121 protein-coding genes, 1 tRNA gene and 1 pseudogene (1 of these 123 cut by a window edge) are annotated in these 181,813 nt (G+C 58.1%); 51 read left to right on the top strand and 72 right to left on the bottom strand.

What is annotated here, in order from left to right; genetic code table 11:
• Positions 1-1,110: 1,110 nt before the first annotated feature.
• The 5 genes from CA85_RS08625 to CA85_RS08605 form a co-directional block, all read right to left on the bottom strand.
• On the bottom strand, positions 1,111-1,368 hold the full coding sequence (locus tag CA85_RS08625; protein WP_146390892.1) for a hypothetical protein: 258 nt from the start codon (positions 1,366-1,368) through the stop codon (positions 1,111-1,113).
• Between the two features lie 708 nt (positions 1,369-2,076).
• Positions 2,077-3,417: a metal ABC transporter permease gene (locus CA85_RS08620; RefSeq protein WP_146390890.1), complete on the bottom strand. Its 1,341-nt coding sequence runs from the start codon at positions 3,415-3,417 to the stop codon at positions 2,077-2,079.
• A complete protein-coding gene (locus CA85_RS08615; RefSeq protein ID WP_146390889.1) occupies positions 3,414-4,772 on the bottom strand; it encodes a metal ABC transporter permease in 1,359 nt (452 codons plus the stop codon). The genes CA85_RS08620 and CA85_RS08615 overlap by 4 nt, the downstream gene beginning before the upstream one ends.
• A gap of 131 nt (positions 4,773-4,903) precedes the next feature.
• The gene (locus CA85_RS08610; protein WP_146390887.1) at positions 4,904-5,701 is read right to left on the bottom strand and encodes a metal ABC transporter ATP-binding protein; all 798 of its coding nucleotides are present in this window, start codon (positions 5,699-5,701) and stop codon (positions 4,904-4,906) included.
• Between the two features lie 4 nt (positions 5,702-5,705).
• Complete coding sequence (locus CA85_RS08605; protein ID WP_246112607.1) at positions 5,706-6,722, bottom strand: metal ABC transporter solute-binding protein, Zn/Mn family; 1,017 nt, start codon at positions 6,720-6,722, stop codon at positions 5,706-5,708.
• 1,124 nt (positions 6,723-7,846) lie between these two features.
• Here CA85_RS08605 and CA85_RS08600 point away from each other — a divergent pair.
• Genes CA85_RS08600 through CA85_RS08575 form a run of 6 tightly spaced genes read left to right on the top strand, consistent with a single transcriptional unit; the run spans position 7,847 to position 14,929 of the window.
• Positions 7,847-9,067 (top strand): DUF58 domain-containing protein, encoded by a 1,221-nt coding sequence (locus tag CA85_RS08600; protein WP_146390885.1) that lies wholly within the window; start codon positions 7,847-7,849, stop codon positions 9,065-9,067.
• Entirely contained in the window at positions 9,048-11,261 is a 2,214-nt protein-coding gene (locus CA85_RS08595) for a transglutaminase-like domain-containing protein (RefSeq protein ID WP_146390883.1), read from the top strand. The genes CA85_RS08600 and CA85_RS08595 overlap by 20 nt, the downstream gene beginning before the upstream one ends.
• Positions 11,258-12,220 carry an AAA family ATPase gene (locus tag CA85_RS08590; protein WP_146390881.1) on the top strand — a complete coding sequence of 321 codons (963 nt, stop codon included), beginning with the start codon at positions 11,258-11,260 and terminating at the stop codon, positions 12,218-12,220. The genes CA85_RS08595 and CA85_RS08590 overlap by 4 nt, the downstream gene beginning before the upstream one ends.
• Positions 12,220-12,693: a hypothetical protein gene (locus CA85_RS08585; RefSeq protein ID WP_146390880.1), complete on the top strand. Its 474-nt coding sequence runs from the start codon at positions 12,220-12,222 to the stop codon at positions 12,691-12,693. The genes CA85_RS08590 and CA85_RS08585 overlap by 1 nt, the downstream gene beginning before the upstream one ends.
• Complete coding sequence (locus CA85_RS08580; RefSeq protein ID WP_146390878.1) at positions 12,690-14,261, top strand: permease; 1,572 nt, start codon at positions 12,690-12,692, stop codon at positions 14,259-14,261. The genes CA85_RS08585 and CA85_RS08580 overlap by 4 nt, the downstream gene beginning before the upstream one ends.
• Positions 14,262-14,320: 59 nt before the next feature.
• Positions 14,321-14,929, top strand: coding sequence for a MerC domain-containing protein (locus CA85_RS08575; protein WP_146390877.1), 609 nt, complete (start codon positions 14,321-14,323; stop codon positions 14,927-14,929).
• Positions 14,930-15,382: 453 nt separating this feature from the next.
• On the opposite strand, the gene CA85_RS08570 is transcribed toward CA85_RS08575, so the two are convergent.
• From CA85_RS08570 to CA85_RS08550, 4 genes are all read right to left on the bottom strand, one after another.
• A complete protein-coding gene (locus tag CA85_RS08570; RefSeq protein ID WP_146390875.1) occupies positions 15,383-16,126 on the bottom strand; it encodes a tetratricopeptide repeat protein in 744 nt (247 codons plus the stop codon).
• A complete protein-coding gene (locus tag CA85_RS24790) occupies positions 16,126-16,737 on the bottom strand; it encodes a hypothetical protein (protein ID WP_186774817.1) in 612 nt (203 codons plus the stop codon). The genes CA85_RS08570 and CA85_RS24790 overlap by 1 nt, the downstream gene beginning before the upstream one ends.
• Positions 16,734-18,605: a type II and III secretion system protein family protein gene (locus CA85_RS08555; RefSeq protein ID WP_146390873.1), complete on the bottom strand. Its 1,872-nt coding sequence runs from the start codon at positions 18,603-18,605 to the stop codon at positions 16,734-16,736. The genes CA85_RS24790 and CA85_RS08555 overlap by 4 nt, the downstream gene beginning before the upstream one ends.
• Positions 18,606-18,803: 198 nt before the next feature.
• The gene (locus tag CA85_RS08550) at positions 18,804-19,244 is read right to left on the bottom strand and encodes a Fur family transcriptional regulator (RefSeq protein WP_146390872.1); all 441 of its coding nucleotides are present in this window, start codon (positions 19,242-19,244) and stop codon (positions 18,804-18,806) included.
• A gap of 348 nt (positions 19,245-19,592) precedes the next feature.
• Here CA85_RS08550 and CA85_RS08545 point away from each other — a divergent pair, with 348 nt between their 5' ends.
• The 5 genes from CA85_RS08545 to CA85_RS08525 all read left to right on the top strand — a co-directional run bounded on the left by CA85_RS08545 (position 19,593) and on the right by CA85_RS08525 (position 23,052).
• Positions 19,593-20,003, top strand: a complete 411-nt coding sequence (locus CA85_RS08545) for a hypothetical protein (protein WP_146390871.1) — start codon at positions 19,593-19,595, stop codon at positions 20,001-20,003.
• 53 nt (positions 20,004-20,056) lie between these two features.
• Positions 20,057-21,301: a GTP-binding protein gene (locus CA85_RS08540; protein WP_146390869.1), complete on the top strand. Its 1,245-nt coding sequence runs from the start codon at positions 20,057-20,059 to the stop codon at positions 21,299-21,301.
• 97 nt (positions 21,302-21,398) lie between these two features.
• The gene (locus CA85_RS08535) at positions 21,399-21,992 is read left to right on the top strand and encodes a MerC domain-containing protein (RefSeq protein WP_186774816.1); all 594 of its coding nucleotides are present in this window, start codon (positions 21,399-21,401) and stop codon (positions 21,990-21,992) included.
• Positions 21,989-22,372 carry a hypothetical protein gene (locus CA85_RS25630; protein ID WP_246112606.1) on the top strand — a complete coding sequence of 128 codons (384 nt, stop codon included), beginning with the start codon at positions 21,989-21,991 and terminating at the stop codon, positions 22,370-22,372. The genes CA85_RS08535 and CA85_RS25630 overlap by 4 nt, the downstream gene beginning before the upstream one ends.
• Before the next feature lie 2 nt (positions 22,373-22,374).
• Entirely contained in the window at positions 22,375-23,052 is a 678-nt protein-coding gene (locus CA85_RS08525; RefSeq protein WP_246112623.1) for a hypothetical protein, read from the top strand.
• Between the two features lie 105 nt (positions 23,053-23,157).
• On the opposite strand, the gene folE2 is transcribed toward CA85_RS08525, so the two are convergent.
• The 15 genes from folE2 to CA85_RS08450 all read right to left on the bottom strand — a co-directional run bounded on the left by folE2 (position 23,158) and on the right by CA85_RS08450 (position 39,182).
• Positions 23,158-23,985 (bottom strand): GTP cyclohydrolase FolE2, encoded by an 828-nt coding sequence (gene folE2, locus CA85_RS08520; RefSeq protein WP_186774814.1) that lies wholly within the window; start codon positions 23,983-23,985, stop codon positions 23,158-23,160.
• A 144-nt stretch (positions 23,986-24,129) separates the two neighbouring features.
• Entirely contained in the window at positions 24,130-25,596 is a 1,467-nt protein-coding gene (locus CA85_RS08515) for an A24 family peptidase (RefSeq protein WP_186774813.1), read from the bottom strand.
• Between the two features lie 482 nt (positions 25,597-26,078).
• Complete coding sequence (locus CA85_RS08510; RefSeq protein WP_146390864.1) at positions 26,079-26,783, bottom strand: HoxN/HupN/NixA family nickel/cobalt transporter; 705 nt, start codon at positions 26,781-26,783, stop codon at positions 26,079-26,081.
• A gap of 57 nt (positions 26,784-26,840) precedes the next feature.
• Positions 26,841-27,194 carry a DUF192 domain-containing protein gene (locus CA85_RS08505; protein ID WP_146390862.1) on the bottom strand — a complete coding sequence of 118 codons (354 nt, stop codon included), beginning with the start codon at positions 27,192-27,194 and terminating at the stop codon, positions 26,841-26,843.
• Positions 27,194-28,105, bottom strand: a complete 912-nt coding sequence (locus tag CA85_RS08500; RefSeq protein ID WP_146390861.1) for a type II secretion system F family protein — start codon at positions 28,103-28,105, stop codon at positions 27,194-27,196. Before CA85_RS08500 ends, CA85_RS08505 begins: the two co-directional genes overlap by 1 nt.
• A gap of 122 nt (positions 28,106-28,227) precedes the next feature.
• On the bottom strand, positions 28,228-29,121 hold the full coding sequence (locus tag CA85_RS08495; RefSeq protein ID WP_146390859.1) for a type II secretion system F family protein: 894 nt from the start codon (positions 29,119-29,121) through the stop codon (positions 28,228-28,230).
• Entirely contained in the window at positions 29,115-30,593 is a 1,479-nt protein-coding gene (locus CA85_RS08490) for a CpaF family protein (RefSeq protein WP_246112605.1), read from the bottom strand. Before CA85_RS08490 ends, CA85_RS08495 begins: the two co-directional genes overlap by 7 nt.
• A 45-nt stretch (positions 30,594-30,638) precedes the next feature.
• Positions 30,639-31,922, bottom strand: coding sequence for an AAA family ATPase (locus tag CA85_RS08485; RefSeq protein ID WP_146390858.1), 1,284 nt, complete (start codon positions 31,920-31,922; stop codon positions 30,639-30,641).
• A gap of 3 nt (positions 31,923-31,925) precedes the next feature.
• A complete protein-coding gene (locus CA85_RS08480) occupies positions 31,926-32,942 on the bottom strand; it encodes a TadE/TadG family type IV pilus assembly protein (RefSeq protein ID WP_146390857.1) in 1,017 nt (338 codons plus the stop codon).
• Positions 32,939-35,560 (bottom strand): CpaB family protein, encoded by a 2,622-nt coding sequence (locus tag CA85_RS08475; protein ID WP_146390856.1) that lies wholly within the window; start codon positions 35,558-35,560, stop codon positions 32,939-32,941. The genes CA85_RS08480 and CA85_RS08475 overlap by 4 nt, the downstream gene beginning before the upstream one ends.
• Before the next feature lie 88 nt (positions 35,561-35,648).
• Positions 35,649-36,539, bottom strand: a complete 891-nt coding sequence (locus CA85_RS08470) for a TadE/TadG family type IV pilus assembly protein (RefSeq protein ID WP_146390855.1) — start codon at positions 36,537-36,539, stop codon at positions 35,649-35,651.
• A 107-nt stretch (positions 36,540-36,646) separates the two neighbouring features.
• On the bottom strand, positions 36,647-37,069 hold the full coding sequence (locus tag CA85_RS08465; RefSeq protein WP_146390854.1) for an A24 family peptidase: 423 nt from the start codon (positions 37,067-37,069) through the stop codon (positions 36,647-36,649).
• A 113-nt stretch (positions 37,070-37,182) separates the two neighbouring features.
• A complete protein-coding gene (locus tag CA85_RS08460; RefSeq protein WP_246112604.1) occupies positions 37,183-37,524 on the bottom strand; it encodes a Flp family type IVb pilin in 342 nt (113 codons plus the stop codon).
• Positions 37,525-37,900: 376 nt separating this feature from the next.
• On the bottom strand, positions 37,901-38,323 hold the full coding sequence (locus tag CA85_RS08455; RefSeq protein WP_146390853.1) for a DUF2946 domain-containing protein: 423 nt from the start codon (positions 38,321-38,323) through the stop codon (positions 37,901-37,903).
• A gap of 505 nt (positions 38,324-38,828) precedes the next feature.
• Complete coding sequence (locus CA85_RS08450) at positions 38,829-39,182, bottom strand: Flp family type IVb pilin (protein WP_146390852.1); 354 nt, start codon at positions 39,180-39,182, stop codon at positions 38,829-38,831.
• Positions 39,183-40,644: 1,462 nt separating this feature from the next.
• On the opposite strand from CA85_RS08450, the gene CA85_RS08445 reads away from it, so the two are divergent.
• From CA85_RS08445 to CA85_RS08385, 13 genes are all read left to right on the top strand, one after another.
• Positions 40,645-41,670: a DUF1559 domain-containing protein gene (locus tag CA85_RS08445; protein ID WP_146390851.1), complete on the top strand. Its 1,026-nt coding sequence runs from the start codon at positions 40,645-40,647 to the stop codon at positions 41,668-41,670.
• A 14-nt stretch (positions 41,671-41,684) separates the two neighbouring features.
• On the top strand, positions 41,685-42,098 hold the full coding sequence (locus CA85_RS08440) for a carboxypeptidase regulatory-like domain-containing protein (RefSeq protein WP_146390850.1): 414 nt from the start codon (positions 41,685-41,687) through the stop codon (positions 42,096-42,098).
• A 312-nt stretch (positions 42,099-42,410) separates the two neighbouring features.
• The gene (locus CA85_RS08435; RefSeq protein ID WP_146390849.1) at positions 42,411-43,466 is read left to right on the top strand and encodes a DUF1611 domain-containing protein; all 1,056 of its coding nucleotides are present in this window, start codon (positions 42,411-42,413) and stop codon (positions 43,464-43,466) included.
• Positions 43,467-44,526: 1,060 nt separating this feature from the next.
• Entirely contained in the window at positions 44,527-45,576 is a 1,050-nt protein-coding gene (locus tag CA85_RS08430) for a DUF1559 family PulG-like putative transporter (protein ID WP_146390848.1), read from the top strand.
• Positions 45,576-45,983 carry a hypothetical protein gene (locus CA85_RS08425; protein ID WP_146390847.1) on the top strand — a complete coding sequence of 136 codons (408 nt, stop codon included), beginning with the start codon at positions 45,576-45,578 and terminating at the stop codon, positions 45,981-45,983. Before CA85_RS08430 ends, CA85_RS08425 begins: the two co-directional genes overlap by 1 nt.
• Positions 45,984-45,985: 2 nt before the next feature.
• Positions 45,986-47,611: an outer membrane protein assembly factor BamB family protein gene (locus CA85_RS08420; protein ID WP_246112603.1), complete on the top strand. Its 1,626-nt coding sequence runs from the start codon at positions 45,986-45,988 to the stop codon at positions 47,609-47,611.
• Positions 47,612-47,655: 44 nt separating this feature from the next.
• Complete coding sequence (locus CA85_RS08415; protein ID WP_146390845.1) at positions 47,656-48,996, top strand: hypothetical protein; 1,341 nt, start codon at positions 47,656-47,658, stop codon at positions 48,994-48,996.
• A gap of 1,104 nt (positions 48,997-50,100) precedes the next feature.
• Positions 50,101-50,943, top strand: coding sequence for a tetratricopeptide repeat protein (locus CA85_RS08410; protein ID WP_146390844.1), 843 nt, complete (start codon positions 50,101-50,103; stop codon positions 50,941-50,943).
• A gap of 289 nt (positions 50,944-51,232) precedes the next feature.
• Positions 51,233-51,982: a tetratricopeptide repeat protein gene (locus CA85_RS08405; RefSeq protein ID WP_146390843.1), complete on the top strand. Its 750-nt coding sequence runs from the start codon at positions 51,233-51,235 to the stop codon at positions 51,980-51,982.
• A 196-nt stretch (positions 51,983-52,178) separates the two neighbouring features.
• Positions 52,179-52,592: a manganese-binding transcriptional regulator MntR gene (gene mntR, locus CA85_RS08400; protein WP_146390842.1), complete on the top strand. Its 414-nt coding sequence runs from the start codon at positions 52,179-52,181 to the stop codon at positions 52,590-52,592.
• 246 nt (positions 52,593-52,838) lie between these two features.
• Positions 52,839-58,124, top strand: a complete 5,286-nt coding sequence (locus CA85_RS08395) for a DUF1549 domain-containing protein (protein WP_146390841.1) — start codon at positions 52,839-52,841, stop codon at positions 58,122-58,124.
• Between the two features lie 276 nt (positions 58,125-58,400).
• Positions 58,401-59,879: a DUF1501 domain-containing protein gene (locus tag CA85_RS08390; RefSeq protein WP_146390840.1), complete on the top strand. Its 1,479-nt coding sequence runs from the start codon at positions 58,401-58,403 to the stop codon at positions 59,877-59,879.
• Positions 59,880-60,026: 147 nt separating this feature from the next.
• A tRNA-Gln gene (locus CA85_RS08385) sits at positions 60,027-60,098 on the top strand.
• A 190-nt stretch (positions 60,099-60,288) separates the two neighbouring features.
• Here the strand turns inward: CA85_RS08385 and CA85_RS26100 are convergent.
• The 10 genes and pseudogenes from CA85_RS26100 to CA85_RS08335 form a co-directional block, all read right to left on the bottom strand.
• Positions 60,289-61,275, bottom strand: a pseudogene (locus tag CA85_RS26100) (tyrosine-type recombinase/integrase); the annotation flags it as partial.
• A 541-nt stretch (positions 61,276-61,816) separates the two neighbouring features.
• Positions 61,817-64,222 (bottom strand): AAA family ATPase, encoded by a 2,406-nt coding sequence (locus CA85_RS08375; RefSeq protein ID WP_146390839.1) that lies wholly within the window; start codon positions 64,220-64,222, stop codon positions 61,817-61,819.
• A 393-nt stretch (positions 64,223-64,615) separates the two neighbouring features.
• On the bottom strand, positions 64,616-64,912 hold the full coding sequence (locus CA85_RS08370) for a helix-turn-helix domain-containing protein (protein WP_246112602.1): 297 nt from the start codon (positions 64,910-64,912) through the stop codon (positions 64,616-64,618).
• Positions 64,909-65,154 carry a DUF1580 domain-containing protein gene (locus CA85_RS26095; protein ID WP_146390838.1) on the bottom strand — a complete coding sequence of 82 codons (246 nt, stop codon included), beginning with the start codon at positions 65,152-65,154 and terminating at the stop codon, positions 64,909-64,911. Before CA85_RS26095 ends, CA85_RS08370 begins: the two co-directional genes overlap by 4 nt.
• A gap of 594 nt (positions 65,155-65,748) precedes the next feature.
• Positions 65,749-66,321 carry a DUF4175 domain-containing protein gene (locus tag CA85_RS08360; RefSeq protein ID WP_146390837.1) on the bottom strand — a complete coding sequence of 191 codons (573 nt, stop codon included), beginning with the start codon at positions 66,319-66,321 and terminating at the stop codon, positions 65,749-65,751.
• Positions 66,318-66,674, bottom strand: coding sequence for a hypothetical protein (locus tag CA85_RS08355; protein ID WP_146390836.1), 357 nt, complete (start codon positions 66,672-66,674; stop codon positions 66,318-66,320). The genes CA85_RS08360 and CA85_RS08355 overlap by 4 nt, the downstream gene beginning before the upstream one ends.
• Positions 66,643-68,052: a hypothetical protein gene (locus CA85_RS08350; RefSeq protein ID WP_146390835.1), complete on the bottom strand. Its 1,410-nt coding sequence runs from the start codon at positions 68,050-68,052 to the stop codon at positions 66,643-66,645. The genes CA85_RS08355 and CA85_RS08350 overlap by 32 nt, the downstream gene beginning before the upstream one ends.
• A gap of 35 nt (positions 68,053-68,087) precedes the next feature.
• Complete coding sequence (locus CA85_RS08345) at positions 68,088-68,705, bottom strand: DUF6794 domain-containing protein (protein WP_146390834.1); 618 nt, start codon at positions 68,703-68,705, stop codon at positions 68,088-68,090.
• Positions 68,706-68,708: 3 nt separating this feature from the next.
• The gene (locus CA85_RS08340; RefSeq protein WP_146390833.1) at positions 68,709-68,993 is read right to left on the bottom strand and encodes a hypothetical protein; all 285 of its coding nucleotides are present in this window, start codon (positions 68,991-68,993) and stop codon (positions 68,709-68,711) included.
• Positions 68,994-69,113: 120 nt separating this feature from the next.
• Positions 69,114-69,446 carry a hypothetical protein gene (locus CA85_RS08335; protein ID WP_146390832.1) on the bottom strand — a complete coding sequence of 111 codons (333 nt, stop codon included), beginning with the start codon at positions 69,444-69,446 and terminating at the stop codon, positions 69,114-69,116.
• Positions 69,447-69,673: 227 nt separating this feature from the next.
• Here CA85_RS08335 and CA85_RS08330 point away from each other — a divergent pair, with 227 nt between their 5' ends.
• Together CA85_RS08330 and CA85_RS08325 are read left to right on the top strand one after the other, a co-directional pair.
• Positions 69,674-73,117 (top strand): class I SAM-dependent DNA methyltransferase, encoded by a 3,444-nt coding sequence (locus CA85_RS08330; protein WP_222435417.1) that lies wholly within the window; start codon positions 69,674-69,676, stop codon positions 73,115-73,117.
• Positions 73,118-73,152: 35 nt separating this feature from the next.
• A complete protein-coding gene (locus CA85_RS08325; protein WP_186774811.1) occupies positions 73,153-73,884 on the top strand; it encodes a DUF4282 domain-containing protein in 732 nt (243 codons plus the stop codon).
• Between the two features lie 5 nt (positions 73,885-73,889).
• Here CA85_RS08325 and CA85_RS08320 read toward each other — a convergent pair whose 3' ends face one another.
• From CA85_RS08320 to CA85_RS08305, 3 genes are all read right to left on the bottom strand, one after another.
• Entirely contained in the window at positions 73,890-74,132 is a 243-nt protein-coding gene (locus CA85_RS08320) for a hypothetical protein (RefSeq protein ID WP_146390830.1), read from the bottom strand.
• Between the two features lie 1,468 nt (positions 74,133-75,600).
• A complete protein-coding gene (locus tag CA85_RS08310) occupies positions 75,601-76,620 on the bottom strand; it encodes an SDR family NAD(P)-dependent oxidoreductase (protein WP_146390828.1) in 1,020 nt (339 codons plus the stop codon).
• Positions 76,617-76,835 (bottom strand): hypervirulence associated TUDOR domain-containing protein, encoded by a 219-nt coding sequence (locus CA85_RS08305; RefSeq protein WP_146390827.1) that lies wholly within the window; start codon positions 76,833-76,835, stop codon positions 76,617-76,619. The genes CA85_RS08310 and CA85_RS08305 overlap by 4 nt, the downstream gene beginning before the upstream one ends.
• Before the next feature lie 196 nt (positions 76,836-77,031).
• On the opposite strand from CA85_RS08305, the gene CA85_RS08300 reads away from it, so the two are divergent.
• Positions 77,032-78,285 carry a putative DNA modification/repair radical SAM protein gene (locus CA85_RS08300; protein ID WP_146390826.1) on the top strand — a complete coding sequence of 418 codons (1,254 nt, stop codon included), beginning with the start codon at positions 77,032-77,034 and terminating at the stop codon, positions 78,283-78,285.
• On the top strand, positions 78,285-79,730 hold the full coding sequence (locus tag CA85_RS08295; protein ID WP_146390825.1) for a UdgX family uracil-DNA binding protein: 1,446 nt from the start codon (positions 78,285-78,287) through the stop codon (positions 79,728-79,730). The genes CA85_RS08300 and CA85_RS08295 overlap by 1 nt, the downstream gene beginning before the upstream one ends.
• Before the next feature lie 115 nt (positions 79,731-79,845).
• Here CA85_RS08295 and CA85_RS08290 read toward each other — a convergent pair whose 3' ends face one another.
• From CA85_RS08290 to CA85_RS08255, 7 genes are all read right to left on the bottom strand, one after another.
• Positions 79,846-80,346: a pyridoxamine 5'-phosphate oxidase family protein gene (locus tag CA85_RS08290; protein ID WP_146390824.1), complete on the bottom strand. Its 501-nt coding sequence runs from the start codon at positions 80,344-80,346 to the stop codon at positions 79,846-79,848.
• Positions 80,347-80,806: 460 nt separating this feature from the next.
• Positions 80,807-81,028 (bottom strand): ACT domain-containing protein, encoded by a 222-nt coding sequence (locus CA85_RS08285; RefSeq protein WP_246112601.1) that lies wholly within the window; start codon positions 81,026-81,028, stop codon positions 80,807-80,809.
• Positions 81,029-81,293: 265 nt separating this feature from the next.
• Complete coding sequence (locus CA85_RS08275) at positions 81,294-81,812, bottom strand: four helix bundle protein (RefSeq protein ID WP_146390823.1); 519 nt, start codon at positions 81,810-81,812, stop codon at positions 81,294-81,296.
• A gap of 147 nt (positions 81,813-81,959) precedes the next feature.
• The gene (locus tag CA85_RS08270; RefSeq protein WP_146390822.1) at positions 81,960-82,751 is read right to left on the bottom strand and encodes a hypothetical protein; all 792 of its coding nucleotides are present in this window, start codon (positions 82,749-82,751) and stop codon (positions 81,960-81,962) included.
• 548 nt (positions 82,752-83,299) lie between these two features.
• On the bottom strand, positions 83,300-83,536 hold the full coding sequence (locus tag CA85_RS08265; protein ID WP_146390821.1) for a transposase: 237 nt from the start codon (positions 83,534-83,536) through the stop codon (positions 83,300-83,302).
• 1,032 nt (positions 83,537-84,568) lie between these two features.
• A complete protein-coding gene (locus CA85_RS08260; protein WP_146390820.1) occupies positions 84,569-85,315 on the bottom strand; it encodes a hypothetical protein in 747 nt (248 codons plus the stop codon).
• 550 nt (positions 85,316-85,865) lie between these two features.
• Positions 85,866-87,653 carry an aspartate kinase gene (locus CA85_RS08255; RefSeq protein WP_146390819.1) on the bottom strand — a complete coding sequence of 596 codons (1,788 nt, stop codon included), beginning with the start codon at positions 87,651-87,653 and terminating at the stop codon, positions 85,866-85,868.
• A 221-nt stretch (positions 87,654-87,874) separates the two neighbouring features.
• On the opposite strand from CA85_RS08255, the gene CA85_RS08250 reads away from it, so the two are divergent.
• On the top strand, positions 87,875-88,978 hold the full coding sequence (locus tag CA85_RS08250; RefSeq protein ID WP_146390818.1) for a GNAT family N-acetyltransferase: 1,104 nt from the start codon (positions 87,875-87,877) through the stop codon (positions 88,976-88,978).
• Between the two features lie 464 nt (positions 88,979-89,442).
• Positions 89,443-90,468, top strand: a complete 1,026-nt coding sequence (locus CA85_RS08245; protein ID WP_146390817.1) for a glutamine synthetase beta-grasp domain-containing protein — start codon at positions 89,443-89,445, stop codon at positions 90,466-90,468.
• 29 nt (positions 90,469-90,497) lie between these two features.
• On the opposite strand, the gene CA85_RS08240 is transcribed toward CA85_RS08245, so the two are convergent.
• The 4 genes from CA85_RS08240 to CA85_RS08225 form a co-directional block, all read right to left on the bottom strand.
• Complete coding sequence (locus tag CA85_RS08240; protein ID WP_146390816.1) at positions 90,498-91,928, bottom strand: DUF3748 domain-containing protein; 1,431 nt, start codon at positions 91,926-91,928, stop codon at positions 90,498-90,500.
• Between the two features lie 194 nt (positions 91,929-92,122).
• The gene (gene alaS / locus CA85_RS08235) at positions 92,123-94,960 is read right to left on the bottom strand and encodes an alanine--tRNA ligase (protein WP_146390815.1); all 2,838 of its coding nucleotides are present in this window, start codon (positions 94,958-94,960) and stop codon (positions 92,123-92,125) included.
• Positions 94,961-95,009: 49 nt separating this feature from the next.
• On the bottom strand, positions 95,010-96,293 hold the full coding sequence (serS, locus tag CA85_RS08230) for a serine--tRNA ligase (protein ID WP_146390814.1): 1,284 nt from the start codon (positions 96,291-96,293) through the stop codon (positions 95,010-95,012).
• 98 nt (positions 96,294-96,391) lie between these two features.
• Positions 96,392-97,021: a peptide chain release factor-like protein gene (locus CA85_RS08225; RefSeq protein WP_146390813.1), complete on the bottom strand. Its 630-nt coding sequence runs from the start codon at positions 97,019-97,021 to the stop codon at positions 96,392-96,394.
• A 710-nt stretch (positions 97,022-97,731) separates the two neighbouring features.
• Between CA85_RS08225 and mdh the strand changes: the two genes are divergently transcribed.
• The 4 genes from mdh to CA85_RS08205 all read left to right on the top strand — a co-directional run bounded on the left by mdh (position 97,732) and on the right by CA85_RS08205 (position 105,353).
• The gene (gene mdh, locus CA85_RS08220; protein WP_146390812.1) at positions 97,732-98,682 is read left to right on the top strand and encodes a malate dehydrogenase; all 951 of its coding nucleotides are present in this window, start codon (positions 97,732-97,734) and stop codon (positions 98,680-98,682) included.
• 771 nt (positions 98,683-99,453) lie between these two features.
• The gene (locus CA85_RS08215; RefSeq protein WP_246112600.1) at positions 99,454-103,032 is read left to right on the top strand and encodes a PVC-type heme-binding CxxCH protein; all 3,579 of its coding nucleotides are present in this window, start codon (positions 99,454-99,456) and stop codon (positions 103,030-103,032) included.
• 104 nt (positions 103,033-103,136) lie between these two features.
• Positions 103,137-104,165: an L-threonine 3-dehydrogenase gene (gene tdh, locus CA85_RS08210; RefSeq protein ID WP_146390810.1), complete on the top strand. Its 1,029-nt coding sequence runs from the start codon at positions 103,137-103,139 to the stop codon at positions 104,163-104,165.
• Positions 104,166-105,353, top strand: a complete 1,188-nt coding sequence (locus CA85_RS08205) for a glycine C-acetyltransferase (RefSeq protein ID WP_146390809.1) — start codon at positions 104,166-104,168, stop codon at positions 105,351-105,353.
• Between the two features lie 16 nt (positions 105,354-105,369).
• On the opposite strand, the gene cyaB is transcribed toward CA85_RS08205, so the two are convergent.
• The 3 genes from cyaB to CA85_RS08190 form a co-directional block, all read right to left on the bottom strand.
• Positions 105,370-105,948 (bottom strand): class IV adenylate cyclase, encoded by a 579-nt coding sequence (gene cyaB / locus CA85_RS08200; RefSeq protein WP_146390808.1) that lies wholly within the window; start codon positions 105,946-105,948, stop codon positions 105,370-105,372.
• An 83-nt stretch (positions 105,949-106,031) separates the two neighbouring features.
• Positions 106,032-106,964: a hypothetical protein gene (locus CA85_RS08195; RefSeq protein ID WP_146390807.1), complete on the bottom strand. Its 933-nt coding sequence runs from the start codon at positions 106,962-106,964 to the stop codon at positions 106,032-106,034.
• A complete protein-coding gene (locus CA85_RS08190) occupies positions 106,961-108,094 on the bottom strand; it encodes a thiamine phosphate synthase (RefSeq protein WP_146390806.1) in 1,134 nt (377 codons plus the stop codon). Before CA85_RS08190 ends, CA85_RS08195 begins: the two co-directional genes overlap by 4 nt.
• 721 nt (positions 108,095-108,815) lie before the next feature.
• On the opposite strand from CA85_RS08190, the gene CA85_RS08185 reads away from it, so the two are divergent.
• Complete coding sequence (locus tag CA85_RS08185) at positions 108,816-109,259, top strand: thioredoxin family protein (protein WP_146390805.1); 444 nt, start codon at positions 108,816-108,818, stop codon at positions 109,257-109,259.
• Positions 109,260-109,473: 214 nt separating this feature from the next.
• On the opposite strand, the gene CA85_RS08180 is transcribed toward CA85_RS08185, so the two are convergent.
• The 7 genes from CA85_RS08180 to nadB form a co-directional block, all read right to left on the bottom strand.
• Positions 109,474-111,732, bottom strand: coding sequence for a leucine-rich repeat domain-containing protein (locus tag CA85_RS08180; RefSeq protein WP_146390804.1), 2,259 nt, complete (start codon positions 111,730-111,732; stop codon positions 109,474-109,476).
• Complete coding sequence (locus tag CA85_RS08175) at positions 111,722-112,606, bottom strand: ABC transporter ATP-binding protein (RefSeq protein WP_146390803.1); 885 nt, start codon at positions 112,604-112,606, stop codon at positions 111,722-111,724. Before CA85_RS08175 ends, CA85_RS08180 begins: the two co-directional genes overlap by 11 nt.
• Positions 112,596-112,997, bottom strand: a complete 402-nt coding sequence (locus tag CA85_RS08170) for a GntR family transcriptional regulator (RefSeq protein ID WP_146390802.1) — start codon at positions 112,995-112,997, stop codon at positions 112,596-112,598. Before CA85_RS08170 ends, CA85_RS08175 begins: the two co-directional genes overlap by 11 nt.
• 165 nt (positions 112,998-113,162) lie before the next feature.
• Positions 113,163-114,188, bottom strand: coding sequence for a hydantoinase/oxoprolinase family protein (locus CA85_RS08165; RefSeq protein WP_146390801.1), 1,026 nt, complete (start codon positions 114,186-114,188; stop codon positions 113,163-113,165).
• Entirely contained in the window at positions 114,185-115,096 is a 912-nt protein-coding gene (locus CA85_RS08160; RefSeq protein ID WP_146390800.1) for a class I SAM-dependent methyltransferase, read from the bottom strand. Before CA85_RS08160 ends, CA85_RS08165 begins: the two co-directional genes overlap by 4 nt.
• Entirely contained in the window at positions 115,084-115,950 is an 867-nt protein-coding gene (gene purQ, locus CA85_RS08155; RefSeq protein WP_146390799.1) for a phosphoribosylformylglycinamidine synthase I, read from the bottom strand. The genes CA85_RS08160 and purQ overlap by 13 nt, the downstream gene beginning before the upstream one ends.
• Before the next feature lie 77 nt (positions 115,951-116,027).
• The gene (gene nadB, locus CA85_RS08150; protein WP_146390798.1) at positions 116,028-117,704 is read right to left on the bottom strand and encodes an L-aspartate oxidase; all 1,677 of its coding nucleotides are present in this window, start codon (positions 117,702-117,704) and stop codon (positions 116,028-116,030) included.
• Positions 117,705-117,981: 277 nt separating this feature from the next.
• Between nadB and pssA the strand changes: the two genes are divergently transcribed.
• A complete protein-coding gene (gene pssA, locus CA85_RS08145) occupies positions 117,982-118,962 on the top strand; it encodes a CDP-diacylglycerol--serine O-phosphatidyltransferase (protein ID WP_146390797.1) in 981 nt (326 codons plus the stop codon).
• 5 nt (positions 118,963-118,967) lie between these two features.
• On the opposite strand, the gene CA85_RS08140 is transcribed toward pssA, so the two are convergent.
• From CA85_RS08140 to CA85_RS08120, 5 genes are all read right to left on the bottom strand, one after another.
• On the bottom strand, positions 118,968-120,095 hold the full coding sequence (locus CA85_RS08140; RefSeq protein ID WP_146390796.1) for an FAD-dependent oxidoreductase: 1,128 nt from the start codon (positions 120,093-120,095) through the stop codon (positions 118,968-118,970).
• 129 nt (positions 120,096-120,224) lie between these two features.
• The gene (locus CA85_RS08135; protein WP_146390795.1) at positions 120,225-121,037 is read right to left on the bottom strand and encodes a DUF6690 family protein; all 813 of its coding nucleotides are present in this window, start codon (positions 121,035-121,037) and stop codon (positions 120,225-120,227) included.
• Between the two features lie 253 nt (positions 121,038-121,290).
• Complete coding sequence (locus CA85_RS08130; RefSeq protein ID WP_222435416.1) at positions 121,291-122,685, bottom strand: hypothetical protein; 1,395 nt, start codon at positions 122,683-122,685, stop codon at positions 121,291-121,293.
• A 146-nt stretch (positions 122,686-122,831) separates the two neighbouring features.
• On the bottom strand, positions 122,832-124,061 hold the full coding sequence (locus CA85_RS08125) for a pyrophosphate--fructose-6-phosphate 1-phosphotransferase (protein WP_146390794.1): 1,230 nt from the start codon (positions 124,059-124,061) through the stop codon (positions 122,832-122,834).
• A 190-nt stretch (positions 124,062-124,251) separates the two neighbouring features.
• Positions 124,252-124,803 carry a rhomboid family intramembrane serine protease gene (locus CA85_RS08120; RefSeq protein WP_146390793.1) on the bottom strand — a complete coding sequence of 184 codons (552 nt, stop codon included), beginning with the start codon at positions 124,801-124,803 and terminating at the stop codon, positions 124,252-124,254.
• A gap of 224 nt (positions 124,804-125,027) precedes the next feature.
• Here CA85_RS08120 and CA85_RS08115 point away from each other — a divergent pair, with 224 nt between their 5' ends.
• The 4 genes from CA85_RS08115 to lnt all read left to right on the top strand — a co-directional run bounded on the left by CA85_RS08115 (position 125,028) and on the right by lnt (position 131,885).
• Entirely contained in the window at positions 125,028-127,748 is a 2,721-nt protein-coding gene (locus tag CA85_RS08115; RefSeq protein WP_146390792.1) for a serine/threonine protein kinase, read from the top strand.
• The gene (locus CA85_RS08110) at positions 127,732-128,862 is read left to right on the top strand and encodes a hypothetical protein (protein ID WP_146390791.1); all 1,131 of its coding nucleotides are present in this window, start codon (positions 127,732-127,734) and stop codon (positions 128,860-128,862) included. Before CA85_RS08115 ends, CA85_RS08110 begins: the two co-directional genes overlap by 17 nt.
• Positions 128,863-129,110: 248 nt before the next feature.
• Positions 129,111-130,076 carry an alpha/beta hydrolase gene (locus tag CA85_RS08105; protein ID WP_246112598.1) on the top strand — a complete coding sequence of 322 codons (966 nt, stop codon included), beginning with the start codon at positions 129,111-129,113 and terminating at the stop codon, positions 130,074-130,076.
• A gap of 18 nt (positions 130,077-130,094) precedes the next feature.
• Positions 130,095-131,885 carry an apolipoprotein N-acyltransferase gene (gene lnt, locus CA85_RS08100; protein ID WP_146390789.1) on the top strand — a complete coding sequence of 597 codons (1,791 nt, stop codon included), beginning with the start codon at positions 130,095-130,097 and terminating at the stop codon, positions 131,883-131,885.
• Here lnt and CA85_RS08095 read toward each other — a convergent pair.
• The 5 genes from CA85_RS08095 to CA85_RS08075 form a co-directional block, all read right to left on the bottom strand.
• Positions 131,826-132,959: an ABC transporter permease gene (locus tag CA85_RS08095; RefSeq protein ID WP_146390788.1), complete on the bottom strand. Its 1,134-nt coding sequence runs from the start codon at positions 132,957-132,959 to the stop codon at positions 131,826-131,828. The genes lnt and CA85_RS08095 overlap by 60 nt on opposite strands.
• A 163-nt stretch (positions 132,960-133,122) precedes the next feature.
• On the bottom strand, positions 133,123-135,792 hold the full coding sequence (locus tag CA85_RS08090; RefSeq protein WP_246112597.1) for a glutaminase family protein: 2,670 nt from the start codon (positions 135,790-135,792) through the stop codon (positions 133,123-133,125).
• 251 nt (positions 135,793-136,043) lie between these two features.
• Positions 136,044-138,320: a glycoside hydrolase family 2 protein gene (locus CA85_RS08085; RefSeq protein ID WP_146390787.1), complete on the bottom strand. Its 2,277-nt coding sequence runs from the start codon at positions 138,318-138,320 to the stop codon at positions 136,044-136,046.
• A gap of 213 nt (positions 138,321-138,533) precedes the next feature.
• Complete coding sequence (locus CA85_RS08080; protein ID WP_246112622.1) at positions 138,534-139,610, bottom strand: aldose epimerase family protein; 1,077 nt, start codon at positions 139,608-139,610, stop codon at positions 138,534-138,536.
• A gap of 32 nt (positions 139,611-139,642) precedes the next feature.
• Entirely contained in the window at positions 139,643-141,319 is a 1,677-nt protein-coding gene (locus CA85_RS08075) for a solute:sodium symporter family transporter (RefSeq protein WP_146390785.1), read from the bottom strand.
• A gap of 783 nt (positions 141,320-142,102) precedes the next feature.
• On the opposite strand from CA85_RS08075, the gene CA85_RS08070 reads away from it, so the two are divergent.
• The gene (locus CA85_RS08070; RefSeq protein ID WP_146390784.1) at positions 142,103-159,664 is read left to right on the top strand and encodes a dockerin type I domain-containing protein; all 17,562 of its coding nucleotides are present in this window, start codon (positions 142,103-142,105) and stop codon (positions 159,662-159,664) included.
• 398 nt (positions 159,665-160,062) lie between these two features.
• Complete coding sequence (locus tag CA85_RS08065; RefSeq protein WP_246112596.1) at positions 160,063-162,459, top strand: dockerin type I domain-containing protein; 2,397 nt, start codon at positions 160,063-160,065, stop codon at positions 162,457-162,459.
• A 529-nt stretch (positions 162,460-162,988) separates the two neighbouring features.
• On the opposite strand, the gene CA85_RS08060 is transcribed toward CA85_RS08065, so the two are convergent.
• A complete protein-coding gene (locus CA85_RS08060) occupies positions 162,989-163,663 on the bottom strand; it encodes a hypothetical protein (protein WP_146390783.1) in 675 nt (224 codons plus the stop codon).
• Positions 163,664-164,063: 400 nt separating this feature from the next.
• Between CA85_RS08060 and CA85_RS08055 the strand changes: the two genes are divergently transcribed.
• The 6 genes from CA85_RS08055 (at position 164,064) to CA85_RS08030 (ending at position 173,226) form a co-directional block, all read left to right on the top strand.
• Positions 164,064-166,772, top strand: coding sequence for a tetratricopeptide repeat protein (locus tag CA85_RS08055; protein ID WP_146390782.1), 2,709 nt, complete (start codon positions 164,064-164,066; stop codon positions 166,770-166,772).
• A 672-nt stretch (positions 166,773-167,444) separates the two neighbouring features.
• Positions 167,445-168,635, top strand: a complete 1,191-nt coding sequence (locus CA85_RS08050) for a hypothetical protein (protein WP_246112595.1) — start codon at positions 167,445-167,447, stop codon at positions 168,633-168,635.
• 3 nt (positions 168,636-168,638) lie between these two features.
• Positions 168,639-169,334 carry an orotidine 5'-phosphate decarboxylase / HUMPS family protein gene (locus CA85_RS08045; protein ID WP_146390781.1) on the top strand — a complete coding sequence of 232 codons (696 nt, stop codon included), beginning with the start codon at positions 168,639-168,641 and terminating at the stop codon, positions 169,332-169,334.
• A 7-nt stretch (positions 169,335-169,341) separates the two neighbouring features.
• Positions 169,342-170,370, top strand: a complete 1,029-nt coding sequence (locus tag CA85_RS08040; protein WP_146390780.1) for a zinc-binding dehydrogenase — start codon at positions 169,342-169,344, stop codon at positions 170,368-170,370.
• Between the two features lie 3 nt (positions 170,371-170,373).
• Positions 170,374-171,270 (top strand): sugar phosphate isomerase/epimerase family protein, encoded by an 897-nt coding sequence (locus CA85_RS08035; protein WP_146390779.1) that lies wholly within the window; start codon positions 170,374-170,376, stop codon positions 171,268-171,270.
• A gap of 402 nt (positions 171,271-171,672) precedes the next feature.
• A complete protein-coding gene (locus tag CA85_RS08030) occupies positions 171,673-173,226 on the top strand; it encodes a c-type cytochrome (protein ID WP_146390778.1) in 1,554 nt (517 codons plus the stop codon).
• 57 nt (positions 173,227-173,283) lie between these two features.
• Here CA85_RS08030 and CA85_RS08025 read toward each other — a convergent pair whose 3' ends face one another.
• On the bottom strand, positions 173,284-174,396 hold the full coding sequence (locus CA85_RS08025; RefSeq protein ID WP_146390777.1) for a hypothetical protein: 1,113 nt from the start codon (positions 174,394-174,396) through the stop codon (positions 173,284-173,286).
• A 770-nt stretch (positions 174,397-175,166) separates the two neighbouring features.
• On the opposite strand from CA85_RS08025, the gene CA85_RS08020 reads away from it, so the two are divergent.
• From CA85_RS08020 to CA85_RS08010, 3 genes are all read left to right on the top strand, one after another.
• Positions 175,167-176,108, top strand: a complete 942-nt coding sequence (locus CA85_RS08020; RefSeq protein WP_146390776.1) for a DUF1559 domain-containing protein — start codon at positions 175,167-175,169, stop codon at positions 176,106-176,108.
• A gap of 2 nt (positions 176,109-176,110) precedes the next feature.
• Complete coding sequence (locus CA85_RS08015) at positions 176,111-176,626, top strand: hypothetical protein (RefSeq protein ID WP_146390775.1); 516 nt, start codon at positions 176,111-176,113, stop codon at positions 176,624-176,626.
• 104 nt (positions 176,627-176,730) lie between these two features.
• Positions 176,731-178,230, top strand: a complete 1,500-nt coding sequence (locus tag CA85_RS08010; protein ID WP_146390774.1) for a PepSY-associated TM helix domain-containing protein — start codon at positions 176,731-176,733, stop codon at positions 178,228-178,230.
• 8 nt (positions 178,231-178,238) lie between these two features.
• Here the strand turns inward: CA85_RS08010 and CA85_RS08005 are convergent, their stop codons facing one another.
• On the bottom strand, positions 178,239-180,389 hold the full coding sequence (locus tag CA85_RS08005; protein WP_146390773.1) for a LamG-like jellyroll fold domain-containing protein: 2,151 nt from the start codon (positions 180,387-180,389) through the stop codon (positions 178,239-178,241).
• A gap of 93 nt (positions 180,390-180,482) precedes the next feature.
• On the bottom strand, positions 180,483-181,813 hold the 3' portion of the coding sequence (locus CA85_RS08000) for an FAD-dependent oxidoreductase (protein WP_146390772.1). The gene runs 364 nt beyond the window's last position; 1,331 of the gene's 1,695 nt are visible here — the last part of the coding sequence; its start codon lies off the right edge, out of view; its stop codon occupies positions 180,483-180,485.

The raw sequence follows: 181,813 nt of genomic DNA, 5'->3' as shown, positions 1-181,813 counted from the left end.
ACTTGGATCTGCGTTTGGCGCAGTCGACCGAAACGACACCAAAGTGAGAGGGACCGACCGCCTCGACTCGCTGCTGAATCACCCCAGCTGGCTTGCCGATGTAACGGGCCTGATTGGATTTTGACGATTTTGACGAACGTTTCTTGGTGGCGATTGCCATATCGGAGTTCCTTGATTGAAGGGAAAGTGAATTCCTTCAATGAAAGCACTCAGAATGCGCCCCTGGTAGTTTTTTAGGCTAACTTGGGGACATACCAGGCATGGCTCTCGTATCCAATGATCGTTCAAAAATGCGTCCCTGACGAACAAACGCTCGCCAGGGACCGACAACACCATTGGCGTACCGCTTTTGCAGGGAAACGCTGGCGACCGAGATACCCCTTGCCAAGCCAGCACCTCTGCAGAGCTCGGCTCGAATGGCGTGGACTTAAGCAGATTTACTCGAGTTTCACGGGCATCTGTTTTCGCTTCCGTCCGGCTTGTCCGGGCGGAGTGGCAACTGCAAGCTACCAGCAAAACGCCCTCGCCAGATCGATCTTCGCTCCGGGCTTGTCCCGGCGGAATCAGCGAATCAAGTCGTGTGACCGCCGGGGCAAGCCCGAGACGGAGCACCGTTTCTACTTCGCATTTTTTCAGTAGCTGCCAGTTGGTTCCTCCGCCGAGACAGGCTCGACGGAAGGATGTTTCACATGCGGCAATCGCTTATGTCCACGCCATTCGAGCTTGGCTCCGGTTCTCCCGGCAGTGCCAGTCTAACATTGATAATCACCTCCCAAAAATAAATCCTTGGATACGGGAGCCATGCCTTGAAAACGTCGGCCGCACGCTTCCGTCGGATGAGCCATTTTTTACAGCCTTGCCGGAAGGCGATATTTGCCTTTTCGGAAAGGCTTCTAAACGAACCAGTCCTCTGGCTTAACCGTTGGTCAAGGCGTATTCGAGCGGTTCTTCACCAGGAATCGTTGCCGTTGACTCGCTTTCACATGATTTGCCGGAGGAGGATTCAGTTCACAGCGAAGATTTGCCCAGCGGGTCTGGCCGACTGCGACGATCCTACGCAGGTGCTGCCTAAGTTTGAGGCGGGTTCACTACCCATTGCCGCTAACAATGCTAAAACATCGTGTCTTGCGATACCTTGGGGAACCGTTTGATTGCAAGTTCCTCGATTTCAGCATCCATGAGGCGTTGGAGCCTCCAACGGCCGAGCCAACCTGCCGACTTCCATTGCTCAGCGTACTTGGCAGTGACCTCTTGCCGCGCCTCCGCTTCGACGCCAGAGATGAGGTTCCTATAGCCATTGGCAACGACGCCCGCGCGGTGACTGGTGCGTTTGCCTGACCACTGGGCACGAGTCGATTGATTATACATCGCTGTATCCTGTTCTTGGGTTCCATCAACGAGCGTCTAACTCGCTCATCGGACGCGGGATCGCTTTCGTTGCACAGAAAAAAGTGGGCTCATCCGACGGAAGCGTGCGTTGGAGGTTTTGGAGGCATGGCTCCAGTATCCAATGATTGATTTGTCGGAGGTGATAGTGGATGTTAGACTGGAGCTGCCGGGAGAAACGGAGCCGAGCTCTGCAGAGGTGCTGGCTTGGCAAGGGATATCTCGGTCGACGGTACGCCAATGGTGTTGTCGGTCCCTGGCGAGCGTTTGTTCGTCAGGGACGCATTTTTGAACGATCATTGGATACGAGAGCCATGCCTCAAAAAACCTTCCCCCTGTGCTCCGCGCACGCTTCCGTCGGATGAGCCAAAAAGTGGCTAAGCAACGCACGATCCATTTCTGTCGTAGTGGACGAGACGACGAGTCCAAAGCCGCTGGACTCGTCGCCTCGTCCACTACAAAAACCGACACTTATTCATCGTGTGTTGCTAACTCATCTCTTCGAGTCTAGCAGATGTTCCGCGCCTGGACCAAAATTTCCGCCACCGACCGACCGGCTGGCAGTCGTCATTCAGAGAATCGGCGGCAGAAAAACAGGACCGCTTTCACCCGCCATCCGCGGTGGTCTATCGGCTAAAACGGCCGGATTGCTGTCGGAACGGCAGCGACAGTAGGTTCTCGCTCCAACGTTTAAACGTCGCCACGACGTTCCGGCGGGATGGACTGCCCGTGCGGATCGAGCACGGGGCTGTCGGTCGCATCGGACAGCTGGTCTCGCAAACTTCGGTCGGTAAAATGCTCGAGCTTCTCGGCTTTGTCGTGAATCTTGGTCGGATGCAAACTCGCTTCGGACACCAGGTATTGTTCCCACAGGCGGTGCGAACGCACGAGTTCACGGCCGTGCTCGATGCCGCGATCGGTCAGCTCGTACTGGCCGTCGACCTGCTCAAGCTCGCCGCGACGACGGAGTCTCGCCAGCGCGGATCGAAGTTGACGCGAAGACGCGTAGAGCGTTTCAGTCAACTCCTCGACGTTCATTGAAACGTCGTCCATCCTGACTTGATCCGCAGCGACATGCTCGGACCGGCGATAGAGCGTCGCGACGATGTCGTCGCAGAGAATCCGCAGCGACAAGGCTCGATTCCGCAGCCACTTGATCACCACTCCTTGGCGAGGCGCAAACAGCATCGCGACGCCGAACAGTGCGCCCACCATAACAGCCATCATGCCCGCCGTCGTCGTGCTTTGGTAACCGAACCAGGTCGGCACAACGACAGCGGCAACATGGCCACTGACCGCTGAGAGCGCGGCGACGCCTGTCGAGATCAGGATCATGATGCCGAGTCGATCGGTCAGCAAATAGGCCGTCGCAGGCGGCACAATAAACATCGCGACGACCAAGATATTGCCCACGCTCTCAAAGCTAGCCACGGCCGTCACCGCGACCAGCACCATCAGAGCGTAGTGCATCCACGTCGACGACACCCCCATGGATGTCGCTAACGAAGGGTCAAAGGAAGTGAGTTTGAGTTCTTTAAAAAACAGCACTACGAACATGAGATTCAGCACGGTCACGCTGCCGAGGACCACGACAGCACGAGGGATATCAAACCCTAGCAGCTTGATCGTATCGAGCGGCGTCAATTCGATCGCACCGTAGAGCACACACCCCGCATCCAAATCGACGCGGTCGGCCGCTTGCACGATCATGATCAACCCCAACGCGAATAGCGAGGTAAAGACCACGCCCATCGACGCACCCTCATCGACTTTGCCGACACCACGAATCCATTCAGTAAAAAGTGCCGTCAACACGCCAACAATGACCGCTCCGACAAACATCGGCAGACTACTGCGGCTGTTGCTGATCAGGAATGCAACGGCCAGGCCGGGCAGAATCGCGTGTGAGATGGCATCTCCGAGCATGCTCAAACGGCGCAGCACGAGAAAGTTACCAAGCAGCGCTGAAGCGACCGCGCACAAGATCCCCGCCGCCACAATCCATCCATCGAGCTGCCAATTCCAGATCATTGGAGGGCTCCCGGCGACAGAGAATCGTGGGGGCTCGCCGGTACGGCAATGTGAACCGGTTGCTGTTCGAGCAGCCGCTCAAGTTCGTCGACTAATTCTGGTTCGAGAACATGCTCGATCGCATCGGCATCGCGGTCCACGCGGCTCGGAGCGACCTCGGCATGCGTGATCAGATACAGCTCCCACAGTCGGTGCTCGCGGGTCAATCGGGCGGCCTGCACGTAGCCGGACTGCGTCAGGCCAATCGAGTCCTCACGTAGCGTAATCAGTTCCTCATGCTGCGCCGAAGCGATCGTGCGGGAGAGCTGGTTTCGTGACCAACTTCGCGTCGCCAATACCGTCTCAACAGGTACGCGTGCGTCACGGCGGAAAACCGAGTCCGGTTCGTCCAGCTCCAAGAGCTCATAAAGGCCCCTCAGGAGATGTCGTCGACGGACCCGGCGGTTCACTCGGAAGCGCCGCAGCCATCGGATCAGAACGCCCCGCGCAGTACCAAAGAACATGCTAAATGCAAACAACGCAGTCGAGGCCAATACGATCATGGCTCCCGAGGGCAGACGCGGCATCAACGCGCTAGCGGCGGCGCCGAAGACACCTCCGACGCCCCCCATCAATGCCGACAAACCCGCTACCCTCCACAATTTCTCCGTCCAGAACCGGGCCGCTGCCGTGGGCGTGACGAACAATGCGACGACCAGAATCAATCCGACTGCTTGCAGCCCAACAATCGTGACAAGGACGACGAGAGCCATCAGACATAGATCCAACACCAAGACCGGCATGCCACGCGAGCCAGCGAAATTCTCGTCAAAGCACAGGAGCTTGAACTCCTTGAACAACAACAGGCAGCCCACTACCGCGATGCCCGACGCAACCAAAATCAACCGAGCATCGCTGGCGTTCATCGACGCCGTCTTTCCGTAGATAAAACCTTCCAATCCAGCCGCACTGCCACTCTCCATCTGCTGCACGATCCCCAACAACGCGACACCGGCGCCAAAGAAAACGCTGAGCACAATCCCCAACGCAGCATCCTCCTTGAGCCGAGTCTGAGACCGCACGACCAAGACAACGCCAATGCCGAGGACCCCTGTGATGGTCGCTCCGAGCAGCAGCACCGGAAGCGATTTGCCATCCAATCCCAAGGCCGTCGCAAACATGAATGCTAGCGCGATCCCGGGCGTGCTCGCGTGAGCGAGTGCGTCACCTAGCAACGCGCGTTTTCGCAGCAGAGTGAAGCTGCCGACCAAACCCGCCGCTGCGCCCAACACCGCGACGCCGAGCAACACCACGCGAGTGTTGTAATCCTCTAAGAAAAGAACCCGCCGCCACTGCGACGCCGTGGGCCAGCTCACACTCCGATCCGCAATTGAGCGAGATGCGGGCGCCGCCAAGGCGACTGACTCGGAGCAGCCGATGAGCAGCAAGACGAGTAGCAGCCGCGCAGCCACTGTCCGCCACGACGAGACTTTCGAGCTCTTCCCACTCACAAGGAACGCTCCCGCCGACGCATCGCTTCGCTGACTTCATCGAGCAAGGTCAACCGCCCGCCGTAGGTTTTCTGCAGGTTCTCGGACGTGAAGACCGACTCGATCGGACCATGAGCGACCACTCGCATGTTCAGCAGTACCGCATAGTCAAAATACTCAGGCACCGTCTGTAGATCGTGGTGGATGACGACGACGGTCTTGCCCCGAGACTTCAGCTCTCGCAGCAGTTCGACGATTGCTTTTTCCGTCGAAGCATCGACCGCGGCGAAGGGCTCGTCCATGAGATAGAGGTCCGCGTCTTGGACGAGCGCGCGAGCCAAGAAGGTGCGTTGCTGCTGCCCACCTGACAATTGACTGATCTGACGATTCGCCAGGTCGGCGATACCCACGCGGCGGAGGGCTTCCATGCCAGCTTCGCGGTGTTTTTTTCGAACCGGCAAACACCAACCGATCTTGCTATAGAGCCCCATCGTGACGACATCGAGCGCATCGACGGGGAAGTCCCAGTCGACGCTCTCGCGTTGAGGCACATAGCCAACCCGATGGCGACTGGCCCGATAGGGTTTGCCGAACACCGCCACCCGCCCGGAGGCGCGCGGGACGAGGTTCATGATCGCCTTGAGCAACGTGCTTTTTCCAGCACCGTTGGGGCCCACGATCCCAATCAACGAACCCGCCGGCAGATCAATCGCCACGTCCCAAATCACGGGTTTGCGGTGGTAGGCAACCGTCAGGTCGTCGACCGAGAGCGCGATCGCAGTATCGTCCGGGCCGACGGCAGAACCGTTCGTCATGGAATCACTTGTTGAGTTTGCCTTGAAATCCATCCGCCGGAGCCTGGCCACCCAAGCCCCGCGCGACGACAGTGAGGTTATGGTCGAGCATACCAATATAAGTCCCTTCATAGGTACTCGATTTGCCCATCGCGTCACTAAAGAGATCCTGATCCCCCACCTGCACGTCGTGACCGCGCGAATGGGCCCCCTCGACCAATGAATCGATGCTTTTTCGCGGCACACTGCTCTCGACAAACACGGACTGCACGCCCTGATTGACGAGAAGATCTACCAACTCATTGATTCGCTGCAGTCCCGCTTCAGATTCGGTCGAAAGCCCTTGTACCCCCAAGACGCGGAGACCGTAGGCGCGGCCGAAATAATTGAACGCGTCGTGCGAGGTCACTAGAATCCGGCGATCCTCGGGAATCGAGGCGATCACTCGCTTGCCGTACGCATGCAGCTTCGAAAGCTCTCCCTGCAACGTCTCGGCCCTGTCTCGGTACGCTGCTTCCGAAGGTGGATCAACACCAGACAGCTCATCGGCGATCACATCGACACATTGGGACCATGCCGACACATCCATCCAAACATGGGGGTCGAAATGCCCTGACATTTCAGCGGGCTCGAGCAGTGCCGCGTCATCGAGTGCTGCCGTCACAGCGATAACAGGTTTTCCGCGAGCAAGTTTGATCAACGTGTCCGTCATCTTGCCTTCGAGCATCAAGCCGGAATAAAAAATCATGTCGGCATTCATCATCGTCTGCACATCGTCGCGCGTCGCTTTGTAGAGGTGTGGATCCACTCCAGGACCACAAATCTGCCGGACGTCGACACGATCGCCACCGACCGCCCGGACCAAGTCAGCCACCATCCCGACTGTTGCCGTGACCGAAATCGGCTCGTCGGGATCAACGGTGACCTGCGCAGCACCGGTTGCGGAGTTTGCCTCCGGGTCGCTGGAGTTGTTACAACCAGCCACCAGGACCGCAACCATCCAAGCCGCAATCAATGGGGTAAAAAACGGTAGACGGTGCATCAAACAATGGACTCCCAAAAATGCCGCAAGGGCGTGGACAACCGCAATACGGCTGCTCCTCGTCACGACATCCACGCGGGCGTCGTCGCTGCAATAACTTAGCCGAAGCTACATTTCCCGTCCAGTACCACCACTCAAGTGCCAGAGAAATCCTGAGGAATCTGAACCCGCTGGATTGACTTTGCGTATCAAAATCGCGAAGATATAGACAATCCTTGGTCGGACCAACATTCGCGAACTCACTTCAACGACTGTTTGAAGCATTCTTCCTCGGCGACTCATCGCCGTTTGGTACCGAATCTTGCATGCTCTGCGTTCCACGACAGCTATCCTCGCCATAGCGGCATTGCTGGTTGGCAATTTCGCAGCGTGGGTCCATGTCGGCTGCACTCACTCGGCACAGTCGTGCTGCGAAAGTCATAGCGCGAACGCCGCTCTCCGCGTTGATGAGCATTGCCGTAACGAAGCAAGCTGTTGTCCGGCCCCAGCCGCTTCGTACAGTTGCCACGCCCATTGCGGGCACAGTCACGAGCCCTCCCCGGGTCCGAGCGATCCGGCGGAAGGGCAACAGGGACCGCAGGACGACGACTCTCGAGATCAACATGATCCAGAACGCTGCAGCATCTGCCAAAGCTTCTATGCTTCGCGACATGTAGCGTTTACACCCATCGCCGTGACGCTGGTTGAAGTTGTCGAATTCGAGTTTATCGCGAGCGAGCCAGAACGGGTTTGGTTGCGTCATCCGGTTCAGACGAGCATTTCGGTACGGGGACCGCCGCGAATCGAGAGTCTATCTTAAAAGGGCACTGCCCCTTTGTAGAGGCGAGCCATTTGACGTGGTTCTTTCCGGCATCACCGGATAAGGCCAGGTTCCTTCTGGGATAGGCGTTGATCGATCCGTTGCATTCTAAACCCGAAGGATCGGTTCGAGGGAATCGCCCGTCACTCGTTGCTGCGTCACACGTCGCGACGTTGATGTTTAGGCGATGCGTCCACCGCGCACAGATGGTGCACGCGCTTACAGGAGTCTCGACAGCGGGCTCACGCGAGCTGCGTCGGCGACGCGCCTCCTGAACCTTTCCGAGGCCGATCCATGATCTTCTTGACAACCGAGGTGCGTTTTCATGGCAGTTTCCCATGAGGTGTCCAAGGAACCGAGTTGGCTGGCGCGCGCGCTGACCACCGACTTTTGTCCCGGCGCCAATCGTTTTGTTTACTGGCTCAAAGAACCTGTAGGCTGGTTCGTTGCGGCGATGTTCGCGAGTGTTTTGATCGGGCTCTACTTTGCTCCGATAGGCTGGACGCTCGCCGCTTTGCTAGGCGCACTCATTCTGGTTGGGATGGCATGGCCCTGGGTAGCCGTACGCGCCGTTGCCTGTTCGCTGCGTCCGAGCACCAACCGGGTTCAGGAAGGGGAGCTCTGCGACTGGTCGCTCACTGTTTGCAATCGCCTGCCGGTTCCGATCTGGGGCCTGGCGATCGTCGGCTTCCAAGATCATCCGACCGAGGAGGGATCCGTAGCAGAGAATGTGCCCGCGGTCGCACTCGCTTCGGTGCGCGGCCTGTCCACATGCAGCTATCGATTTTCGATTCGGCCCACCCTTCGCGGTCCCTATCCGAGAGCCGATGCGTCGCTGGCCTGTTCGTTCCCGTTCGGAATCTGGACCGCCAAACGAACGGTAGCCGATACCAAAGCGATGACGGTATGGCCGCAGGTGTTCCCGATAGCGGGACAGAACTCCATGGCCGGTCGTCGCAGAGCGGAACACGGCACGGGAGATCGCAGCGGACACAGGGACGATTTCATCGGTCTGCGTCCCTATCGCCGAGGCGATTGCGTCAAACACGTCAACTGGGTCGCGACGGCACGATCGGATGCATTGATCGTTACCGAGCGGAGCGGTCCGCAAAGCCCAACCCTACGCGTGGTTGTCGACACGGCCGAGGGATCGACGCGTGACGAGATCGCAGATCGTATCCGCGTCGCGGCGAGCGTGCTGGCCGACTTGCATCAGTCCAGCTGCTCGCTTCGCGTGCAGATCGGCGATCGACGTCTCGTCCCGACGCCTGGGCGGCGAGGCCTTATACAGCTAATGGATGCCCTGGCCAATGTGCCCCTCGACGGCGACCAATCCCGTCCCCGACTCGTCCAACCTCACGGCGTGACGGGATTGTCGATCTCAACGGACAACGATGGCAATCCGCTGGTTTGCTCGACCGACCCTGCTGTGCACCGCCGCGCTGCCACCGAACTTCAGCGCCGCGTTGTCAATCGTCAATTCGACCTGGCGGATCAACTGTGGATGTTCTGGACGGAGGCGCGCGATGCTCACTTGGTCGCGTAGACGAGTCGAAACCATCTTACTGGCGTTGATATCGCTAGGGTCCATAGTATCGTTGCGAACGCCCGTTGAGACGCAACTGTGCTTCGTCTCCGAGATGGCAGTCATCGCGGTGCTTGGATTGCTAGCGATGGCGAGACCATCGCGAATCCAGGAAATTGCAACAGGAGCGCTGCCGCTCATCCCGATCGCTTTCGCTGTCATCGCTCGCTTCTTTGCTACGCCGATCGCGTTGGAGATGACCGCATTGACCGTTCTGGGTACGGTCAGCTTGGCGATGGCGCTGGGCGGTCGATCAACTCGCTGGCTCGCATTGTCGGTGGTCAGCAGTGGTTTCTTAGTACTGTTCTGCTCATCGATTTCCGATAGTCGCTACGCCGTTGCCCTGCCGATAATCTGGATCCTGAGCTGTGTCTGGCACCTCATTGCCAATCACTGGGAGCAGCTTGACATGGCCCTGCCAGAATCGGTTGCTCGCAATTGGACGTTGCGGCCGGCAACAATGATCGCGACCGTAGTGACGCTGGCCGGAGCCGGCTACGTAGCCCAAGACCGCTTCACCAGACCGCCGCATTTACTGCACGGTTTCATGCCAACAAGCGGTGGATCACGGTGGTCCGATCCAGCGGCACGCAGCGGTGTGGGTACCGGGGAATCGGCAATCGCAGCCAAAGACCATGCCGAATCGTTTGGTGCAGTGGACTCGGACATCTTCCTGGAATCGACCGAGTCGTCGCTCTTGGACATGTTCAATGACATGGTCGGTGAACCGAAAGCGAAGAAGAATCGCCGGGAGAAGGCCCAAGCCATGCCCAACCAAGATTTCTTGCCGAACCACGAACGCACGGCACGCAGTGATCTCGGAAGCAGTTCGTTCTCAGTCGATCGTATGCCACCAAGTTCCCATCGCTTACCTGACGATGTTACCGACTCCAGCGTCATCCAGTGGGATGGACCAACGGGCATCCGCTTAGCCATGCATCGCTATGACACGTTTGACGGTACGGATTGGACGCAGTCGACGGACCTCACGTGCGAAACGCTCAAGCGAATCAAGATTGGCGAAGACTCCTGGTTCGTCGAGCCTGAACAACATGCTCGCATTGACCAGGACGCATCGTCCATTTCCGTCGGGCTACTGAAAATCATTCGCCTGGACTCCACGCGGATGCCCGTTCCCATGATGACCACCGGGGTACACATCGAGAAAATCGATCGCCAGGATTTTTTTGGGATCGCGCGTGACGGATGTTTCCAGATGCCTGGGCGAGAGAAAATTCCAGCGTTGACCGTCATTCACGTTGCCAGCACGCGGCCGAGTGAAGACGAACTCCGCCTCGGCTTGCAGGAGCAGACCGCCACGACGCCGCCAATTCACGCCGACCTGCGATCGCTGGCCGACCGCGTCACACGCGAGCATGAACACGCATACGATCAACTGCAGGCGATTGTGACGCACTTGAGGAACAACTTCACCTGTGATCGCAGCTTCGCGCCGACTTCGGATCAGGCGGTTTCGCAGTTTCTCGACTCCCGTCGTGGCGGTGACCATCTATTCGCAACCACAGCCGCTTTGCTAGCTCGTGAGCTTGGATTGCAGTCTCGCTTCGTCACGGGCTTCTACGTCCGCCCCGACGCCTTTGACATCACTGCCGGGCACGCATCGGTGCTTCCCCGCGACGTTCACGCCTGGGCGGAAGTCAGACTCGCCGATGGACGTTGGTTCGAGATTGAACCGTCCCCGGGATACCAGCGACCGGACTACCGGCCTTCGATATGGCTCGCCAGTCAGCAGCTTGCCGCTACCTACTGGCCCCTGGCTGCGATCGTTGTGGCAGCGAGCTTGGCTGTGTTCCTTTCGCGCCGCATCTGGATCGAGTGGCTACTAACTTCGATCTGGCGCTTGACGTCCTGGTTTTATCCACAAGGCAATCTGCGTGTCGCCATCTGGGTCATCGAAGCCCGGGCACGCCTCGCCGGGTGCCAGCGATCATCCGGTCGGCCTCAACGTGACTGGCTCGAGGAACTAACGCAACCGGACCTGACAGCCCAGGCCGTGACGCGTCAGTTCTGTGACGCGGCAGATGCAAGATTCTTTTCGTCGAGCCAACGACCAATCGACGACTCCTCGCAGCGTTTGGTCCGCTTGCTGAATACTCGAACACTTTCCCAACTCGCTAAGGAACTCCCAATATGAACACGACTCTGGAACCACCCTGTTCCAATTCAGCCGATCCATCAGCGCAGGTCGCATTCAAACTACGGCAGTTTCTACAGAGCGTTCTGTTCGGGAAGGAACATCAGATTGACATGGTCATCGGTTGCCTCTTGGCTCGGGGCCACCTCTTACTCGATGACCTGCCGGGCACAGGAAAAACGACGCTCGCTAAGGCAATTTCCGAAGCAGTCAATGGACGGCTCGCTCGGGTGCAGTGCACTCCGGACCTGATGCCCAGCGATATCACCGGCTTCAGCATGTTCAATCAGAAGACCCGTGAGTTCGATTTCCATCCTGGACCAGTATTCGCTGACGTTTTGCTAGCCGACGAGCTGAACAGGACGACGCCGAGAACGCAGAGCGCCCTCCTCGAAGCCATGGGCGAACGCCAAGTCACGATCGAGGGCAAGACGCACCCGCTCTCGCCCACTTTCATGGTCATCGCGACGCAGAATCCCATTGATTCGCACGGCGCCTACCCACTTCCGGAGGCTCAACTGGACCGCTTTGCAATCAAGCTGCGGATTGGCTACCCCGATCGCGATGCTCAGAAACAGATTCTCTCGCGAGCGACCCAAGCAGAATCCGCCAGCTTGCCCGAGATGTCTCCTCTATCACTGGACCAACTGCGGCAGACGCAAGATCACGTCCGGACGATCCAGGTTCATTCGCGAGTCAGCGATTACCTCATCGACCTGGTAGAAGCGACCCGAAACGACGCTGCCGTGGAGCTTGGCGTCAGCGCGAGGGGCATGTTGCACTGGCAATCGATCGCTCAGGCATGGGCGATGCTGCAAGGACGCGATTTTGTTACTCCGTCAGACATCGCAATCGTCGCTCAACCAGTTCTTTCGGTTCGCTTGCTCACTCGAGGTGAGGATGTCGATGTGGTGATTGATCGGATGATGAACACTGTCGCTGCACCGGAGTACAAGTAATGAACAATATCTATATGCAATTTCGAAACGATAGCATCCGCTTTAGCATTCTCTTGAGTCTCGTCGTGGTACTGGGGTGTCGAGATGAATCCGCCACGGCCAAGCAATCCCACTTTGAGCACGATCACGGCGTCGCAGCGCATTGGCCATCGGACCTGCCCGATGCCGCAAAGCAACTTCGCAGCCGATTGGACCGAACATCGACTGACGATCCTGAATCCGACGAGCTGCAAGAAGAAATGGCGGACTTGGTCAGCTGGATACCGGAAGTGGCTGCGGACTCCAGCCTGTCTGAAAACGACTGGATCCCCATCAATGAGGCAGCCAAGTCTTTATCGAAAAAACTGCAGCCCAGCGGCCACCAATGGACTCAATCGGCACGCGAGCAGGCGTACCAACTCTGCGACTTGATTGAGAAATCCGAATCGAAACCTACCGCTCATCCCGTCACACTCGAGAGTAAAAGTTCATGAACGATCCCACGCAAATGATTGTTGGTGGCCTCGTTCGCGTCGCCCAGGGATTCGCCGCTGCAGCGCCGACTCTGTTGGTTGGATTGGTCATTGCGGCGATCCTGAGATACTACCTCGGCCGCGACGGTATCTGCCGGCTTTTCGGGGGTAACACCATTCGTAGCCTTCCCCAATCATGGCTGATCGGCATGCTGTTGCCGGTCTGCTCGATCGGCGTCCTGCCTATTCTGCGTGAAATGCGGCGGGCAGGAATGAAGCCGGGTGCGATGGCCGCCTTCGCACTCTCAGCCCCGCTTTTCAATCCGTTGTCACTCCTTTACGGCTTAACTCTCAGTCGACCGCTGGTGATTATCCTCTTTGCAATTGGATCGCTGGTCATTGTCACTGCTTTGGGGCTGCTCTGGGATGCGATCCAACCTCGTTCTGGTGCGGCTAAGGAATCGGCAGCCTTCGCTGCGGACCCGGTGCCTGCCAACGAGCCGATCGGTGTGCAGCGACTCGCAGCCGTAGCCACTCATATCGGACGCGAGGCAACCGGCCCGACCCTCGCACTCACTCTGCTGGCTTTGTCCGGCTTAGCAATCCTCGCCGCTGTGTTTCCCTACGGGGCACTGCAGACCAGTGTCGAGCAGGACGACCCCATGGCTCCGCTGACCATGTTGATGGTGGCGGTCCCAGTCTACGCAACGCCCATGCTTGCGATGAGCCAACTCGGCATGATGTTCCAACACGCGAACTCGCCGGGCGCCGCCTTCACGTTGCTGATCCTGGGAACCGGTGCCAATCTTGCGACGCCGTATTGGTTCAGTCGCCAATATGGATGGAAAGCATCGGGTACTTGGTTTCTTTGCCTACTGCTGATCGTGCTGGGCATCTCCTACGCAGTCAATCAACCGTTGATACCAGCAGGCGTCGAGCCCGCTGGCCATACGCATGCATTTGATATCTACGCGAATCCGCTGCCTGCCAACCAAGCCAATATCTGGAACGCAGGCAAAACCGCCGTTGCCGAGAGCATTGGAATCGCCGAAGCGGCCGCATTGATCGGCTTAGGCTTGATAGCCGTGCTGGGATTGGTGCTACGTGGCCTGGGGATCGACGAAAGTCGCTGGCAAAACTCTTCCGCCACTCTACCGGTAGAGACACCGAAAACGTGGGACATGATCGTCCCGCGTAGCGTGATCGGAACAGCAATGTTAGTTGGGCTGGTAGCACTCAGTGTCGTGGCGTGTTTCGCGTACTATCCCCCACCGCAAGAATGTTTGGAGGAGATTCGCATGGCGCGAACGGAGTGCCTGTCAGCGGCGAGCAGTGGCGATACCAAGCATGCATTGTTTTGGCTCCCAGTGTGGGAGGAATGGAGTCGCCGCTTGGAGGTGGCAACGTTCCTGCGCCGCGGGCAAGTACGACCCTACCAACGAATGCAAGGCTACTTGATACGCAAAAAGCTCGAACTGCTCGAACACGAGCTAGAGCACGATCCGCTCGAGCCCGCCGAGATCAAGGCAGCGCTCGATGGCATCTACGCAACCAACACGCGTTGGGTGAATAGTTTTCGCACGGATTGAATTACCTACCACGATCGCTTTTCAAATTTACATCTAAAAACACAACAAAGGACCCATTGATGAAAATCCATGCTTTAACCGCCACCGCCGCCCAGCCAGGCTCGAGTACACCGTTGGCGATGACCAATGGGCTTGGCATGCTCGCTTCGATCGCCTGTGCGATCCATTGCGCGGCGATGCCGTTCGTCATCGCGTTTCTGCCGATGCTCGGACTGAGCTTCCTGGCCGATGAGAGCTTCCACAAAGTCATGGTCGTCGTCTGCTTGCTACTCGGCGCTTTTGCGTTCGTTCCCGGTTGGAAACGGCACCGTCGCTGGCTACCCAGCGGCATCGCGGCTTTGGGATTGGTGTTGATCGCGACGGCGGCATTCGCGTTGGAAGGAGAATGCTGCGACGCCTGTGAGAGCGACATCGCGTCGCAGTCGGCCCCGGTCGAAGCCTGCACCGACGCGTGCTGCTCAAGCTGCGAGGTGGCGAGTTCGGACACCGCCAGTGAAACGCCGCAGGTGCAAGAAGCATCGTTGGTCGTGCCACTGTTGCCATGGATCACACCGCTGGGAGGCCTGCTGTTGGTATGGGCACACCTGACGAATCACCACTTCACCTGCCGCTGCGGTTGCTGCCCGGGCGATAAAAATAAACATGGTGATAGTTCAACCGCGTGCTGAACCACCGCCGCGTTTCCTCGTATCGACCTTGCTCGTTCGACGCGTCGACCTTGCACGCCTCGCTACCGTAGCCAGTCAAAAAAGACTGGCATGAACCTGCGTTCGATTCGCCGTCTCAGCACCCTGTTGCTGATCATCTACGACGGTCGAATCCCGCTGTCCGAGCGCGGGCGGCGTGTCATGTTCAGTGAGAACTGAGCGAACCGGTCTCTCGCAAATGTTGGCCGGTCAACAGCTCGCTAGAAAATGAGTCTGCTGCAATCCATAGCGGCTGGGATGGAGAGTGTTGAATTTTCAGAAGATTGGCTCCTGCGTCCAACGGGTAACAAAGGAAGCTCAACGGACACGCAGGCAATGAAGGCAGTCCGCACGATCGGCAAAATCATTGGACACTTGAGCGATGCCTCGCAAGACCTTCCAGTCACCACTAAGTTCAAGCTTCGCAGAATGACTTCACTCCATGCGAGACTGGCCTTGGTCGGCAGAGTGACGATCGGTTGATAGAGCAGCGATGAACTCCTGAGTCGCCGCAGGGGCAGTGGGATAGGACGCCGCCCGAGCAAAGTGTTGCTTTGCAGCGGTTTCGTCATCGAGTTCAATAGCGATCACGCCGAGGTTGTGATGCGCCGCTGGAGCGCCAATGGCTGGTGTGAGTACCGTCAATGCTTCATCGTAGCGCCGTTGTCGCGCGAGTAGCAATCCTAGATTCACTCTCGTATTCTCGAGGTCAGGATCAATTGCCAAGGCGCGCTGAAACTCCTCCTCGGCTGCGGCAGTATCCCCAGATTCCTCTAGCGTGTATGCGAGATTGCTGAGCAGCGATGCATTCGTGGGATCGTCCTCGATTAGTCGACGGTACCTTCGGATCGACTCCGGGTACTGGCGGGCACCTGCCAGTGCGGGCGCGAGCTGCGCATCGAGCCTGGGCTTCTTGGGAGCCATCGCTTCGGCCTCGAGGTACAACTCAACGGCCTCGTCCCAATACCCCTGCTTCGTCATCTGGTCCGCGGCGACGACCTTTAGCTCGCGTTCATCGCCTGCCCGCATCGCTGGCAATGGAGCGCCAAGCTGGGACATGGGGGCTTCCGATGTTGGCTCAGGTCTCTCGGCCCTGGAATCGGGACGGGGGATCTGTGGCAGCGCGTGGCATCCGGCGACGAGCATGATCGCTGGCAGCATCCAAGTGAAACGCAACATCAGAAAATCCCTCCGCCACCAAACCCACCACCGCCAAAGCCACCGCCCATGCCGCCACCTCCAAAACCACCACCGATCCCGCCTCCAAAACCTCCGCCACCGCTCTGGCCGCCACCGCCTGATCCATTTCGACTGGCATTCCGCGCGACCTGCTGAGCCCGAAATCCATCGAGTCCTAAAGCAGGCGGGTAGGCGAGTTGAATTTCGTCTGCCATCAAAGGGGCACCCGCAGCGCTGAATGCGGCAGCCAACGAGACGGTTCGATCGGCATCGCGCATCGAATCCCCACTGGGCTCGATGATGATGGGAGCAACCGGCAGTTCGCCCTGTTGAGCAAGGGTTGCTACCTGACGCAGCGCAGCCGGGCTGAGCTGGTCACTCTGGTCGATGAAATCAGCTCGATAGAAGACACCTTGGTCGGTAGCAGCAGACGCGACCTGCGTCTGCTGCCATTGGCAGAGGTGAGCTCCGGGCCCATTCGGGATCGCACCGGAGGGGATATCTGCACAGCAATCGACGTCACAGATCCCCTGGCTGGACCGACAACCGCCCGCGAGCAGCAGCAGCGTCGGGAGCGCCCATGACAGTAGTTTCTTGTAGGGGGCATTCATTGCGTCACCTCGTCGGCGTACTCGATCGTTGGCGAATATACGCCAGGCAGCGGAGCCTCGATGGGCGCGATCGGTTGATGGGGGTTGGGCGTGAGCTGGTTGCAACATCGATCGGTCGGACCACTGGATCCGATGATGAATCGATCGGGGCAACAGAGATCGGGGCGGCGTTGTTTGTGATAGTCGGTGCGAACGGGGGAGCGGAAATCGCGAGAGCGACGACTCTCCAATCGGTTGCTCAGAAAGAACTCGACGTCGGTCGGCTCAAACACATCACTACCGGGCAGTGTTGGTGTGGTACAGGAGTCAACGGGTGCGACCAATTCAGGTGTGACGAGGATGACCAGTTCCTGCTCGGATGCACTCGTACGATTGGCACCGGTGAGCGGCCCGACAATGGGCAGATCCCCGAACCACGGCACACGCTCGCTGCTGGCACCGAAATTGGTTTGTAGGAGTCCGGCAACCGCGAGCGTTTGGCCGCTGCGCAGCTCCACGGTGGACGAAAAGTTGCGGCTGTTCAGTCCCGGAACGGAGGTTCCGCCCCCCGCGCCACCAATACTCGTACCCAGGGACTCGTCTCGCGTGCTGATGTCCGCATTGATTTGCAGACGAATCACATTGCGATCCTGGATGATAGGAATGAAACGCAGCTGCACCCCGAAAGGCACGAACTGGACGCCCTGCAAATTGGTACCGACCCCACCGGAGGAGATGACAGGAATCGGGAACTGCCCACCGGCTTGAAAGTTGGCGGGTTGGCCGTTGATAGCGACCAAGTTGGGCTCGGCCAAGGTTCTCGACAAACTGAGCCGGCGAAGGGCTTCGATGCGTAAACTGAGATCGCCTCCATCGAGTATCGCGCTAATGTTCCCGGCGACCGTGCCGGTCGTGTTGCTGAAAATATTGCTGTTCTGGATCGCAGTGAAGTTCAGTCCGATGCTTCGCGCCGCCGTTCGATTGACCTCCGCCACGGTGACCCGCAGCATCACCTGCTGTTCACCGGGCACCCGCATCAGGTTGATGATGCCGGCTTGAGCGAGTGCGACGGGGTCGACGAGTGAGCGATTCTCGGCTTCTTGCGCCTGCAAATCGAGCGTCTCGTCGGAAGTGAAGTCGACAGTGTTGCCTACGGTTTTGACCGCTGATACGCGGCGAACTCCCGCGGACACGCCCCGGGCGCTGATCAGAACCTGCAGGATCTGCGCCATCTCGATGGGGTCCCGAGCCTGACCGGCGACCATCAACCGCCCGTTGACATCGGATAGCTCGACAAGGCTGTCCGGGAACTTGATGTTTAGCTCCCGTTCGACTTCATTGAGTGGGCGCTTCAATGCGGGGTCCTCATACACGCGCACCAGGTAGCTGACGACACTCTCACCGCTCGGGTCGCTGGCATCGGCAAACCACAACATCAGGGTGCTCGTCCCCGGTTTCAGTCCGGTGACAGCGAGCTCACGGCCCGATTGAGGATCGATCGTGTCGGCGCGGATCGTGTCATCGTCAGGCAGGTAGATCCGTGTCGGCGTATCGGCAAGCCGAAGAATCTTGGGGCGACCGACGATCAGCGACAGCGGGATCTCTGGATTGATCTCAGCTTCGACAAAACGCTGTTCCCGACGTTTCGCCGTCTCGCTCGGCGGCGGCAAAATCAACTCCGGCGGCAAGGCCACTTGGAGGCGATTGACGGCGTCATCACTCGTCTGAGGACCAACGCCCGGATTTTGACCGACGGTGGGTTGCGGCGGCAGCAAACCATCGCCGGGCTCTTGTGCCCTCACGTCGGTAGAAACCAAGGCGATCAGCAACGACAGGATTGCCGCATGCCGAGACGCGATCGCCTGCCAGGTTGCGGCACAAAATGACATAAAACCCCTTTCTCGGTTGGACTCAATAGCGCCTAGCCGTACCGCTCCCGCAAATCGAGATGGCGGTAGCTAGATGGGTCCGACCACAGGACAACCCTTATAATCGGTACAACCTGACGCCGACTTGAATCCAACCCGGAATGACGAGCCAGCATTTTCTTTCCCGGTCAACGAGCGGATGCGACCGGTCGCCCCCGCCTATTGGCAATTATTGCAGTGGCCGCGGAGCAAGATTTCGGTGACGGTGCCGTACTTTTCGCTCTGTCGCTGACTGCCAGCCGTCAGTTTGACGTCGTCGAGGCAGCAAACCGTTCCACAATCGACGCAAAAGAAATGTGGGTGCCCGTCCTCGTGATGCTCGTCCGGTTTGACAGCTTCGAAACGCCAAACGTGGTCGCCGACCTCCGTTCGCCGGATCAGCCCGGATTCGGTCATGTCGTTCAAATTGCGAAACGCCGTGGCTTTGTCGATCCCACTCTTCGCCAAGTGTTCGGCAACGAACGCGTGCGTCAGCGGCGAGGGAGACTGCCGCAGCAGCAAGAGAGTGGATATTCGAGCAGGGGTCGCTCGCAACCCAACATCACGAAGCTCTTGTTTCACGGCTTCCAAGGAAGCCGGTGCGCCGCTTTCTAAACTCATGGGAACGTCTCTATGCAAATTCGCTGTATCTGACCAGGACCACAACTTCACTTGCATTCTACGCCAATGCAACTGCAACGCAAGTGCGCGAGCATCCTCGACCGAGCTTTCGAGAGTCCGCGCGACCAACAGCGAATGGCACCGGCGGCTCCGATGTCGGTCCCGCGTCGAGTGAGTCGGCTGCGCCGGCAAAACCAGCGTGATATGTGTGCAGAGTTCGACGCTTCACTGAATGACAATGCACGCGGAACCAAAAAAACTCCATAAAAGAGAACACGGCGCACTTGCAATCCGTATGCAACTGAGGTCCAATGACGGTCCGTTCTTGTTGCCTCAGGGAGTTTCACGATGCTTTCCAGAAAAATGCAGTGGTTCGCTTCATTGCTGCTGACGTTCCCCGTTTCCACCGCGGTTTCGGCGGACCCACCTGATCTTGTCGCGGTGGCCGATCCGGAGGTCGCATCGCGGCTGGTAGCGGAGGTCGATCCCGCCATCCCGTTCGCGGTGCTGATGGTCGCCCCCGATGATGACCCAGCACTGCTGAATCAGCGTGCTCTGAAGATGAGAAATGCACGTGTGTTCGTCTACGAGGGTGCAAACGAACAACTGCTGCAGGCGATGTTTCGCGAGCGATTGGTGCAGCAGGGCGTAGTGGCAATCGATATCGCGCCCCTCTCGCGAAGACGGGTACGGTCGTCTCCTGTCAATCTACCGATCCGGTTGCCAGCACTATTGGCGACGCTGAAACACACGCCCTGATCACGAACAGTCTACCCCAACGCGTTTACGAAATTACCAAGCTAGGAGTCCTCATGCTAAAAAGTCCGCCACCCCATCGTCTGCCTGTTACCGTGCTATCGGGTTTCCTCGGAGCGGGAAAGACAACGCTGCTGAATCATGTCTTGAACAATCGAGACGACCTGCGGGTCGCCGTGATTGTGAATGACATGAGCGAAGTCAACATCGACGCGGCGCTGATCGAAAGCGGTGGCGCGGATTTGTCTCGCACCGAAGAACAGCTCGTCGAAATGACCAATGGCTGTATCTGCTGTACCCTTCGCGAGGACCTGCTTGTGGAGGTTCAGCGATTGGCCCGTGACGGACGTTTCGACTATCTGCTCATCGAATCGACAGGGATCTCGGAGCCGATGCCGGTAGCTGAGACGTTTACATTTGAGGACGAAGCGGGCGATAGTCTGTCGCTGGTCGCTGAACTGGACACCTTGGTGACGGTCGTCGATGCCGGGAACTTCATGAAAGACTTCGGTTCGTGGGATGACCTCACCGATCGACGTCTCGGGCTCAGCGATGACGACAAACGCAATATTGTCGACCTGTTGGTTGACCAAGTGGAGTTCGCGAACGTCATTCTGATTAACAAAACAGACCTGCTTTCCCCATACGAACTAGAACAACTCTATCGCATCGTGAGCCGGCTCAACGCCAGCGCCAGGATACTCACGACCACCGAGAGCCGTGTTGAGCTTGGCGAGATTATGGGAACGGGCTTGTTTTCGCTCTCCGATGCAGAACAGCAACCGGGGTGGTTGGAAGTTCCACGCGGCGAAGAGGAAACGGAGACCGAAGAGTACGGCATTTCAAATTTTGTTTTCCGCAGCGATCGCCCCTTTCACCCGCAGCGGCTAGTCAACGCTCTCGACGCTGATATGGACGACAGCCTCTTCACCGCTGTCCTGCGGAGCAAAGGTCTCGTTTGGATCGCGTCCCGTCACGACTGGGCCTACGACTGGTCTCAAGCCGGTTGCTCCATCCGGCTCGATCCGGCCGGATACTGGTGGGCCTCGGCTCCGGACGATGCGTGGCCAGAGGACGAAGTATTGCTCGATGAGATTCAGTCAAAGCTCACCGGCGAGCACGGCGATCGACATCAAGAGCTCGTCTTCATTGGCAACGGGATGAACGAGCAAAACATTCGTAGCATCCTTGAGGACTGCCTGCTCAGCGATTCCGAGCTTGCCGAAGGCCCCGAGGCATGGGCCGGATATGAAGACTCACTGCCGCCTATCGAGATCGAAGCCGAAGAGACGGTGATGTAAGTCACCCAACGCGTTGCGGCTTGAGCCCGATTGAGAAGCGCACCGCAGCAAACATTCGACACACACACCCTGATTCAATTCAATGAAGGACCAATTGATGAAAACCGAGATTCTCGCCACGGCATCCCAGCCAGGCCCCAGTAAACCGTTGGCGATGACCAATGGACTAGGCATGCTCGCTTCGATCGCTTGTGCGATCCATTGTGCGGCGATGCCATTTGTCATCGCGTTTCTGCCGATGCTCGGACTGAGCTTCCTGGCCGATGAGAGCTTTCACAAGGTAATGGTCGTCGTCTGTTTGCTACTCGGCGCTTTTGCGTTCGTTCCCGGCTGGAGACGGCACCGTCGCTGGCTACCCAGTGGCATCGCGGCTTTGGGATTGGTGTTGATCGCGACGGCGGCGTTCGCATTGGAAGACGAGTGCTGTGCCTCCTGTGAAAGCAAAGACGCGTCGAGCGTTGCCTCGCTCGAGTGCTGTACCGACGCCTGCTGTTCAAGCTGCGAGGTGGCGAGTTCGACCACCGCCAGTGAGACGCCTGCGGTGCGCGAGGCATCATTGGTCGTGCCATTGCTGCCATGGATTACACCTCTGGGCGGCCTGCTGCTGGTGTGGGCACACCTGACAAATCATCACTTCACCTGCCGCTGCGGATGCTGCCCGAGCGAACAAGAGTCAGGAAGCATGGCATGACACCTGCCGGCGACGAAACACTCGACGTGATCGTGGTGGGTGCAGGGGGGGCGGGCGTCGGCGTCGCGATCGCACGGAAGCATGCTGGCATTGAAAACTTCCTGATCATGGATCGCTATCGCCCGACTCACGTGCACGCATGCGAGAGCATTGCTTTGTCGATCAAGTGGAACGGTTGCCCAACACGCCGATCGCTTCGGTCGCCAAAGCGATCGCGACATCGCTCGGCCTGCTCGCTGGCCAGGTGTGGTTGGATAGCCAGCATGTTCCTATACGGCATCGCTTCAGTTGGTGACGGGGTGCGACGGGCCGCTGCGTCGGCAGGGTTGCTTTCCAATGTCGCCGCTTTTCACGAACTCATCGGAGGAACGCCTCAGTGATCATGCCGGTCACGACGCAATGCACACCAACCTGGGCAGCGAGCTTGCTGAGCCAGCAGATTTGGTGCTGGGGACAAGATATCACTCGAACTGCGGGAAACTGGCTGATTGAAATTGGATTCAATCGTGACAGGCCGCCTGAGGAACGCAAGAATTGCCCCAGCGTTTACACGCTGCAACTGGATCGCCGCACACGCGTTGTTTTGCGTGGGTTCGGAATCTACTACGGTGACGACCGACACGGTGGCATCTTCCTCGAACGCTATGGCTTCGCGCCGACTTACACGACGGATTCACGCTTGGTTTGTCCGCCTTGGTCGAACCAAGATCTACCCACGCTCGAGGCTCCCGCCCCGAATGAACGCACGGATTGCCTGATGCTGATGCTAGGGTTGTTTGAGTGGATTCGAAACTACGAATTCGATATTGTCGATTGCCTGGGGCTGGCCTATCGTGAAGAGGTGATCATGCGATGGGCCGACGGCCGGCGAGTCGTCACACCCGCACAGCAAATGGCCGTATCGTGGCGGAAACTGTCGCTCTCGCTTTCAGCCAATCCGGAAGCATGGCTTCCCTCGATGATCCCTGCTGAGGAACGCGGGAGTAAAAAGTCTCGTATGGGACGAAGCATCGAGCTGTTGGATACCCAGAAGTATCCCGTCAGGGATTATCGACAATAGCCGTAGATCAGCGTAGCGCCACCTACGGTGGTTCAATGCGGCAGCTGCACCGGTGTGTGATCTTATTGTCGTTGCAGTGGCAGTGCGAGCAGGCTGGACCAGCGTTTACGTTTGCATTTCAATTCTTGCAAACGCATTGTGCTGGTGAATCGATTCAAAATTTTCCGATTCGCAGCGGAACCAGGAGATTCGTGAATCCGCTTTCAAACCCAGGGCAAGATCGCGGACGGTGTCCTCGACGAATTTCGGATTCTCATACGCGTTCTCGGTGATCTTTTTCTCGTCACTTCGTTTCAACGTCGCATAGACCCTGCACGAGGCGGCCTTCTCCATGGTCTCGAACAGGTCATCGATCGAAACGCCATCGGTTTCTACGCGGAACCGAACGCTCGCTGTCAGTTGGCATCGTTGGTTGTGGGCACCGTAGTCGGAAATCTCTTTGGAACATGGGCACAGACTGGTCGCTGGTCCGGATACAGTCACTCTCAAGTCTCGGCGACGATCCGCCGCGGCCCCGCGATCGATCGAGACGTTGAGTTTGACGTCCAACCGCAACAGCCCCAACTCTTTGGTCACCGGCGCCGCTCGCTGGACAAAATACGGAAACCGAATCTCGATGTCGGCTCGATCCGCGTCCATTCGGTCGCGAAGCTGATCGCAAAGCTCGATCGCACCAACGTAATCGAGCGGCTGTGGCCAATCACGCAAAAGTTGCACAAACCGCGACATATGCGTGCCTTTCTCGGTCGGTGGCAGCGATACGAAGAGATCAAACATTCCCGTCGTGCTCTGCGGCGTTTCGCCGCTGTCCTGACGCGACACAAACTGAATCGGGTAAGGGACACTGGTCACGCCGACTTGGTCGATCGCCAAGTTTCGCGTGTCATCATAAGACTGGACGTCGGGAAGGCTTTGCAGAGTACTCGAATGCATGGTCAGGTTAAACGAAAGGAGATAGATACGGGATCGGATAAGTAATGCGATGGGATTCGACGAAGTTCTCGGTCGCGATAGTTCCAAGCGGCTTCTCAACATGGTGATTCGCAAAATAACCACACAGATGACGCAACGGTCGGCTTAAAAGGTCAGCAGGTTCGATGACCATCTCCATGCAGGGTGGTGGAGCATGGCGACGGCAAACAGAATCGTTGTTGCGGTCAACCATGAGGGGCGCTCTCGGCGTCCGCCAAACCGCTTAAGCAGCCACGTGGCTATCCACCAAAGTGCCGCGATCGTTAGTACCGCTTGCCAGCCCAGAGCGATCCCAACAAGTGCGTACGCCAGCGAAAGCGATGTGGTGGATTGACGACGACGCAGCCGAAGCGACCCGGCAAAATGACCGATCGCCCAACCCATGCTGCCGCCGACAAGGCTAGACGCCGCGCGGTCAAGCCAATCGGGGTATGACGCAGGCCATCTCAGTGGTGTCTGATCGAGGAGCGACACGGTCAATAGATTGGGCGAGACGACGACCAGAATTGCTGAGACTGCCAACAGCGAAAGAGCCAGCCAGCGCGGCGGTCGCAGTTTATCCTGTTCCATCAACGCAATCGTGAGCAGGCTACTAAACAGCGCACAGTGAAAGAAATAGATGCCGACCACCGGCCACTTGGTGTACAAGATGATCCAAAGGATGCCGGAGAACGGGTAGTGTTGGAACCCGGGGACGTTCGCCGCGCCAGTAACGAGTTCGTACAAAAACAACGAAGAAAAGATTACCAGGCCCACCACTTCTACTGTGAAATAGCGAATCGGAATGGAGACTCCACAGGCACCACAACGTCCTCGCAATCGTAGAAAACTGATCAACGGCAAATTATCGACGCGTCGAATCGGTGTTTCGCATTTCGGACAAGCCGACGATCGCAACACAATCGACTCGCCGCGGGGCGTGCTCGCCGCGACCACGTTTAAAAAGCTGCCGATACAGGCGCCCATGTACGCAAAGATCGCGAAGACGGCGAGTTTGGCGCTGCGAATCCTCAACACCTCCAGTGGAGTCAGTTCCTCGATCGTGTAGCTCGTCGAGCGTTCGCGCTGTGACTCCAAGACGGCACCCATACCCGGAATCACGATCATGTAGGTCGCTGAGATCAAAACAGCGATGATGACGGTGGCTTGACCCAATGAAATCGGTCTGGTGTGGGCATTGGTCGCAATCAAACCATCGCGAAAAATCAAGATGCCGAACGCCCCGATCGTGAACCAGGGAGAAAACATCGCCAGCGAGTCTTGCCAAAACGTCGCATCTGGTCTCGTTGCTAGGACGACCGACAGGCCACTGGCAAAGAAGGACAAAAACATCAACCGAGGCAGCCCCGCCATGCGATCGCTCACGGCTGCCCCCACGACCAGTACGTTGGCCAGGACCATCACGGCCGCAATGGGTTCATTCGCCAGGCGAATCGACCAATGGACCCCGGCACAAGCGGCGGTCGCGACCAGCAGCATCCGCGCGTACTCGCCCCACAGCGATTCATCAAAAGGATCGTAAGATGAATGACCAACGTTCGGATCCAAGCGGCACTCGATTGACTCGGCCATCAATCGTTCTCGGTGATGGCACACAAACGCAAAGTGCCAACGTCGCGAATGCGGGTCCATCGTTCGTCTACGGCCGCCAACAAAGTCACCCGGACCTGTGCAGCCATACCGCACACAGGCAACGCCCCAAAAAACGATTCACGGCGAAAGCAAAACAGTCGAGTTGCCATGGAAAAACCTGTGGAGCCAAGAGTCACAATTGCAATTGCCCTGCAATTATCAACAACAGCCCACCACGTGTCAATCGCAGATGCAAACACTTTGCACTGGCAGGATTGACGGTTCAAGATTCTGTCGAGAGCCGATGGTCAACGACAAGGAGCTGCGCGAGAGCGGTCCCGTAGCGAATGCCGTGGCACTGCACCGCGACGCAGATCGATTTCCAGTTAACTGAATATGGAAAATCTTGGGTCATCCGACGGAATTCTCTCAAAAACCGCCTACAGCCAGCACGATTCCTTCGGGTTTTCCATCCATTGTCGCTACGCCGCAAACGCCAATCGAGCCGTATAGAACATGCCAACACCAAGGATCAGGAGCGCTCGGATGTAAGACCAGGGCAACGCTCCGAGCCGACTGTCTTTGCGGATCAAGCTCCCACCAAAACGCTGCAACAACATGCCGACACAGGTCAATGACGTGGCAATTCCTGCGGCGAATAAGCCGATGACCGCGTACGCGGCAACCGGGGATCCCGTCGACATGCTGGTGAAGTATGCCGCCAGCGCGGATGGACAGGGCAGCAATCCAAACGCCACGCCGAGCAATGCGCTCATCGAATAGCTGGATTTTGCTGAAGGCGGCTTCGAATCGCACTCATGACGATGCGATTGGCAAACGCATTTCATCGGTTTGGATCGCCATGCCGACCACAACATCCACAGGCCAACGCATAAAACCAAGCAGGCACTGATCCACTGCAAACCATTTGTAACCCGTTGATCATCATGGTGGTGATCACCGGTGACGAGGTGATGAGTCAGATGAACAGCCATGGCGATTGCGATCAACGACACCGAGTGTGCCATCCCGCTTGATACCCCCATCACCAGCGGGTGCCAATAGCTACGCCGCTGGCCGGAGAGGTACACCAGCATCGCGGTCTTCCCGTGGCCCGGCTCGAGCGCGTGCAAAGCACCCAAGAAATACGCGAGTCCCAGGGTGAGTTCATGAGAGTGTTGATGCATCGAGTCCCGTTCTCTTTCTAAAAGGCATGTCGTTCGCTTGGGGATACGTCGTTACTACTATCCGGTAGATGGTGGTCCATTCCAATCCAATCTTGCCCCTTTCGGAACACCGACTGAGCCAGGTCGGACTTCGATCACGTGAGCGGTCCCGCGCTCGCAGACGACCGCGCGCCAAGGCGAAACGCGCGTTCGGATGCCCAACACACAACGCTCGCAGTCGAGCATGATCACGTCAATGGAAAACCGCATCCAGCAGGTGTGAATGGACGAACACGGCGTCAACAGCAAGCCGGAACTTTCCGGCAGCGAACCGCGAAACTGCAGCCCACGGAAGCGTTTCCAGAAAGTGTCCGCAATCTGCAGATCATCCAACAATAGGTCGCCGGTCTCGGTGTTGAACAGTTTCGTCATCACAAACCCCCGCCACTGGTGAAGGTTTCGGTGAGCTTGAACAGCTGTACGAACGCGGGCCCGAGAGTCCAGACGAACAAGCCGGGCAAGAAACAGATCACCAGCGGGAAAAGACGCTTAACGGGCAACGCATTGGCAAACGCGATCGCGCGCTCGCGTCGCCGGGCGCGGATGTCGTCGGCCTGAGTGCGAAGGACTTTGGCGATCCCCATCCCCATCTGCTCCGCTTGTACGAGCGCCGAGACCAGAATCGAGATCGAACCAATCCGCACTCGACCGCTCAGCCGACGCAACGATTGGATTCTGGGGCGCCCCGCCAGCAGATCGGCGTGATAGAGGTTCAGTTCATTGGCGAGCGGTCGACCGGCAAGGCGGGTTCTCAGAACCCGGAGGAGCGCCGAATCGAAACTCAAACCCGCTTCGCTGAGTGTTGCCATCAATTCCATCGCCAGTGGTAGGTCTTGTTCAATCAACGCGACTCGTTTGCGTCGAGCGGAACGCACAGTGGTGACAGGTATACAGATCAAGAGAATCGCCATAATCCAGGGAGCGACCCAAACGACGGGCAAGAATGTATCGCCGACGCCGCCGGGAACCAACACAACGGTGCGTTCCATCGCACCTTGCAAACCGGACAGCACGAACAGCGTCGCCGCCCCCAAACCGAACAACGTGCACGCAGTCATCGCCCCAACAAAGACCCACGGTGCCGAAACGCTGCGATAACCAGCCAGGAACAACCAACCCGACAACCAACCGCGCGGCGATGAAGAATCCAGAGCGACGTTGACATCCATGTCGGAATGCCAACGGGCGAGCGTCCGTTCGCGAGCGAACAGATATCGCGCCGCCAGGAACGCCACCGCAGTGAACGCCAAGAGCAGAGGAAGTGTGAGGAATAGCGAGCTCATTCAGTTCGTCCCTGACGCATTGCAGTCGATCTGAATGAGGGTCTGCCCCTTTAATGGCGAATCACTTTGCATGTTTTTTCACGGCCTCGACGGAGAGGAGCGGCCCCTTTTCAGATGCGTTTCTAGAACTTCGGTTTAGAGATAATACCCATCCAAGCAATCCCGACGGCTTGCAGGATGACCGAGCCGGCAATGAACCAACTACCGACGGTCGAGGTCACGAACTCGCGCATGGGTTCGGGACCGTTTCGCCAGACGATCACAGCGATCAAGTACACCAACCCCAAGATCGCAAATGTGCTGAACTGCGATTGGGCGATGTTGGATTGGATCCGCCGTGTGATTTCAATGCGGTCGCGGATGGTCCGCCCCACGATCGCAAGTGTGGGAGCGAGCCTACCGCCGACTTCGAAGTGGACGGCTAACGACGACGAGAAAAGTAGAAACGTCTCGAGCGGTACGCGATCGGCCAACGATCGAAATACCGACGCGGGGTCATCGCCCAAGCGAATTCGACCGGAGATTTCTTGTAAATACCGCTTCAGTGGACGATCGGTTTCGTGAGTCGCGGCTTCCATCGCGGGTCCCAACGCCGCGCCCGCACTGACCGCCCCGACCATGATGTCGATGGCATCGGCGAGTTGTCGCTCCAGTTTGGCGATGTGGCGGGTGTGCAAAAAACTCTCGACTTGGCTGAGCAGCAACGCAACCACGGCACCAATGGCCAAAACGTACTGCAACGGCCACCCGAAGCCGATCCACACGACCAGGGCAGTGATCGCCCCGATCGTCCACGGCACCCAGATCCAACGACGGGCTAAGCGGCGCGTCGATGGCGGCGATCGGCGCGTCGACTCGGCGCTGCGACTGGCCGCTCCCTCCTCATACTCTCCCTCTTGCTGCGTCGCTTCGACGAACCGATCGAGCGTTCGTTGGCGACGGGCGTAAATCTGATACCCCCCCACGCAGATCAAGCCAATGACTGCCCACAGCGCGACGACTCCCACCACTACCATGATCGTCGCCGATCAGATTCATCGACGCTCGCCGAAGCGTCGGAACCCACCATGGAGGTGTCTGATGGTCGGTGGAACCACTCCATAGGCACGTCAATGTGATTCTCTCGCAAATGCTCAGCGACTCGCGGCACGACCCCTGTGGCGACAAAATTACCCTGGATGCGACGATTGGCTTTCCCCGTTGACTGAAACCGAAAAATCTCCTGCAACTGTGCCGTTTCACCCTCCATGCCCACCAGTTCTGAAATGGATTGCACACGCCGCACGCCGTCTTCGTAACGTTTGACCTGAACAATGATATCGATCGCTGACACGGCTTGTTCACGAATCGCACGAGCTGGCAAATCGATTCCCGCCATCAATACCATCGTTTCCAATCGCGACACGGCATCCCGCGGCGAGTTGGCATGAATCGTCGTCAGTGATCCGTCGTGGCCGGTATTCATAGCCTGCATCATGTCGAGTGCTTCACCGGCGCGGACTTCGCCAACGATGATTCGGTCGGGGCGCATACGCAACGCATTGACGACGAGATCACGGGCTACAATGCGGCCCTGGCCTTCGATATTTGGCGGTCGGGTCTCCATGCGAACGACATGTCGCTGATCGAGCTGCAATTCAGCGGCATCCTCGATCGTGATGATACGTTCGGTGTCTGGGATCGCCTCGGCGAGTGCCCCCAAAAATGTGGATTTCCCGGAACCGGTGCCGCCCGAGACGATCATGTTGATGCGACCGCGGATCGCCAAACGCAAGAACTGCAACATGGCGGGTGAAAACATCCCCAGTCGCATCAGGTCGTCACTGCGAAGCCGGCGTCTGCCGAATCGGCGAATCGACAACGTCGGGCCGTCGATGGTAACGGGCGGCAGGGTTGCGTTGACGCGGCTACCATCGGGAAGTCGAGCGTCGACCATCGGTGAGCTTTCGTCGATTCGCCGCCCCACGCGAGAGGCAATCCGACCGATGATGCGGACCAAGTGTTCGTCATCGCGAAAATGAACTGCGGTCGGTTCGAGCTGCCCGAAACGTTCGACAAACACCGTGTGAGGGCCGTTGACCAAAATGTCAGTCACGGCCGGATCGGCCAATAGCGGCGCAAGCGGCCCGACACCGATCGTTTCTTCTATCAAATCATCGACCAGTTGCCGGCGCTCGGAATCGTTGAGCGGCCAGTCTTGAGTCGCCAATGCGTCAACGACATATTCTTTGACCAATTCAGCCAACTCGTCTTCGCTGGCCGTGATCCGATCACGCCGATCAAGGTCCTCTAACAGTTGCGTGTGCATCGCCGCTTTGACAGATGCAAACGACGCGTTCCCAGCAGCCGGCATGGCGGCAGGCGCACCGGCAAAGCTCTTGCTCGATTGACGCGTCGACTCGTCGCGTACCCGTTCACTGGGCAATCGTAGACTCGTTCGCGTGAACAGTTCGCGCGCCGTCGTGGTGTTGTCGGGAGGATGGGACATAGCGTTGGATAGGGAGGACGATTGACGCGAGACGCTGCCGGGGGGTTATTCCAACGGATTCGATGGCAAATCGGCGGTGCCGCGGGTGGATGGATACTCGGCGGGCACCTGGCCCTCCCGCTGGGCGACCAAGGGTGGCTCGGCTTGTTCGACTCTTGGCGCTGCCGAGTCGGTACGTCCCAAAACATCATCGGTCAGGCGTTCCAACGCGCGGCTGAATCCGCTCAGACGGACTGTCGCAGTAGCGATTGGAACACCGCAATTCGCCGCCGCCATGACCCGCTTATCGAATGGCAACACATGATCGATCTCACGCTGCAACCGCTCCGCCACATCATCGACCGACAAACTACCGGTCACCCTTTGTTGTCGATTCAATATGATCGACTGGCGCTCGGCCGGGTAACCAATCCGCTCCAAAACACTCAGCAACTTCGCACCGCCCAACAACGTCGGCAGGACATTCTCCAGGACCACGAACACACGATCACTTAGGTCGAGAGCCGCAATCACGACTTGATCGAACATCGGAAACGTATCGACGATCACGACATCATAGGTTTGGCGGGCCAACGTGATGATGCGCGCGATCAACAAATCGTCGATCTCCATCGCTTCAACGGCATCGGCCGGTGCGGCCAACAGATGCAGTCCACTGGAATGAATCGCTGCAGTTTGACGAATCATGGTTGGATCCAGGCGGTCCGCCTCTCGGGCCAAATCGGTCAGAGTCGCTGTCGGGTGCAGGTCGAGCAACGCGGCCCCGACGCCCATCTGAATCGACCCATCGATCAGCAACACGCTCTTTTGGCCGCGCCGCGCGATCGCCACCGCAGCGTTCGTCGACAACGTCGATTTCCCCACGCCGCCCTTGTTACTAATGAATGAAACAACACGACCAAGCGTCTGGGTGGAGGAGGAACCGGCATTGCCAGCTGCCGAGGGCTGCGAGATCAGACGCGATAGGTCCGACGTCGAGAGTGGCCGCCGCAAGAAATCACAAACGCCCCCTCGCATCGCGTCGATCAAGGCCGCTGACTCGTTGACGTTCTCGGGAAACCCCTCGGGTCGCAAAATGGCCGCGATGCGGGTTGGCGGCGAAGCGGATCGCACTTGATTGACAACTCGGATCAGTTCTTTGGGATCCTCGGTGAACTCAATCAGGACGAGAGAGATTGGCTGAGTCCGCAGCGATTCAAACAAATAGCTCGATTCTTTGACCAAACGAAACCGAGGTGCGGTCTCGCCCATTCCATCAAGAGCCAGTTTGGCCTCCTCGACGATCTTGTCGTCGGTGCTGAGGATCAGGACGGATGCAGTGATCGACATGTATTACCTCGCCGACACAGGTAGTTGGCATAAAACTTCGCGGTTGTCCTGGCGCGATTTAAAAACCATATCAGTGTCATCCGGTGTGCCTGCGTACGAATAACAAAACGTGGCCGATGCATTCGAGATTCCAAAAGGCTCCACTTCGGTAAAAACACCGTCCGAGATCGAGGCCGCACCGAAACCAATGACGCGGTCGTTGATCTCTTCGTCGTAGATCGCGACGTAGCCTGTCCCAGCTTCAGGAGCTGCGTTGTCAGTCGCTTCGCCACCGATAGCATGTTCAGCATATTCGCGAAACGTCTCTCCGGAACCGACTTCCCATTCACTTAAAGGGACTGCGACATCGAGTTTTCCTGGAACGTCGTTGGTCTCATCTGAGCTTCCAACGCAAACCACCGGTTGAAGTGCCGCAATGGATGTCGCTCTGACCGCAATGCCGTCACCAACCGATTCGCGATTCAACATCGAGCCGTGACCAAAAAGGAAAGGCAACGCTGGCCCCGCAGTCCCAACACCGTCGTCGAACACTTCGTCCGTTCGACGCACTCGCACCAAGAAAGCTTCGTGAGTTTCCATGCTGGAGTCGTCCGACGGGTTTGGATTGGGAAAATCGCTACGGGTGTAATCATTGGCTTCACGATGAAACTGACGCGAATCTTGTGCTGTGGAGCTTGCTGGCGGATCGAAGGCGTAGAGCCCGTCAAGCATGTCGCCGCGTTTGTCATCGCCCGGATTCGATGCGAGCCGATTGGGGCCAGACGATTCACTCGAAGGATCAAAATCACCCTCCAACGTCCACGCAACGACATCCGCCGCCCGTTGCCTACCGTCGGTACTGGCATAACGCAATCCTTCCAGCGCTGCGGCGTCCGCTGCCGTTTGCATCTGCCGCTGGGCGAGTCGGGCAAAGCCCAGGTCGATCACGAGCGCTGCCATGGCCATCAATCCAAACAGCATCATCGCGAAGAGCACCATCACATAACCACCGCGTGGTGGGTTGGTCCGCCTACGGTTCATGATCCGCTGCCCCCAAAGACTTTGACTGTCCGTTTGCCACCGATATAAACCTCAGTCGTTTTGACGTTCTGCAATGGATCAAACGCCGGGATGCTCGCATCCACGGCCGGTGTATTGTCGGTTTGGGTTGGCGGCACGCCGACGGCAACCAAGTGCGAACGAGCATTTAAATCGTCGCGATCGTTCAACGAACGCGCCATCGCCGCTTGAATTCGTGTGAGTGATTCGTTGGGGATCTCGAGAACCGACTGGCCAGCGATCGATCCCCGAACGACCCGTACCGATGGTGCCAACACGTTAGCCGTGGCCACGCCCGCATCCCCAGACACCTGCTGTGTCAATGGGGATCGTACAACACCACGCAGTAGGATCGAGAGATGGTCGCCTTCGCTGAACGCTTCCAACCCTTCGATCTCCCGATCCGCGATCGGCAACAACGTGTAGCCGACCCGAGCGATCGCCCCAATCCCGGGCTGGGTTCCATGGGGCAGAAAATCGTCGACGGTGAATCTGTCCCCACGGTGCTTGTCCCCTTTCAGAACACGCCCGTAGAACGCCTTCAATTGCGATACCGTCAATGCATCGTGAAACTGAGGATCGGACGCGGACACCACTCGCGAGACGACGCCACGGCGGTTACCGTGCCATACGGACTCCGACAATTCACTCAGCGCCGGAATCGATTCGGGAGCGACCGCGATCACCTTTTGGCGGCTGTTCGAAGTCGCCTTTTCCGAAGCGTGAAAAGCGACAGTGAAGAGGGCGTCACGCGTCGCCAGCGCCGTCGCGACCGCTTCGACGTCGCGGTCATCGACCGCAATGATAACCGGCGGGCCGTCGAAGCCTCTGGCGTTATCTCGCCTCGTCGCCGAGTCGCCTGTCGATTCGATTGCACGCAGCGCCGACGCAGGCGCGGGGAAGCCAACGGGCGCGACCACGATCGCATCGGAAGCGACGAACCACGGTTCGGCTCGATTGCCGAAGGTTTCTTCCCAGGTTCGTTGAGTCGTTTGGGGCGTTAACGATTCAGACTTGCGGACGATGACCGTTCCGTCGGGTCTCGTCTCGGTCTCCTCTTCATCGCGGAGCCGTTGGAGCGAGTAGCTGGCCATCAAGTCGATGGAATCACCGATTTGCAGGTGCTCGGCGCCGTAAATTTGACGCAACGGGATCGCAAACGCTGTATGCCCGGGCGGAATGAATCGTGTGATCGCCGGACGATCCCCCACAGCTGTCGCCGAGGGAGCGGAGGACGTCACATCGGCCGGTTCCTGAAGCACAGACACGAACTGCTCCTTCGGATGAGGAGTCGATGCGGGTGAATCGGAATTTCGCCTTTGCTCAGGCCCCGTCGGATGACTGCTTCGTCGGTCCGCTGGATCGCTTTCGCGGGCCGTGGGAAATGCGACGGAATCCTCGGTCGGTGCAGTGGGAGGGCCGCTGAGTAAATCACCGCGACGCAGATAATGTCCGGCTGGAATGTCCTGCCGGGTGATCGCCCCCAAAGCCTCCTCCAGCGACACGATAACGTCGAGACGTTCCGCTTCTTTGCGTGAAATCCACTCGGTATTGAGCGTCCTCGTCGCGGGACTGACAAACGCGTCGCGAACCACCACCGCGTAGGCCAAAACAGGTCGTACGGTGACCGGCACCTGCACTTCATCGGCACGCGTCGATGCCAAATTCGCATCAGCGGCCGATTCGGGCTTCATCGAATGCGCGATACAGGTGATCGATCGTTCATGATGAAGTGCTTCTTGCAGCGGCATCACATCATCGGCGGCGACCGCGATAGCCACCTCATACTTAGGCACGCTCTGCATCGTCTTGCCGTTCATTAACGATGCGGAGGAAGCGACTTCATTGCGAACGTAGACCGGGCGCAGAACTTTCGCGTTCTGGGCCAGCAGGTGCACCTTGCTACTTTTCTCCGAATCCGAGGACGAACTCTCGCCCAGCGGGATGTTCGTTAGCAAGTCGATCATGTCGCCCGCACCGAGTGAATGAACCCCCGTCAACCGAGTCGCATCCAACGTGATCGCTCGCATGCCCGTGGGTGTCGCTCCGGCCAATCCTTCCGGCGTTCCTTTGGGGAAGAACGTGCTTTCGCGAAAACCCATCCCCGCTCGCTTATCCGCTTTGACGACTCGACCGATGATCGCGTTGAGGCTCATCATCGCACCGCCGAGCGAGAGAGTTTGTTCTTGGCGGACCTCTGCTCCGCCGTCGACAACAAACACCACCTGATCGTTGTCGTTCTTGATCGACTCCACACGACCCTCCACGTGCGACCCGTTTTGGTCGACACCCACGATCGCCATCCCGACTGCGGCTTGCGGGGGGACCTTCTGGAACATCAACCCGCCATCGGTCGGGTTCATCAAATCCATCCTGTCGACCCGACGATAGGCGGGAATGGGTCGCGAATTGATGGGAATGCGAATCATGAACGGGTCCTCGACCGCTACTCGCTGAGCAAACGGATTCAGAGGCACGCCGGCAAGCCATAGCGTGCCGACGACGCCGGCTGCCAATAGCGCAAACATGCCAATCCCACCTAGCAACAAGAATGGGGTTCGTGATCGTCGTGATGTCGTGCGATAGTTTCGTGGTGGCATTTCAGTTCTTCTTAATAGCCTAGTCAGAAAGGGGGCTGACCCTTCACAGGCGTGTTGGATTGCATCATTGGAAAACGCTTCGTGTTGATCACTCGAACACCTCACGGCGATAAATCGCTTGGGCTGAAATCACACGGCGAAACGGCCGCACCGTTTGCCCAAACGCTCCTTGAGCACCGAGCCCATACTGCCCGCCATAGGTACCCGAGTACGTACCATCGGCGACCAGCGGTTGGCCGATCAAATCGCCCGGGCGGTCTTCCTCGTTGGTTTCGTTCACTCCGCCGTCGTTGGCAGCGTTGGGGTTCCCGAGGTTCGGTTCGAAGGGGCCGTTTACGTTGGGCTGAAAACTGCTCATCGACGCCGATTGGAAAGGATAGTTAATCCTCAAGGCAACGACGCCTTGCTGGGGAGAGTCAATGCTGAACGGGTCTAAATTCTCATCGCTCTCAATCTCTTCCACTACGTCGACCCAGCGAATGGTCTCCGTACCTGATTCATCACGCCCGGTCACCAATGGAATACCGACGGTGTATCCGCTGTCCGTTGTCGGATCACTCAGCAAAGCGCCTGGATACCGAATCAAACGAGCATCGGGCGTTCCGTCGCCGTCGAAGTCGGGACGATCGACGATCATCACGGTTGCTAACTGCTGATTCACAACCGGCCATTGCGGCACAACGTCTTCGAAGAACGATTGATCGCCGAGCGAATCGAGATCGAACACCAGCAGATTCTTGCTGTATATATCGTCGAGCGATCCATTCTCAATCAGTGCTTCGAAGGTGGTCACGGCCGGTAATGGAGTCCGCGAAATCTCCCGCGCCGCCACGTCAGCCGCTCCCTGCAAACTCTGCGCAACATACAGGGCATGACCGAATGTCAAGATCGCGGCCAGCAACATGTACAGGACAAGTGCGACGACGGCGAATTCGACAAGCGATTGGCCGGAACGGAACTGGAGACGCGAGCGGGTCATTAAACGGTCTTCATTAACCTCTTTAACTCAGCCAGAACGTCTTGCAGCTCTTCGTGTCGCGATGTCACCATGAACTCAGACATCTGTTTTATCTCTTTGTGCGAAAACTAAATCAGTGAAACGACACTGACATACCAAATGAATCCACCGGTGATGGCAGGCACATAAGCATAATCACGCTGACCTCGAAGCATTGCGATCAGCGATAACACGCCACCTATGATAGCCATACCAAACAACAAGATCAAAATTCCAACTGGGCCGAACGTCATGCCCAACGCGGCGATTAATTTGGCATCGCCGCCTCCAAGCTGAGCGAACCGAAACAACCCGTAGCCGATCAGCAAACCGACGACTCCACCGAAGATCACCCAAGGCAACCCGATCCCCAGCCAGCCCGCGCTCGACGCGATGACCGCTACGATCGCGATCCCAATGGAGATCCAATCGGGAATCTCCCGCGAGCGATAGTCACAAACAGTTGCGACCAGCAATAACACGAACGTGACAGTGAGGGTGAGGATCAACATTGCGGTGAAAGGACATCAGGAGCAGCAGGCAGCACGCAAAAAAAACACCCATGGCGGTCTGAGCCGCCTTGGGTGGTCATGCATCCATGCGTCCGCCATTCGGCTCATGGCGTTCAGTCATCATGGTCGCCCGCTTCGAGGATCAATCCACTGAAGTTCGCACCGGTGTTGTTGCTGAGACGCGTCGTTCCGGATTCTCCCGCAATGGCAACTGCGTCCAGCGAGATCTCTCCGCCATCCTCGGCGCTAGTTGTCTCAATCAATTTGCCACTGACCATCGGACCGTTGTCATCGGCATGAGCCCCAGGCAGAATCGTGGCGACAGCGGAGATCAAATCACTGGTCTTGTGACCGAACACCGAAACGGCGGCAGCGCAGATCAATGCCACACCGGCAATGATCAAACCGTATTCGACCAGACCCTGACCTTTTTTATTTCGGAACATCGTAAGCATTTTGTTTTCCTTCGTTGAAAACGAGTTTATCGAGAAATGATTTGCCGCCTGAACCATGGGTACGGATGCCCCATGCAGGCGTGCGCGGCGACGGCAGGCAGTCCGCACACGTGTGTTCGATAGCGCTCCCGCGCAATGTCTGAGCAGCGATGACGCCGCGTCGATAACAAAAACCCCACCTCGCAAACACAACCGGCCGGGTTTGGTCGGACCGTTATTTGGTCGGCCCGTTAACCGATCACACTGCACGCGGCGCGGCGTGAGCAGTCGGCAGTCCAGCGGGTGCAGAGATCGCGGGAAAGCCTTTGCAGCCAGTCAGCTTTTGACTGACACGGCCGGCTGTAGACCGATTGCGACACTAGGCAAACCGAAGCACCTAGACCGCTGCGGGCGGGCCGCGTGGCTTCGCGATGGAGATTGAGCCGGCGACCGCAGCTTCAGCGGAGCTGAGCGAGACAGGTACGCTCGCACGCTCCGGTGAGAGCGTCACCATGCCGGGAGGGATCACACCAAATGAACCCGCCAGAGATTGGCAAGTCGCGCAGGTATCGGAATCATGCGGAACCGATGAACTGACGGGAGAATCGGTCGATTCGTCAGCCGACGCAGAAACCGTCGGCTGGGATGTGTCATGACAGCAAGAATGCGGGCAGATTGCACCGGTGCTCTGCGGCACCTGCGCGAGCATCGATCCACAACCGTCTTCACAGCCAGCCACGTGCAACCACGCCGGTGCATGCCCGAAGGCAATCGCACAGCATAAGATGGTCGATACGATGGATTGGACCAGCGACGTCATGAAACAACGTTCGTGAAGACAGGAGAAGTGATGCAGAACGGTTCAACTAGGAACCAATGCTGCTTATCTACGATGAGTCAGAGGGTAGGGTTCGTCAAGAGCAAAGGGAAGATTTGTGGCTCATCCGACGGAAGCGTGCGCTGGAGGTTTTCAAGGCATGGCTCCAGTATCCAATGATTGATTTGTCGGAGGTGCTGGCTTGGCAAGGGATATGTCGGTCGACGGTACGCCAATGGCGTTGCCGGTCCCTGGCGGACATTCGTTCGTCAGGGACGCATTTTTGTAAGATTATTGGATACGAGAGCCATGCCTAGAAAAACCTTCCCCCTGTGCTCCGCGCACGCTTCCGTCGGATGAGCCAGATTTGTCGGTTGAGCCAATTCCGTCAGTCGGCGATCCGAGCGTTACCAGCCCGCAGCATCCGCGCGTGCTCAATGAAAGAGCCCCCATGGCGAACTCGCTCGCCATGGGGGGGGTCGATACATCCCTGCAATTCTCAATTGACCTACGGTGTCGTGGGTGCTCCCGCTTCGAGGATCAAGCCCCCGAAGTCCTCACCGATGACACCGGTGTTGTTCCCCAGACGCGAAGTCCCGCTGTTAGCCGCGATGGTAACTGCGTCCAGTGAAATCGTGCCGCCATCTTCGGCGCTGGTGGTCTCAATCAACTTCCCGCTGACCATCGGACCGTTGTCATCGGCGTGAGAACACGGCAGGATCACGGCCACCGCACTAATCAAATCGCTAGTCTTGTGACCGAATACGGAAACGGCCGCGGCACAAATCAATGCCACGCCGGCGATGATCAAGCCGTACTCGACCAAGCCTTGGCCCTTCTTGTTACGAAACATTTTACGCATAGTTATTTTCCTTTGAGAAAACGAAATCGAATGTGTTTGCCGCCTGAGTAGTGAATTGCATGACCAGTGCAGGCCGTGTGCGGCGGCGACAAACGAACCGCGCACGAATGGATCATTGCCTACCGTGCGATTGGCATCGCCTCGGTAGCATTGATGTTGAAGGAGCCCCGCCGTGTGAGCACAACCGATCGGGTTTGGTCGGACCGATAACCGGCCGCACCGCACGCGGCGGGACGTGTGAGATCGCGAGTCAATCGCCGATCCATGTCAGCGCAACCGAGCGAAGCACGTATTTCCAACGACGTGGAGATACTGTCAATCTGCTGCGCAGGCTTTCAACCGCGGCAGACAGACTCGAAACCCAGCCATGCAAAGAAAACCGGCGATCACGCTACAGTGGGTGGACCGCGAGGGTGAGCGACTGTGAGAGCAGCCGATACGAATACAGGCTCGACCGCGGCTACGGGCGATTGCAAAACACGACCGGCGACCAACGGAAGGTCGATCTCGGACGCTACACCGCAAGGGCCAGCCAACGACTGGCAGATAAAGCAGCAACCCGCAGGGGGCTCGTCGTGCGATTCTTCATCCCCGTCGAACGGCGCGCAATCCGGCACCACAGCCACAGGTTCATCAACATGGTGGTGTTGGCAACAATGTGAACAAGACGAAGCTGCCGTCGAACCCGATACGCTGGGCTGAGCCTGAGAATGGCAGTCGCAAGTGGCCACGTGCAACCAAGCTGGTGCATGCCCGAGGGCAGTCACACAGCACAGAATGATCGCAAGGAGGGGCCGGATCAGCGAAGTCATCAACGACGTTCGGGCAAGAGAGATTCGAGTGCGAAAATGGTCCGACCAAAGACGATTGCTGTTTAGTAGAGTGACCGTAACGGTTCCATTCGTCAAGATGATTGAGAAAGTTTTTGGAGATCCTAACTCCAACGGATGCACTCACTCGCCGATCAGGTCCAGACGGACGGGGCAACTTCGACCGATCAAGCAAAATACGTCCGTCTCAGAAACTGGCTGACTTCGATTCTTTTGGGCTCATCCGACGGAAGCGTGCGCCCGAGGTTTTCAAGGCATGGCTCCCGTATCGAAGGATTTATTTGTGGGATGTGATTATCAATGTTGGACTGGCACTGCCGGGAGAAACGGAGCCGAGCTCTGCAGAGGTGCTGGCTTGGCAAGGGATATCTCGGTCGCCAGCGTTTCCCTGCAATAGCCGTACGCCAATGGTATTGTCGGTCTCTGGCGAGCGTTTCTTCGTCAGGGACGCATTTTTGAACGATCATTGAATACTAGAGCCATGCCTCAAAAAACCTTCCGCTGTGCTCTGCGCACGCGTCCGTCGGATGAACCTTCTTTTGCCAGGCAGACTGACATTCGCAGTTTGCTCAGATTACAATCAGCGATAATCGGACCGGACTCGATGCACCTACCTGCGGAAGCTTCAAAACATGCTTGTCGTTAAACGAAATTCTCTACGCGGCTTCACGCTGATTGAACTACTGGTTGTCATTGCGATCACCGGCGTTCTGATCGCGGTGTTGCTGCCTGCCGTTCAGGCGGCACGCGAAGCAGCGCGGGGCGTGGACTGTACGAACCGCGTTCGTCAACTGGCTTTGGCGACACACATGCACCATGACTCGCTCGGCTATTTTCCTCCGGCGCGATATGAGTCGCGACCGGATGCTGAGGCGGCAGCAAGCTGCGGTCTGGAAACGCCGACCTGGCTCGCACGGGTAATGCCATACATTGAACAGGCATCCCTCGCAGAGCAATGGGATTTATCAAAACCGTGGCACGAGCATCCAGAGAGCGTGAGAACCGTTGTCCCGGACATTTTTCTTTGCCCATCACGTCGCGCGGGGACACGCCCGCTTGGGACTCGCAGCTTGCAAACAACCGACACAGGCGGAAGCGGACGACTGCCGTGTGGTTGCCCGGCTGCGCCACGCCCGGTCGACGTCTCGCTGAATGTGGAAGGAGCTTTAAGCGATTACGCAGGTAATCACGGTGATCTAACGCCTGGTGCGACGGGCGAGCCAACCGATTTCTACTTTGGCGGCAACGGCACAGGGGTAATCATCAGTGTTCGCCCACAATGCAGTGCGGGAAAGGCCGTCGCTCCGCTGGACCGGGTGCGGATGTCGTCGGTGACCGATGGAACATCGAGCACGCTTCTGTTTGGTGAGAAATTCATACCTCTCGATGGACTCGGGCGGTTCCCTGAAGACTCGCCTGCGTACGATGGCGACCACTTACCTGCCTCGTGTCGGCTAGCGGGTCCTGGCCTGCGACTTGCCAATGGCCCCAGCGACGTGCTGGCAGATTCGTTCTCTTTCGGCAGTTGGCATCCGGCGGGCGTCCACTTTGCGCTCGTCGACGGCAGCGTGCGATTATTTAGTTCCGAAACGGATACCAAACTACTCGGCTCGCTGGCGAATCGGCGAGACGCGCGAGTCGTGGAGCTTGCGCATTGATGCGTGCGAAGCGAATGCCTGCAACTCGATCGATAGTCTTGCTCTCCTGGACCATAATCCTCGCCAGCGTGGTGGGGTGCGGAGACCAACGCGAAACCGCGGTAGGGGTTGTTCAATTTTCCGATGGTGAGCGGGTTCAATCCGGCAGCATCGAATTTCGTTCCGTTGATCGCGGCACCCGCTACGCCAGCCGCATTTCAAAGGACGGCAGTTTTGAATTGGCCGACCAGGATGGAACTACGTTTGTCCCTCCGGATACCTATGAGATTGTGGTTGTTCAAATCGTTCTAACTGAAGATTTGGCCGCCGAAGCACATACTCATGGCCAAACCGTGCCTCGCCGTTACGCTGACTACTACACCAGCGATCTTCGTATCACGACCACCGAAAGCGATACGCCGCCGATGGTAATTGTTCTTGAAGAATAGTTCGCCAGGATCAACAGCCACCGAGGGTGCGCACGCAATCTGTCCGACGCGCCACAGGAAAGATCGCAGCCAGGAAGAAACGCTGCGAGTCTGAACGTGAAAAAACAAAGAAGCTAATGCCACGAGGGCCCGCCGTCAGGCAGACGACGCACCCGCGTCAATGAGGGAGTTGCATTCGATTCGGGTCTTGCGTGCCCCATCGCGAAGACGAAATTGGGTAAACTCTGTCTCGCAGGAAAGTTCAAACGCGTTTGCCTAAAACGCTCGTTCCCCATCGCGGGGGGAACGTCACCACGGTGCCACGGAATACGCATGCCCCAATCCAATCAACTGAAAAACTATCGACACATCGTCTTGCTGACCGATGGATACTCCACCCCGTTTCTGGCCAAAACGGCGATCAGTCTGCTGCGGTACCGCCGTGGTGACGTCGCTGCGGTTCTGGATGTCGAGCATGCCGGTCGGGATGCGAGCGAAGTGCTGGGAACAGGTGACGGGGTTCCGGTCGTCGATCACATCCCCCCGGAAGCCGATGCGTTGTTCATCGGAATCGCGCCCCCGGGCGGAAAGCTCCCCGGTGCTTGGCGGGTGCACATTGAGCGAGCCATCGAGCGGGGAATCGATGTTGTTTCCGGACTGCACGACTTTGTCGGCGAGAACTCCAACTTTGTCGCTCTGGCCGCAGCATCCGGTAGCAGGCTGATCGATGTTCGCCGCAATACCGAGAAGGTAGCCGCCACAGCCGCTCCATTTCGCGAAGGCTGTTTGCGAATCCACACTGTCGGTCATGATTGCACCGTGGGCAAAATGGTCGCCACCCTGGAGGTGGAACGAGAACTTAAAAGCAGGGGCCGAGATGCCCAATTCCTTGCCACCGGACAAACGGGGATCATGATCTCAGGCGACGGTGTCCCGATTGATTGCGTGGTCGCTGACTTCGTCAACGGATCAGCCGAAGCGTTGGTACGACGCAACGAGGATCACGAGATCCTCTTGATCGAGGGACAGGGCTGCATCGCACACCCTAGTTTTTCCGCCGTGACATTAGGATTGCTGCATGGATCGGCACCGCATGGCCTGATCTACTGCTACGAAGCCACCCGGCAAGAGGTCAAAGGACTCGAGAATGTGCCGTTGCTGCCGACGAAGCGATTGATGGAAGCGTATGAGATGGCGGCGTCGCTGCGTCACCCCTGCCAATTCATTGGAATCTCGATGAATGGACGAAAACTCACCGACGAGGAAGCCACCGTCGAACTGGAACGGATCTCCGCTGAGACTGGCCTGCCGGCCTGCGACGTCTATCGAGATGGGGCGGGGCCGCTGGCCGATGCGGTCGAGCAATTGCAACGAGAACAGATCTCATGAGGTTGCCGTCCGGCGGGCCCGAACATTCGCGCAGCGCCTTACGCATTCGCGACCTCGACGCACTGCTTCCCTGCCGCAGCGTGCTCGACCTCCCAATCAGCCCGATCGCCCGCGACACCCAGTCCCAAGATTAGCGAGATTGCCGTACTGGTAGCCTAACCTTCGAAGCGACCGTAAGGCGGTAATTCTGCCCGCCCCGCTGCGAAGTACCAGTATCGCTAACTTGACGAACCGACCGAGAGGAGCTAGCGTACCGGGCATCAGAAGTCCTTGGTCGGACCACTATTTTTCACTTCGGAACCCTCCTTAAGAATGGCGTCGTGCGCTCGCTGATCCGACCCCTCTCCGTTGCGCTGATCTGCAGTTTGATCGCTGTGGGGCACGCCCCTGCGTGGCTGCACGTGGCAACATGCGATGGCGAGCATGGATCCGAGAGCGTCTCGTCCGCGACATCGAATGCGGCACCGACCGCGTCAGTTTGCTCGCACGGCTGTCATCATCATCACGCTCCCGCTGCGGATACGGTTGCAGCGGCTGGCGAGGATCACGAGCACTCCCATCCTGGCCATGACCACGACTCGTGCTCGATCTGTCTTTCACTAGACGCTCCTTGCGCAGCCACTTGGCAGCAGCCCGCAATCGGCGCGAGCGGCACGTGTCCAGATCACGTCGACGCAGAGCCCTGCTCGCTATCTCTCTCCGCGTTTGACCTCGTCGCTGCACCGCGCGGTCCGCCCATCCTCGCTTGAGCCTGCTGCTCGCGAATCACCATCGCGCCCGCTTGCTGCGCCAAACGTCTGATACCTCGCCACTGATTTGGCGTCGGTGATCGTGACCTTGTGATATTTCGCGCTGCTTGGGCCGCAGGGCTTGGCTGTTCACGCGAACTGGTGTGACGCATCCATGCATACCGGCGTGACGAAAACGCGACCGGCGGCAGCGTGACTATCCAACCATTGAAAATGAGTGTGTTGACAACCAACACAGGCTCGAGGCGGTAACTGCGCGCCTCGGCAAACCACGAACGACTTTCGCACCCAACCTTTCCAACAATCAACCAATGAATCTTCAACTCAAACGCTCCCGCGGGCCCTCTCGCGGCTTCACTCTCGTCGAGCTCCTCGTCGTGATCGCCATCATCGGCATCCTCGTGGGCCTGCTCCTGCCTGCGGTTCAAGCAGCCCGGGAAGCTGCTCGTCGCATGTCGTGCAGCAACAACATGAAACAGATCGCACTGGCCGTGCATAACTATGAGAGCACATTCAAAGTCATTCCCGCGATGACCGGCTCGAGTAGCTACTCGGTGCAAGCCCGGGTGCTTCCCTATATCGAACAAGCTGCCTTGAGCGACTTGATCGATTTCGAGCAGCCACTGCTGACTGGCCCGGCCTGGATGGCGAGTTTCAATCCTGTACTCCGCCAATCCATTGAGACCGTTGTGCCGACCTATCTTTGCCCCAGTGACGTCGGAGACCCCCGATTTGCCACCGACTTCGCTGACGGCACCGCGGGCGTCACCGCCGGTTTGAGCTACATGTTTAGCTACGGCAGCGGCACGGGAACAAATTACGACGACCGCTTTCGTACCGACGGCATGGTGTGGACGGACTCCTGGGCGGGTTTCCGGGATTGTCTCGATGGCACCTCCTCGACCGTGTTGCTCGCCGAAACCGTGCTCGGCGACCATACCAGTGGGCTGACCGAGCCGACGCCCAGTGGGCCGCATCGCCGCATCGCTAACTGGAGTGGCACTAGTTCAGTCAGCGCAACGGAGCCAGGTTTTGCTGTCGGCGGATCGCTCATTGAAAACCCCGATCTGACGACCGTCTTCCCAGCGGAAATCTCGTCTTATAGTGGCAATCGTGGCAGTTCTTGGATTCGAGGCGTTCCTTACGCAACGGTCATCAATGGATACATGACGCCGAATGATCGCATCCCTGACATCGGTATTCACGGCCGGGGTTTCTATTCTTCGCGATCCTATCATACCGGCGGCAGCATGCACGCGATGCTCGATGGCAGCGTGCATTTCTTGACGGACTCTGTCGATGGCAACGTCTATCACGCACTCTTCTCCCGCGACGGCGGCGAAGTCGTGGAGGTGCCCTAATGAGGGTCCTATCACTTTCACTCCCGGCTCTGCTGGTTTTCGTGGCCGCTGGCTGCGAGGGCGACCTGCCCGTATCGGATCCGAATGGCCCGAGCGTATTGGTGACCTATCAGTCCCAACCGCTAGCGGACGTGCAGGTGTGCTTGCACGAATCAGCATCTGGTCCCGTGCTCGCCCAGGCCGTCTCGGCAGCAGATGGGCAGGCAACGTTTCGCGAAATACCTGCTCCCGAGCCGAGCGAGTACAGCGTCTCACTGCAATCGCTCAGCGACGGCGGCTGGATCCTTGATCCCAAGTACACGAACCCCGCCAAGAGTCTGGTTCGTCTCGCACCACTTGGTGACGGCGACCCACAAACCATCGAACTTCCTCGCGGCGCCGTCCGTCCACTCACACGAACAAGATGACGATGAAAATCAATCGAAACCGAACCCGCGATTGGATTGCTGGCGTCGCCTGCTCCATCGCGACAACTGTCGTGGCGACACCGTCCCAAGGAGATTGGACCGCGTTTCGCAACGGCGGCTCATCCCATGTGGAGGATTCCCTGTCAACGCAGTGGTCTGCCGAGAGAGGCATCGCGTGGCAGACTGAACTGCAAGGTTATGGTCAGTCCGCACCGATCATCTACGAGGGCAAGATCTACACAACCAGTGTGGTCGGCCCGATGTGTCAGGCATGTGCCGTCGAGTGTCGTGACCTGCAAACGGGCGCACTCGTTTGGTCTTACCGCCACGACTCAACGCACGAGCATCCTTCGAACTACATGAACGCGCGAGCGGCGCCAACGCCTGTTGTCGACCGAAACGGTGTCTATGCGTTCTTCGAAACAGGCGACCTGTTGGCGTTGGATCACCAGGGCCAACAGAAATGGGTCCGGGATGAAACGAAAGCGACGGGCGAGCTCGATAACTCGCACGGGATCGGATCGTCTTTGGCCCAAAATGCGACACATGTTTTTGTCAACCTGGAACACGGTGGCCCCTCCTTCCTGACGGCGATCGACAAGACGACCGGTCAATCAACTTGGACAGCCGACCGGCCTTCGTCCAAGTCCTGGTCGTCGCCCATTGTTGCCGACGTCAACGGTCAACAGCAAGTCATCATCAGCAGCGGCGGAACCGTGACGAGCTACGATGCTGCTGCTGGAGAACAGCTGTGGCAGCTTGATGGGATCGAAGGTAACTCTGTGCCTTCTCCCACCGTTTCGGGTCAATACCTCGTCGTCGGTGCGAGGTTGCCGGAATTCGCCAGCGCGGGCTCCGTCCAGGCAAACTGTTGCTTGGATCTATCGGAAGTCAGCGACGGCCAACCACGCGTCGTCTGGCGGGCCGACAAAGCCATCTGCGAGTACGCCAGCCCAGTGGTTGCCGCAGGATGCGCTTATTTCCTGAACAAGGCCAACGTCCTGCACTGCCTCGATCTCGAAACAGGCGATGTCCTGTACCGCAAACGCCTCGGCGGGGATTGCTGGGCAACGCCCATCGTGAGTGACGGCCGCTTGTACTTTTTCTGTAAAAACGGCGAGTGCAAGGTGGTCGGTGTGGGACCTGAGTTCCAAGAACTGGCCAGCAATTCGCTCTGGGATCGGGATGCCCCACCCATCCCCGAAACCTATGTCGAGTCCAGCGCCGCATCGAATCACTCCCACGGCCAACATTCGCATTCCGAGCACGGCGGCGGCCATCCCGGCGGTGATGCCGGCGGCCATCCGGGCGGTAATGCCGATTCCTCATCGTCCCAGGGACCGGGCGGCGGTATGGCCGCGCGGCTCAAAGCCGGCGATCGCAATGGCGACGATGTGCTAGAAGGCGACGAGATCCCCGAGATGTTCCGCGGCATGATTGCCCGGATCGACACCGACGGAGACGGCCGACTCAGCGCACCCGAAATCGATGCGATGGCAGCCAGCTTTGCGGAGCGACGAAAAGACGCTGCCGCATCGTCTCGCGATCCGATCGTCTACGGCGTCGCGGCGTCCGACGGACACATTGTCGTTCGCACAGGCACACGTCTGTTCGCGATCTCTCAGTAGCAACTCACACGTATTGATCACCTCCCATCAAAAAAGAATCCCCAATGAGAACCTCTTTCCGATTCCTAACCTCATGTTGTCTCGTACTAGCCAGTACGTCGCTATGTTTCGCCGAAGGCCGCACGGTCGCTCGCGTGTTCTGGCAAGACGACACCGATGCCACTGTTCGCTACGGTGACCTAAAACGGTCTGCGGAAGGTTGGTCGATCCAACCGACTCCGATCACTGATTTCCCGAAACTTGACATCGACGCGCAATCGCTAGTCCAGATGCGCTCCGACGACGGCCTGTTGCTCATTGGCGTGCGAGATGACGCCAATGGTGAACTCGGCAGTGGCTGGGTCGCGGTCGAATCAGGTGCCGAGGAAGAACCTCACGGCGACCACTCCCACTGGCGTCTGAACAACTCACCGAGTGTCCTGCATGTGAACATCGGTGTCGACCAAGGCAATCCAGCACACGTGTACCAGTACGGCAAATCTTTTGTCTTGGCAAACGATGCCAAAAACGGATTCACGATCACGAGCGCCTCGGCGTTGCGATCGTCCGAATCCGCACCGGATGCAGCGAAGTTCTACGACGGAGGCAATGGACACATCACGCTCGCGGTCATCGAGGATCAAGTTGCCTACTCGACTTGGATCGCACGCGATGGCGATGATAGCGGCCGCGTTGATGTTGTTGGACTCGGGGACAACGAGGGGAAAAAGTATTCGATTCAATGCCCGAGCGGTGGTCTGCACGGTGCGACCGCCAACTCTGGCAAAGTGTTCTTGGCACCGTCGGATGGCGTCTGCTGGGTCGACGCTGACCTCGAGTGCGACGACGCACCGGAGACTGTAGACGTGCATTACCTATCCCTCGGCAAAGACGACGACGATGCCCCCCTTCGCACCGGTGCATTCGAAAATCTGGATCAGCGTGTCGTGTTCACCGCCGGCAAGGGCGAAAACGCCAAATTGTGCTGGATCGACGCCAGCAGCGACTCGCCCTCGATCGAATCGCTCCCAATCGAATTATCCGGCGACGAATCGCTGACGACACCGCTCGCGATCAAGTCGCGGGGTGGCAAGTCCTTGATCCTCCTGTTCCGCGAAAACCGAAATGCTCCCGAAACGGACGAACTCCTCGTTATCGATGTCGATGCCAACCGGGACGGCAACTGGGAAGACGCGGCGCTCACGCATACCGTCGACATCGGGCGCAATCAGATCCAAGGCCACGGAGGACACCACCAAGCACTGCAACTGCCGTCGAGACGCCATCTGCTCGTTAGCAATCCAGCCGACGGCACACTCTCGTTGATTTCACTGTCGGATTGGACCGTTCAGGAAACGTTCTCCGTCGAAGGGCAACCTGCGCGAATGGCCGCCTTCGGCGAGTGAGCGTTTGAGTTCCTCCCCGCCGCGTGGGTTGATGTCGACCAACGGTCCGACCAACCTGATTGGCAGCACCTGCGCGGTGGGGAATTTTTAACATAAAACCACTGCCTGAGACTCTTGGTCCATTCCCGACGCCGAGCGCCAGCTAGAAAAAATAATCGGCGGTTTGTGCATGAGTGAACACTGCCGGAAGGGTCTTCCCCCTCCCAAGCACAGCAGGAGCGGGGAGGGTCGAGAAACGAGCCCTCAGTGCAATGACGTGAGTCGACGGCGCTAGCCGAATGGCACCTATTTTGGCCCCGTTTGGAGCATGGCTAAGTTGGTAACCCGATGCGTCAGCGAGGAAACTGCAGTGTTTCGCGTGGTTAATAGATCATCCTCGCTCACGCGTCGGGTTACCAAGACCGCTTCGAAAACTAAAGTAAGTGGCATTCGGCGCTCGCCGCGGGCTCTACAAACCGCTATTTCCGTGTACCCCCGCGGCCAGCGCCGTCGGCACTTACCTTGGCCCCGTTCGGGGCATGGCTAGACCAGATCCCCTGTCAGCTTGCCTGACAGGAATCGCCGTTTTGTGATTAGAACAAGAGAGCGTTCACCCCGCTCCCATGCGGGCTTGCCCCGCATGACAGCAAAGTCTGCCGGCTTAGTTTCCTGTCAGACAAGCTGACAAGGGAACACGTGTCGATGCCGCGGTTTTCTAATTTCAAAACTTGGCTTCCCGTGTGACAAGCACACGGGGGAGCTGACTGGTGGGGATTCATGAAGAGGCGACGAGTCCCTCAAGTCAATCGATCCCGCCAAGCGAAAGGACTTGTTGCCGCCTGTTGATTGCCCGCAAGTTCACTCGCCTGTTCCTTCGCAAGCGTGTCCCGAGACCGCTTGACAGTACTCCTGCGCGGCGATACTATTGCAATTCATTCTCATTAGCAATTGCTGGCGACGCAGCAAGCTAGCTTGATCGCGATGTGTGTGCTCGATGCACGTGGTGATCGGCCAGCCAGCCACGCCCAGGTTGCCCCCGCGCATCGCGTACGGTGCGCCGGGCTTCTTGACGCGCGGTCTGGACCTCCGATGGATCGGACCGCCTTTTCGGAAAGGTGTTTTCGCATGGCTGAATCAGGATCTCAGCAACAACAACTGGCCGCTGGTGAGCAGCCAGCCCCACTCGAGCAACTTCAACTGGCTCGAGCCCGCTACCAAGCGGGGCGACTGGACGAAGTCGTGGCAATGGCGACCCGAGCGGTGGAACATCCCGCCGACGATGGATTGCCCGAGAACGGCCAAGGCCCGTGGCTGGAATTGCTCGGCCGGGCTTGGCATGACCTCGGCCATCCCCACCAGGCCGCCGACGCGATCGAAAAGGCCAGCCTGGTTTCGCCCATCGCTGACGAAACCCGGATCGTTCTCGCATCCTGCTACGCCGAGCTGCTGCGCATCGATCTGGCCCGCGACCTCTACCTGCAACTGGCGATCCGCCGCCAATTACCGCCCGAGTTGATGCTGCAAGTCGCAGCCGGACTGGAAGCGATCGACTCCCCTCAACTCGCCATGCAGGTCTGCGAATGGGTCACCGAGAAAGACGAAACGGTGGCGCAGGCGTACTACGACATGGGGTTTTACTCGGCGCGGTCGGGCCAGCCGCTATACCTCACCGAAGCGTTGACGCAGCGGGCCTTGCAACTGGATCCGGGAAACCTGCACTTTCGAATCGGGTTGGTTTCGCTGCTCATCCAATTGGACCGCGAGAACGAAGCTATCTACGCACTCGGCAACTTCAACGAAGACGACATCGAGAGGGTGACCTGCGCGAGCTGTCTCTCCCGCATCGGTGAATTGCTCGGCCGCCGCGGGTTCTTTGGCTTGGCCGATGACTGCGAAGAAAAAGCGGCGCAGCTTCGCGCCGCCAAAATCGAATCTGGATCCAAGCATCCTGAGGGAGCCCGACGATGAATCCGACTCCGTTACTTCTCTTTCATGCTGCTCTCCTTGTTGCGGGGTTTGTTGCGATCACGATCGTGGCAACCCTCATCATCTATGGAGGTGAGCGAGTGTGCGCAGTCGACCGGGCGGCCCGCGATATGGCAAACCCTCGATCAGAGTCTCCAAGAGAGACTTGCTCGGATGCCCCTTTCACGATGGCCGCTCAGCGAGGGCATTCCGCGACCTCCGCAACCACTTCCTCCATCCCTGACCTACCGGGGCGAACCCGTTTACCAACCTGCTACTGGAGATCGAGCCGATGGCAACTTCAATGAACCAACGCACGGTACAGCAGTTATACGATGAGCTTTCCGTCGCACTGTCCGACGGCGACACCGACGCTGCTCTGGAGCAACTCGATGTGATCTGCCGCGTGCACTCTGATCATGGCGGTGCCTGGGAGCTTCGTGGACTACTGCAGGCCCAATCGGGCCGGCCCAATCTCGCCGTTCGCTATTTCGAACGGGCCCGAGAGCTGGTTTCGCTCGAAGTGTGGTCCTCGCGGATCATGGCAATGCAGTACTTGGCGATCGGACGGGAGAAAACGGCCGTTGGATTGCTGTACACGCTCGGGGTCTCCGCCCCATTAGCAACAGCGATGACTCGATTGATCTCCCATGACCTGCTGACGTTGGGGCATCCCGAGCTATCTGCTAGTGTGATCCGCAGCGCGCTGCAGCGAAATCGCCGCGAGCCGTTGCTATGGCACGAGCTTTCTGCCATTGAGTCACGGCTTGGAGAGTCACCGGCGGTGTGCCTGCAGTCCGTCGAGAACGCGATCTTGCTGGCGCCCGAAGTCGCGGAGTTTCGGGTGACCGCCGCGACGCTGTTGATTCAGATGGACTTGCCCAGCGAAGCCTACGAGGTCGTCTGCCAAGTAGTCTCGGGCCAATCGATTGAGCTGGACTGCGAGTGCTGCTTGTGGCGACTGGTCTGCATCTTCGATTGCTTCGATGATCACGACCGAATGGCGGTTTGTTATCAACGCTTGCGCGGCATCCAACGCTAACGACGAGCCCGCACGCAGGCAGGCACAGCGTTCGATGCAGCGCGAGCTTCCTCACGGCAAGCGATTTCCCCGCCTGTTTGGAAGGGCAGGCGGGGAATTTCTCGACGTCGACCGTGCAACAGATTCCGCGACAGCCTGGTTTCGTTTACGATGCTCCGCCACTCGATCGTTACTTTGCAGAGAGCAGCGTGCCCGCATGTCCAGTCCTCGCCATCAACGAACCCGGCTCGATCACGCCAGTGAGGTGGCCGAAGACTATGTCGAAGCAATCGCGGATGCGATCGACCACGCCGGCGTCTGCCGCGCGGTGGACCTGGTGCGTCATTTCGAGGTTACCCATGCGACGGTCAACAATACAATCTCACGATTGCAGCGTGACGGCTTGGTCCAAACCGAGCCGTACCAGCCGATTGAACTGACAGCCGCCGGACGGCGATTGGCTGTGAAGTCGCGGCAGCGCCACGAGATCGTCAAATCGTTCCTACAAAAGCTCGGCGTGAGCGAGCAGATCGCCACAATCGACAGTGAGGGGATCGAGCATCACGTCAGCAAACAGACGCTCGCAGCGATGAAGAAAATCTTGCTCAACGGTTGGCCCAAGCACGATTAGCCCCGTCATTTTCGAGTGAAAAAAGCGACGTTCCAGCTAACTCACCAAATCGGTGCAGTGTACTGCCGGAGATGTCGCGACGGGCTGGTCGCCCAACTTCATCCTTGACCGGCTAGGAATCCGCCACTAAGCTGCGGGTACGAGCGTCAGCACCACCCAAACCTGCTGGGCTCGCCCCGCCTGCCTCCTCCTGAGTGGCTACCTGTTTAGGACTGCCTGAATAGGACCGGCGATGATCGTTCCAATATGATGAGGACAATCGTCGTGATGAATATCATTCAGATCTTTAGCCTGCGCTCCCTGGCACCCATCTTGGGACTCGCGCTGAGCCTCTCAATAGGGCTGTTCGCGACCGCGTCGGAATTAACCGATTCGACCAAGCCATCCACCAACGAACGGGCGGTGAGTTACCAGCAAGATATCTTGCCATTGCTTCGTTCCAAGTGCTTTGGATGTCACCAGGGCGCCAAACAGCTTGGCGAGTACCGGATGACAGAGTTCGATGCGTTGGTGGGTGGCGGCGAGTCAGGCGAACCGGCCATCGTCCCCGGTGACGCGGAAGCCAGCTATCTGTATGCACAAATCATCTCGGACGGTGGCGTGGCCGCGATGCCCAAATCACCACAGACACCGCTCGTTCCTAGCGAGGTGGAGTTAATCGGCCGCTGGATCAATCAAGGTGCTATCAACGACTCGGAATCTCCCAGCGGGCCGCGGTACACGCCTGAGAATCCACCGCAGTATCGTGGATCGCCCACGGTCCCCGCGATTGATCTATCGGCGGATCAGTCGACCCTCGCCGTCGCGGGATACCATGAAATCCTCCTGCTCGATCCCGAGTCGAGGGACGTTTGCCACCGGCTCATCGGTATCAGCCCCCGGATCAACTCCGTGGCATTCTCGCACGATAGCTCGCGGATTGCAGCAGCGGGCGGTACGCCGGGCGAGATGGGTGAACTGCAGGTTTGGGACGCCCGCACAGGCGAGTTGCAGCTTTCCAAGAGTGTCACCTACGACACGCTTACGGGATTGTCTTGGTCACCCGACGACAGCCAAATCGCCTTGGGAGCGAACGATCATACCGTTCGCGCGTTCGAATCCGCGACCGGCGAGCAGGTTCTCTATCAAGGCGCTCACGACGATTGGGTTCGCGATACGGTGTTTACCAACGACGGAAAGCACCTCGTTTCGGTGGCCAGAGATATGACCTGCAAGCTCACCGAGGTTGCTACCCAGCGATTCATTGACAATGTCACGTCGATCACACCAGGTGCTTTGTCGGGCGGACTATCGAGTATCGCGATCCATCCGGCGCATGACCAGATTGTCGTCGGCGGTGCTGATGGCATCGTGAAGATCTACCGCGTGTTCCGCAACTCGGCGCGAAAAATTGGCGACGACGCCAACCTGCTCAAACGATTTCCCGCGATGACCGGGCGCATTGATCAGGTTGCCGTCAGCACCGATGGCAGCCTTGTCGCAGCGGTTGCAACAATCGATGGCACCAGCCAAATCTGCGTCTGGCAATACGACGTCGACGCAGAAAAGTCAGTCAAGGACCAAGCGGTGCACCGAACGATGCAGTTCGACTTGCCCGATGTAGCGGCATATAGCCTCGATCTCGCGAGCGATGGGAGCGTCTGGGTTGGCGCCAACGACGGGCTGGTCCGACATATCGGTCCGGCCGGCAGACTGTTGACCTCCGTTTCGATTGCTCACGAAATTTCGGATGAAGCGCCGCAAGGCACGCGGTTTGATGCCGAGCAGTGGACGCAGGCCGAGAACGCGCGGATTGCGAAAGTGAATTCACGTCAGGAAGAGAACCCTAGCTCAGCGGATGTCGACTCCACTTCGCTCGACGAATTCAACATCACCTCATTGGACGTCTCGCCAGCGAAAGTGCAGCTGAACTCGCCCTACGAATACGTACAATTCGTCGCGGTCGCGTCGACGAAGGACGGACAACGGGTCGACGTCACCGACCGAATCAAGATTCAACCACACACGGCATTTGCGGTTCAGACCGATGGTTTGGTCCGGCCGGTTCGCAACGCGACAGGAAATCTCGTAGTCAGCATCGGGCAACATCAGCAGACGATTCCCTTTACCAACACCGGAAACGAGAATGACGACGTCGACTTCATCCGTGATGTCAATCCGGTCCTCAGCCGACTCGGGTGCAACCAGGGGACCTGCCACGGCGCGCAGAAAGGAAAAAACGGTTTTCGTCTATCACTGCGGGGGTACGACCCGCTCTTTGATATCCGAGCACTGACGGATGACCTCGCCGCGCGTCGCATCAATCCCGCCGCCCCAGAACATTCCCTGATGCTCCGTAAACCATTGGGGCTGACTCCGCATGAGGGTGGTACCCTGGTTTCACAGGGGGCCCCCTACCATGCCGTGCTGCGTCAATGGATCGCCACTGGTTCCCACTGGAACCGCGACACACCACCTGTCACGTCACTCGAACTCTCGCCGGCCAATCCAGTCGTGCAGTCGACCTCGGCGCGTCAACAGGTACGCGTGGTTGCGCATTACGGCGACGGTACCTCTCGAGATGTCACTCGCGAAGCCGTGATTGAAAGCGGCGATACCGAAGTGGCGACAGCGGACTCAGGCGGCGTGTTGCTGGCTATTCGCCGTGGCGAAGCCCCGGTGCTGGCGCGTTACGAAGGCGCTTACGCGGCAACCACACTGACCGTAATGGGAGATCGCAGCGGCTATCAGAACACGGAGGCACCGGCTTGGAATCGGATCGACGAACTGGTCGCCCAGAAATGGGAGCGGATGAAGATTGTCCCCAGTGACCTAGCCGACGACGCTACCTTTTTCAGACGTGTGCACCTGGACCTCACCGGACTCCCGCCGACAAGTGACGCCGTGCGTGAGTTTCTGGCAGACACGACATCGTCGCGCGAGAAACGAGAAAACGTGATCGACGGGCTCATCGGTGGTGAAGAGTTTGCCGTTTTTTGGACGAACAAATGGGCAGATCTCCTGCAGGTCAATCGAAAGTTCTTGGGCGTTGACGGCAGCCGGGAATACCGACAATGGATCCGCGAAGCTGTTGATCAGAATCGCCCCTACGATCAATTCGCTCGTCAAATCCTCACCGCATCGGGATCCAACCAGGCCAATCCGCCCGCATCATACTTCAAAGTCCTTCGCACGCCGAAGGAAACGATGGAGAACACGACGCAACTGTTCTTGGGAATTCGGTTCAATTGCAACCAGTGCCACGACCATCCCTTCGAACGCTGGACGCAGGACCAGTACTACGAGATGGCAGCGTTTTTTGCTCACGTCAATCGCAAGCCCGATCCCGCGTCGGGGGATCGCAAGGTCGGCGGTACCGCAGTGGAAAAAGCAACAGCGTTGTATGAGATCATCGACGATTCCGCGCAGAGCGAAGTTCCCCACGCCCGCACGGGCGACTCGGTGCAGCCAGCCTTCCCGTACGAGCTGACTGATCACGGGCCGTCTGATGATGGTCCATCGGATCACGGGCCGTCTGAACAGGAGCAGGCTCGATCGGGCCAGTCCGTTCGCGCCAGTGAGACACTGACGGCGCTGAGCATCGATCCGGCAACTGATAAAGCGAAGGAGGAAGCCGTCCCAAGTCGTCGCGAACAACTCGCGACTTGGATCACGCACCCCGATAATCCCTATTTCGCTCGTAGCTACGTCAATCGCATTTGGGCGGACCTCACCGGGGTCGGTTTGATCGAACCGGTCGATGACATCCGCGCTGGCAATCCCGCAACCAATCCCGAGCTTCTCGACTATCTCACCGACGAGTTCATACGTTCTGGATTCGACTCACGTGCCCTCATCCGGCTGATCTGCCGTTCACGCACCTACGGGTTATCGGTCCAAACCAACCGCTGGAACGTTGACGATCAACAGAACTACTCCCACGCGACACCACGCCGCTTGCCAGCCGAGGTGATCTACGATGCCGTGCATGCGCTCACCGGCTCGCTGAGCAAGCTTCCCGGGATGCCAGCCGGTTCGCGTGCCGCCGCTGCCACAGATGCTGAAGTTGCCCTCCCAGACGGATTCCTCGCTAATCTAGGGCGTCCCGTTCGTGAGACTGCCTGCGAATGCGAACGCAGCGACGATCTGCAACTCGGTCCAGTCATGGCGTTGATCAGCGGTCCGACGATCGGTTCAGCAATCAGCGACCCCGAGAACGACCTACAGAGCATCGTGACCAAACATGCCAACGACCAGGCTCTTGCCGAGGAAATCTTTTTGCGTGCCCTTGGACGCTTTCCTAAACCTGCGGAAGTCGAGGCGTTTGCGTCGATGACGGAGCAGATTCAGTCCGACCACGAGCGGCTCGTCGAGCGGCTCGCGGCTGCTGAATCGGATTGGCAGGGTGAACTGGAGAGCCGAGAAGCCGCCCGGCTGGCAACACTGCAGAAAATCGAACAGCAAATCGCATCGAGAGAAAAAGCGATCGCCGGCGAACGCACTCGATCGAACGAGCACCGCGACGCAGCGATCTCGCGAGCCGAGGAAACTCTCGCTGCCGCCCACGCAGCGATCCCCGACGCCATCGAGGCTTGGATCGCGAAGAACGGGACCGAGGGTAGCCCCGAATGGTTCCCGCTCGCTCCGGCAGCCTACTCCGCCAGCGGCGATGTCAAATTGAGCGTCCTGCCCGACCGCAGTGTTCTGGCGAGCGGCAAGGCTGCCAAAGCCACCTACACACTCGACTTCGAAACCGATCTGAGACAGATCACCGGTTTCCGTGTCGAAGCGATCGCCGATGAGTCGCTTCCCAGTGGCGGCCCTGGACTGCCCAAGAACGGGAACTTCGTTGTCACCGAAATCACCGTTCGCGCCGGCAGTGAGCCCACCGTGCCGTTCCAAAAACTCCCCGTGGCAAAGATCGCCAGCGGCAAGGCGGACTTCTTGCAGGGTGGTTTCTCCGTCGACCTGGCTTTCGATGGGAAACCTGGTAACCAGAGTGCGTGGGCGGTTTCACCGCGATTGGGCAAAGACCATTGGGCCACCTTTCAGTTTGCTAGCGAGGTGCCTGCCAGCGAGAAACCTGTCAGCTCGGACAGCAAAACACGGCTGCGTTTCGTCATCGCTCAGAACCACGCGGCAGCCAATCACCTGTTAGGCCGTTTCCGCATCAGCCTGACCACCCACCAAGGCGCCATTCCGCTGAGCACGACCGAAGCCCTGGCGGTCGCGTCGGCTGCTCCGGCCGAGCAGCGCAGCGAATCCCAAACCAAGCTGTTGCATGATTACGTGACCGCTCGCGATGCAGCCGTCCAGAGAGCCCAAGCTCAACTCGCTACCGCTCGCAAGCCGGTTCCACCGGATCAAGAACTCCTCGCTCTGCAAGCACGGCAAGAACGCTTCGCCACGAAGACTGCCGATGATCCCGACCTAGTCGCCCTCCGCGCGAACGTCAAACGGAGTGAAACACAACGAGAACACGTGCGGTTGACTGCAGCCGAGGATCTCGTTTGGGCGCTGATCAATTCCTCCGCATTCCTGTTCAATCATTGAAGAAGCTTGCTAGCTATTGGCGTCTAGCTACTAGCTCTCGCAATATCAAATTTGCTCGCTTGGGACATCGATTTTATGACTGACGCATTTGCAGTTTAGCGGAGCGGCGTCAGCCGCCTGCCAACGTCGCTCAGCTTTCCAAGCTGACAGCGAATCCGCGTTGGGTTTTCGCGACAGCACAGTCGTCAACAATTCGATCAACGTCCCTCCCGAGTATCCTCCCCACTTTCCAAAAAGCTAGTAGCTAGTAGCTAGTAGCTAACAAAAGGAACTCCCATGTTGTCATTCAAAGGGCATGCCGCCAAAGACCTTTGTGATTCCCAACTCGGATCCACGCGACGAAGTTTTCTGCGCGTCGGTGGCGCCGGGATGCTCGGACTTTCGCTGCCCCAGTTGCTGCAGTTGCAGTCGGCTCAAGGCGAATCCAAGGCTGGCGAGCATGGGGGCGGCCCCGGCTGGAACAAGGCCAAGTCGATTATCATGGTGTACCTGCAAGGCGGTCCCAGCCAACTCGATCTCTGGGACCCGAAAGAGAACGTGCCCGATAACGTGCGCAGTCAGTTCGCGCCCATCAGCACGAAGATCCCGGGTGTCAAGTTCACTGAGAATCTGCCCCGACTCAGCCAGATCAATGATCGCTTCACGACCATTCGGTCGATGTCCTACACGCCCAACGGTTTATTCAACCATACCGCGGCGATCTACCAAATGATGACCGGGTACACGACCGACAAGGTCAGTCCATCGGGGCAACTCGAGCCACCATCGCCCAAGGACTTCCCCAACTTCGGCAGCAATATCGTCAAGATGCGGCCCATCGATGAACCAATGCTGCCGTTCGTGATGTTGCCCCGGCCGTTGCAGGAATCCAACGTCATCGGAAAAGGAGGCACAGCGGGATTCCTCGGTAAAGCGTTTGATCCCTACACGCTCTACCCCAGCGGCGATGACATGTCGATGGATAAAATGGAGCGGATTCGCACAGACGATCTGAGTCTGCGAGACGAGGTGTTTGATATTCGTTTGCAGCGGCGTGCGAATCTGCGGCAGTTGCTCAACGAGCAGATGCCAGCGATCAATCACGCTGTCGAAAACTTCCAACTGGACCAATACTACGATCGCGCCCTCTCGCTGATCATCTCCGGTCGCGCCCGAGACGCTTTCAAACTCAGCGATGAAGAGGATGTACTGCGGGATGCCTATGGGCGCAATACCTTCGGTCAAAGCTGCCTGTTGGCTCGGCGACTGGTCGAAGCCGGCACGCGGGTAGTGGAAGTCATCTGGCCCAAGGTCGCCAACAGCGACAATCATTCCTGGGACCACCACAAAGACCTCAGTAAACGCATGAAAACGCAGTCTGCCCCCATGCTCGACGCTGGATTGACGACCTTGATCGAGGATCTTGACCAACGTGGGATCCTCGATGAGACACTCGTCGTGGCCGTCGGCGAGTTCGGCCGCAGTCCCCAGCGTGGGGTCAGCACGAGCGGCAACAACAATTCCGATGACGGACGCGACCACTGGCCCTACTGCTACACCGCGATCATGGCCGGCGCGGGGATGCAACGTGGATTGGTCTACGGCAAGAGCGATGAGACCTCGTCAGCGCCGATCGAGAACCCGGTCCACCCCGCCGATCTGCTCGCCACGATCTACCACAGCTTCGGAATCTCCCCCGAAACGATGGTCTACAACCACCTCAACCAACCCCGCGAGCTGGTTAAAGGCCAAGCCGTGACGGCCTTGATGAGCTAATTCACCCCAGGATCGCACGCAATCGACGACCAACGGAATTTTTTCCCGCCAACGGCTGAGAATCTTCCAGAGTCCTCTTTAGCAACCTGGCTCGGAATGCTAAACTCCGCACACAACGAGGGATTCACCGCAATCTCCCGCCACCACTACCCCGTGGTGTAATTGGCAACACAGCTGGTTTTGGTCCAGCCATTCTAGGTTCGAGTCCTAGCGGGGTAGCTGAGCCACCGTTATGCACTAACACAGACCCCGTAGAACCAAGTGTTTTACGGGTTTTTTTCGTTTTCGGGTTTTCTCTGTAGTGGCCCATATCAGCAGGAATGGGACCGCCAGTGGGACCGCCAAAATCGGCGGTGCTCATTGGCTCGCCCGTTTCGGTGCTCAATCCAGACGCGAAGTGCTCATCCGTCACTTGAAGGTAGTGCTTGGCCGCGGTCGCTGAACTATGCCCTAGCCACGCATTTACAACGTGATCCTGGAATTTCTCTTGCAATTCGGTTCGCCGAGTTGCTCGCAGATTCTGAAAAGTCTTTTCCCAGATCGGCAAACCCGCCTGCTCAATGATCCTGTTCATCTGTGTGCCCAAGTTCGCGGTGCGGTGATACCGATGGATGATTCGGGTTGTGCCCTCGGGGGCGGCGTCGAACGCTTCGCGAAGTAGCGGCATCACCTCGGGGAAGATCGGACAGAACCGAACGCCCGTCTTAGGGGAGTCGATGCGCAGTTTGCCGCCGTCCCACTGAACGTCACCCCATGCGAGCACCAGCAACTCGCATCGACGCAAGCCTCCGAAACGAGCAAGAGCGAAGATCAATCGCCACTGAACATCGGGGCAGCCACTTAGAACCGATGCTGCCGTGGTTCGGTCAATATAGTGGTCGCGGTCGCGGTTTGCCTCCGATCCCGTCTTCAAGTCCTTGAATGGGTTCTCCGCTAGCAACCGGTCCCGCACAGCCTCGTCGAATATCGTTTTGGCCCGCTTAACGTGCTTGCTCACGGTCGCAACCGCCATCGTCTTAGTCACGTTGCCCTGCTCATCCCACGCCACCGGACGTGCAAGCAGCCATCGACGCCAACGCTCAGCATCACCCGCCGTGATTGCTGCAATCAGGTGACGCTCTCCAAATCGCTCCACAAGCAGCCGTCGAGCGTGCCCGTAATTGTCTCGCGTAGATTGTGCCACGTCGGTACGTGAAGCGGTGTAGGCATCGCAGAACGGCCCCAGTAGCCGCCCCTCGTCGCCAGTGGAACGATCGCGGCGGGCATCGACCAAACCGATGCGTGCCAGAGAATCAAACAGCTTACCGTCTAGATCAGCAACCCACCGAACCGTAGCAGGATCGACACCGCCACCGCCCGCTGCTCTCGCCCTCACCAACTCATCGACGTGCCGCATGACAGACTCCGCCCGTCGTTTGCTTGGATCGCTCAGCCAAAGTGACTTGCGTTTTCGGTCGATGTAAAACCGCAACCGCCAACCAACTCGGCCCCGGTCGTTCTCTTTGCGTAAACTTGCCACCGCATCAACTCCTATGCAACTCAGAAGAAACCAACGGCAGCCGGTGAGTTAGGCCGGTGTTCGGGAGCAACCCCTAGCCGTGGTGAAGTGATAGTACGTCTATGTCGTCGTCCTGGTCAATCGCGCGGGCGGGAATGCCGGGGAAGGCGGCAAGCCACGCACACAATCTATTCCTCGTCGGGAAGTTTATTTCGTCGAGAATTTTCTATTTCGTTTTTTTTGTTTCGCGTAATTTTGTTTCGCATCCGCTGCCGGTCTCCTCGTCGTCAATCCAAGGCCCGGCGGCACTCTCTCTAATCTTCCAAGGGCTGGGCAAATCCAAGGCAGGCCCGGTCTCCCTTTAGGGGACCGGGCCGTGCCCTGGATTGCCCACGGGGCCTGAATCCAAGCACCGCCGGGCCTTGGATCGGTGCTTGGATTATTCCGGCGGTGTCGCGAACCAGAATTTTCCAAGTTTTCCGTTTCCAGGGGATTTCTTTTCCTCGAAATAGATTTTTTTTGCGTCGTACAATCGCTTGAGGGCGCGTTCAATCCGTTCTGTTCCGAAACCTAGATCGGCACGTATCGACTTCGGAAACGCGCCGTCGCAGCCCCTCAGCATTTCGAGCACTTGCGAATCGGTCTCACGGTCACGGGATCGCTGGTGGCTGGCTTGCTTCGGCTCGGGCAATCGAACCTCCGGCTCCAGATCGCTTGCCCGAAACATCGGGAAGTCAAAGTGCAGGCTCATCGGGTCAAACGGTCGAAACGATCGGCATACCCCATCCATCACCGCGTGCCCGTCCTCGCGGTGCGGTCGCAGGATGATGTGAGTATCGGCAGCGCGGCTAATTGAACCGGCTCCGCTGCCGACGTCGGTAACTGACTTGCTCGATTGGTCGCCCTTGCTCGAATGGTGATTCAGGACGAAACCGCAACCCAGCGAATCGGCGATAGCGTCAATCGCGTTGTAAACTCCCGCCATCTGGGCGTTGTCGTTTTCGTTCACGTCAGAAGGCAGAGCCCGGTAGAAGGCGTCCAGGGCGGCAATGTGGTAGCCACGCTCCTTACGCTTCGATAGCAAGTCACGAAGTCCGTTCACGTCCGTCAGCTTGCCCCGCAATGAAAGCACGTCGACGTTGTCTCTCACCACTGAATCGGGAACTCCCATCGTGGTAGCCACCATCAACAGCCGCTCCGATAGCGTCTCCCGGTGCAGCTCGTTGTCGATAAGCAGGACCGGCCCCTGCTTAGTCTCGAACCGTCCAAGCCACGGGCGGCCGGAAGCAACCGACAACAAGAGCGAGTGGATAAACCACGACTTACCTAGCTTCGGCGCTCCAATGATATTGACCGTTTCGCCGCGTCGGCAAACGCCCTGAATGATCGGCTCCCGCAGTGCGGGATACTCGGCAATCAGATCAGCGGCGGACACGATCAGGTCGGCATCGGTGGCTAGCTCGTCCGTCGAAGCCAGCGGCGTACCGTCCATCGCCCGCAGCTCTGACTTGGGGAGTGATTTCCGTTTTTCGTTTCCTTCTTTGGACACGAACAAAACAGAACAGGTATCGCCGTCATCCGACTCCACCGTGCCGACATTGCCCCGGTCTCCAGCGTGAACCCGCTCCCCCGGTGCAATGGCGCGGTACTCGGGTGCCGATGCCGTCACGGCGAGCGGTGGTGATTTGGCTAGCTGCCGATCATCCCACAGCATCCGCTCAGTCTCGCCGGCCTCCCTTGCTACCCGCATTCCCTCCGTCAATTTCCGCTCCAAATCTCGCTCATCCCACGGGGGAACGCATCGGGCGTTGTATCTGTGCATCAGCGGCAGGCCATCATCGAGCGACAAGCCAAACCGCTCCACAACCGCCCCCGCCTCCAACGTCTTAGCCGATCCGTTTTGCCCTTCGATTGCCGGTTGCATCGACGCTAGATATTTGCGGCATCGGTCGATGGCAGAACGTGGCGACGTCGAAGCAACTTGGCTTGCCGTTGGCTTTACCGTCTCCGGTGCATCGTCTTTCCGCTCGGCAAATTCCGCTACCAGCGACTCGATTAGCGAACGATCTCCAACCTCGATCGGCTTGCCGGTGTCGATAAAGAACGATCGCCGGTGCGGTCGATCCTCAATACCGTCGACGCCTCGCAGGTCCGATCCTTTGCGGGCGACAGTGCCGCAAACCTTGAGGATTCGGCCAGCGTTGTAGACGCTATGATCAATGTCGACTCGTTCACTGTTGAACCTATCGCCAATGACCTTTAGGAACGATGCAGCCAGCTCCTTGGCTTGCTTATCGTTGGGTAGCGAAACACGATAAATCAAATACGCACCATTGCCAGACATGCACCGCAGCGGCTCGGGCCAACCACGTCCAGCAAGCCAGTGTCGTATGCCTGCGGCTGCCATGATTGCCGCCTTGTTTTCGTCCGCGCTCGCAGACGTCCCGGTCGGTCGTTTCGGGTCAATGTCGACCAGAATCCATCGACGCTCTACGATGTCGGCATCGGTGGTAGTGCTCTTGGCGTCATGCGTAATCGCGTTGCACGATCGACCCAGCAGCGAACCATCAACTGGATTCATTGTGCAATAGATTCCAGCCGGTTCGCGGTTTGCGAAAAACTCAATATGTTTTCTCGCATCGTGACGACTGACGAAGTACCCGCTTGCCGTTTTTCGGAACGTACTGCCCTTTTTGGCCGGGCAGTCGGGAATGCGAATTTCAAAGCATCCATCGGGATGCAGGAGCGACAGAAACCGCTCCATGTCGTGCGACTCGACCGGCTTCGTAGCGGCGGGCGGTGCCAGTGAGACCGGCTCCGGTGCATCGGTGGTTGCACTGCTCATAGCTCCACCTCCGTAACTCGCTCCACGATTGCCCGGTAGGTCTTGGCGCAAATGCCGATGCCAGTATTCGGTCCGTCATGCGGGCGGTGCTCTTGTCGATATCCTGCTCGATCTACGGCTACGATCATCGCGCCGTTACTCACGTATCCAACTGCCGATCGCTCGCAGGAGTGCTTTGCACCGTACGAGGATATCCAGCATGATTTCGCGGGCTTCATTGTCGCAAGCCATTGAATTGCGTCGTCAATCTCTCGCTTAGCTGGCGGTGATTCGAGTCGACGTGAAGGCGAGATTATCCCGTTTGCATCTACTGAATGCACCTTACCGTCGATTGTCGTAACGGCCGGATACCTGCTACAATTCAGGTCGCGAAACCTTTGGGGGTGTGATTGATTAGCCATTGATCGCACCCCCCTTTTCGTTTCTGGTCGCGGCGGTCAATGCCTCGATGACCGCGTCGGGCCGGTAGAGTCGACGACGGCCAGCCAGCACACTTGGTATCGTGCCAGCGGCTCTGAGTTTGTCGACCATCGGCGGGCTGATGCTAGCCAGACGTGCCATCTCGTCTCGATCGACTAGTAGCGGAGCGGATGACTCCGAGAGCGCCGGTCGTATCTGGTCGAGCACGGCAGCGGCGATTGCGTCAATCAGTTCGTCCGGGGCGATGCCCTGCAAAAATAGGCTACTCATGACGTGGCCTCGCTAGATTCGGCGGTGGTCCGGTGACGGACTGGGACGCTAATCGCTTGCTCAAATCGGGCGACAGCCTCACGGCTCGTATGACGCTTGCCTAAATGCAGAACGCTCTCTAATACGACGCCACGGATGCCAGCGGTAACATACCGCCTCATCGTTATGGCGGCTGGTGGCTTACCGTGAAAGAAATGTCGAGCCTCAGACAATGGCTCGATTCGCTCAGCAGATACCGACATGGCATCATCTCCAAATAGGGGATGACGCTGCCGGTGAGGTAGAAACGGAGCGTCACCCCAGATGTGATAGGGTGATGCGCTCCGTTGATCGGTCACGCGATTACGTGTTCAAACTGTATTGGGCTACACCTGACTGTGTCAAGGCCCGCCTTCCTGTGCCTGACTTCGATGCCCACATCGTTTAGGTGCGTTGCTTGGCTTGCATATTCGCCTTTCTAAAATCGCGCACAAGCTCGCGGGATCGACACAAGCATTGGCAGGTGAGTTTTTTCGGTCTGGCTCGGCGCCTCTCCCGAATTCAGACACGCGCGGCGATGCTCTCTCACTATCGTCTGCCGTACCTCGCGATGTCAAGGTTCCAGCGATTCTGACTATCGCAAAATATTGTGCGTCCAGACACGCAAGCCGGGCAGAAACAATCGGTCTATCGAACGCTCAATGAATACTGAATCTTCTGATGAGATTGGAGTGTAAATTGTCCGGCTGGGGCTATACGACCGCGATCTAGTCTCAATCGGCAACGATAGTTTGCCCGCGTTTCAAATAGTGATCCTGCAGCTGCCGTAGATCGAAACCTCTGCTTGGCTAAGTACATCACTTGATTTTCGTCAGTGCGACCCATAGGGCAGCAAACCCGAACACAATACAGAATGCCGAGAAACTCTCGGATTGTTCAGTGTTGACCAACAGCTCAGCGTAATACGCGATTTGCTCATTCCCCGCCGTTGCCTTGGCAAACCATGGAGACAATCCATTGGCAACGATTGATGTGGCAACAGTCGAAGCAAGCCAACGCGGCCAACGCGACCTCATATAGTCAAAGTATGTCAATACGACGGCGAGTCCGCCCGTCAAGCCCATGCAAACCTGAACAGGAAATGGTACAGACAAGCCAATTAGGCATGCTGCGAGAAAAATGCCACTGACAATCATGATTGGCCACCAGTTGCCAGAAGTAGAGGTCGTACTCGTTAGAACAGCATCAGAGCCTGATTCGACTTCTGAAAAATCGCTGTCAGCGATTTCCTCAAGCAGAAAAATAGAGTGTACGTCGATTCTCCGTTTCCATCGCTCTTTCCACTTCTTACGCGCGACGGGCCTTTCTGAGGGCTGGAGTCTTTTGATTTCCGCAAGCTGAACCAAGGCTGCATTGTCTTCCTCGGTCACTTAATAAACTCAAACACCTGAGCAATCCTTGTTCGATCAACCTCGAAAACGTCGCCGTACGCATCGCTCGCTTCATGCGGTATCTCATCTGGAGTGCCGTAGCATTTGCCAACCAAACCGCCTTGCTGATCAATTACGCGATAATAAACGCGAACTAAGCCCAACTCACGCAAGGCTTGTAAAGTGTCGAAAATCTCTTGGTGTGACAGGACATCGGATAGATCTCGAACAACGCGGCGGCTTGTAAATATGTCTTGCCGCCGTTGGCTTCCCAACCAGTGATCGAGCTGATCGGCTGCTTCGCGCAGTTCCGGTCGCTGTTCACGAATTGGAAGTAAGCTTTTCAAGGACATAGTCTAGTGCTTCCGGACTAACGCGGCTTTGAACTGTGACGACGTTAAGGGACGGACCTTCGACGACCGTTCGGAGTGGTACGTATCTTTCGATTGACTTTTCAGGGGCAAGCCATTCTATTGGCGTTCGGTCAGACATGCCCCCTTGTTCGAGAAGCGCGTCCAACGACGCTGCCATCGCGTGGTCTTCGTCTATACTATCATCGTCGGAACCGGGGCGAAATTCCACTGCGCCTTCCAGCACACCGTCCAGAACCGTCATCCTGCCTAATCGGTAAACTCTACTTTTCCCGCTTTTTCCGCTTCCAAACTCGCGGCGATCCCTAGCCAACGCGGTTACTCGGGCTCGCATCGAAAGTTTGACTAATTCGGATTTCACGTCGACAGCTGGGCGAAGTAGCTCCGCCACCGTTCCCAGACGAGCAAGTGTGTCGCTGAAATTTCGTGCAAGTGACTTGTCGACGCGAATCTCAAGATATTCGGGATCTCGCCAGCGAACCACCATCACTGTATTGATGTCTCGAACGCGGTACAAACGGCGATCTTGAAATAGGCCGTCGCCGAGCCTTTCGCCAAACTTGTTGTCGGTCGTTTCCTCCCGTTGATCGTGTCCGTACGCCTTCAGCAACCAGTCCCTGGGCTTTCCGGCAAGACCGAGCCGACAATCGACCCACTGCATCCCTTTGATCGGGCGTTCAAATAGCGGAAAGAAATCGTCACCCCAATCTTCGCCAAACAACCGCTCAGCAATCTCGCTACCTGAGCGTAAACGCGTTCTGACTGCCTCGGTCCGAGCTTTAAACAGAAAGATTGATTGATGTCCGGATTCTTCGCCTTTTTGCAACAGATCGACCACTTCAGAGAACTCAGCATACCGTGAATCAATAGCGTGTTTTAGATTCAAAATCACGTCGCGCTTGGATCCGGATCGCCTCAGAGCCTTTCTCGCATCAGTTGAGCGTTCTTGAATTTTCTCTAGCAAATCTGAAATATCACGTGCATTGCACTGAAGATCCAGTTGTCGGTACACGCCAGGAAGCATGACTGAATCGGCTTTCTCGTTTTTTTCTTTCGCCATACCTTCAAAGTCTATTGTTTCCCATTGATGGATTGCGTCGTTAGAACATACTGGCTGCTTGTACGAATCGAGATCATTGACCTCGCGTACTTCTGACCCAGTACTCGACTTCTGTGCGTTACCACTTCCTAAAAGAGAGCGGCTCGATGCACTTTTGAGCGGCTGAATCGAAAGCATACCACAACTGCACACCAGCGGGGAGTCAGGCACCTCCCTGGTTAAATCTGCGTGATTCACTTTCGGCGAGACCGTTGCTTCCAGGACGCAGCCGGAGACTTCGACGATCGCAAGATGCGCCATTCTGGGATCTGTGACACAGAGGGATATTCCCTCTATCAGTTGTCAACGCCAGCTTCCCTGCAACCCATCTCCTGAGCGGTCGCTATGATCATGTTGCTGACCGCATCGCCATCCAGCGGATCATAGCCGCTGTCGCTGAAGCCCTTGCTAGCCATTGCATCCCGGCGGATCGGCGTGTCGTGATCATGCAATCGCCAAGCGTTGCGGATCTCCAGACCGATGCCGAGGTGCAGTTCATGCGGTTCTGACTCGCGAAATACGGCCCGCTCGGCATCGGTGAGGCTGTCGAGTAGCTGCCGCGCGGCATCGTCCACGGTTCGCGGCGTGTTGTTGGGATCGATGTTCACGATGTTTTCCCCTTTGGCGGTTTTTGGCTTCGATGCTTTCGGCTTCGCGGGCGGCTCGAACTTCACGACGAGGCGACCACCGGCGGCATCGGCCAACGCGGCGACGGCTCCGAGCGATGGGTCGCGATATCCGGTCATAAGGTGCGAAATTACCATCGGTTTTAGGTCCGCGTGTTTGCCGATCTCGGCTTGCGTCATTCCATCCAGGTGAGGCTTGATCTCCTCCAGGATCGCCGACAAGTGAATGCCATGGCGGGTGGGGTCCAATCGCTTGGAGTGTCCCGCCGATGCCTTCTTCTTGGCCATCGATCAAACCTCCGCATTGACGAGCGAGACAGTCGCGGCGTCGGCGAGTCCGCAGTACGCCGGTTTTCCGCGAGGGGATTGAACTCTGATCGTCGACGCCCCTCTCGTGTCCTTTTCGGTCACGACGTGTCGACGGCCCGATGGCTCTTGAACAATGACGGATTCGACACAAGCAACGCCGTTGACGTAACCCGTAATCATTCCGAACGAAACGAAACGGAAGCCGTTCAGTTTGCAGACGTGAAGCTCGAGACCGTTGCGATGAAAGGTGACGAAGTTTTCTGACATGATTTTCTCTCGGGGGTGGCGATGGCTCAATCAACATCACCACTATATCATCACGATATCCACCAGGCAATATCGTAACGCTATATCCCCCGAAAGTATTTTTGCCGAAACTGAATCCCGTCAGAACGGTTGCTTGTCTCCGCCTTGTTCCGGTTCAGTGGCCAGCCAGAAGGCCGCTCGAACCTCGCCTGCCATGTCGTCGACGTCACCGCTATCAATCCGAATGAGACAGCCAAGAAGGGAGCCAGCGTCACGCCTCCGCGATGGAATAGACTCTGTGGCTAAGATCTCACCGAAACGCTCTGCAACGGCTTCCATGATCATCGTCGTGGCTTCTTCGCGGGCATCGACAACCAAGATGTCGGTGCCGACTGCGATGACGATCCACGGGACCGGCTGCGGCATCGAGTCGATGAGTTGAATGTAGTTCCGGCAGAGTTGTCTTTCGTCCATGTGGGTATCGTACAGCAGTCGGGTGAACGTGGGACTACCAGGGCGAAACCGTTGCCCACGCTTACCTAGGCAGTCTTTCGCCCTGCGGTGCGTCTGGTTCTTTAGGCGTTGTATCGCCGCTAGACTGGGGGGCTTTCGGCGACTTCGTGCAGTGCGGAATCACAGGGTTCTGCGTGTTGCGAAATTCGCACCGATTTTAGCGTCAACTGAAAAGCGAGCACGGGGGCATGATGACTCCAGATGAATTTGTATTGCGGTGGGAAAAGTCCGGTGGCGCGGAACTGGCAAACTCGCAGTCGTTTCTCAAAGAGCTTTGCGACTTGCTCGATGTGGACCAGCCCGATGTGACCACCACGGACAAGGAAGAAAACCGATACGTGTTCGAGAAATCGGTCCGGTTCAATAATGGCGACGGCACGTTCTCTCAAGGCCGTGTCGATCTATACCGGGCCGGATGCTTTGTGCTTGAGTCGAAACAGGGAAGCGAACGCAAGGCCGCCGAGTTGGCCGAGGCATTAGCGACTAAAACAAAGCAAGCCGCCAAGCATGCTGGGACCGCTTCCCGAGGTACACCGGGCTGGGAAAAGGCGATGCGGAAGGCTCGAGAACAGGCCAAAGGCTACGCTGAGGCGATTCCTGACGAATGGCCGCCGTTCTTAGTTGTCGCGGATGTGGGCTATTGCTTCGATCTTTACGCGGATTTCACTGGCACTGGGAAGAACTACGTTCCGTTTCCCGATCCACGTTCATTCCGAATCCCGGTTGGCCGCTTGCGGGACGAGTCGATACGCAAGCAGCTGAAACTACTGTGGACCGATCCTCATGGGCTCGACCCGAGTAAACATGCCGCCGACGTCACCCGTGATATCGCGACTCGGTTGGCTAAGTTGGCAAAGAGTCTCGAAGGCGAGCATGAACCCGAAGTTGTTGCCGGATTCCTGATGCGATGTCTTTTCACGATGTTTGCCGAGGATGTTGATCTGATCCGAAAGGGCGGCTTCACCGAACTGCTGCTGAGCCTGCGATTCGAACTGGACAACTTTGCGCCCATGGTCGAGGGGCTTTGGTCGGCGATGGACGAGGGGAAATTCTCCCAGTTCCTACGTGAAAAGGTGCGACACTTCAACGGTAAGTTTTTCAAAGACAAGACCGCGCTACCGGTCACGAAAGATCAACTTGATTTGCTCATCGAAGCCGCCGAGCACGACTGGCGCGAAGTCGAGCCAGCGATTTTCGGCACGCTGCTTGAACGTGCTCTCGATCCCGTCGAACGCCATAAGCTCGGCGCTCACTACACACCGCGAGTCTACGTCGAGCGTCTCGTGATGCCGACGATCATTGAACCGTTACGCGAACAATGGGACGCCACCTACGCGGCCGCCATCCAGTTGGACGAAGAGGGCAAACGCAAACAAGCGGTTCGATTGATTCAAGACTTCCACGGACAGCTATGCGAAACACGAGTTCTGGACCCAGCCTGCGGTAGCGGCAACTTCCTGTACGTAGCGATGGAGTTGATGAAACGGCTTGAAGGCGAAGTTGTTGTTGCGCTCACATCATTCGATGCGGACGTGCTTCCGGGAATCACAATCGATCCGCATCAGTTTCTCGGAATCGAAATCAACCCACGCGCTGCAGCGTTGGCGGAATTGGTGCTGTGGATCGGATTCATTCAGTGGCATGTGAAAACGCGAGACGAAGTCGCCCCGCCAGAGCCGATTCTAAAAGACTACAAGAATATCGAGTGCCGGGACGCAGTGTTGACCTGGGACGCGATCGACGCAGTTATTGACGATGATGGCAATCCCGTTACCCGTTGGGACGGGAGTACGACCAAACCAAATCCCATTACGGGCGAGGAGATTCCCGACGAAAGGGCGCGAGTTCAAGAATTGCGGTACATGCGCCCCAGAAAAGCGGAGTGGCCGGAAACTGATTATATAGTCGGCAATCCGCCGTTCATTGGCACGTCGAGAATGCGTGACGCCCTTGGCGATGGTTACACAAAAACAATTCGTGGAGCATACAAAGAGCTGCCCGAATCGTGCGACTATGTCATGTACTGGTGGCACAACGCTGCAGAGAAAGTTCGTGACGGTCAAGCCAACCGTTTTGGGTTGATCACCACAAACAGCTTGCGACAAACGTTCAATCGACGAGTCGTCTCTCTCCACGTCGATGCCAAGAATCCGCTCTCGATTCACTTTGCGGTTCCCGATCACCCTTGGGTGGATACGGCGATGTGTGCCGCTGTTCGAATTGCGATGACAGTTGGCATAGCGGGCAATCAGCTCGGCCGAGCATTCTTCTCCTGCAAAGCGAGACCCGACGCAGACGAAGCTATCGAGAATGTACGGATCGGCAGGGTCACCTCGCATTTAACTGTTGGCGCTGACATAGGTTCGCTGAAATCTTTGAAAGCGAACAATGGCTTGTCGGCCGAGGGAATCAAGCCCCACGGAATGGGATTTGTTTTAACTCACGACCAAGCAACTGCGTTCGGTCGAAACAGCGACAGCCGTATGAATGACGTCATCGTAGGATACAAAAATGGGAGAGATATCGCTGCGAAAGATCGTAACGCACTGATAATCGACCTGCATGGGCTTTCGGAGAATGAAGTCCGTGAGAAATTCCCCTCACTGTTTCAACACGTTTACACCTACGTCAAGCCCGAGCGAGATCAAAACAATGAGAAGTACCGCAGGGAGAACTGGTGGCTGTTCGGTCGAAAGAATACCGAAATGCGAGCTGCGCTGAAGGAGCTTCCGAGATTTGCGGTTACAGTTAAGACGGCGAAGTTTCGGTACTTCACCTTCCTGGAGGGGGGGACGCTACCGGACAGCAAATTGGTCGTAATAGCGTCTAGCGACGCGTTCCATATGGGGGTGCTTTCGTCGCGAGCTCACGTCTCCTTTAGCAATCAGACGGGCGCTCATCTCGGCGTCGGCAACGATCCTACGTACGTGAAGTCGGCATGCTTTGACAGTTTTCCTTTCCCCACCACTAACGCTGCCACCAAGCAACGTATCCGCCATCGCGCCGAACAACTTGACGCACATCGCAAGCGGCAACAGGATTTACACCCCTCGCTAACGATGACCGGCATGTACAATGTGCTGGAGAAACTTCGATTGGGAGAGGAACTAACAAGGAAAGAGCAGACAATTTACGAACAGGGGCTCGTATCGGTGTTGCGTCAGAAGCATGACGAACTGGACGCCGCCGTATTCGATGCTTACGGTTGGCCGCACGATCTGGACGACGAAGAGATTTTGCAGCGTCTCGTCGATCTGAATTACGAGCGAGCCGAAGAGGAGAGTCGCGGCATCATACGATGGCTGCGGCCTGATTTCCAAAACCCCAACGGGGCCAATCAGACAGGTTTCGCAGACGATGGCCGGACAGCCGAATCGAAGAGAGCCGGCCCGGCCAAAATCAAAAAGCAACTTTGGCCAAAGGGGCCGACCGAACGAATGGTCGCCGTTCACGCCGCGTTGACGCAACATGCTCGCCCAGCCAATCCGAAGGACATCGCAGCCTACTATACCCGCGCGAACAAGTCAGATGTCGAATCCTTGCTGGCGACACTTGTTGCCGTTGGTAGCATCCGGCAACTGGACGACGGCCGATTTACGGTTGGACCAGGGCCGAAAACGAAAGCTTCATAGGTGAATTAATGACATCGACAGCCGACGCCGCGTGGATGCTAAAACACCATGACGGCGAAATACACGGTCCATATACAATGCCAGCACTTGTGGACGCTGCTAAAGTTGGCAGCGTTGCAGAAGACTCCGAAGTGATGCATGAGATGCATACGCGAGGGCAGTGGGTCGCGGTCGGTCTCATTCGACCAATCGCCTTGGCAATCGAGGAGTTCCACAAGAACATTCCTCCTTCCGTTGACAGTCCACCGCATGCGTTTGAGTTCAACGAGGACGGGTCGCCAGGAGGCTTTGTTCAAGCATCAGCCAATCAGCACATGCGAAAGTCAGATTTCAGGCCAAGCATACCAACCACATTCCTGGACGCCTGCTGGGGCTTGATTGATTTTCGCTTCCAAACGTATGTGACGCCGTGGATCATTCGCGTCTACTGGGTGTTTGCCATCATCTTGACCGTTTTGTCGTTGATCTTCGGTGCGGCATCTGTTGTTACCTATCCGTTCCGAGATGGATCGCCTCGTTTTTCTAATTCCTCACCGCAGCTTTCCATCCCACAGAATAGAGATTTCGATTCAATCTACGGTGATTCTAATCGTGAGCTGGAGCAGCCTGACGAAGCAGGGAATCTCGTTGGGGGTGTGATTCACTACATCGTCTCAATCGCGTTTGCGATCATCTTTCTAATTTCTATCCGGCTTGTTCTCGAGACCGGTATCGTTGTGTTCTGCATTGCTGAAGATGTTCGGGCCGTTCGTGAAAACACGACGTAGATCAGCTAGAGAACAAAATGTTGGGTTGGTGGCGTGCCCCGTCGTCTCATCGCTTGGTAGAGCGGGTCCGGGTTGATCGACGATTCCAGCTTGCGGGCATACTCGCTAGCTAGTGCCTGCCGTGCATCGACCTTGGCTTGCCGTGCTTCGTTGGCCGCCTTCGCGATTTCTCGCAGATCGTTGTTGAGCGTGTCGCGGTGAATGCCCAGTTCTCGGCATAGCTCAGCCTTCCAGCCTCTCACGCCCACGTTGACGCTCTTTAGCCGTCGAGCGACTTCGACCCGGCGCAGCTCGGCTAGGCATCGTCTACGGGCCGCTCGTGCGTTCCTGCCCCCGATAAATCGGCATCGCTGCTCAGGTGTCATTTTCGACAGTGTTGGTCTGTTACCGCTCATGATCGTTTTGCCCCGGTGGAGGTAGCGGACGGGCTAGCCAGATTGCTCATTAGCCCACGTGCCACGCTCAGCAGATCATCGCGGGCGGTATCATCGAGCCATTGCCAGACCCGCAGCAGTTCGGCGGCTCGTTCGTCGCCTTCCTGCAGCGATGGGACCGCCCACGGGACCGCCGTTTCGTCGATGTGCGTATTTCCCAGGGAATCAGATGGCTGTGAGAGTCCTAGCGGGGTAGCTGAAAGCGTTGGTATCTACCGATATCGACGCTGCTCAAGCCCGCCACTGGCGGGCTTTTTTCATTTCATGGCAAACGCCTCCCACTGGGGAACGTCCCTGCATTCGGATCCCCCGTCGGCTGGTCCGACGGGAATCCACGTTTTGCGATGAGGGCTAGTCCAGCGTCCAGACGGCTCCCCCATGCGGGCTCGCCCCGCGTGAAAGCAAAGTTTGACAGCCCCGTCCCGAGACAGGCGTCGGGCTATTGGCTACTGGACACCCGTTCGACTTTCAGCACCGCGAGGACGATTTCAATTCGTTCGGGGTCGAACCAAAATCCGCTGCCATTTCGCTCGATATGCGCCCAGCTAGAAGGTGTCCCTTTGAGTCTCACATCGCCCCATGACTCTCGGACGACCACCCCATCGACCGGAGTTCTATAGAAACCTCGTTCCGTCAATTCTCTAACCTGCTTGAAATGAGCAACCTCGGCTACCTCGCGAGTGCAGGATGGTTTGTAGCGACTCGACCACCATGGCGGCTGCGTAGAGTGCGGAACCCAGACACCGTTCAAGGGTGAAAACTTTCCGATCGGAGTCGCGATCGAGAATCCGCGGCTAGCGAGTGACTGCGATATCGAGTTTCCAGCGTAATTCAGTTGTGACGAACGAACCAAAACCGCGTTGAGGCCAGATGTCTGAGCGCGATACTCCCAAAGTTGACAACTGAAAACGACTTCGTGCTCTGTAACCGTTGAAACTTGAATAACTGAAAATCTCAGCAACGCAAATCCGGCTGCCGCCACCGTGAGCAGAGTCAGCAACGACAGAACTCCAACTTTCCAACTGTGCAGAACGTCGCTATTCATCAGCACTCCATTGCGAAGAGTATCCGCACGGCGAGGTTCTTCTCGGAATTTAGTCTCAGGCATCCAGGATGCTGGATTTTTAAGGCATAGGCTCCTGCATCCGAACAAGGGTGAGGGGTTCCAAAGACGTAAGAATCGCGGCAATCAGGTGGCTGAGTCGTCACCGACATTTTGCCTGCTTGAGAACTGAAATCGTTCAAGACACCTCGAAGAACAGGGTTGGTTAGCGAGCGGGGTCTACGCTTCGTTATTGGCGATGGCTGCTTGCTGGGTCAAGGTTGTTAACACGGACGGCGACCAAACTGATTCGCTCTCGAACCCTTTGGCTGAGTCACGTCCGATGCCGCCCATTGTGGGCAGCACTGTCGCTGCTAGCGAAAGGATCTCCTGGGTGACCTCTGGAAACAGGTTTTGCAGCGCAATCGTAACGTTCATCGGACTGTGAATGAATACTTCGCCGCGTCCATCCTGACAGGCCTGCGTGATCTGGTGAGCGGCGGTCTCTGCGCTCATGGACATGACTGGCAGCGAATCTCCGATACTGAACCACGCGTACTCAGCACGATGCTGACCCTTGAAATTCGCATTACGGGGGCTGCCCGTCCGCATGAGTCCCGGGCAAGCTGTGGTGACGAAGATATTCTCTTGCTTCAGTTCGGCCCGCATGCCGTTGGACAAGCCAACCAGCGCAAATTTACTCGCCGCGTAGGGAAGCATGTGGGGGACGGCCCGCTTCCCACCGATTGAAGCGACATTGACGATCCGCCCCCAGCCTTGATCACGCATGGATGGCAGGACGTGCCGCGACATTCTCAGGGCACCCCAGCAATTCGTTTGCATGGAATCCTCGAAATCATCCATCGTCATTGCATCGAGCGGTCCAGCCGTGATGATACCGGCTACGTTGAACAGGACGTCGACTCCGCCGAAACGCGCGCGAACGCCGTCAACAAACGCAGCTACTTCAGTGTCGTCGCGAACGTCACAAGGCGCCGCGATTACCTCGGCGCCGCGATGCCTTAACTCTGATTTTGCCACTTCGAGGTCGGCGCGCGACCGTGCGCAAATCGCAAGACGCGCACCCTGATCAGCGAGGTGACGGGCCATCACCAATCCCAGGCCTCGCGAAGCACCCGTGATCACAACCCGTTTACCTTGCCAACTAAAATGACGTCGGCTGCGTATTACGCGTCGGCTCAACTGGATCGCCGCGTATCCGCCGACCGCTCCCAGAGCAAGCTTTGAAATTGTATTCATGGTTCAGACAACTCACTCTCACTCTTGAGGACCTCGCCGCCGTTCTCTTGCTCGATCAGGTAAGCCGGCTGCTCTTTTGTCGCGTTCCGAGTCACCTCGGTGCCTTCGATGGTACGCCTGACTTTGTCCGTGAAAGCTTCCTTGATTTGGCCACGCGCGGTGTTGCCTGCGTAGTTCCAGCTGACGTGCTGGCGAATGCGAAACTGCTGCGTCATCGGTGGTGTCCTTGAAGGTTGCAGGATCTGGATGGTTAGTGAAAGAGCAAATTGCGGGCCAAATTGCAGGCTGGGCGATGACGTGAGCGGACCGAGATTCTCGAAATTCCGTGTTACCCCGGTCTGCGATTTGCGGTTAGCCCGTCCCTGCTTTCCCACGAAGACTTTTCCGCATACCGAACCATTCCAGTGCACTATGGACGTCCGTAAGAAACTCGCGATACTCGCTGACGCTGCCAAATACGATGCGTCATGCGCCAGCAGTGGCTCCAAGAGCACGCGACCGGACTCGCTGATCGGCAGCACCGAGGGGATGGGGATTTGCCACAGCTACACACCGGACGGACGCTGTGTATCACTGTTGAAAATCCTGCTAACCAACTATTGCATCTATGACTGCCAGTACTGCGTCAATCGCATCTCGAGCGACACGCGGCGCGCCCGGTTCACCGTTGACGAGGTCGTCGATCTGACGTTGGAGTTCTACCGCCGGAACTACATCGAAGGCCTGTTTTTGAGTTCCGGAATCATCCAGACCTCCGACTACACGATGGAACAACTGATCGCGGTCGCGAAGAAGCTGCGGGTAGAGCATCATTACGGCGGTTACATCCATCTCAAAACAATCCCGAATGCGGCCGACGGTTTAATCGATGAAGCGGGGCGGTGGGCAGATCGCCTGAGCGTCAACATCGAGTTGCCCACGGAACAGGATTTGGTGCAACTCGCTCCCGAGAAGAAGAAGCCTCAAATCGAACAAGCGATGCAAGGTATCCGAGGCAAGATCGACGAATACAAGCACGAAGTCAAAGCTGGATTTCAGCCGCCGCGGTTTGCTCCCGCTGGCCAGAGCACCCAAATGATCGTGGGGGCGACGAAGACACCTGACGTCGAAATCCTACGGACCGCGTCATCGCTCTACACCCAACAGCGGCTCCGACGCGTTTATTACTCGGCCTACAGTCCGATCCCGCATGCCGATGCTCGCTTGCCGGGCCAGTCACCACCTTTGGTACGCGAGCATCGCCTCTACCAGGCCGATTGGCTGATGCGGTTCTACGGTTTCGACGCCAGTGAAATCGTCACGGAGGCAGATCAAAACCTGTCGCTGGAGATGGATCCAAAGCTTGCCTGGGCGATCGCCAATCGTCATTTCTTTCCCGTCGATATCAATCGTGCCAGCCGTGAAGAACTGCTGCGAATTCCAGGCATCGGCGTGCGATCGGTCGACCGAATACTCAAGCTGCGGCGCCTTCAAAAGGTTGCGACGAGCGATTTGAAGAAACTCCGCATTGCTTGGAAGCGAGCCAAGTCGTTTATACAGACAGGTGACCATAATCCTGGGCTCGCCGATCTGGACAAGTTGGATCTCGGCCGAAGAATCCGGCCCCAGACGCAGCAGCTTCTGCTCTTTGACGCCGCGTCATCCGCTTTTTCGGGCGAAGTGTAATGCATTTCGTCGAAGTCAACTCGTTCGATCAGTGGCGATCCGAAGCCCGTCGATTGATTGTGCAGAAGGTGGCGCCGCCAGAGATTCACTGGGCGACCGCATCAGCGCAGCCATCGCTGTTCGACGCCGGATTATCTGCTCAGGCGGAGGCACTCGCCGAGAGCCCGCCTCCGCCCTCGTCAACCTTCACGGTGCCCCACGCGTTCGTTTCGCTCGCTCGCGAAGTGGCGTGTCATCGGGATACAGTCCGCTGGGAATTGCTCTACCGCACGCTGTGGCGATTGCTTCACAGCGAATACCAACTGCTCAAACGGGTGACCGATGATGATGTGCATGCGCTGGCGCAGATGCGAAAAGCGGTCTCTCGAGACGTGCACAAGATGAAAGCGTTCGTACGTTTCCGCAAAGTTTCTGACGATCGGGAAGGAGATACCTATGTCGCTTGGCACCGTCCTGATCACCAGATCGTGCGGCTAGCGGCTCCCTTCTTCGCGCGGCGATTCAATGACATGAATTGGTCCATCCTGACGCCGGACGAATCGGTGGTTTGGGAGCAGGGAAAGTTGACTTACGGTCCTGGGGTCCCTGCAAGCGAAGCGCCTCACGAGGATGCACTCGAGGGACTTTGGCGAACTTACTATGCGTCGATCTTCAACCCTGCGCGTATCAAAGATGCCACGATGAAACGCGAGATGCCGGTGCGGCATTGGAAAACGCTTCCGGAAGCCAGCTTGATCGATGATCTTCTCCGGCGGGCACCGGCCCGCGTTGATGAAATGATTGCGAATTCGGAAGGTATCTCGCAAACAGCAATGCGATTCATGCCCACCGAGTTGAGCCTCGACAAGCTAAGGTTGGCTGCCGGCAGTTGCCAAGCCTGCCCGTTGCACGGTCCCGCAACCCAGACCGTATTTGGCCAAGGAAACCCTGATGCCAAATTGATGATTATCGGTGAACAACCTGGCGACCGCGAAGACATCGTCGGCGAGCCTTTCGTGGGGCCGGCAGGGCAGGTGCTCGATGCAGCACTGCTTAAGGTTGGCATCGATCGCAAAGAGGTATACCTCACCAATGTGGTAAAGCACTTTAAGTTCATTGAATCCGAACCGACGGGCGGCCCCCAACGCGGCAAACGTCGTCTGCATAAGAAGCCAGATTCTCGCGAGATATTCGCTTGCCGCCCGTGGCTTGAAGCGGAGATCGCTGCGGTCCGTCCGGACACCATCGTCTGTCTGGGGGCGACACCCTCGCAAGCTATTTTCGGAAGGGACTTTCGACTTACGAGTCAACGTGGCAAATTGCTAACGACGGAGTGGTGTCAGCGAACCCTTGCGACGTGGCATCCGGCAGCAATCTTGCGGATGCCCGACGAGACTCGGCGTGAGCGAATGCGAGACGAGCTGACCGAAGACCTGCGAACAGCGGTGCAGGTTCAGGCCGGCTGACCTCACCGCATCTGCCTAACATCCTAGAATCACTGCCGTAGATTCACGGCCAGCCCCTATCCGCGGGAGGCCGCCGACGCGGCCGAGCGGTTGGTTGCTGCATCCAGTGCTGTAGTCACATCTTGAGATCGCCATGTTGGGCGAGATCGGGTTCCGACCCCGTCACCCCGCCCCAACCCATCTTCAAAAGCGCAACCAGTCTATTTCCTTTCACGTCCCAATAATGAGCTTGTAGCGGAGCAATCTCGATCGCGCTGAGATTCGGGTCATCGAGGCCGTCGAACCATGAGTCATCGGCGCTGCCATACAACTCTTTCAAAATCTCCCGATCTCGTCGGATTTCCGCTTTGCCGTAAACGTTCAGGAACCGCATGGAACTGGGGTCGGAATAGAGCACCTCCACTTGGTTATCGCGTCGTATATTGTCGTTGTGCGTGCTATCTCGGCCGCTCAGAAACCAGATGCGTCCATCGGCATCTACTTTCTTCGTGCTCATGGGGATCGCATGAAATGGCTTGGCAGCCATATCGGTGCACAGCATCGCAAAATCGATGGACTCAGCGAGCTCTTTGAGTTTTGCAACAGCGTCTTGGTTGCTTAGGTCTGTATTCGACACGGGGTTCTCCTGAGCGTAGGGTGACAAGCAAAGTTAGCTGAGATCCCAGTCGCTGCAAAAATGGGACCGAACTCACCGGCAGCTATCGTTCGGAGTTTCGAAGAGTCTCCTCCCGTGCGGGCTCCGCCCGCGTGACAGCGAAGCCCGAAAACGCGGTTTGCGGTCGGGCAAGCGGTTGGTGTGCCGAGACGCGTAAGAAGCGGGGGAGGAATCAGTGTCGTGTGGGACGAACCAACGAGTTGCTCAATATCCAGAAGTATCCCGTCAGGGATGATAGAAAACAGCCGGTGGTTTGAGCGTAAGCCAACACCACCGGATACGACAGTTCGTCCCCTCGTCCACCGCAGAAAGGCTTTTGCTAAATTCGCTACTTATTGATCACGCGTTGCTAAGCGACCGGGTGGGCGGTGCTACCCGGTGCCGTTACGGCACTCAGCTCAACTTGGTAAAGCGACGGGGTTTAGCTCAGGGCGTCAGCGAAGGCAGCGCGGAGGCAGTTTTTCGCGTCGTCTCCGCGGGCGGAATCGATGACGACGTTGACTTGCAGTTCGCTCGTCGCGATCATTTCCACGTTGATTTTGGCCGACGCTAGTTGCTCGAAGAGCACCGTACCGACTTGGGTGTGGCTGCGCAGTCCGATGCCGCTGACGCTGAGTTTGGGAGAGCGGGACCACGGGGACATAGCACTTTGTCCACCAGGCGAAGTCAAACTCGTTCGAAAAGGTGCTGTGTCCCTCTGACTCCTTCAAGCATCACGATGGCAGCCGTTCAAATCCTTTGCAACGGCGAATGAGGAAGCGACATACTCGAGCGAGAGGCGATAAACTTCGAGTCTATCGTGGTCGAAAATCGGTTCGCTCATTGGTGCCCCGAGTCGAGTAGGAGTACGAGTACCGGCTGACGCCTGAGTACGAGTACGATGTCACTTCGTGCCAGAACGGTTGCCGTCACCTAGGACGGACGATTGATTTACCATTGGTATAATCGCGCAAGCCGTCCTTAGGTGCACGGCTTGGTTCTGGCTTTCTTTCTTGCTCGTGCTCAGCATCGCGGTGCTCGTGCTCGTAATCGTTCCCCAGCTCATAGTCTACCGACGGCTCCCTAACGCCGTCAAACTTCATCGCCATTCGAGTTAGCATCGAGACAATTCGTTTGAGCATCCGTTTCAGTTCTCGACTCGCCACGTCCTCCAAACCGTCCGTCGCAACCAGAGCATCTTGAATCGCAGCACGTTCAAACGCAGATCCGCGAGCAATGTCGAAAAATCGAGCACGATCTTTCAAGCTGCGCTTGCCGTTACCCTCGGCGATGTTCAGCGGAATCGATTGAGCAGCGCGAAGCCATTGATCACGAGCGTGGCGATGCAATCCGCTCAGCGATTTCGAAACGTCGAATGCAGCAGCGACGTATCCGATTGACAAACGGTAGACGTCGAGTCGATCGTGGTCGAAGATTGGTTCGGTCATGGTTGCGCCATTTCGATTACGAGCACGAGCACCGTTTCACTGAGCACGAGCACGATGGCCACTTTGTGGCAGAACGGCTGACATCACCGAGGACGCGCGAAAAAGCCACCATTGCCAAACCGCTCGGCTCGCGTCCTTCGGTGCATGTCATTGTTCTTCCTTCTGTGCCTCATTCGACGTTCGACGCATCAGCTTCTCGTGATTTCTCTGATGAAACTCGGCAACTGTAGGCGAATCTGGTGCATGTTCGTCAAACAAGTCGCGAAAACGCGTGCAAAACTGCCTAGCCTCAGGGCATACGATATCGATGTGTGGTGGAACCGAATCGTACATGAACCAAAGCAGACGGTACTCTGATTGTGCGAAGTAGCTTTGATGTTTAATGAAGAATGGGTCGTTGCTCGCAACTTGACCGAGGAACTGTTCGGCAGCAGCGTTTAGTGCTCCGTTCTCACCTACCTGGAACCGAGACAGATCTTGCGGTCCCATGTCGCGAGATATCGATCTCACCGGCAAGTAATGGCATATTCCTTCAAGTCCTCTGGCAAAACCTGGTAAGTGAAACGCAATCGCTTCTCCGAATTTCGTTGGGTCAGTGATCTTAAATCCGTCTTCTGTACCAAATGACTTTTTCAGAGCATCTGAATAGACAGTAGAGCCGCAAAGAACAAACGCATTCTTGCCGAACGACATTGTCGAGAGAATCGTTTGTCCTGTTCCTTCGGAATTGCGATGCATGACAAAGCAAAACCCTTCAGAAACATCAGCCCGCTGTTCATCAGAATGCTCGGCGAAGCGATTGAAGGAACTAATTCGAAGTCGGCCCGTTTGAAAGAAATCGTCGACGTACTTCGTGTCTAAATACCGATAGACGCCCGGCCGCCGAATGTGCCATGGACGAATTAGTGGTTGTGCAAAATCGGACTGTGGATGATTCATGCGAGGAAACGAGTAAACTCAATTACGGTAGAAGGTTTATCTGAATGGAAGAACGGTTGCCGTCAATGGGGACGGTAGAGCGACGTTCACCTGCCAAGACGTGAACGCCGTCCCCCATTGCATGGCATTGTTATTTGCAGGGCGTTGGATGGTTTAGGCTTTAGCGAAACGCCGTGAGGCGGCCAGCAGCAACCAGTCTTACGGCCATTGTATCGGTGTGGGGTTCACGACACAACTTCGGACCTGGGGTTCGCCAGGCGTTGAAGTTGTCACGCTTTGGGATTGGCACGCGTTGGATTCATCAGGCGTTGGAGTTGATCGGCACTGGCTTCCGCAGGGTCGTGCTGCGGACATCGTGTTCGGCTACCACGGCAATTGTCGCCGTGCCGATCGTTGGGCCGAAACGCTAACGGGAGCGCGGATTCGACAGGCGTTGGACGACGCCGCTAAATCAAATAACGGCGGCGATATGCGGGCGGCGGCGAGCGACTCACCCCTGCGAGAACGGCGACCACGCCGCTCCGTATCATCGCATTGTTACGAGTCTTTCAGTGTAGCGTAGAAAAGAAAAGGTGACGGAGGTAATAATTGAGAACAAGGTGCCAATGATTGGGCATCAGACTGAATGAGAACAATTCGACGGGGTACTTCTGCAATCCTTCATCGACGATGCGAATGAACGCATCGTAGTCCTCAGGCTTCTTGAAATTTTCATTCCGATCATTTCCACGATTCAGGGCATGGCAAATGATCCCCGCTTCGTCAGATCGCTTTTGCCGGGGCATGGCTCGCCTCAAGGATAATTGCGTAGAAAGGCTCATTTTGAACGACTGAATCAGCTAAAACTACCCCCGTCACCTTTTTCTTCCCAATCAGCTAAAACTACCCCCGTCACCTTTTTCTTCCCCGTCACCTTTTTCTTCCCCGTCACCTTTTTCTTCCCTGTTGGCCCACCAGGACCAAGAGCGTTCACACCTCGAATAGTCGTTTAATCCAGCTCCTTACCCGTTCGTGTCAGAAGCCGTTGATGCGCCACCGATCGACATCAACCGAGATGGAAACCGGTGCCATTCACCTGCGCCTTTTTTCGGTCGCCACTTACGGGCGAGCGACCGAAAAAAGCCTCCGGCGAACGGCACCTCACCTCCACCAGTGGAAAAAAATGAAGTAAGACAAAAACAACCCAACGCCACTTGTCAAACCTTGGACTTCATAGTCGGCAGTGATCACCGAGCCGGAACGGAAATCGTTATTTCAACTCGCACGCGCAAGTCCGGCTTCGCGTGCATCACATTGTTATCCCGCGATTGCGTGCGGGATTGCACTCATTTTACCATGGAATAGGTGTCGGTTCGTTGGACTGCGTGCATTCCGCGAAACACGAATTGTGCATCCAAGCGCCGAATCCGATGGTTAGTTCTCTCTCAGCGATTCGGGAAGTCGGATAGATTGAAACCGGAAGTCCTTCACCAGTCCCCACGTCCAAGCCGCACGACGGGCACGAGATTGATTTTCGGAGCACTTTGGGTGCAAATTTCGCTGGGTTGTCCGTGACAGTGATGGTCACGATTTCATTTTGATTCCAGTCGGCAGTTAGAATCTGGCCAATTGCAGCGGCGTTCCAGGATTCCAGATTGCGATGCTGCATTTTCGACCATGCGTCATCCCATTCGGCTCTTTCTTGTTCGTCGTTCGACACGAATTCTCCAAGCGGGATAACGTCACGGTTAACCGGGCCGCGGCCAACCGATACTGAATTCAGAAACCGCGCAGCCCGCGGCTCCGGTTGAACCGATTGTTATTTGGCATTTCTCGCCCTACTTCGTGCGAGGTTCGGATACGCGCTTGAGCGAAATAGGTTTCCCTGATGGTTTATCTAAATCTGGAGCAAGCAATTGCGCACCATCGGGATCGGCGGCAGCCTTGTAAGATTTGAAAAGCGACTCATACACGAGTTTGTCGCCGTCCGTCGTGTACCGGTCGATGCTGACGTATGCTTTGGGCTGGACGGTTCCATCTGGGGCATAAAAAGTATCGAATCCCGACATGGCAAGTTCAATACCGTTGTCGAGCCACTTGACGGTGCCAGTGGATATAGTCATCCGGCTGAATCGCGGAAGAGAATGATTGACCAGCCGACGTTGGACGATCCACAACCCGGAGAACCGCGTGATCCGATTTTCCATCGCATATGTGCGGTCAAGGTGCCGATTCAGTTTTCTTTTTCCATCGTTCGATTCGTTGAAGACGTCGCGGACCAGAATTTCATTCTGAGAGTAAACAATCGACTCGCCATCGATGGTTGGATTGGTTAAGACCTCTTGGCCTTTGTTAACGACGATTACCTTTGGGCCATCTTTGTCGGGTTGAGTTTCGATCTCTTCATCAATAACGAACCGAGTTAGCTTCGCGGGATCTTGAGGTTTTCCAAAGAGTGTGGCTAGCCGTTGGTATGCTTCGTCGATCGTCTTTGGAGCGTCATCAGCACGTGCGGTGGTGGCGTGGCAAGCGGTGCATGCCAGAAGCAGGAGAGTCGTCGGAAGGTGGCGGATCGAAAGTTGCATTGCGAAATCCTCTCAGTAAAACGGGATTGGAGTGTTGCCAAATAACAATAGCTTCAACCCTTGTCAGTAGGGTCGTATTCGGGAATCTTTCCAATACGACCTAAGTGAGTGTGGTTGTTTGACCAAATACCCTGCAGGCCGCTAGAGTGGTAGTTGATGATAGTTCTCTCGGGCAGCAAAAGCAACCCCGTCAACTCGAAGGATCATTCTGATGACACTTTTGAAATTTGAGATCGCTGTGGCGTCTGCCGACGGAGTGGGGGAGAGCGATCGGGTTTGGTTCCCCAAGTGGGTGCGGCGGTATGCGATGACATGCCCCAAAGGACTGACCAATGAGCACAGGGGACCACGGGGACAGAGCACTTTGTCCACCAGGCGAAGTCACACTTCTCCGAATGGTGCCGTGTCCCTCTGACTTCTCACCCTGACTTCGCTTTCCCCTGCAATACCGCGGGCTATCGGCTGGTGAGCCGAGACGCGTAAGCGGCCGGGTAGGTGGTGCTACCCGGTGCCTTACGGCACTCGGCTCAATTTGGTAGAGCGGCGGGGTTTAGCTCAGGGCGTCGGCGAAGGCGGCGCGGAGGCAGTTTTTCGCGTCGTCTCCGCGGGCGGAGTCGATGACGACGTTGACTTGCAGTTCGCTCGTCGCGATCATTTCCACGTTGATCTTGGCTGACGCGAGTTGCTCGAAGAGCACCGTACCGACTTGGGTGTGGCTGCGCAGTCCGATGCCGCTGACGCTAAGTTTGGTGATCCCGTCGGCGCCGCGGACATCTCGCATGGCGTGCGTTTGGCAGATTGACTGCGCGACTTTCATCGCGGGCTCGAGATCGGATTGTCCGATCGTGAAGCTGACGCTGGTACTGCCGTCCTGGCCATCGTAGCCCTGGACGATCAGATCGACAAAGATTCCGGCGCGACCGATCTCGTCAAAGATCTCTGCTGCCACCCCCACACGGTCGGGAACGCCGTCGAGGGTCACACGGGCTTGGCCTTCGAGGATCGCGATGTCGGTGAGGGTCAGCGCTTCGAGCGCATCGTTTTGCAGACGCGTGACAACGTCGTCCATATCAGCATGGGGGCTGGAGCCGGCTTGAATCTCGGCCCAGGTTTTTGCGTCCGCGGGGCGTTGATCGAGCTGGAAGGACTCGTGCACTGCCCGCAACGCGTCGGCGGCGTGGTCGCGTGGTACCAGAGCTGAGATTTTGATTTCGCTGGTCGTGATCATGTGAATGTTGACGCCCGCATCGGCGAGTGCGCGAAACATGCGTGCGGCGACTGACTTTTGCCGCGCCATAGCCAAACCCACCACGCTGACTTTCGCCACCTCGGCATCGTGGGTCACCCCCGAGGCACCGATCGTTTCCATGATCGCCTCGATCGCATCGAGGGTCACCTGGAGTTCTTGCCGGGGGACGGTGAAGGAGACATCGGCTTTGCCTTGGGCACCGACATTCTGCACGACCATGTCCACGGCGACCTTCTGGGCGGCGATTGCCGAAAAGATCGCTTGGCTCATCCCGGGAACATCGGGCACGCCGAGCACCGTGATACGGGCTTCGTCCTTTGTTAACGCCGCGCCGCTGACCGGCGAGCTCTCCGATTCGGCTGGGGACACGATCATGGTGCCCTCGCGGTCAGAGAAACTGCTGCGGACGTGGATGGGAACACGAAACTTCTTGGCGAACTCGATGGAGCGAGAGTGCATCACGCCGGCGCCGAGGGACGCCAGTTCGAGCATTTCGTCGTAGCTGATCACGTCCACGCGGCGTGCTTCGGGCAACAGGCGTGGATCGGTCGTGTACACCCCATCGACGTCGGTATGGATTTCGCAAGCATCCGCGCCCAAAACCGCGGCGAGGGCAACGGCGGTCGTATCGCTACCGCCGCGGCCGAGCGTGGTGATGTTCAGGTCATCATCGATGCCTTGGAAACCGGCTGCGACGACGATGTTGCCTTCGTCGAGTAGCGACTCGATGCGCGAGGTATCGATCGACCGGATACGAGCCTTGCTGTAGCTGTTGTCAGTCTTCATGCCGAACTGCCCCCCGGTGAGGCTGACGGCTTTGGCCCCGAGATCATCGATCGCCATCGCGACCAGCGCGACGCTGGTTTGTTCCCCGGTGCTGAGCAGCATGTCCATTTCGCGCGCCGGCGGTTTTTCGCTGACAGCAGTCGCCAAACGCAGTAGCTCGTCGGTTTGTTTGCCCATCGCGCTGACGACCATGACGACCCGATGTCCCTGATTCTGCGCCCGGATCGCGCGGCGGGCCGCGGCGCGAATCTTCTCAGGATCGGCAACCGACGTGCCACCAAACTTCTGGACGATCAAGGACATGGTAAAGCGGTTTCTACGTATCGCGATGGAGACGGACAGGGGACTGATTTTTTCTGGCCCAGGAGCTTACCAGCCAGCGGAAGTTCCTAAAAGCCGATTGTGTACGAGGCCGGGCTAGGTTAGTTTTCAGGTCCAGCCACCTTGGGCTGGGCTGTAACGCACGAGCAAGTACTGCAGGTGATGTCATCCGAGTTGCCTGTGTCGGAGAGGAGATTAATCCGATGGCAACCATTCGACCTTTCCAGAATTCGGATTTACCGGGCATCTTTGAGGTCTGGATGCGGCACTGGATGGCGGCCCGCCAATCCCCACCGGTCAGTGTTTCGATTTTGGAGCGTGCGATTCTGTCTCGCAGCTTCTTTCGACCGACCGATTTGATGGTCGCGGTGGAGGACGAACGAGTGATCGCATGGGCCCATTCGCTCTCGCATGAGCTCAGTGACGAGCCCGACGAAGACGACGGCGCCCCATTCCGGCACGAGAGCGTTGCCAAGAGCGGCGCCGAGGATGACCTCGAGAATGACGCCGGCCAGGAGTCTGCGAGAGACGGCGGCGAGACGACCGCGATGCTCGCCGCCCTGTGTTTTGCCGACGAGCCCGGGATCGCGGTTTGCGATCAACTGCTGCGGGCCGTCGAGGCGCAGCTGCACCGCGAGGGAGTCACCCGGATCGATGTCGGTCCCGTCCGAGACGTCAGCAATGGCTACTCCGGGCTGGCCCCGATCGGACACGGCATTGGCGTCCCCGTTTCCGACGCACGCACCGGTTCATTGCTCTCTCGCAATGGGTACCATGTCGCCCGTAGCGTGGATCGCTTGGCTGTCCAGACATCGACGTATCGCCCGCCCGTCAACCGCTCGTTTCTGCAGCTGCGGCGGAGCACGCGGCTCGATCAAACACCGCTGCTGCCGGGGAGCCAGCGAGTGGCAGCGGCGATGAGCCATTTTGATCTCGAGCGTCACACGCTCGTCGATCATCAACAGCAGCAGATGCTCGCGACCTGCGAATTTTGGTTGGGAGATCCAGAGGTCCAGGTGATGGAGAGTTCCCGGGCAATCCTCTCGCTCAGTCCGATGGGCGGTCGTCTCTACAACGGTCAACCCGTTCCCGTCCCATCGAAGCGTTTTGTCGACCCGGAGTCGCACGAGCTATCGGTGGAGTGTCAGTTTTTGATTTCGTCACTCGTCCAATCGCTGTCCAACCGTCAAATCCTGACTGTCGAGACGGCGGTCGATCGCGACGACCGCAAGCTCATCGAACAGCTCGGGCAATTGAAATTTGAATGCGTCGAGCAGGGCAAGCAGTGGACGAAAGAACTGGGATAGCTGGAGGTTTACCGTCTGAGGACTCGGAAAACTTGGCTCGCTGCGCACCCAAAAGCCGCGTCAATCGTGGCAGCGTCTACTAAAAGAGCTCTTTTTTTACAATCATTTTGTAGCTCCAGACGGCGCGCCGCCGCTGGAGCGGCTCGATTCGGTGGGGCGGTTTCTCACCCCATCGGGCGGGAGAGGGGACGGTGAAATCACACCGCGGGGGCGCGACCTCTCCCTAGCCCTCGTTCGTCTGCGGCGGGGGGCGGATTCCCGCCAATAGGCCAGCGGCCGGACCACTGGAAAGTTATTGAAATTCCGCTACTTTATGTGCGTTAGCAGACGGCGGTGGGTAACCCTGCTCAGCCGTGTGGACAGGTGCGGTTGGGTAGATCGTTTTTTTGTCCCAAAGTTCCGATTCCAGGCCATTGCGAACATCTGTTTCGCAGGCCCAACCAGTCTGAGGAGACTCTCGTTTTATGACCAAGTGCAAGTTGGAGTACATTTGGCTCGATGGCTATCAGCCGACCCAAAGCATGCGTAGCAAAACCAAGGTTGTCGACGATTTCAGCGGCAATTTTGAAGACGCACCTGTGTGGTCGTTCGATGGATCGTCGACGCAGCAAGCTCCCGGCGGTGCGAGCGATTGCTTGCTCAAACCTGTCTTTTGCTGCCCCGACCCCGATCGCTCCGGCACCGGGTTCCTCGTCATGTGCGAAGTCCTCAACGCCGACGGCACGCCCCACCGCAGCAACGGCCGGGCTACGATCAAAGACAAAGATGACGATTTCTGGTTCGGTTTCGAACAGGAATACACGATCTTCGATCCTGAAACCAATCGCCCCCTCGGCTTCCCCGCCGAAGGCTTTCCCGCCCCGCAAGGCCCTTACTACTGCAGCGTTGGATCAGGCAAGGCCGTCGGCCGTGACCTCGTCGAAGAGCACCTCGAACTGTGCCTCGAAGCTGGCCTGAACGTCGAAGGCGTCAACGCCGAGGTGATGATGGGCCAATGGGAATTCCAGATCTTTGCCAAGGGCGCCTGCCTCGCAGGTGACGAGATTTGGGTCGCTCGCTTTCTGCTCGACCGCACCGCAGAAAAGTACGGTTTGGTCATCAATTACCACTGCAAGCCAATGCAGGGTGACTGGAACGGCAGCGGCATGCACGCAAACTTCTCCAACACCTTGCTGCGAACCTGCGGCAGCAAGGAAGTCTATGAAGCAGTTTGCCAGGCATTCGAGCCGCGGATCAATGAGCACATTGACGTCTACGGTGCCGACAATGACCAGCGTTTGACCGGTCTGCACGAAACCCAGTCGATCGACAAGTTCAGCTACGGCATCTCCGATCGTGGTGCGTCGATCCGAATTCCGATCTTCACCGTCGAGCACGGCTGGAAGGGTTGGCTCGAAGATCGTCGCCCAGCTTCCAATGCGGACCCGTACATGGTCGCCAGTGCGATTATCGCAACCGTGCGGACAGCGAAACTCCCCGCCACGGTCTAATCAACCGCCCGCGGTAAAAGTTCTATTTTTCAAGAAGCCTGGATCGCCAATCGCGGTCCAGGCTTTTTTGCTGTCCCGGATGGATCATCCTGTGGCCTGGCCGCGAACGTCCACAAAAAGATCTGATTGAATGCTCTTTGGGGATCTTTCTCACCGGCCTGTTGGACTGGCCGGACGTACGCGAGTTCAGTGCCATCGGGTGAGAACACGCAAGCTTCCGGTCGAGGCGCCACGGACTCGTGACAAGCGCCGGTCAATCGCTGGGTTTCTCCTGTATCGGTGTCTGTCACACAGACACTCGTATCCATCAGATGAGCGATCCACCGCCCGTCGGGGCTCCATGTGAAAGCGGAGCTGACGTCATAGGCGTTCTGGGTGAGTTGCCGCGTGTCGCCCGTGGTGGGTGCCACCGTCCAAAGTTGCACAATCCCGTCATCGTCTTTCATCAGGAATGCGATCCGGTCACCGTCCGGGGAACTTCGCAGCCAATGTCGCGGCCCTTGGATACCCGGGAATCGACGTTCGTCTGTCGTCGTCAACCGTCTCTGCACAACGCCCTTCGGGGGGCGAGGGCGAGTCGTCGGGGTTCCAGCTATCGCGCCGTCGTCGCTCTGAGTGAGGTCGTTGGGTAAATCCACAACGTAGACTTCGCGGTGGTGCTGCCCATTGTGTGCGACGACTTCGCCTTGAAAGGCGATCGCTTTCGCTTGGCGCTGGCCATCGCGACGGAGGTAGCCGTTGCGGCCGATCCACGCGTCTTCCAATGCGCGGCAGATCTCATCGGACCCTGGACCGGGATGATCGTGGGTGCGAGTGACGATGACCGAAAAGTAATGGCCGTTGTGGTTACGAGGATGTTCTTTTCCCACAACGAGCAATCCACCGGGCAACGAATCCGCTGGAACGCTAACACCGACCACACGCTGGTTAGACTCATGCGAAATCGGTGCCTCGTCGGTGCAATGACCGAGTTCAGCAAGGATGTGATCCTCATACGTGAACGCGATCCATTTGCCGTCGGGGGAGAACGTGTGCACATGACTGCCGCCTCTCAACGCTCCCGGTGTGAACGGGGGCGTGAGATCCCGAGCGTCCATGTTGATGGCGACCTCCGGACGGGCAGCATCAACGATCACGCCACGCCGATGCCATGCTTGATATGTCCAGTCCTGCGTGGGAGCCTCGGGGCCATGTATAAAAACGACCTGATCCGCGGTGGGTGACGCCGTCACAACACCGACACAGGCACCGTCGCCGGATTCGTAGAGCACCTCGACATCACCCGATGCCGCGCCCACCCGTTCGATCCGGGTTCCGTCGAATACCGAGCCAGCAGCATCGCTTCGCACGTCATAATAGATCCACTGTCCATCGGCTGACCAAACGTTCGCGTTGGTCAAGAGATGGTTGGTGGGCCCAGTTGTCAGTTGCCGTTCGCGGCCATGGAGATGCGTAGTCATGCAAATGGGGTCTCTTCCGGTGGTGTTCGCTGCGCTCAACAACCGGCTATTTTCTTCAACGCCTTCGGCGCAGGAAAACCTTTGGAGAATCAAGGACTCGTCGCCTTGTCCACCACAGGAAAGCTTTCGCAAAACTCGTCACTTATTGATCACGCGTTGCTTACGGCCTGCGGCTCCTGGGGAGGAGGGCCTGCTCATCCAAGTTGTTCCGTCATGCTTTGGCGGGCTTTCTCGATCGCTTCGGGGAGCTTTTTGGGATCCTTGCCGCCGGCTTGAGCCATGTCGTCTCGGCCACCGCCACCGCCACCGACCACTTTGGCAGCATCACCGACCCAGCGCCCTGCTTGGAGGCCACGGTCGACAAGATCCCGACTGAGCCCACCCACCAAAACGACCTTATCGCCTTGCGCGGCTCCGAGCAGAACTGCGGACGGTCCCTTGCATTTCTTGCGGATCTGGTCGATCCATCCACGCATCACGTTCGGATTGGCTCCAGGCGTTTCGACAACCACGAGAAGTGTATCACCCACCATCACGCCGGATTCGATCAGTTCACTAGCAGACAGTTTGCCGCCATCGGTAACCTGTTTCAACTGTGTCACCAAGCGACTGCGGTCGGCCAACAGCGCATCGAGTCGCGCAGCGACGTCATCGATGGCGACATTGAGTCGCCGGGTCAACGACCGAACGGCAGAACGCACATCGTTGTAATCGGATGTGTCGGTCGCGGACGCTTTCGCGGCCCGAGCATCGAAGTGGAAATCGGCTGGGTGGTCTGCCGCTTTGCCTGCGGAGAGCTCTTTCTTCAGGCTCCGCACATCCTCCATCAACGCCTCGGTGGCAGCGGCGGCATGGCTCGCATCGCAGCCGAGTCGGCTGGCGACCTCGTCGAGCAGCCGCTGGGTTTGCTCACGATGCTCCTTCGCCCGTTCGCCCGTGAAAGCATGAATGCGACGCGTACCGGTGGAAACACTCTCTTCGACGACGACTTCGAAACCGCCGATGTCTCCGGTGTTCGTGAGGTGTGTACCACCGCAGAGCTCCCGGCTGAATTCCCCCATGGACACCATTCGGCAGGGGTCTGGGTACTTTTCGCCAAACAGCATCATCGCGCCCGATTTGCGAGCCGTATCGAGAGAAACGGTATCCCAGCGGACAGGCTCCCCTTGGGCAACATGATTGAGCACGTCGCGTTCGATCTCGACAAGCGTTTCATCGGGAATGGGCTTGGGGTTGGTGAAGTCGAAACGCAGACGGTCCGGTTCGACCTTGCTGCCTTGCTGTTCAGCGTGCCGGCCGACGTGATTGTGCAGGGCATGGTGCAACACATGAGTCGCGGTGTGAGCGCGAGCGAGGGCATTGCGATTCTCCACGTTCACTTTCGCCACACAGCTCTCACCTGTGCTGATTTTCCCACGGGTCAGTTTGCCGAGGTGGACGATCAGGGAAGCATGCCGCTTGGTATCGATGACTTCGAACGCGAAATCGTCGCTCTCGATCACGCCGGTGTCACCGACTTGTCCGCCGGATTCTCCGTAGAAGGGAGAGTGATTCAGTACGATCCGGTGGATCGCGTCCCCGGGGCGATCGAGGTGCGAGAGCAATTGGCCATCGTCCCCTTTGGCTTTCCCATCGCCCGTGATGATGCCTTTGATCTCCGCACTGGACTCGGTCGATTCGTACCCGACGAAGGGGGTTTCCCGCAGCGACTCCTTCAGGGTTTCGAGCGGACCGGTTTGAAACAGAACTCGTTGACCGCCATCGCTGACACCGGCGTGTTCCTCCATCGCCTGTTCGAATCCCGACCAATCGAACGTAAAGTTTTGTTCGGCGGCGAGGGTTTGCACGAGCTCCGGCGGCACGCCATAGGTCGTCAGCAGATCGGCTGCTTCGGCGCCCGGGACCATTACCGAGGATTCGGAGCGCATGTCGTCGAAGAGGTTGCCGATACGTTTCATACCACCATCAATTGTGGAGAAGAACGCTCGCTCCTCGGATTCGATCGCCTCACTGACTCGCTGCGCGGTTTGGCCGAGCTCCGGATAGGCGGCTTTGGATGCGTCTGCGACGGCCCCGGTGAGCTGATAGAGGAAGGGTTCGCGAAGATTCATCTGGTAGCCATCGAGGACGGCGCGGCGAATCAGACGGCGGATCACTGACCGGGCGTCCTTTGGGCCGGGATAGACGTTCTCGTGGATGGCAAAAACGGCAGCACGAGCGTGGTCGGTGATGCGGCGGAGACGACGCCCGTGATCGCTCTCGTATTCGTACTTGACGCCGCAGACTTCCGAGGCGGCCTGCACGATCGGGAACAGGCTATCGATGTGAAAGTTCGTTGGCACGCCCTGCAACACACTCGCTGTGCGCTCCAGTCCCATCCCCGTGTCGATATTCTGGCTGGGCAGGGGATGCAAATTGTCCGGTGGTGTTCCCACGCGGTTGAACTGGGTAAAGACCAAGTTCCAAATTTCCACTTCGCTGCCGTCGTCGAGCTTGTAGTAAATCTCGCTGCAGGGACCGCAGACGCCGTCGGGACCTTCACTCGGCGCTGAGGCGGGCCAGAAGTTCTCGTCCTCGTCCATGCGTGTAATCCGAGAGCTTGGCAGCCCAATCGATTCGTTCCAAATTTGAAACGCTTCGTCGTCATCCTTGTAGATCGTTGCTGTTAACCGATCCGGCGCGATCCCCAGCCATTTCTGATCGGTGAGAAATTCCCAGGCCCAATGAATCGCTTCGACTTTGAAAAAGTCACCGAAGCTGAAGTTGCCGAGCATTTCAAAGAACGTGTGGTGAAACGCCGTCCGCCCCACGTTTTCGATGTCCCCCGTGCGGAGGCATTTTTGGCAGGTTGTCGCCCGGGTGTAGTCCAGTTTGACTTTGCCAAGGAAGTGGTCCTTGAACTGGTTCATCCCAGCCGGCGTGAACAACACCGATGGATCCCACGCCGGTACGAGCACGTCGCTGGGTTGTCGCACACAACCTTTGGTCTCAAAGAATTCGAGGTATTTCTCGCGGAGTTCGTCAGTCTTCATGGATGTTGTTTTGGGGAAAAGAATGCGTTGAAGTGGGAAGGCGGGGCGGTTACGCGATCGGCTCGAGCACGTCCTGGCCAACCCAAGGCTGGAGAATTTTGGGGATGGTGATCGAGCCATCAGCCCGTTGATGGTTCTCGAGAATGGCGATCATGGCGCGGCCGGTCGCCACAGCGGTACCGTTGAGCGTGTGCACGTATTGGGTCCCCTTTTGGCCGGGGGTTTTGTACCGCACGTCGAGCCGGCGGGCTTGGTAATCGGTGCAGTTACTCGTGCTGGTCACCTCTCCCCACTCGCCACCGTCGCCGCGGCCGGGCATCCACGCCTCCAGATCATACTTCCGGTAAGCCGGTCCACCGAGATCGCCGGCAGCGGTATCGACGACGCGGTAAGGGACCTCCAAGGCGTCGAACATTTCGCACTCGAGTTCACGCATCTCCTCGTGAACCGAATCGCTCTGTTCCGGCACTGTGAAGGCAAACATCTCGATCTTGCTAAACTGGTGAACCCGGTAAAGTCCTCGCGAGGCTCGCCCCGCCGCTCCCGCTTCGGTGCGGAAACAGTGACTCAGGCCGCACAACTTAATCGGCAGCTGTTCGCTCTCGATGATCTGGCCACTGAGCATCCCGCCGAGTGGGATCTCGGCGGTCGCGATCAGATTGAGTTCCGTGTTCTCGATGCTGTAAATCTGCGTCTCGGGGCCACGGGGATTGAACCCAGTACCCTGCAAAACACTCGTCAAAGCCAGGTCAGGGGTGGCCACGGGTGTGAATCCGCGATCGGCGAGAAAGCTGATGGCGAACTGCTGCAGAGCGAGATCCAATCGCACAGCGGCGTTGCGTAGGAAGTAGAACCCTGAGCCGGCCACGCGAGCGCCGCCTTCGAAATCGAAAAGATCGTGCTTCTCACCCAGAGCGAGGTGGTCGATCGGTTTGAAATCGAAGGTGGGCTGGGTGATTTTGCCGAAGCCAAGCTCTTTAGCGTCTTCCTCGCCACCGTCGGGAACGGCGGGGTGGGTGAGATTAGGCAAGATCGATTGCAGCTCGACGATGCGGGCTTCCAGCTCGGACTGCTTGGCCGCCGCTGCGTCTTTTTGGTCACGCAGTTCTCGTCCGGCAGCGATCAGCGCATTGCGTTCATCGGCGTCCTTGGCCGACGCGATGCGTTTGCTCGTTTCGTTGGCCTGGGTGTTGAATTCCTGAGATTTCTGCAGTGCCGCCCGCCGCTGTGTTTCGAGTTCACAGATCGCGGGCACGTCGACTTGCACGCCACGTCGGGCCGAATTTTCAGCGACGAGATCGGGGTTTTGCAGAATGAATTTGCGATCGAGCATCGGCGATGGGGAACGTCAGAGGAAGGGAGCAGAAATCGAGTCCGCGCGGAAAACGCACAACTTAACGAAAGTCGCTGACTTTTCGCAGCCCCGACTGATTAGCGAAGTGGGCCACGACCATGATGGGCACGGATGCGATTGACGAGCGTCCAGGCCGGGGGATGCGTTCGCAATAAATTCGCCACACGGCTGGTTGAAACCCGCCAAAGGGGCGCCACCAGACTCGGTTGCCCGCCCGCCACGTGCATGTCGTTGAGCAACAGCGCAGTGACAGCAGGCTTGAGTCGATTGTCATCGGCCAGTTTCAGCGGTGTGCCGCGATAGCGATCGCGTAGTTCGTGCTCAGCAGCACTCAGTGGATCCCCCGATTCGATTGCCAAGGGCGATGTCGTCCGCAAGCTGACGGCCAATACGTATCGCAGCCGGCGGATGGCAATCTCTCGGTTGCGATGCTGGTTGCGTTGCTCGGTCGCTTCAGCGGTGATCTCCATGGGCCGGAACGTCACGAAGACTCCCGAGGCGGTGCGGTTTCGATGCTGACCGCCGGGACCACCTCGTGCCTGGGTGCGAAACTCGCACTTGGCCAGCAGCTCATCGAGCTGCCATACCGCCGGGTGCGGCGGCGCTATCGTCGTTAGAGCCAACCGCTGGTCAGCACTGGGAAGCACCGCAGCGGCCGGATCCACAGTCGATCGGTTGGTTCCAGAGGCTGGCTTGCGGTCAGGCATCAGATGATCGTGGCGGAGCGGCCACAGTGATGCGGGCCTCGCCTAAAAAGAGGGGCGGTGAGATTGCAAATTGCAGTACATTCATTGCAAAATACAGATTGATAACGTGATTTCGAAACGCGTTCAGCTGCGAAGGATCCATTTGCAGTTCGCCACGAACGTCGATCCCGGAGAAAATCGAGGAAAGGACAACAGGTGGCCGAGAGCGCCGCGCCCGCTTGATCGGCCGCCGATGGAACCGAGCTTTCTACTCTACAACACAATCCGGCTGCAGGTAGATATTTTGGGTTCATCCGACCGAAGCGTACGAAAAGCACAGCGGAAAGATTTTTGAGGCATGGCTCTCGTATCCAATGATCGTTCAAAAATGCGTCCCTGACGAACAAACGCTCGCCAGGGACCGACAACACCATTGGCGTACCGCTTTTGCAGGGAAACGCTGGCGACCGAGATATCCCTTGCCAAGCCAGCACCTCTGCAGAGCTCGGCTCCGTTTCTCCCGGCAGTGCCAGTCTAACATTGATAATCACATCCCACAAATAAATCCTTCGATACGGCAGCCATGCCTTGAAAACCTCGGGCGCACGCGTCCGTCGGATCAGCCATATTTTGTTCGATCTGCCCTCAACAGCCCCTCTTGACGCATGGGGTGGCGCTGCCAGGATATTGCCAATCTTGATCCCTCTCACCTCGCAAAATGACTCAATCTCATGCTACGTCGCGCTAAAATCACGATCATTGGTGCTGGAAATGTCGGTGCCACGTGTGCTCACTGGTGTGCAGCCGCTGAACTCGGCGACATTTTCTTGCTCGATATCCCCCAAACCGAGGACATGCCACGCGGCAAGGCACTCGATTTGATGCAGGCCTCGCCGATCGTTGGATTCGATTCCAACATTGTCGGCACGACCGATTACGCCGACACGGCAGGCAGTGATGTGATCGTCGTGACGGCGGGTATCCCGCGAAAACCTGGCATGAGTCGTGACGACTTGCTCGCGACCAACGCGAAGATCGTCACCAGCGTGGCGGAACAGATCAAAGCCACCAGCCCCGATGCGGTTGTGATCGTTGTCAGCAATCCGCTCGATGCGATGGTGCAGCAGATGTGGAAGGTGACCGGCTTCGACCACGCCCGCGTGATCGGCCAAGCCGGCGTACTCGATACAGCGCGTTACCGGACTTTCTTGGCAATGGAACTCGGCGTTAGCGTCGAAGACATCAGCGCCCTGTTGATGGGTGGCCACGGCGACACGATGGTTCCGATCCCCAGTTGCACCAGTGTCGGCGGCATTCCCGTCACTCAGCTGATCGAATCGGCGCGACTCGACGAGATTGTCGACCGGACTCGCAAGGGTGGCGCAGAGATCGTCGCATTGCTCAAGACCGGCAGCGCCTATTACGCTCCCGCCGCCGCTTGCACGCAAATGGTCGAAGCGGTTGTGAAGGACAAGAAACGCGTGATCCCCGTCGCAGCTTACTGCGAATCGCAATACGGCGTCGGCGGCTATTACGTCGGCGTGCCCGCCGTGATGGGCAGTGGCGGAGTCGAGAAGATCATCGAGCTCGACTTGACCGACCAGGAAACCGCAGCGTTCCAAAACAGCGTCGATGCTGTCAAATCGCTGGTCGCGACCATGGACGGCTTGCTCTCGGCCTAGTTCATCCGACGGAAGCGCGCAGAGCACAGCGGAAGGTTTTTTGAGGCATGGCTCTCGTATCCAATGATCGTTCAAAAATGCGTCCCTGACGAACAAACGCTCGCCAGGGACCGACAACACCATTGGCGTACCGTCGACCGAGATATCCCTTGCCAAGCTGCACCTCTGCAGAGCTCGGCTCGAATGGCGTGGACTTAAGCGATTGCCGCGTGTGAAACATTCTTCCGTCGAGTTTGTCTCGGCGGAGGAACCAACTGGCAGCTACCGAAAAAATGCGAAGTAGAAACGGTGCTCCGTCTCGGGCTTGTCCCGGCGGTCACACGACTTGATTCGCTGATTCCGCCGGGACAAGCCCGGAGCGGAGATCGATGTGGCGAGGGCGTTTTGCAGGTAGCTTGCAGTTGCCACTCCGCCCGGACAAGCCGGACGGAAGCGAAAGCAGATGCCCGTGAAACTCGAGTCAACCTGCTTAAGTCCATGCCATTGGAGCTCGGCTCCGTTTCTCCCGCCAGTGCCAGGCTAACATTGATAATCACATCCCACAAATAAATCCTTCGATACGGGAGCCATGCCTTGAAAACCTCGGCCGCACGCTTCCGTCGGATCAGCCCGAAAGCCTCGAAGCAATCATCGATGCCAGAACGTTAACTCCCTCTGGCCGTGAGGGCATGCCGTTAACGCAAAGAGGCGAGGGCGGTGCGACGTGAACGTGAGAAGTCAGGTAGAATCCGAAGCTTTCTTCCTGTTCTCAGATCCCACGGGTCGATGCACATGATCCCGCCCGCTGCGGTCCTCCGCCTGACGCTGCTTTTTCTTTCTGGCTTACCGCTGCCCTCGCTTAGAGCGGCAGATGATGCGTTGGCAGCGACCGGGGATCGCCTTCCCGGTGCTGCTCAACCGGGTTCCCCTGCGAGCTGGTATGGGGCGGGCGTGCGGCCGACCGAACCCCGCACGCCCAGTGACGAGCAGGCAGGCTTTCATCTTGCTCCCGGATTCGAAATCCGGCTGTTTGCGGCAGAGCCCCAGATCGCCAAGCCCATGAACATGGCGTTTGACGATCAAGGCCGGGTGTGGGTCACCAATAGTGTTGAGTATCCTTTTCCGGCGCCAGACGGAACCACACCGAGCGATTCCGTCCGCATTCTCGAGGATACCGATGGAGACGGCCACGCGGATGAGTCGGTCGTATTCGCGGATGGATTGAACATTCCGATCGGAGTGCTGCCCTACGGTGACGGATGCCTCTGCTATAGCATTCCAAATATCTACTACCTCCGCGATACCGATGAGGATGGTGTCTGCGATCAACGAGAAGTGATTCTCGGGCCGTTTGACACCACGCGTGACACCCACGGCATGATCAATTCGATGCGGATGGGGGACGATGGTTGGGTATACGCCAATCATGGGTTCAACAACCAATCGACGGTGGCGGGCTCCGACGGACATGAAATCGTTATGCATTCAGGGAATACTTTTCGCTTCCGTCCCGATGGCTCGCGGGTGGAGCACATCACCTGGGGCCAAGTGAACCCGTTCGGAAGAACGAGTGACGATTGGGGCAACGATTTCACGGCTGATTGCCACAGTAAACCGATCAGCCAGATGGTTCGTGGTGGACAGTATCCAGGTTTCGGAAGGCTGGACGATGGGCTGGGCATGATCCCACCGATGATGGATCATCTCCATGGCAGCACGGCGATTTCGGGGCTGGTGTTCTTCTCGGAGGAATCACCGATGCCGTCGCTGGCTAACCAGATGCTGAGCGGAAACGTGATGACATCGCGAATCAATCGCAACGCGGTTTCCTACCAAGGAGCAACTGCCGTGGCGGAAGAACTGCCAGACTTTCTTACCAGTGACGATCCGTGGTTTCGCCCTGTCGACATCCGGCTCGGCCCCGATGGATATCTCTATGTAGCTGACTTTTACAATCGAATCATCGGGCACTACGAAGTACCTTTGAATCATCCGGGACGCGATCGATTTCGGGGCCGGATCTGGCAGATCCGTGCTCTCGATGCCAAGCAAGAGGGAGCGGGATCGAGCACCGGTCCCAAGGCCGTCGAGCGGTCATGGGGCTCAACCAACGCAACCCACCGCCGCCTCGCCCTTCAGGTCGCGGCTGAGCATCCGAGCGAGATGCTTGACCAGCGAGCGAGAGAACTTGTCACGAACCCTGAGGCGGGGACGACGAACGCCCGCATCACGGCAGCGTGGTACCTGCAGCAGCGTGGTCAGCTCGATCGCCAACTGCTCGAGAGATTGAGCAACGACGCGTCGGCGAAGGTTCGCACTCACGGCTGCCGAGCAATAGCAGCCATCTTGCACCAGCAGAGCTCGGTTGCTGATCCGTCGCCGCCCTGCTTCGATCTCGCCCTTGCGAAACTCGAAGATAACAATGCGCACGTCCGCTCCGCCGCCGCAGAAGCGTTGGGGCAGAGTACTCGCACTGAGGCAATCGTACCGCTACTAGAACTGCTCGCCAGGGTTGGTCCCGAAGACGTGATTGGACGGCAAACCGTGCGCATTGCGATTCGCGATATCGTGCAATCGCAGCCCGATTTCGACTCCTCGCTGGAGGGACTCACCGCGACCATGCCCCGGGCGCAGCGGCGCGAGTTTGCCGAAATCATGCCAGCCGTTCCGACCCCGGTTGCCGCGGATGCGTTGATCTCATTACTCGATCACGAGGAAACATTGCCCTCCCGGGCTGACGCAATGATACAGCATATTGTCACCCGCGCGTCTTCCGATCGCTTCGATGCGGTCATCGGTCTGGCGAAACGCTATGCTGCTGATCGAACGGATGCCGGTTTCGACCTTGCTCAATCGCTCGCCGATGCCTGCAAGCAACGGGGCAAGCCGATCCCACCGCGTCTGCGAGATTGGATTGACGAGCAGATCGAAAGTGACCTCGAGCAACTCCGATCGAGATTGGCGAGCGGGCGACCGCTGGCGATCCGGTGGCAGGACGAGCACGGCGCCCGCTGGCCAGCACAAGCCCGCCCAAGCGCCGACACGGGGCAACCGGTCGAGATGTTCAGCTCGTTTCCGTTGGGGGAAAGCTATACCGGGAAACTTGTCAGCAGCCCATTTGTCTGCCCGCCACAGATTTCCTTTCGACTTGCTGGACACAATCGCCATCCCGAACGAGTGGACAGTGGATTGAATCGTATCGAACTGGTTGCATCGAAGACGGGGCAAGTCCTCCAAACAGCTCTCCCGCCGCGTCAGGATCCGGCTGTTCTCACCCAGTGGGACTGCCGATCGATACAGGGTTCGTCCGTGTTCCTTCGCTGCATCGATGGCGATGCGGGCGCCGCGTATGCATGGATCGCAGTCGGTGCATTGACCCCCGCCTGGCTGTCCGAAACCGACCAGACTCTCGAGCGTGTCCTCTCCGCACTGACTCGGTACCAGATACGCGATCGCCGCGCCGATCTGGTGGAACTACACACCGTGCTAGACGAGGATCCATTGCAGCGGGTTCGCATCGTCGCGGCCATTGCCGAACTGGATCAAAACCACGCTGTGGCGAGACTTCTCACGCGGGCATCTGAACTATCGATCATCCGACCGGTCGTTGATGACTGGAGCTTGCTAGCGATTGAGGGCGAAACGATCGACGAGCTCAAGCCGACGGCAACGCTCGCCAAACAACTGACCACAGCCCAACAAGCACAATTGGCGATCTCACTGGCGAGCGATGCAGAGACGGTTTCCATCCTCGTCAAACTCAGCGAGGACGGTGCACTCGCTCCAGAGATCCTACTGGAAAAGTCCGTCTGGGAACCCCTGCAGACCACTGCCGACGCGAGTTTGCTTGAACGCGCCAAGGCGACCCGAGAACAGGCCCCACCGATGGATGCGGCAATCGAGGCCGAGATGATAGCAATTGGACAAAGATCGGCTCACGTGAAAGCAGACATGGAGTCGGGGCGAAGTCGATTTGTCAAACACTGCGCCCTCTGCCACCAACTCGGTGGTCAGGGCGAGCTGGTCGGCCCTCAACTCGATGGCCTTGGCAGTCGCAGTGCGCAGCGTCTAATTGAAGACATCATGGTGCCCGACCGGAATGTGGATAAAGCGTTTCGAACGACGACGTTTCTGACCGTCGATGGCAGCGTCATCAACGGTTTGGTCAAAGACGAGGACTCGTCTCGCGTCTTGGTCGTGGGGGTCGACGGGAAAACGCAGAAAATCCCTCTCGACCGAATCGAACTGCGTCGTGAATCTTCCACATCGCTCATGCCCAGTGGCTTGCATAAGGCCATTGGAAGTGAGGGCATTGCGGAAATTGTTCAATACTTGCAATATGCAGCAACGCAGCGAGCGGAGCCCGAGTGAGCGTCTCGGCTGCGTTGTTGGTTTGGAAACGTTTCGGTTGATCAATCCTGCGTCTCTGCGAGGCGCGATGACCCACAATACCTGATGGCAGAGTTGGCAATCCTATGAAAGCACTCGTCAAACGTGAACGCCAGCCTGGCCTCTGGCTCGAAGATGTCCCGATGCCCGAGCACGGTATCAACGACGTACTGATTCGAGTTGACCGGACGGGCATCTGCGGAACCGACGTTCATATTTATGCGTGGGATAGCTGGGCACAGAAAACCATTCCCGTACCGATGGTGGTGGGCCATGAGTTCGTCGGTGAGATCATCGAGGTCGGTGCAAACGTCGTCGATTTCCAACCGGGCGACATCGTTAGCGGTGAGGGGCATGTGGTTTGTGGGCGTTGTCGAAACTGCATGGCCGGCCGTCGGCACCTGTGCGCCGATACCAAGGGAATTGGTGTGAATCGCCCGGGGGCGTTCGCGGAATACATTTCGCTCCCGATGACCAACGTGTGGCATCATGACCATGCGATCGATCGTGACATCGCTGCCATCTTTGATCCCTACGGCAACGCGGTCCACACGGCGCTAACGTTTTCGACTCTGGGAGAAGATGTCCTGATCACTGGGGCAGGACCGATTGGCTGCATGGCGGCAGCGGTGGTGCGGCACGCCGGAGCCCGGCACGTGGTTGTGACGGACGTCAACCCATGGCGTTTAGAGCTAGCAACGAAACTCGGAGCCACGCACACGGTCGATGTCCGCAATCGAAATCTGAGTGATGTGCAGAAAGAGCTCGGGATGCACGAGGGATTCGATGTGGGATTGGAGATGTCTGGAAACGCCAGCGCATTTCGCGACATGATTTCTCAGATGTGTCATGGTGGCAAGATCGCCATGCTCGGCATCCCCTCCGAAGAGATCGCCATCGATTGGAACACGGTGGTGTTCAATATGTTGACCCTCAAGGGCATTTACGGGCGCGAGATGTATGACACGTGGTACAAAATGGCCGTGATGCTACAAAGCGGCTTGGACCTTTCACCGATCATCACGCACCGCTTTGACTTTCATGATTTCGAGAAAGGTTTCGACGTGATGATGTCGGGGCAATCCGGAAAAGTAATTCTCAATTGGAACATCTAGATGTACGGAAAACTTCAAGCCCATCTTGCAAGTGAACTTGCTCAAATCCGCGAGGCCGGGCTCTACAAATCGGAAAGAACCATCCGTTCCCCCCAGGACATGCACATTCGCGTCGGCGATGGCGACGAGGTGCTCAATCTCTGTGCGAACAACTACCTCGGTTTATCCGAACACCCTGACATCGCTGCAGCGGCGGCCGAAGGACTGCAAAAATGGGGCTACGGCCTCTCCTCGGTTCGCTTCATTTGCGGGACCCAATCGATTCATAAGCAGCTCGAAGAGCAACTGAGTGATTTTCTCGGCACCGAGGATACGATCCTGTACACGTCTTGTTTCGACGCCAACGGTGGATTGTTCGAAACCCTGCTGAGTGATCAAGATGCGGTGATCTCCGATGAACTCAATCATGCATCGATCATCGATGGCATCCGCTTGTGCAAGGCCAAGCGATTCCGGTACCGCAACAACGATCTCGCTGATCTCGAAGAGAAGCTGCAAGCAGCGTCCACGGCGCGGTTTCGTCTGATCGCGACCGACGGTGTCTTTTCGATGGACGGGACGATCGCAAACCTGTCTGGGATCTGTGATCTTGCCGAACGCTACGATGCGCTCGTGATGGTCGATGACTCGCATTCTGTAGGCTTCGTCGGCCAGAACGGCCGTGGCACGCACGAACATCACGGCGTCATGGATCGGGTCGACATCATTACAGGGACGCTCGGAAAAGCACTGGGCGGGGCCAGTGGCGGATACACCAGTGGACGCCAGGAAATCATCGAATTGCTGCGGCAACGCTCCCGCCCCTATCTCTTTTCGAACTCCGTCGCGCCACCGATCGTTGCTGGCTCGATCGCAGCGATTGAGTTGTTGACTGAGTCGACAGAACTACGTGATCGCTTGGCAGAAAACACTGCGTTCTTCCGCGAAGGCTTGACCCGAGCCGGGTTTGATATCGTGCCCGGGGAACATCCGATCGTGCCGATCATGCTCGGCGACGCTGCTCTCGCGGTTCGCATGGCCGACCTGATGCTCGCCAAGGGCGTCTATGTGATCGGGTTTTCTTACCCAGTTGTGCCGATGGGCAAGGCTCGGATTCGCACTCAGGTTTCAGCCGCCCACACGCGTGAGGATCTGAGTTTCGCTATTGAAAAATTCGGTGAAGCCAAACGCGAACTCGGTATGGCATAGCGTCACGCTGCCGAGACTAGCTTTCCAATACCATCCGCAAGTAGCTACGTGATTCAGGCAGATTCAGGCCAAGCTTTTCCGCCATCTCGGTAACCCGTTGTCTCGCACTGCGGATCTCCTCGTCGGTCGGTTTGTCGCTCGGTAGCACACATTCGATCTCGGCGAACAATCCCGGCTTCTCTTGCGATGCCAATGCGGGGACTTCGTCGATGGTGATCGTCAGCCCATCGATGTCGTCACCAATGCGATAAGTATGTCGCTGTTTACTGACGGTGGCCACTTTGGAAAAGCCGAGCAGCTGAAAAAGCTGTTCCATTGATCGACCGTCCGCGTCACCGGGATCGAGTCGCCATTCGAGCTCCTGGCGCGCTTTGACATCCCCCTCTCGCTTCTGACCTTTATAAGTCACCATCGGCGTGCCATCGACACGGCGCACGCGGAGGGCCTCACCCGTTTGAGCAAAATCGCGGCTCGGGTGGTTGTAGTACGTATCGTCATTGCATCGTTTTGATACTAACACCGCCGCCTCCGCAGCGAGAAGCTCGGTCAAGGCGTCGCGATCATCAACGTGATACTTCTGCTCGATTTCAAACATTGCTCGTGAGTCTTGTAGAAAGTGGTCGAGGGGACAACGGCTTCACTGCATCTCTCGGCGCCGGGGCCGTCGATGAGATCGTACTATTCACTCGCTGCTGAATCTGAAAACATAGGTAAACGCCCCAACTTGGCTGGATGCCCTTCGCTGGTGATCCATACCTGGGAATCGGCATCGACCGCCAACGCTTCGATCTGTCGCCAACGCGGCATGTCGACCGCGGTGGGAATACTAGCGAGCTGGGTGGTCAAGCTCGTATAGTCGCCGCGTCGGAAACAAAAGGCTTGGAAGTAACTCGTGATCCAAATATCACCGGTTGCCGGGTCTCGATCAGCGCCAGTCGCCATTGGTAGCGCCAACGTCGCAATCCGTTTCGCTGTGACGACGTCGGGCCGAACTTCGGATTCTCGTCGATCCATCGGCGAAGCCTGCGCTTTCGATTGCTGCCAATGCTGATCAGAGATTCGATAGACACCCGCGAACGGCAACCGCCCCTTGCCAAGCAAAATCAGGCTCGATTCCACCTCGTCATACCAGACCGCTTCGCAGTCGATCGCGCCGCCGGGGTAGCGGACGTGGAGCTGCCCATAGTCGGATGGACTCAGACGGGTTGTCTCGTGCGGATCGGGTTCATCAAAACGATACAGCGTGATGAATTCGCGACGAGCGTCGTTGTCACCACTGTCGGCGACGATGAGCTCGCGACGTCCCAGGCCTGCCGACGTCAGCGATTCCCAGTCGATAGCGTTGACTCCGGCGAGATGACACTCGCCAGTCTGAAGGCCCGTTCGGCTATCAAAAGCAAACAAGGTTGCTGCGTGACCCGAATCATTATGAGTCCAGATGCAGTGAGGATCCCGAGTTGAGAACGCCAAACCGCTGCTCTCGGCCAACTCCGTGTTGCTGGTCAGAGAGACGACATCGTGGACCAGCTCTTCGCTGGGCGATTGGGCGGTGAGCAGGGCAGGAACGCTGAGGTGCATGACCACCAATAGCACGCGAACACTACGAATCATGAAACGAGTTCCTCGGATGATGACAGAGTAACGCTACGAAGTTGCGCTAGCAGCTCGCCAGCAGCTTGGCTTTCGCTACCGACGCAAAGCGCGCCGGTGACCGCTACCCGGCCGAACCCAGCAGCGACCACCTCGGAAACGTTCGATGGGATGATCCCTCCGATCGCGAAAGCGACCGGAGTCAATGGATCACAGGAGACGTCGGTTACTTGACGCAGTAAATCGCAACCGGGATAGGCATCGAACTTTTTCGTGTTGCCGGGAAATACCGGACCACAGCCGATGTAGTCGGCGGTGGAGGCGATCGCATCGTGCACTTGGTCGATGTCGTGAGTGGAAAGACCGATGATCGCATCGGCCCCGACGATACGGCGAACCTGCGCGACGGGCAACTCATCTTGACCGACATGCACGCCGTCGGCTCCCGAGGCGGCGGCGATATCGGCCCGATCGTTGATGATCCACAACACACCGAGATCTTTCGCGGCATTCGCTCCCGCGACCGCCCGTGTAAAGAGTGTGCGGTCGTCTACATTGGAATCGCGCAGCTGAATGATGTCGACGCCGGCATCTGCCAAACTGACCATTCGCTGAATCATCGCCGCTTCGCTAGCACAGGCATCGACAAGTGCGTAGAGCCTGGCCTGTTGCAGCCGGTGAAAACGATCGCTGCCGCCGAGGCAAACCTGTTCGAGACGAGCACAGACATCATAGCACCGGTAACGCAGCTGTTCGATTTCGCCAGCGAACGTGACGTCGACGATCTTTCCGTACTCTTCTAGACAACGCATCGCTTGCTGGGTCCGGCCCGCGGCCGCGGCCACGATTTGCGTGGCCGTGGTTCGCTGCTGTTCACTCTCGGTCGAGACGGTGGTTCCGACGTCCTGACCGCTATCGCGCGCGGCGAGACATTCACTGCGAGGCAACCGCAAAAGTGCGCTGGCAAAGTCATGCCGCAGTGACTTCAATTGCTGAGTCATCGAGCTTGCATCGAGCACAAACCGGGCGGTCTCTTCCATCGCGCGCAGCCCCTCTGCCGCACGATTGGCGTTCGCATCGAGAATTCGCATGATCGCCTGGCGTCGGTGACCCGGAGACGTGGCGTGATCGGGGAACGGCGGTTGCGTCATGGAGAATTTCTCGGGCCGTCTGACAGTACGAGCGAAGTGGGTGGCTCGCCATTGGACGACAATCCGCAGTCTCGCGAAAGGGCGGTTGTCGCGGCGGCAGACCGAGCCACCGAGCCGACGCCCAGCCAAGTATGGATGCTCGGACCGGCGCCAAAACGGGCGGCCCGACGCCAGTTGCTAGCAAACAGTTAAAATAGGCAAGCTACAGCGGGGCTGATCACGACCATACGCGGCCTGCAAGCGGGGCTAAGGGCTCCCTTGGCAACAGATTTCGAAAATGCCGGTTCTGCCGGTTGCAGGGCCCCCCAGCGTTCCTACAATCCCGACCAGCCTGAATGGAAAGACAGACCACCCTGTTGAGGCGGGTTTCCAGTTGGAGACTCGGCCCCACGGGCGAAGGATTCCCTCAGGCCAAAGTCATTTCCTGAGTCAGCGTGGAGTGCGTCGACGGGAGCCGACTTACTGCGAAGCGATATGTTGCTACGCTCGTTGAGGTAAAGGAAGGGATTTTTCCTGAGTCTTCAGTGGGTCGCAGCGTTACATTTTGTCCGGACAGTTTAAATCTTTTCAATTTTCGAGCATGGTTTCACGGGTGGTTTCGCTTTCTCAAAGCCCACCCACCTGAACTAAAAAACCGTTGGCGTATGATTCGCCTGACTCGATTCCGCTGGCATGGTGCCACAACTGTTCCGACGAACTAACTTGCATTAGGAAGCATGGAATGTTGTCACTGTTCTTGGGTCTTACCCTCTCGTTGGTTACCACCGGTTCGTCGATGATTGAACCTGCGAGGGAGACTCCCACTCACCCGAGTGACCAGAACTACACTCTGGCGTATAAGAAGTCAGTTGAAGAAGACAAACCTCTGATGGTCGTGATCGGTGCCCCGTACTGCCCGGCCTGTCAGGTACTCAAGAAGACGACGATCGCGGACATGACGCGGTCGGGCGAATTGGATAACGTGAGTGTCGCGGTTGTCGACCGCGATGCCGAGCCTGAACTGGCCGCTCAGTTGATGGAGGGAGAAAATTTGATCCCGCAAATCATCATGTTCAGCAAGACCGAAGACGGTCACTGGAAGCGACGTCGCTTGATGGGATTCCAACCCGTCCAGCCCGTCCGCAATCTGTTGCAAAAGGTTCGGATCGGACTCGGTCGCGGCTAGTCTCGCCGCTTCGCTGTGTGAAGCATGATCCGGCGTTTCTCTAGGATCGGTGCAGTATCCCCGGATGCTGTTCCGGGTTCACTCATCCGCCGTGGATCCCAAACCTGGGAGAAACGGCGATGACCCCGCCATGAGGCGCGCTTGGGTCGGAACGAACCGCTAGCTTCGTCTAAGTTCGCGATGCCCTCAGCTCGCGATGTTCATCGTCAATGGCTCAGACGCATGCGAACTCGGTGCGTTGCCACTGTCGGTAGGCGAGCGAAAAGATGACGCCAGCGACAATCCAGATCCCTGGCAGTACGGCAGGGTGATGCAGAGCCTGGCGAACTGACTCAGCCGCTGCGCCGGAGGGTCCCAATCCAGTATCGACGATGATCATGGTGACGCAAATCGTCGAAATCAGCCCCACCAGACCGAGAGCGATTGCCCAGGCAATGCCGCGATGGAGGGTGACCGATAGGATGACTCCCGTCCCCAATACGCTCAGTGCGCCCGCAGCCACTAATCCTCTCAACACATGCGAAGGTGTCGGCACCTGCATCAGAAATCCGATTTGGAGGTTGGCAATGATGAATGCCAACGCCAACAGGGACCCCAGCTGTGTCCACACTGCCAGGAAGACGCTGCCTATCCACCGCTCTCGTGCGACGGGATACAAGATATCTCGAGCGAGCGTATCGCGACGCCCGCTACACTGCATTGCGATAAGTAACATGGGTAGCGCGAGCAGCATCAAGACGCTGTGATGGACCATCATGTGGTCCATCGCGGACGCGCCATTGACGCGAAAAAAGGAACCGAACGAGAAAGTGATCGCAACGATGATCATGATCGCACCGATATAGGCAGGTGAGTTTCCCAGCCGCCACATCCGTGCAATCCACCGGTGTGTCGCTCGCGGCTGCGCCAGTGTGTCTTGCAGTCTTCGATTCCATCGTCCTATCTGGGCGGCACTCTTGCGATCGTCGCGTCGGTTCCACGCCAAACTCGACATCCGCGCACCGAGATCGCCAACCGTCATGGCCGGTGCGATGGCATGCTCGGCCCAGAACCGGTGCTGCCAAGAGAACAGCAGCAGGCAGCCCGCCAACACGAGTGCTGCCGTCGCCAGCAATAGCATCGCGACCACTGGGTGCACCCCCATCAAAAACTGGTCCAGAATCGCGCTCCACCAGGGTGGTGCGAAGTTCATGGCGATGGGGTGATACATCACGCACACCACAATCAACGCAGGAAGCCAATATGCGTACTGGCGCCCCGTCATCCCCACGACGCTCCACATGGCATGTAAGATCGCAACGACCGCAACGCAAGATGCGAATGTTGCCAGTGCCGGTAACAAGGAAAGGTCCCGGCCGGATATTGCGAGGGCATAGGCACACGTCGCGATCGTGATGAACGCCGCGAAAAACCCGAGATGAACCGGAGCGAAACGAGGGATCAACTGCGCCGACGGCCCAGAGAACTGACTCGTCAATTGCAGCATGATCACCATCGTCGCAAACATCAAAATGCCACCGGCCATCCGCGACTCAAGCACCTTCCTGCTATCGTAGGTTGCCGGTCGCACGCGGACGTGGGGCAGCGTTTTGGCGACCACTGCGAGTTGATTGCGTTCGGCGTCGCTTTGATTGGATCCTAGCCAGAGTCGCTGCAGCGTCTGACTGTCTGCGAACACTTCACGGCAGTTTTCCTTCAGCACCGGATCACAGGCAGGATCGGGCGTCTTGCTACCCGCGAAATAGCCTAGTCCCGGTAGGTACTGTGGCCGCAGGATCAATTCCCTGAGCGATGGCAGGGCGTTGAGTTCGACCAGCGTTTCGGGGCGGTAGGGGCTGGCCATTGGGCCGTTGGACATCGATAACGGTCCATTGGAGATGCACACCGAACTCAAGTTTGGGAGCGTGGAGAGCGGCTCCAAGGATGCAGGTAAATCGATCGTTTGCAGCGAGATCCACTCCAGCGAAGGGACCTGTGACAAGGCAGCAATGTGTGCAGCGGTTACCTTTACATCGAGTACCGAAATCGCTCGTAAACTCGTCAGGGCGGCGAGCGTCGTCGGTGCAACTTGAGTCAACTGGTCCCTATCAAACTGAACCTTCGCCAAATTGGGGAACTGAGCGAGCGTCTGCTCAAGGTCGCCGAAGGGGAGCACCTCGGCTTGTCGCGGCCCCAGATCGTTGGGCTTTGTTCTGATCGCCGATCCCATACGCGTGAAATCGATCGCAGTGATTTCGGGATGGACGGTCCCGTCCTCAGACCAACGCACAAACGCTTGGGCGTCGTGAAAAGTATCGCTCGCATTCTGATCAAAAGGTGTTGAGTATGAATCGCGAAATCGGAGTGAGCGAGATGAGAAGCAGAAAATGGCACATCCGATCCCCAAGATCAGTAGCGCGCAGAGCATCAGTGGACGCATCAGGTAGGTCTTGGAAATCCCCGAAATTTGACGGAGTGCGGATTTACTGAGCATCGTGAAGCTCCAGGAAAATGTCCTCGAGATTGAGGTCCTCGACATCGACGGACGCATCCCAACGATCGCGAATACCATCGATCACCTCATCGTTGACTGCCGCGACAGCGACGATGGCGGAGTCGCCATTGATTTCAGTCCGTAGAGCACCTGGTACGCTGAAGTCCGGCGGTAAATCGACGGGCGAATGCACGCGAATCCGTTTCACACTATCCTTCAATTCATCCAGTTCACCGAAGTAGTCGATCACGCCATTCCCCATGATCGCCACATGCGAGGCGATCCGCTCCAGGTCAGAGGTGATGTGGGTTGAGAATAGGATGCTGTGCTCGCGATCTTCGGTAATTTCTAGTAGCGATCGCAACAAGCTACGACGGCCGCTCGGATCAAGGCTCGCAGCGGGTTCATCGAGTAGGTAGAGATCGGGGCGGTGTCCCATCCCGAGGATCAATCCGAGTCGCTGCAGTTGGCCGGTGGACAGATTGCGGATCCACGCGGCCCCGTCGAGGTCCCATTGATCGAGGAGTTCGCGGCACCAGGCGTGATCCCAATTCGCATAGAACGCGCCGGTATACTCGATCACTTGGCGAACCTTCATCCAGGGATAGAGATGCACGACCTGGGGCACGTAGCCAATGCGAGATTTGGTATGGGCCGATAGGTTCCACGGGTCTTCGCCCATCAGAGTGGCCGTGCCCGCGGAGATTTTTAGCAGTCCGAGGAGACACTTGATCAGAGTGCTCTTGCCGGCGCCATTGCTCCCGAGCAGGCCGACAACAGCGCCTCGGGGGATCGCTAGATCCACACCGCGAAGCACCTCGTTCTTACCAAAGTGCTTCCGCAATCCAGACGTTCGGATAATGTCATTGTTCATGGGATGAATCCTTGAGTGCCTTTTTGACAACGGACAGAATCTGGTCGTCGGAGAGGCCGAGTTGGCGCGCCCGATGCAGCGCCGGGGCGACCAGTTCCTGGAAATCACGTTTGCGCTCAGTGGCTGATCGGGTATCGCGAATCTCGACCACGCGCATCCCCAGCCCACGAACACGCTCGACCACACCATCGGCCTCCAGCCGCGAGTAGGCCTTCGACACGGTCATCATGTTCACCTCCAGTTCCCGGGCCAATTCACGGGTGCTCGGCAACATCTCGCCGGCCGCTAAGTCGCCGCAGGCGATCAACGCACGGACCTGGTCCATGATCTGCCGAAAGATCGGCACACCCGACGAAGTCGCAACACGGAATAGCTGAGGGGGAAGTGACATTGTGCATTACTATAGCAATGCACCTCCGCGGGGTCAAACCTCGAAGCTTTGGGGCGACGATGGGTGTTTCGTTGCTAGCGAAACAGCGTGACAAGCCTAAGCCGGCAGCGGCTTCGCATCACTTTGGACAAGCAGGCAGAGGGAACGGCGATCAATGCCGCCCTGTCACCGGGGAAGGAGTACCGCGACGGCCCAGGCGGGGGCTGCTCGGGAGACACCTCGCGGCAACTGCGTGCGGAGATCGATGACGTCACAGTCGCCTGGAGGTCCGACGAGATCTTGGCCATGGCCGCTGAGCACGCAGGTCGGCGGTGACTCCGTTTGAGAGCTTAGGATCTGCCACCATCGGTCGACGGCCACATCGATGCGACGCGATGCAGAACGCTGAATTTGCGTCGCCAGGTGTTCGAGCTCGCGGTCGCTGACCTGATCGCTGTCGAGACCGATCATGCGTGCAAGTCGAATGCGGGCGTGAGCACGGTCGCGTGGATGCGAATCGGCCGTTGCCATATCGGACGGATCCTCGGCCTGCGTACCGGTGAGCAAGCGGGCGTCATCGATCGTTGCAAAGACCTCGTTCATGACTGGAATGAATCGACCGTCTATCTCCAGTTCCGACACCAGAGCGCAGACAGGCGTGCGCCGGCAGCCAACATAGACAAGTGACAGATCACCCAGCCGGGTGAAGTCGGTGCGTGATCGCGTCAGCACTTCGCCCTCGCAGATCGCGATCACGTCCGTTGTCGTCGAGCCAACATCGATCAACAGTGCATCCTTGGCCAACCGCGAGCCGACGCAAGTCGCCAGGGCGTGCCAGTTCGATGCTGCCACGCACTCCCAATTGTGCTTGGCGCCGCCGGCGTCGTGAAACCGGCCGTCGGTCCCGTAGAACGCAGCAGACTGCAATGCGGTCATGGTTAGGCATCGCATGACGTGATCGACAATCGACGAAACGCCGACCGAGCGAGCAGCGAAACAGTCGGCCAGCTCGCCGGTCATCGTGATCGCTAGCCTCCGGATGCCGCGGAACCGGGAAATGTCCGAGGCGAGTTGGTCGGAGAGTTCTTGCCAACGTGTCCACAGTGGGAAGGGGCGGTCGAGACACTCACCAGCGATGGTTGCGTACTTCAGATGAACGCCCCCGATATCGATTCCGAGGACGTCGGATCGCTCGGTCGAGCCCGCCATCATGAACCGCCGTCAGTCCCAGGTGGAAAAGGCGTCCTGCGAAAGACATACTCGTTGCATCCCCATCCCGAACCGACCGTGCGAAGATTTTCCAGCACAAAGCCTTGGCGGCGGAGTGGCATAATGATCGCTTCGGGCGAGGCGACTTCGAAAGGCAGCCCACCGATCCAATCGACCCAGTCGTGCCAGACGCTCATACCGCGGTCGTTTCGCTTGGCCCGCCAATCGGCAAAGGGCAGCGGATTGCGACCGCGCAGCAAGCGAGCGGCGGCAAACTTGGTCTCGTACGCGCCTGCGATGGCAGCCACGTAGCCGCCCCGCAGGAAGGCGGGCAAGGCATGGTAGCCTCGTTTAATCGCGAGCCAGCGGCGGCTCGCTCCACCCTGGTCATGATAAATGGCGATCGCAAACCATCCGCCGCCGGCGACTTTGTCCGCGGCACTCGCGATTGCCATCTCCATTTCTCCCGTGTGGTGCAGCACGCCCCAGCTGTAAACGATGTCGAAGGTTCCCAGGGCAGACATGGCCTCGGCATCGAGCACGGAGAGATGCTCGACGCGCCAATCGTGCCGGCCAGCAGCAGCCTCGCTCTCGATATCGTTCCGAGTCGCCAGCGATGCTTCGAACTGGTCCTTGAGTTGCTGCGTGCAAGCGACGCTTTCAGCATCGATGTCGATCGAGACCACCGAAGCGCCAAGGGATACCGCCGCGAGCGAGAACAAACCACTACCCGAACCGATGTCTAGAAACGACTTGCCGGCGAGGGGCTGGGATTGCCCTGGGTCGAGCTGAAACAGTTGCTGCAGCGACGCGACCGCTTGCTCGGCTCTTCCAACGTCAACCTGTTTGAGGAACGACGTCCAGTTTTTGCCAAAGGCGAAACGGGCTTCGTCGGCTCTCAAGCGAACCACTCGACCGCGTTGCGGAACATTGCGAGTCCGTCGCCTTCAGCGGGCTGCGTTTTCCTACGCGTCCAAAACGGATGCTGGGTCGCGTCGATGTGTCGTTCTGGGTGCGGCATCAGTCCGAAAACACGGCCCGATCCGTCGCAGACGCCAGCGACATTGGCATCGCCGCCGTTGGGATTGCAGGGGAACTGCAAGGTTTCGGATTGAATTTCACCCGACCCGTCACAGTACCGCAGCGGCAGCCGCCCGGCGCTGCGAAGCTGTTCGAGGGCATCGGCATCGCGGGCGACGAACTTGCCTTCGGCGTGTGCCATCGGCAGATACATCTGCTCGATCCCTTTGAGAAAGACGCAGGGGGTTTCGTCGACGGACAGGTGCACCCAGCGGGCTTCGAAACGCCCGTGATTGTTCCAGGTCAAAGTTGCCGGCGGCACGTCGTGTCCGGGCCCGTCTGCGTCGCTCTGTCCACTCAAGACGGCGTCACCGCCGACCGTTGCCGAAGCGACCTGCGGGGTTTCCACCCCAGCGGTCAGGACGCCCAGCCGCATCAGGACCTGCATGCCGTTGCAGATACCCAACACAAGGTTGTCTCCGCTATCGACAAAGTGATGAATCATGTCATCGAGGTGATGGTGCATCCGGGTGGCGAGAATGCGGCCGGCGGCGATGTCGTCGCCGTAGCTGAAACCACCGGGAATGCAGAGGATCTGATAGCGTTTGTGCAGCGTCGGATTCTCCATCAACCGCCCCACGTGAATTCGCTCGGCGGTAGCACCTGCGACTTCAAAAGCGTGAGCGGTTTCCACATCACAATTGGTGCCGGGAGCACGAAGTACGAGAACGCGTGGAGCAGACATTGCCAGTGAGGGAGTTCGAGAGTGAGGAGATAGGAGACAGCGAGGGGAGGGGGAGTCTCGTCGTCGAACAGGAAAACTTAGCCGTTTCTCTGCGAGGGGGCAACGTGGTCAGCGGTGGGACGCGTGATCAGTTCCCCTCGCTGCGGGTAGCCGCCATCGACGTCGATTTGCTGCGTTTGATGACAGCGCCAGTTTTCGTTGTCGGTTTCGGGGAAATCGCTGCGAAAATGCACGCCCCGCGACTCCTGGCGGGCCAGAGCCGCCGCCGTCATCGCCGACGCGGTAAGCAGCAGGTTTTGCAACTCCCATCCCTCCACACTATCGAACTGGTGAGGCATCACGTAGGTCGAGAGAGAGCGGATCTGCTCGTGGGCCTGGGCGAGCCCGGCGGCATCGCGCTGCACCCCAACGAGTCTGCCCATCAGGCTTTTGAGGGACACGCGGACGTCGGCGATATCGAATGCCCGAGTCTGTTCCCGCGCGGTCTGTTGAATTCGATAGGCCACCATCTTGTGAGGGCCTTCGGCCGCCGAGCGACTGGCGGACTCCCCGGCGTGAGCGCCGTAGACGAGTCCTTCGAGCAAACTGTTGCTGGCCAGCCGATTGGCTCCATGCAGCCCGGAACTGGTCGCCTCCCCAGCCGCCCATAGACCTGGTAGCGAAGTCCGTCCTTGGCTGTCCACGCTCACGCCGCCGATCATGTAGTGGGCACCGGGCCGGACGGGAATCCGGTCGGTTGTGATATCGAGCCCAAATTGTTGGCACGCTTCGGCGATTCCAGGAAACCGGCTACGGACATGCTCAGGGTTCAGATGCGCTAGACTGAGGTAAACACAGGGCTGTGAGGACTCGTTCATCTCGCTCACGATCGACTGGCTGACAATGTCTCGAGGTGCCAGCTCAGCGCGATCATCGTAATTGGGCATGAACCGTTCACCGCTCGCATTGACCAGGTGGGCGCCTTCACCCCGCACCGCTTCGGTGATCAGGGAACGGGACGAGCCAGCGATATACAACACGGTGGGGTGGAATTGGATGAATTCCATGTCGCGTAGTTCGACTCCGGCGCGGTAGGCGAGCGACGTGCCATCCCCGGTCGCGACGGCGGGATTGGTGGATTCGCGAAAGACTTGCCCGACGCCCCCGGTGCATAGAATCGTTTCCTTGGCCCAAACCATGGTGGGCTGTTCCCCATCGCGGACGATCACCGCTCCTCGACAGCGACCTTCGAGGGTGAGCAGATCGACAGTAAACGTGTTCTCCCAGGTGTCGATATTGGGGGCTTCTCGCGTGTGCTCGATCATGGCCCGCATGATCTCACGCCCCGTCGCATCGCCCAACGCATGGACGATCCGTTCGTGCGAATGTCCCCCCTCTCGGCCCAGGGCGAGTTCGCCAGCGTGTTTGTCAAACTGCGTCCCCCATCGGATCAATTCTTCGATCCGCAGCGGAGCTTCGCGAATCACGCGTTCGACGACATCGCGTTCGCAGAGGTTTTTCCCCGCGATCAGAGTGTCGCGGACGTGATCATCGAAACAATCGTCCGGGTCGAGCACGCCGGCGATACCGCCTTGGGCATAGTTGCTATTGGATTCACGCAGCACATCCTTGGTGACGACGAGCACCGACAAATTGGGCTCGATTGCGTGGGCGGCGCGGAGCCCCGCCAATCCTCCCCCGATGACCAACACGTCAGTGAACCGGTGATTGGCACGACGCGAATCAAAGGGAACGAGATAGCGAGGCGTGATCATGACGGCTGCCGTGCAGGCGATAGTGACGTATGGTTGAGGGGAGGTGTTCTCGACAAGGCACTATTGTAGCCGCTACTCTGGTTCTCCATGAGCACCCCGGTCGATTCCGCCGCATCCACATTTTCGCCACAATCGGCATGATGGGAACGCGGGCACGTATTCACCGTCGCTCCCGCACAACGATCTGCTCCTGTGGCCCCTGCGTGCTCATGCTCGCGACTAGGATTGGCCCGCCTCCTGATCGATTTCCTACCCCGTTTCAATACGCCCGGCTCTCATGAGTGAACTCAGACCGCGACATCCCCATGAAGATTGGACGGATTCCGACGACGAACTCAGTGAAGAACTTGACGCCAATGAGGGGCTCAACGGGCCAGAGCTTGCCGAGGAAGGGGACCATGAGGCCAATGCAACTTCCCGAGCAGGCCGGTCGCGTCAACGCCGAAAACGTCGACACCGAAAGCGTCGGCTGACGCTCGCGGTCTTGCCTACGGCGTTAACACTCGGCAACGGTGTGTGTGGTTTGGCTGCGATTGCGATCGCGGTCAGTACCGACACGCTCGAGTGGGATCTCGAAACGAAACTCTATGCCTCCGGGCTGCTGATTTTTGGAGGCATGTTGTTCGACGCACTCGATGGATCGGCCGCCCGATTGACAGGTCAAGCCAGTCGGTTTGGCGCCGAACTTGATTCGCTTTGCGATGCGGTCACCTTCGGCGTCGCCCCAGCGGTGATCGTGTGGCGGATCAGCGACGCGCTGCCCCAGCGACTGACGTGGGCGATCGGCGTTTTGTTCGCGATCTGTGTGCTCCTGCGACTCGCCCGGTTCAATGTCGAAACACCCGAGGACGATGACCATGAGGGATTCGAAGGGTTACCGAGCCCGGCAGCGGCAGGCACTTTGGCAGCGTTCGCGATCGCGATTCCAGATTTGAAGTTCTACGCCACTGCCGAGAAGTACCCTGAATGGATCGGCAACATCAGTGCATGGACGCTCGACGCGTCGCACTTCTTCATTCCCGTATTGGCGTTGCTGCTCGCCTTCCTCATGGTTTCGAGGTTTCGCTACCCCCACGTGTTCGCGCAGTTGATGCGTGGCCGGCGAACGCCCAACCAGATTGGTCAGGCGCTCTTTGCTGTCGTCGGCGTAGCTCTGCTGCACTGGGTCGCTCTGCCGCTGATGCTGTGTTATTTCAGCCTCGGCTCCCCGTTGCGGTCACTTGCCCAGCAGTTTCGGAGCCGACAACGGGCGTCCTGAGTCGCTCAGTCAGCTGCCGAGGCACTGACGACCGATTCTTGTTCGACCAGGAATCGCTCCGAATCCAGTGCTGCCATGCACCCCGTTCCCGCTGACGTGATCGCTTGGCGATAGTAATCGTCGGCGACGTCCCCGGCGGCGAACACGCCAGCAACATCCGTATTGGTGCGGAAGGGGCGCGTCCACTGGATGTAGCCAGCGGAGTTCATGTCGACGGCACCATCGAGAAACGCGGTATTGGGCGTGTGACCGATTGCGACGAACATCCCGCCGACGGCGAGTTCGCTGGTGGAATCATCGACGGTGCTCTTGAGCCGCAGGCTGGTGACATTCTTTCCGTCACCAATCACTTCATCGACCACCGTATTCCACTTCATTTCAATCTTCGGATGGTTCAAGGCCCGCTCTTGCATGACCTTGCTAGCTCGCATTTCGTCGCGGCGGACGATCAAGTAAATCGTGTCGGCGCCTTTGAGGTTAGCCAGGTAGGTGGCTTCTTCGACGGCGGAGTCACCACCGCCGACGACAGCCAATGGCTTGCTGCGGAAGATGGGCAGTGCCCCGTCGCAAACCGCACAGGCGCTGACGCCTTTGTTTTTGTACTCTTCCTCGCTGTCCAGACCCAGGTAATTGGCTCGCGCTCCGGTCGCGATGATGACCGTGTGCGCCTGGACGGGATCGCCGGATGCCGGGTAGAGCGTGTGGGGTGGCCCGGAAAAATCGACCCGTTCGATATCGTCGCTAATCACTCGCGTCCCGAAATTCAGAGCTTGCTGTTTCATCAGCTCCATCAGTTCGGTGCCCTGAACAGCGTAGTGAGGCTGGTCATCGCGGGTGTGCTCGGCTGGAACAGGCGGCAGGTTGTAGTGCCGATCTTTGTCGACAGCCGACTCCACAAACGCGCGAACGTTACCTGCGGGGAAGCCAGCGAAATTCTCGACCTCGGTTGTGTAGGCGAGTTGCCCCAAGGGAATCATGTCGGGGCGAAACGTGCCTTCATAGAGAACGGGATCCAGGTTCGCACGAGCCGCGTAAATTGCTGCCGACCAACCCGCCGGTCCGCTACCGATGATGATCGTTTTCTCTGGACCGTCGCTGCCGACGGGGCGGGGAGTATCAGAAGTCGATGACATGGCGATTCTCGATGTGGGGTGGTTCAAACAACGGTCCGGAGATGCCGCGGACCCTAGCGAAGATGCAGGCAGTATAGGGAAAAACCTGCAATCCTCCCAGACTGGAGGTGGTCGGATTGCAGCGTCATCCTACCAGCGTCCTGTCCAACGATCGGCGTGCACAATCCGGCGGGCTTCTTCACTAATGCCGTAACGCAAGTTGGGCTGATTGAGCTCCAGGAACACTGTGTACTTTTGGTGCACGGCGTCACTGAAGACGACCGGAGCGTGCGTGATCCGGAGCAGGTGCACGGGAATGCCATTCCAACGTTTGGTGTACACACCTGCATCGAGCGTCTGCTCGGTTTGCAAGCCATAGTGGTTCGTCAGGGTGGCCACGATTCGATCGGTCTCGCCTGTAAATCCGTGCAGATTGATACGCTGGATCGCTCCGGAGTGGTCAAAGTAGTAGGTCAGGGTGCCCGCCAGGTCATCGGCTCGGGTCCCGGTGACAACAGGGACACGCAAACCCTCGAGTTGCAGGTCAGCAAGAACCGTGGAGACCCGCGAAAAGCGACCCAGAATCATCGATGGCGTCAAATCGAAACGCAATGCTTGGCGAATATCCGTGACGTTGTTGCCCACCAGACTCGGAGCAGGACTACCTTCGCTGGGCAGTGCCCCGAGTTTGCGGGCGAGGTCATCCTCGTAGCGATACTTTTCCGATGAGACCGGTCGCAAAGTTTCGACTTGATAGTGCGAGTGCACTGGATAGTCGTCCGAGGCGATCGGGCTGGCCCCGTTGGAGTCGCCACTGGCGGGTGAACTGCTCCAGGGCGGGTTGCTGATTTGACTCTGAACCGAGCTAACCGCGTCGCGTCCCCACTCGGTTTGGTTAGCGATGTAAGGGGTGCCAACGGCGGCCGTCAGTACGGTAACTTGTCCGATTTTTCCGCCGATCATCAGTGCCGCTCCGGCGCGCTGTGGGGGTGCTCATTCCCCGTGGACCCATCGTCCACGGTCTCTTACCGGATTAATCGTCATGGGTTCGCTCCACCAACGCAAAAAACAACCACACCGAAACAGTGCTTACGACCGCCCCAATCGAAGTAGCTAGCAGGACCGGGCGCGCCCGCCCATCGGTTACTAGCTAGAGCGACAGGTCCTCGGAGCGATCCACCAGTCCAATCGGCCTGCCAAGCCTCCCGCCCATCGGTTACTCCGCCGGCGGCGTACCCACAATCTCGTCTAGATCGATTCGGTAGAGCACCTGGTTGTAGTCGTAGCGAGGCGTGGCGACCGGGTTCCCTGAAAACTCTTTGGTGTAGGTGCCCTCGAACAGCAGGACGGGAGACCCAGTTTCCACAAGATCGGCATGCAGCCGCGGGTTATAGAATGTGTAGTGCTCGTGCGTGAGCACCTTGATGGCATCCTCCCAAGGCCCCGTCGGTGCGTCGGCTTCGGCATACCAGACCTCGCCGAGCAGGGAGGGCTCGCCATGCAGCTGAACAAAAACGCTCACCCAGCGTTGGCGGAACTCGTTCCAGGCGATCGAGCCACTGTGCGGTTGCACCGGCACTGCGTCCTCGGCGGCGGCGATCGTTTCCTGCGGGGTCAGCTGCTGCCAGCTCGATGGATCCTGCCAAGCCTCGAAAGTCGCCGGGAACTTCATCGTGGGCAGGGGATCACCCATGAGGACCCATTGCTGATCATTCGCATCGGTCCAAACAGTAGGGTGGCCTTGTGGGAACACCGTGGGGCTGGGGCCGCCCTCGGATTTCCTCCAGATGACTTTGAGCCGTTCGAACTTCTCAGCCTCATCGTTCCAAACACACAGGCCGCGTTCGTACGCCTCGAGAGGCGGCTTGATCTTGGCATAGCAGGCCACCAGTTTGGACGTTCCATCGCGACCGGGAAGACTGACGTAGCCGCTCAACCAGGTCGGTCCACTGCCCGGCATCTTGGCGACACCGCGCGGCAGCGAGTTCGTGTCTCGAAAATAATCGTACGTCAACCGCAGCGGCGGCTTGAGCGATCCGAGCGGTTGCGATTTCGTTGTCGCACTGCTGCTGTCGAAGATTCCGAGCGGATAGTGTGCCAGTGTCGTGTCGCCCCACAACCAGAAGCGGCGTCCTCGATGCACAGTCGACTGCACACTGTCGGCTCCGAGCACACCGCTCTCTTCCCAATCCAGGTCTTTGCCAAGTCGTTGGCTATGGGGGAACTGGCCCGCTCCCGTCAGGCGGCCGAGGCGTTTGGCGAGCATGGTGCGTGAAACCTCAATCCGTGCCGACCCGCCCGCAGTAGGCTGCAATCGAACACCCCGATACCCAAACCCATCGGCAGGAACTTCGTAGCCATCGCTGCGGACGTGAAAAAACACCTCTCGATTAAGGAGTTCGGGGGCATCAATCGCGATCAGGCCCGCGTTGTCGGTGACGAACGTCAGATGGTGGGTGGTTTCCAAAGTGACCAGCGGCACGGGCCAGCCGTTCTCTTGGTCAACCAATTGAATCTCAAACGGTTGACCGGCAGACGTATCGGCCTGGATCGGGCGCACCGCAAGCCAAAGTCCGGCGACCAGGACGGTAAGCGAGACGAGTTTTTGCATGGAAGTGGTACTTTCAGGCGAGTGGTGGAAGAGGATTCACCGTGGTGGACGAACTAACGAGTCCGTGCTGCCTGGGACTCGGCGTCTCCTGTCCACGACGGTTGAGGATTTCATCAGCCCGCTCGCCTGGGCGTAGTGGACGAGCGCTAAGCGTGCTCGGTGGGGACTGCGGCTCGTTTGGGTTGGTCGATCCCGGCGAGCAATTCACCGAACCAGGCCGCATCGATATCGAACGGTTTTCCACCTCGAATTCGATCAAACTCGATCGCTCGCAATTCGCCTCCACGGTCTTCGTCTTGGCCAATCACACCGCCGTCGCCCGCCAAGGCGCACTCGACCGCTTTGCGAGCACACTGGCCGATCAGCGCGATGTCGTCGCCGTTGGCGGCTGCTGCACGGGAGTAGTAACCGCTCTTTTGGATCAGGGTTTTCTCGGCCCCGAGCATCTCGGCGAACTGTTTGCCGAACCACTCGCCGGGATTCACGGCGTCGAGTTTGTAGTGACCGAAGGCATCGCGGGGGACTTTCTCGCCGCGAGATTCCATTTCTTGGACGATCGTGTCGACGCCCGCGCCCTCGGAGATGAAGATGTTCACGCAGTCGTGCTCGTCCATGATTGCTCGCAACCGCTTGGCTTCCGCTTCGAGTTCGAACTGCATCTCGGGAATGAACACGCCGTGGACATCCACGCTCTTCCGAGTCAGGCCGATCGAGGGCAAAAAGTTCATGGCGTCGAGACGCTTGCGATACGCGACAGCCGTTGCCGCGGTAAGCCAGCCACAATTGCGTCCCATGACTTCGTGTACGATCAGCATCCGTGGGTTGGCGCTGTGCTCGGCAACAACATTCTCAAAGAACCTGCCGCCCATTTCGGCTGCTGTCCACGCACCCAAACTCTGTTGAATTGGGATCACGTCATTGTCGATCGTTTTGGGCAGACCGACGACAGTGAGAGCATAGTCGTTCTTGGCCAGGAACGCGGCCAAGTCCGCTGCGGTGGTGTTCGTGTCGTCGCCACCGATCGTATGCAGCACATCGACACGGTCGTCGCGGAGCCGTTCGGCGGCGACCTGCAGAGGATCTTGCCCCGATTTGACCAGGCCACGTTTGACGCAGTCATCGACGTTGGTCAATTTCACGCGGCTATTGCCGATCGGGCTACCACCATGCTCGTGCAGTACGGCGGCCTGCTCGCGGATCTCGGGCGTCACGACGAGACTGTCGCCGAGCAGCAAGCCTTTGTATCCGGATCGATAGCAGATGATCTCAATTTCCGGAGAGGTCTCTGTGTAGGTCTGGATCAAGGCACCAATGGCCGACGACAGGCAGGGGGCGAGTCCACCCGCCGTGAGAATTCCAACGCGTTTGACCGACATGAGAGTGATTTCCTAAATCGTGGAGCAAATTCGAGAGCTGAGCCAACTTGGCGATGAATTGTCGTCGAATCGCCGTGGATGCAAAGGGGGAGAGTCTCGCGAGGGCGATCACGGCGCCCGCAAACCGCCTAGCGGGTTCCCCGGCACTGCTACGATCGTTCAACAACCTCACCCGAGAAAATGAACTGGGTCAGAGAAACGACTCTGCCCGTTCCGTGGTCGCGATGCCGACGACCACTCCTGCGATCGCGCCACACAAGTGTCCATCCCAGGAAACATTAGATCCAAAAGAGGGAATGATGCCGCTCAGTAGACTACCACCGAAAATTAGCCCAACCGCGACGGCGACACCGAGCGAGAGGAACTGTTTCTCACGCACCCCCACGATGATGAGAAACGTGGTCAGCCCGAAGACCAAACCACTCGCGCCGACATGGTTGGCTGGGCGACCGAAACACCATAGCAACGCGCCGCTGCAGAGCATGATTGCGATCACGCTGGCCCAGGCCTGAGGACGGGTCGATAGGGTCAGCGCCAGCAGGATAGCGATCGGGATAGTATTGCTGAGCAGGTGTGCGTAATTCGCATGCAGGAACGGCATCAGGGCAATGCCGGGCAACCCGCGGGCTGTCCGCGGTACCAGTCCGTAGTGCAGGAAGGAACCCGGCAGAATGAGATCCAGCAGAAACACCCCCCACATCACGGCGACGAAGACAGCGGATTGGTAAATCGGTGGCGGCATGATGGGGCGTTTCTCGATTCGGGGCGAGCGAAGGGGGAAGGGATTCGAGGGCAGGAGTAGTCGGGTCGGTACGGCGCTGAATCGAGAATCTCGAAAAATCCGGTTGCCAATTCCAAACATGACTTTATCGTGGATTGACCCAGTGTAGAGCAAAGTTCTCACACGGAAATCACCATCGTACGTGAATTACCATCGTACATCGCGAGGCAAAGGAGGGCCCCGATATGAGTGAATCTTCGATCGCTGACGCTATCCAGTCGCCCGCAATTGCGACCTACCCGGCAGCAGCTGTGACGCCCAGTGCTTCACAGGTGCCCGGACCGCGTCGCACCTCGACGCTCGGCGACTACGAACTGCATCGTGAGGTGGGCCGGGGCGGGATGGGAATTGTCTATGAGGCTACCCAGATTTCGCTGCGGCGAAGTGTGGCGATCAAGACACTGCCGTTCGCTAGCGTGCTCGATCAACAACAGGTCGCGAGATTTCGCAACGAAGCCCAAGCCGCCGCGTCGCTGCACCATCCCCATATCGTTCCGGTCTATGCCGTCGGCTGCGAACGCGGCGTGCATTACTACAGCATGCAGCTGATCGACGGTGACACCTTGGAGCAGACTCTGGCCAGTCTCCAGGCCAACGAAGCCCAGCGCAAGCGGGCTGAGAAACTCTCTGAACTGCGACGTGAGGAGGCCCAACAGGCGGCCGCTGAACTCACTGCCGAGATGCCGTTCGACGATACCGACGCCGCTCGTTTGACAGGCGCCCCCGAATTTGCCGAACAGCCCTTCGCATCGGTGGTCAAGGATCAGGCCACCTCACGGGCGGTGAAAGATCATGGCAGCACGGTGCGGTCGATGTCCGACCGGCGAGGTATCCATACGATTGTCAGGCTGTTCATCGACGTTGCTGATGCGTTGGACTACGCCCACGAACAAGGCGTTATTCATCGCGACGTGAAACCGTCGAATTTGCTCATCGATGCCGAGGGCAAAGTCTGGGTGGCGGACTTCGGGCTAGCACGATGTCGCGGCGCGGGCAATTTGACCGCCGACGGCAGCGCCCTCGGCACGGCACGCTACATGAGTCCCGAACAGATCGCAGGGCGTCCCCAAGCTGTCGATCATCGCACCGATATATACTCTCTGGGGATCACTCTCTATGAGATGTTGACGCTCGAGCCCGCATTTTCGGCGGATTCTCGCGATCAGCTCTTGCGGGCCGTCGAAACACAGCAGCCCACGTCGCCGCGGCGTCTCAATTCCAAGATCGAAACGGATCTCGAGACAATTGTGCTCAAAGCGATCGCGAAATCCAAGGATGATCGCTATGCCACAGCGGGCGACCTAGCCGACGACCTGCGCCGATACTTGGACGGGTTGCCGACGATGGCTCGTCGACCGGGCAGAGTCGACTTGGCATTCCGCTGGGTCGTTCGTCATCGCAAGATCGTGCTGACATCGCTATTCCTGCTCGCAGTTGCCTTCATTGGTTCGACCGTTTCGACGATGCTCGTTGCGAAACAGAGCCGCGAAGCACAGCGGCAAGCACATATCGCACGCGCGCACCTTTCGGAGGCCTTCAATCTGATTGACGGTTTCAATGGCATGGCCGTGGAGAAACTTCCCAACTTGCCCGGCGGTAAACCGGTGCTGCGGAGCATGCTGACCAACACCCAGCATTTCGTCAGACGATTTATCCACTACTCCGAAGCCGAACCCCAGTTCGCGGTCCAGTCTGCGAAACTTCAGTTCGTGCTCGGGTCGATCGCGGATAGGTTGGAAGACCGCGAACTCGCCGAGGCGAAATATGAGCTCGCCCTGGCGCAGTTCACCGCCCTCGAGCCGCTCCATCGAGAGAACTCCACGTTCATGGCCGACTATGCAGTTTGCCTGCACTGCCTCGCCAACATGCGCAAACAGAATGGTCGCTACCAGGACGCCGGAGAACTGTACACCAAGGCCTCGCGCGTGCAGCAGCAGGCGATTGCGATGCCTGTGGAGAGCCAGTCGTCAGAGGCTCAGTTTTTGAGGAGCCAGTCCATGATGCGGCGGTGGGCACTGACGCAGTCGAACTTCGCCAAGCTGCAGTTCGAATGCGGCGAAACGACGCCCGCGATCGAGCGGATGAGGCAGACCAATGCGGAACTCGAACAATTCATCCAGAGCAACCTTGCCGGCAGCAATTTGCGATCCGCCATGATCGAATGCCGGAACACGCTCGCAGGATTGATACGTCATTCCGCCCCCACAGAAGCCGAAGAATTGTTTCGCGACAACCTCGCGGACCTCGCTGACTCGCGTCTGGACTCGGTTCTGAGCCGCAGCTGGAGTCTTTCAGTCGGAGGCAATTCTCGTGATGGATTTGATTCCCTGTCACCTCAGTGTCAGCGAGCTGTCGCTCAGAACAATCTTGCCAACCTACTCGCCCAACGCCAGCAATGGAGCGAAGCCTGTGAGCTGACTCTCGGTTCCATCGAGGCGTTGGAAAGCTACCTCGACGAACATCCGATTGACCGCGACGTGCAGCAGCATTTGGCGGTCGCCCACAACAATCATGGGCAGATCTTGTTCAGCGGCGCGTCCGAGGGCGACACGGCGGACGCGGAGGCAGCTTTCAGTCGGGCTCAGGTATTGTTTCAGAAACTAGTCGCCGCAGGCGGCGATGATCCCCAATTGCTCAGCCGGTTCGGTGGGGTGCTCCACAACCTCAGTGTTCTTCGCCAGCGTCGCGGGGACCTCCAGTCAGCAGTCGGCGATCTGACCGATGCCATCGAAATGCAAACCCTCGCAGTCGGCAAAGCGCCGCGAGACGTGGGTTATCGGAAGCTTCTCGAACTTCACAGCGAACTGCTAGAACAGCTCTTGCGCCAATTAGACCAGTCACCCCACTCGGCCGAGCATGCTGAGCAGGTGACCCAACGGAGATTAGGTCTTGAAATCGATACTTAGATCCACGAGCCGAACGCACAGGCAGACGCCAAGGCGCAAGATTCGCGGCGCGCTCGAACGGCTCGAGGCGCGCAAGTTGATGGCGGGCGATCTCAACATCGGTTCGTATGTTCTCGGCGGTGAGTCGTCGATGTCAGAGTCCGTGCCTGCAGTGGTGCAATCCTTGGAAACGGCCCCGATCGCCGCGACAACGCACGACGCACCCGCGATCAGCGACCCGGGAGAACTCGACGCTGCCCTGGCAGGAAATGAGACCTGGCTGAGCCCCGAATTCCTCCCGAGTTGCCCAGCGGTCACGTTGGAAGACACGGCCATGGAAATGATGGTCGATGCGGATGGCGCCGCCGAAACGAATGCTCGATCGGTGACGACGCCGCAGGTTCTCCGAAGTCTCAGCGGTCTGAACTCATCTCGTGAGAGGGGCGCCGGCGCGCGGTCGGCAAGCGACAGCCGAGATTCACAGTCATTGGGTTCGACCGGGATGCAAACGGAGATCTTCGTCGGAATCGGAGAGCCTTCCTCCGCCGCTGGCTCGGAGACAATCGGCGCCCACGCATCGCGCCGATTAGGGTCCGAGACGAATCGACGCTCCAACGAGAGTCCCTCGCTAGCCAATCAATCGCTAGCGAACCACGCGCAATCGGACGTGTTCATGGCGATGGCGTTACTGCCCTCTTCGCCGTCAATCGATCGACCCGATAGCCAGTCCCTCGCGAGGCCATCGGATCCGAGATCCCGTCATGCCGCATTCTCGGACCGCCGAGGCGATGTCGATGGTCTCAACGACGACGTGGACCTGAGTTCGCTCCGACAATCGACACTCGGGCTGGAGCTGACCGAGTTCGACGTGCCACGATCATTCCTGACTGCCGCTCCGGCATCGTTGTCAGCGGTGATGGACAGCATCGTGAGCATCGACTGTTTCTCCAGTCAGGGAGAATCCGAGGGCACCGATGAGACTTCACTGGTTAAGAAGATCAGCGAAAACCGATACCGGTTCGCTGCCTTTGCGTTTGTATTCACGATCGTCACGACTCGACTGAATCGCAACGATTCCGAACGCCAGGACCCGGCTGCCCAGGAAGATGATCTCACCGACTCCCGGCTGAGCTAGGGCGGCGGGCGAGCGATAGCGGGCTGGCGATGCGATAGGTCGGGCCCCGGGATGGGTTTGTAGGAGCGAACTAGCGAGAATCCGCAGTCTCTAGCGAACGCGGCTGCATTCTTGATTGTCGGACAGCCACTTTGAGCTACACTGACGTATCCTCCGCTGCCGCTACTGCCCTGAGTGAGCTTATGCTAACCGCTGAATTGTTTCGTCGTGTAATGGTCGCTTCAGCGATTCTGCTTGGGGGAGGCCTCGTGCACGGTCAGACAGTGGCCTCACCGCTGGCATCCGTCGCCGCGGGAGCGAGTGAGGAGTCGGCTGAGCGTCAACTGCAGGCGACGGCAACAGAAAACTTTGACGCCCGGGCCCTCGATCAGATCTGGCTGGTCAGCAGCCGCCGCTTGGGGTCGCGAAACGCGAGTCTCGATTCACTCGATATCCGTCGACGGGTCGGAGGAAGTTGCTGGCAGGCCTCTTCGGTCGTTGACTTCATGGCACCGGACGCAGACGGGTTTCAGCGTCCTGTGGTGATCTTTATCCACGGCAATCGTTGGTCGCTCGACAAAGCGATCCGGCGTGGCTTACAGACTTATAATCAAACGATCTTACAGTGGCCGGATGCTCCACCGGTGCGTTTCGTGATCTGGGCGTGGCCTGCCGATCGCATTGTCGGCCCGATTCGCGATGTCCGAGTGAAAGCCCAGCGAGCCGATGAACACTCCTTTCATCTGGCGAGGTTCCTGCAGAAAATGGATCCTGCGATCCCCGTCTCCATCATCGGCTTTAGCTTCGGGGGGCGTGTCGCACTTGGGGCGCTGCAGCTTGTCGGCGGCGGTGCGATCGATGGGTGCGGCGTGCCAACAGCTCCGCATCGGGTGCCTCCGGTCAACTTGGCGTTGGCGGTTCCGGCGATTCGGAATGATTGCCTGGTAACGACACATCGCTGTGCTTACGACCAAATCAAGCACCTCGATTTATTGTATAACAATCGCGATACTTACCTGAGCTTCTATCGTTTCACGCGGTTTGACAATCGACGACCTGCGTTGGGATATACAGGCGTCAGCGGTTTGCACTGCCTGCCCGATCATGACGCTCGCGTCCACCAGCTCAACGCAGCACGGTTTGTGGGGATGCAGCATGACTATTTGGAATACATTACCGATCACGCCGTCGAAGCGCACTTGCGCGAGCACCTTTTGATCGGCTTGACTCAATGAGAACACGGATGTTTTGCGATGAAGCTGATCAGCACGAATGCGTGGCTTGCTGCCATAGCCAGCGGGGTACTGTTGTATTTGACTGGCCCCGGATTTGATCTCTGGCCGCTCGCCTTCGTTGCGCTGACGCCCCTGATTCTGCTGGCCTCGCATTCAGAGAAGTCCGTGCGATTGCCCGTGTATGCCAGTTTTTTTGCATACTACTTCGTCTCGCTGCAGGGGCTGCGACATGCCCACCCCCTGATGATCTTGCCGCTGCTGGCCCTAGCGGGCTACCTGGCGGTGTACCCATTGTTGTTCGTCGTCTTGCTGCGCCGCTGGAGCCGGTGCCTGGTTCAGCCGAGCGAGGAAGCAGCGACAGTGAGAACTCGATGGGACCGATGGCGCGCCCATCTGCCTGTCGCGCTGGTCGCTGCGTCGTTGTGGGTTGGCGGTGAGTGGGTTCGCAATCACTTTGCCACAGGGATCTCCGTGTTGATGCTCGGTCACTCCCTCGCGGGCATGGCTGCGCCCACGATGATCCAGATCGTCGATCTGTTTGGCACCTATGGGGTCAGTTTTCTCCTCGTTTTGACGAGTGTCGCGGCCGCCGATGTCTGTTTACTGGCAATGTCCCGTCGTGGCTCGCCTTCGCGATGGACCAACGACGATCGCGATCGCCGGTTCAGCAGGGGCTGGCAAACGTCGCTTCCAATCGCCGGCGTTGCCGCCGCCGGAGCCTATTTCTACGGCGCCGCGGCACTGACGCACCCGACGGCCGAATCGGACACAACATTGATGTTGATTGGCCGTGATGAACAGACGGAGTATCAACAGGATCTAGGCCGAGAACAGCAAATTTTCGCCGCCTTCGCCCGGCAAACGATTGCTGCAGTCTCACAGAGCCCGATACCGATTGACGCCGTTGTTTGGCCCGAGTCGATGCTCTCAGGCGGGCAGCCCTGGTATATCGCTGAAGAAGATCTCGCGGTCCCCGAAGAACTCGCCACGGGGCGGGATGGGCCGCCTTTGACCGTGCCCGAAATGCGGCAGATTATCTCGCAATCACAAGCTGACTTTGTCCGCCGCAATCGCAATATTCAGGCAGCGATGTCGGCTGGTTCCACGAATCAGCCACCGGCGATCATTGGTGGCTGTGGGATCGTTCGCTACGGCGCGTCGGCGGAGCAATTCAGTGGCATCGTGCTGGTCGGAGAAGATGGGACGGTCCAGGATACCTATGCCAAGAACCACTTGGTCATGTTCGGCGAGTACATCCCGTTGATCAAGTCCATCCCGGTACTCAAAGAGATGGTGCCGGCAGGCCTGGGACTCGCCGCTGGGGTGGGGCCCGCGTCCTTTGACGTGGGAGGTTTCCGAGTCCTGCCCAACCTATGTATTGAGACCGCGGTCGAGCGGATCGCAGTCGATCACATGCGGACCCTTTGGAAGCGTGATGCCGATCTCCTGCCCGAAGCCATCGTGACATTGACCAACGATGCTTGGTTTGACCATTCGGCTGTCGTGGCCCACCATCTTCGCTGTGCCCAGATGGTTGCGATCGGATGCCGGCGGCCGATACTTTCCGCTGCCAACGGTGGACCGACGGCCTGGATCGATAGCATGGGGCGGGTGGTGAGCCAACTCCCAGCCGGCGAAGCGGGCGAGATCGTTGCCAAACCCCGCATCGATGACCGGGTTAGTTTCTACGTTCGCTATGGAGCCATGCCGGCCAGCGTAATGGGAGTTCTCTGGGCCGCCGGCCTGGGGCTATGCTTGCTGCAACGCGTTCACAATCGGTACCGTCGCCGCTTGGACAGCGGGGGCTAAACCTGCAATCACGCCAGCGATCAAAGACACGATCGTCCCCGTAACCGCTAACTCGAGCGAGGGGCGAAAGGCAATGGTTGCTCCCTCCGCTCCGATCGCAAATCCTCCGACCGCTAAGACCGCGAGGGCAGCCGCGGTGCCGATCACGCCACCGACCAAACAAAGAACAGTACTCTCGGCCAAAACCAGGCGCAGCGCACGCAGTGGGCGGACGCCAATCGTCTGCAGCACGGCATACTCCTTGATCCGATCCTGGACGCTCATCACCGTCGTCGTCGCCACGAGCGAAAGCACCAGACCGACGCAGGCATAGCCGAGCCAATGAGCAAAGCCGATCATATCGACGAGGTCCGAAAGCGTGTTGGCTTGAAAGGCACCTTTGCGCCGCGTCTTGGTCGCCACGGTGCCCGACCGCAACAACGCATCAATCTCGCTGGCCACATGATCGGGATCCGCGTCATCGCTCAGCAGCACCTCGTGCTGCGTTACCAATCCCGCTGCATCGAGGCCGCGGGTGTACTGCAGGAACAACAGGCTCGTGTAGATTAAATTCTCTTCTGAGGGCACACTCGATTCAAAGACGCCGGCGACCGAAACAGAGAGATCGCCGATGGAGAATTGGTCACCGACGCTCAGGTCCCGGCGTTTCGCCACGTTGCGACCGACGATCGCAGCATCACGCTGCGACGCGAACTGCTGCCACGAACCGCTCGTCAGTGAAATCGGCCGTGTCTTTTGGATCTGCTCTGGATCAGCACCGTTGAAAACCACGATGTCGAGACTCGCACGACAGTTGTTCGTCCAAACCTGAATCGGCATGACCTCGCGAACCCCCGGCACCTTCTTGATCTTTCGCGCGTAGTCCTCAGGCAGTCGGCTGCTGGTCGGGCAGAATCGGTTTTCCTGAAAAACGATCAGACTGCGATTGGCATCCGAGCCAGTCGTCAGGCGGCGCAGCCCCTCCTGGACCGAACCGACAAAGCAAAACACAAACATTGCCACGGCGGCGCCGGTCACCGTGAGCAGCGTTCGTGTGCGATGCCGCCAGAGCGTCTTCAGGACGTACGAGAACATGGAAACCAGGAGTTGGAGGGGCGGACGCCGCCGTGATATCACGGGAGGCTAGCGTCGCGGATGTCGCCAGGAGGCATGGTGGGTCAGCAAAGGCAGCTGCCAACTCCAATCTCGCGGCGACATTCGCTCGATCCCTCTATCCTAACAGATGGATCGGACTATTTCAGTCCTTTCCCTCATCGCTGCTCGGTTCGGGGTCAGCCGATTCGGGCAGGATCTCGTCGATACCCGCGTCGATGTACTGGCCGCCGGTGGTTTGGTGGCAATGAATTGCCATCACATTCTCACCGCTGCGAACGGCGGACGACGGAAGTTCAAAGAACTGGTAATCGCCCGTGTAGCCCCCCAGGTCTGCGACGAGTTCGCCATTGATGAACACCTCGGCATCCTCGTCGTGATACAGTCGCAAACCAATGCTTTCGGGGATCTGGCCTTCAATTTTGAACGAACGGCGAATCCAGATATCCGCGGAGTTCCAGGTCGTTGCGACCGTCGCTCCCGGGGTTTCATCGGTTCCAAATCCTCCCAACCCTTCTTCCCAGCCGTCGGCGGAATAGTCCTCAGCCTGCCAGGTTCCCTCGGGTCGTGCGAAAGTGTACTTCCACTGCACCTTCGCGTCGGCACTCGTCGGCACGAGCGTGCGAGTCTTCGGGGGGCGGGGCATCGGTGCCCAATCCGACGATTGGGTTTCATCCATCGCCGCATATTTTGACCACACCGCGGAATCATAGAGCAGTTTCAAAAAGACACCGCCCACGACGGGACGGGCTGTGAAACCGCGTTTCTTTGCGGTCGACGTGAAGTACCAATCCGTCATCGGTGAACGCTGTGGCGTCGCATTGAGAAAATCGTGAACAGGACCGATCAACGCCAAGAAATCGTCGCGGTCATTGGTGAGTGTCGCCGACCACAGAATCCAGTCGAGTTTCGTGTAGTCGGAGCGATTGTCCAACGGAAGACCGTACTTGTTCTGAATCTTCTGGTAGTACTTCATCTCCGTCTCGGCGACTTCGGCCGGAAAGAGATCCAAGCCGAGCACGCGGTCCCAAACCAAGTTGTACTTTTGGCTCCAAGTGCCACTGCGGTCAAAGGCGAGCCGATAGTGATCGCCGTCATCCGCCGCCATCATCCACTCGTCAACCATCGACTGCGCCAGATCCGAATACTTTTTCGCGGAGTCGGCATCGCCTCGCATGTCGCACATCATCGCGTACGACCCCAGACCACAGATCGCTTTGGCACTGAGATTGACGTTGTGAGCCAAGTGCCCCGAAAAGTCATCGGTGCTCAATTGATTATCGAGATCGTAGCCTTTGTTCTCCAAGTAGACCGCCCACTCGGTCAGTTCGTCCCAATAGATCTCAGCAAAGTCTGTGTTCCCCTCCATCTTCGCCAACGCGCCGAACAGGATCAGCATATTGCCGCTCTCCTCGACCTGCATCTGATTGGTTTCATTGGTTTCCCCCCCTCCGTAGACCTGACCGTTGGCTTTCGGATAGGTGCCGAGATCATGGGGTGCAAAAGGAAATGGCCAACGCTCCGATGCCGCATAATCCATGAATGGGACGAGCACCGACTTGGTCAGCGATGGACCGAACAGGAAAAACTGTGGCATCATCGGATAGAACACATCCGAGGTGGCGATACAGCCGTTGGAATGGTTCTCTTTGCTGAACTGCAGCGGTTGGCCATTGGCATCAGCTACGAACTTGCCCGCTGCGAAACATTGGCGGTAAGCGAGTGCGCCGATGTCAGCGTATTCCTGGCCCCCGGCCGCTTTCAAATCCGACATGAGCTCAGCATCGAGTTCGGCGCAGCGAATCTCGAGTTCGTCATGTTCATTCACGGCGGCTTCGATGAGGTCGCTCGCCTCCCAGCCATCCTTCCGCCAGTACGGTCGAAGATGCTTGGTCATGAACTCAATCGAGTACAGGTCGTCGTAGGCAATCAAGGCGTAACGGGACACCGGCTCATTGGCAACGCTACCGAGCGACATTGCGACGGCGGCCACAATCCGATCGGCAGCGATCGGGAACTCGGGGATCTCCTCGGCGATCGCGGCTGGCCCGGCCTGCGAGAAACCGTCGCGAAGTGTCGCGGCGGTTCCGAAGGCGGCTGTCGCTTGGGCAGTCCGCGGAGCGGTGACGTAGAGATACCCCCAGTCAATCCGGAGATCGTCACCCGATTTGCCGAGCACCTGCTGAGAGACCGATCCGAGCTTGAGTCCCGCTGCGTTGCTCATCGCAACAGCTTCCCCGGTGACCTCTTGCTCACCCACGTTGGTAGCCAGTTCTCCACCGGCGTCGAAGTAGAATTCTACCTCGTGAGTCTTCTCATCCGTGGCAGTGACTTCGCAGTTGACGTACGTCGTCGGCCGGCTGAGGATCTCGATGTTCATCGGCAGGGCAGGCGTTGTGAAGATCAACCGGACTTTGACGCCACCGCCGGCGAAATGATAGATCGTCCGCGTCGGCAGCACCTCGACGGAGACCTGTTTCATCGCGGCAATCGTCTGCGGTCCACTGCCCATCAATCGATAGGCGTGGCCATCCACCCGCACGATCGCCGCCATCCGCTGCGTCTTTCCGGTCCAGTGAGTTGTCTTCGTTGCCCAGAGTTCATCCGCTTGTGACCACACGCTGAAATAGGGATCGTGGGCAACCAACGGGACCGCGGGGGGACGAAACGCCGGCTCCTCTGCGGATGTTGCACTCGTGGCGGAGGAGAGTAGGAATACAGATAGCAGTGCAACGAGGCACCGCATCATCGGGCGGCAAATATTCATTGAGCGAAACACGGGAACGAGCGCAGGCAGTGGGAGGGAAGGTTTCATCAGCAAAGGGGGTCGTGCAGTTCTTAAGATGTTTGTGGGCAAGCGTTCACAAGACTTCACCGTTCTCCGAGACGGGCTGTCGATTGAGTGAGCCGAGACGCGTCACGGGTCGTCGAGATACTCGTTGACAGTGAAATAGCATGAAAAACATAACCCGACGCGTGTCCGAGGGATCACATCGAATCCATCGCTGACGCGTCGGGCTATCAAATCGACAGCCCAGAGAGAGGGAAAGGGATTAGGCTAGCCCCCTATTCCTCCTCGAAGAATCGCTGGTGCAATTCTTTGAGCTCCTCAGCGGGGATCTTGATGACCTTGCGGTCATAGCTCATCAAACCATTGATCTCGCCTTCGACATCGGTCGTTTGCGTGTACACGCCAGCGGCGATGCCTTTTTCGCGAAGTTCATCGAGGATCTCGAGCGACTTAACATATCGGTCACGGTATTCAGCCTTCGTTTTGGGCAGACCGCCGTATCCCCAGTTGTTGCGTGAGACGTCCCAAAGGTGTCCTTGGACGGGATAGCCATGCCCACCAAACTCGCCGACGACCTTGATGAAATTCTTGTATCGAGCAGGATCGAATGGGAAGTTCGGGTGGGGGTAGGAGTGATGGTCGGCAATATCGCCGACCGGCCAAAAGTTCCCGCCACTGGCGATGTTGACCAATCGTGACGGATCACGCTCGACGGTCCACTTGCCCACTTCCATGGTCTGGTGTTGGCCCCATGCTTCGTTGAACGGTCCCCACACCACGATGCTGGGGTGGCTTTCGAGTTCATCGATCATACGTTCGAACTCGAGCATGAACTGCTCGTGTTGTTCGGCAGGCCACTGGGCGTCGGTGGGGTTCTTCGCCATCCGGGTCCAGGGCGGATTCTTGCCACCACTGACCTGGTCCTGCCAAACCATCATGCCGAGCTTGTCGCAGTAGTAGTAGTACCGGCGCGGTTCGATTTTGATGTGTTTGCGAATCATATTGAATCCGGCCGCCTTGAGCCATTCGATATCGAACAACATGCCTTCATCCGACGGCGGGGTGAGCAGTCCATCCGGCCACCAACCTTGGTCGAGCGGTCCCCAGTGAAAAATGATCTCACCATTGAGCGTCATTCTCATGTGCCCGTCCTCATCGCGCGTCTTGCCCACCGTGCGAATGCCAGCGTAGGAGCCGACGCGATCGAGTACGTTGTCCGAACTATCGAGCAACGCAACTTCGAGATTGTAGAGATGCGGGGAATCGGGCGACCACAGTTTCGCATCGTCAATCGTGAGCACAATGTCTCCGGCCTTGCCGCTGTAGTTGGCGACTTCGTGATCACCGTCTTTGACGCTAACACGTACCTTGGCGACCGCATCCCCGTTCTCGAACTCCGGCGTCACCTGAATCGTTCCCTCGTTGGCATCGGTCAGGATCGTCAGATCCGTGATGTAGCTCGCAGGGACCTGTTCGATCCAAACTGTCTGCCAGATTCCGGAGACTTGCGTGTACATGATGCCGCCGGGATTGCGACGTTGCTTCCCATTGAGCTGCCACGCTTCGGTTGCGTCTTCGACACGCACGACGAGCTGGTTCTCGCCGTCCTGGAGCGCGTCGGTCACATCAAAGAAGAACGGAGTGTTTCCGCCAACGTGCTTGCCGACCGATGTACCGTTGACGAAAACTTCACTGGCATAGTCAACCGCTTCGAAGTGCAGGAGCGTCCGTTCTGTGTCGGTACGCGATGCCGAGAACGTGCGATGATACCATAGGACTTCGTCTTCGCTAAGCAGTTCTTGCACGCCGCCGAGTTTTGACTCCAAGCAGAATGGCACCAGGATTTCTCCGTCCCATTCTTGCGGAGCGTCAACTTGTCCGATTTCAGTGACCGCGTAATCCCAATTTCCATTGAGGTTATTCCAATCGTTGCGGACCATCTGTGGACGTGGGTACTCTTGCCAGACGTTGTCCGCAGAGACTTCACTACCCCAGGGGCTAATCAGTTCCGAGACGAACGGTTTCATCTTCGGCAGCAGCGGAAGATTGTCTCCATCAACGATATGAGCGTCGATGAACTGACCTCCCGAATTTTGGCGGCAATGCACGGCCAAGACGTTCTCTCCGGCCTTCAGGACATCCCGGTCGGCTGCGTCGATCGAGAATGCATCGTAATCGTCGGCCCAACCCTTCTTAGTAAGGACAAGTTTGCCGTTGATGTAGACCTCGGTATCCTCGTCGTAATGCATCAGGATCGCCGGATGGGCAGGCACTTCGTCGAGCGAGACAGTCTTGCGGATCCAGATATTTTTGGTTTTCCAGACGGTCCCAACACGCGCATTGGGGGTCCCGCGCGTACCGAACCCGCCTTGGCCCGACTTCCAGCCGCTGTCGTCAAAATCGGCTTGCTGCCAACCATCTGCAGGCTTTTCGAGCGTGTATTGCCAGGGCGTATTTTCAAGCCGATTGGCGTGAGCGTTGTTGGCTGGTGAGAAAGCAATCAACGCCCCCAAACCGACGAGTAGTAAGTGCGATGGAAATGGGGATCTCATTGGGAGGTTCATGGTGGGACGAATCTTGGGCGGGCGACACAGGAAACAGGAAGGTGGGGCAGTCGACGGGCGTGTTAGCAACACACGGTGAATAAGCGTCGGTTTTCGTAGTGAACGAGGCGACGAGTCCTGCGGCTTTGGACTCGTCGCCTCGTCCACTGCGACAGAAATTGATCGTGCGTTGCTTAGTCGAGTGCCGAGTCGGCGCGTTGTCTACTTGGTAGAAAAGCCAAACACGGTTTGCGTTTGGTAGGTATCACCGGGGCGCAGAATGGTTGACGGGAAATTAGGTTGGTTCGGGCTGTCAGGATAGTGCTGGGTTTCCAAACAGAATCCACTGCGATGCCCGTAGGTTTTTCCTGACTTTCCCTGCAAACGACCATCGAGGAAATTGCCGCAGTAGAACTGGATCCCCGGTTCGGTGGTGCTGACGGTTAAAACGCGACCGCTCGCGGGGTCATGGACTCGCGCGGCGAGCGTGGGTGCATCGGCCTCACCACTTTTGTTGAGTACCCAGTTGTGATCGTAGCCACCGCCAAATGTCAGTTGCTCGTGATCGTCGTCGATGTCACGGCCGATCGGTTTGGCCGAGGTGAAGTCAAATGGAGTGCCCTCGACGTTCGGGGTTTTTCCAGTAGGGATCAAACCTTGGTCGACCGGTGTGAATTCATTCGCGTTGAGCATCAATTCGTGATCGAGAATCGAGCCCTCCCCCTCACCTTGCAGGTTGAAATAGGTGTGTTGGGTGAGGTTGACCGGCGTCGCTTTATCCGTGGTAGCGTGGTAGTCGATCACGAGTTGATTCTCATCGGTAACCGTGTAGGTCACCGAGACATCCAGGTTACCGGGATAACCCTCCTCCATGTCCTTGGCCACGTAGGTCAATTCAATGGAGCGATCATCGGCCGACTTCACCGTCCAGACGACCTTGTCAAACCCGATGATACCGCCGTGGAGTGAGTTCTCACCATTATTAACAGCCAGCGAATAAGTCTCTCCATCGAGCGTGAAGGAGCCTTCGGCGATACGGTTTCCGTAGCGACCAACCACTGCACCGAAATAGGGCTTATCGACCGCATTGATATAGCCTTCGACGTTGTTGTAACCCAACACCACATCGCCTGGGTTGCCATCGCGATCGGGCACCGTGATCGACGTGATGATAGCGCCGTAGTTGGTCACCTTCACTGTCATCCCCTGGTCGTTCTTGAGCGTGTAAAGCTTGATCGAGTCAAAGTCCTCGACCGCTGCGTCCGAAGCCGCTTGGGATGGCGAACCGGTGAGCGTCATGAATAGTGCCAAACAGGTTAGAGTAAACGTTCTCATATGGATTCCAAGGCGGAAGGGTTCGGAGGGGTGGGTTCAGGGGAGAGGACCGAAAAGTCAGCCAAGCTGATGTAGATTGTGAACACGATCGCGATCAGCACAAATCCGACTGGTACGGCAAATCGCCATGGTGTCATGTCGACGGCACCAACGTCCTGTTGTTCAAACTCCGTTTCACATGGCCAAATCTCACCGATGACGAGCATCAGAATAACGAGCCAAGAGAACACCAGACCGAGAAAGTGAAAATCGTGGAGGGAGGCAACAATGAGGTCGAACGGAGAGACGAAGTAGCCGATTGCAATTCCCACGAATCCCAATAGCAACGCTATCTTGGCCGCAAATGCTGGGACGCGACGAGTCAACATGCCGACCAGCACCACGGCGAAGATCGGGATGAAGTACATCCCGTTCATCTTTTGAAGGTATTCAAAAATACTCGTCGTTTGCGCCAACAGCGGGGCCACGCTCATCGCGATGATTGCCACGATCCACCCGAAAACCTTGCCCGAGCGAACGACACTTGCCTGGTCGGCGTCCTTGCAAAAGACGCCCTTGTAAAGCCCGAGACTGAAGAGAGTGCAGGAGCTATTGAGGGCCGAGTTAAAACTCGACAGGATGGCACCGATCATGGCTGCTGCAAAGAATCCAGTCAGCGGCGCGGGCAGCACGTGATTGACCAATTTTCCATACGCCTCATCTGGCTTGATCGATTGGCCCGCGAACATGGAATAGGCAATCATACCGGGGACTACCAAGAATAGCGGCCCGAGCAGTTTGAGCGCGCCCGTCAAGAGCACCCCTTTTTGTCCCTCGGCCAGGCTGCTCGCTCCAAAGGTACGCTGGATGATCTGTTGGTTCGTGGTCCAGTAAAAAAGCTGGATCAAGAAAATACCGGAGAAAATGGTGCCGAAGGGCGCCGAACTCTCCGCGCCGCCAATCGAATTGAATCGCTCGCGTTGCTCCGTCCACAGCGACTCCGCACCCGCCATCAGCCCTGCCTCTCCGCCGAGCACAGACAAAGCGAAACCGGTGATCAATAGCCCGCCCACGAGCAAACCTACCCCATTGAGGGTGTCCGACACCGCCACCGTTCGCAAACCGCCGAACAATGCGTAGATCGAACCGACGATCCCCACCGACCACACGATCAGCCACAAGGCCAACGTATCGGCGTCCATCTGAAGTCGTGACGGCAGATCACCTAGCAAGGAGGGAACGTCGAGAATCCCAATCATGCCCAGGGCACCGGTATACAAAATAATAGGCAGCAGAATGCCTACATACGCCACCAGGAAAATCAGGTTCGTGATGACCTGCGTTTGATGGTCAAATCGAATCTCCAGGTATTCCGGCACCGTCGCCACACCGCTGCGGAGGAACCTCGGTAGAAAGAACCACGCCATGAACACGAGTGCGATCACACAGACCACCTCCCATACCATCACGGACAACCCATCGGTAAAGGCCGCCCCATTGAGCCCCACCATCTGCTCGGTTGAAAGGTTCGTCAGCAGGAGCGAGCCCGCAATCAGTGGGAAGGTGAGCGAGCGACCTCCTAGAAAATACCCTTGGGTGCTAGCGTGATCGTCCTTGCGAGTGATCCACCATGTCAGCGCGCCAACAAGACCTGTGAAGAAGAAAAAGGAAATGAGGGTGATCGCGAGATCCATTCGGGGCTTTCGTGGGCAGTGAACGGGTGGGGGCTAATCTCTGCTGCGACTGTGGCAATGAAACCGAAACCTGCCACGCTCCCAAGCACCGAATCTGGGAAAAACACTCGCAGCGAGCAGCAATGGGAGCAACAGTAATGGCTCATTGGCGGGCGATCTGGGGGTCTCCGGGGCGCTCTGAAAGCCCTACGAGTCGCTCAGCACCAAAATCGTACTTTAGCGATATTGCGCAGATTAGCAATAAGCCAGCGCGACCTTAGTGCACGCGATCTAGCCTGCTGCGCAGATGGCCTGCGCGGATTGTTTGCAAGCGTTCTGTCCCTACCTGGCTTATCGGGCTACGGAATCACCGGAATAATCCCGATAACCCCTAGAGTGAAAGTCAGCGGGCGGCGAGGCGGCAGCGATGACGGCGGATCCGACGTCAGACACGCAGGGAACTTTTTCCACTTTGGCGTCGTCAGATGGCGTGCGTGTGTTGCGACTGGTGCAATCGTCTTCTCCGGTCGTCAACGGTGTAAACCCTGCATGGAACGTGTTTTTCGTTGCGAAATAGGGCTTGCCAATTACACTCGCACCGTGAGACTGAGCTAAAATTGCGCAAGTCTTGCAGCTTATCTAGATCTGCATTCTCGACGTCGTCGCTTTCTGGTGCGTTTTCCAGGTTTCTGGGCAGCAGCGGCTTTCGAGATTGTTTTTGCAACATGAATTCCAGCTTCCTGACCTCCGATTTTCGCGACACCGTCCGTCACGAATATTTGGGGCAGCCACACGAGGCCACTGATGACAATCGGTAAACCGGGCAAACGTTCTTCCAATCGCAGTTTTCGTGGAGCTTTGGCCAATCGGCTGGGGCTGGGCGGCCTTGAAGGCGGCAGTCGGAAACGAGGCAACCGCAGCTCGAGCACCCGCGACCGACGGGCCGCAATCGAGCGGCGATTGCAATCGCAAATGCTCGAGCAACGCCAATTGCTCGCCGGCCCCGAGCTGGTCGGCATCCAGCCCAATAGCGGTCAATTGATCCAGGGTGGCTCGTCGCTCGGTAACGCTCCGTTGGTCAATCCCACGGTGTTGCAGACCTCGCCGAACGAGCTGTTGTTTCAGTTTGACGATAATTCGTCGATCGATGTCTCGACGCTCCTCAACCCGGTAGCTGCCAACGACGATTCGGTTTCTCCCAAGGGGCTCAGCATCACCCGAGCGGGTGCCGACGGCGGGTTCGAAACCGCCAGCGCGATCACTGATTTTGGGACGAGCAGCAATGCTAACGTCGTCAACCAGGTCGAAGTGGAATTCCGGGCCGCCAAGGAGAATCCCGGTGTCGAGGGCAATGGCACCGTCGTGCGGCTGACGAGCGCCAATCTGCCACTCAGTGCAGCGCCGGTCTTGATTACCGCGGCAGATCCAGATCTGAAGACAATCGACATCCGTCTGAACAGCAACCCGACACGACCGGCGACCGTCGCTGACCTGCTCAAGGCGCTCGAGTCATCCCCAGCCAACGGCGTCGTGACGGCGTTCTCGGTTCACGGTTCGACCCAGACCCCGATTGGCAATAAGCTGCCCTCGGGCGGCGAGACGCTGACTCTCGACGGCGCCAACACCGCCCGCGCAGTCACTGATTTGGGGCTCGGCCCGACCACACAGGTTCGGTTCTTGGCCAGCCAGTCCGGTGAGAGCGGCCGCGCGGTGAGTGTCAAAATCGTGGGCACGAACCTGGGCTCGTCCTCGACGCCGCTGGTGAGTGTTGCCAATGACATCATCACGGTCCGCATCAACAACAACTCGGCAGCCCGATCCACCGTCGGCGAACTGATCGCTGCCGTTAACAACAGCCCCACGGCGGCGCAGTTGGTCGAAGCGTCTCTGCAGCGGGGCGAGAGTGCCGACGCCATTGCCGCTGGATTCACCACCGTCACAACTTCGACGCCCAATGGGCTGCAACTCGGTGGTGCCACTGACACCGTGGTCACCCCTGGCTACGTCGGGATCGGTGATCGCCCCAATGAAGTTGTTTTCCGGTTCGCCGAAGCGTTGCCCGACGACTCCTATCAAATTGAGGTGTATGGCACGGGTGATCGCGCACTTCTAAACACCAACGACGAAGCCTTCAATGACGGCGAAGACTTTGCCGTCCAGTTCTCGATCAATGCGCCGCCACGTGTCCTCGCGGTCGTCCCCGAGCCGGTCTCGAAAACCGATGGTCGGCTGATCTCGGAACCAAACGTGGCAGAGGTGTACTTCACCAACGACGTCAATGCTTCGGTCCTCAATAAGGACTACTACACCGCTGTCTTTACCCGTGACACAGTGACCGGTGGTGACGACGAGCCGATCAAACCCATTAGTGTGGAGTCGATCGATGGCCGTACCGACGCGGTACGCGTGATCTTCGAAGCTCCGTTCTCTCGCACGCCAGACCCGGACAACGCCGGGTCGTTCATCGATGGCGCCGTGCGTTTCCGTATCGGCGATGAGACCTTGCTGCCCTCGGATCCCTCGGTGATTCCGGTGATCGAAGCGGGCGACAGCATCACACGCAACCCACTCTCGCCAGTGACCGAACCGGGACCGATGGTCATCGGCGCATTCAATGGCAGCAACACAGACCAAACCACCAGCGTTCGGTTGACCGGCGGCGTCGTGGAAAACCCGTCGGATTATGACCTGCAATACCCCGGCGGAACTGGCTACGAGGGTGTGCGTGATATTCGCCCCGACGATCCAACGCGTGATGACCGCGTGGTACCGCTCGGTATTTGGCGAGAAGACGGTGATATGACGCCGGGTATCAGCACGATCTACTACAACTTCCCCGATCAATTTCAGGGCGAGGATTTCGGTACCCAGACGACCGATCTCAACCAGACCTACCTCAACCTGATCACCGAGCAACAGAAGACCCGGGTCCGCGAAGTAGCGTCGTTGTTTAGCGAATACCTCGGCGTGCAGTTCATCGAGGTCGGGCAAGACGCCGCTGAGGCAATCACTAGCCCCAATTTCACAGGCCCCTCGGGACCGATCTACAGCATCACCGTGGGTGAGCTCGCGGGCACCTTCGACGGCAGCGGCGTACTCGTCAGCAGTGCGGCCGGCGGTGTCACCGTGGCGACGCGCGAACTCGATGACTTGGGCAACACATTCCTGGCCCTCGATCCAGATGCTTCGACTGCCAACGGGAACGAGTTGATCGTGCTCGACGGTCAAGACTTTGACCAGAGCACCGACGACTTCACCGGGGGAGAGTTCTTCCGGGGCGTGTTCCTCGGCGTTGGTCAATTGCTCGGTTTTGGTTATGCCGATCATCTGCCTCAACCGATCACGCAGTCGACCGAGAGCGTGCTCGACCCGCTCATGCCGACCCAGAACGAGATCCCGGCGACAACGGACTCCCTCTTCGAGCCCAATGAATCGTCCTATCCGGCTCCTGCAGATATCGTCAACGGACAGTTCCTGTACAAGCCTGAGAGCAACGATATCGACTTGTACAAGTTCACTCTGGCTAACGCCGGCACCATCAACGTGTCGACGATCGCCGAGCGACTGGCGTCGTCGAGCACGCTCGACACGATGCTGCGGCTGTACAAGATCGAAGGCGGCGTCCCGATCGAAATCGCCGCCAATGACGATTACTTCAGCAACGATTCGATGATCGAAATCAAGGTGCAGGCTGGCGAGTATGTCGTCGGTGTCAGCGCCTCGGGTAACGACAACTATGATCCGATCATCCCCGGCACCGGCATCGGCGGTGTGACTCAGGGTGAGTACGAGGTCGCGATGACCTTCACGCCGACCACCTCGGCAGCGGACGCGATCTCCGACGGCAGCCAGGTGCTCGACGGCGACGCCGATGGCAAGGCAGGCGGCCTCTTCCAGTATTGGTTTGAACCCAACGACGCCAATACGACGGTCTTCGTCGACAACACGGCCACCGCAGCGGGAACCGGCACGCCAGGATCGATCACCAATCCATTCCAAACACTTAACGACGCCTTCCAGAGTGTGGAGTCACGCCGGCTGACCACCAATGCAGTGGAAGTTGTGCGTGTGGTCAGTGGTGGAACCTATCAAATTGGCCGGAACCAAAACGGTTCCGCCCTGACCAGTGGCGAGCTCACCGATATTCAGGTCCCGAAAGACGTCAACTTGATTCTCGATGCGGGAGTGAAGTTCGAGATGCGCGGCAGCCACATTGGTGTGGGCAGCACGTCGGCATCCCAGGACGGTAGCAACGCGTCGGTACAGGTACTCGGAACGCCCGATCAACCTGTCCAGTTGGTCGGATTCGGCACCAACCCGCAGAAGGGAACGTGGGGCGGAATCGATCTCCGCGGCGACATTGACTTCGCCGATGACAGCCGCGTGAACATGGAAACCAATGGCGTTTTCCTCAACCACATCCAGTACGCTGACATCCAGCATGCCGGTGGTGTTGTCAGTATCGACGGCGTGCCGCAAACGGTGGCTCCGATCGAGTTGGCTGAAACACGGGCGACGATCATCAACAGCATGATCTCCCAATCGGCCGATGCCGCGATCGCTGCCACGCCCAATACCTTTGCTGAAACCCGCTTTGATGAATCGCGCTACCAAGATGAAGTCGCTGCCGGAGCGGGCTTGTCGTACTACTTCACGAGCGATTTCGTACGCACCGGTCCCCATATTCGTGGCAACACGATTCTCGACAACACCTACAATGGCTTGCTGATCCGGATCGACACCCCGACCGGTGGCAGTTTGGAAACGCTCGAAGTCAACGCTAGGTTTGACGACACGGACATCGTTCATATCCTCATCGACAACCTCATTATAGAGGGCAGTGCCGGCGGTCCGGTTAGCTTGCATGAGCCACCGAGTCTGTTGTTGGCTCAAGCCAATGGGGTCGTTAACGCTCCCACCACCCCCAGTCAGGTTGCTGGAGAGGTTCCCGCGGGCGAGTATGCCTACCGGATGACGTTCGTTACCAAAGATGGGTTTGAAAGTGCTGCGAGTGATCCGAGCATCGCGGTGACCCTCAGTGACACCGGCAAGGTCCAGCTCAACAACCTGCCCACCGTGCCGACGAACACAGATTACGCAGGGCGGAGATTGTATCGGGCTCCCATCACCGGAACCGATGCAGATGGGCAGCCGATCTATGGCGAGTTCGTGCGTGTGGCACGGCTGAACACCAGCTCGACGGCGTTTGAAGACAAAGTCGCCGAGGGACTGACCCCGCTCGACCCTGAGCGAGTGAGCGACACGGGCCTCGCCCTGGCCGGACGACTGGATCCGGGTTTGACGATCGATCCTGGTACGATCGTGAAGCTCAATCAGTCTCGCATCGACGTGACGTTTGGCGCGCGATTGTATGCTGAAGGAACCGCGACCGCTCCGATCGTGATGACCAGCCTCAACGACCGCCGCTACGGTGCGGGCGGCACATTCAATACCAACGGATTGTTTCAAGACTCGACCCCAGGCGCTACCACCGCCGTGGAAGCGGGCGATTGGGGCGGTGTATTCGCTGCCTTCGGCGCCGAAGCTTCCTTCGATCACGCAGTCTTGGCCGGCGGTGGCGGAACGACGCGGGTGGAGGGTGGCTTCGCCAGCTTCAATGTCATCGAAGCTCACCAGAGCGACCTTCGAGTCGCCAACACGCGGTTTGAGAACAACGACGATGGGCGTGGATTCGTCAACGATGAGGACAATAGCAACAATAATCCCGACGACCCACGCGAAGAGCGTGTGGGCCGGGTCAACAACGCCAGTGGCACGATCTTCGTACGGGCCGCTCAGCCCGTGATCACCGGGAACACTTTCGTCGATGGCAATGGTCCGGCCATGACCTTTGACGTCAACAGTTTTACCTGGCAAGAAGTCACTGATTATGGTCGTTCGACAGCAAACCCCGATGCGGTCAGCCTGGCGGATAATCTCGATGCCATGGACCTGCGTGGAAACAATGGGCCGTTGATCAAGGGTAACTCGATCGATACCGACGGCAGCGACAATGGCGGCCTCGCCGGACTCGAAGTTCGCGGCGGCAAGGTGGCAACGGAAGTCGTTTGGGACGACACCGATATCGTGCACATCGTCCGTGATACGATCGAAGTCCCCAATCAACACATCTACGGCGGCCTGCGTATAGAAAGCGACGCGCGAGCGTCTCTGGTGGTCAAACTGGCCAACCAAGACGAAGGCGTCGACGACGCCCTGCTGCAACGTCGGGCTGGGATCATCGTCGGTGGGAACAGCTATACCGCCGAAGACCAACTCATCGACATTGCCGACCGAGTCGGTGGTAGCCTGCAGATCGTTGGCATGCCCGATTTCCCTGTCATCCTGACTTCGCTCAGCGACGACGCCGTCGGCGCCGGTTTCACACCGGACGGCCGCGCCAACGTGGACACGGACAACAACGGTATCGTTCTCGACCAACGGACGTCGACGGATAGCAGCGACCGTTTGCCGCCGCTGTTGCCGCTGAGCCCCTCCTTCGGCAACAACGATTCGGAAGTGGACCTGGGACGCCAGGGCGGTGGTGTCGCACCCGATGCACCGTACTTGATCGATGATGACGTCCCCGCCGACGCCGTCGGCCACCTGCAGACCGCAGTCGGCAACGGTGGGCGGATCGACACCATCGAAGTCACCGGATTCGACGCTGCCCAGCAACAGCAGCTCGCGACCGCGAACCTGGCGTTCCTCTACACGACGTTCATCAACGTCACCCAAGACACGCTCCCAGGGATCCCCAACCCGGCGCCTATCGAGCTGTCCGATGCCTTCCTGCCGACACAGCCGATCGCGATCGATCTGACCAGCGACGACCGTGTCGTCAGCAGTGGTACCTACGATATTGACTACGAACTCGCTGGAAACCCGGCTGCGGGAACGCAGTATCCCACCGTATTCGGGAGGCAGATTCGCTGGCAGGCTGAGACGTTCATCCTCGACAACCGGGGTACGATCTACACCCAGCTGACCTTCGAAACCGCCGATGGATTGCCTTTCGACGCGGGTCGGATCAACTCGATCGACGTGATCAGCTACGACAATTCCGGCAGCCCCGGCTTGGACGATGGCAATAATCTCCTTTATGAAGTTGGCACGCCTGGCCAAGCCGATTTCCGGCTGACCACGGTCAACCAAGACAACGGATTGGCGTTCAGTCACGGTGGCGTCTATGTGAACGATTCACTCAATCAAGACAACGCCACGTACACTGGGTTCTCTGCCGGAGCCGGATATGTACTCGGCCAGATCAACAATGATCAACTGGTGTCTGGTTTGGGCACATCGCTCGATGGCGCACACTTCCAACCCGGGCTACAGTTTTTGGCACCGCCGGCTGCTCCGACGTTTGAAGGGGTGACACCTGGGACGTCAGCTATCGGTCCGGCTGGTAATTTCGACACAGCACATGCGTGGCGTCTCGATAACGACGCCACCGACGCCAAGGTAACCTCGTTCCTCGAGTTCATTCCCTCGGACCCATCGGCTGACCCGTTCCCCTTCGACACATCGAGCAACCTAGCGGGCGTGGGCACGTGGGACGGCATCGTGATTCGCGAAGCGGCATCGGATTCCAATGCCTCGCTAACGGCGGAGAATGAACCCGCCAATGTGGGAGACAGCGATACCAACGCGTTGGCGAGCCGATCGCAGTACCTCGGCGAAGTCGCACCGGATCGCGCATCCGGTGATGAAAACCGGCGACTCGGACTGATCGTCGACGGTGAGCTTTCTAGCAGCAGTGATATCGATGTCTATTCGTTTGTTGCCGAAGCCGGGACGCAGGTGTGGATCGACATTGATCGCACCGACCTGAGCCTCGATACGGTCGTCGAACTCGTCAACGCCAATGGTCAAACCATTGTGCTGTCCGACGACGCCATGGCCGAAGCGGCCGCGATTGAAGAGTTGCTCTCCCTCGACGCCGCCGACCCATCCACGGCGGCCCGCCGCGCGGAACTGACGCGGATAATCGAGTCACGTACCGGACGGGGTGCCGACGGTTTGAGCATTGATTCGGTCTTCGGATTGGCGACTGGCCAGATCGACGCCAGCGGCGGTTTGGCGGCGTTCCAAGACAATTATTCCATCAATTCACGCGATGCCGGGATGCGAGTCATCCTGCCCGGTGTGATCGGCCAAAAGACGCTTTATCACGTCCGCATCCGTAGCGCCATCTCACCGCAGTCCAAGGCGACCCTGACGCCTGACGAGAAGAACAAGATGGTGGTCGGCGATACCAGTGACGTTGCCGTTGACGAAGAGGATCTCCTCAACCAGTCGGGCAGTTTGCGAGCCGGGCTGACCAGTGGTTCCTATCAACTGCAGGTCCGTATCGAAGAACCCGATGTTTTCGCGGGCACCCAAATTCGATATAGCGACGTGCTGTATGCCGACAATGGCGTGCAGGTCATCGGTGGCCCGATGCACAGCCCATTGTCGGGCGAAGATTTTGAAACCGCTGGTGACAACGGCACGCTCGCCAATGCTCAGCGATTGGGGCTCTACGATACGCAGTTCACCGGTGACCCCGACCTGCCCGCCAACGTAGTCGTCCAACCCGACGGCTCGATCCTGATCTCGCGTGACGATGCCCAGTCCAACCGCGTTGACGTGGAACTGAATAACGGTGCCGGACCACTGTCGTCGGATCGTTTGGCGAAGAATATCTCGGGAACCATCGATGGGATCGATGACGTCGATTGGTATGAGTTCGAAATCGACTATCAGAAGCTCACCCGTGACGACGCGGCGATGTATCTCGCCACGGTGTTTGACATCGATTACGCCGATGGCGCATCGCGAGCCGACCTTTCGCTGTACGTCTTTGACGGAGATGGAAACCTCGTTCTCATTGGTGGCGATTCGAATATTGCTGACGATATCAGCCTGTCATCGGGAGGCACCTCCGATCTGTCTCGCGGTTCCTTCGGCACGGCCGATCCTTACATCGGTTCAGCCGAACTCCCCGAGGGCACCTACTACGTCGCAGTGTCGAACAAGTTCCAAGCTCCCTCGCAGTTGGATCAATTCACCAGCCGCGATGCCACGAACCCACTCGTTCGCTTGGAACCGATCGATAGCACCCGCCGAATTGCTGAAGAGGGATTCAATTCGCTCAACGGGTTCTCCAATTACAGCCAAGTGGCGGAGGGGCCGATCGTCCCTGTCCTATTCGATGACGATTCGATTGTTGAACAGACACTCGATGACGTGTTCCTGTACGTCAACAGCGGCTCGGGATTGTTCCTCGTCAACCCGTTCACCGGTGAACGGTATGCAGACCTCGGAGGATTCGGAACCGAGATTCGGGACGTTGCCTTTACCGCCAACGGGGAACTGTTTGGCTACACCGTGCCGCAGGACCTCAACGACGGCAGTTACCAGTACACCCGCATCGATACCGTCACAGCGGGCCTGACCAATTTGGGCGGTACAGGAATTGGCACGTTCCATGACCTGGAAGTCGAAGAAGACGCGGTACAAGTTCTCGACGAGGACAGCGACGATGGTTTGGTCATTGAAGGGATCACCATCCGGGCTCGATTTGGTAACGAAACGGGATACTTCGTCGCCGATCGGCCGGTCGGGCAGCAAGGACTCGAGCCGGGGCCAGGGCTCACTCGCCAAGGCTACACGGAAAACATTCTGTATGCGTTCGATGAAGAGACCGGTGAGGCTACCGGTCCGGACTTTGATCTGACGCTCTCCAATGCAGGTGCCGGTACGAACATTCGTGAAATCGGTCAGATCGATACGCACGACGACCCCGATGATGGATTGCCGGAAGACGCCAACGTGATCGGTGTCTCGGCGGCGACAGCCGTCAATTCCCAGGGTGTGGCAGTGCCGCAACTCTATGACGGTGACACCTTCACACTGACCAATGGTACGGACTTCGTCACCTTTGAATTGAATCAGGGCTTCACCTTGATCTCGTCGAATCCGGCGAGCATCCCCAACGGAACGATTCTGAACGTGACGTTGCCCGGACAAGCTCCGGTAACATTCGAATTGACCAATGCAGGCAACGCGACGACACCGGGCAATATCGTTGTCCCGATCGATCGCAGTGCCAGCGACACGGTTTTCATTGAGTCCCTTGCCAAAGCAATTCAAGCCGAAGGAATCCCAGTTTCCTATGCGGGAACCCAACTGGCATTGCCGACAGCGACAGCCGCGACACTGACCCCGCCGAGCGGAAACGCAGTCACCGGCCTGGCACTCAGTGGCAGCAACCTGGTGCAACCGGGCAACGTTCCCGTCACGCTGCTGCCAACCGATACGGCCGAAACGCTGTCCAATCGAATCGTGCAAGCGATCTCGGTGGCCAACGCCAACGGAAGTTTGCCAACCGTGATCGGCACCTCTCTCGGAAACGCTGTGCGAGTCACTGGCGTGGTCGTCAGTGCTGACTCGGTCAACGACAATCTGAAGCTCGGCGGATACGCCAATGGTGGCCGCATCACGGGCGTGGAGATGATCGGCAGTGGCCTGTATGCAGTCTCGGATAATGGTGGGCTGTACTATGTTCCACCGGGCCCCCTGGGCGTCAACTTTGGTAGCAACAACAACGTCGGCCAATACGTTCAGTCCGCGACCGATTTGATCGGGATCAACTTCACTGGCTTGCGAGCGGGTCCGAACAATCTTCTCGACGCGCAAGGCCGCCAGATTCTCTTTGGCATCACGGGTAGCGGGACGATCCACGCGTTCAATCTCGAGGGTGAACTGCAGGGCGTCTTTGCCGGTGGGCGCACGTCCATTGAGACGGGTATCAACAACGCTCAGGGACTCGATTTCTCGACCCTGAACTACAACCTGTGGCACGTCAGCGACGCTCGCGGCGACGACGAGGGGCATGGCATCAACGAATCGTTCAGCGGTGCCCGGCCAGATCAGAACGGCAACAACTCGCTCGTATTCAACTACACCGACGATGCCTTCAACGGTCTCTACGCACCCGGTGAAGCTCCGGTAGAGAACCGGACCACGGACGCGGAGAACGTCCGTCAGGACGGTCAAGCTGTCCACAACACGTACAACTTCCCGGGCGGTGCTCGCGGTGAAGTCCAATCCAACGCGTTCTCGCTCGAGGGCTACGCGGCGGCCGACGTGCCGATGATGTACTTCAACTACTTCTTGGAAACCGATGGCGTTGACCAAGATCTCGACGCCAATGGCAATCCAATCAATTCGTTGTTTGGCAACGATCAAGATTCGCTCCGCGTTTACGTGGTCGATCAATCGGGTGTCGAGCACCTCGTCGCCACTAACAATGAGGCGCGTCGCGACGGAACCCTTGACGATGAGTTCGACGATCCCGCTGAATTCGGGATCTACGACGACGACATCGACGTCGACGTGCAACAGCTCTACGACAACACCGGAACGTGGCGTCAAGCACGTGTCCCGTTGGACCAGTTCGCCGGCCAGTCCGGACTATCACTGCGGATTGAATTTGCGACGGCGGGCACCACGTCGACATTGACCGGTGAGATTCGCGCCGTCGGTGGTTCGCAGTTGGTCGACGGCGAGACACTCGTTATCAACGGAGAAACCTTCTCCATCGATTTGGCGCCGACCGTCACGTTCTCCTCGGGAACGTCCCTGGCAGAACTTTACACCGATCCTGCGGCGATCTCTTCGTTCACCGTCGACGGTCAACAGTATGTGCTCAACGACGGCACCCGCGTGATTCCCGCTGGAGCGATTTCGATCAACGTGCTGCAGGACTTCCCTGCCGGCACGGAGCTGTCGAATCTTACCGCAGGCGACATCGCTCGCGCCGTCGCGGCACCGTTCGATAGCCAAATCGATCTGGACCGGATGCTGCCGTCGGGAACCGAAATCGAGCAGTTCTACGCTACCCATCCACTGCCCACCGGCGTCGACCCGAATTCCTACTACGCCGCGAACCCCGACGAACTGTATTCGATTTACCTCAACGGCACCGAATATGTGCTGATCGATACCGACAGTGAGCGGGCGGACTTGGACCTGCCCTTTGACGATGAACTGTTCGCCGCACGCCCCACTGTCGACGTGTTGGAGCTTTACAAACTGTTCAATCCCACGGCACCTACGACGATCACACTCGATGATTTGAGTGTCGATGATGTCGCCGAGGTCGTCGGACTGCGTATCGGCGAAACCGACCAAGCTGTCGATTACGACCAGCTCGTGCCCTCAGGCAACGCACTGGACAACTACTATATCAATCGCGATGCGACCTTCATTGTCACGATTGATGATGTGGAGTACGTCCTCGACGATGGACTGCGTACGCTGCAATCGGGACAAATCAGCGTCCCGTTGGGTTCGGACGTGACCCAAGTCGACATCCCGGGAGAACTGCAGGCAGCGGTCGAAGCGAACACGGGCGTTCAGGCACCTGTCTTCGAAACGGTCTCCTCGTTTGATTTCAGCGATTCTTCCGATCCGGTCGACCCGTTTGGAAACCCCAACTCCGCTGGTGATACCGGGCGCAACGACTTGACCTATCAAGCCACGCCGCTGCCCTACACAAGCGGAAACATGGTGATCGACGGACGCGGTACGCTCGGTACGATCACGCCAACGTTGATTACCAACCGTGGTGACGTGGATCTTTCGAGCATCGACGTGGTGGCGGGAACAACCGTCACGGTCGAGGTCACTGCGGATCAACCCGGTGTGGAAAACAACATCCGGTTCTTTGACGAGGCCGGAGTGGAACTGCGGTCGGACAATGGAAATTTACTGGCACTGAACAATGTTGCCGCCGGCACCGTTTCGTTCATCGCCCCGTCCGACAGCACCTACTACATCGGCATCAGTGGCCCGGAGAACGCGAGCTACGATCCGCGGATCGCTGGCAGCACCGACGCCGCCCAAACCGGCGGATACGCCGCGAAGATTACGGTTCAACCGGAGCTGACGATCACGGCCATCGACGCGAGCGTCGAGTTCAGTGGAGCGGGCGATGTGACGACGCCTGCGGACAGCGGATTGTCCGTCACCAACCAGAACCCGCTCACCGGCACGCCCATCGTCGTCAATAGCACGGACTCTCCTGAAGAGGTTGCCGAGGCCTTGCAGTTGGCGGTCGCAAACCGCTTTGCCGGAGGCGATATCTCGTTGATCCCGCGTCTTGGTTCGGCCGTTCGCCTGCCCGAATTGACGTTTGACGAAGATCAACTCGGACCGTTCACGTCCACGGCGCAGCGATACGGCGATCGCTTTGGCGGGGACTATCAAGCAGGGGCTTCTGACAACGCCCATGAAGGCGTCTACATCGATGACATCATCATCGGGTTCGCCGAACGTGGCGAACTCGTCACCGCAGCGACCGAGACGCCACAGGACGAGGCGTTCGTGGACTCGGGTGAATTGTCGCTGACGTCACCGCCAGAATCACCACGGCCGACCCAATCGGGTCCTTATCAACTCGAGATTCGCGATGCCTCCGAATACATTGCCTCGGGCGTGATCGACAGCTCTCTGCCCAACCTCGTCGATGGCCGATTCCGTGCCTTCGATACCAACGATCGTTTGGTCTCGGGAGCCGCTTCGCTGGTTACCAAACCAGCGGCAGAGATCGTTGACGGCTCGACGTTCACCATCGCCGGAGCCAGCCAACGTGTGACATTCGAATTTGACGTGTTGCCCGCGAGCGGCCCAAGCAACGGGTTTGCTCAGAACGCCAATCGAGTTGTCGTCCAAGTGGCCTCTGACGCGACAGCGGAAGAAGTTGCCGACACGATCATCGAGCGTATCAATTCGCAACAGGTCAGTTCGATCCTTGGCGTCTCAGCCAATCGTGGCAACCTGACGCAGGTCAACTCATCCGACAGCGTTCCGGACAAACGCGTCAATTTGGTCGGTGCGACTTCCGTACTCACCAACGACATCGGCGCCACCGCGTTCGTATCGACAATTTCCGATGACCTGCGTGGTGACTCCAACCGCGATCGCGTCGAACAAGGCCAGATCATCATTGAAAACAGTCGGTTTAGCTACAACGAGGATGCGGGACTGCAGATCTCGCGTGCGGCCGCTGAGAGCGTGATCTCGCAGAGCCCGCTCGACGCAACTCCTTCGGTGCTCACCTACGCCCGCAGTTTCAATGAGCTCAATTCGGAGAACCTGATTCCGGGTGTGGTCGCTCGCAACAACGAGTTTGCCTACAACCAGAACGTCGGCATCGATATCACGGGATTGGAAAACGGCGGACTCGCTGCCCAAAACCCCGTCGGCTTCGACCGCATTATCAACAACACCCTTGTCGGTGGCACGATCACTCCTGCGGTGAGTCTCGGCCCTCAAGTATTCGCGGGCACCTTCTATCCCGAAGGTGGAGTCTCGTTCGCCGACAGTGTTCTCGACAGTGAAACGATGCTCGGGCCCGACGTGGAGCAGTCCTTCACCGACAGCGAAGCGGCCTTGGGCTCACCGGATTGCTATGGCGTTTCAGCCACGGATCCGGAGAATGGATTGTTCACCTTCTCACTTGGATCGGGTGGCCACGCGACATTCGTGTTCGAGGACAACCTGCTCACAGGTAGCTCGAGCAGCCCCAACGACTTCATCGGTATCGGTGATGGTGTTGCCGATCTGCAGATTTTCGAAGCCGGTATCCCCGAGCGGGTTCGAGTCGAAATCAGTCGCGATAACGTCACGTATTTCAACGTTGGCGAGATCTTTGGACTCGATAATACGATCGACTTGGACGCCTTCGGTTTCGGTTTGAACGACCGCTTCTCCTACGTGCGTCTGACCGACCTTTCGCCTGCGGGAACGAACAACTTTGGGGCTGCCGGAGCAGATATCGATGCCATCGGCGCGATCTCGACCGTGCCTCGCGAGAGTTTCAGCCCAGGTCAAACCGGGATTCGGGTCGCCGACAACTCGGCCCCCACGTTGCTCAATAACATCGTCAGCAATTTCCAGACTGGCGTGGCGATTCCTCCCACACCATTGCTTTCATCCGGCCAAGTCGATGTGTCGGCTGACCTGACCGTGATCGGGGGAACGACCTACTATCGCAACAACCAACCCGCTCGCATCTCCGGTGTGGATGGCTACGGCCAATCGGCTCAGTTCATCAATCCGAGCGACCAGGTGTTCGTCGATCCGTACAACCTGATCTTCACGCCACAGTCGCGAACTCCTGTCATCGACAGCGGCATCGCGTCGCTGGAAGATCGTGCGTCGCTGGCCACGCTCCGCAATTCGCTCGGCCTGCCCGTCAGTCCGATCGTGGCGCCGCTCTATGACGCCAACGGCCAACTCCGTGTGGACGATCCCACCTTCGCCACCCCTCAGGGCGTTGGGTTGAGCGGGTTCATCGATCGCGGTGCACAGGAACGCACCGATAACGAGGGCCCGCGATTCGTCCTCACGTCGCCACGCGGCCAAGACTTGATCTTCGACGACGAGTCGGACCTGTTCGGCCGCTCGGTGACTCAGGGCACCATCTACGACGCCTTTGAAATTCAATTGATCGACGGCATTCGCCCCGCCGACACCGGTTACGGAGTGGGCGTCAATGACAACACCGTCACGAGCGAAAACCTGCTGGTCACGCGATTGGTTCTCGGTAATACCGAAACCGAAGTACTGCAGGAAGGGATCGATTACCGCTTCGCTTACGAACCCGCCGACAACACGATTCGGATCACGCCTATCGCCGGAATCTGGGATGATAACGCGGTCTACACCGTGGAATTCCTCGGTGCCCAAGACGGCAGCGTGGACGGCTTCAACGCCGTGCTCCAAGCTCAAGCAGGCGTCGAATATAGCGATGGCGATCAAACTTTCATCGATGGCCAAATCCTCGAGACGGAAGTGGGCATTCAGCTCACCGTTCCCTCCGAAGCTTTGATCACAACCGATCCGCTGACGGGAATCTCACAGCCAGCGATCAGTGGCCAAACACTGACGATCTCCGACGGCACGCATCCTGCCGTGACGTTTGAATTCGTGACCGACGTTACCGAACCGATCGATGCCGATGGTCGTTTGCCATCAACCGGCAACTATGCGATCAGCTTGCCCGATACGGCATCTCCGACTCGGATCGTGCAGTTGCTCTCCCAAGCGATCAATCAACTCGTCGCGAGCCAGCCCAACGTACTCGACATCGAAGCGGTTTACCTGGACGACTCCAGCTCAACGGCGAGTGACAGCGGACGGCTGCAACTGCTCGGCACGGCGACAAATGCCAACAGCGACCAGAGCTACGTGTCTCTCGAAGAAGACTCGATCTTCCGGCACGTCAATCAAGAGCTCGACGTGCAGCTGTTGCCTGATGCGACCGTTGACGCAGACGGCACTCGCCTGACGAACTACAACGAGACCATCAACGTGTTCGATGGCTCCCGTGAGATTGCCTTCGAATTCGATTCCGACGGCATCCTCAATGTGGTCGGACCGGACGTCAATCGTGTCGTCTTGCCAGTCGATCCGGATGCGTCGCCACGGGAACTCGTCCAGTCCCTCCTGCAAGGGTTCCGGGACGTGGGTCTCGACGTGCAAGCATCGGGGGCCTCGGGCGTGTTCCGCGTCCGCGGTACCGACGGACCGATTTCGGTGACGTCTCTCGACGGCGCAGCCCTGGTGACGGGTAACAGTGAAATTGGCGTTTCGCCTGGGTTCGGATTGCAAATTCCGACGACCGATGGAGAAACATCGCTGGCCGTGCAAGACGGTCAGACGTTCACGATCGCGCTCGGCCTGAGTGATCCTGTGACCTTCGAAATTGACTTCGACGGTGACCTGCTCGACCCCGGTGCCACCCCGGTGAGCGTGATTGGGGGTGGCCAAGGTGGTTCGCCCGACCTGCTCGCTAATGCGATTGTCGCTGCGGTTTCGACTGCGTTCCCATCGCTGACGCCCGTCAATCGCGGCGGCGGAAGTGTGACGCTCGGCGGCGAAGAGGATACCCGGTTGAATACCGCCAGCACCGTGCTCGAACAGATCGGTTCAGCTGGCGACCCGGCATCGGAACCCGTCGTCATTCGCTACAACGATGACGCCTCCACGGTCGCAGCGACATTTGCCGACGCAGCCATCGCGGCGGGACTCGGCGGTCCCGACGGGACGGATGTGAAGTTGGTCGATAATCGTGTCCTGCTGCAAACCACCAGCACTCCGCTGGGCGATTCGATTGTTACCGAGTTCATCGCTGACAAGGCTGGCAACCGCTTGCAACCAGCGTCCGAACGCTCCCCGTCGCAGGTCGAAATCCTCGTCGGTGACCTCTACGACTATGGTGACGCCTCGCTCACCTTCGGCGACGCTCAACAGTACCCGGTCACCATCCAAACCAATGGCCCGCGTCACAAGATTGTCGATGGCGAAAACGATGCCCTGTATCTCGGTGCCTCGGTGACAGCCGACGTCAACGGTGCCAACGATGATGCGGATATCGATGACGGTGTGACCTTGCTGGGCACGCTCCAGCCTGGTTTCACGACCGATTTCCAAGTCTCGATCAACCAGGGCCAAGACGCGCCGTTGCCAGCTCAAGCGAGCTACCTCGATGCGTGGTTTGACTGGAACGGTGACGGTGTCTTCGGCAACAGTCCCGGGGAAGTGTCGCGGGTCAGTTTCCCGGCCAACAACCCGTTCTTGATCAACACTCTCTCGGTGAACGTCCCCGCTCAGGCTGAGCTGGGTGACGTGCAGGCTCGCTTCCGCCTCAGCTACACCCAGGATCTGGGAGCGTTGGGGGCCGCCGACGCCGGTGAAGTGGAAGACTACGTGTTCACGGTTGTCGACAATCCGTTCACGGGCCCCACCGATTCCGAAGACGTCAACGCCAGTGGCACGGTCACTCCGCTCGACGCCTTGTTGATCATCAATGTGCTCAACGCCAACGATGGTCCTGTCGATCTTGCCAACGTTCCTGCTGGATTGGAGTTGCCCGCCTACCCCGATGTCAACGGGGACGGCAGGATCACCTCGCTCGATGCGTTGCGGGTCATCAATCGCCTCAACAGCGAAAACCCGAACCACATCCCAGGTGGCGAACCGATCGATGCGGCTGCCTCCCGCTCGGTGTCCTACACACCCGTTGCTGACGGGGTGATGGCAACCAATGCTACGGTTGCCTTCGATCCCACCGTGGTACCGATGTCGACGCTGAGTGAGGACGAACCAACCGGTGAACCTCTGCCTGAGCAAGGTCCCGTCCTTGTCAACGCGGAGACGAAATCGTCCGATACGAGCGTGTTCGACTCGCCCGCGACGATGCAGCTCGACAGTATCGTGGACTCGCTTGCCCAGGACCGAGAAGAAGCCCAATCGTCACAATCGGACAATGAAATGTCCGCCGTCGACGAGTTTTTCGCTGATTTGAGATGATTTCGGTCCGGTTGGATCGACAATAGAGATTGTGATTGACAGACGTCCGGGAAACTTTTTAAGTCTTCCGGACGTCTAATAAGCAACACACGATGAATAAGTTTCGGTTTTTGTAGTGGACGAGGCGACGAGTCCTGCGGCTTTGGACTCGTCGCCTCGCCCACTACGACAGAAATTGATCGTGCGTTGCTAACCTGTAAAGCCTTGAATCGCTAGCGTTTCGGGCTGTTGATTTATTCGATACTGGCGCCGCAACGGTTAGCCGAGTTCCGTAAGGCACCGGGTAGCGGCCCATACTCGGCCGCCCACGCGTGTCGGCTCAATAAATCGACTGCTCAGCTTGCCGCGGGGTATGATCAGGTGCCCATCAAGATAATCCTCTATTGGCAACATTGCCCGTGTCGTGTCAAAAACGCTTAATCCGCCGGCCACTTCGACTCGAATCCCTCGAGCATCGCCGTGTGATGGCGGCTGGCCTGCCACTCGGGGCGACCCCTCACGATACCGCTGAGTTCATGCTCGGGACGGTCACCGTGACACCGATTTTTCTCCAATCGGACGGGTCGATCGACAACTCGTCACAGAGCTGGACCCCGGACGAGATCGATTCGGTACTCGAGAACATCACCGACGGCGCGAATTGGTGGAGCGATCTGCTGGACACGCTCGACAGCGTTCACACGCTCGAGTTCACGATCGATGACACCTATGCCCGCAACCCAGTCGAGACCGGCTACGAGCCGATCGATCAACCGAGCAACAGCTACAACCAATACGTCGGCGAGTTTCTCGATACCGTAGGTGTCGATCCGTCGCTGCAGCTGGACGATGGGATGCTGGCGTTCAACCATTCGCAACGGGAGAAGTTCGGCACCGATTGGGCGTTCTCGGTGTTCATCGCAGATTCGTCGGATGATCACGACGGCTATTTTGCCGAGGGCGGTTCCTTTCGCGGTGCGTTTGCCTTTCCAGGAGGCATGTATTTCGTCTCCCCATCGACGCGGCCGACGAGCACTTTCACGCATGAGATGGGACATATTTTCTGGGCGTTCGATGAATACCCTGGAGGGGCGGGTTACAATGCGTCCCGCGGTTATTACAACACCCAAAACACCAACGCCTGGGACAACCCCACCTCCGGCTTCGAGCAACAGGTCAGCATCATGGCTGACTACAACCGTCTCGTCAGTGCTTTCGCAACCCACACGTCACCCGCTTCCACGCTCGCGATGGTCGGCTGGCAAGATTCCGATGGGGACGGCGTCTTCGATGTGCTCGATGTCCCACTGAATTTCTCAGGCTCGGGCGGTTTCGATGCGGAAACAGGCTTTTTCGAGTTCCATGGGGAAGCATCTGCCGGCACCTTGGCGAATCAAAATTCGTCAGGCAACCAAAGCGATATCTCGATCAACCGCGTCAGCAGCCTGGATGTTTCGATCGACGGCGGTGACTGGGCCAGTATCGCGGCGCCGGATTCCTATACGGCAACGTTCGATCTCGCGATCAACATGCCGGCAGAGTTCAGCACGATTTCCTTCCGAGTTCGCGACGCGGTGACGGGCATCACTAGCGACATCTGGTCGGCGACGCCGACGACACCGCTGCTGCCGGAGTCCTCCGCGCTCGCAGGGTACGCTTTCGTCGACTCTGGCTCAGCTTCCGCTCCTTCCGCGGACGATGTTCTGCTGAGCAATGTTTCGATTCATGTGACGGCAGCCGATGGGCGTGAACTGCCCCATGGGAACCTGGACGCAGCCTCGCTGCCGCTCGATACGGAGTTAGCCACCGTCACAGGCATCTCTCTGAGTGGTAAGCTCGGCGCCTTGAACACGGACACGCGCGTCCAAGAGGTCGCCGCGCTCGCTGACCAACCACTGATTCATGTTCATGACGTTCAGTTGCAGTACTGGACGCCCAATCTAGGTGCCCGAGTCACGGCACTGGCGACGCTGGACCAAGCCACTGGGTATGTGGAGGTCGACGTGGTGGGGCTGCAGAACGACGAAGCCGCCTATGCCCGTGTCGAGGCCTACGATGCCGACGGGAATCTTATCGACCGGTCGACCACTGATCTTCGCAATGACTCCGATGGCGGCCTGGATTACGGCGAAGAACAAACCTTGACCCTCCACGACCCCGACGGCGAGATCGCGTCGATTCGAATCATGGGGCACGCTGGTACCGAAATCGGGGCCACGGCGATCCGCACGGGAGTTCCCCGTTATGTAACGACGGATGCCTATGGAGCGTTCGTGCTAGGCGAATTGCCGAGCGGCAGCTATCGCCTCACACCGACGGCGCAGAACATCATCTACGAATTCGATCCGATCGTCATCACCACCAACGCCCCCACCCCGATCGAGCTGGTCGCCGAGCAAGTCGTTAACCCCTGGCACAACTCCGCATTGGCCGTCGACGTCAACCAGGACCAGATCGTGACGGCGATCGACGCTCTGCAGGTCATCAATTATCTCAATACGTTTGGGGCCGGTGGGCTCGCCAACGCCGATGCGTTCGCCAGCAAGATCGACGTGACCAACGACGGCACCATCACAGCCCTCGATGCCCTGCGGGTAATCAATTATCTCAATCAACGTGAGAATTCATCGGCGAGATCAGCCGAACCCATCGCGCCGATGATGGTCACCACAGACCACCGAGACGACCGGACCGCCGAGACGCCGCCGCTGCCCGCCCCCGTCGGTATCGACGACGTGCTAACCGAGCCAGTCGACTGGACAGACCCGCTCGCCACCACACTCAGCGACGATCGGTTCTCGATGCGCATCCTTTAATACCGATCGTCTCGGCCGATGGCGGGTAGGAACGGCACCGGGTTGCTAAGCAACGCACGATCAATGTTCTGTCGTGGGGGACGAGTCCAAAGCCGCAGGACTCGTCGCCTCGTCCACTGCGAAAACCGACACTGATTCATCGTGTGTTGCTAATTCTGGTTCATCCGACGGAAGCGTGCGCAGAGCACAGCGGAAGGTTTTTTGAGGCATGGCTCTCGTATCCAATGATCGTTCAAAAATGCGTCCCTGACGAACAAACGCTCGCCAGGGACCGACAACACCATTGGCGTACCGCTTTTGCAGGGAAACGCTGGCGACCGAGATATCCCTTGCCAAGCCAGCACCTCTGCAGAGCTCGGCTCCGTTTCTCGGGATTGAATTTCAGAATCTGCGATTGCTTGAGTGAGGCTTCCGACGATACCTTTGACATCCATGAGGCTTCCTTTCCTGCGGTGTTAGTTTGAGCACCAACATTTTGCAGGAGGAAGCCTCTTTTCGTGAATACCAATCTCGCCAGATCACAGGCGCACTACGCGGATCGCACCCCATCGAGAGGTTGAAAGACCATCTCTCCCCCCGCGAAGGTCAAACCGTACATCGATCCAGCGGGATGCTGGCCACAAGCGCCGGGGTCTTGGCAGGATGCATGCGAGTGGCCAGCCATTTCGATCGGACATCCGGCAAAGGGCATGAAACCGAGGTAGCGAAACCCGTACAGCCGCTTAACGTTGCATGCATCACGCCCGACCACTGATTCGTAGAATCCAATCGGAACGTTGCGGGCCGGCACGGTAAAGGAAACGCTCTCAGCAGCACGATCGCTCGCAGATGTCGGCAACAATCCGCCGGCAGCACTGAGCAAGCTCCCGATCGCCTCCACATTCTCATCGGTTTGACTGTCGAGTTCCTGGCTGATCTCGGTAAGATTCCAACCGTCCTCAAGCTTGATGCCAACGTCCGCGATCCCGCACCCGCTGCGAACGCTGATCGAATACTCTTCGCTGAAGTCCGGCAGATAGACCAACGAGATCCGAACCAACCCCGGGGTGATTTGTGACTCGGTCTTGCTGACCGCGATCTCTGCCGGTTCGATCTTCAAATAGGGTTTGGGGCGGTAGTAACGAATCCCACAATCTTGATCATCGGGATTCTTGCGAACCATCACCTTGGGCGTGCATCCCGTTGTCATGATGGCGAACGCCAAGAGGAACAACCATCTTTGCCAGACTAAGAAGCTTTGGCTGGGGGAAGTTTGACGATGGATAGCATGCTCAGTGGCCACAGTTGCCTCCGGTGCGAACGGACAGTGGATTTAACTCTTTGATCGGTCGCGTCGATCATCCGTAGCCACTCCCCGCAGCGGCTGTTGGATTAGGCAATCTGCAAAGGGTACGCGTGCCGATACAAGGAGCCTCGACGGACGGCGTTGGGCCGCAAACTCTTCAGTTCGTTTGCGGGTACAATCGAGAGGTGGTGCCCCGCTAGCAACTGGCTTGTCGCCGCCTCGCCGCTAGCGTGGAGCGATTCGTTTTCCAGGGCGACAGCCCGCGCCTCCCCCAATCCAATCCGCGTCTGTTTTCCCGCTTTTCAATCTGCAGTGCTGCATGACTCGTCTCCTACTCCTCTTCCTGTTCTTCACCGCCACCACGATCGCTGCCCAAGAGACGGTTCCGTCGGGCAGTCCCGACGTGAAATTGACAGCGGAGGAGCAACAGATCCATCAATTCTTCGATGACTACCAAAACGCGACCCAAGCCGACTCGGTGGCAGAGCAGACCGATTTTTTTGATTTTGAGGAACTCGCGCGAGACGTCGTTGAGCGGTCGGGAGTCGCCATCGAACCGGGCCTACAGACGCAATTGGCGGCGGCGATGCGTGCTCAGGTCGAGCGGCAGTTCGAGATGCTCGATGCCCCGTGGACACGGCACCAAATCGCCCAGATTGATTTTTCCCGAGACGGGGCCGTCGCAGATGTGTTCGTAAGATGTTGGTCGGAGGAACTCGGGACGGCGCGCGAGCTCTACGTGCTCAAGCAGATCGATGGGAAGTGGCGGATCTGCGACGTCAGCCAGTTGTCTCTCGGTGTCTCCACGGTAGCACTCGCCGCGATGGGTCTGCGCGACACCATGCAAAGCAACATCGTCAACGAACTAGCCTACGGCATGAACCAACTCCTGCAGAGCATCATCGAGTGTACCCAGGGAAACATCTACGCCGCCATGGATCACATCGAGGCGGTCGTGGGCCACCCCATCGCCGAGAGCATGCAGACGTTGCGGTGGATCATCTCGGCGGTCACCCACGGCGCCATCGATCCGGCGAGAACGATCGAGTCGCTCGAGAAAGCCGATGCCTTCGGTGAATCCACCCTGCTGGCAGATTACCTGCGTGGGGAAGCTTACTCGGAGCTGGGCCGATTCGACGTGGCCGTCCAATACTTCCGCGCGTATCTCGGGCAATTCGGTGCCGATGCGGACGCCTACCACTCTCTCGGTTATGCCCTCGAGAACCTCGACCGCACCGACGAGGCGATCGAAGCCTACAGAGCCGCTCTCGAGGACACACCCGAATCGATTGCGAATGTCAGTGCACTCGCTCGCGCCCTACCCGAGGATCGCAAGAGCGAGTTGGCCGCCTTTTACGAGAACCTGCCCGACCCCATCGGCGCGTTCGAGACACTGGGCGATACGCTGGTCTACGATTCCGACGCTGCAGGGCTTGAAACCCTGATCGATGCCACCGTAGCGATCGATCCCGATGCTCCGTACCTCGACTACTACCGCGCGATGTTGGATCACCTCCATGGCAACCACCTCGCCGCATTCGATGCTCTCGCCGCGAGTCTCGAAGGCATGGAGACTGATTCGGAGTCGCGGACCTGGTACGAGTTCGCGTTGTGCGACGTCGCCCGTCGATGCGACCGGCTGAACGAGGCCTATGCCATCTGCGTGGACAAGTCCCAGGCGATGGATGTGCTAGCCGATCGCACGGACAACGATGGAGAACTGCTGCCCGACGCGGTGCCCCCGGCGGACGTTGACGAACTCGTGGATGAGTTTCTGAGCGACCATGAAAACGACTTCGACGCGTTGATGCTCGTTGGCAGATCGATGGTGGGACGAGAACAGTATGATCGCGCCCGGGAATTCTTCGTCACAGCCATGGAGTTAGCGGACGATTCGGACCAGCGGGACGAGGCCCTCGAACAATGTGTCTATTGCTACGTTGATATGGACCGGCCGCTCGACGCGTACAACGATCTCGAGCCCAAGGCCGAGGTCGTCGACATGCTCGAGTATGCGTTGGACGATGAGAAGCTATTCGAGGAAGTCATCGATCAATTGCGAGAAGATGCCCCGCATTCGCTTCGGTTTCAGTGGACCACGCTGCAGGAAATGCTCGAAAACGGTGACCACGAAAACGGGCTCAATCGAGTCACCGAGGTTCTCGAACACAGCGAACTGCCCGTCGACGAGACGTACCAAAGAGAATCATTGCAGGTCTATCGGACGCGGTTCCTAATCGGGTTGAAACGATATGATGACGCGATTCTCGCAGCCTATGAAGCTGGCGAACACTCACGTGACTTCCTTCGCGCACTCATCTATGCGGCCAAGGGCGATCGACGGAAATTCATCGCCGCTTACGACAAATGCTTGGCGTTGGAAGGCATGTACAATGCGGAATCGTTCGCCGAGGCTGACGAGGTCCCTGCCAGCTGGTTACCCGATCCTGCCCAACAGAACAGGACGGATGATAACGGACGGTTCTCGTCCTACAGTCAAGTCCGCCGGGTGGTGCTGTTGCTCGACGAGCCACGCCGCGTCAATGCAGGACGCGTGATCGAGACCGCCCAAGCGTTGGGAGAACCCCTCTACGCAATTGAGCGGCGACAAATGACGGCGGAAGAAGACGACTATGTGTTCCAGGCGAATGGCAACTGCGTGATCATGGCTACCGAAAACTGTCGTTACTTTCTCCACTCCAGCGACGGGCCCTATCTTCATGACGCTGATCAGTTAGCAGCTGAGATTGGTTTCCAGGACGATCTCAGCGATCGGATTGGCAAGCATTCCGCATGGCTGGCGATCGATATCTTCCAGTGGCCACAGCGCATCGATCAGGAAGGAGCCCAGGCGATCCCGCAGTCCGCATCGAAGCGTCTTGCCCGATTTGCCGAGTACCTCGCCGGCGACGCGGCGACCGTGGCTATTCATGCCGACACCGATCGGGCGACCCTCTGCGACGCCGCTTTCTTTGAGAAGCTCGCCAGCGACGATCCGATGTCCGCCTTTGAGAATGAGGTGGAGTGAGGGACGCGGGGCGATGTTTTTTAGGAACACGGGAGTCGTATCCGGTGGTGTTCGCTTGCCCTCAAACCACCGGCTGTTTTTTAAACGCCATTGGCGTAGGGCGAGGCTTGGTTTTCTGTCAGTCAAGCTGACAGGGGAACGCGTGTCGATGGCGCGGTTTTCTAATTTCAAAACGTCGCTTCCCGTGTGACAAGCACACGGGGGAGCAAACTTGCGGGTCTCAACAGCTCGTCGCCTCGTCCAGCACAGAAAAGCTTTCGCAAAATTGCCACTCACTGATCACGCGTTACTAACTGTCCAAAATCGAGAGAGTCGTTCGGCTTGCCATGACGCTGATTCCGGCGATCGAGAAAAGAGCGTGAGTTTCACAGTGGGAACCACACGCCCCGTAGCGAGTCGGTTATGATGTTTCACGCAGCCAATCAGGCCGCCGACCGATGTGGTTCTCGCATCGTTGCGATTTTCAAATTGACTTGCCAAATGTGGTGCCCAACGGATGATGAACTCGCTGCTCCAACGCACCCGACCCGACCACGGTCGTGAGTGCTGCAGCCCGCATCCACGACGGATCGGTTGCTGGCCAGAAGAACTGGCGTGTGATTCGCAAGAGCCCTTTGATCTCAACGCGACCCAGCTACCAGGAAACGTCGCACTGGAACGGAGAACCAACCCATGACTCAAACGACCTGCAACCGAGTTCGTTTCGCCCCTTTCGCTCTGGCACCATCGAGCGGCCTATTGACGCTGGTCATGGCTTCGACGCTCAGCATCTTCGGTAGCTCGATCGCTGCGGCTCAAAACCCGGTGATTTCGTTTGACTTGCCGCCGACCGCTGTCGCGGTCCCCATTTCACGGCCGCGACCAGGTGACCTGCGGACGAGCCATCAGGGGGAACCAGTTGAGATCACGTTGCGACTCTCGTCCCTGGTCAGTGGTGCGGAGATGCCGCGAATTGACCGTTGGATGGTTCGCTGCGTTCCCCGCGATCGATCCTGGGGTGTGATCAACTACTCGCCACGCACCGAAACGGCGAGCGAATATGCTAGCCCCATTCAAGTCAAGACATCCGATGAACAGACCCAGTCTTTCGGGGTCGCAGCCGATGTGACGCAGGGGAACTTGGCTCGAGGTCATGCGGGGATGGACGCGGGCACCAAACAATCCGAAGCCATGCAGTATGATCGGGTTGCCCCGCTGCATGCCGTGACCGCAGCGGGAACGATCGAGCGAGGCTGTGGCGTCTACTACAAACTGCGTTGGACCTCGACGCAGGTGCTCGAGGGTGAGAAGGAATTCAAAGTCACCTTCGATGTCCCCGCCGAATTTCGCAGCGGTCTCGTCGACGTGTCTGTCGTTGCGATGGGGCGTCCGGCAAAACAGGGCTCCATGACCGACATGATTTCGCGGATCCCGGTGCTCGGCGAAGACGTCGGCGGTATTCGCGCTCTCGGCCAAGCACGCTTCGTCGTTGCCGTCCATGCCGAAGGGGACCCGGTCGCTTGGCAAGCGGCCCGGGAGATGACAGATACGGAGTCCGCACTGCGGCGTGAAGCCGCCCGCGTCCGAGCTCAATCGCCATCGCGGTCGCTGTCCACCATGATCCGCCACGTGGCTGCGAAACTCGATGTGGATTCCGTTGACCTTCACAGCGACTGGCCGGATCGGTTGGTCTTCCACAATGCCGACCCTTACAACGACCCCGTCATCAAGAAACTGCCTGCTGAACTGCGTGTGTTGGTGCTGGACTACTGCGACGCTCGACGCAGCGTCGAAACGCTGCGAACCCGCACGGTCGATCCGGACGCAGCCCCTTTCCAGCTCAATGAATTGGTACAGTCCTCAATTGCCGGGAGTCCTCAATAGCTCATGCGTCCCATTGTTCAAATCTCGCTCGACCTGACAAACATCGACGAAGCGATAGAAACCGCGCAGCTTGCGATGCGAGCCGGCGTGGATTGGCTCGAGGCGGGAACCCCCTTGATCCTTGCCGAAGGTCTGCACGGCGTTCGCGCCCTGCGATCCGCGTTCCCCGACACACCGATCGTGGCCGACCTGAAGACAATGGACGGCGGATACCTCGAAGCCGAAATGATGGCCAAAGCGGGAGCCACTCACGTGGTGGTCATGGCCCGGGCTCACGAAGAGACGATTCGCTGTGTTGTCAAAGCCGGTGCCGACTTTGGCTGCCAAGTCATGGGCGACAATATGGTTTCGGAAGACATGATCGAGGGTGCCAAGCGGCTCGAAGACCTCGGATGTGATTTTGTTATCCACCACATCGGTTATGACGAGCGGCGTGGGATCGCGGCACGCGGAGAGCGCATGCCCAGCCCGATGGATCAGTTGCGAGACGTCGTCAATGCCGTGAAAATTCCTGTTCAGGCGGTCGGTGGACTCTCGATCGAGCAGGCGATTCAATGCCCTCAACACGGTGCTCCCCTGGTTGTCTTGGGAGCCCCCCTGACCATTGATGCCGATGCTTTCCGAACCGCCTCCGGCGACCTCGAAGGTTCGCTGAGAATGATTTGCGAGGCGGTTCATGCCCAAGATTGTGCCCCCTAAGCGAACCATGAAATCAGCAGCTGTCGTGAACTTTGCGCCCGAAAAAGGCAGCGTCGAAATCCGAGAAGTTGACCGGCCGACACTTGGCGAAGAAGACGTCTTGCTCGAGGTTGCCAACGTCGGCGTCTGTGGCAGTGATCTGCATCAATGGACAGCCGATCATTCCTGGCCAGTCAACTACCCAGTCATCCTGGGGCATGAATTTGGCGGCCACATCGTGGAACTGGGCTCGGCTGTTGGGGGCTGGAAGGAGGGTGACCGTGTTGTCAGCGAAACGGCAGCGATCATCGATTCGTCCAACCCGATGTCTCGCCGGGGGTTCTATAACCTTGACCCGACACGCAAAGGGTTCGGTTACGGCGTCGACGGTGCGATGACGAAATATGTCCGAGTGCCCTCACGGATCTTGCACGCCGTGGATGATGCGCTGCCCTTGGAACACGCCTGCCTGACTGAACCGTGCTGCGTGGCGTTCAATGCGGTCGTTCGCAATGCCAGGATCGAACCGGGGGACCGCGTCGTCGTGATGGGGCCCGGCACGATCGGGATTCTCTGCGCGGCGATGGCACGTCTTTGTGGCGCCGAAGTCGCATTGGTGGGATTGGAATCGGACCGGCAGCGTCTCGAGATTGCCCACCTGAACTATGGATGTGATGTGATTGTCGGCGACCCGCGAGATTGGGCGCGGCAACGAGACGGTCTCGGCTGCGACGGCGTCATCGATGCCGCCGGGGTCAGTGCCACGCTCGAAGTTGCTATCGATGTCGTGCGGCCTGCAGGTTGGATCAGCAAAGTGGGTTGGGGACGCCAGCCGCTCAATTTCAGCCTCGATCCACTCGTCCAGAAAAACGTGACGCTGCAGGGAAGCTTTAGCCATCACTGGGCGATCTGGGAGCGTGTGCTCGCCCTACTCACCAGCGGTCAACTCAATGTCGCTCCCATCATCGGCGGTGTCTGGCCGATCGACCAATGGCACGATGCGTTCGAAAAGATGCACCGCGGCGACGTCGTCAAGTCTGTTCTTAAACCCGTTTGATCCATGCCTCAACTCGCAGCTTTTCCCAAAGCCTACATGCAAGCTCTCTGCAAAGACGGCTCGATGACGATTGCCCAGTGGATTGACCTCGCCTCCACGCTGGGGGTCGACGGACTGGAATTCTATTCCGGTTTTCTCGAACTCGCCGACGAGGGGAATTGGGCTCGGGCTCGCCAGCAAACCGAGGATGCTGGCATGGTCATCCCCATGCTCTGCTGCTCGCCCGACTTCACGCATCCCGATCCAGCCTTCCGAGACGCGGAAATTGTCAAGCAGAAACGCTGGATCGAGATGACCGCGGCACTTGGCGGCAGCTATTGCCGAGTCCTCAGCGGCCAACGTCGCCCCGAACTCACCATGGACGAAGGCGTGCAACTCGCCGCCGACAGCATCCAGGCCTGCCTGCCTTTGGCAAAGCAGCAAGGTGTGACCCTGATCCTCGAGAATCATTACAAGGATGACTTCTGGGAATACCCCGAGTTTGCGCAGGCGACGGACGTGTTCTGTGATCTGGTTGATGCCATCGACGACCCCAATTTTGGCGTGAATTACGACCCCAGCAACGCATTTCTTGCGGGCGAAGACCCGCTTGAATTACTCAAGCGGGTCTCCGACCGAGTGGTCACGATGCACGCCAGCGACCGGTACCTGATCGAGGGTACGATCGAGGACCTTCGTGCGGAGGAAGGTGGTTCGGTCGGCTATGCCAAACGCCTCCGTCATGGTGAGATTGGTCAAGGACTCAACGATTACGACGCCATTTTCCAGGAGCTAGCAGGGAAGGGTTTCGATAGCTGGATCAGTATTGAAGACGGTGTCGATGGAATCGATCAATTGCAACGAAGTGTCGACTTCTTAAAGAGAAAAATGAGCCAGCATTGGCCTGGCTCTACCGGTTAACTCGCGTGAGTTTTAAGGCTCATCCGACGGAAGCGTGCGTTGGAGGTTTGGGAGGCATGGCTCCAGTATCCAATGATTGATTTGTCGGAGGTGATAGTGGATGTTAGACTGGAGCTGCCGGGAGAAACGGAGCCGAGCTCTGAAGAGGTGCTGGCTTGGCAAGGGATATCTCGGTCGATGGTACGCCAATGGTGTTGCCGGTCCCTGGCGGACATTCGTTCGTCAGGAACGCATTTTTGTAAGATTATTGGATACGAGAGCCATGCCTAGAAAAACCTTCCCCCTGTGCTCCGCGCACGCTTCCGTCGGATGAGCCAGTTTTAACGGGAAGAGGCGGGAGAGCGTGGTAGAATGGTATTCTGCATGACCATGCCCGTGCTTGATTTCGAAAAAAGGCAACCCATGCGACACCTCTGTTCCTACGCTCTCGTTTTCATCACTGCGGTCGGATGGAGCCATGCTCGGTTGACCGCCAATGATCCGTCTCCCCGCACCTCACCTGCTGGCAACGCGACGGCATCCGATCAAGCGGAAGCTGCTTCGCGCGGGTTTGAACGATTAGTCAATACAGCGTATTTGCCCAGCGATTTCGACCAGGAAGTGTTTGACAATCTCTGGAAGAGTTGGCCGGAACCACTCCGGCAGAAAGCCGCAGACGCCTCGGTCGGCGAACGACGAGCGATGGCGTTCGATCGCTACGGGCTAACGCAGCGCCCTCATGTCGATCTCGGTAACCGTGGAAACGAGACGGGGGTCAGCGAGACAGGGGTCAGCGAAACAGGAGGCAGCGAAATAGGGGACGGGCATGAAAAAGGGGACGGCGGCCAGGAAAGGCAAGTCGCTGATCCAGGTAAACCCTTGCAATACGTCGTTGACAAGGATGGCAACTGGACGATGAACTGCTTTGCTTGCCACGGCGGTTCGATCTATGGCTCGCCGACTCCCGGCGCCCCCAACAACCAATACGCCCTGCAAACGTTAACCGAAGAAGTTCGCAGCACCAAGTTTCGACTCGGCAAGCCCTTGGGACGGATGGAACTTGGATCACTCGTGATCCCGCTGGGAACGACCCACGGCACCACCAATGCGGTCGTATTCGGGATGGGATTGATGCACTTCCGTGACGATCAGCTCAACCTCATCGACCGTCCGCCCACTTCCTTCACGCATCACGATATGGACGCACCACCATGGTGGCATTTCTACCGGCGGCCGTACATCTACATCGACGGATTTGCTCCCAAAGGACACCGTGGCTTGATGCAGTTCATGCTCGTGCCAGAAAATGACGCTGACTTTTTCCGTGAGCATGAAGATGAGTTTCGAGATGTGGAAGCCTACCTGTCCTCACTGCGGGCACCTCGATATGCCGGGCCAGTCGATGAAGTGCTCGCCTCACGCGGTGCGAAACTGTTCGCATCCAACTGTGCCGAATGCCACGGAACCTACGACAACCGCACCGATTCCGAATCCATCGCTGGCTATCCAAACCGCATGGTACCGATCGAGGAGATCGGCACCGATCCCGTTCGGCACGACGCGCTAACGGTTGCGGGCCGCGAGCACTATTCACGTAGCTGGTTCGCGGCGACCGACGATGCCGAGCACCGCGAAACGATCACCGATCCCGCGGGCTATGTAGCGCCGCCGCTCGACGGTGTCTGGGCCAGTGCGCCTTACTTTCACAACGGGAGCGTGCCGACACTTTGGCATGTTCTGCACCCCGACCAGCGCCCGGTCATTTGGCGGCGGACCGCGGCGGAGATGGATCAATCCAAGGTCGGATTGTCGATTGAAACGACAGACCGCGTTCCGCTGGAGACCCCCGACGTGGCAATCCGGCGCAGCTACTTCGACACCCGGCGATTCGGCAAGTCGTCCGACGGCCACGATTATCCCAATCGACTCAGTGAACCGGAGAAGCGAGCTGTGTTGGAATACCTCAAGACGCTTTAGCCCAATCACGTTGCGTCGCTTTCGTTGCCTTGAAACGAGCCTGGTTCCTGTGCCGGCTCACTCCGACGCTGCTGATCCGATTGCCCGGCCAGCGGCGTCGCCACACTTCTCGCAGGCGGGCAGAAGTGAATGCCGGATTCCGCCGCACTTCTCGCAGGCTTCAAACAGTGTCGTTTCGCAACAAGGGCATGTGTACGGCTGGTCGGCGGTGGCGTCACCGGCATTCGCCGCGGCCAGGGAACGCTTCTTCAAGCTACGCCGTGTCCAGACTGCGAACTTCAGCGGGCCACGATGGATCGGATAGTCACAGATCGGACAGAAGAAGCTCGCGTAAGCCTCTCGGTACTGACGAATTAACCAATCGCGGCTCGGATTCGCCAACAACCTCAGCAAACGCAGCAGGACACCGATCGCAATGGCCAGCGAGAGCAGGATGAGGATGTAGCGAAAATAGATCGCAGGGAAATGTTCGTGCATCACCAAAATCACCCGCGCCGCGACCGCACCACTGAGTGCATAGACGAGCATCGAGTAAGTGCCACCGGTCTGTCGTACAAACATCCATCCGCAGATCAAGAGAACAGGGATGAGTAATCCAAGCTTGTAGGCCGCAAGCCGCCACTGGTGTCTCGCTTGAAGTCGCTCGTATTCGTTCTCGATAGGACGACTCGCCGCTGTGATCGCTCGTGCATTGTCTTGCTGTTTTTGCGAGACGTCCGTCTTCTGCTCATTGAGCGTCGCCAACTCTGCGTTGAGAACCTGCATCTGGCTCTGATTGGAAAGGAAAAGTTGGAGACTATCGGTCAGCGCCTGCTGCTGGTCCTCGCTCAGCTTCGTTTCGTTCTCGTCGGCGTTGCGTTTCAGCTCCAACAGCTGATTGATGGTTTGCTGCGAATCGTTCGTCGTCTGGACGGTCAAGCGGCGGCGTTCTTCCGCCGAAGCGATCTGCTGCTTCAGTTCCACCGCTTCCGCGGCAAGTGCCTGCCGTGCGTCTTGGAGCTCTTGCGGCACTCCCGCTTCGATCATTTGGTTGTAATCGGGACCTTTCACCCGATCGATATCGCGGAGGACGTAGCCCAACAACCAGAACGTGAGCACGCCCACCGCGATACTGAAACCTAGAATCATGAATCGCAGCATAAACGAGCCGTGATGTTTCTTCGTTTTCATGATGTCGCCTAAAATCGATGTGGGTGGGTGGTGGGTATTAAGCAGAAGGAATGACGCTCCGAGCATTTGTTGATAAGAGCCCACATCTCGAAGAAACTTCGCGTTTCAAACTGATTCTACACTCATTTCCCGGCATTCCAGTTCCCCCCATGAATACAGAGTAGCCAGACGGCTCCGCCCGTCTCGGCTGAAGACCACTCAATGCCATCAACTAGAGCCTCATTCAGAACATCGCAACAGAGTAGCCAGACGGCTCCGCCCGTCTCGGCTGAAGACCACTCAATGCCACCAACTAGAGCCTCAATCGGAATATCGCAACAGTGTAGCCAGACGGCTCCGCCCGTCTCGGCTAGGGTCCACTCCCCGACACCCCCCAACCATCTTGCAATAAAGCACATCAGCGAGAACAACCCCGCTCAAACCCACCCGCGGCGTGACCTGACACCAGCCCCGACACGCCCGGCGGGCGCAACACACCATTGCGATGACTTAAAAACCACAAACAACTTGCTACGTAAAACCAATCCCCTTTAGCTAGAACTCGGAAATCGATGGTTGACCGCACCTAGGCTCGCATCTAGCCTCATTGAGAATGATTCGCAGCAGCAGTAGCCTGCCCGACCTCAGCCAGCCAGCCACTAGCGTGCCCTCCTCAACTCGAGTCGAGGCACCTATCTAGCCAGCAACGCTTCAACCCGCATCGGTTTTCACTTGAACCGAATGTGCGTTCCTTCCCAATTAGCGTTCTATCCAGATTAAGGAGTCCATGCATGTCTTCATGCACCCCCACAGTAACGAGCTTCCGCTCGCATCCATCTGTTCTTCCGGCAGCCCCTCGCCGATTAGCGTTCACGCTTGTCGAGTTGCTCGTCGTGATTGCGATTATTGGCGTATTGGTTGGCCTGTTATTGCCCGCGGTCCAAAGCGCTCGCGAAGCAGCCCGCCGCATGCAGTGCAGTAACAGCATGAGGCAGGTCAGTCTGGCGATGCACAACTACCACGATGTCTACAAGAAGTTTCCCTCCTCCCAGACCAACGATGTGGCGGTTTGGTCTGTATCGATTCTGCCGCAACTCGAGGCTGGCAATGTCGCCGATCTGTACGACTACGCACTGGACTGGGACGAAGGCGAGAACCTCGAACTGGCTACTCAAATGCCGACGGTTTACCAATGTGCATCCAACCCATCAGCCGATGACACCTTGAGTGCAAACGGATTCCAAACGACCGATTATTCGGTGCTTCGAAACGCCAGCGACTGGGACAAGTATGAATCGCTGTTCGAACGGAACAAGTTTCGATCCATGCGGGACATCATCGACGGCACCTCATCGACCTGCATGATCTACGAATCGGCGGGGCGAAGTGACTGGTGGGTGAAAGGCCGCCGGAATCCGCTGTCGCCCAGTTACAGCCATACATGGGGAACCGAGAAGCCACCATGGACTTCCAGCGGCAATGCGGGCTGGATGTTCGCATGTGCGGTGGATATGTCGCCGAGCGGTGGTGAAATGTCAGCTGTCTACTGGTCCGCCGGGAATCAAGTGGTCAATGTCAGCAATTGGTTCGGTGGCCCGTATTCGTTCCATACCGGGGGCGTCCAGATGGGGATGGCCGACGGATCGGTTCGCTTCATTACCGAGAGCATTGCATTCGACACGCTTAAGGCGATGACATCGATCAACGGTGGTGAAGTGGTAGGAGAATTTTAATCGTGATTGCCTATCAGCAACGAACTGTGCGAACCGGAGTACTCGTCGCGGTGGCCGGCTTGTGCGTCCTGTCAGCCGGATGTGGCGGCGGTGAGCGTTGGCATACTGAGACCTCCCCGGTGCAGGGTACCGTGCGCATCAATGGGCAAATCCCGAAAGGGGCCCAGGTCACCCTGCACCCAACGGGTGGCGCGGTCGACGTCCGCGAGTCCAAACCTTGGGGCATCGTCGACGAAAACGGCGTCTATGTACTACGCACCTACGAGAAAGGCGACGGCTCCCCGACCGGCGAATTTCAGGCAACGGTCATTTGGCGAGTCGACCCATCGGTATTGGGATCACCCGATCAACTCGGCGGTGCATTCGAAAACCCAGCTGATTCCGAGTGGATGTTCACCATCGACGAAGACGTCACCGAGTTGCCACCGATCGAAATTGAAGACGCAAAGATTACGAAAGCGAAGGCCCGTTCGCGCAATCGCGCCCCGACGCCCTTCGACGATCTAGACGACATGTGAGCCGGATTGTGCCAGTCAAGGCGACTTCCAGTTTGCTCTGCGTCGATTGAATGTGTGTCCTCTGAGGCTCACCTCCCAAACAAAGCTTCCACCGGATCTCTCTCATGAGCCTCGATACCCTTCCCGCGGCGGAGTCGTCACCGGCGACAGACATTCCGCCGGCCCCGATTAAGAAAAAGCAGCCCAAGCCAGCAGCGAACCGAACGTCATCGCTTTATCGCGTGATGTGGCGATGGCACTTTTACGCCGGAGTCTTCGTGACGCCTGTACTCGCTGTGATCGCAATCACGGGGGGCATCTATTTGTTCGCAGCGGAGATCACTGACTCCGCTCATTCCGAATATCTATTTCGCAACCCGTCGGCTGGCGAAACCTTGACAGCAAGCACCGGCGGTATCGATCCCAATCTTCACAGCGGGCGTGATAGCAGCGTCCTGGTTGCCAACGCGGAGGCCGCTGTGCCCGGCGCTGAGGCGGTTCGCATCCGCCGTCATGCCGATGATAGCCGCAATACAGTTGTCTGGGTCGAACCGCCCCAGAAAGAGGGTGAAGAAAAAAAGTCTGAAAAACGGAAGCGGCGGCGGGACAAGTCGATCGCGGTCTACGTCGATCCAGCGTCGGGAGATGTCCGTCACCAAATGACCGGCACGACGAGCCTCGAGTCATTTTTCAGAACCGTCTTGAAGATTCACCGCGAACTATTCGCCGGCACGCCAGGCCGAATTATCGTGGAACTGACGACGTGCTGGGCTTTGGTGCTGTTCCTCACCGGGGTCTATCTTTGGTGGCCACGCCGCAAGGAGAAAGTCCGTGGCGTCTGGCTGCCGCGACTCCGAGGCAAACCTTACGTCGTTCTACGAGATCTGCACTCCGTTCTCGGTGTGTACTTGCTACCCGTTTGTATCTTGTTGATCGTAACGGGTCTGTTCTACACATTGATCTGGGGAGAATCCTTTCACCTCGCGAGCAAGCAGTTCTTTGAGACGCCTGCCGAAGCAGCCGAAGACGGTTCCAGAGGTAGTGGTAAGGGCAAAGACAAAGAACCCGAACCCTACGTGGAGCCAGCTTTTGGATTGCAGGCAGCATTCGATGTCGCAGTCCATCGCTATCCCGAACGCGATATCACAGTCGACCTGCCCAAAGGATCATCTGACCACTATTCGGTTTCCGCGATCAATGACTATGCCCGCGGCACCTACGGTGCCATGAATTCAACAGGCTTTCAGATTCACCGAAAAACCGGTGAAGTGATGAAGATCGACGATCTGGCGGATAACCCACGGTACTGGTGGCATCGCTGGGCCTACCCACTTCACGTTGGTAGTGTCGTTGGTCCGCTTTCGAAAGTCATCTGGTTCGCCGCCTGCATCCTCTTCGTCGCATTGCCCGTCACTGGCATTTGGATGTGGTGGAAGCGTCGGCCTGCCGGACGCAGCGGTTTGCCACGGAAACCGCCTTCGGGTTACGTGTCAAAAACCGTCATCGTTTCGATCGTGGCGCTCTGTCTGCTATTGCCGTTGTTCGGATTGTCAGTAGTGCTGATCCTGATCTTGGACCGCGTGATGCTGATGCTTCAAAAAAGCCCTGAGACTGCCGCTGCCTAGCTCCGGTATCAATCTTCAGCGGGATACAGGGCTGTGATTTCATCGGGCGTGAGCGCCCGGTCGAATACAGCGATCTCGTCCAAACGGCCTTCCCAGTTCGACTCGTTATCGCAGCGTCCGCCGAAGAACAAGCGGTCCAAGCCAGCGGGAAAGCCTCCCGGCGACTGGACTTCGATCTCCGGCTGCGGGTTCCCGTTCAAGTGAACCCGCACGTGCTCGCGATCTCGAACCAATACCACGTGGTTCCAATTCCAACGTCGAAGCGGTGTGCTCCCCGCGGCCACCTTTGCCCCTTGGCCTTCGTCGCCGTGCAGGAAGATCAAGCGACCCGGATGATGCTCAGCACCACCGAGGCCAAGATGATCCCCGCCCGGCCCGAGATCGTGATCGTGTCCGCGTGAGAACATCCAACCGGCGACCCGACGGCCATCGACAGGCATTCCGTTCCAACACCAGAGCGAGATCGTGTACTCGTCGCTGAGGCCAGCGACGCGGGCGCGAAGTCGTTCGCCAGCAAAGTGGGCGGCTCGGTTGGCCTCGCCCTCAGCTTTCGAAAACGCATCCGAGCGAGGACCGGCTAAGAAATAGACGACACCGCGTTCATAGATTGCGTCACGATGTTGGCCACTGGAGTCGACTGCCCGCGGGCCAGCCATCTCATCCATCCGCCAATAGGCAGCGGGGCGGGCATTGAGGAGCTCTTGGCTAGCCGGTCCACGACTCTGTTGGAATACTCGTCGAGATCGACCGGCCACGTCCTCCAACAGCCCGAGTGCCGCTGCGGCGATCTTCGGTTCCGCCTCGACCTCCAGGCCCGCTGAGCGAGCAGCCCAGGTGTTGTACCCTCCGAGCAGGTGTTGCTCGGGTGGTGGGATGTATCCGTCGCCGCCATTGGCTAACTCAATCACCATTGTCTTGGACAGGGGACTCTGCAGCTTTAACTTCAAACCCGTCAAAGCATAGGTCTCGGTGGGCGTACTGGCGATCCCGATGTCGCCAATCCGAAGGGCTTGGACGACCACCTCGGTGGACTGCCACTGGTGTAAAAAGACCTGTTCGCGAGCGTAGATTTCAGGGCGGGTCTTCGGCAATCGGTCGCCCATTTCATCAACGATACGCTGGGCCCATTCCAGTCGCTGTTTGGTCGGGACACGGTATTTCAATTCGAACCGTGTCTCAGCCATCGCTAGATCCTCCGGTTCCTGATAGTCGATCGCCTCATAGGTCGCCATCGCGATATCAGTCAAGTCGGCCGCATAGCTCTCGATCGTGGGCTCGGGCCGGGAGTCGGCGGGTTCGGTGTAGTCGCGCCGCCAAATATCTCCACTGCATCCATGGGACATGATCGCGACGAAGGGAGGACGATCCTCGTCGGGCGCCGTCTCGATGCGCGACTGCAACCCATTGCAAAACAAGCCGAAGTAATCAGCGTTCAATGCGTCGGCAGCACCGAAGTAGTGCATCGAGAAATTAGCTAGCACCGCGATCGGCCGCCCATCCTTTGCTTGCACGGAAATCAGTGACAGATCGGGGTCTTCCGGTCCGGATTCACCCGTCACGTCATCCCAGTTGGCACCCGCATGCATACTCGCGCGCACGGTCGGGTTGCCGAAGGGATCCTCGACGACGCGATCAGGACGTCGAATCCAACGACGCAGGGCCGTGTAAGCCGCGGCATCGCCGACCCCCCAGCCCACTCGAGCCGGTTCGAGATTGTTTTCGGCGGCCACGAGCGCAGCCACGATCTGCTCGCGAAGGACCGGCAGGTAATTGGCGTCGGCGTCGGTTCCCAAACAGCCCATCGAAGCTGGCGCCGTGTGCGTGTGCGTCGCCGAGATAAGGATGCGGTCAGGACGAAGCTCGGTCTGCTCGGCAGCGAAAGCTTTGGCTTCATCCAACAGCGGACGCGGCATCATGCAGCTATCGACGACCACGATACCGATGCGTTGCTCGCCGTCATCGAACACAATTGCCCGCGCCGAGATGGGAGTCACAACGCGATCGGCGCTGCGACTGGTCATACCGCCGTTGACGAGGACCGGATAGCGGTCGGGCGAAGCGTCCACGACAGCTGCCCCCGCTCGGAACTCAGCCGAAGTGCGGGTCGCAAAATGGATTTGCAAAATACACAGTAAAACGACGATCGATACCGATTTCATATCTGGTTCCTGGTGGAAACACACTGACAACTTATTTCGTTCACGAAAACAATCGATCCACTATAGCGAAAAGGAGCTGCGGGCCGCGCGTTCTCAGGCCCACTTGGTTTCGACACCTTGCTCGCCAATGAATTTCTGGAAATCACGGAGCGATCGCTCGCTTGCGCGCACGGCGTGCGGTGAGAGACGTTGCTTGACGGCAAAGCTCGCCAGACATCCGGCCGCTTCCCCGATCGCCCATTCGACTGGGTGCAGTCGGTAGCAACCGCTCGTCAGGTGCGTCGTACCGATGTTTTTGCACGCTGGGAGCAGGTTCTGCACCCGAACCGGCAAGAGGGATCCCAGTGGCACTTGAAAGGGAAACGTTGGGAAATCGATATAGTTGTCGCCACCTGAGGACGGATGCAGATCGATCGCATAACTGCCCACACCGACCGAATCGGCGAAGTTTGCAGCCTGAATTTCCGATGCTGGCTGGCCCGTTACCAGGCTGCGATTCTCGCGACCGACATGTTCTTCGAGCACGGTGAACTGGGCTTGGATACGACGGGACTCACGGACGTAGGGAGTTTTCGCCAGACCGTCTGTCGTGCCCATCAGGTCAGGCCGTAGCCGTAAACCGGGAAATCCAGTCCCACCATCGGGCCGTGGTGCATCGGTCTGCAGCCAATACAGCAGCGAGAGACTCAACTGCTTCGCTCGACTGACATGCTGCGCCGCCTCCTCGTCCGACACACCCACTAGATTGCCGAGCAGGTAATCGTTCTGAGGCCAATTGATCAAACTGACATCGCCGGCAAACCGGCTTGGCTCGAACAGCGATCGGTCAATAATCCGCCGGTACGTCCAAAGGTTTAGCGCTCCGTCAACGGACCTACCTCCGGCGGGATCAAAGCCGAGCCGTTTGGGCTGCTTGGATCTCGGATGCGTGTAAGTAAAGTCCAACAGTCGGCCGGGCCACGGTGGTGTGAGCTGAGGAACGAAATCTCGCCAGAACGGATACTCCTCGGGACGATCAATCGTATGGGTCTCACCGTCGAGATGATCAACCGCGAAACAGACAGTAAAGGCCTGGTGGTTGTCCGGCTTCGCGATTTCGCTGGCATGCAATTCGTTGGTTACGCTCCGAGCTTCCGAACCGGTCACGAACTCAGTTTGCGTCAACGGCAACAGATCCCCCAACTCGGTTGCGTCGACGAAGAACTTCCCACGGAGCACACGAGTGTCTCCTGTCAGTGCCGAACGAACGCTAATTGCAGAAACGTGATCACCGTCCACATCCGCCGCCACCGCACTGTGCTCTCGCAGTAACATCAGCTGCCCCGACTCTTCGTAGGGAGCTAGCCACTGCTCCAGAACGGCTAATGAAACACGCGGCTCAGCACACAACCGAGACACATTTCCATTGCCGGGATTCAGCAGAG

Source organism: Allorhodopirellula solitaria (assembly GCF_007859855.1).
GTDB classification, from domain to species: Bacteria; Planctomycetota; Planctomycetia; order Pirellulales; family Pirellulaceae; genus Rhodopirellula; species Rhodopirellula solitaria.
Note: the sequence above shows the minus strand (reverse complement) of the source record. Positions and strands in the feature narration are given on the sequence as shown.

Coding starts and splice junctions, on each gene's coding strand:
- CA85_RS08270 (WP_146390822.1), bottom strand. CDS start 82,751: ATGAATCATCCACAGTCCGATTTTGCACAACCACTAATTCGTCCATGG.
- CA85_RS08585 (WP_146390880.1), top strand. CDS start 12,220: ATGAACAATATCTATATGCAATTTCGAAACGATAGCATCCGCTTTAGC.
- CA85_RS08090 (WP_246112597.1), bottom strand. CDS start 135,792: ATGAAACCTTCCCTCCCACTGCCTGCGCTCGTTCCCGTGTTTCGCTCA.
- tdh (WP_146390810.1), top strand. CDS start 103,137: ATGAAAGCACTCGTCAAACGTGAACGCCAGCCTGGCCTCTGGCTCGAA.
- CA85_RS08205 (WP_146390809.1), top strand. CDS start 104,166: ATGTACGGAAAACTTCAAGCCCATCTTGCAAGTGAACTTGCTCAAATC.
- CA85_RS08185 (WP_146390805.1), top strand. CDS start 108,816: ATGTTGTCACTGTTCTTGGGTCTTACCCTCTCGTTGGTTACCACCGGT.
- CA85_RS08020 (WP_146390776.1), top strand. CDS start 175,167: ATGTCTTCATGCACCCCCACAGTAACGAGCTTCCGCTCGCATCCATCT.
- CA85_RS08250 (WP_146390818.1), top strand. CDS start 87,875: ATGGCAACCATTCGACCTTTCCAGAATTCGGATTTACCGGGCATCTTT.
- CA85_RS08195 (WP_146390807.1), bottom strand. CDS start 106,964: ATGATTCGTAGTGTTCGCGTGCTATTGGTGGTCATGCACCTCAGCGTT.
- CA85_RS08515 (WP_186774813.1), bottom strand. CDS start 25,596: ATGGCCGAGTCAATCGAGTGCCGCTTGGATCCGAACGTTGGTCATTCA.
- CA85_RS08050 (WP_246112595.1), top strand. CDS start 167,445: ATGACTCAAACGACCTGCAACCGAGTTCGTTTCGCCCCTTTCGCTCTG.
- CA85_RS08055 (WP_146390782.1), top strand. CDS start 164,064: ATGACTCGTCTCCTACTCCTCTTCCTGTTCTTCACCGCCACCACGATC.
- CA85_RS08590 (WP_146390881.1), top strand. CDS start 11,258: ATGAACACGACTCTGGAACCACCCTGTTCCAATTCAGCCGATCCATCA.
- CA85_RS08620 (WP_146390890.1), bottom strand. CDS start 3,417: ATGATCTGGAATTGGCAGCTCGATGGATGGATTGTGGCGGCGGGGATC.
- CA85_RS08480 (WP_146390857.1), bottom strand. CDS start 32,942: ATGAACCGTAGGCGGACCAACCCACCACGCGGTGGTTATGTGATGGTG.
- CA85_RS08245 (WP_146390817.1), top strand. CDS start 89,443: ATGACCAAGTGCAAGTTGGAGTACATTTGGCTCGATGGCTATCAGCCG.
- CA85_RS08225 (WP_146390813.1), bottom strand. CDS start 97,021: ATGCCTGACCGCAAGCCAGCCTCTGGAACCAACCGATCGACTGTGGAT.
- CA85_RS08095 (WP_146390788.1), bottom strand. CDS start 132,959: ATGTTCTCGTACGTCCTGAAGACGCTCTGGCGGCATCGCACACGAACG.
- CA85_RS08175 (WP_146390803.1), bottom strand. CDS start 112,606: ATGAACAATGACATTATCCGAACGTCTGGATTGCGGAAGCACTTTGGT.
- CA85_RS08600 (WP_146390885.1), top strand. CDS start 7,847: ATGGCAGTTTCCCATGAGGTGTCCAAGGAACCGAGTTGGCTGGCGCGC.
- CA85_RS08485 (WP_146390858.1), bottom strand. CDS start 31,922: ATGTCGATCACTGCATCCGTCCTGATCCTCAGCACCGACGACAAGATC.
- CA85_RS08325 (WP_186774811.1), top strand. CDS start 73,153: ATGCTAAAACACCATGACGGCGAAATACACGGTCCATATACAATGCCA.
- CA85_RS08115 (WP_146390792.1), top strand. CDS start 125,028: ATGAGTGAATCTTCGATCGCTGACGCTATCCAGTCGCCCGCAATTGCG.
- CA85_RS08410 (WP_146390844.1), top strand. CDS start 50,101: ATGGCTGAATCAGGATCTCAGCAACAACAACTGGCCGCTGGTGAGCAG.
- CA85_RS08080 (WP_246112622.1), bottom strand. CDS start 139,610: ATGACGCTCACCGGTTCGCCATCCCAAGCGGCTTCGGACGCAGCGGTC.
- CA85_RS08350 (WP_146390835.1), bottom strand. CDS start 68,052: ATGGCGCATCTTGCGATCGTCGAAGTCTCCGGCTGCGTCCTGGAAGCA.
- mdh (WP_146390812.1), top strand. CDS start 97,732: ATGCTACGTCGCGCTAAAATCACGATCATTGGTGCTGGAAATGTCGGT.
- lnt (WP_146390789.1), top strand. CDS start 130,095: ATGAAGCTGATCAGCACGAATGCGTGGCTTGCTGCCATAGCCAGCGGG.
- CA85_RS08125 (WP_146390794.1), bottom strand. CDS start 124,061: ATGTCGGTCAAACGCGTTGGAATTCTCACGGCGGGTGGACTCGCCCCC.
- CA85_RS24790 (WP_186774817.1), bottom strand. CDS start 16,737: ATGAATGCCCCCTACAAGAAACTACTGTCATGGGCGCTCCCGACGCTG.
- alaS (WP_146390815.1), bottom strand. CDS start 94,960: ATGAAGACTGACGAACTCCGCGAGAAATACCTCGAATTCTTTGAGACC.
- CA85_RS08550 (WP_146390872.1), bottom strand. CDS start 19,244: ATGAGTTTAGAAAGCGGCGCACCGGCTTCCTTGGAAGCCGTGAAACAA.
- folE2 (WP_186774814.1), bottom strand. CDS start 23,985: ATGCATTCGAGTACTCTGCAAAGCCTTCCCGACGTCCAGTCTTATGAT.
- CA85_RS08070 (WP_146390784.1), top strand. CDS start 142,103: ATGACAATCGGTAAACCGGGCAAACGTTCTTCCAATCGCAGTTTTCGT.
- CA85_RS08165 (WP_146390801.1), bottom strand. CDS start 114,188: ATGATGGCGGGCTCGACCGAGCGATCCGACGTCCTCGGAATCGATATC.
- CA85_RS08345 (WP_146390834.1), bottom strand. CDS start 68,705: ATGGCCAAGAAGAAGGCATCGGCGGGACACTCCAAGCGATTGGACCCC.
- pssA (WP_146390797.1), top strand. CDS start 117,982: ATGAGTGAACTCAGACCGCGACATCCCCATGAAGATTGGACGGATTCC.
- CA85_RS26095 (WP_146390838.1), bottom strand. CDS start 65,154: ATGTCGGTATCTGCTGAGCGAATCGAGCCATTGTCTGAGGCTCGACAT.
- CA85_RS08355 (WP_146390836.1), bottom strand. CDS start 66,674: ATGTCCTTGAAAAGCTTACTTCCAATTCGTGAACAGCGACCGGAACTG.
- CA85_RS08375 (WP_146390839.1), bottom strand. CDS start 64,222: ATGAGCAGTGCAACCACCGATGCACCGGAGCCGGTCTCACTGGCACCG.
- CA85_RS08570 (WP_146390875.1), bottom strand. CDS start 16,126: ATGTTGCGTTTCACTTGGATGCTGCCAGCGATCATGCTCGTCGCCGGA.
- CA85_RS08130 (WP_222435416.1), bottom strand. CDS start 122,685: ATGCAAAAACTCGTCTCGCTTACCGTCCTGGTCGCCGGACTTTGGCTT.
- CA85_RS08495 (WP_146390859.1), bottom strand. CDS start 29,121: ATGGTAGTGGTGGGAGTCGTCGCGCTGTGGGCAGTCATTGGCTTGATC.
- CA85_RS08045 (WP_146390781.1), top strand. CDS start 168,639: ATGCGTCCCATTGTTCAAATCTCGCTCGACCTGACAAACATCGACGAA.
- CA85_RS08475 (WP_146390856.1), bottom strand. CDS start 35,560: ATGCCACCACGAAACTATCGCACGACATCACGACGATCACGAACCCCA.
- serS (WP_146390814.1), bottom strand. CDS start 96,293: ATGCTCGATCGCAAATTCATTCTGCAAAACCCCGATCTCGTCGCTGAA.
- CA85_RS08300 (WP_146390826.1), top strand. CDS start 77,032: ATGGACGTCCGTAAGAAACTCGCGATACTCGCTGACGCTGCCAAATAC.
- CA85_RS08610 (WP_146390887.1), bottom strand. CDS start 5,701: ATGACGAACGGTTCTGCCGTCGGCCCGGACGATACTGCGATCGCGCTC.
- CA85_RS08370 (WP_246112602.1), bottom strand. CDS start 64,912: ATGAGTAGCCTATTTTTGCAGGGCATCGCCCCGGACGAACTGATTGAC.
- CA85_RS08310 (WP_146390828.1), bottom strand. CDS start 76,620: ATGAATACAATTTCAAAGCTTGCTCTGGGAGCGGTCGGCGGATACGCG.
- CA85_RS08005 (WP_146390773.1), bottom strand. CDS start 180,389: ATGAAATCGGTATCGATCGTCGTTTTACTGTGTATTTTGCAAATCCAT.
- CA85_RS08465 (WP_146390854.1), bottom strand. CDS start 37,069: ATGTTGATCCTCACCCTCACTGTCACGTTCGTGTTATTGCTGGTCGCA.
- CA85_RS08625 (WP_146390892.1), bottom strand. CDS start 1,368: ATGTATAATCAATCGACTCGTGCCCAGTGGTCAGGCAAACGCACCAGT.
- CA85_RS08120 (WP_146390793.1), bottom strand. CDS start 124,803: ATGCCGCCACCGATTTACCAATCCGCTGTCTTCGTCGCCGTGATGTGG.
- CA85_RS08215 (WP_246112600.1), top strand. CDS start 99,454: ATGATCCCGCCCGCTGCGGTCCTCCGCCTGACGCTGCTTTTTCTTTCT.
- CA85_RS08525 (WP_246112623.1), top strand. CDS start 22,375: ATGCCGGTCACGACGCAATGCACACCAACCTGGGCAGCGAGCTTGCTG.
- CA85_RS08490 (WP_246112605.1), bottom strand. CDS start 30,593: ATGTCCCATCCTCCCGACAACACCACGACGGCGCGCGAACTGTTCACG.
- CA85_RS08500 (WP_146390861.1), bottom strand. CDS start 28,105: ATGAGCTCGCTATTCCTCACACTTCCTCTGCTCTTGGCGTTCACTGCG.
- CA85_RS08545 (WP_146390871.1), top strand. CDS start 19,593: ATGCTTTCCAGAAAAATGCAGTGGTTCGCTTCATTGCTGCTGACGTTC.
- CA85_RS08430 (WP_146390848.1), top strand. CDS start 44,527: ATGAATCTTCAACTCAAACGCTCCCGCGGGCCCTCTCGCGGCTTCACT.
- CA85_RS08190 (WP_146390806.1), bottom strand. CDS start 108,094: ATGACGCAACCGCCGTTCCCCGATCACGCCACGTCTCCGGGTCACCGA.
- CA85_RS08580 (WP_146390878.1), top strand. CDS start 12,690: ATGAACGATCCCACGCAAATGATTGTTGGTGGCCTCGTTCGCGTCGCC.
- CA85_RS08445 (WP_146390851.1), top strand. CDS start 40,645: ATGCTTGTCGTTAAACGAAATTCTCTACGCGGCTTCACGCTGATTGAA.
- CA85_RS08540 (WP_146390869.1), top strand. CDS start 20,057: ATGCTAAAAAGTCCGCCACCCCATCGTCTGCCTGTTACCGTGCTATCG.
- CA85_RS08555 (WP_146390873.1), bottom strand. CDS start 18,605: ATGTCATTTTGTGCCGCAACCTGGCAGGCGATCGCGTCTCGGCATGCG.
- CA85_RS08440 (WP_146390850.1), top strand. CDS start 41,685: ATGCCTGCAACTCGATCGATAGTCTTGCTCTCCTGGACCATAATCCTC.
- CA85_RS08075 (WP_146390785.1), bottom strand. CDS start 141,319: ATGGATCTCGCGATCACCCTCATTTCCTTTTTCTTCTTCACAGGTCTT.
- CA85_RS08605 (WP_246112607.1), bottom strand. CDS start 6,722: ATGCACCGTCTACCGTTTTTTACCCCATTGATTGCGGCTTGGATGGTT.
- CA85_RS08135 (WP_146390795.1), bottom strand. CDS start 121,037: ATGATCGGCGGAAAAATCGGACAAGTTACCGTACTGACGGCCGCCGTT.
- CA85_RS08575 (WP_146390877.1), top strand. CDS start 14,321: ATGAAAATCCATGCTTTAACCGCCACCGCCGCCCAGCCAGGCTCGAGT.
- purQ (WP_146390799.1), bottom strand. CDS start 115,950: ATGTCTGCTCCACGCGTTCTCGTACTTCGTGCTCCCGGCACCAATTGT.
- CA85_RS08285 (WP_246112601.1), bottom strand. CDS start 81,028: ATGTCCCCGTGGTCCCGCTCTCCCAAACTCAGCGTCAGCGGCATCGGA.
- CA85_RS08535 (WP_186774816.1), top strand. CDS start 21,399: ATGAAAACCGAGATTCTCGCCACGGCATCCCAGCCAGGCCCCAGTAAA.
- CA85_RS08395 (WP_146390841.1), top strand. CDS start 52,839: ATGATGAGGACAATCGTCGTGATGAATATCATTCAGATCTTTAGCCTG.
- CA85_RS25630 (WP_246112606.1), top strand. CDS start 21,989: ATGACACCTGCCGGCGACGAAACACTCGACGTGATCGTGGTGGGTGCA.
- CA85_RS08435 (WP_146390849.1), top strand. CDS start 42,411: ATGCCCCAATCCAATCAACTGAAAAACTATCGACACATCGTCTTGCTG.
- CA85_RS08415 (WP_146390845.1), top strand. CDS start 47,656: ATGAGAACCTCTTTCCGATTCCTAACCTCATGTTGTCTCGTACTAGCC.
- CA85_RS08030 (WP_146390778.1), top strand. CDS start 171,673: ATGCGACACCTCTGTTCCTACGCTCTCGTTTTCATCACTGCGGTCGGA.
- CA85_RS08455 (WP_146390853.1), bottom strand. CDS start 38,323: ATGACGTCGCTGGTCCAATCCATCGTATCGACCATCTTATGCTGTGCG.
- CA85_RS08335 (WP_146390832.1), bottom strand. CDS start 69,446: ATGGACGAAAGACAACTCTGCCGGAACTACATTCAACTCATCGACTCG.
- CA85_RS08460 (WP_246112604.1), bottom strand. CDS start 37,524: ATGCTTACGATGTTCCGAAATAAAAAAGGTCAGGGTCTGGTCGAATAC.
- CA85_RS08170 (WP_146390802.1), bottom strand. CDS start 112,997: ATGTCACTTCCCCCTCAGCTATTCCGTGTTGCGACTTCGTCGGGTGTG.
- CA85_RS08085 (WP_146390787.1), bottom strand. CDS start 138,320: ATGAGATCCCCATTTCCATCGCACTTACTACTCGTCGGTTTGGGGGCG.
- CA85_RS08595 (WP_146390883.1), top strand. CDS start 9,048: ATGCTCACTTGGTCGCGTAGACGAGTCGAAACCATCTTACTGGCGTTG.
- CA85_RS08010 (WP_146390774.1), top strand. CDS start 176,731: ATGAGCCTCGATACCCTTCCCGCGGCGGAGTCGTCACCGGCGACAGAC.
- CA85_RS08180 (WP_146390804.1), bottom strand. CDS start 111,732: ATGCTCAGTAAATCCGCACTCCGTCAAATTTCGGGGATTTCCAAGACC.
- CA85_RS08140 (WP_146390796.1), bottom strand. CDS start 120,095: ATGTCATCGACTTCTGATACTCCCCGCCCCGTCGGCAGCGACGGTCCA.
- CA85_RS08275 (WP_146390823.1), bottom strand. CDS start 81,812: ATGACCGAACCAATCTTCGACCACGATCGACTCGACGTCTACCGTTTG.
- CA85_RS08025 (WP_146390777.1), bottom strand. CDS start 174,396: ATGAAAACGAAGAAACATCACGGCTCGTTTATGCTGCGATTCATGATT.
- CA85_RS08405 (WP_146390843.1), top strand. CDS start 51,233: ATGGCAACTTCAATGAACCAACGCACGGTACAGCAGTTATACGATGAG.
- CA85_RS08505 (WP_146390862.1), bottom strand. CDS start 27,194: ATGACGAAACTGTTCAACACCGAGACCGGCGACCTATTGTTGGATGAT.
- CA85_RS08265 (WP_146390821.1), bottom strand. CDS start 83,536: ATGCCCCGGCAAAAGCGATCTGACGAAGCGGGGATCATTTGCCATGCC.
- CA85_RS08470 (WP_146390855.1), bottom strand. CDS start 36,539: ATGACCCGCTCGCGTCTCCAGTTCCGTTCCGGCCAATCGCTTGTCGAA.
- CA85_RS08420 (WP_246112603.1), top strand. CDS start 45,986: ATGAAAATCAATCGAAACCGAACCCGCGATTGGATTGCTGGCGTCGCC.
- CA85_RS08450 (WP_146390852.1), bottom strand. CDS start 39,182: ATGCGTAAAATGTTTCGTAACAAGAAGGGCCAAGGCTTGGTCGAGTAC.
- CA85_RS08305 (WP_146390827.1), bottom strand. CDS start 76,835: ATGACGCAGCAGTTTCGCATTCGCCAGCACGTCAGCTGGAACTACGCA.
- CA85_RS08260 (WP_146390820.1), bottom strand. CDS start 85,315: ATGCAACTTTCGATCCGCCACCTTCCGACGACTCTCCTGCTTCTGGCA.
- CA85_RS08425 (WP_146390847.1), top strand. CDS start 45,576: ATGAGGGTCCTATCACTTTCACTCCCGGCTCTGCTGGTTTTCGTGGCC.
- CA85_RS08340 (WP_146390833.1), bottom strand. CDS start 68,993: ATGTCAGAAAACTTCGTCACCTTTCATCGCAACGGTCTCGAGCTTCAC.
- CA85_RS08035 (WP_146390779.1), top strand. CDS start 170,374: ATGCCTCAACTCGCAGCTTTTCCCAAAGCCTACATGCAAGCTCTCTGC.
- mntR (WP_146390842.1), top strand. CDS start 52,179: ATGTCCAGTCCTCGCCATCAACGAACCCGGCTCGATCACGCCAGTGAG.
- CA85_RS08240 (WP_146390816.1), bottom strand. CDS start 91,928: ATGACTACGCATCTCCATGGCCGCGAACGGCAACTGACAACTGGGCCC.
- CA85_RS08295 (WP_146390825.1), top strand. CDS start 78,285: ATGCATTTCGTCGAAGTCAACTCGTTCGATCAGTGGCGATCCGAAGCC.
- nadB (WP_146390798.1), bottom strand. CDS start 117,704: ATGATCACGCCTCGCTATCTCGTTCCCTTTGATTCGCGTCGTGCCAAT.
- CA85_RS08040 (WP_146390780.1), top strand. CDS start 169,342: ATGAAATCAGCAGCTGTCGTGAACTTTGCGCCCGAAAAAGGCAGCGTC.
- CA85_RS08255 (WP_146390819.1), bottom strand. CDS start 87,653: ATGTCCTTGATCGTCCAGAAGTTTGGTGGCACGTCGGTTGCCGATCCT.
- CA85_RS08510 (WP_146390864.1), bottom strand. CDS start 26,783: ATGCATCAACACTCTCATGAACTCACCCTGGGACTCGCGTATTTCTTG.
- cyaB (WP_146390808.1), bottom strand. CDS start 105,948: ATGTTTGAAATCGAGCAGAAGTATCACGTTGATGATCGCGACGCCTTG.
- CA85_RS08330 (WP_222435417.1), top strand. CDS start 69,674: ATGATGACTCCAGATGAATTTGTATTGCGGTGGGAAAAGTCCGGTGGC.
- CA85_RS08390 (WP_146390840.1), top strand. CDS start 58,401: ATGTTGTCATTCAAAGGGCATGCCGCCAAAGACCTTTGTGATTCCCAA.